The organism is Mycobacterium sp. ML4 (assembly GCF_054515735.1).
The window spans coordinates 229,409-432,461 of record NZ_JBTNSY010000001.1; the positions used below are offsets into that span (position 1 = coordinate 229,409).

182 protein-coding genes, 1 tRNA gene and 8 pseudogenes (1 of these 191 only partly in view) are annotated in these 203,053 nt (G+C 66.5%); 92 read left to right on the plus strand and 99 right to left on the minus strand.

What is annotated here, in order from left to right:
* Both ACX9NE_RS01030 and ACX9NE_RS01035 read right to left on the minus strand, forming a co-directional pair.
* Nucleotides 1–191, minus strand: the beginning of a protein-coding gene (locus ACX9NE_RS01030; RefSeq protein ID WP_459360161.1) for a PIN domain-containing protein. Its footprint begins 211 nt before the window's first position; only the first 191 of its 402 coding nucleotides appear in the window; its start codon is at nucleotides 189–191; its stop codon lies beyond the left edge, outside the window.
* Nucleotides 184–438 (minus strand): type II toxin-antitoxin system Phd/YefM family antitoxin, encoded by a 255-nt coding sequence (locus ACX9NE_RS01035; protein WP_459360160.1) that lies wholly within the window; start codon nucleotides 436–438, stop codon nucleotides 184–186. Before ACX9NE_RS01035 ends, ACX9NE_RS01030 begins: the two co-directional genes overlap by 8 nt.
* Before the next feature lie 391 nt (nucleotides 439–829).
* Between ACX9NE_RS01035 and ACX9NE_RS01040 the strand changes: the two are divergent.
* From ACX9NE_RS01040 to ACX9NE_RS01060, 5 genes and pseudogenes are all read left to right on the plus strand, one after another.
* A pseudogene (locus tag ACX9NE_RS01040) lies at nucleotides 830–1,102 on the plus strand (nitronate monooxygenase); the annotation flags it as partial.
* The gene (locus ACX9NE_RS01045) at nucleotides 1,099–1,518 is read left to right on the plus strand and encodes a nuclear transport factor 2 family protein (protein WP_459360159.1); all 420 of its coding nucleotides are present in this window, start codon (nucleotides 1,099–1,101) and stop codon (nucleotides 1,516–1,518) included. The pseudogene ACX9NE_RS01040 and the gene ACX9NE_RS01045, both read left to right, overlap by 4 nt.
* A 109-nt stretch (nucleotides 1,519–1,627) precedes the next feature.
* Nucleotides 1,628–2,842: a cytochrome P450 gene (locus tag ACX9NE_RS01050; protein WP_459360158.1), complete on the plus strand. Its 1,215-nt coding sequence runs from the start codon at nucleotides 1,628–1,630 to the stop codon at nucleotides 2,840–2,842.
* Between the two features lie 550 nt (nucleotides 2,843–3,392).
* Nucleotides 3,393–4,469: a PE family protein gene (locus ACX9NE_RS01055; RefSeq protein WP_459360157.1), complete on the plus strand. Its 1,077-nt coding sequence runs from the start codon at nucleotides 3,393–3,395 to the stop codon at nucleotides 4,467–4,469.
* Between the two features lie 310 nt (nucleotides 4,470–4,779).
* Nucleotides 4,780–5,556 carry an SDR family NAD(P)-dependent oxidoreductase gene (locus tag ACX9NE_RS01060; RefSeq protein ID WP_459360156.1) on the plus strand — a complete coding sequence of 259 codons (777 nt, stop codon included), beginning with the start codon at nucleotides 4,780–4,782 and terminating at the stop codon, nucleotides 5,554–5,556.
* A gap of 3 nt (nucleotides 5,557–5,559) precedes the next feature.
* Here the strand turns inward: ACX9NE_RS01060 and ACX9NE_RS01065 are convergent, their stop codons facing one another.
* The gene (locus ACX9NE_RS01065) at nucleotides 5,560–6,747 is read right to left on the minus strand and encodes a cytochrome P450 (RefSeq protein ID WP_459360155.1); all 1,188 of its coding nucleotides are present in this window, start codon (nucleotides 6,745–6,747) and stop codon (nucleotides 5,560–5,562) included.
* A 133-nt stretch (nucleotides 6,748–6,880) separates the two neighbouring features.
* Between ACX9NE_RS01065 and ACX9NE_RS01070 the strand changes: the two genes are divergently transcribed.
* Nucleotides 6,881–10,168 (plus strand): helix-turn-helix transcriptional regulator, encoded by a 3,288-nt coding sequence (locus tag ACX9NE_RS01070; protein WP_459360154.1) that lies wholly within the window; start codon nucleotides 6,881–6,883, stop codon nucleotides 10,166–10,168.
* Here ACX9NE_RS01070 and ACX9NE_RS01075 read toward each other — a convergent pair.
* Nucleotides 10,165–11,256, minus strand: a complete 1,092-nt coding sequence (locus ACX9NE_RS01075; RefSeq protein WP_459360153.1) for an SDR family oxidoreductase — start codon at nucleotides 11,254–11,256, stop codon at nucleotides 10,165–10,167. The genes ACX9NE_RS01070 and ACX9NE_RS01075 overlap by 4 nt on opposite strands.
* A gap of 231 nt (nucleotides 11,257–11,487) precedes the next feature.
* On the opposite strand from ACX9NE_RS01075, the gene ACX9NE_RS01080 reads away from it, so the two are divergent.
* Nucleotides 11,488–11,961 carry a DUF4262 domain-containing protein gene (locus tag ACX9NE_RS01080; protein WP_459360152.1) on the plus strand — a complete coding sequence of 158 codons (474 nt, stop codon included), beginning with the start codon at nucleotides 11,488–11,490 and terminating at the stop codon, nucleotides 11,959–11,961.
* Nucleotides 11,962–11,971: 10 nt separating this feature from the next.
* Here ACX9NE_RS01080 and ACX9NE_RS01085 read toward each other — a convergent pair whose 3' ends face one another.
* Both ACX9NE_RS01085 and ACX9NE_RS01090 read right to left on the minus strand, forming a co-directional pair.
* The gene (locus tag ACX9NE_RS01085; protein ID WP_459360151.1) at nucleotides 11,972–13,000 is read right to left on the minus strand and encodes a fused (3R)-hydroxyacyl-ACP dehydratase subunits HadA/HadB; all 1,029 of its coding nucleotides are present in this window, start codon (nucleotides 12,998–13,000) and stop codon (nucleotides 11,972–11,974) included.
* Between the two features lie 82 nt (nucleotides 13,001–13,082).
* Nucleotides 13,083–13,751, minus strand: coding sequence for a DUF998 domain-containing protein (locus ACX9NE_RS01090; RefSeq protein ID WP_459360150.1), 669 nt, complete (start codon nucleotides 13,749–13,751; stop codon nucleotides 13,083–13,085).
* Between the two features lie 77 nt (nucleotides 13,752–13,828).
* On the opposite strand from ACX9NE_RS01090, the gene ACX9NE_RS01095 reads away from it, so the two are divergent.
* Nucleotides 13,829–14,461, plus strand: coding sequence for a TetR/AcrR family transcriptional regulator (locus ACX9NE_RS01095; protein WP_459360149.1), 633 nt, complete (start codon nucleotides 13,829–13,831; stop codon nucleotides 14,459–14,461).
* Here ACX9NE_RS01095 and ACX9NE_RS01100 read toward each other — a convergent pair.
* Complete coding sequence (locus ACX9NE_RS01100) at nucleotides 14,440–15,084, minus strand: dihydrofolate reductase family protein (RefSeq protein ID WP_459360356.1); 645 nt, start codon at nucleotides 15,082–15,084, stop codon at nucleotides 14,440–14,442. The genes ACX9NE_RS01095 and ACX9NE_RS01100 overlap by 22 nt on opposite strands.
* 119 nt (nucleotides 15,085–15,203) lie before the next feature.
* On the opposite strand from ACX9NE_RS01100, the gene ACX9NE_RS01105 reads away from it, so the two are divergent.
* Together ACX9NE_RS01105 and ACX9NE_RS01110 are read left to right on the plus strand one after the other, a co-directional pair.
* Nucleotides 15,204–16,019 carry an SDR family NAD(P)-dependent oxidoreductase gene (locus tag ACX9NE_RS01105; protein WP_459360148.1) on the plus strand — a complete coding sequence of 272 codons (816 nt, stop codon included), beginning with the start codon at nucleotides 15,204–15,206 and terminating at the stop codon, nucleotides 16,017–16,019.
* A 59-nt stretch (nucleotides 16,020–16,078) separates the two neighbouring features.
* Nucleotides 16,079–17,080, plus strand: coding sequence for a glycoside hydrolase family 6 protein (locus ACX9NE_RS01110; RefSeq protein WP_459360147.1), 1,002 nt, complete (start codon nucleotides 16,079–16,081; stop codon nucleotides 17,078–17,080).
* A 23-nt stretch (nucleotides 17,081–17,103) separates the two neighbouring features.
* Here ACX9NE_RS01110 and ACX9NE_RS01115 read toward each other — a convergent pair whose 3' ends face one another.
* From ACX9NE_RS01115 to ACX9NE_RS01140, 6 genes are all read right to left on the minus strand, one after another.
* Complete coding sequence (locus ACX9NE_RS01115) at nucleotides 17,104–17,556, minus strand: ester cyclase (RefSeq protein WP_459360146.1); 453 nt, start codon at nucleotides 17,554–17,556, stop codon at nucleotides 17,104–17,106.
* A gap of 79 nt (nucleotides 17,557–17,635) precedes the next feature.
* The gene (locus ACX9NE_RS01120) at nucleotides 17,636–18,997 is read right to left on the minus strand and encodes a PE family protein (RefSeq protein ID WP_459360145.1); all 1,362 of its coding nucleotides are present in this window, start codon (nucleotides 18,995–18,997) and stop codon (nucleotides 17,636–17,638) included.
* Nucleotides 18,998–19,090: 93 nt separating this feature from the next.
* Nucleotides 19,091–19,867: an SDR family NAD(P)-dependent oxidoreductase gene (locus ACX9NE_RS01125; RefSeq protein ID WP_459360144.1), complete on the minus strand. Its 777-nt coding sequence runs from the start codon at nucleotides 19,865–19,867 to the stop codon at nucleotides 19,091–19,093.
* Entirely contained in the window at nucleotides 19,864–21,420 is a 1,557-nt protein-coding gene (locus ACX9NE_RS01130) for an MFS transporter (protein WP_459360143.1), read from the minus strand. Before ACX9NE_RS01130 ends, ACX9NE_RS01125 begins: the two co-directional genes overlap by 4 nt.
* 82 nt (nucleotides 21,421–21,502) lie before the next feature.
* On the minus strand, nucleotides 21,503–22,114 hold the full coding sequence (locus tag ACX9NE_RS01135; protein ID WP_459360142.1) for a TetR/AcrR family transcriptional regulator: 612 nt from the start codon (nucleotides 22,112–22,114) through the stop codon (nucleotides 21,503–21,505).
* A 179-nt stretch (nucleotides 22,115–22,293) separates the two neighbouring features.
* Nucleotides 22,294–24,138, minus strand: coding sequence for a PE family protein (locus tag ACX9NE_RS01140; RefSeq protein WP_459360141.1), 1,845 nt, complete (start codon nucleotides 24,136–24,138; stop codon nucleotides 22,294–22,296).
* A gap of 291 nt (nucleotides 24,139–24,429) precedes the next feature.
* On the opposite strand from ACX9NE_RS01140, the gene ACX9NE_RS01145 reads away from it, so the two are divergent.
* On the plus strand, nucleotides 24,430–24,882 hold the full coding sequence (locus ACX9NE_RS01145) for a PaaI family thioesterase (RefSeq protein ID WP_459360140.1): 453 nt from the start codon (nucleotides 24,430–24,432) through the stop codon (nucleotides 24,880–24,882).
* On the opposite strand, the gene ACX9NE_RS01150 is transcribed toward ACX9NE_RS01145, so the two are convergent.
* The gene (locus ACX9NE_RS01150; RefSeq protein WP_459360139.1) at nucleotides 24,862–25,416 is read right to left on the minus strand and encodes a DUF2231 domain-containing protein; all 555 of its coding nucleotides are present in this window, start codon (nucleotides 25,414–25,416) and stop codon (nucleotides 24,862–24,864) included. The genes ACX9NE_RS01145 and ACX9NE_RS01150 overlap by 21 nt on opposite strands.
* Before the next feature lie 44 nt (nucleotides 25,417–25,460).
* Nucleotides 25,461–26,342: an amidohydrolase family protein gene (locus ACX9NE_RS01155; protein WP_459360138.1), complete on the minus strand. Its 882-nt coding sequence runs from the start codon at nucleotides 26,340–26,342 to the stop codon at nucleotides 25,461–25,463.
* A 175-nt stretch (nucleotides 26,343–26,517) separates the two neighbouring features.
* Between ACX9NE_RS01155 and ACX9NE_RS01160 the strand changes: the two genes are divergently transcribed.
* Nucleotides 26,518–27,657 (plus strand): adenylate/guanylate cyclase domain-containing protein, encoded by a 1,140-nt coding sequence (locus ACX9NE_RS01160; RefSeq protein WP_459360137.1) that lies wholly within the window; start codon nucleotides 26,518–26,520, stop codon nucleotides 27,655–27,657.
* A 366-nt stretch (nucleotides 27,658–28,023) separates the two neighbouring features.
* Here the strand turns inward: ACX9NE_RS01160 and ACX9NE_RS01165 are convergent, their stop codons facing one another.
* The 4 genes from ACX9NE_RS01165 to ACX9NE_RS01180 all read right to left on the minus strand — a co-directional run bounded on the left by ACX9NE_RS01165 (nucleotide 28,024) and on the right by ACX9NE_RS01180 (nucleotide 30,885).
* The gene (locus ACX9NE_RS01165) at nucleotides 28,024–28,341 is read right to left on the minus strand and encodes a hypothetical protein (protein ID WP_459360136.1); all 318 of its coding nucleotides are present in this window, start codon (nucleotides 28,339–28,341) and stop codon (nucleotides 28,024–28,026) included.
* 266 nt (nucleotides 28,342–28,607) lie between these two features.
* On the minus strand, nucleotides 28,608–29,741 hold the full coding sequence (locus tag ACX9NE_RS01170; RefSeq protein ID WP_459360135.1) for a glycosyltransferase: 1,134 nt from the start codon (nucleotides 29,739–29,741) through the stop codon (nucleotides 28,608–28,610).
* 29 nt (nucleotides 29,742–29,770) lie between these two features.
* Entirely contained in the window at nucleotides 29,771–30,259 is a 489-nt protein-coding gene (locus ACX9NE_RS01175) for a UGSC family (seleno)protein (protein ID WP_459360134.1), read from the minus strand.
* Complete coding sequence (locus tag ACX9NE_RS01180; RefSeq protein ID WP_459360133.1) at nucleotides 30,256–30,885, minus strand: TetR/AcrR family transcriptional regulator; 630 nt, start codon at nucleotides 30,883–30,885, stop codon at nucleotides 30,256–30,258. The genes ACX9NE_RS01175 and ACX9NE_RS01180 overlap by 4 nt, the downstream gene beginning before the upstream one ends.
* Before the next feature lie 129 nt (nucleotides 30,886–31,014).
* Here ACX9NE_RS01180 and ACX9NE_RS01185 point away from each other — a divergent pair, with 129 nt between their 5' ends.
* Both ACX9NE_RS01185 and ACX9NE_RS01190 read left to right on the plus strand, forming a co-directional pair.
* Nucleotides 31,015–32,460 carry an FAD-binding oxidoreductase gene (locus tag ACX9NE_RS01185; protein ID WP_459360132.1) on the plus strand — a complete coding sequence of 482 codons (1,446 nt, stop codon included), beginning with the start codon at nucleotides 31,015–31,017 and terminating at the stop codon, nucleotides 32,458–32,460.
* An 84-nt stretch (nucleotides 32,461–32,544) separates the two neighbouring features.
* The gene (locus ACX9NE_RS01190) at nucleotides 32,545–33,294 is read left to right on the plus strand and encodes an enoyl-CoA hydratase (RefSeq protein WP_459360131.1); all 750 of its coding nucleotides are present in this window, start codon (nucleotides 32,545–32,547) and stop codon (nucleotides 33,292–33,294) included.
* Here the strand turns inward: ACX9NE_RS01190 and ACX9NE_RS01195 are convergent.
* Together ACX9NE_RS01195 and ACX9NE_RS01200 are read right to left on the minus strand one after the other, a co-directional pair.
* Nucleotides 33,261–33,536: pseudogene (locus tag ACX9NE_RS01195) on the minus strand (response regulator transcription factor); the annotation flags it as partial. The gene ACX9NE_RS01190 and the pseudogene ACX9NE_RS01195 overlap by 34 nt on opposite strands.
* A gap of 533 nt (nucleotides 33,537–34,069) precedes the next feature.
* Nucleotides 34,070–34,471, minus strand: a complete 402-nt coding sequence (locus ACX9NE_RS01200; RefSeq protein WP_459360130.1) for a YchJ family protein — start codon at nucleotides 34,469–34,471, stop codon at nucleotides 34,070–34,072.
* A gap of 51 nt (nucleotides 34,472–34,522) precedes the next feature.
* Here ACX9NE_RS01200 and ACX9NE_RS01205 point away from each other — a divergent pair, with 51 nt between their 5' ends.
* Both ACX9NE_RS01205 and ACX9NE_RS01210 read left to right on the plus strand, forming a co-directional pair.
* A complete protein-coding gene (locus tag ACX9NE_RS01205; RefSeq protein WP_459360129.1) occupies nucleotides 34,523–35,281 on the plus strand; it encodes an SCO6745 family protein in 759 nt (252 codons plus the stop codon).
* A 161-nt stretch (nucleotides 35,282–35,442) separates the two neighbouring features.
* Complete coding sequence (locus ACX9NE_RS01210) at nucleotides 35,443–36,330, plus strand: fructose bisphosphate aldolase (RefSeq protein ID WP_459360128.1); 888 nt, start codon at nucleotides 35,443–35,445, stop codon at nucleotides 36,328–36,330.
* Between the two features lie 13 nt (nucleotides 36,331–36,343).
* Here the strand turns inward: ACX9NE_RS01210 and ACX9NE_RS01215 are convergent, their stop codons facing one another.
* Together ACX9NE_RS01215 and ACX9NE_RS01220 are read right to left on the minus strand one after the other, a co-directional pair.
* Nucleotides 36,344–37,555, minus strand: coding sequence for a thiolase family protein (locus ACX9NE_RS01215; RefSeq protein WP_459360127.1), 1,212 nt, complete (start codon nucleotides 37,553–37,555; stop codon nucleotides 36,344–36,346).
* A gap of 19 nt (nucleotides 37,556–37,574) precedes the next feature.
* Nucleotides 37,575–37,973: a Zn-ribbon domain-containing OB-fold protein gene (locus ACX9NE_RS01220; protein WP_459360355.1), complete on the minus strand. Its 399-nt coding sequence runs from the start codon at nucleotides 37,971–37,973 to the stop codon at nucleotides 37,575–37,577.
* 127 nt (nucleotides 37,974–38,100) lie between these two features.
* Here ACX9NE_RS01220 and ACX9NE_RS01225 point away from each other — a divergent pair, with 127 nt between their 5' ends.
* The gene (locus tag ACX9NE_RS01225) at nucleotides 38,101–38,250 is read left to right on the plus strand and encodes a hypothetical protein (protein WP_459360126.1); all 150 of its coding nucleotides are present in this window, start codon (nucleotides 38,101–38,103) and stop codon (nucleotides 38,248–38,250) included.
* A gap of 4 nt (nucleotides 38,251–38,254) precedes the next feature.
* Here the strand turns inward: ACX9NE_RS01225 and ACX9NE_RS01230 are convergent, their stop codons facing one another.
* The gene (locus tag ACX9NE_RS01230) at nucleotides 38,255–38,428 is read right to left on the minus strand and encodes a hypothetical protein (RefSeq protein ID WP_459360125.1); all 174 of its coding nucleotides are present in this window, start codon (nucleotides 38,426–38,428) and stop codon (nucleotides 38,255–38,257) included.
* 77 nt (nucleotides 38,429–38,505) lie between these two features.
* Between ACX9NE_RS01230 and ACX9NE_RS01235 the strand changes: the two genes are divergently transcribed.
* The 3 genes from ACX9NE_RS01235 to ACX9NE_RS01245 all read left to right on the plus strand — a co-directional run bounded on the left by ACX9NE_RS01235 (nucleotide 38,506) and on the right by ACX9NE_RS01245 (nucleotide 41,533).
* Complete coding sequence (locus ACX9NE_RS01235; RefSeq protein WP_459360124.1) at nucleotides 38,506–39,975, plus strand: amidase; 1,470 nt, start codon at nucleotides 38,506–38,508, stop codon at nucleotides 39,973–39,975.
* Nucleotides 39,976–40,030: 55 nt separating this feature from the next.
* Nucleotides 40,031–40,285, plus strand: coding sequence for a hypothetical protein (locus ACX9NE_RS01240; RefSeq protein ID WP_459360123.1), 255 nt, complete (start codon nucleotides 40,031–40,033; stop codon nucleotides 40,283–40,285).
* A 141-nt stretch (nucleotides 40,286–40,426) separates the two neighbouring features.
* Nucleotides 40,427–41,533, plus strand: coding sequence for a GGDEF domain-containing protein (locus tag ACX9NE_RS01245; protein WP_459360122.1), 1,107 nt, complete (start codon nucleotides 40,427–40,429; stop codon nucleotides 41,531–41,533).
* Here the strand turns inward: ACX9NE_RS01245 and ACX9NE_RS01250 are convergent, their stop codons facing one another.
* Nucleotides 41,534–42,448 carry a ribonuclease Z gene (locus ACX9NE_RS01250; protein WP_459360121.1) on the minus strand — a complete coding sequence of 305 codons (915 nt, stop codon included), beginning with the start codon at nucleotides 42,446–42,448 and terminating at the stop codon, nucleotides 41,534–41,536.
* Nucleotides 42,449–42,596: 148 nt separating this feature from the next.
* Nucleotides 42,597–43,130 (minus strand): TetR/AcrR family transcriptional regulator, encoded by a 534-nt coding sequence (locus tag ACX9NE_RS01255; protein WP_459360120.1) that lies wholly within the window; start codon nucleotides 43,128–43,130, stop codon nucleotides 42,597–42,599.
* A gap of 87 nt (nucleotides 43,131–43,217) precedes the next feature.
* Between ACX9NE_RS01255 and ACX9NE_RS01260 the strand changes: the two genes are divergently transcribed.
* Nucleotides 43,218–43,598, plus strand: coding sequence for a hypothetical protein (locus ACX9NE_RS01260; RefSeq protein WP_459360119.1), 381 nt, complete (start codon nucleotides 43,218–43,220; stop codon nucleotides 43,596–43,598).
* 119 nt (nucleotides 43,599–43,717) lie between these two features.
* On the opposite strand, the gene ACX9NE_RS01265 is transcribed toward ACX9NE_RS01260, so the two are convergent.
* The 3 genes from ACX9NE_RS01265 to ACX9NE_RS01275 all read right to left on the minus strand — a co-directional run bounded on the left by ACX9NE_RS01265 (nucleotide 43,718) and on the right by ACX9NE_RS01275 (nucleotide 45,062).
* A complete protein-coding gene (locus ACX9NE_RS01265; protein WP_459360118.1) occupies nucleotides 43,718–43,972 on the minus strand; it encodes an anti-sigma factor family protein in 255 nt (84 codons plus the stop codon).
* Nucleotides 43,969–44,589: an RNA polymerase sigma factor gene (locus tag ACX9NE_RS01270; protein ID WP_459360117.1), complete on the minus strand. Its 621-nt coding sequence runs from the start codon at nucleotides 44,587–44,589 to the stop codon at nucleotides 43,969–43,971. Before ACX9NE_RS01270 ends, ACX9NE_RS01265 begins: the two co-directional genes overlap by 4 nt.
* Nucleotides 44,590–44,891: 302 nt before the next feature.
* On the minus strand, nucleotides 44,892–45,062 hold the full coding sequence (locus ACX9NE_RS01275) for a hypothetical protein (RefSeq protein ID WP_459360116.1): 171 nt from the start codon (nucleotides 45,060–45,062) through the stop codon (nucleotides 44,892–44,894).
* A 53-nt stretch (nucleotides 45,063–45,115) separates the two neighbouring features.
* Here ACX9NE_RS01275 and ACX9NE_RS01280 point away from each other — a divergent pair, with 53 nt between their 5' ends.
* From ACX9NE_RS01280 to ACX9NE_RS01290, 3 genes are all read left to right on the plus strand, one after another.
* The gene (locus ACX9NE_RS01280) at nucleotides 45,116–45,646 is read left to right on the plus strand and encodes a hypothetical protein (RefSeq protein WP_459360115.1); all 531 of its coding nucleotides are present in this window, start codon (nucleotides 45,116–45,118) and stop codon (nucleotides 45,644–45,646) included.
* Nucleotides 45,647–45,774: 128 nt separating this feature from the next.
* Entirely contained in the window at nucleotides 45,775–47,172 is a 1,398-nt protein-coding gene (locus ACX9NE_RS01285; protein WP_459360354.1) for a molybdopterin-dependent oxidoreductase, read from the plus strand.
* Nucleotides 47,172–47,738, plus strand: a complete 567-nt coding sequence (locus ACX9NE_RS01290) for a hypothetical protein (protein WP_459360114.1) — start codon at nucleotides 47,172–47,174, stop codon at nucleotides 47,736–47,738. Before ACX9NE_RS01285 ends, ACX9NE_RS01290 begins: the two co-directional genes overlap by 1 nt.
* A 151-nt stretch (nucleotides 47,739–47,889) precedes the next feature.
* Here ACX9NE_RS01290 and ACX9NE_RS01295 read toward each other — a convergent pair.
* Both ACX9NE_RS01295 and ACX9NE_RS01300 read right to left on the minus strand, forming a co-directional pair.
* Nucleotides 47,890–48,096, minus strand: a pseudogene (locus tag ACX9NE_RS01295) (hypothetical protein); the annotation flags it as partial.
* A 293-nt stretch (nucleotides 48,097–48,389) separates the two neighbouring features.
* The gene (locus tag ACX9NE_RS01300; RefSeq protein WP_459360113.1) at nucleotides 48,390–48,929 is read right to left on the minus strand and encodes a carboxymuconolactone decarboxylase family protein; all 540 of its coding nucleotides are present in this window, start codon (nucleotides 48,927–48,929) and stop codon (nucleotides 48,390–48,392) included.
* Between the two features lie 271 nt (nucleotides 48,930–49,200).
* On the opposite strand from ACX9NE_RS01300, the gene ACX9NE_RS01305 reads away from it, so the two are divergent.
* Complete coding sequence (locus tag ACX9NE_RS01305) at nucleotides 49,201–49,812, plus strand: TetR/AcrR family transcriptional regulator (RefSeq protein ID WP_459360353.1); 612 nt, start codon at nucleotides 49,201–49,203, stop codon at nucleotides 49,810–49,812.
* 477 nt (nucleotides 49,813–50,289) lie between these two features.
* Here the strand turns inward: ACX9NE_RS01305 and ACX9NE_RS01310 are convergent, their stop codons facing one another.
* Nucleotides 50,290–51,021 carry an SHOCT domain-containing protein gene (locus tag ACX9NE_RS01310; protein ID WP_459360112.1) on the minus strand — a complete coding sequence of 244 codons (732 nt, stop codon included), beginning with the start codon at nucleotides 51,019–51,021 and terminating at the stop codon, nucleotides 50,290–50,292.
* Between the two features lie 81 nt (nucleotides 51,022–51,102).
* On the opposite strand from ACX9NE_RS01310, the gene ACX9NE_RS01315 reads away from it, so the two are divergent.
* From ACX9NE_RS01315 to ACX9NE_RS01340, 6 genes are all read left to right on the plus strand, one after another.
* On the plus strand, nucleotides 51,103–52,335 hold the full coding sequence (locus tag ACX9NE_RS01315; protein WP_459360111.1) for a DNA polymerase: 1,233 nt from the start codon (nucleotides 51,103–51,105) through the stop codon (nucleotides 52,333–52,335).
* 107 nt (nucleotides 52,336–52,442) lie between these two features.
* Complete coding sequence (locus tag ACX9NE_RS01320) at nucleotides 52,443–53,966, plus strand: FAD-dependent monooxygenase (protein WP_459360110.1); 1,524 nt, start codon at nucleotides 52,443–52,445, stop codon at nucleotides 53,964–53,966.
* A 249-nt stretch (nucleotides 53,967–54,215) separates the two neighbouring features.
* Entirely contained in the window at nucleotides 54,216–54,638 is a 423-nt protein-coding gene (locus ACX9NE_RS01325; protein WP_459360109.1) for a nitroreductase family deazaflavin-dependent oxidoreductase, read from the plus strand.
* Nucleotides 54,639–54,753: 115 nt separating this feature from the next.
* On the plus strand, nucleotides 54,754–55,245 hold the full coding sequence (locus tag ACX9NE_RS01330; RefSeq protein WP_459360108.1) for a hypothetical protein: 492 nt from the start codon (nucleotides 54,754–54,756) through the stop codon (nucleotides 55,243–55,245).
* A gap of 17 nt (nucleotides 55,246–55,262) precedes the next feature.
* A complete protein-coding gene (locus ACX9NE_RS01335; RefSeq protein WP_459360352.1) occupies nucleotides 55,263–56,243 on the plus strand; it encodes a methylenetetrahydrofolate reductase in 981 nt (326 codons plus the stop codon).
* On the plus strand, nucleotides 56,240–56,995 hold the full coding sequence (locus tag ACX9NE_RS01340; protein WP_459360107.1) for a class I SAM-dependent methyltransferase: 756 nt from the start codon (nucleotides 56,240–56,242) through the stop codon (nucleotides 56,993–56,995). The genes ACX9NE_RS01335 and ACX9NE_RS01340 overlap by 4 nt, the downstream gene beginning before the upstream one ends.
* Here ACX9NE_RS01340 and malQ read toward each other — a convergent pair.
* The 4 genes from malQ to ACX9NE_RS01360 form a co-directional block, all read right to left on the minus strand.
* The gene (malQ, locus tag ACX9NE_RS01345) at nucleotides 56,986–58,980 is read right to left on the minus strand and encodes a 4-alpha-glucanotransferase (RefSeq protein WP_459360106.1); all 1,995 of its coding nucleotides are present in this window, start codon (nucleotides 58,978–58,980) and stop codon (nucleotides 56,986–56,988) included. The genes ACX9NE_RS01340 and malQ overlap by 10 nt on opposite strands.
* Before the next feature lie 65 nt (nucleotides 58,981–59,045).
* A complete protein-coding gene (locus tag ACX9NE_RS01350; protein WP_459360105.1) occupies nucleotides 59,046–59,534 on the minus strand; it encodes a MarR family winged helix-turn-helix transcriptional regulator in 489 nt (162 codons plus the stop codon).
* Between the two features lie 56 nt (nucleotides 59,535–59,590).
* Nucleotides 59,591–60,007: a DUF5313 domain-containing protein gene (locus ACX9NE_RS01355; protein WP_459360104.1), complete on the minus strand. Its 417-nt coding sequence runs from the start codon at nucleotides 60,005–60,007 to the stop codon at nucleotides 59,591–59,593.
* Between the two features lie 103 nt (nucleotides 60,008–60,110).
* Nucleotides 60,111–61,301 (minus strand): cytochrome P450, encoded by a 1,191-nt coding sequence (locus tag ACX9NE_RS01360; RefSeq protein ID WP_459360103.1) that lies wholly within the window; start codon nucleotides 61,299–61,301, stop codon nucleotides 60,111–60,113.
* Between the two features lie 116 nt (nucleotides 61,302–61,417).
* Between ACX9NE_RS01360 and ACX9NE_RS01365 the strand changes: the two genes are divergently transcribed.
* Nucleotides 61,418–62,134 (plus strand): NUDIX hydrolase, encoded by a 717-nt coding sequence (locus ACX9NE_RS01365; RefSeq protein ID WP_459360102.1) that lies wholly within the window; start codon nucleotides 61,418–61,420, stop codon nucleotides 62,132–62,134.
* Between the two features lie 343 nt (nucleotides 62,135–62,477).
* The gene (locus ACX9NE_RS01370) at nucleotides 62,478–63,266 is read left to right on the plus strand and encodes an acyl-CoA thioesterase domain-containing protein (protein WP_459360351.1); all 789 of its coding nucleotides are present in this window, start codon (nucleotides 62,478–62,480) and stop codon (nucleotides 63,264–63,266) included.
* A 76-nt stretch (nucleotides 63,267–63,342) separates the two neighbouring features.
* On the opposite strand, the gene ACX9NE_RS01375 is transcribed toward ACX9NE_RS01370, so the two are convergent.
* The 3 genes from ACX9NE_RS01375 to ACX9NE_RS01385 are packed head-to-tail and all read right to left on the minus strand — an operon-like array spanning nucleotide 63,343 to nucleotide 66,297.
* On the minus strand, nucleotides 63,343–63,930 hold the full coding sequence (locus ACX9NE_RS01375; RefSeq protein WP_459360101.1) for a DUF998 domain-containing protein: 588 nt from the start codon (nucleotides 63,928–63,930) through the stop codon (nucleotides 63,343–63,345).
* Nucleotides 63,927–64,358: a hypothetical protein gene (locus tag ACX9NE_RS01380; RefSeq protein WP_459360100.1), complete on the minus strand. Its 432-nt coding sequence runs from the start codon at nucleotides 64,356–64,358 to the stop codon at nucleotides 63,927–63,929. The genes ACX9NE_RS01375 and ACX9NE_RS01380 overlap by 4 nt, the downstream gene beginning before the upstream one ends.
* 55 nt (nucleotides 64,359–64,413) lie before the next feature.
* Nucleotides 64,414–66,297: a PE family protein gene (locus ACX9NE_RS01385; protein ID WP_459360099.1), complete on the minus strand. Its 1,884-nt coding sequence runs from the start codon at nucleotides 66,295–66,297 to the stop codon at nucleotides 64,414–64,416.
* Nucleotides 66,298–66,911: 614 nt separating this feature from the next.
* Between ACX9NE_RS01385 and ACX9NE_RS01390 the strand changes: the two genes are divergently transcribed.
* The 3 genes from ACX9NE_RS01390 to ACX9NE_RS01400 all read left to right on the plus strand — a co-directional run bounded on the left by ACX9NE_RS01390 (nucleotide 66,912) and on the right by ACX9NE_RS01400 (nucleotide 72,415).
* Nucleotides 66,912–68,465 (plus strand): PE family protein, encoded by a 1,554-nt coding sequence (locus ACX9NE_RS01390; RefSeq protein WP_459360098.1) that lies wholly within the window; start codon nucleotides 66,912–66,914, stop codon nucleotides 68,463–68,465.
* A gap of 423 nt (nucleotides 68,466–68,888) precedes the next feature.
* Nucleotides 68,889–71,012, plus strand: coding sequence for a PPE domain-containing protein (locus ACX9NE_RS01395; RefSeq protein ID WP_459360097.1), 2,124 nt, complete (start codon nucleotides 68,889–68,891; stop codon nucleotides 71,010–71,012).
* A gap of 14 nt (nucleotides 71,013–71,026) precedes the next feature.
* Entirely contained in the window at nucleotides 71,027–72,415 is a 1,389-nt protein-coding gene (locus tag ACX9NE_RS01400; RefSeq protein ID WP_459360096.1) for an SRPBCC family protein, read from the plus strand.
* A 131-nt stretch (nucleotides 72,416–72,546) separates the two neighbouring features.
* Here the strand turns inward: ACX9NE_RS01400 and ACX9NE_RS01405 are convergent, their stop codons facing one another.
* The 3 genes from ACX9NE_RS01405 to ACX9NE_RS01415 all read right to left on the minus strand — a co-directional run bounded on the left by ACX9NE_RS01405 (nucleotide 72,547) and on the right by ACX9NE_RS01415 (nucleotide 77,528).
* On the minus strand, nucleotides 72,547–73,788 hold the full coding sequence (locus tag ACX9NE_RS01405) for an aminotransferase class I/II-fold pyridoxal phosphate-dependent enzyme (RefSeq protein ID WP_459360095.1): 1,242 nt from the start codon (nucleotides 73,786–73,788) through the stop codon (nucleotides 72,547–72,549).
* 479 nt (nucleotides 73,789–74,267) lie between these two features.
* Nucleotides 74,268–75,719: a CoA transferase gene (locus ACX9NE_RS01410; protein ID WP_459377712.1), complete on the minus strand. Its 1,452-nt coding sequence runs from the start codon at nucleotides 75,717–75,719 to the stop codon at nucleotides 74,268–74,270.
* Between the two features lie 258 nt (nucleotides 75,720–75,977).
* Nucleotides 75,978–77,528, minus strand: a complete 1,551-nt coding sequence (locus ACX9NE_RS01415) for a PE family protein (RefSeq protein WP_459360093.1) — start codon at nucleotides 77,526–77,528, stop codon at nucleotides 75,978–75,980.
* Nucleotides 77,529–77,804: 276 nt separating this feature from the next.
* Between ACX9NE_RS01415 and ACX9NE_RS01420 the strand changes: the two genes are divergently transcribed.
* Complete coding sequence (locus ACX9NE_RS01420) at nucleotides 77,805–78,461, plus strand: hypothetical protein (RefSeq protein WP_459360092.1); 657 nt, start codon at nucleotides 77,805–77,807, stop codon at nucleotides 78,459–78,461.
* 76 nt (nucleotides 78,462–78,537) lie between these two features.
* On the plus strand, nucleotides 78,538–79,146 hold the full coding sequence (locus ACX9NE_RS01425; RefSeq protein ID WP_459360091.1) for a mycothiol-dependent nitroreductase Rv2466c family protein: 609 nt from the start codon (nucleotides 78,538–78,540) through the stop codon (nucleotides 79,144–79,146).
* A 189-nt stretch (nucleotides 79,147–79,335) separates the two neighbouring features.
* Here ACX9NE_RS01425 and ACX9NE_RS01430 read toward each other — a convergent pair whose 3' ends face one another.
* From ACX9NE_RS01430 to ACX9NE_RS01445, 4 genes are read right to left on the minus strand one after another with little or no spacing between them, the layout of a single operon-like run.
* Nucleotides 79,336–80,547, minus strand: a complete 1,212-nt coding sequence (locus tag ACX9NE_RS01430) for an acyl-CoA dehydrogenase family protein (RefSeq protein WP_459360090.1) — start codon at nucleotides 80,545–80,547, stop codon at nucleotides 79,336–79,338.
* Nucleotides 80,544–81,182: a TetR/AcrR family transcriptional regulator gene (locus ACX9NE_RS01435; protein ID WP_459360089.1), complete on the minus strand. Its 639-nt coding sequence runs from the start codon at nucleotides 81,180–81,182 to the stop codon at nucleotides 80,544–80,546. The genes ACX9NE_RS01430 and ACX9NE_RS01435 overlap by 4 nt, the downstream gene beginning before the upstream one ends.
* A gap of 49 nt (nucleotides 81,183–81,231) precedes the next feature.
* Nucleotides 81,232–82,176, minus strand: coding sequence for an NAD(P)/FAD-dependent oxidoreductase (locus ACX9NE_RS01440; protein ID WP_459360088.1), 945 nt, complete (start codon nucleotides 82,174–82,176; stop codon nucleotides 81,232–81,234).
* Nucleotides 82,177–82,178: 2 nt separating this feature from the next.
* The gene (locus ACX9NE_RS01445; RefSeq protein ID WP_459360087.1) at nucleotides 82,179–83,393 is read right to left on the minus strand and encodes a GNAT family N-acetyltransferase; all 1,215 of its coding nucleotides are present in this window, start codon (nucleotides 83,391–83,393) and stop codon (nucleotides 82,179–82,181) included.
* 202 nt (nucleotides 83,394–83,595) lie between these two features.
* Here ACX9NE_RS01445 and ACX9NE_RS01450 point away from each other — a divergent pair, with 202 nt between their 5' ends.
* Both ACX9NE_RS01450 and ACX9NE_RS01455 read left to right on the plus strand, forming a co-directional pair.
* The gene (locus ACX9NE_RS01450) at nucleotides 83,596–83,841 is read left to right on the plus strand and encodes a TetR/AcrR family transcriptional regulator (RefSeq protein WP_459360086.1); all 246 of its coding nucleotides are present in this window, start codon (nucleotides 83,596–83,598) and stop codon (nucleotides 83,839–83,841) included.
* Between the two features lie 156 nt (nucleotides 83,842–83,997).
* Nucleotides 83,998–85,806, plus strand: a complete 1,809-nt coding sequence (locus ACX9NE_RS01455) for a PE family protein (protein ID WP_459360085.1) — start codon at nucleotides 83,998–84,000, stop codon at nucleotides 85,804–85,806.
* A 130-nt stretch (nucleotides 85,807–85,936) separates the two neighbouring features.
* Here the strand turns inward: ACX9NE_RS01455 and ACX9NE_RS01460 are convergent, their stop codons facing one another.
* Together ACX9NE_RS01460 and ACX9NE_RS01465 are read right to left on the minus strand one after the other, a co-directional pair.
* Nucleotides 85,937–87,415, minus strand: a complete 1,479-nt coding sequence (locus tag ACX9NE_RS01460; protein ID WP_459360084.1) for a flavin-containing monooxygenase — start codon at nucleotides 87,413–87,415, stop codon at nucleotides 85,937–85,939.
* Between the two features lie 27 nt (nucleotides 87,416–87,442).
* On the minus strand, nucleotides 87,443–88,006 hold the full coding sequence (locus ACX9NE_RS01465) for a PadR family transcriptional regulator (RefSeq protein ID WP_459360083.1): 564 nt from the start codon (nucleotides 88,004–88,006) through the stop codon (nucleotides 87,443–87,445).
* Between the two features lie 121 nt (nucleotides 88,007–88,127).
* Here ACX9NE_RS01465 and ACX9NE_RS01470 point away from each other — a divergent pair, with 121 nt between their 5' ends.
* Both ACX9NE_RS01470 and ACX9NE_RS01475 read left to right on the plus strand, forming a co-directional pair.
* A complete protein-coding gene (locus ACX9NE_RS01470) occupies nucleotides 88,128–88,550 on the plus strand; it encodes a nuclear transport factor 2 family protein (RefSeq protein WP_459360082.1) in 423 nt (140 codons plus the stop codon).
* Nucleotides 88,551–88,552: 2 nt separating this feature from the next.
* On the plus strand, nucleotides 88,553–89,593 hold the full coding sequence (locus tag ACX9NE_RS01475; RefSeq protein WP_459360081.1) for an LLM class F420-dependent oxidoreductase: 1,041 nt from the start codon (nucleotides 88,553–88,555) through the stop codon (nucleotides 89,591–89,593).
* A 9-nt stretch (nucleotides 89,594–89,602) separates the two neighbouring features.
* On the opposite strand, the gene ACX9NE_RS01480 is transcribed toward ACX9NE_RS01475, so the two are convergent.
* Nucleotides 89,603–90,277 (minus strand): TetR/AcrR family transcriptional regulator, encoded by a 675-nt coding sequence (locus ACX9NE_RS01480; protein ID WP_459360080.1) that lies wholly within the window; start codon nucleotides 90,275–90,277, stop codon nucleotides 89,603–89,605.
* 115 nt (nucleotides 90,278–90,392) lie between these two features.
* On the opposite strand from ACX9NE_RS01480, the gene fdh reads away from it, so the two are divergent.
* Genes fdh through nrfD form a run of 3 tightly spaced genes read left to right on the plus strand, consistent with a single transcriptional unit; the run spans nucleotide 90,393 to nucleotide 95,733 of the window.
* Entirely contained in the window at nucleotides 90,393–93,704 is a 3,312-nt protein-coding gene (gene fdh, locus ACX9NE_RS01485; protein WP_459360079.1) for a formate dehydrogenase, read from the plus strand.
* On the plus strand, nucleotides 93,704–94,675 hold the full coding sequence (locus ACX9NE_RS01490; RefSeq protein WP_459360078.1) for a 4Fe-4S dicluster domain-containing protein: 972 nt from the start codon (nucleotides 93,704–93,706) through the stop codon (nucleotides 94,673–94,675). The genes fdh and ACX9NE_RS01490 overlap by 1 nt, the downstream gene beginning before the upstream one ends.
* Entirely contained in the window at nucleotides 94,672–95,733 is a 1,062-nt protein-coding gene (gene nrfD / locus ACX9NE_RS01495; protein ID WP_459360077.1) for an NrfD/PsrC family molybdoenzyme membrane anchor subunit, read from the plus strand. The genes ACX9NE_RS01490 and nrfD overlap by 4 nt, the downstream gene beginning before the upstream one ends.
* Here nrfD and selD read toward each other — a convergent pair.
* Nucleotides 95,730–96,701, minus strand: coding sequence for a selenide, water dikinase SelD (gene selD / locus ACX9NE_RS01500; RefSeq protein WP_459360076.1), 972 nt, complete (start codon nucleotides 96,699–96,701; stop codon nucleotides 95,730–95,732). The genes nrfD and selD overlap by 4 nt on opposite strands.
* 228 nt (nucleotides 96,702–96,929) lie before the next feature.
* Here selD and ACX9NE_RS01505 point away from each other — a divergent pair, with 228 nt between their 5' ends.
* From ACX9NE_RS01505 to selB, 4 genes are all read left to right on the plus strand, one after another.
* The gene (locus ACX9NE_RS01505) at nucleotides 96,930–101,150 is read left to right on the plus strand and encodes a PE family protein (protein ID WP_459370678.1); all 4,221 of its coding nucleotides are present in this window, start codon (nucleotides 96,930–96,932) and stop codon (nucleotides 101,148–101,150) included.
* A gap of 55 nt (nucleotides 101,151–101,205) precedes the next feature.
* Nucleotides 101,206–101,299, plus strand: a tRNA-Sec gene (locus ACX9NE_RS01510).
* Between the two features lie 38 nt (nucleotides 101,300–101,337).
* Nucleotides 101,338–102,645 (plus strand): L-seryl-tRNA(Sec) selenium transferase, encoded by a 1,308-nt coding sequence (gene selA, locus ACX9NE_RS01515; protein WP_459362995.1) that lies wholly within the window; start codon nucleotides 101,338–101,340, stop codon nucleotides 102,643–102,645.
* Nucleotides 102,642–104,435, plus strand: coding sequence for a selenocysteine-specific translation elongation factor (gene selB / locus ACX9NE_RS01520; RefSeq protein WP_459363075.1), 1,794 nt, complete (start codon nucleotides 102,642–102,644; stop codon nucleotides 104,433–104,435). The genes selA and selB overlap by 4 nt, the downstream gene beginning before the upstream one ends.
* Here selB and ACX9NE_RS01525 read toward each other — a convergent pair.
* Both ACX9NE_RS01525 and ACX9NE_RS01530 read right to left on the minus strand, forming a co-directional pair.
* Nucleotides 104,432–105,457 (minus strand): phosphotransferase family protein, encoded by a 1,026-nt coding sequence (locus ACX9NE_RS01525; RefSeq protein WP_459362996.1) that lies wholly within the window; start codon nucleotides 105,455–105,457, stop codon nucleotides 104,432–104,434. The genes selB and ACX9NE_RS01525 overlap by 4 nt on opposite strands.
* Entirely contained in the window at nucleotides 105,454–106,668 is a 1,215-nt protein-coding gene (locus ACX9NE_RS01530) for an acyl-CoA dehydrogenase family protein (protein ID WP_459362997.1), read from the minus strand. Before ACX9NE_RS01530 ends, ACX9NE_RS01525 begins: the two co-directional genes overlap by 4 nt.
* Nucleotides 106,669–106,747: 79 nt before the next feature.
* Between ACX9NE_RS01530 and ACX9NE_RS01535 the strand changes: the two genes are divergently transcribed.
* Nucleotides 106,748–107,854, plus strand: a complete 1,107-nt coding sequence (locus ACX9NE_RS01535; protein WP_459362998.1) for an NDMA-dependent alcohol dehydrogenase — start codon at nucleotides 106,748–106,750, stop codon at nucleotides 107,852–107,854.
* A gap of 116 nt (nucleotides 107,855–107,970) precedes the next feature.
* Here ACX9NE_RS01535 and ACX9NE_RS01540 read toward each other — a convergent pair whose 3' ends face one another.
* The 4 genes from ACX9NE_RS01540 to ACX9NE_RS01555 all read right to left on the minus strand — a co-directional run bounded on the left by ACX9NE_RS01540 (nucleotide 107,971) and on the right by ACX9NE_RS01555 (nucleotide 113,184).
* Nucleotides 107,971–108,969 carry a bile acid:sodium symporter gene (locus ACX9NE_RS01540; RefSeq protein ID WP_459362999.1) on the minus strand — a complete coding sequence of 333 codons (999 nt, stop codon included), beginning with the start codon at nucleotides 108,967–108,969 and terminating at the stop codon, nucleotides 107,971–107,973.
* 14 nt (nucleotides 108,970–108,983) lie between these two features.
* A complete protein-coding gene (locus tag ACX9NE_RS01545; RefSeq protein WP_459363000.1) occupies nucleotides 108,984–109,832 on the minus strand; it encodes an SDR family NAD(P)-dependent oxidoreductase in 849 nt (282 codons plus the stop codon).
* Nucleotides 109,833–110,069: 237 nt separating this feature from the next.
* Nucleotides 110,070–112,307 (minus strand): NADP-dependent isocitrate dehydrogenase, encoded by a 2,238-nt coding sequence (locus tag ACX9NE_RS01550; RefSeq protein ID WP_459363001.1) that lies wholly within the window; start codon nucleotides 112,305–112,307, stop codon nucleotides 110,070–110,072.
* A 313-nt stretch (nucleotides 112,308–112,620) separates the two neighbouring features.
* Nucleotides 112,621–113,184, minus strand: a complete 564-nt coding sequence (locus ACX9NE_RS01555; RefSeq protein ID WP_459363002.1) for a TetR/AcrR family transcriptional regulator — start codon at nucleotides 113,182–113,184, stop codon at nucleotides 112,621–112,623.
* Between the two features lie 180 nt (nucleotides 113,185–113,364).
* Here ACX9NE_RS01555 and ACX9NE_RS01560 point away from each other — a divergent pair, with 180 nt between their 5' ends.
* Nucleotides 113,365–114,264, plus strand: a complete 900-nt coding sequence (locus tag ACX9NE_RS01560; protein WP_459363003.1) for an SDR family NAD(P)-dependent oxidoreductase — start codon at nucleotides 113,365–113,367, stop codon at nucleotides 114,262–114,264.
* Nucleotides 114,265–114,282: 18 nt separating this feature from the next.
* Nucleotides 114,283–115,215 (plus strand): alpha/beta fold hydrolase, encoded by a 933-nt coding sequence (locus tag ACX9NE_RS01565; RefSeq protein ID WP_459363004.1) that lies wholly within the window; start codon nucleotides 114,283–114,285, stop codon nucleotides 115,213–115,215.
* On the opposite strand, the gene ACX9NE_RS01570 is transcribed toward ACX9NE_RS01565, so the two are convergent.
* The 6 genes from ACX9NE_RS01570 to ACX9NE_RS01595 all read right to left on the minus strand — a co-directional run bounded on the left by ACX9NE_RS01570 (nucleotide 115,203) and on the right by ACX9NE_RS01595 (nucleotide 121,683).
* Nucleotides 115,203–116,804, minus strand: coding sequence for an FAD-binding protein (locus ACX9NE_RS01570; protein ID WP_459363005.1), 1,602 nt, complete (start codon nucleotides 116,802–116,804; stop codon nucleotides 115,203–115,205). The two genes, ACX9NE_RS01565 and ACX9NE_RS01570, sit on opposite strands and share 13 nt — an antisense overlap.
* Nucleotides 116,797–117,570: a PP2C family protein-serine/threonine phosphatase gene (locus tag ACX9NE_RS01575; protein ID WP_459363006.1), complete on the minus strand. Its 774-nt coding sequence runs from the start codon at nucleotides 117,568–117,570 to the stop codon at nucleotides 116,797–116,799. The genes ACX9NE_RS01570 and ACX9NE_RS01575 overlap by 8 nt, the downstream gene beginning before the upstream one ends.
* Nucleotides 117,567–118,922, minus strand: a complete 1,356-nt coding sequence (locus ACX9NE_RS01580; RefSeq protein ID WP_459363007.1) for an aromatic ring-hydroxylating oxygenase subunit alpha — start codon at nucleotides 118,920–118,922, stop codon at nucleotides 117,567–117,569. The genes ACX9NE_RS01575 and ACX9NE_RS01580 overlap by 4 nt, the downstream gene beginning before the upstream one ends.
* A 9-nt stretch (nucleotides 118,923–118,931) precedes the next feature.
* On the minus strand, nucleotides 118,932–120,692 hold the full coding sequence (locus ACX9NE_RS01585; RefSeq protein WP_459363008.1) for an N-acyl-D-amino-acid deacylase family protein: 1,761 nt from the start codon (nucleotides 120,690–120,692) through the stop codon (nucleotides 118,932–118,934).
* 121 nt (nucleotides 120,693–120,813) lie between these two features.
* Nucleotides 120,814–121,257, minus strand: coding sequence for an ATP-binding protein (locus ACX9NE_RS01590; protein WP_459363009.1), 444 nt, complete (start codon nucleotides 121,255–121,257; stop codon nucleotides 120,814–120,816).
* Nucleotides 121,258–121,305: 48 nt separating this feature from the next.
* Nucleotides 121,306–121,683, minus strand: coding sequence for an STAS domain-containing protein (locus ACX9NE_RS01595; protein ID WP_459363076.1), 378 nt, complete (start codon nucleotides 121,681–121,683; stop codon nucleotides 121,306–121,308).
* A gap of 288 nt (nucleotides 121,684–121,971) precedes the next feature.
* Here ACX9NE_RS01595 and ACX9NE_RS01600 point away from each other — a divergent pair, with 288 nt between their 5' ends.
* The 4 genes from ACX9NE_RS01600 (at nucleotide 121,972) to ACX9NE_RS01615 (ending at nucleotide 125,751) form a co-directional block, all read left to right on the plus strand.
* Nucleotides 121,972–123,021: an ABC transporter permease gene (locus ACX9NE_RS01600; RefSeq protein WP_459363010.1), complete on the plus strand. Its 1,050-nt coding sequence runs from the start codon at nucleotides 121,972–121,974 to the stop codon at nucleotides 123,019–123,021.
* 3 nt (nucleotides 123,022–123,024) lie between these two features.
* Nucleotides 123,025–124,017 carry an ABC transporter ATP-binding protein gene (locus ACX9NE_RS01605; protein WP_459363011.1) on the plus strand — a complete coding sequence of 331 codons (993 nt, stop codon included), beginning with the start codon at nucleotides 123,025–123,027 and terminating at the stop codon, nucleotides 124,015–124,017.
* Between the two features lie 94 nt (nucleotides 124,018–124,111).
* Nucleotides 124,112–125,197: a catalase family peroxidase gene (locus tag ACX9NE_RS01610; RefSeq protein ID WP_459363012.1), complete on the plus strand. Its 1,086-nt coding sequence runs from the start codon at nucleotides 124,112–124,114 to the stop codon at nucleotides 125,195–125,197.
* Nucleotides 125,197–125,751 carry a cytochrome b gene (locus tag ACX9NE_RS01615; RefSeq protein ID WP_459363013.1) on the plus strand — a complete coding sequence of 185 codons (555 nt, stop codon included), beginning with the start codon at nucleotides 125,197–125,199 and terminating at the stop codon, nucleotides 125,749–125,751. The genes ACX9NE_RS01610 and ACX9NE_RS01615 overlap by 1 nt, the downstream gene beginning before the upstream one ends.
* A gap of 6 nt (nucleotides 125,752–125,757) precedes the next feature.
* Here the strand turns inward: ACX9NE_RS01615 and ACX9NE_RS01620 are convergent, their stop codons facing one another.
* Nucleotides 125,758–126,699 carry an extracellular catalytic domain type 1 short-chain-length polyhydroxyalkanoate depolymerase gene (locus tag ACX9NE_RS01620; protein WP_459363014.1) on the minus strand — a complete coding sequence of 314 codons (942 nt, stop codon included), beginning with the start codon at nucleotides 126,697–126,699 and terminating at the stop codon, nucleotides 125,758–125,760.
* 76 nt (nucleotides 126,700–126,775) lie between these two features.
* On the opposite strand from ACX9NE_RS01620, the gene ACX9NE_RS01625 reads away from it, so the two are divergent.
* Nucleotides 126,776–127,231, plus strand: coding sequence for a MarR family winged helix-turn-helix transcriptional regulator (locus tag ACX9NE_RS01625; RefSeq protein WP_459363015.1), 456 nt, complete (start codon nucleotides 126,776–126,778; stop codon nucleotides 127,229–127,231).
* On the opposite strand, the pseudogene ACX9NE_RS01630 reads toward ACX9NE_RS01625, so the two are convergent.
* The 5 genes and pseudogenes from ACX9NE_RS01630 to ACX9NE_RS01650 form a co-directional block, all read right to left on the minus strand.
* Nucleotides 127,191–128,522: pseudogene (locus ACX9NE_RS01630) on the minus strand (acyltransferase family protein); the annotation flags it as partial. The gene ACX9NE_RS01625 and the pseudogene ACX9NE_RS01630 overlap by 41 nt on opposite strands.
* Nucleotides 128,523–128,608: 86 nt before the next feature.
* Nucleotides 128,609–129,685: pseudogene (locus ACX9NE_RS01635) on the minus strand (PE family protein); the annotation flags it as partial.
* A 30-nt stretch (nucleotides 129,686–129,715) separates the two neighbouring features.
* Complete coding sequence (locus tag ACX9NE_RS01640) at nucleotides 129,716–130,096, minus strand: hypothetical protein (protein ID WP_459363016.1); 381 nt, start codon at nucleotides 130,094–130,096, stop codon at nucleotides 129,716–129,718.
* Nucleotides 130,097–130,175: 79 nt separating this feature from the next.
* A pseudogene (locus ACX9NE_RS01645) lies at nucleotides 130,176–130,298 on the minus strand (sulfotransferase family protein); the annotation flags it as partial.
* A gap of 81 nt (nucleotides 130,299–130,379) precedes the next feature.
* The gene (locus ACX9NE_RS01650) at nucleotides 130,380–130,952 is read right to left on the minus strand and encodes a TetR/AcrR family transcriptional regulator (RefSeq protein ID WP_459363017.1); all 573 of its coding nucleotides are present in this window, start codon (nucleotides 130,950–130,952) and stop codon (nucleotides 130,380–130,382) included.
* A gap of 158 nt (nucleotides 130,953–131,110) precedes the next feature.
* Here ACX9NE_RS01650 and ACX9NE_RS01655 point away from each other — a divergent pair, with 158 nt between their 5' ends.
* From ACX9NE_RS01655 to ACX9NE_RS01665, 3 genes are read left to right on the plus strand one after another with little or no spacing between them, the layout of a single operon-like run.
* Nucleotides 131,111–133,330, plus strand: a complete 2,220-nt coding sequence (locus tag ACX9NE_RS01655; protein WP_459363018.1) for an acyl-CoA dehydrogenase — start codon at nucleotides 131,111–131,113, stop codon at nucleotides 133,328–133,330.
* A gap of 9 nt (nucleotides 133,331–133,339) precedes the next feature.
* A complete protein-coding gene (locus ACX9NE_RS01660) occupies nucleotides 133,340–134,548 on the plus strand; it encodes a thiolase family protein (RefSeq protein WP_459363019.1) in 1,209 nt (402 codons plus the stop codon).
* A 2-nt stretch (nucleotides 134,549–134,550) separates the two neighbouring features.
* A complete protein-coding gene (locus tag ACX9NE_RS01665; RefSeq protein WP_459363020.1) occupies nucleotides 134,551–134,961 on the plus strand; it encodes a Zn-ribbon domain-containing OB-fold protein in 411 nt (136 codons plus the stop codon).
* Nucleotides 134,962–134,964: 3 nt separating this feature from the next.
* Here ACX9NE_RS01665 and ACX9NE_RS01670 read toward each other — a convergent pair whose 3' ends face one another.
* From ACX9NE_RS01670 to ACX9NE_RS01680, 3 genes are all read right to left on the minus strand, one after another.
* Nucleotides 134,965–136,968: a PE domain-containing protein gene (locus tag ACX9NE_RS01670; protein ID WP_459363021.1), complete on the minus strand. Its 2,004-nt coding sequence runs from the start codon at nucleotides 136,966–136,968 to the stop codon at nucleotides 134,965–134,967.
* A 158-nt stretch (nucleotides 136,969–137,126) separates the two neighbouring features.
* Nucleotides 137,127–138,581, minus strand: coding sequence for an aldehyde dehydrogenase family protein (locus ACX9NE_RS01675; protein ID WP_459363022.1), 1,455 nt, complete (start codon nucleotides 138,579–138,581; stop codon nucleotides 137,127–137,129).
* 104 nt (nucleotides 138,582–138,685) lie between these two features.
* Entirely contained in the window at nucleotides 138,686–139,663 is a 978-nt protein-coding gene (locus ACX9NE_RS01680; RefSeq protein ID WP_459363023.1) for a LacI family DNA-binding transcriptional regulator, read from the minus strand.
* Nucleotides 139,664–139,833: 170 nt separating this feature from the next.
* Here ACX9NE_RS01680 and ACX9NE_RS01685 point away from each other — a divergent pair, with 170 nt between their 5' ends.
* Nucleotides 139,834–140,991: a thiolase family protein gene (locus ACX9NE_RS01685; protein WP_459363024.1), complete on the plus strand. Its 1,158-nt coding sequence runs from the start codon at nucleotides 139,834–139,836 to the stop codon at nucleotides 140,989–140,991.
* Nucleotides 140,988–141,413 carry a Zn-ribbon domain-containing OB-fold protein gene (locus ACX9NE_RS01690; protein WP_459363025.1) on the plus strand — a complete coding sequence of 142 codons (426 nt, stop codon included), beginning with the start codon at nucleotides 140,988–140,990 and terminating at the stop codon, nucleotides 141,411–141,413. Before ACX9NE_RS01685 ends, ACX9NE_RS01690 begins: the two co-directional genes overlap by 4 nt.
* Before the next feature lie 47 nt (nucleotides 141,414–141,460).
* On the opposite strand, the gene ACX9NE_RS01695 is transcribed toward ACX9NE_RS01690, so the two are convergent.
* A complete protein-coding gene (locus tag ACX9NE_RS01695) occupies nucleotides 141,461–142,291 on the minus strand; it encodes an alpha/beta fold hydrolase (RefSeq protein WP_459363026.1) in 831 nt (276 codons plus the stop codon).
* 65 nt (nucleotides 142,292–142,356) lie between these two features.
* Between ACX9NE_RS01695 and ACX9NE_RS01700 the strand changes: the two genes are divergently transcribed.
* Nucleotides 142,357–142,962 (plus strand): TetR/AcrR family transcriptional regulator, encoded by a 606-nt coding sequence (locus tag ACX9NE_RS01700; protein ID WP_459363027.1) that lies wholly within the window; start codon nucleotides 142,357–142,359, stop codon nucleotides 142,960–142,962.
* On the opposite strand, the gene ACX9NE_RS01705 is transcribed toward ACX9NE_RS01700, so the two are convergent.
* Nucleotides 142,937–143,905 carry a LysR substrate-binding domain-containing protein gene (locus tag ACX9NE_RS01705; protein ID WP_459363028.1) on the minus strand — a complete coding sequence of 323 codons (969 nt, stop codon included), beginning with the start codon at nucleotides 143,903–143,905 and terminating at the stop codon, nucleotides 142,937–142,939. The genes ACX9NE_RS01700 and ACX9NE_RS01705 overlap by 26 nt on opposite strands.
* Nucleotides 143,906–143,998: 93 nt before the next feature.
* On the opposite strand from ACX9NE_RS01705, the gene ACX9NE_RS01710 reads away from it, so the two are divergent.
* The 3 genes from ACX9NE_RS01710 to ACX9NE_RS01720 are packed head-to-tail and all read left to right on the plus strand — an operon-like array spanning nucleotide 143,999 to nucleotide 146,855.
* Nucleotides 143,999–145,111 (plus strand): hypothetical protein, encoded by a 1,113-nt coding sequence (locus ACX9NE_RS01710; protein ID WP_459363029.1) that lies wholly within the window; start codon nucleotides 143,999–144,001, stop codon nucleotides 145,109–145,111.
* Nucleotides 145,112–145,131: 20 nt separating this feature from the next.
* Entirely contained in the window at nucleotides 145,132–145,692 is a 561-nt protein-coding gene (locus ACX9NE_RS01715; RefSeq protein ID WP_459363030.1) for a UGSC family (seleno)protein, read from the plus strand.
* The gene (locus tag ACX9NE_RS01720; protein ID WP_459363031.1) at nucleotides 145,689–146,855 is read left to right on the plus strand and encodes a CaiB/BaiF CoA transferase family protein; all 1,167 of its coding nucleotides are present in this window, start codon (nucleotides 145,689–145,691) and stop codon (nucleotides 146,853–146,855) included. Before ACX9NE_RS01715 ends, ACX9NE_RS01720 begins: the two co-directional genes overlap by 4 nt.
* A gap of 40 nt (nucleotides 146,856–146,895) precedes the next feature.
* Here the strand turns inward: ACX9NE_RS01720 and ACX9NE_RS01725 are convergent, their stop codons facing one another.
* Both ACX9NE_RS01725 and ACX9NE_RS01730 read right to left on the minus strand, forming a co-directional pair.
* Nucleotides 146,896–147,447, minus strand: a complete 552-nt coding sequence (locus ACX9NE_RS01725) for a DUF3558 domain-containing protein (protein ID WP_459363032.1) — start codon at nucleotides 147,445–147,447, stop codon at nucleotides 146,896–146,898.
* Nucleotides 147,444–148,247 carry a PaaX family transcriptional regulator C-terminal domain-containing protein gene (locus ACX9NE_RS01730; protein WP_459363033.1) on the minus strand — a complete coding sequence of 268 codons (804 nt, stop codon included), beginning with the start codon at nucleotides 148,245–148,247 and terminating at the stop codon, nucleotides 147,444–147,446. Before ACX9NE_RS01730 ends, ACX9NE_RS01725 begins: the two co-directional genes overlap by 4 nt.
* Before the next feature lie 61 nt (nucleotides 148,248–148,308).
* Between ACX9NE_RS01730 and ACX9NE_RS01735 the strand changes: the two genes are divergently transcribed.
* Nucleotides 148,309–149,496 carry an aromatic ring-hydroxylating oxygenase subunit alpha gene (locus ACX9NE_RS01735; RefSeq protein WP_459363034.1) on the plus strand — a complete coding sequence of 396 codons (1,188 nt, stop codon included), beginning with the start codon at nucleotides 148,309–148,311 and terminating at the stop codon, nucleotides 149,494–149,496.
* Here the strand turns inward: ACX9NE_RS01735 and ACX9NE_RS01740 are convergent.
* Nucleotides 149,483–150,295, minus strand: a complete 813-nt coding sequence (locus ACX9NE_RS01740) for a polysaccharide deacetylase family protein (RefSeq protein ID WP_459363077.1) — start codon at nucleotides 150,293–150,295, stop codon at nucleotides 149,483–149,485. The two genes, ACX9NE_RS01735 and ACX9NE_RS01740, sit on opposite strands and share 14 nt — an antisense overlap.
* A 243-nt stretch (nucleotides 150,296–150,538) precedes the next feature.
* On the opposite strand from ACX9NE_RS01740, the gene ACX9NE_RS01745 reads away from it, so the two are divergent.
* A complete protein-coding gene (locus tag ACX9NE_RS01745) occupies nucleotides 150,539–151,012 on the plus strand; it encodes an SRPBCC family protein (protein ID WP_459363035.1) in 474 nt (157 codons plus the stop codon).
* A gap of 1 nt (nucleotide 151,013) precedes the next feature.
* On the opposite strand, the gene ACX9NE_RS01750 is transcribed toward ACX9NE_RS01745, so the two are convergent.
* The 4 genes from ACX9NE_RS01750 to ACX9NE_RS01765 all read right to left on the minus strand — a co-directional run bounded on the left by ACX9NE_RS01750 (nucleotide 151,014) and on the right by ACX9NE_RS01765 (nucleotide 154,121).
* A complete protein-coding gene (locus ACX9NE_RS01750; protein ID WP_459363036.1) occupies nucleotides 151,014–151,571 on the minus strand; it encodes a pyridoxamine 5'-phosphate oxidase family protein in 558 nt (185 codons plus the stop codon).
* A 96-nt stretch (nucleotides 151,572–151,667) separates the two neighbouring features.
* Nucleotides 151,668–152,384, minus strand: coding sequence for a cutinase family protein (locus ACX9NE_RS01755; protein WP_459363037.1), 717 nt, complete (start codon nucleotides 152,382–152,384; stop codon nucleotides 151,668–151,670).
* A 106-nt stretch (nucleotides 152,385–152,490) separates the two neighbouring features.
* Complete coding sequence (locus tag ACX9NE_RS01760) at nucleotides 152,491–153,468, minus strand: LLM class flavin-dependent oxidoreductase (RefSeq protein WP_459363038.1); 978 nt, start codon at nucleotides 153,466–153,468, stop codon at nucleotides 152,491–152,493.
* A gap of 2 nt (nucleotides 153,469–153,470) precedes the next feature.
* Complete coding sequence (locus ACX9NE_RS01765; protein ID WP_459363039.1) at nucleotides 153,471–154,121, minus strand: TetR/AcrR family transcriptional regulator; 651 nt, start codon at nucleotides 154,119–154,121, stop codon at nucleotides 153,471–153,473.
* A 145-nt stretch (nucleotides 154,122–154,266) separates the two neighbouring features.
* Here ACX9NE_RS01765 and ACX9NE_RS01770 point away from each other — a divergent pair, with 145 nt between their 5' ends.
* From ACX9NE_RS01770 to ACX9NE_RS01790, 5 genes are all read left to right on the plus strand, one after another.
* Complete coding sequence (locus ACX9NE_RS01770) at nucleotides 154,267–154,893, plus strand: TetR/AcrR family transcriptional regulator (RefSeq protein ID WP_459363040.1); 627 nt, start codon at nucleotides 154,267–154,269, stop codon at nucleotides 154,891–154,893.
* 65 nt (nucleotides 154,894–154,958) lie between these two features.
* A complete protein-coding gene (locus ACX9NE_RS01775; protein WP_459363041.1) occupies nucleotides 154,959–156,758 on the plus strand; it encodes a flavin-containing monooxygenase in 1,800 nt (599 codons plus the stop codon).
* Nucleotides 156,755–158,326, plus strand: a complete 1,572-nt coding sequence (locus ACX9NE_RS01780) for a flavin-containing monooxygenase (protein ID WP_459363042.1) — start codon at nucleotides 156,755–156,757, stop codon at nucleotides 158,324–158,326. The genes ACX9NE_RS01775 and ACX9NE_RS01780 overlap by 4 nt, the downstream gene beginning before the upstream one ends.
* Before the next feature lie 125 nt (nucleotides 158,327–158,451).
* Nucleotides 158,452–160,164 (plus strand): PE domain-containing protein, encoded by a 1,713-nt coding sequence (locus ACX9NE_RS01785; protein WP_459363043.1) that lies wholly within the window; start codon nucleotides 158,452–158,454, stop codon nucleotides 160,162–160,164.
* Nucleotides 160,165–160,184: 20 nt separating this feature from the next.
* The gene (locus ACX9NE_RS01790) at nucleotides 160,185–161,201 is read left to right on the plus strand and encodes an FUSC family protein (RefSeq protein ID WP_459363044.1); all 1,017 of its coding nucleotides are present in this window, start codon (nucleotides 160,185–160,187) and stop codon (nucleotides 161,199–161,201) included.
* Here the strand turns inward: ACX9NE_RS01790 and ACX9NE_RS01795 are convergent.
* From ACX9NE_RS01795 to ACX9NE_RS01805, 3 genes are read right to left on the minus strand one after another with little or no spacing between them, the layout of a single operon-like run.
* Nucleotides 161,172–161,327 (minus strand): hypothetical protein, encoded by a 156-nt coding sequence (locus ACX9NE_RS01795; protein ID WP_459363045.1) that lies wholly within the window; start codon nucleotides 161,325–161,327, stop codon nucleotides 161,172–161,174. The genes ACX9NE_RS01790 and ACX9NE_RS01795 overlap by 30 nt on opposite strands.
* A 40-nt stretch (nucleotides 161,328–161,367) precedes the next feature.
* Nucleotides 161,368–162,189, minus strand: coding sequence for an SDR family oxidoreductase (locus tag ACX9NE_RS01800; protein WP_459363046.1), 822 nt, complete (start codon nucleotides 162,187–162,189; stop codon nucleotides 161,368–161,370).
* Nucleotides 162,186–162,491 carry a hypothetical protein gene (locus ACX9NE_RS01805; protein WP_459363047.1) on the minus strand — a complete coding sequence of 102 codons (306 nt, stop codon included), beginning with the start codon at nucleotides 162,489–162,491 and terminating at the stop codon, nucleotides 162,186–162,188. The genes ACX9NE_RS01800 and ACX9NE_RS01805 overlap by 4 nt, the downstream gene beginning before the upstream one ends.
* 68 nt (nucleotides 162,492–162,559) lie before the next feature.
* On the opposite strand from ACX9NE_RS01805, the gene ACX9NE_RS01810 reads away from it, so the two are divergent.
* Nucleotides 162,560–163,165, plus strand: a complete 606-nt coding sequence (locus ACX9NE_RS01810) for a class I SAM-dependent methyltransferase (RefSeq protein ID WP_459363048.1) — start codon at nucleotides 162,560–162,562, stop codon at nucleotides 163,163–163,165.
* A 133-nt stretch (nucleotides 163,166–163,298) separates the two neighbouring features.
* On the opposite strand, the gene ACX9NE_RS01815 is transcribed toward ACX9NE_RS01810, so the two are convergent.
* Both ACX9NE_RS01815 and ACX9NE_RS01820 read right to left on the minus strand, forming a co-directional pair.
* Nucleotides 163,299–163,703, minus strand: a complete 405-nt coding sequence (locus ACX9NE_RS01815) for a DUF302 domain-containing protein (RefSeq protein ID WP_459363049.1) — start codon at nucleotides 163,701–163,703, stop codon at nucleotides 163,299–163,301.
* Nucleotides 163,704–163,722: 19 nt separating this feature from the next.
* Nucleotides 163,723–163,992, minus strand: a complete 270-nt coding sequence (locus ACX9NE_RS01820) for a metal-sensitive transcriptional regulator (protein ID WP_459363050.1) — start codon at nucleotides 163,990–163,992, stop codon at nucleotides 163,723–163,725.
* Nucleotides 163,993–164,065: 73 nt separating this feature from the next.
* Between ACX9NE_RS01820 and ACX9NE_RS01825 the strand changes: the two genes are divergently transcribed.
* The 4 genes from ACX9NE_RS01825 to ACX9NE_RS01840 all read left to right on the plus strand — a co-directional run bounded on the left by ACX9NE_RS01825 (nucleotide 164,066) and on the right by ACX9NE_RS01840 (nucleotide 167,272).
* Nucleotides 164,066–164,428, plus strand: coding sequence for a carboxymuconolactone decarboxylase family protein (locus ACX9NE_RS01825; RefSeq protein ID WP_459363051.1), 363 nt, complete (start codon nucleotides 164,066–164,068; stop codon nucleotides 164,426–164,428).
* A 191-nt stretch (nucleotides 164,429–164,619) separates the two neighbouring features.
* The gene (locus ACX9NE_RS01830) at nucleotides 164,620–165,393 is read left to right on the plus strand and encodes a DUF2127 domain-containing protein (RefSeq protein WP_459363078.1); all 774 of its coding nucleotides are present in this window, start codon (nucleotides 164,620–164,622) and stop codon (nucleotides 165,391–165,393) included.
* A 7-nt stretch (nucleotides 165,394–165,400) separates the two neighbouring features.
* Nucleotides 165,401–165,865, plus strand: coding sequence for a PaaI family thioesterase (locus tag ACX9NE_RS01835; protein ID WP_459363052.1), 465 nt, complete (start codon nucleotides 165,401–165,403; stop codon nucleotides 165,863–165,865).
* Nucleotides 165,866–166,465: 600 nt separating this feature from the next.
* A complete protein-coding gene (locus ACX9NE_RS01840) occupies nucleotides 166,466–167,272 on the plus strand; it encodes an SDR family NAD(P)-dependent oxidoreductase (protein ID WP_459363053.1) in 807 nt (268 codons plus the stop codon).
* A 10-nt stretch (nucleotides 167,273–167,282) separates the two neighbouring features.
* Here the strand turns inward: ACX9NE_RS01840 and sigC are convergent, their stop codons facing one another.
* Nucleotides 167,283–167,837 carry an RNA polymerase sigma factor SigC gene (gene sigC, locus ACX9NE_RS01845; protein ID WP_459363054.1) on the minus strand — a complete coding sequence of 185 codons (555 nt, stop codon included), beginning with the start codon at nucleotides 167,835–167,837 and terminating at the stop codon, nucleotides 167,283–167,285.
* A gap of 165 nt (nucleotides 167,838–168,002) precedes the next feature.
* Here sigC and ACX9NE_RS01850 point away from each other — a divergent pair.
* A pseudogene (locus tag ACX9NE_RS01850) lies at nucleotides 168,003–170,226 on the plus strand (heavy metal translocating P-type ATPase); the annotation flags it as partial.
* On the opposite strand, the gene ACX9NE_RS01855 reads toward ACX9NE_RS01850, so the two are convergent.
* Nucleotides 170,176–170,877, minus strand: a complete 702-nt coding sequence (locus ACX9NE_RS01855) for a zf-HC2 domain-containing protein (RefSeq protein ID WP_459363079.1) — start codon at nucleotides 170,875–170,877, stop codon at nucleotides 170,176–170,178. The pseudogene ACX9NE_RS01850 and the gene ACX9NE_RS01855 sit on opposite strands and share 51 nt — an antisense overlap.
* 57 nt (nucleotides 170,878–170,934) lie before the next feature.
* The gene (locus ACX9NE_RS01860; protein ID WP_459363080.1) at nucleotides 170,935–171,744 is read right to left on the minus strand and encodes a class I SAM-dependent methyltransferase; all 810 of its coding nucleotides are present in this window, start codon (nucleotides 171,742–171,744) and stop codon (nucleotides 170,935–170,937) included.
* Nucleotides 171,745–171,927: 183 nt separating this feature from the next.
* Between ACX9NE_RS01860 and ACX9NE_RS01865 the strand changes: the two genes are divergently transcribed.
* The 6 genes from ACX9NE_RS01865 (at nucleotide 171,928) to ACX9NE_RS01890 (ending at nucleotide 181,017) form a co-directional block, all read left to right on the plus strand.
* Nucleotides 171,928–173,337: a PPE domain-containing protein gene (locus ACX9NE_RS01865; protein WP_459363055.1), complete on the plus strand. Its 1,410-nt coding sequence runs from the start codon at nucleotides 171,928–171,930 to the stop codon at nucleotides 173,335–173,337.
* A gap of 229 nt (nucleotides 173,338–173,566) precedes the next feature.
* Entirely contained in the window at nucleotides 173,567–174,436 is an 870-nt protein-coding gene (scoE, locus tag ACX9NE_RS01870; protein WP_459363056.1) for a (3R)-3-[(carboxymethyl)amino]fatty acid oxygenase/decarboxylase, read from the plus strand.
* Complete coding sequence (locus ACX9NE_RS01875; RefSeq protein ID WP_459363057.1) at nucleotides 174,433–174,996, plus strand: FcoT family thioesterase; 564 nt, start codon at nucleotides 174,433–174,435, stop codon at nucleotides 174,994–174,996. The genes scoE and ACX9NE_RS01875 overlap by 4 nt, the downstream gene beginning before the upstream one ends.
* 28 nt (nucleotides 174,997–175,024) lie before the next feature.
* Nucleotides 175,025–176,611 carry a fatty acid--CoA ligase FadD10 gene (gene fadD10 / locus ACX9NE_RS01880; protein WP_459363058.1) on the plus strand — a complete coding sequence of 529 codons (1,587 nt, stop codon included), beginning with the start codon at nucleotides 175,025–175,027 and terminating at the stop codon, nucleotides 176,609–176,611.
* A 4-nt stretch (nucleotides 176,612–176,615) separates the two neighbouring features.
* Nucleotides 176,616–176,849 carry a phosphopantetheine-binding protein gene (locus tag ACX9NE_RS01885; protein ID WP_459363081.1) on the plus strand — a complete coding sequence of 78 codons (234 nt, stop codon included), beginning with the start codon at nucleotides 176,616–176,618 and terminating at the stop codon, nucleotides 176,847–176,849.
* A complete protein-coding gene (locus ACX9NE_RS01890; protein WP_459363059.1) occupies nucleotides 176,836–181,017 on the plus strand; it encodes an AMP-binding protein in 4,182 nt (1,393 codons plus the stop codon). Before ACX9NE_RS01885 ends, ACX9NE_RS01890 begins: the two co-directional genes overlap by 14 nt.
* A gap of 2 nt (nucleotides 181,018–181,019) precedes the next feature.
* Here ACX9NE_RS01890 and ACX9NE_RS01895 read toward each other — a convergent pair whose 3' ends face one another.
* Nucleotides 181,020–181,565 (minus strand): DUF5134 domain-containing protein, encoded by a 546-nt coding sequence (locus ACX9NE_RS01895; protein WP_459363060.1) that lies wholly within the window; start codon nucleotides 181,563–181,565, stop codon nucleotides 181,020–181,022.
* Nucleotides 181,566–181,786: 221 nt separating this feature from the next.
* Between ACX9NE_RS01895 and ACX9NE_RS01900 the strand changes: the two genes are divergently transcribed.
* Entirely contained in the window at nucleotides 181,787–183,706 is a 1,920-nt protein-coding gene (locus ACX9NE_RS01900) for a cytochrome c oxidase assembly protein (protein ID WP_459363082.1), read from the plus strand.
* On the opposite strand, the gene ACX9NE_RS01905 is transcribed toward ACX9NE_RS01900, so the two are convergent.
* The 5 genes and pseudogenes from ACX9NE_RS01905 to ACX9NE_RS01925 all read right to left on the minus strand — a co-directional run bounded on the left by ACX9NE_RS01905 (nucleotide 183,703) and on the right by ACX9NE_RS01925 (nucleotide 188,997).
* Nucleotides 183,703–183,921, minus strand: coding sequence for a heavy-metal-associated domain-containing protein (locus tag ACX9NE_RS01905; protein WP_459363061.1), 219 nt, complete (start codon nucleotides 183,919–183,921; stop codon nucleotides 183,703–183,705). The genes ACX9NE_RS01900 and ACX9NE_RS01905 overlap by 4 nt on opposite strands.
* Nucleotides 183,922–183,974: 53 nt before the next feature.
* Complete coding sequence (locus ACX9NE_RS01910) at nucleotides 183,975–186,251, minus strand: heavy metal translocating P-type ATPase (RefSeq protein ID WP_459363062.1); 2,277 nt, start codon at nucleotides 186,249–186,251, stop codon at nucleotides 183,975–183,977.
* Between the two features lie 51 nt (nucleotides 186,252–186,302).
* Nucleotides 186,303–187,679: an adenylate/guanylate cyclase domain-containing protein gene (locus ACX9NE_RS01915; protein WP_459363063.1), complete on the minus strand. Its 1,377-nt coding sequence runs from the start codon at nucleotides 187,677–187,679 to the stop codon at nucleotides 186,303–186,305.
* Nucleotides 187,680–187,770: 91 nt separating this feature from the next.
* Nucleotides 187,771–188,076: pseudogene (locus ACX9NE_RS01920) on the minus strand (thiamine pyrophosphate-requiring protein); the annotation flags it as partial.
* 339 nt (nucleotides 188,077–188,415) lie between these two features.
* Nucleotides 188,416–188,997: a TetR/AcrR family transcriptional regulator gene (locus ACX9NE_RS01925; protein ID WP_459363064.1), complete on the minus strand. Its 582-nt coding sequence runs from the start codon at nucleotides 188,995–188,997 to the stop codon at nucleotides 188,416–188,418.
* A gap of 111 nt (nucleotides 188,998–189,108) precedes the next feature.
* Between ACX9NE_RS01925 and ACX9NE_RS01930 the strand changes: the two genes are divergently transcribed.
* Nucleotides 189,109–190,029 carry an oxygenase MpaB family protein gene (locus tag ACX9NE_RS01930; RefSeq protein WP_459363065.1) on the plus strand — a complete coding sequence of 307 codons (921 nt, stop codon included), beginning with the start codon at nucleotides 189,109–189,111 and terminating at the stop codon, nucleotides 190,027–190,029.
* 14 nt (nucleotides 190,030–190,043) lie between these two features.
* Here ACX9NE_RS01930 and ACX9NE_RS01935 read toward each other — a convergent pair whose 3' ends face one another.
* Nucleotides 190,044–190,463: a cupin domain-containing protein gene (locus tag ACX9NE_RS01935; protein ID WP_459363066.1), complete on the minus strand. Its 420-nt coding sequence runs from the start codon at nucleotides 190,461–190,463 to the stop codon at nucleotides 190,044–190,046.
* 133 nt (nucleotides 190,464–190,596) lie between these two features.
* Here ACX9NE_RS01935 and ACX9NE_RS01940 point away from each other — a divergent pair, with 133 nt between their 5' ends.
* The 3 genes from ACX9NE_RS01940 to ACX9NE_RS01950 all read left to right on the plus strand — a co-directional run bounded on the left by ACX9NE_RS01940 (nucleotide 190,597) and on the right by ACX9NE_RS01950 (nucleotide 193,792).
* Entirely contained in the window at nucleotides 190,597–191,220 is a 624-nt protein-coding gene (locus ACX9NE_RS01940; protein WP_459363067.1) for a helix-turn-helix domain-containing protein, read from the plus strand.
* A gap of 125 nt (nucleotides 191,221–191,345) precedes the next feature.
* The gene (locus ACX9NE_RS01945; protein ID WP_459363068.1) at nucleotides 191,346–192,233 is read left to right on the plus strand and encodes an SDR family NAD(P)-dependent oxidoreductase; all 888 of its coding nucleotides are present in this window, start codon (nucleotides 191,346–191,348) and stop codon (nucleotides 192,231–192,233) included.
* A gap of 20 nt (nucleotides 192,234–192,253) precedes the next feature.
* On the plus strand, nucleotides 192,254–193,792 hold the full coding sequence (locus ACX9NE_RS01950; RefSeq protein WP_459363083.1) for an AMP-binding protein: 1,539 nt from the start codon (nucleotides 192,254–192,256) through the stop codon (nucleotides 193,790–193,792).
* A 14-nt stretch (nucleotides 193,793–193,806) separates the two neighbouring features.
* Here ACX9NE_RS01950 and ACX9NE_RS01955 read toward each other — a convergent pair whose 3' ends face one another.
* From ACX9NE_RS01955 to ACX9NE_RS01965, 3 genes are all read right to left on the minus strand, one after another.
* Nucleotides 193,807–195,180, minus strand: coding sequence for an HNH endonuclease signature motif containing protein (locus ACX9NE_RS01955; RefSeq protein WP_459363069.1), 1,374 nt, complete (start codon nucleotides 195,178–195,180; stop codon nucleotides 193,807–193,809).
* Between the two features lie 9 nt (nucleotides 195,181–195,189).
* On the minus strand, nucleotides 195,190–200,025 hold the full coding sequence (locus ACX9NE_RS01960; RefSeq protein WP_459363070.1) for a cation-translocating P-type ATPase: 4,836 nt from the start codon (nucleotides 200,023–200,025) through the stop codon (nucleotides 195,190–195,192).
* An 84-nt stretch (nucleotides 200,026–200,109) separates the two neighbouring features.
* Nucleotides 200,110–201,039 carry an RNA polymerase subunit sigma-70 gene (locus tag ACX9NE_RS01965; protein ID WP_459363071.1) on the minus strand — a complete coding sequence of 310 codons (930 nt, stop codon included), beginning with the start codon at nucleotides 201,037–201,039 and terminating at the stop codon, nucleotides 200,110–200,112.
* A 118-nt stretch (nucleotides 201,040–201,157) separates the two neighbouring features.
* Between ACX9NE_RS01965 and ACX9NE_RS01970 the strand changes: the two genes are divergently transcribed.
* Nucleotides 201,158–201,901, plus strand: coding sequence for an SDR family oxidoreductase (locus ACX9NE_RS01970; RefSeq protein ID WP_459363072.1), 744 nt, complete (start codon nucleotides 201,158–201,160; stop codon nucleotides 201,899–201,901).
* A 26-nt stretch (nucleotides 201,902–201,927) separates the two neighbouring features.
* Nucleotides 201,928–202,662, plus strand: a complete 735-nt coding sequence (locus ACX9NE_RS01975; protein ID WP_459363073.1) for a DUF899 domain-containing protein — start codon at nucleotides 201,928–201,930, stop codon at nucleotides 202,660–202,662.
* Nucleotides 202,663–202,735: 73 nt separating this feature from the next.
* Here ACX9NE_RS01975 and ACX9NE_RS01980 read toward each other — a convergent pair whose 3' ends face one another.
* A complete protein-coding gene (locus tag ACX9NE_RS01980; RefSeq protein WP_459363074.1) occupies nucleotides 202,736–202,960 on the minus strand; it encodes a hypothetical protein in 225 nt (74 codons plus the stop codon).
* Nucleotides 202,961–203,053: the final 93 nt, after the last annotated feature.

Here is a 203,053-nt window from a genome sequence, read left to right on the forward strand (position 1 = left end):
GACTCAAGCTGCTGCAGCCGGTCCTGTCGACGCGCCCGTTCGTCGGGGTCGTCGGTGGCGTGCGGACCAGCAGAGAGCTCAGCCATCGTGACCGCGCTGACAGAAGCCTCAGCGGGCAAAGCGGCCGGCTCAATGACGTCCAGGTCGACTACGACCGATGTATCGAGTAGGCCGCTCTTCGTCTCAGCCACGCGGGGAGATCTCCTGATCGACACACCGGTCGAGGTCCTCACGCAACCGCCCATAGTCGACGCGCGGAGCGCCGCGGAACGCTTCCGCCAACGCCGACCCGTTCACGACGCGCCGCCGCCGCAGCGGTACCAGTTCCCCGACTGGAACGCCGTTGCGAGTCACGATGAACGCCTCACCCTCGTCGAGTCGGCGCATGATGTCACCACTGTTGTTGCGCAACTCGCGCTGGCTGATTTCGCTGCGCACTCCACGAGCGTAGCACCTGTGCGACACTCTGGCGCCTCGCCAGGTCGGGGTGCTGTGTACACGGTTGCTCGACGACCATGCGTTGGTACAGCAGGCAAAGATCAACACGCCCACACAGATTCGTGTAATCCCCTATCTCGACGGCGTCGCCACCGGCCGCTGTCAATCACGGCGCACACGCGAAGATGAGCGACTACTTCTTCACCAACGCACCCTTCTGCTCCGACATCGCTGACGGTCAACCGCAAATCGTTGCACGTTCGAGCCGCTTCCTGGCGGCAGCGTTCTCGCTCAACACATTTGGACCCAGCCGAACCGTTTGTGCCGTGGGCTCAGCCTCGATGGCTCCTCGATGACGGCCCCAGCGGCTACCCACGCACCGACACGTCTGCGCACGGTGTCGCGGGAAGCGGTCGACATCCTCAAGCGGGGTGGAACCTTCGCTGACGTCCGCCACCTCGTCTCCGGAGCCTGCGGCCGAACGGTCTACGAGACGGGTGATCTCGAAGCCGGCATCTGGTGGATCGGCACGTCGATGTGTCTCATCGACGACATTCCTGCCGTAGGAGAACTCGTGACACGGATCGTGGACGAGGCGCAGGATCTCATCACCGGGCGACTGGCAGGCATGCTGACCGGTGCGACCGCCGCGGTGGCGTCGTGACCGCGCCTGCCGTCGAACGCTGGTTCGATTTCATGAACAGCCGCGATGCCGAGGTTCTCGACGATTTGCTGGCTAAGGACGTGAGGTTCTACTCACCAGCGGTATACACGCCCAAACAGGGGCGAGCCAGGGTGACCGGCTTTCTTCTGGCAGCAGAACACCTCTTCACCGGTACCGATTTCCGCTATGTCGCGCAATGGATCCAAAGCGATTCCGCCGTACTGGAATTCGCCGTCGAGCTCGATGGCAAGCAGATCGAGGGCGTGGACATAGTGCACTGGAACGCCGATCACCGGATCACGTCGTTCAAGGTCATGGTGCGACCTTCAGGGGTCTGCAGACGGTGTCGGCGCGTATGGCCGAAACCCTGGAAGACATGCGTCCGGCGGCACCGTCACCCGGCGCACGGCCATTAGCTCCGCCATGACAACGCTTGCGTCCCGAACTCGACACGCAGGTCCGTCGTCCGGGTCAATCTGGCTCAAGCTTCAGGCGACCGGCCCAGCAGTTGCTACCGTCCACGCCATGACCGCCAGAATCGACCCCGTCGATTTTTTCGGTGACGCGGCAATCCAGGACCCGTACCCCCTGTACGCCCGGTTGCGTAACGACGGCGGGGTGCACCGCGTCGGCGATTCGGATTTCTTTCTGATCAGCAGCTGGCCGGCGATCACCGACGTAGTCACCCGGCCCGAGGTCTTCTCCTCGAATCTGACCGCGACGATGACCTTCACGCCCGATGGCGGTGTGGTCCCCTTCCCGATGGACGGCGTGGGCGGCCGCGCCCACATCCTGGTCACCGCGGACGACCCGGTGCACGCCGCACACCGCAAGCTGATGCTCTCCCACTTCACCGCCAAACGGGTGCAGGCTTTACAGCCCCTGATCGTGCAAGTCTTCGAAAGTCTTTGGGCCGCAGCGGCCGACGAAGGCACCATTGAGTGGATGGACGGCGTCGCCAACCGGTTGCCGATGACCATCGTCGCCGAGCTGATCGGTGTCCCCGAGGCCGACGCCGACCAGTTGGCGCGATGGGGCTACGCCAGCACCCAACTGCTCGACGGACTGATGTCGGGCGACGACTTGGCCGCGTCGATGGCGGCCATCGGCGAGCTGAGCACCTATATCACCACGCGCATGCAACAGGCTGCCACCGACCCGGGTGAGGATCTGATCGGCGCGCTGGCCACGGGGCAAGCAGCCGGTGACCTCGACGCTTTTACCGCCCAGCTGATACTGGTCTCCCTGTTCAGCGCCGGCGGGGAGTCGACCGCATCGCTGCTGGGCACCGCGGTGGAAATCCTGGCCACCGACGCAGACCTGCAGCGGAGAATTCGCGAGCAGCCCGATCTGCTCGGGGCGTTCATCGAGGAGACGCTGCGTCTGGAGCCGCCGTTCCGCGCCCACTACCGCCACGTCCTGCGCGACACGGAATTGGCCGGCACTGCCTTGCCGAAGGACTCCCGGGTGCTGTTGCTGTGGGGTGCGGTGAATCGTGATCCGGATCATTTCGAGGCCCCCGAAGAATTCCGGCTGGATCGCCGAAAAAGCAAGGGGCACATGAGTTTTGGCAAAGGTATCCACTTCTGCCTGGGTGCCCCGCTGGCGCGCCTGGAGGCTGCGACCGTGCTACGGATGCTGCTGGAGCGCACCGAATGGGTGGACGCCGCTGAGGTCGGTCCGTGGCTACCCAGCGTGCTTGCGCGGCGCCGGGAGTTCCTGCGGTTGACCTCCAGATAGCTTCGGCGGCCCAGTAACCACCATCTTGGAGATGGCGGCGCTGCACGTTCATTGATGATGCCAGAATTTGGCGTTGACGGTTTGTAACCGTGGATTGATTTTGTGACGACGATCCGCGATAAGTGCTCAGGTGTGATTACGACACCGCGGTTACTGCCATTCTCACCTGTGAGGAGGAAACCGTAATGCCGTCGCAGAATGGCTTGGCGCTGGCGCTGAAAAGTGACGTCCGAGCCCCCCGGATCAAGGCTGCTGACGAAGTCTTCGAATCCGACAACGTATATCTCCGGAAAAATTTCCGGCTCAAGCCGCTAGACTGCTGAACCCGTTTTCGCCCTCAGCAGATCCGCCTCGAACCGTGTTGATCTGCGCGAATCCGCCGAAGAGCAGCTGAGGGTGTGTCGCTGTGGCCCGAAAAGACACTTCCGTCGATCTCTAGATGCACCCGCCTGCCCGGTGTAATATTTCGGCTCGCAGTCGGCAATCAGGTTTCGCTTCCTGGGTGCCGTAACTGACCGGAACTTAGGCCACCAACCCGTAGGATCAGAAGATGTCGTTCGTGCTTGCATCTGTTGACGCGTTGGTTTCAACGACAGCTGATTTAGAGTCTATCGGGGGGACTTTAAATGCGGCGAACAATGCTGCGGCATTTCCCACCAGCCAGCTGGACCCTGCGGCCGCCGACGAAATCTCCGGGACGCTGGCAAAGTTGTTCGGCCACCATGGTCAGCAGTATCAGGCTGCGGCCAAGCAGGCCGCGGGGTGCTTCGACCGATTTACTCGTACACTGCTTGCCGGGGCAAATGCATATGTGGCTGCCGAGTCCAGCAACCTGGCCAGCGTTGCTTCGGGCGCAACCACTGCGGTGAACCAGGCTGTGGTGCAGGTCAATAAAGTCAGTAGTAGCCTCTTGGATCCACTCGGGATGCTTTTTGGTGACGGGGGTGTGGGTGCTCAGCAATTCACCCAGGCCTTTGTGATTCCGGATGCGGGTATTCCGACCTATCTCACCAACCCGCAGTTGCCCACGCTGGCGCAGTTGGGTGCCGCGTTCTTGGATCCGACCTTGGGCGACGGTGGCGTCGGGGGCCAGGCGTTCATTGCGCCGTTCACCCAGGCCTTTGTGATTCCGGATGCGGGTATTCCGACCTATCTCACCAACCCGCAGTTGCCCACGCTGGCGCAGTTGGGTGCCGCGTTCTTGGATCCGACCTTGGGCGACGGTGGCGTCGGGGGCCAGGCGTTCATTGCGCCGTTCACCCAGGCCTTTGTGATTCCGGATGCGGGTATTCCGACCTATCTCACCAACCCGCAGTTGCCCACGCTGGCGCAGTTGGGTGCCGCGTTCTTGGATCCGACCTTGGGCGACGGTGGCGTCGGGGGCCAGGCGTTCATTGCGCCGTTCACCCAGGCCTTTGTGATTCCGGATGCGGGTATTCCGACCTATCTCACCAACCCGCAGTTGCCCACGCTGGCGCAGTTGGGTGCCGCGTTCTTGGATCCCTTCGGGACGCTATTTGGTGACGGCGGTGTGGGTGCTCAGCAATTCACCCAGGCCTTTGTGATTCCTGATGCGGGTATTCCCGTCTACCTGACCAACCCGCAGCTCCCCACGCTGCAGGCGTAACGGCGGCGTAGCTGCTCCTCAATAATGTTCAGCCCGAGACGATTTCGCAGCAGTCGAACAGTCGTCGATGCACGCACCACCTGACCGGTCCGGACTGCAGGCGCTCGTTTTCGACGTCGGAACCGAGGGTAAGACCATCGTCGCCGACGCTAGCGAAGACCGGCTGCGTGGCTGATGCAAGCCGTCACCATCGCAACCAATACTTCTAGCTAACCTGCTGGGCGGTACACGCAGTGACGGACCGGCGTTGGCGGCAAGCCCAGTCGACGGCCCGGCAACCGTCATCGCCGAGTGACGTAACGTGCTCACCGTGGATATCAACGGAGCTAGCGCAATCGTCACCGGTGGGGCATCGGGTATCGGGGCCGCCACCGCCCGGCAACTGGCCGCCAAGGGCGCCCGAGTCGTCGTCGCCGATCTGCAAGCAGAACGCGGGCAGGAACTGGCACACGACATCGGCGGCGTGTTCGTCAGCGTCGACGTGACGAACACCGAGCAGATCGAGGACGCCGTCAACACCGCAGCCGATCTCGGCCCGTTACGAGCCCTCGTGAATTCGGCGGGTGTCGGGTGGGCACAGCGCACCATCGGCAAGGACGGCGAGTTCGCCTCCGCGCACAATCTGGACGCCTACAAGAAGGTGCTCGCGATCAACCTGGTCGGCACCTTCGATTGCATTCGGTTGGCCGCCACGATGATGAGCCGAAACGAGCCGACCGAGGGCGGCGAACGCGGCGCCATCGTCAACATGACCAGCGTCGCGGCTTTCGACGGCCAGATCGGTCAGGCGGCCTATTCGTCGTCGAAGGGCGGCGTCGTCGGGATGACCCTGCCGGTGGCACGCGACTTGTCCGCGGTCGGCATCCGGGTCAACACCGTGGCACCCGGCCTCATCGACACCCCGATCTACGGCGAGGGTGAACACGCCGAGGCGTTCAAGGCGAAACTGGGTCAATCGGTGCTGTTTCCGCATCGCCTGGGCAAGCCCGACGAATTGGCGTCGATGGTCATCGAACTGATCACCAACTCCTACATGAACGCAGAGGTGGTCCGGGTCGACGGCGGCATCCGGATGCCGCCAAAGTAGGTCCTAGGGAATCCACTCCATCAAAAGCGTTGTGGGACCTGAGATTTCAACCATCGGCCGCCACGGCACGGGGCCGGTCCGGCGCGGGTTACTGATACGACTGGCGATGACGCGCAGCGCCTCGGTGAGTTCGACTCGCGCAAGGTGTGCCCCGAGGCAGTAGTGGACGCCGCCGCCGAAGGTCAGGATGGCCGGCGGCGCCACGCGGGTGATGTCGAGGCGGTCCGGATCGTCGTAGACCGCGGGATCCCGATTGGCCGAGGCGGTGTTGGCCATGACGCAGGTGCCCGCCGGGATGAGGATGCCGTCGAGTTCGACGTCTTCGGTGGCGACGCGGACCGTAGTGAAGGTGATCGGGGTGTGCCGGATGAGTTCCTCGACGGCGTGCGGTGCCAGCTCCGGATGCTTGGCGAGCAGTGCCCACTGGTCGGGATGGTCGGCCAAGACCTGAACCGCGGCCGCCAACTGGTTGCGGGTGGTGTCGGTTCCGGCGTTGAGCAGGATCACCACCAGGTTGACCAGTTCATCGTGACTCAGTCGGTCGCCGTCGTCTTCGGTGCGGATGAGCTCGGAAATCAGGTCATCGGTCAGGCAGTGTCGCCGTGCGGCGACGAAGCCCTCGACGTAGGACTCGAGTTGTTCCCATGCGCCCAGGATGGCCGGCGTCTCCGCGGCAACGTTAACTCCGAACGCTTTGCTGACGTCATCAGCCCAGCGGGAGAACAGATGCCAGTCGTCGCGAGGCGCACCCAGCAGTGCGCAGATGATCGGCACCGGGTACGGCCGCGCGATCTCCGCGACGACGTCGCAGCGGCCGGGTGAGCAGGCATCGACGAGCTCGGTGATGACGTCGACGCATGCGGCGCGCATCCGATCCGCGGCGCGTGGAGTGAACGCGCGCGACACCAGCCGTCGCAGTCGGCGGTGTTCGGCGCCGTCGAGGCTCACCAGCAGCTTGGTCACCCGGTCCCACACCGGGCCGTCAGTGATGCCCTGCACCATCAGGCCGACGCCACGCGGCATGGCGAAGCGGGCATCGCGCAGCACGGTGCGCACCAGGCCATAGGTGAGGACCTCGGGCCCGTAGGGGCCCAGGGCGATCGGCGAACGCTGCCGGGCCGCTCGGATGATCAGGTGAGCTGTCTCGGGATCCGGCGCGTCCTCGTAGGAGAGAACCGGTAGTTCGGTCATGGCGTCGACTATCCGAATCGGCTGGTCGCCGGTCATCGGCCTAAATGCCTAACTGCGCGACGCACGTAGACGCGTACACCAATCAGCCATTTGGCTGATGTTTCGCGCCGTGCATCGACGCACGCTGGTTACCATGAGCGAGATCGAGCGGAGCGACGTTGCCATGAGCGAGCTGCCAACCGGAACGGTGACACTATTGCTCGCTGACGTCGAGGGCTCGACCCGGCTGTGGGAGACCCAACCTGACCAGATGGCGGCGGCCATCGCCCGATTGGACCGGGCGGTATCCGACGCGATCGCCGTGCGTCATGGGGTCCGGCCGGTGGAACAGGGCGAAGGCGACAGCTTCGTCGTCGCGTTCGCGCGCGCTTCCGACGCCGTGGCCTGCGCCGTGGACCTGCAGCGCGCCCCGCTTGCGCCGATCAAGCTGCGCATCGGCGTTCACACCGGCGAGGTGCGGCTACGCGACGAGGGGAACTACGTCGGACCCACGATCAACCGCACCGCCCGGCTGCGCGACCTCGCTCACGGCGGTCAGACCGTATTATCCTCCGTGACAAGCGATTTGGTCATCGATCAGCTCCCGGCCGATGCGTCGTTGACGGACCTCGGCAGCCACCCACTGCGCGATCTGCCCCGGCCCGAGCGGGTCGCGCAGCTGTGTCATCCCGACCTGCGCAACGACTTCCCGCCGCTCCGAACACAAGGCCCGAGCCGCGCCCATAATTTGCCGCCACAACTGACGAGTTTTGTTGGGCGCCAAGCGGAAACGGCGAACCTCCGGGAAACTTTAGCTACCGCGCGGTTGGTCACGCTGACAGGAGCCGGGGGTGTGGGCAAGACACGGCTGGCTGTACACGTTGCCGCTGAGGTCGCCACCGAGTTCTCAGATGGAGTGTTCTACGTCGATCTGGCACCGATCACTCACCCTGATGTCGTCGCGGTGACGGCGGCACGCGCACTCGGATTACCGGATCAACCGGGCCGCTCCACGACGGACACCCTATTGCGCTTCATCGGTGGCCGGCAGCTGCTGATCGTGCTGGACAATTGTGAGCACCTAATCGACGCGAGTGCCCGTCTTGCAACCGAGATGCTCTCCAGGGCAACAGGACTCACCGTCCTGGCCACGAGCCGCGAGCCGCTGGGCGTGACGGGTGAGGCGACCTGGCAGGTGCCGTCTCTGGGTCTCTCCGATGATGCCATCGCGTTGTTCACGGACCGCGCGAAGCTGGCGAAGGCAGGCTTCGCCGTCCCCGACGAGCACACCGCCGTGGTGGCCGAGATCTGTGCTCGCTTGGACGGCATGCCACTGGCGATCGAACTGGCAGCGGCTCGGGTGCGGACACTCACGGTAACGGAAATCGTTGACGGGCTTCATGACCGGTTCCGGCTGCTGACCGGTGGCTCTAGAACTGCGGTGCGCCGTCAGCAAACCTTACGCGCGTCGGTGGAGTGGTCACACGCACTGTTGACCGAAACCGAAAGGATCCTATTCCGGAGGCTTGCAGTATTTCTCGGCGGATTCGATCTGGAAGCGGCCCTGACGGTCGCCAGCGGCGATGCCATTGAGCGGCACCAAGTCATGGACCAGCTCACCCTGCTCGTAGAGAAGTCGCTCGTCGTGGCCGAAAACACCGGCAGTCGGACCCGATACCGGATGTTGGAAACCGTCCGCCAGTACGCACAAGAGAAGTTGAGCGAGTCCGGCGAATCCGATCGCACCCGCGATCGTCACCGCGATTACTACGCCGCGTTTGCCGCGTTGCTCGACGCACCGGCCCGTGCCGACTACGAGTGGCGCATACAGCAGGCGGAGACCGAGATGGACAACCTGCGGAGCGCCTTTGCATGGAGTCTGGAGAATTCCGACCGAGAGCGCGCGTTGAATCTCGCCTCTTCACTGCAACCCTTGTGGCACAGCCGCGGCCGCATGTTGGAAGCTTGTACATGGTTCGATGCCGCGCTCACCGACGATGTGGAGCCGCCGGCGGTGTCGGCGGCGACACTCGCGTGTGCGCTCGCCGATAAGGCCATGCTTATCACTTTTGTCGCCTACACCGAGTCTCCCGCCCAGCGCGCGCTGACGATGGCGCGCGATATCGATGATCGAGCCTTATTGGCCCGCGTCCTGACCGCCTGCGGCGTTGGGGCGGGGGGTGCAAGTTTCGATGCCGAGGCAGCTAGTGCCTTCTTCGCCGAGGCGACCGGCCTCGCTCGTGAAATAGGTGACACGTGGAGGTTGAGCCACATCCTCGCGCAGCAGTCGAACACCGCTGTCCTCCTTGGTGACCCGATTGCCGCCAGGGCAGCCGCAGAGGAGGGGTGCAATCTCGCTGCCGCCATTGGAAACGGATTCGACGCGCGTCAATGTCGCCTGAGCCTGGGGATGTCGCACTTGATGGGAGGTGATTTGCGCTCTGCTGTCGAACAACTCGGTGCTGTGGTGGCCGAAGGTGAAGCAACGCTGGACGAGTTTCACCGGCCGTTGTCGCTCATGGGCCTAGGTGTCGCTCAGGCGTATGGCGGTGACGCAGCCGCGGCCCGGGGCACTGCTGCAGCGGCGCTCCAGGTCGCACCGGATGTCGGCGAATACTTCCTCGGAATCGGCAGCGTGACGTTGGCCGCCGCGGCCTTGGCGGCTGGGGATGTCGCGACCGCGCAGGAGGCCAGCGAGGCGGCGTGGCGATATCTCAGTCTCGCGCAGCCCGAGAGTGCGGTGGCCCAGCGCCCTTTCAACGCAGTCGAGGTGGCCAGACTGCGCGGAGAGCTGGACGTTGCGCGTGCGTGGGCGGACGAGGCCGTCGCCGTCGCGACGGGCTGGTACTCCGTGATGGCCTTTCTGGCACGCGCCAGAGTCGCTGCGGCACAAGGCCTTGCAGAGCAAGCAGAGCGCGACGCTCATGACGCCCTGTCCCGTTCGACAGCTTGCGGCATCTATCTGCATCTCCCCGACACTCTAGAGTTCCTCGCCCAGTTGATCCGGGAATCCGAGACCTCCCGGTCGGCGAGGTTACTGGGCGCGGCGGACGCGTGGCGCCGGCGAATGGGTGGAGCGCGTTTCCAGATCCATCAGGCCGCCTATGAGGCAACAGTCGCCACCTTGCGAGATGCGATGGGACAGAATGAGTTCGATGCGGCCTGGGCAGAAGGCGCGGCACTGACCACCGAAGAAGCAATAAGCTACGCCCAGCGCGGCCGAGGTGAGCGCAAACGCGGGTCCAGCGGCTGGGCGTCCTTAACCCCGGCCGAACTCGATGTGGTCCGGTTGGTCACCGAGGGACTGGGCAACAAAGACATCGCTGCCCGCCTCTTTGTCTCGCCCCGCACGGTGCAGGCCCACCTGTCGCACGTCTACACCAAACTTGGCATCACGTCGCGCTTCCAACTCATTCAAGAGGCGGCAGCGCACGCCAACTAGAGTTTGGAAATTCCCGGAATACGTTGAACCAGGCCGTCGTCGAGCATCTGCTGGAAGTGATCGGTGATGGTCTGCTCGACCGGCCGATACGTCAAACCCAGTTCCTTCTGGCTGCGGGTGTTGTCGAATGCCAGCGGGTAGCCGACGTTGCGGTCGACGAATTTTCTGGTGAGTCCGACGACCGGAGCGATGGCCTTGAAGACCACCTTGGGCGCCGTCGTCCTCGGGAACGCATAGAACGGGCCGAACCGTCGGCGCAGCACCTTGCCGATCTCCAGGAAGGTCAGGGTGTCAGCGTTGGCGATGTAGCGTCCATGCGCCTCGGGAGTGAAACCGGCGCGCAGGTGCGCATCCGCAACGTCGCGCACGTCCACCAGGCCGGTGGCCATGTCCGGCGCCCCGGCCAGCATGGTGCCGTCGAAGAATTGCTTCATCGTGCTCAGGCTGGCCGAGTCGCTGCCACTGGTCAACGACGGACCGAGCACCAGGCCGGGATGAATGGTCACCAGGTCCCAGCGATCCTGGTCCTGCTGGTAACGCCAGGCCTCCCGCTCGGCGACCGTTTTGGAATAGGGGTACGGCTGGTGGTCGGCACTGCTGGTGGTGTTCCAGTGTTCCTCGGTGAACACGCCGTTGGGGACATCTTGCGATTCACGGGCGTCGCCGTAGATCGCGACCACGCTGCTGGTCAGCACCACCCGTTTGACGGTGTCGGTGCGGTTGACGGAATCCAGCACGTTGCGGGTGCCTTCCAGCGCCGGACGGACCAGCGCCTCTTCGGCGTCCTTGAAGCCGGAGATCAGGAACGGCGACGCGGTGTGCATGACGAGCTCGCACCCCTTCATCGCCTCGTCGAAACTGCCGGGTTCGAGGAGGTCGGCTTTGAAGAGCTTCAGTCGGCCGGGGTGTTCGTCGGACAGCTTGTGTAGGTGCTCGAGGCCGGATGCCTTGTTCGGGTTTCGTACCGTGCCGTGAACGGTGTGTCCGGCTTCGAGCACCGTACGCACGATCCAGCTGCCGATGTAGCCGCTGGCACCTGTGACGAGCACCGGCGCGGCAGGGTCGATCGTGGTGGATGGTCGGCTCATGGAGGGTTGTTCCTCTCTCGCGGGACGTGCACCTCATGCGCAGCGTGTCGCGTCTGGCAAACGCTGCTGTTCGGACCCTAGCGCGATGAGAGTCGGGGACCTAGTGGTCGTCGTGTGGGCGTGGGTCAGCCGATCTGACGATGTTGCGAGTCTCGTTGATTGGCAGACATTTTGGGGCATGTCAGTGGGTGCGGGCAGGCTGGTGCCCAACTACCGGAGAAAGGTGCGGATATGTGCTGGCAGTGCGACCACCCCCACGCCACTATCGATGACTACCTGGACGTGCTGCGCGAGATCATCGCGCATCACGGATGGGCGGTGCAGTTCGTCGAGGACGGGTCACGACCATTCGCCTACACGGTCGGCTCGTCTCTTCGCGGTCTGCCCGAACTGCTGATCACCGGTCTACAGCCGCGTAAGTCGGCACACGTGCTGAACTCGGTCGCGCACTACATTGCCGACGACGGCATGGTCGTGCAGCCGGCAGAGCGCATCGACTTCCAGGGCGAGTTTCTGCTGGAAGTCGTCGCGGTCGAACACCCGGATGTCCACCTGACATTCGCGGTTCGGTTACGCGACGCGCCTATCCGCGCGTTTCAGCTGGTCTGGACCGACGACCGCCGCCACTGGCCGTGGGATCACGGGTGGAGCCACGGCCGGCGCCGGCAACCGGTGCTGGGCATCCGCACCCCGCTGACGGGGTGAGGGTGCACCCTCAGCTGAACCGCACGTTCATCGTGGCCAAGCCGAAGATCTTGCGACCGGCGGACTTGGCGCCGACGATGATGACACCGGAGCGGGTGTCCGGGTCCAAAGACTTGATCCGGCCGCTGAATTCGATGTCGGCGCCGTCGATGGCCGACACGATGGCCGGCTGGGACAGCCGCACCGCGTAGCGGGTCACCGCACCCGGATCGCCGGTCCACGCGGAGGCAAATCCGGCGCCCAGACCCATGGTGAGCATGCCGTGGGCGATCACGTCGGGCAGCCCGGCCGCCTTCGCGAGGGTCTCGTCCCAGTGAATCGGGTTGGCGTCGCCGGCCACGCCGGCATAGTTCACGAGGTCGCCTCGGGACAGTCTGGTATGACGCACCGGCAGCTCGTCGCCCACCTTCAGCGCATCGAAGGAAGGTGTGCCGGGTTTGCGTGCCGTGTCCTCGGCGAGCAGGACCTCGCCCTCGGGACGCACCGTCTTGGCATAGCCAGCGTCGGCTTCGCTGCTGTCGAGGATGTTGACGTCGTGCATCATCGCTTTCTGCACGGCGACCTTGACCACCGGATCGATGTCCTCGGCGGTGATGCCGACGACCGTCGTGTGCAGCGTGTGCACCCGCTCGCCGGCGGTGTCGGTGTAGGTGTTGGTCACGGTGATCATGTCTCGGCCGGCGATCCTGCGCACCGACGTCAGTTCGACGTCGATGCGCAGTTCGTCCCCGGCCACGATGGGACGGTGTTGCTCGAAGACTTCTTCGGTCTGCAGATAGGTGTCGTAGCCGACGACCACCGATTCGAACATGCGCCGATTGCAGGTCATCCCCGGCACCGACGTGAACGTCAACGGCGCCACCAGCCCCGAGTATCCGAGTTTCGCGGCGGCGTCGACGTCCCAGTGAGCGGGGTGGTAGTCCTGCACCGCGCGGGCGTACTCGCGCACCTTCTCCCGGCCCACCTCGTAGGCGTAATCCATCTGGTAGTAATGGCCGACCCGAGATTCGAGCGTTGACGCCTCTGCCGTTGTGGTCATGAATTCGTCCAACTGTTCTATCGGCTTGTTGGTCGAGGCCGACCACAGCACACTAGCGCGCCGACAACGGGCAAAACGCGCCCTAGGGGTGGTCGGCGCTCCGGTAAAGCCTGACCGACACGGCCGTCAGCCATGCCCACACCAGTACGACCGCAGCGGTGAACACCAGGATCGACGCCGTGCCGCCGGAGCCGGAGGACAACGCGAGAAAGCTCGCCGCGAACACCAGACCGGTGACGCGCGAGAACCACGCCCACCCGGTGCCGCCCGGCGTCCGCGCGAACCATCCGCCGAGCACAACGCACGCGGCGACCAGGCATAAGAAGCCGACCCCTGCGACGGCGAAGTGGGTGAGGCCGTGCCAGCTCAGGTGACCGACGCCGGGCGGGGTGCCGGGCGGGAACCCGTCCGACGGGTCGGCGCGGAAGCCCCCGGCGACCATCAAGGCCAGCCCGTAGCCACCGAGCAGACCGGCCGCCCACCCGGAGCGCCGTCCGGGACCGAGTGCACGCCTGACGCCGACGGCGGCGGCGACCGTCGTAGCGCCGGTGATCAGGAACGTCGCGACCTGGATCCACCCGAGGTCACCGTTGGCGAGTTGGCTTGCGGCATGCCGGGTGGGGTCGAATCCGTCCCGCGCGGCCGCCTGGATGGCAACCGACACCACATAGACAGGACCGGCGATGACGCCGTATCCGAGGAGTGACTTCGTGACGCGGTCTGCAAGAGGCGGGCAGTCAGTACGGGTCACGGCATCCTCCATGTCACTATGGAACTAGACCGTACAGTACCAAAAACTAGACTGTCCAGTACTTACGAGAGGCCGGTATGTCTGAGCCGGTGGGCCGCTCGGCCCGCAAACGCATGAGCATCCTGTCCGCCGGTCAGGAGTTGTTCCTGGCCAGCGGGTATCACGGCACCAGCGTCGACGCGATCGCAGCGTCGGCCGCGGTGTCCAAACAGACGGTGTACAAGCACTTCGGTGACAAGCACGAGTTGTTGATGGCCATCGTCGACGAGGCTCTGGAAGGCACGGTGTCGGCGTTCCTGGACCGCGTAGCAACCCTGGCGGAAACCACCGATCTGGAACGGGACCTGACTGCGTTGGCCGGCGACTATCTGCGCGCGGTCCTTCAAGAACCCGTGGTGCAACTGCGCAGGCTGGTGGTCGGCGAGGCCAACCGATTGCCCGAACTCGCGGCGCTCTACTACGACCGCGCCCCGGGCCGCATGCTGGCGGCGTTCGCCGCTTGCTTCCTCAGGCTGGACCGGCGCGGCCTCTTGGAGGTGCGCGAACCCGACACTGCCGCAGAGCATTTCGCGTTTCTGGTGGTCGGCCGGTGCATCGACCAGGCGCTGTTCTGCGGCGGCCCGGCGGTGCAGGCCGCCATCGACGTCGACGGTCGGGTGCAGGCCGCCGTGCGGGTGTTCCTGGCGGGTTACCGACCGGCAGCCAGATGATCGGGTGCGCTCATGTCACCCGTCGCGGGTGTGCCCTCGGCGAGTCCGTAGCGCAGGTACACCGTGCCGGTCGGACTGGCTGCCGGCGGTTCCAGGAGTCTGAGGTTCGTCGGCACTGGGCCACCTTCGAAGCCCCCGTCGAACACCTTCTTCCCGACGCCGAGCACGATGGGGTGAACCCAAAGGTCAAGACGGTCGAAGAGCTTCTCACGCAGCAGCGTCTGCACCAGGTTCAGGCTCCCTACCACCTTGATGTGGTCGTGCCGGTCGCGGATCTCGCGCACCGCGCCGGCCAGGTCTTGGCCCAGATGCGTGGACCCCGCCCACGACAGGCCGGGCCGGCCTCGGGAGGCCACGTACTTCGGCACGCGGTTGAACAGCGCGGCGATCTGCCCGTCCTGCTGATGCGGCCAATAGGCGGAGAAGATGTCGTACGTCCGCCGGCCGAGCAGCAGCGCGTCGGTGCCCTCGTAGGCGGCACCGATCTGCGCCCCGCTGACCTCGTTCATCAGGGGCGCCTGCCAACCGCCGAAGCAAAAGCCCACCGGGTCCTCGTCGGGACCGCCGGGCGCCTGCCCGACGAGGTCGGGGGTGGCGAACAGCTCAATGTGGATGAGACCCATAACCGGTAGACCCGTACGCGCCGCCAAACTCATCGCTTCGCTGCACGCGGTGCGACTGATGGGATAGAACGGTAGGAGCTACCCGTTGCTTCACCGAAGATGCCCAGAGGAGCTCAGTCATGCAATCCGTCGAGGGGACCAACGTTCTAGTCACCGGCGCCGCCATGGGCCTCGGCAAATTGTTCGCCACCCAGGCCGTCAAGGAGGGCGCCGCATCGGTGGTCCTGTGGGACGCCAACGAGACCGCGTTGAAGGAGACCGCGACGGAGTTGGAAGCAGCCGGGGGGACCATCCACTACGACACCGTCGACGTCACGTCGCAGGATCGGGTGGCCGAGGCCGCAGAGCAGGTCCGTGGCTCCGTCGGCACGATCCATGTCTTGTTCAACAACGCCGGCATCGTCCGCGGCAACGGCTACTTCTGGGAGAATGAGCCCCGTGACTTCATGCTGACCATGGAAGTCAATTCCATCGGCCCCATGCTGGTAGCCCGCGAGTTCCTGCCGGCGATGATCGGCTCGGGTGCGCAATGCCGTCTGGTCAATATCGCCTCGTCGGCCGGACTGAACGCCATCCCGCGGATGGCTGCGTACGCCGCGTCCAAGTGGGCGGCGATCGGCTTTTCCGATTCCGTGCGGCTCGAGCTGGAACAGGCCGGCCACGACCAGGTCAAGGTCACCACGGTGTGCCCGACGTACATCAACACGGGCATGTTCGACGGCGCCAAGGGCATCTTGTTCACCCCGATGCTCGAGCAGGAGGACGTCGTCTCTGAGACGTGGAAGGCCATGCTGCAGGGCAGCCCGTTCGTCGTCATCCCGTGGACGTCGAAGATGAACAAGGTGCTCAGCGCCGTGCTGCCGATTCGGCTGCGCGACTTCTACCTCCGGCGCGTCGGTGTCTACAACTCGATGGACGAGTTCAAGGGCCACTGAGTCCGAGCCGTCGGCGACGATTGGCGATTATCACAATTCGGCATTATTTTACTGGCGTGATGTCAACAGCCGCAGGTGTAGTTTCTCGCTGGATCGCCCCCTTCCTCACTGTTGCGGCCGTCGCCGCGATGGGTCTGTCTGCCGGCCCGACGCAGGCCGGCTCGGCGTTGCGTCTGGTCGATGCGTCGAACCCATTGGCCGGGCAGCCCTTCTATGTCGACCCGGCATCGGCGGCCATGGGCGCGCACAACGCCAATCCGGGCAATGCGCAGCTGACGGCGATCGCCAATACGCCCCAGGCCTTCTGGCTTGACCAGGCATTCCCTGCCGGCTCGGTCGGCGGGCGAGTCGCGAGCTATGCCGGCGCGGCACAGGCCGCCGGCAGCATGCCGATCTTCGCGCTTTACGGAATCCCGCATCGCGACTGCGGTAGCTACGCCTCCGGTGGCTTCGCGTCGGGCGCGGACTATCGCGCGTGGATCGACAGCATCTCATCCGGCCTGGGCGGCTCGCCCGCGGCGATCATCGTCGAACCCGATGCCCTCGACATGGCCGACTGCCTGTCCGCTGACCAACGCCAGGAACGCTTCGACCTGATCCGCTACGCGGTCGACACCCTGACAAGGGACCCGGCTGCCGCGGTGTACGTGGACGGCGGCCACTCCCGCTGGTTGAGTGCCGAAGAGATCGCCAACCGGCTGAACCAGGTGGGTGTCGGTCATGCGCGTGGATTCAGCCTCAACGTCTCGAACTTCTTCAGCACCGATGAGGAGACCGGTTACGGCGAAGCCATCTCGGGGATGACGAACGGTGCGCACTATGTGATCGACACGTCGCGCAACGGCGCCGGACCGGCGCCCGACTCCGCGCTGAGTTGGTGCAACCCCTCCGGCCGCGCCCTGGGCGCGCCGCCCACCACCGCGACAGCCGGAGCGCACGCCGACGCCTACCTGTGGGTCAAGCGTCCCGGTGAATCCGACGGTTCCTGCAACGGCGGAGCGTCGGCGGGACACTTCGTGAGCCAGTACGCCATCGATCTGGCTCAGAACGCGGGCCAGTAGGCAGAACGCGGCCCAAGACCGTCCTACGCCTTGCTGCCGAGCAGTGACAGCAGCTCAGCGCGGCCGATCTGAGTGACCAGGCTCGCCACGTCGAAGTAGATGCGCTCGTTGGTGATTCGATCCTCGTCGAAGCTGAACACCGCGATCACCGGAACCCGGAATGCCTTCCCGGTAGGCGGGAGATCGTAGAACTCACCGGTGTTGGTGCCCAGCAGGTCGAACTCGACGATCACCGCGTCATCGGCGACGTAGAACCGGGCGTTCTCATGGCGCTGGTCGGGAAACGCCGCGCGGGTGGTGCGGTAGTAGTTCATCACTTCGTCGTCGCCGTCGAAGACCTGCCCGGTCGGGATGATCTCGTAACGCGGATGACCGTTGAAGGTAGCCAGAGTCTTGTCGAACTCGTGGGTCACCTCGGTGTCCATGTGTTGCTTGATGAGATCCAGACGCTTGTGGCGGAGAGTGTCACTGATCACGTATGCCTAACTTCGATGTGCGCGAGCCTACGGACTCGAGCAGCAACCGGACACCGAATTGCAGACCTCGGTCGCCGCCTCACGCCGGCGTCAATCCAGGCGCGCCGTTCGGGCCGACCAACAGATACGCGCCGAACCCGCCCGGCGCACCGATGCCCGGAACAGCGCCGATGCCGCCGTTGCCGCCGTGTCCGCCGATGCCGAAGAGAATCCCGCCGTAGCCGCCCTGGCCCCCGTTGCCTCCAACCGCCAAATTGGCGGCTCCGAAGCCGTTGCCGCCTGCGCCACCGAGTCCGAAGACGATGCCACCGAGTCCACCCAGCCCGCCGACCCCGCCTTTGCCGCCGGCACCCGAGCCTCCGCCGGCGCCGCCCGCGCCGCCGACGCCGAAGAAGGCTCCGCCGTCGCCTCCGTAACCGCCGGGCCCGCCGCTCCCGTTGGTCAGCGAGGTCCCGCCCACTCCACCCGCCCCACCGAAGCCGAACAGCTGGCCGGCGCCGCTACCGCCCTGGCCGCCCTGCCCTCCGGTGCTGGTTCCGACAGAGTCCCCACCGGCGCCGCCGTCGGCGCCGGTGCTGATCAGGTTGAACAGGATGTTGCCGCTACCACCCGTTCCACCGAGACCGGGGACTCCGCCGTTGAACGGGCTGGTCCCCCCGGCGCCCCCGGTGCCGCCAAGTCCGTACAGCAGGCCCAGTCCATCGCCGCCGTAGCCGCCCCAACCCGCAACGAAACCCCGCCCGCCGGCCCCGCCCGTGCCGCCGTTACCGAACAGGAACCCGCCACTACCGCCGTTGCCACCGTCGCCGGCGACGCCGGTTCCTCCGGCGCCACCCGTTCCGCCGGCACCGCCGTTGCCGAACAGGCCAACTGCGTTGCCGCCGCTGCCGCCGAAGCCCGCAAAGCCGTTGGGGACCGCGCCGCCTGCTCCTCCGCGGCCGCCGTTGCCGAACAGGAAACCGCTGTCACCGCCCCGGCCGCCATTCTGGCCCGCCGCACCCGATCCGCCGGTACCACCGTTGCCCCAGAGCAACCCGCCGTTCTGCCCGTTGGCGCCAGTTCCGTCGACGCCGTTGCGGCCGTCGCCGATCAGTGGCCGTCCCAGGATGCTCTCCACCGACACATTCACCTGATCAATTAAGTTCTGCAGCGGGTTGGCGCTCGCGGCTTCGGCGCTGGTGTAGGCGCCGGCACCGGCCGTCAGCAGTTGAACAAACCGCTGGTGGAATTCTTCGGCGCCGGTACTGACGGCTTGGTAGGCGCGGGCGTGCTCGTTGAACAGCGCGGCGACGGCCGCCGACACCTCATCGCCGCCCGCGGCGACCAGCGCTGAGGTGGGGACAGCCGCGGCCCCGTTGGCCGCGCCGATCGAGCCCGCGATGTTCCCCAGGCTGGCGGCGGCCGCCGTCAGTAACTCCGGTGCCGCAGTGACAAAGGACATCTCGACCTCCGAACCGACGCGTCGACCGCCCGAGGATCAGCGCATATCAGAAGATCGTATTGCCGCTCCGCGACAAATTCCGCAGCAAGATTCTCAGCGCCGCATCGACGCCATTACGCGCGCCAGGATGATCGACCTGATCTGTCGAGGAAGCATCTTCAGCGATGACGTGAGGAACTTTCCCCGCACTCCCGGCACCACGGTGATTCGCCGTCCCAGCGCGGCCCACATGGCTGTGGCGACCACGTCGGGGTCGGCCGCGGACCTCATCGTCAAGCCCGCACGCGCGGCGAAACCGGTGTGGACCGGTCCGGGCGCAACCGACAGTACGTCGACGCCGCACGGCTTGAGTTCGCGGTGCAATCCCTCGGCGAGGCTCTGTATGTAGGCCTTCGTCGCGGCGTAGTTCGCCTGGCCCGCCACGCCTTGCCAGCCGAGGATGGAGCCGAAGAGCACGATCCCACCGCGTCGCCGAGCCGACATCCGGGCGGCGAATGCTTGGGCAAGCTGCCCGACGGCGCTGACGTTGACGGCGATCATCTCCCGTTCGGCGGTAGCGGAGGCTTCAGCGAACGATCCGGTGGTCCCGAATCCCGCGGCCAAGACGGCCAGACCGACATCCAAGCCCGCAGTTGCGTCCAGAACCGTTGTGACGCCGGAATTATGGCTGAGGTCCGCCACCACAACGTGAGCCTTGACCCCGTACGTACGCTCCAGCCGATCGGCCAGGGCGTCGAGCGTTGCCTCGCTGCGTGCGACCAGGACGACGTCCAGGCCCTGTGCGGAAATGTGTTCGGCGGTTGCGCGGCCGATCCCGCTGCTGGCGCCGGTGATCACCGCCCACGGACCGTACTGCTCCAGCTTGGTCATGACCGGCTTCCCATGGGGTGTGCCGGCAGCACCGACAGCACGAAGAACGCTCCGACCAGGCATACCGCTGCCGCGGTCAGGCAACCGGCGCTCATGCCGGACAGGAATGCGTCGTTGACCGTGGCCCGCACGGTACCCGCGACCGGAGCCGGAGACTGCGCGGCGACGGCCAGACCCTGCGCCAGACCGTCCTCTGCCAGAGATCTGACCGGCGCGGGAAGTGCCTGCAGCCCTGGGCTTTCGGTGAGTGCGCGGATGTAGAGCGTGGAGAAGACGCTGCCGATGACCGCCACGCCGAGCGTGCCGCCCACCTGCCGGGTGGCGTCATTGACCGCCGATCCGGCACCCGCCTGTTCCGGCCGCACCACGCCCATGATGGAGTCGGTCGCCGGTGCGGTGGTCAGCCCCAGGCCGCCTCCCAGCAGCAACATCTGGGCTGCCATCTCCGGGTAGCCGACGCTCAGATCGATGATGCTGATCCAGGCAAAGGACGCGGCCATCATCAAAAGGCCAAGGAACACAATGGCTTTGGTGCCGACCCGGCTCACTGCCAGCCTGGTGCCCAGGACCGATCCGATGGCTATCGACAGCGCGACCGGCAAGATCCGGACACCGGTCCCCAGTGGCCCGAAGCCCTGCAGCAGCTGCATGAACTGGGTGATCAGGAAGATGAAACCGAACAAGGCGAAGAACGCCACTGTCACCGCTCCGCTGGCCGCGCTGAAGCGCAGGTTGGTGAACAGAGTGACATCGATCAACGGGTCGCGTTGCCGGCGCTCCCACAGCGCGAACCCGATGCCTGCGGCCAGCGCCAGCGTGAAACCGCCCAGAGTCCATGCCGAACTCCAACCCCGTTCCGGTGCTTCGATAATGGTGTAGACCAGCGTGCCCAGCATCAGCACGGACAGGGTCAGTCCGCCGCGGTCGAGCCGCGAGCCCGGGTCCGGCGAGGAGGCCGGAATGACGACCGGCGCCGCGACGGCGGACGCGAGGGCGATGGGCGCCAGAGCCAGGAAAAGGCTTCCCCACCAGAAGAATTCGAGAAGTGCCCCGCCGAGGATAGGGCCGATCGCCACACCCAGGCCGGTGACCGCACCCCACAGTCCAATCGCGACCGCGCGCTGACGGGCCTCACGGAATGTGTCGGTGATGATGGCCAGCGTGGTCGGATAGATTAGAGCCGAGGACACTCCCATCACCACTCGCATCGCGATCAGGGTTCCGGTCGTGGTGCACAGCGCAGCACCCGCGCTGCTCAGCGCAAACAGGATCAGACCGGCGATCAGCGTCCCGCGGCGGCCGAACTTGTCACCGATGGTGCCACCGGCCAGCACCAGTGCCGCGAACGCCAGATTGTAGGCGTCGACGATCCACTGCAGACCACGCGTCGACGCGCTGAGGGCTGAATTCAAGGTTGGCAGTGCAACATTGACGATCGTGGTTTCCACGTTGATCGCCAGCGAGGCGATCAGGACGACGGTCAGGATGGCGGCCGGTCGGAATCGGGTCGTCGTGGCCTGCGGATCGGGTCGGTTCAGTGCATTGATGGTCATCGGGCGTCCGCCTTATGTTGACAGCAGTAACATCGGCAAGCATGACAGTAGAAGTTATCGCTGTCAACATGCCGGCTGCGGGCTAGCGGATGCCGTCTTGGAAGACGTCAAGCAGACGGTCGGTGATCAACCGCTTGCGGTGGTCATCAGCCTCGGCCAGCGGTCCGTCGAGGAAGAGTGTCGACAGGCCGTGCACCGCCGCCCAGGCCGCTTCGTCGAGTCCGTCGCGCAGGCCGGGACTGACAACTTCGGTGGCGACCAGGTCGTCGATGCAGCGGCTGAGGATGTGGAACGGATGACGTTCGGGGGAGACGGTGGTGGCAGATTCGCGCGGGCCGTCAGGTGCGAAAGCCGTTCGGAAAAGGCCCGGTTCGGCACGGGCGAAGTCCACGTAGGCCTGTCCGGTGGCTCGCAGTCGCGCCAGTGCGCGGTGCTTGCGCGGGCCGCGCGTCGAAACCGCGGCGATCGACTCGGCCATGGCGTCGCCGAGCATCGTCATCGCGTACACCTGCACCGCACCCAGTAGTGCCTGCCGATCCGCATAGTGGCGGTAAGCCGCCGAGTTGCTCACTCCGGCCGCGCGTTGCACATCCCGCAGCACCACCGCGTCCGGGCCCCCGGCCCGGGCCAACTGCACGGCGTGGTCCAGCAGTGCCTGCCGCAGGTTGCCGTGGTGGTAGGAGTGGGCCGCCATGTTGACAAGTCTTACATCGAAAGGCCACCGGAAACTGTTCCATTCTTCAAATCGACCCGACGACGTCGGATGAACGTGTGTGGCGGTCGTGATGACTGCTTCGACATCGTTAGCCATGTGCGCCGTTTCGATGCTGTGCCGATCGCGCAGATGAGACGGAGCCGGGTAGCTCCCTCGACCTAACCCTGCTGACCGGGCGAGCCTGCCTTGCCTGGGCTGCCATCCGACCCGGGCGAGCCCGGATTTGGCGCGCTGCCGCCCAGGCCGCGGGTGCCGAAGTCGCCACCGGTTCCGCCGCCGCCGCCCGCGCCACCTACACCGGCCGCGCCATTGGCCCCCGACTGTCCGAACCATCCGCCGGCTCCACCGATGCCGCCGCTTGCACTGCCGCCGCCGGTGCCGCCGGTGCCGCCGGTGCCGCCGGTGCCGCCGTTGTTGCCGTTGCCGCCGACGCCGTTTGTGACGGCGGCATCGCCGCCGTCACCGCCCATGCCACCGACACCACCTACACCACCAGCGCCGCCAGCGCCTCCGGCCCCTGCGTACCCGCCCGCGCCGCCGTTGCCGAATAGCAGGCCGCCCCGGCCGCCGTCTCCGCCTGCGCCGCCTGCGCCGCCCGTTCCGCCCGTTCCGCCCAGGCCGCCGTCCCCGGCCGCACCGCCGAGTCCGCCGCCAGGGCTCGGGGCCGAGGTGGCAGATATGACTTGCCCGCCGTCCCCGCCGTGCCCGCCCTGCCCGCCGTCGGCTCCCATGCCGCCGGCACCACCCGTGCCGCCGACACCGCCGGCCCCGCCGTTGCCGGCGATCAGGCCACCACTGCCACCGCTACCGCCGGCGCCGCCGGCATTGCCGGCACCGCCCGACGCGCCCGTGGCACCCCCACCGCCGAGGCCACCAGAGCCGGCCGCGACGAAGCCCTTGGCGGGCACACTGATCGAGCTGGCATCCCCGCCACGGCCGCCGGCGCCACCGGCACCACCGGGGGCACTGCCGACGGTTCCGTTCCCGCCGGCACCGCCGAGGGCGCTGCCCAGGTTTGTGAGCGCGGTACCGCCGCCGCCCCCGGCGCCCCCGTTTGCGCCGGCGCCGCCGGTGCCGCCGTTACCGGCGATCGCGTCGCCGGTACCGGTGTTGATAATGATCACGTCTCCACCGCGACCGCCGGTCCCGCCGGTGGCTCCGGCGCCGCCATAAGCCCCCGCGCCAGCGGAGCCTCCCGTCTCACCATTCGTGCCGCTCAAGACAAAGACGCTCGTACCGTTATTGCCAGGCGCGGCGGTGCCGACGATGGTCGGGTTCACCCCGTTGGCTCCCGCCAAGCCAGCTCCACCTTGGCCGCCTACCCCACCATCACCGAACAACAGGGCGCTGCCACCGTTGCCCCCGTGCCCGGGACTTCCACCGTTGATACCCGCCAGTGCGGCCCCGCCCCGCCCGCCGGCTCCGCCGTTTCCAAACAGCCACCCGCCGGTCCCGCCGTTGCCGCCGGCGACGCCGGCCCCGCCGATACCGCCGGCACCGCCGTTTCCGATGAGACCTGCGTTACCGCCGTTGCCGCCCACCTGGCCGGGCAACCCGTTACCACCGTTACCGCCGTTGCCATACAACAAGCCACCGGCGCCACCGTTTTGTCCCGGCCCACCATTGGTGCCGTCACCAATTAGCGGACGGCCCAACAGCGCCTGCGTGGGCGCGTTGATGACACCCAAGACCTGCTGCTCGAGTATCGCCAACGGGGAGCTGTTTGCAGCCTCAGCACCGGCATAGGACAGTGCACCGCCGCGCAATGCTGCAACGAAACTCGTATGAAACGCCGACGTCTGCGCGGCGATGATCTGATAAGCCTCACCGTACTCGTCGAACACCGACGCGATCGCGGCCGAGACTTCGTCAGCTCCCGCTGAGAGCAGTGACGTCGTAGGGCGCACCGCCGATGCGCGGGCCGCACTCAACGATGTGCCGATGCTTTCCAAATTCGTTGCTGCGGCTGACAACGTCTCCGGTGATGCAAACAAAAATGACATTGCTCTCTCCTGTCGAACACGTTGGATCGCTGGAAACTCCGGATCATTTCCGGAGATACTTGCACGGATGATGCCCCAAAATCGCGGTATTCACCCACAAAAATGTTTGAATACGCTAAGGCCGCTATACGAACCTGTGTGTTCAAAATCCACGTAATTGGAATTTCCTGCACGCCACGCTGACAACGCCCGCGCGCTGCCGCTACTGTCGTTCCGCCGGCTGGAACAATGGCTGATTGCGGTCAGTCCCAGGCGTCGGCGGGCGGGCGTCGGTATGTAACGATCGACCACGTGACCGACCAACTCGTCGAGATGATGAACACCGCCCTGTCATCCACCATTCCGATCGCCGAGCACATGGGTGTGAAGGTGGTCGAGGCGCGCCGCGGCTTTGCAGCGGCGACGGTTCCGGTCGAGGGCAACGGCAACCACTTCGGCGTCATCTACGCGGGCGTTCAGTTCACCGTCGCCGAAGTGCTGGGCGGGATCATCGCTTTGGCGACCTTCGACGCCAGCAAGTACTTCCCATTGGTCAAGAACGTCGACATCGCATTCCGGGTGATGGCCACTACACAGCTACGCGCCGAGGCAAGCATGGACGACGAGACGATCGCCCGTGTCGAAGCCGAGGCAGCGGCGCAGGGCAAGTCCGACTACATCGTCGATGCGGTGGTCACCGATGCGGCCGGCACTGTGGTAGCCACCACGCACGGGCTGTATCAGCTACGCGCCCAACGGAACTGAAACTTTGCCGCGCAGCGGCTGCCAGCGGAACATGCCCGCGCCCTGAGCGTAGGACAGATGACCGCCCAGTGCGCCGCCGACGCTGAGAATCGTCAGGCCCAGCAGGGTCAACAGGCGTGCCGCGCGTGGCCGTTCCTTGCGATAGGCCCGATAGGACAGTACGAACATGATCACGCCCGAGAAGTTGGTTGCCGCGTGGACAAGCCCGACCCGCTGCTGTCGGCGGGTCAGCGACGGGTAGTCCGCCCATCCGGCCAGCACGGTCGGCGGAGTTGCCGCCAGGCCGACGGCAAGAAGCCGGCGGGCTGCGGTGGCGTCATTGAAGACGAAGCTGAAGACCGCTGAGGTCAGCCAGCTACCGATCGGAAGGGTCACCAGCAGCGGGTGCACGGGATGCCCGAGCCAGGATCCGCGCAGGGCTCTGGCAAGGCGGCCGTGGCCGATCAACTGTTCCGCGATGTCTGAGGCGGCCGCCGCCGGCGGGTCCACCGACTCGATCTCTTCGACGCGACTCAGCAGGTGATGCATGTTCATACAGGGTGACTACCCGGTGGTGCGGCCCTCAATCCGGGAGTTGGTTACGGGGTCAGCCGGAAAAGCTGAGCGGCATTGTGGTGCAGGACCTTTCGCAGCCACCGGTCATCTACGCCCGGCAACCGGGTCAGTACGCTCAGTGCGTCGGCGTAGTCGTAGGGAATGTTGGGGAAGTCGCTACCGAACATGATGCGGTCAGCGTGAGCGCGGAGCCGCCCGTATTCGGATACCGGAAACGGCATGGTCTCCTCCATGAACGGGGTAAACGCCATGGTGGTGTCGAACCGTACCTCCGGGTAGCGGTCGGCCAAGTCGAGGAACTCGCTGTACTCCGGCATGCCCATGTGAGCAATGATCAGACGCAGCCGGGGATGGCGCTTCAACAGCACCGCGACGGGGGCGGGACCGGTGTATTCCCCAGGTGCGGGACCGGATCCGCAATGAATGACCACGGGGATGGCCGCTTCCTCGATCACACCCCACGCGTCATCGAGCATGGGGTCGGTGGGGTCGTACCGCCCGACCTGGATATGCGCCTTGAACACCCGCGCGCCCTCGTCGACGGCATGCCGGACATAGTCCGCGACACCGGGCTCCGGGTAGAGGGTTGCCGTGTGCAGGCAGTCCGGCGTGGCGGCGGCAAACGCTGTCGCCCATCCATTGAGCCAGGCCGCCATCTGCGGCTTGTGCGGATAGACCAGCGAGGTGAACGCGCGAACCCCGAAGGCGCGCAACTTCTCCAATCGCCGTTGCTCATCCGTGCGGTAAGCGATTGGCCACGGGCGTCCCACCAGCGGCCCCGCGTCGTCGAAGTATTTCCAGACCTTGTCCATAACGGACTTGGGCATGAAGTGGGTGTGCACGTCGACGATGCCGGGCAGGCCCAGCTGCCGCCAGATTTGGCGCACCGAAGCAATCTCATCCATCGGTTGCCAGGATGGCAGGCACCACCCTGCCGTCAACGGGAGGGGTTAGGACGCATTCCCATCATGGACGCTGACCGAATCGGTCGGCGCCGCCCGCGAGAGAGATACCGATGCGCTTGTGGGAGGGAAATTTCGCACAGCTTCCGCCACGGCTGAAGCGGTGTACCTTGACGCCGTGGCAGAAGACCCCGACGACGGTGGCATCGAGGCATTAGGGCTGCTCGACGACCTGCACGGGCGGGCCCGGCAAGAGCGCGCCGAACTTGTTCGATGGCTGCTCGGCCGCGGCTTCAACGTCGACCAGATCCGCGGCGAGTTCAGCCCGATGCTGCTTCCGGCCATTCGCATGATCGGCGACGATGGAGCGTTGGCCTCGCCGCAGGAGATTTCGGACTCCAGCGGGGTGAACCTGGAGCTGCTGCGCCGGCTGCACGGCGCCGCAGGGCTGGTTCAGTCGGAGGACCCCGATACGCGACTGCTTTCGCGGGCGGATGCCGAATCCGTATTAGGCGCAGCACGATTGGTCGAGGTCGGACTCGACCCGGCGCAGGTGACCTTGATCGTGCGACTGCTGATGGACGGCCTGACCGGTGTAGCGGTGATGATGCGGCAAGCGGCGCTGCAAGCGGCACTGCACCCCGGGGCAACCGAGCTCGAGCTGGCCCAGGCCTTCGAGGTGCTGGCGCACGATGCCGAACCGCTGCTGGGACCCATGGTCGGCGACTTGTTGCGGCTGGCCCTGCGGCATTCCTTTGAGACAGAAGCGATCAATGCGTTCGAGCGCGCCACCGGTACCCTGCCCGGTGCACGGCAGGTCGCGGTGGCCTTCGCCGACTTGGTGGGTTTCACACGGCTGGGGGAGCAGATACCGCCGGAAGATCTGGGACTGGTCGCCCTGCGGCTGGCGGACCTTGCCCGGGCGGTTGTCAAACCTCCCGTCCACTTCGTCAAGACCATCGGCGACGCGGTGATGCTGGTCTGCTCAGACCCGCTCAGACTGCTGGTGACGATTCTGGACCTGGTTGATGCGGCGGCTACGGATGATTTCCCGCGGCTGCGAGCGGGACTCGCGTTCGGTCCCGCAGTCAACCGTGCCGGGGACTGGTATGGCAGCCCGGTCAATCTCGCCAGCAGAGTCACGGGTGCCGCGCCGGCGGGAACTGTGCGGGTGACCGAGGCTGCGCGCCAGGCAATCGGGGATCCGGCCGGTATCGAGTGGACGGTGGCCCAGGCGCGTCGACTGAAAGGAATACGCGGCGAGGTCCAGCTGCATGGTGCCCGCCGGCTTTCCGCGGACGCCAGCTCCGCGCGGTAGTCGATCGCAGTGGGCTGAGCGCGTCGCTGCGGGTGTTGGGCGCCAGTCCCGGCCGGATCGCTGCATGGCCCGCTTCTCTGGCCAGCATCACGCCCACAATGCGTCGTGCGCGCAACGCGGCGGCGTCCGCCTGGAATTCCACTCCGCTTCGCCACCGGTCGTAACCCGAGTGTTGGCAGGCCATTTCGAGTATGGTGGTGTCGCGCTCGGCCACTCCGGACAGGAACGAGCGCTGGCGAGCCGTCACCTCATCACGAGCGTGCGTCCGGGTGGTGGTGTACCGCTCTCCGTTCGCCGTAGCGATCTCCCAGAACTGGCGGTGCATGGCAGGGGAGACGAAGCAGCCGCTTTCGCGGCGCTTGTACGTCAGGCTACGGTCGAGTCCGGTCGATTCGGCTTCCCAATCAGTGACATGGGCACTTCCAGGACCGACTGGTCCGACGTGATTTCGAATGAGACGCCGGAGCGTTGACACACCACCTCGAACTGCTCGAGCGCTGCGGCGGCTTCTTCCGCGGACAGCGTCTTGGCGGCGAAACGTTCGATATGCAGAATCCCTGCCGGCCAGTGGGCGCATTGTTGCTCCACGGCGTCAAGCAATGCCTCAGGCCCACAGCAGTACACCAGGGGTGCTGTCGTCGGGATCCGGGAGCAGCGATGCCAGATCCAGCAGACCTCGTTCATCCTGAGGCCACCGTCACACGCCCGGGGAAGCGCTCGGTCAACTCGTCGGCAAAAGCCATGGACGCCTTGGTCCGTCCGCCGTAGAGCGGCTTCCACTCGGTGCCGGCGCGCTGCCGCCTATGCCGTCCGTTTGGATACAGCATATTCCGCACGAATTATCCGGGCGTGAGAGGACCGCCGGCAGTAGCCCACCTCGCACGAATACAACTGTCGTGCAGCGGATCTCGCGTTTCCGGACAACCTGGATAGCGCCGCAGTCGGTGCTGTCACGACATCGAAGCCGCGGTGTGCTCGATGATCGCGTCGGCGGCGGTTTCAGCACCATCCCGTTGGCGAATCAGTTCTCCCAGGCGTCCAGCGGCGTGTCGGTAGCGTGGGTCCTCGAGCGTCTGACGCATCGCCGCGCGAATGCGCTGGGAGCTAACGTGTTTGTGCAGCAAGATACCGGCGCCCGCTTGCTGCAGGGCCTCGCCCACCAGCTTCTGGTCGATCATCGGGTTGGCCGGCATGATCACCACCGGCACCCCGAAAGACAGCGCTCGCATGGTTGTGCTGTGTCCGCCATGACCCACCAGCAACGATGCGGTGGCCAGCACCTCGTCATGATCGAGCCAGCAGTGAATCGACGCGTTCTGCGGGACCCGCAATCCCGACGCGTCGATCGCGGGACCGAGCGTGACCTTCGCCCGCACCGGCAGCGCTGCAACTGCATCAAGGATGCGCTGCAACATGTTCCGTTGTCCGGCGAACGCGCAGGTGCTGAGGCTGATCAGCAGGTTCGGTCCCGGCAGGAACCGAGCCTGGGCAGGAACGCCTTGCCACACCACGCCGACGTGATGCACCGGCGGTGCGCCGTGAATCGGGTCGAGTTCGCGAGTGGCAGTGACGATTTGCAGCGCGCCGCTGTTCTCGGCGCGCAGCGGTGCGACGCCGTGAAGGCGCATCAGCCAACCGATCGGACCGGCCGCCTTGTTCTGCACCTGTCGGTAGAAGCAGTGCACGAAGACCACAGTGGGAAGATGCGCGATGACTACTTCGTCGATAGCCGCGGCGAGCAGCATGTCGACGACAACGACGTCGACGCCGTGGCGGCGTGCCGCTGCCACGCTATCGCGCCCGATACGGCGGTCGACAGTGAGCTTGAGGAAATCTTTGGTCATGCTCAGCAGCGAACGTTGCCGGATGGGATCGAAATCGGATCCGGCAAGCATTGATTCAAATGAGAATCCCGCTGCCTCAACCCGGTCCTGGATGCCCGGGTGGCCAAGGAAGTGAACCTGCGCGCCCCGGGACCGCAGTGCCCGGGCGACGCCCAGTTGAGGCGGAATGTTGCCGCCTGCGTCAACCGTGACGAACAACACCCGCGGGGCCGGGGCGTCAGGGAGCGGCGGAAGCGGCATGAGTCATGATTAGCATGCGAATCCGCCTCTCAGACAGCCATATCCTCGCTGCCTGTATCGCCGAACCAGATGAGGCGCGCTTGCGGCGCGATCTCGGCGGCGCGGCCCTCGAGTTGGTCCAGAGTCAGGCCACTCATTGGATGTGTGAAAACCGCTTGATCCAAGCGGGCCATCCCTCGCATTTCACACTGCAGGCGTGCCTCCAACGCGAATTCCGTTGTCACAATCGCGACGGTCGGTATACCGGCTTTCTCGAGCCGTATCGCGTCGTCGACGCAAGTCGTGCAGGACCAGGCGCAGTCGCCGACCGCGGTGAGGGCGATATCGTTTTCGGCGGCGATCTCCGCGATCAGATCGGAGCTGGCATTCGAGGCGAAGTAGTGCTTGTCGTAATAGCGGACCACGGCGAAAGTCATTCCGTTGGCGGCTAATCGGCGCACGGTGGCCAGCAGCAATCGGGCGGAGTTGCACTTGGCGTTGCCCAACACGGCCAGACGCAGGCAGTGGTCACCGCTCATACTGAAGTGCGGACCGCGTTGAGAATGGCGTCGGTCATGAACTGCATGCGTTCTAGTACTTCGTCTGCGCTGAGCATCCGGTCGCGCCGCAGCAACTTCCAGGTGTACAGATCGGTCGCCACCACCAGTGCATCGACGATTCGGGCCCGCGCGCCCGGCTGGTCGGGCAGGCGGTCTTCGAACACCGCGGTCACCCACCTTCGATGCTCGGCCCGCCCGTTGTCGCACAACTTCCGTGCCCGGGGGTCGAAGTCCTCTTCGCGAAGTACCCCAAGGACCATCTCGCCGCGACGTTCGTAGTGCTCGAGTAGGGTGTCCAAGGCGCGGCCGGTGCCGGGGCTCGGCGGTGTCCGCTCGATGAGAATTTCCTCGTGCACCCGCGCCCACGCGGCCGCGATCAGCGATTCGCGATTGCCGAAATGGCGCATCACCGTCTTCACCGTGACGCCCGCCCGTTCGGCGACCTTATTCAGCGTGATCGCGAAAGACTGCTCAGTGACGAAGCAGTCGATTGTTGCCTGCACGATCGCCTCGTGCGTCGCTTCGGCGGCCTCTTTGCGCGCGCGCATCTCGTAGCTGCGCTTAGAAGTCTCCGAAACCAGTTTCGTGTCCATCACGGTCAACATGAAAGCATGATTTCGGGCACATGGTAAAGGACATGAAAGCAAGGTCACAAAGTAAAGGTTCGGCCACGGTTCGACCGGGCGGCGACGCGTCAGCCCGGCTCGGGTCGCCTCAGGGGTGACGATCCGGATATGACGGAACGCCGGGCACAGATCTCGCGGCAGACGTTGCTGCGGGGTGCGGCCGGCGCGTTGGCTGCCGGCGTGGTGTTCGGACCTGGCAGGGTGGCGGCCGATCCGGTCGCGTCCGGCTGGGACGGTCTTTCCACCGCTCTGGGCGGGCAGGTCATCCAACCCGGTAGCGCCCAATTCGGGCCGGCCAAGCAGGTGTTCAACACCAACTACAACGACGCGACGCCAGCGGCGATCGTCACGCCGAGGTCACCGGCGGACGTGCAGAAGGCGATGGCGTTCGCCACTGCCAACAAGCTCAAGGTCGCGCCGCGCAGCGGTGGGCATTCCTACACCGGGGCCTCCACGGCGAATGGAACCATGGTGCTCGATCTGCGCCAGTTGCCGGGCGACGTCCATTACGACGCCGCTAGCGGTCAGGTGACGGTCACTCCCGCGACGGGTCTGTATGAGGTGCATCAGGTTCTGGCCGCCGCAGGCCGGGGCATCCCGACCGGCACCTGCCCGACGGTCGGCGCCGCGGGGCATGCCCTGGGCGGCGGACTGGGCGCCCAGTCCCGGCACGCGGGCCTGCTGTGTGACCAGTTGACCTCGGCTCAGGTGGTGCTACCCGGAGGGCAAGCGGTGACGGCGTCCGCGTCCAGCAACCCGGACCTGTTCTGGGCGTTGCGTGGTGGCGGTGGCGGCAACTTCGGCGTCACCACCTCGCTGAGTTTCGCCACCTTCCCGACCCAGGATGTCGACACCGTCAACCTGAACTTCGCGCCGCAATCGTTCGCGCAGGTCCTCGTCGGTTGGCAGAACTGGCTGCGAAGCGCCGATAGGAACAGCTGGGCACTCGCGGACAGCACCACCGACGCGACGGGCACGCATTGCCGGATCCTCGCAACCTGCCCGGCGGGTTCGGGCAACAGCGTTGCGGCGGCGATTATTTCGGCTGTCGGCGTGCAGCCGACCGGCACCGAGAACAATACGTTCAATTATCTCGACCTGGTGCGCTATCTGGCCGTCAACAACCTCAACCCGGCACCCCTCGGGTATGTCGGCGGCTCAGATGTTTTCACGACGATCACTCCGGCGACCGCCCAGGGGATCGCAGCGGCGGTCGACGCCTTCCCACGCAACGCGGGCCGCATGCTGGCGATCATGCATGCGCTGGACGGTGCCATGGCCACCGTGGCGCCAGGCGCCACCGCGTTTCCGTGGCGAAAGCAGTCCGCGCTGGTGCAGTGGTACGTCGAGACATCGGGCTCACCGTCGGCCGCGACGGCCTGGCTCGGCACCGCACACCAGGCGGTGCGAGAGTATTCGGTCGGTGGGTACGTGAACTACCTCGAGGCAAACCAGCCGTCGGGTCGATACTTCGGTTCGAATCTTTCGCGGCTGAGCGCCGTGCGCCAGAAGTACGACCCCGGGCGGATCATGTTCTCGGGCCTGAATTTTTAGCGTCGTTCGGATGAGTGGACAGGTAAGGGGAGAAGCGGTGCGGGATCAATGCCGGGACAACTGCGGTAGTGACGAGGTCGCGCAGTGATCGGGCTCTCGCGAGACGCTGACGTGCTGACGGTTCGGATACAGCGGCCGGAACGGCGCAACGCCCTCAACGCCGCTGTGATCGATGAACTCCGGGTGACGTTCGAGGGCGCTGCCGCAGACGGTCTGAAGGCCATCGTCCTGACCGGTGAGGGCAGCGTCTTCTGTTCCGGAATGGACCTGTCGGGGTCGGGGGCTGCCTCTGCGGAGAACCTCATCGATGAATTGATGGACAAGGCCATAGCGCTCAACGCGGCGATCGACCACACGCCGGTGCCGGTCGTCGCAGCCATCAACGGTCCCGTCATCGGAGCCGGTGTACAGCTGGCGATCATCTGCGACCTCCGGGTGGTTGAACCGAATGCGTATTTTCAACTCCCAGTAGCTAAATACGGGCTTGCCGCCGATACCTGGACGGTCCGGCGGCTCACCTCCCTGGTGGGTCACGGGCGCGCCCGCGCCATGCTGATGGCGGCTCAGAAACTCCCTGCCGATGAGGCGCTGTTGTGCGGGATGGCGAACCGTATAGGCACTCTCGAGGACGCTCAGCAGTGGGCACACGAGATCGCCGGGCTGGCTCCGCTGTCGCTAGAGCATGCCAAGCGGGTGCTCAATGACGATGGCGCCTGGGACACCGAAAAGCCCGTTCATCAAGAGATGTTCGAGGCGGCGTGGAAGAGTCAAGACGCCGTGGAGGCGCAAGTGGCCCGCTTTCAGAAGCGGGCGCCCGTGTTCCAGGGTCGGTGACCGCATGAGCTGTGTCGGGCCGCCTCACGAATGATGCCTGCGCGGGAAGTGACGCCGAGTTTGGCGTAGGAGTGGGTGAGGTGAGTTTGTACGGTGCGCGGGGAGATGAACAGTTGGGCGGCGATTTCTTTGTTGGCCATTCCTTGTCCGAGCAACTGAACGACGTCACGTTCGGTCGGTGTGAGCGCGTCCCGGCCGATGGTCGAGCGCCTGCGTTGACCGCGGCCGCGTTGTGAGTAGGCGCGCCGGCCGGTGCACTGCTGGCCTCGGCACCCCCCACGGGCTCTACCGGTTCATGCTCCGCAATTTTCGACGGCATCCATGGCGCATGGTCAGGGCTGCGCTCACCCGGAATTCGCTCGGGTTGATCAACACCCCCGCGCGGGCGCGTGAGGCTTTTTCGCAGCAGACGTCGCTGACGCGGATGTTGCCCGCGGGGCGGGTATGTTCCAAGAGAAGAGCCCGCGGGCGGTTCTCGACACGATGCTCGTACATCGCGTTCGGCCGCAACGCGTTTCGAACCGTTGCTCGTCCTCGGTGCAGAACTTGATCGTTCGATCACGGAAAAGGAAGTGCATGCGACGGCACGCGCCTACCGCACCCGGGCGGAAATCTTCCGCGGCTCAGGCCACGACATGATGCTCGATCCCCGGTGGGCTGCCGTGGCTGAGCGCATTCACGGGTGGCTGTCTTCGCAGGGCCTGTGTACCGGGAACGGGTGACGCAGAATCCCTCGCGGTACGCCATTCCTGAGCTTTGCCGCTGATGCCCGACGTCAATCCAGCGCGTCCCCGTCGACATACAACCAGCGGCCCTTCTCCCGCGTGAACCGGCTGCGTTCGTGCAGCATCCGGCGGCTGCCGTGGCGCACGTACTGGGCGCGAAATTCCACCACCCCGGTGGTGTCGTCCTGGGCACCGGCTTCGGTGTCGACGATCTGCAACCGACGCCACACGACGTCGCTGTCCAGGTGCAGTCGCTGCGGTCGAGTGCGGGGATGCCAGCTGAGGAGAAGATAATCGGCGTCGCCCAGTGCGAAAGCGCTGAAGCGGGAGCGCATCAGGGCCAGGGCGGTGGCGGCGCCACGTTCGCCGATGTGCAATGGCCGGCAGCAGTCGGCGTAGCTGTCGGCCGAGCCGCAGGGGCACCGTTCCCCATCGTGCGCCTTGACGCCCATGAGGGGATTGTTTCAGGCTGCAGGTTGGCGCAACAGCGAAGGAGAGTCGCGATGACCGACACCGGCATAGCCGAAGCGGCCCGTGCCGCGGGAGACCCTATTCAGCAGGCTGTGGCGGTGTTCATGCTGCACCCGGAAACTTTCGCCGAGAGCATCGCGGCCGGTTACCAGAACCCGCTGGCCGGATATGTCGCCGGTCGCGGCGGGGTGCTGGGCGACGTCAGCGGTGAGACGGTCAGCTCGGCGTTCGTCGTATTCGAGCCGAAATCTCTCGGGGCCCTGTGGGACGAAGGTGTCGCGGTGCGCGGGGCGGCCGGTGCTGCCGAGTGGTATTGGCAACAGACCGCCGACTTCGGCCGCAAGTATCTGGCCGGTGCAGCGGGGCTGGACCGGCTGGCGGAATTGGGAGAGAAGATCATCGCGGCGACGCCGGGCGCGGGACTGCCGTTGTATGCGGGTTGGCGGATCATGCCGCTGGCCAAGGACGCCCCGGCGCGCGCACTGCAGGTGATGTTCATCCTGCGGGAGTTGCGGGCTGCCGTTCATTTCAACGTCCTCACCCACTCCGGTATCAGCCCCGTGGAAGCGCACATGCTCAACAAGGGCCCGGAGTACACGAAGATGTTCGCCTGGCCGGAGCCCTTTGACGACGGCTCCGAGAAGAAGGACCGCTACGTCGAGGTCGAGGACGCGACCAACCAGCGCATGGCGGAGATCTTCGCGGCCGCCTTGAATCCTGACGAGGCGGCTGAACTCGCCCGACACAGCGGCGACGCCCTCGCGTCGATGAAGGCCAGTCTTGCCGGCTGATCTGACCGTCGGTGACTGCCCCGGTCGGACGGGCTTGACCTGAGCCGCCCGCTCGCCTCGGCCGTCAATGCGGAGATTATGGTCGTTTTGATAGTGATCCTGCCGCAACGGCCCGGACGTCGCCCCGGCCAGGCGCAAGGTCGCACCGGGGAAGGAGCGCAATGAACGACGAGCAACGCACCGCGATGACATCGCGGCCCGGCTTTATCGCCGCGCTGGATCAAAGTGGCGGAAGCAGTCCGAAAGCCTTGAAGCTGTACGGCATCTCGGAAGACGTGTACGACAGCGACGAAAAGATGTTCGACCTCATCCACCAGATGCGGGAACGCATCATGTGCAGCCCCAGCTTCTCCGGCGAGCAGGTCCTGGCCACCATTCTCTTCGAGCAGACCATGGACCGAACCATCGACGGCCAGGACACCGCGGCCTATCTGTGGGACCAGAAGCGCATCGTCCCGATCGTCAAAGTCGACCAGGGTCTCGCCGATGCGGATGACGGCGTACAGCTCATGAAGCCCATGACGAAGCTGGATTCCCTGCTGGACCGGGCCGTCGAGAAGCGAATCTTCGGCACCAAGATGCGCTCGTTCATTCAAGAGCCGAACGACCAGGGGATCAAGGCCATCGTCGACCAGCAGTTCGACTACGCCTATCGGATCATCGACCGCGGACTGATGCCGATCATCGAGCCCGAGGTGAGCATCAAGAGCCCCGACAAGCCTAAGGCCGACAACTTGCTGCTGGCGGCGTTGAGCGCGAAACTCGATGAGGCGCCAGGGGATACGCAGGTGATGCTCAAGCTCACCCTGCCCAGCGAGGACAACCTCTACACACCGCTCATCGAGCATCCCCGGGTTCTTCGCGTGGTCGCCCTGTCCGGCGGCTACAGCCTGGACGAGAGCTGCGCGATCCTGGCGCGCAATCACGGCCTCATCGCCAGCTTCTCGCGTGCCCTCACCGAAGGTCTGACCGTCGATCAGACCGATGCCGAGTTCGACGAGAAGCTGGGATCGAATATCGGAAAGATCTACGCGGCGTCCGTGACGTAGCGCAGGTGTGCGGTCACACGGCCGACTTTTCCAGCACGTGCACGCCGCACGCCGAGCCCAAGCCGATGACGTGAGCCAGCCCCACTTTGGCGCCGTCGATCTGGCGGTCACCGGCCTCGCCGCGAAGGTGATGGCAGATTTCCCAGATGTTGGCGATGCCGGTGGCCGCGATGGGGTGTCCTTTGGACTGCAGGCCGCCGGACACATTGACCGGCCTCGCGCCGTCGCGCCAGGTGGCGCCCGAGTTGAAAAAGTCTGCGGCGCCTCCCTCTTCGCACAACATCAGGTTGTCGTAGTGCACCAACTCGGCGGTGGCGAAACAGTCGTGCAGCTCGACCAGGTCAAGGTCAGCCGGACCGATTCCGGCCTGCTCGTAAGCGGTCGTCGCGGCATTGCGGGTCAGGGTGTTGACGTTCGGCAGGACCTGGCAGCCCTCTTCGTAGGGATCGGTGGTCAGCACGGACGCTGACACCTTCACCGCGCGCCGCCGTTGTTCCAGCGAAAGCGATTTCAGCGTCTCGCCGTTGCAGACGATCGCCGCCGCCGCACCGTCGCAATTAGCCGAGCACATTGCCCGCGTATTCGGGTAAGCGATCATCACGTCGTTCATGATCTGCTCGAGGGTAAACCTCTTCTGGTACGCGGCAAGAGGATTGAGCGTCGAATGAACGTGATTCTTCTCGCTGATCCTGGCGAACAACTCGAAGCTGGTGCCGCCGTACTTGTGCCCGTATTCGGTGCCGATCTGGGCGAAAACGCCCGGCATGGCCTCGGTGCCGATCCGCCCGTCGACCGGTGCCACCGCCCCGTAGCGCCCCTTCGGCTCCCACACGTCGGCATCGGACTTCTTCGTCCCGCCGCCTCCGAGAAGGCCTGCGCCCGAGAGTTTCTCGACACCGACAGCCATTCCGTAGGCGACTTCACCGGCCTTCACCGCCATGATCGCGGTACGCAGTGCGGTGGCGCCGGTGGCGCAGGCGTTCGCCACGTTGTACACCGGGATGCCGGTCTGGCCGATCTGTTTCTGAAGCTGTTGTCCGATGCCGGCATTGGCGGCCATCAGGTTGCCGGCCGCCAGGACACCGATGTCCGCCATCGTCACGCCGGCATCGGCCAGCGCGCCCATCGCCGCCTCGGCAGCAAGGTCGACCGTGTCAAGGTCGGGATGCTTACCGAACTTGGTCATCCGGATGCCGAGGATCCAGATGTCGTCACTGGCGCTCATGGTGCTCCTTCGCGTTCGATCACTCGGCGGGCTCGAAGCCGAAGCCGACCGCCTCGGTGCCTTCGGAGTCGGTGCCGATGGGGTAGGTGGCCAGCCGCACTTTCATCCCGTCCCGCACGTGTCGGGGGTCGGGTTCGACGTTGACCAGGTTGGCCCGGACCTGGGTGCCGTCGCAATCGACGACCGCGGCCACGAACGGGGTGGGGATCCCGGGCGCGGCGAAGGTGACGATGGTGAATGTCCGCACGGTGCCCTCGGTCGCGACCGGGACGCCGGTGAAGTCGGTCGCGAAGCAACGGGCGCACGCATTCCGGCGATCGAAGAACCGGGCGCCGCAACGCGTGCATTGCTGCGCTACGAGGTGCGGGTCGCCGTCGTCGAGCACCAGATAGTCGACCAAGGGGATCTGCCCAGGCATCGGAACCTCCGTCGCGTCGTCGGCTACCCGGAATCCTTGCACGACTCGCCCCGAGAACCAGCTGACCACCCGCTCGGTCAGCTGCGATCGTCGACCGCTGCCGCCCACCCACAACCACGACAAGGCGATGACTCTCACCAGCGGTAGCGACATCCGCGAAGTCGTTCGCCGGGCGGTGCTGGCCGGTGATGACGGAAGAATCGGCACCGCAACACTCCTGGCCGAGATCGGCAACGGTCGTTACCGGGCCGCGGTGCCGGCCGGACGCTGTCTCTGAGCGCCTAGCGTGTGCTTTCGTCGGCGATCTCGTCGTTCGATTGCCGCGAAGCGGGCGCGTCGGGATCATCGTCCCGGTGTTCCAGTCGTTCTTCCTCCACGCGCTGCGCCGGGGTCGTCTCGCGCGCGTCCTCGGGCACCGACGCCGGGGCGTCTTCGTCTCGCTGCTGGGGATCCATGCACTCGGGATCGCCGGTATCGAATATTCCGAAACAAGGCTTAGCCGAAAGGCGACTGCGGGACCTACGGTCAGATCATGAACTTCGACGAGTACCGGACCTACGATGCCACCGGATTGGCGAAGCTGGTCGCTAACAAGGAGGTATCCGCGGCCGAGCTGCTCACGCTCGCCCGGGATCGGGCCGCGGCGGTCAACCCCCGGATCAACTCGATCGTGCGCGAGGTGCCGGCCTCCCCCCAGGACCAGCTGGAAGGCCCGTTCGCCGGCGTCCCTTTCCTGATCAAGGACCTCGCCCAGGACTACGCGGGCCTGCCCAGCTCGCAAGGGTCCCGCGCCCTGATGTCGGAGCCCGTCGCCGAGCACTCGACCATCGTGCAGCGGTGGATCGACGCCGGGCTGGTCATCTTCGGCAAGACCAACCTTCCGGAGTTCGGCGCGAAGGGGATCACCGAATCGGAGGCGTGGGGCCCGGCGCGCAACCCGTGGGACCTGCAGCGAACACCGGGCGGATCCTCCGGAGGGTCAGCCGCAGCCGTTGCCGCCGGCATCGTGCCGTGCGCGGGCGCCAACGATGGCGGTGGGTCGATCCGCATCCCGGCGGCCTGCTGTGGCCTGGTCGGTCTCAAACCGGGGCGCGGGCTCACCCCGATGGGCCCGACGACCAGCGAATCGATGCACGGGGCGGCGGTGCAGGGCGTCGTGTCACGAACCGTCCGCGACACCGCCGCGATGCTGGACGTCATCTGCGGAGGCGAGCCGTCCGGGCCCTACCTGCCTGCCCTGCCCGCCGCGCCCTTCACGTCGGCGGTGGCGCAGGACCCGGGCAAGCTTCGGATCGGTGTGCGGGTGCCATCGGCGATCACCCCCGATCCGCACCCGGAAGCCGTCGCTGCCGTCGAAGCGACGGTGCGGATCTTGACCGGGCTAGGACACCACGTCGAGGAACTGGCGCAGGCCCCGTACGACGACGCCGCACTCGCCCGGGATTTCCTGCTCACCTGGTTTGTCCACCTCGCCTGGGACGTCGACCAAGCCAAGCGCCTGACCGGTGCGGGCAACGAGTCATTCGAGCGCGACACGCTGATCATGTCGGCAGTGGGTCGGGCCACCAGCAGCATCGCTTATGTGGACGCCGTTGAACGCCGCCACCAGCACACCCTTCGGTTGAGCAGCTTCTTCGAGTCGTACGACCTGCTGCTGACTCCGACTCTGGCGACGCCGCCGCCGAAGATCGGCGAGTTCGACCTACCGGCCGTGCTGCAGCGGGCATCCGACGCGTTGATCAAGACGCGCACCGCCGGCCTGCTGCGCCACACCAAGATCGTCGACGACCTCGTGGAGAAGAACCTGGGCTGGGTGCCCTACACCCAATTGGCCAACCTGACCGGTCGCCCGGCAATCTCGCTACCGCTGCACTGGACCGCCGACTCCCTGCCGCTCGGCGTCCAGTTCGTAGCACCGCTGGGAGGCGAATCCCTGTTGATCCGCTTAGCGGCGCAACTGGAACAGGCGGCGCCGTGGTCCGACCGGGTCGCCCCCCTCTAGGGAGCGGCTACCTGTCGTCCTCGGAAAAGCGGGACGCCCGCGAATACCCCGGCTCATGTTGCTCGTCGAATCCGCGAACTTCGGCGAGAAGGTATTCGGCGATCCCGAGCATTTCCGCATCGACCGTTATCCCGACAATCACCCGGCGGATTCGGGACTTATTAGTGCCTGGCAACCAATTGACGCGCCAGGAGCTGTCCCCGACATGCGGCTGTCGTCGGACGACCCATCGCCGATGCGGCCGGCCCATTTTGTCGGCGGCTCGGAACGGGTGCGGTGCAATTCACCCGACGGCGCGGTGGGTACCTAAAGTACGGTCGAATGGCAATCACCGGACCATCAGTATTTGAAGCTCCGAATGGTCGCCAACGCAACGGGTATCAGCAATAATCTGCGTGTTCGGCCCCGGGGTAAGGGCATGTGGCGGGCCGGCACTTCGACTTTGATATCGGTGGTAGCAATTAAGCGTCGACCTGGGATCTTCAGCCGCTGGCAGCGGACGGATCAGTTTGACTGGCTCTCCGGCTACCTGGCTGCGCGAGGCATCAGCGGCACCACCCGGGTTCTGATGGCCTTTATTTCGACATCGTTGGTGTTGTGTCTGCTGGTGCTATTGGCCGGCTCGGATGGCCCGCGTGGTGCGTTGCCTGTCGCCATGACCTGGGCTGCCGTAGCGGGTGGAACAGCCGGAGCCCTGCTGTGGGTTTGGCGGTGGCCGACCCGGGCGCAGTCGGTAGCCTTCGCCCTGACGTGCAACATCGCGGTCGCGTTGGCCTGTCTTGCGCATCCGAAGCCCCTGGCGGCGCTGATCGGGTGCATCGCATTCGCCACATTCGGTGCGTACATGGCGTTCTTCCACACGACCGGCTTCGTGCTGTACAACTTCGCCGTGGCCGCCGGCGTCGGCCTCTTCGAGGCCGGGCGGTTGGCGAACGCGGGCCATCCCTCCCTCGCGGTGGTTGACCTGTGGCTGGTGGTCGAGGTCAACATCGCGTTGCCGCTGGCCATCGCAGTCCTGGTCCGCGCTTTGGCAGGCGACCTTTCGCGCGCCGATCGCGACCCGCTGACCGGCCTGCTGAACCGGCGCGCGTTTGCGCACAAGGCGCTGGGGATGATGCTGGCCCGCCGCGGAGTCGACGCTCACCTGGTGGTATTGGTGGTCGACCTGGACAACTTCAAGGGTCTCAATGACAGACGCGGTCACGCGGCCGGCGACTACGCCCTGGTTCAGGTTGCGCAGTCGCTGCTGGCCGTCGCCGAGGAACAGGCGGCGGTAGTGGCCCGAAGCGGAGGCGAGGAATTTCTGCTGGCGGGCACCTCTGAGGCCTGCAACGCCGAGCAGTTGGCCAAGCAGATCTGCCTTGAGATCGCCGGCTCGACGGTGGGGGTGACGGCCAGTATCGGCACCGCCTGCGCCCGTCTGGACGAGACGACACCCGGCGAGCACCAAGCTCTTCTGATCGACCTGATCTCCGCTTCCGATGCCGCGATGTACCAGGCCAAAAGGCTGGGCGGCAACGGCTTTTACCACCACGAGCTGTGTGCTGAGCGGCGGTGATCAGAGCCGCTCGGGGACACGTATCCGCGCCAGGTCCTCGGCGATGACAAGGTCTCCGTCGAAGACCTCTGCCGCCTCGTCATGGTGTTCCCGGGTGCCGGTGTAGCGCTGCGAGAAATGGGTGAGCACCAGCCGCCGCACCCCGCACTCGGCCGCAACCCGCGCCGCCTGTCGCGCCGTGAGGTGTCCGTAGCGTGCGGCCAGCTCCGAGTCCCGACTCAGAAACGTCGCCTCGATCACCAGCAGGTCCACATTGTCGGCCAGGGCATAAACCGCATCGCACAGCCGGGTGTCCATGACGAAGGCGAACCGTTGGCCCGGGCGCGCCTCACTGACCTCGGACAAATCGACCGTCCGCCCGCCCCAATCGATGGAGCCTGCCGCATGCAGTTCGCCCACCGCGGGCCCGTCGATCCCGAAGCGCTTCAGTAACTCGGGTACAAATCTTCGACCGTCGGGCTCGATCAGCCGATAGCCGATCGCATCGGCGGAGTGCTCGAGTCGTCGTGCTTCGAGCACTCCGAACTCTCCCGCCGCGATCGGTCCGTCAACGGCGACGGGCTGTGCGTCTATGTCGGCACGGTCATGAAAGATGCAGGCGTGATGCAGTCGGGTGAAATACTCCTGACCCGAAGCCGGGAAGTAAGCGTGCACCCGGTGCTGCGCCTCGTCCAGGGACAGGCGCTGAATGATCCCCGGCACGCCGAGGCAATGATCACCGTGAAAATGGCTGAGGCACAGTCGCGTCACGCTGCTCATCGCGACACCGGCCAGCAGCATCTGCCGCTGGGTGCCTTCCCCGGGATCGAACATCAATCCCTCGCCGTCCCAACGCAACAGGTATCCGTTCTGGTTGCGGCGTCGGGTGGGCGCCTGACTGGCGGTGCCCAGGACGATTAGCTCGCGGACCGACATGACGCTACGCCGTGCAACGTATAGCGTCGCCGCCGCGCCGAGGGCGGTGCGAACGCGGGCATAATCTAGGACGATAGCGCTTCACACTTGCGCGAGTGCTGCCGCGGCGGGCTTGAGCATCTGCCGATTCGGTAGTCACTGAGGTGACTCACCGCACGCCCAGGGCTTTGGCGGCGCGGTCCGCCGCCGGCCCGGCGAGTTGCCGCAACAACAGCAACCCGTCGATGAGGGCGAGACTGGCCTCGGCTTCGGCTCGCCGTCGCTTTGCGGTCCCGGTGAAAAACTCTGACAGCCAGACGATCCAGCCTTCAGTCAGTGGAGCCGCCAGGTCGTGGTACGGCGCTACACCGGCAGCGGCAAGACCGCAGACCTCGAAGTAGACCGCGAAGAGCGGATCGAATTCGTCCCGGGCCAAAACCTTGAACGCGGTCCTGACCAGCTGCCGGTGGTCGTCAGCCGGTTCGGTGAGTGCGCGCGCGAGGGTGTGCTGAAGCTTCTTGCCGACCTCCAGTAGGACGTCGGTGACCAGCGTGGTCTTGCTCGGAAAGTAATAGACGATCACGCGATCGCTGGTGCCGAGGTGTTTGGCCAGTGCACCGAAGGTCAGGGAGCTCAGTCCCTCGGTCAACGCCATCTCGACTGCATCGTCGAGGATCTGTTCCCGCGTGTACTTGTGTCCCATTAGGCCTTGATTGTAGTCGCGACTACAGGTTAGATAGTTTTGTAGCGACTACTACAACAAACGATCGGGCCTTCGATGACCGCAGCCATGACCAGCAATCAGCACCCCGCCGCCACCACGATGTCCGTCATGCGGATGTTCGCCGGCGGAATCTCTTGGGCTGCACCATCACTCAGCTCGCGGCTGTTCGGTCTCGGCAAGTTGCCCGGCGGCGCCAGCGTCGGACTTGTCACACGACTGTTTGGCGTGCGAGATCTCGTTCTCGGTGCTGCCTTGCACCATCCGGAACCGGGTGTACACAAGGCGGTGCTGCAGGCCGGGCTCGTCTGCGACGCGGCCGACGTCGCCGCATCCCTGATTGCCGTGCGTGCCGGAGCACCGAAGACAACGCTGATCGGCGCGACCGCCGGTGCCGGGCTGTTCCTCGTGCTGGGCGCGATAGCACTGAAACCGGGGGAAGGCCGCTAAAGGGGAGTTGCTCTGTGTGTGACCCGGGTCACCTTTAACGAGAAGCAGCCCCGGTCACGCGCTGTTTCGCGCGCTGTGACGCCGCGAGTGTCCCAGGTCGGGATGTTCGACGGGTGAGGCTACGACCAGTCGTGGAAAGCGCTGAGAAGACGGTCGCGGAAAGCGGGGTCAAGTTGCTCGTCGCGCACGCGCCCAAGGCTGCGCAGGGTGACGCGGAACTGTTCCAGGTAGTTGCGACAACCAACGCACTCTTCCAGGTGAGCTTCGAAGCGGGTTAGTGTCGCCCGGTCCAGGTCTTGGTCCAGATAGGCGGTGATCAATTCAACGAGCTCGTTGCAATCCATGGCGTTGTTGGCAGCCGGATCGTCATTCATCGACAGCCTCCCAGATAATCCTCGAGCGCCTGGCGGGCCGCTGCCCGGCCACGATGAAGGAGTACCCGCTGATTGCCCGCGCTGATCTGTAACAGCTCGCAGACCTCAGCCGAGTCGAATCCGAGAATATCGCGCATGGTCACCACGGCTCGTTGCATCCCGGGCAATCCATCCACCGCCCGCCGGGCGACCGTCATCATCTCGTCGGCCAACACCGACCCTTCGGGTGTTTGTGGGAACGCCGCGGGCGGATCCTTCCAGTGGCCGGGCAAGTCGTCAGTTGCCGGGCGGAATCGGGACGGATCAACGCTCGGGTTGCCGAATGCGGCGATGAGATTCTCGGCATGTCGGCGTTCTCGCATCCCGCGTGCCTTCGCCACGTTGATGAGCACAGCAAACAGCCAGTTGCGCAGTGACGATCGGCCCTCGAAGCCGCCAAGGCCCTTCAAGAACGCAATCCAGGTGTCCTGGACGACTTCTTCGGCGGTCTCAGGATCTCGCACGTAGCCACGCGCCACCCGCAGCATGGCCGCGGTGTGGGTGTCAACCAGTTGCTCAAATGCGCCGCGATCACCTTTGCGCAAGGAGGCTACCAGCGCTGTCTCATCGGGCGTCACCGCGACCGTCCGCGATTATCGGTGCCGATACGCGATGCTCGCCGGCGGGCGTTGTGCCGCGTGCCTGCGCTCGACACTGTTGGTCGCAGCCGTGCTTGACGCTCGCTCCTGTGGGCGAGCGCAGAGCGGAATCGACAAATCATGTTCCACAACATGATCCAGACCGTGAACCTCTCTGACGAGCAAGGCCCGATGACGTCTGTCCGCTGGCGGATATCAGCGTGAGTCAACCAAACTGTACTCAAGGGTACAAGTGTCCGTCGGCGCTTCCCACGCGGTGCACGGCGAATCGTGTCGGCAGGTCACATCAGAAAACCACGATTCTGCGGCACGCCGTAGTCGCGAGCGGCACCGATGCAGGTGCCCGTTGTGGCTCGGTCATCTTTTGCGATCGCTACAGAAGCTGCCACGTGGGTGTAACGCATCGCCGGGCGCGAAACACTCAACAGAGGTTCGGCAATCATGGGGCTCATACCGATCGGTTGCCGGTCCTGCCCGGATTACTTGTTCAACGAAAGGCACGTCCATGGCCAGCCAAACGACTCCTGCTAGCGCGCCGACCGATCACGGCCAGGGTGACCCCGACCCGGCAACCGCGACCGTGCCGGGGTGGTGGCTGACCTTCGCCGCGGGGCTGGTCCCACTCATGGCGGGATTGATGACCCTGCTGACGCTGTGGGTCGGGGTGGTTCGCGCGGGCTCGCCCCTGTGGACAGGTTTGGGACATCTCGGCTTCTCCTTCTCCGATGTCTCCGCTCTGGGCACGGGCGCGACGGCGTGGGTGGAGTTGTCCGGGTCGGTCGGGGGCGTCAACGTCGCCGCGGCAGCGGTCGCCGTGCTGGTGGTATCGCGCTTCGCACTGCGCGAAGGGCGGCAGTGGGCGTGGTGGTTCCTGGTTTTCTGCCTGGTGTGGATCGGGCTTCACGATGCCGTCATGGCGACACGGTTTTTCGCCGAGACCGGCCAGCCCGTCATGGTGATGCCCTACACGTACGTGACACTCATGCTGGCGGGCCTGCTACGCACCCGCAAAGCCGTGTTCGCCCACGCGGCATAGCGAGATGGTTTCGGTGGCGCCGGCTGGCGTCGTGCCGCAGACTGTACCCGAAGGTACACTTTGGCTCGACGTGGTCGCGGTAGTCGCCAATCAACGCCTGAACCGAGATGAGGCTGGAGCCCCACATGATGACATCGCCATCGTCAAGCGATGATTCGCCGACACCAGCCACGCTTGGTGCGGCTGAGGCGAGCAATCAACCCGTCGTGCCGAGCGCGCCCGAGCGGGCGACCTACGGTTATCCGGCACCGCTGTGGCGGGCCCTGGAAGGTCATCGGCCACCGGGTCTGTCGCGACTTCGGTGGCGCAGTCCGTTGCGGGGTCCGTGGCTGACGTCGGTATTCGGGCTGGTGCTGCTGGTCATACTTCCCGTCGTCATTCTGACCGGTTTGCTGTCCTACATCGCCTACGGACCCCAATTCGGTCAGGCCATCCCGTTCGACGTGGGCCTGCTCAAATTGCCCACGTTCGACTGGCCCACCCGGCCGAGCTGGCTATATCGGCTGACGCAGGGCTTGCACGTCGGACTGGGGTTGATCATCATTCCCGTCGTCCTGGCCAAGCTGTGGTCGGTCATCCCGCGCCTCTTCGCTTGGCCTCCGGCGCGATCGGTGGCCGATCTCCTAGAGCGCATCTCACTGCTCATGCTGGTGGGCGGAATCCTCTTCGAGATCGTCACCGGTGTGCTGAACATTCAGTACGACTACATCTTCGGTTTCAGTTTCTACACCGCGCACTATTTCGGGGCCTGGATCTTCATCGCCGGTTTCACCGCCCACGTATGCATCAAGTTCGCAAAGATGGTGACCGGTCTGCGCTCGCGGTCGATCCGCGAGGTTCTGACAACGTCGACGGCCGACACCGTCGCCGAACCTCTCGACAAAAACGGTTTGGTGGCCCGCGATCCAGACCCGCCCACCCTGAGCCGCCGCGGGATGCTCGCCGTTGTGGGCGGTGCCAGCGCACTGGTCGCGGTGCTCACCGCCGGCCAAACCCTTGGTGGGCTCACGCGTCGGGCGGCCGTTCTGCTGCCGCGGGGACGCAGCTACGGCACGGGTCCCAACGATTTTCAAATCAACCGCACTGCCGTGGCGGCGCGGATCGACTCCACGCTCACCGGCTCAGCCTGGTCTTTACGACTGCTCGGCGGCACCCGGCCGCTGGCGCTGGACCGTGAGCAACTGGCGTCGATGCCCCACCACAGCGTGGACCTGCCGATCGCCTGCGTCGAAGGGTGGTCGACAACGCAGACCTGGACGGGGATCCGGCTGGCCGATCTGGCCGCCGCGGCCGGCCGTCCACAGCCCGGTTACGCGGTGGTGTCCTCGCTGGAACGCTTCGGAAGCTTCAATCATGCTGTGCTGCAGAGCAATCAGATTTTGAACCCCGACTCCCTGCTGGCGTTTCAAGTCAACGGCGCCGACCTGTCGCTTGACCATGGGTATCCGGCTCGGATCATCGTTCCGGCGCTGCCCGGTGTGCACTGCACAAAATGGGTGTCGTCCATCGAGTTTCGGGAGCGGTGATGCAGCGCCTCATTGCGTGGGGACAGCGACTCTACGGTGAGCGACTGCTGCACCTGATCGTGCTGCTCGTGGCTCTGGCGCTTGGCGGTTATGTAGTGGTCACCGTTGGTGTCGATGAACTGTTCAACCCGAGGGTGTGGTGGCAGTCGATCGCGGTCTGGTTTGTTGTCGCCATCATCGCCCATGACCTGGTTCTGTTTCCGTTGTACGCGTTCGCCGAACGCCTCATCCCCACCGGATCGCAGCCCAACGGTGGCGTTCGCCACCTGTCGGTGCGTGCTGTCCCGATCGTCAACTATCTGCGCATTCCCGCGATGGCCACCGGTTTGGTGTTGATCCTGTTCCTGCCCGGCATCATCGAGCAGGGCGCAGCGACCTATCAGATGGCGACCGGGCTGACTCAGGCTCCCTACCTGTCGCGCTGGCTGCTGCTGACCGCCGGTTTTTACCTAGTGAGCGCCGTGTGTTTCGCGGTGCGGGTCGTGTTGAGCGACCCGCCGCCTGTCCCCACCACGCTGGGCAACACCCTCGCCGCGGATGGCGAGCAAGACGGCAGTCGTCCCTGAGCGCCGTCCGCCCCGCATGCGCTGGCAACTTTCGTATCACGCGGCTTTGACGGGACTCGCTCGGCCGTGTCGGCGCAAGCACCAACCGACAGGTGACTTCGGCCGTCTGACTTCCCTCATGCGCACGCTGTGGGTTTCGTTGCACTGGGCGGTCATCGGGCCAGCGGTGGCTGCCTGGCTGCACCGCGGTGGCGCCGTTGATCGCGGTGAATCCGTCGATCGCCCATATCGTGGCCGCCGAGAAGCCTGCCCGGGGACACGGTATCGGGCAGAAGCCGTCGTCGGGGTAAGCAGATCGCCGGGGGCACCGCGGCAATCTCGACGTCGCCGACCTCGGCCATGTCTTGGCGCGCCGCACTCAACAACCAGTCATAGGCCGCGGCAGCTCGGACCGACAACGGGCGTCCGCCGCCAACCGGTGTGTTGACCCCCATCTCCCACAGCCTGAAGCAGGGTTGAGCTCAACTCAATTCCATGCCCGTTGCCGCGGTTTCACATCCCGCTTGAGGGTGTCCGATGCGGGCCGTGGTTTCGCCACGCCACTCCGGTTCGGAGCAACGGCATCTCCTGAGCGCGACACCAGCCATCCGCTGGCAAGATCGCGGGCTTGGGGAAGCTCGGTCAACGGCTTCCCCCAAGCCCGAGCGACGATCACACCGAGATCTTGGGGAAGTCAATCTCCGTGTGTGCGACGTTATTGAAGTAGTTGGTGAGCACATTGAGCCCGACGTGGCCGATCACTTCGGCGATCTCGCTGTCGCTGGCACCGGCGCGGCGCACCGCCGCGAGCGCGGAGTCCTCGATCTGTCCGCGCCGCTCGTTGACGGTGACAGCGAAAGTCAACAGAGCCGCTGTCTTGGCATCGTCGGCGTCGCCTTTGCGTGCCGCGGCGACCTGATCTGCGCTCAGCCCGGCGACCTTGAGCCCCAGATAGGTGTGCGCCGACAGGCAGTAGGCGCACGTGTTGGACTGGGCGATCGCGATGGCCAACCGTTCGCGAGTGGACCGCGGCAAGGTGCCGCCGTGATCCAGGCTGCCGGCTAATCCCAAATAGCCGCGCAGCAAGGCCGGGCTGTGCGCCATCACCCGCGTCAAATTGGGCACCGCGCCCAAGGCCAGCTTGACCGCGGACAACGCCGATGCTTGGTCGGGGGTGGCCGTTGCGTCGGTCACCAGGGGCAGGTTGCTCATGATTCGTTTCCTCTGTTAAGTCGATCCATTCAGAACACCACGGCGCATGTTGCGTGACGGGTACGGTGTAGTCACCGCCAACAGCTCTCGCGTTACACCACGTAGCTGGACTTGTTCGAGCACGCGGCCTGTCATTCCCCGGACAGTCGGCTTCGCGCCGCACTGCGCCGGCGGTGCGTCACTCGGTGGCAAGGCTTCGTTTACTTCGCGGTACTCCTAAGCTGAAGTGGTGTCTACCGCTGAGCCAGCGCTTTCTCGCCTGCGAGAGCCGGTGACCGCGCGGGGCAAACGCAGCCGGGCCGTGATCGTCGATGCGGCAGCCACATTGATGTATCAGCAGGGGGTGAGCAGCACCAGTCTCGATGACGTCCTCGCCGCTGCCGGGTCAGGCAAGAGCCAGCTGTACCACTATTTCGAAAGCAAGAGCGACTTGGTTGCGGCCGTCATCGAGCGTCAACTGGAGATTGTGCTGCAAAACCAGCATCCCCTGCTCGATCACACCGACTCGTGGGAGGGCATCGAGCGATGGGCCGCCCACATCTTGAAAATGCACGAAGCCCCCGGTGGACCATTCGCCTGTCCGCTGGGCACCATCGCTGCGGAGCTGAAGAATGACGCTGCGTTTCGCCCGTGTTTGGACGCCGCCTTCCGGCGTTGGGAAGATCCGCTGGCAAGCGGCCTTCAGGCCATGAAAGATCGCGGAGAGCTGGTGAAAAACGCCCAGCCACGCCGCTTGGCGGCGATGGTGATCGCGTCACTGCAAGGCGGAATGCTCCTGGCGCGTGTCCGTGATGATCGAACCGTACTCCGTGACACGATGGGCATCGCAATCGCCGAGCTTCGTCGCTGGGCTGCGCCGACGGCCGAGCGCCCCAAGAGATAATCGTCCAGACCGCGGACCAAGTGCGGACTTCAACGAGCACTGACTTCGGCGTGCAAGATCGCTTCAAATGTGCGAAGCGAATCGCGTATTCGCGGCTATGCCCAACGGCTGCTTACCCGTCGTACGCCCGAGCTTCGCGCGCTACGCGCAATAGTCGCCGGCCCTGACGGGCAAGAGGGCACATTGATGTACCAGACAGTACACGTGAATCCGTTGGGAGCTCTTCGGCGATTCGGGCTACGCCGTCTTCGGCCAGTTCTCCTCGGGCTTCTCGAATTTGGGCTCCGGTCTGTCGGGCTTCGGCAATCAGGGCACACTGCCCTTGGCCACCAACAGCTTTGTGTCAGGGCTGGAAAATGCCGGCTTCAACCTGGCGGGTCTTTTCTTGGCAAGGAACCACGCTGTTCTCCTGAGGCCCTCATCGCCGAGCCGGTGGAACAACCGGCAACCGGTGCGCGCTACCGGTGCGTGCCGATGTCAGAGCCGACCGAGCAGCTCAGCCTTCTTGGCGGCGAACTCCTCGTCCGAAAGAATGCCCCGCTCATGTAGTCCGGCGAGCGATTCGATCGTGGCGACGACGGCCCCGGCGTCGCCAGACCCTGATTGCCCTGGCGCCGGAGCGGCCGCAGGAGTTTCGGCAACCTGCTGCGCCCCGAGTTCGCGCAGGCTCGACAGGTCGAAGGTGCCGAACTGGCTGGTGAATGTCACGGTGCCGGCACCACCGGACTGCTGCTGTTGGACGCCCCCGATCATGTGTTCTCCGGTGTCGAAAACCCGCACGGCTCCGTTGACCTGGATGGCCAGCCGCCGGGTGCCGGGAAATATTGCGTAGCGCGTCTCATTCTGACCGCCGGACGAGCTGGGGACGCCCAGGTCCGCCGGCCACCAATTGGTGGCCGTGTACCCACTCCGGGGACCGGAGGCCGATGGTGCGAATACCGTGGTGGCGGCAAGCAACCGGGATAGCTCATCGCACAACGCGTCGACGCGCGCCTTGAGCGCGTTGTCGAACATGTCGCCAACCATCGTCATGCCGCCCCGCATCCACTGCCCGGTACCGCCGAGTTCGGGGATCGAGAACTGTGCCATGGAGCCGCCGCCGGTTTGTAGGGCGAACAACATCGCCAGGACCGCCTCGCGGGACAGTCCGTGACGTTGGGCGATCTCGGTGATCGCCTTTTCGGCTTCGGGAGTAACCGTTGCCTTCATCGTGGTGCATCTTTCGTCGTCGGTATGGACCGTCGGGGCTACTGGTACCCCGTCGCCCTCGCTCGCCAATCATGGCCAAGGATGAACAGTGTGTCGAACGGATTCGACGTGCGTGGACGGACGTTGCGTGCCGGTGAGCTGGCGGTCTGGCTGTCCGAGCACAGTCTAGGCAATCGATTCGGCCTGAGCGTCGTCGTCAGCACGCCGGACTACACCGGCAAGGCCGTCGCGTTGGCGATTGTCGCCGCAGACGGTGAGGGCCGGTACGTCGAGGTAGCGGAGCTGACACCCGACGACGAAGCGGCTCTGGTGTCCTGGCTGGCCGATCCCGGGCCGCCCAAGGCGGTGCACGACGCAAAGTCGGCGATGCACGCGCTAGGTGGGTGCGGCTGGACGCTGCGCGGCGTCACCTCGGACACGGTGCTGGCGGCACATCTGCTGGTTCCCGACCGGGAGACCGGGGGGCTCAACGATCTGCTGATCCGTCACATGCGCTGCGCCCTGCCCGCGAAGGTGGTTGCACCGATGCGCGATGACGACGCAGCTGCGGCGCTGATCCTGAAAACGTGCGCGCTACTTGATCTCGCCGATGTCCTCGATGAGGAACTGGCGCGTATCGACTCCTCGGCGCTGTTACACCGGCTGGAGCTGCCCGCCCAACGGGTACTGACCCGGCTGGAGGCCACGGGTGTCGCGGTGAACCAGGCGCTGCTCTCGCATACCGACGTGCCGAAGTCGATCTCATCCGATGGGCGAATCCACCCCGCCTACCACCAGTTCGGCACCGCCACCGGAATGCCGGCATGGGCAGATCCCGACCTGCCTGCCGCGCCGGAGTTACGTGATGCTTTGGTCCCGGGACACGGCTACGCAGAGTTGATGTTCGCCGGGTACCGCCGGCTTGAGGAGCAGATCGCCGAACATCTGGGCGCGGGCGCAACGGACTTGCGCGGTCTGGTCGACGAGGCGCAAGCGCATGGATTCGCGAGCACCCTGTTAGGCCGCCGGCAGTACCTGCCCGATCTGGCCGGCAACAGCGGCGCGGTTCGCGCGGCGGCAGAACGCGCCGCGGTGGCGATGGCCGTTCAGGGAAGTGCCGCCGACATCATGAAGCTCGCGATGATCGCCGTCGACCAGGCGATCGCAGCGGGCGGACTGCGGTCCCGGATGGTGGCACAGGCCGGCGAAGAGTTGGTGTTCGAGGTGGCTGCCGGGGAGGGCGAGCAGCTGGCCGAGTACGTCAAGGAATCCATGGTTGACGCATATCCGCTCCACACCGTGCTCGAGGTTTCGCTTCGGTTCGGATCGCGGTAATCCCCTCCCGTCTTCAACCTATACCGCACCGGGGGGCTTGCGGCAAGACCCCGGTCATGCCGCAAAATCGCTGAGCTAAGCCAAAACTCAGCGGAACGAGGGGAAGTGTGGAATTCCAGCATGCCGTAGTCATCGTCGGCGCCGGCCCCACTGGTCTGATGCTGTCAGCCGAATTGGCGCTGGCCGGAATCGATGTCGCCGTCATCGAGCGTCGCAGTGACCAGGCCCTGGTCGGCGCACGTGCGGGCGGCCTGCACTCGCGCACCATCGAAATTCTCGACCAGCGCGGCGTCGCCGACCGGTTCATCCAGCAGGGCCAGGTGTGCCAGTTGGCCGGTTTCGCCCAGATCCGGCTCGACATCGGAGACTTTCCCACCCGGCACCCTTACGGACTTGCGTTGTGGCAGAGTCATATCGAGCAAACCTTGGCCGAATGGGCAGAAGAGCTCGGGGTGCGCATCTATCGCGGCCGGGAGGTCAGCGGTATCGCCCAAGACGACACCGGTGTGGTCGTCGACGTCGTCGGCGGTCAGTCCCTTTTCACCGAATACCTGGTGGGTTGCGACGGCGGCCGCAGCGTGGTCCGCAGAGCGGCCGGCATTGCCTTCGAGGGCTGGCAGCCGACGACCAGCTATCTCCTGGCGGAAGTGGAAATCGGTTGTGATGCAGGCGAAGAGCCGGAATGGGGCATCCGCCACGACGCCCTCGGTGTGCATGCGCTCAGCGTGACGGGTGACGATCGAAAGGTGCGGGTGATGGTGACCGAGCGCCACCTCGGACCGGCCGGCGAACCTACCCTGGATGATCTGAGCCGGGCGCTGTTCGAGGTATATCGGACGGATTACGGAATCCACAGTCCCACTTGGATTTCCCGTTTCACCGATGCCGCCCGACAGGCCGCCGCGTATCGTGAGCGGCGGGTGCTGCTGGCCGGCGACGCGGCGCATGTGCATCATCCGATCGGCGGCCAGGGGCTCAATACCGGAATCCAGGATGCGGTGAACCTGGGATGGAAGCTCGCCGCGGTGGTAAACCGGACGTCGCCCGCTTGCCTGCTGGACACCTACCACACCGAACGGCACCCGGTCGCCGCACGGGTGTTGCGCAACGCGATGGCCCAGATGGCGCTGCTGCGCGCTGATGACCGGACCAGGGCGCTCCATACCATCACCGCCCGATTGCTCGGCATGGACGAACCCCGGAAACGATTTGCCGCCATGATGTCTGGCTTGGACATCCGCTACGACCTCGGAGGCGGGCATCCGCTGCTGGGGCGACGCATGCCTGATCTTGACCTGATCGGCGCCGCAGGGCCGGTGCGGGTCTACCAACTGCTGCACCGGGCCCAACCGGTACTGCTCAACCTCGGCGATCCCGGCGGCGTCGACGTCGGAGGGTGGATCGATCGGGTGCGGCTGGCGGACGCGCAAGCCGGCGGTGCCTGGAATCTTCCAGTGGTCGGCGCGGTTGCCGCTGCGGGTGCCGTGTTGATCCGGCCCGACGGACATGTCGCTTGGGCGGGCGATTACCCGTTTCACGGCCTCGCCGACGCACTCACCACTTGGTTCGGCGCACCCGGCGCCGTCGGGGCCGACGGACCAGCCGGCTTCCCGTTCGAACCAATCCCGTGATGTCGGGAAGCGGTAGGGCGCCGCCGTGTCTGCGTGCGCGCTGTTCGCGATTGTGGTCGCTGGCCCAGAAATTGTGGGCACTTCCCTGAGAAAGGGTATTCCCGATGCGGCCGATCATCCAGCGCGACGGCCATCCCGCATGCGAAAACGGTTTCACAAGCCGTCGGATAATTTTATTCGCGGGAAAGCGCACACTACGCGGACGGAGGCGGGGAATGGACGGACCACTGAGAAGCGTTGGGCATCGGTATGGCTGATTCGATTGAACTGAGCCCCACGGACTGGGTGCGCGAGCAGACCGAACGGATTCTGCGGCAGGGTACGACCGACGGGGTAGAGATTTTCGATAAACCCGTCGTTCTGTTGACCATGACCGGCGCGAAGTCGGGCAAGAAGCGCTACGTACCGCTGATGCGTGTCGAGCATGACGGGCGCTATGCCATCGTCGCATCCAAGGGAGGCGCACCCGACCACCCGTCGTGGTACTTCAACGTCAAGGCGAATCCGGCGGTGACCGTTCAGGACGGTTCGGAAGTCGTTTCCCGCACCGCGCGCGAGCTCGAGGGCTCCGAGCGGGAGGAGTGGTGGCAGCGTGCGGTCGACGCCTACCCGCCGTACGCCGAGTACCAGACGAAGACGACCCGGCAGATACCGGTCTTCGTTCTCGAGTGAACTGGCTGCGCAGCGGTTTACCGGCGCAACGCTTCGGGTAAATCCGACAGCGACGGCGTAGGACGAGACGCGCCAGCGCGCGGCGGTCGAGGACTGCCGGAAAAGGAAGCCGAAGATGACCGCCAAACACTGCCTGAGCGAGTCGGCAAAGCGACGTCAGTCGCTCGCCGGCAAATCCGCACAGGGCGGGCGTGGGCTGATGGCAGGCATAGTCGTCGCGGCGTGCACCATCGTTTTCGGCTCCATGATTGTGGCCGCGGGAATTGCCGCGTTAGCGGTGAATGCGGCCGGTTCGGGACACCAGCCACCGGCGGCCGAACAAACGGTGAGCCAAGAGGGGACGCTGATCGCAGTCTCGGCCGACTCGATCACCGCGCGCAGTCGCGACGGGATTACCCGCACCTACCTGGTCACGCCGGAAACCGCCGTCATCACCCGGGCCGGAAGCCCCTTCACGGTCAACGACGAGGTGGACATTCTCGCAACGATCCGTAATGGAACTGCGCTGGCAACCGCAGTCGCCCACCGCGATATGGGCCATGGAGCCGCGCCGCCGATGGATCACGTTACCGCTCAACCGGTTAGCGGCACGCTGGACAGCGACTGAGTGCGGCCTTGGGCGAGATCGCGATGGCGACCGGTTGTCCAAAGCGGATGGAGTTCGGGCCCTGCGGTGGCGTGCGGCCCGACGGTCAGTGCGAAATGCGTTCCGGGCCGTGTGTATTCGACGACGCGGTGCCGTGGTCCGGTCCGTCGCCGGCGCGCCGGCCGGTCGCTGCGGTTCCGTTGGTCCTGACCGATTTCAGCTGCACGCCCTTTGACCGCGGCGACGTTGCCGCGACCGCTGCCGTGCTGGCGTCGTCGTGTGACGCCGTGTTGGTCGGCGAGCATCAGAACAAACCCGACTTTCCGCCCACCCTGATGGGAACGTTGCTGCTTGACGCAGGGGTGACGCCGTGGATCACGTTGTCCTGCCGAGATCGCAATCGCGTGGTACTCGAGCAGGAACTGCGCGGGCTGCGCAGCGTCGGGGTCCGCACGGTGCTGTGCGTCACCGGTGACGGACGCGGCTACGACGTCCGCCCGGATGTCACCCAGACTTTCGACCTGGACGGGCCGCGTCTGGTGGCACTGGCCTCGTCGTTCGGTGTGGTGCCGGCGGTGCCCGAAACTCCCACGGCTCCGCCCGTCCATGCCCGGCCCGTGCGGCTGGTCGAAAAGCAGCGAGCCGGCGCTGGAGTAGCGGTGCTTAATCATGTGCCGTTTCCCGACATGATCGGTGAGTTCATGAAAGCGGCTCGGGCGCAGGGGTTGTCGATCCCGGTGATCGCTGCTGCCGCGGTATTCACCGACAGCGTGTCGGCGGCGGTACTGCAGGGCTTACCCGGCCTGGAACTGGATCCGGCAGTTATCGAGGAGGTCTTGAGCGCCGCGGATCCGATTGCGGCCGGGATCTCGGCCGCCGTCAGTGAGGCGCGGGCGTTGTTGTCGATCGACGGCGTCGAGGGAGTCAACGTCTCCGGCCTGGCTTCGGCATCCGGTGCGCGGGTCGGGGCCGAAATCAAAGCGGAAGTGGGCCGGCGTCTCCGGGAGGAGGTTTCGTGACCGAAGCGATGCAGGCGGAGTTCGACACGGTCGCAGAGTGGACCGCGCAAGTGGCGGCCGATCTGGGTCCCGAATACCGGGTGCCCGCGGGGTGCCGGGGCAGCGGTAGTCCGGCCGCGCTGGACTGGCTGATGGCGCAGATGAAGATCGAGCCCGGCGCGCTGTTTCTGGACTGCGGAGCCGGTGTCGGGGGCCCGGCCGCGTACGCGGCGCAATCCCGTCACGTGCGCCCCGTGCTCGTCGAGCCCGAGGCCGGCGCCTGCCGTGCCGCAAGACGTTTGTTCGGGTATCCGGTGGTACGCGCGTTGGGCTCGAAACTCCCGCTGGCGGATGCAGCGTGCGATGCCGCGTGGTCGCTGGGGGTTTTGTGCACCACCCCGGATCAGCTTGCGCTGCTCGAGGAACTGCACCGCACCGTGCGACGCGGCGGGCGAATTGGATTGCTGGCGTTCGTGGCACAACGCGAATTGCCGGAAGAACAGCTTGACGCCAATCATTTTCCGTCGCCGGACCGATTACGGGCTTTGGTGGACCAGGCGTCGCTGCGTGTCGATCACTGGCTGAGAACCGCGGAGCTGCCGGCCATTCCGGACCAATGGAATGCGCGGATGGATGCCGTGACGAAGGAGCTCAGCGCACGCCATGGCCACACCGAGGCTTGGCAGCTCGCCGAGCGGCAGAGCTCACAAATCGGAGAGCTACTGGAGGACGGGACGCTGACCGGCGAGCTATTGGTGCTTCGTCACGCGTGACTTCGGCGAAACAGGGCGGTGATCTCGGCAACCCGCGGGTCGGCGCGCAGTTGCTCCAACGTCTCCGGAAGCGGCAGCCGCCAGTTCGGATACTCGTCAATGGTGCCCGGCAAGTTGGGCTGTCGGACCTCAGCCAGCACGTCGTAGGGTGAGATGAGCTTGAGTCGGCTCGGCGTCGCCGCCAGCAGGCGGTGCATGGCGGCGATGATCACCGCTTCGTCAGGCTCGGCTTCATCCGGTGGTAGCAGCCGCTCGGATCGCAACAGCGCCAGCCATTCTCCGCGTTCCCGCGCGGCCGCGGCTTGTTCGGCCGGCACGTCGTTGAGCAGCCCCAGGGCAGCGCGGGCCCGGACATGCTCGCCGCGCAGGAACCCTGCGGCCGTCGGCAGGTCGTGGGTCGACAGGCTGGCGGCCGCCCGTGCGGGCCATTTCGCCGGCACCAGCAACGGCTCCCCGGGGACCGACTGATCACGGGTGAACCATGACACCGCACAACCCAGCATCCCGTTGTCGGCCAGCGCCTCGGTGACTTCGGGTTCGACGGTGCCCAGGTCTTCACCGACGACCGTGGCCTGCGCCCGGTGTGCCTCCAGCGCCAGCACTGCCAGCATCACGTCGGCGTCGTAGTGCACGTACGTGCCGCGATCCGGACCGTCTCCCGGCGGGATCCACCACAGCCGCCACAATCCGGCCACATGGTCGATCCGAAGGCCGTCGGCGTGAATGAGCACGGCTCGCAACATGTCTCGCAGTGCCGCATAGCCGGTGGCGGCCAGCCGGTCCGGCCGCCAGGGCGGCAATCCCCAGTCCTGCCCTCGCGGGGTGAAGTTGTCCGGCGGCGCACCGATGCTCACACCAGGGGCCAGCACGTCGGCCAGCGCCCACGCGTCGGCGCCGTCGGCGTCCACGCCCACCGCGAGATCGTGCAATACGCCCAACGCCATGCCGGCGTCGCGTGCGGCGGCCCGCACGGCGATCAGCTGCTCGGCGCAGCGTTGCTGCACCCAGGCGTGAAAAGCCAAGCGGGGGGCCAGCTCCCGGCGTGCTGCCGCAACGGCCGGACCGCTGACGTCGCGCAGTGGCGCAGGCCATCGGCTCCACCGGCCGCCATGTCGTTCGGCCAGCGCGCAGTAGGTGGCCCAGTCGCGCAGCCCGGCCAGCCCGGGTGACCGGTCCAGGGGATTCGGCCGGTTCTCGGCCCGCCACAGCAGTTCGAGCGCAGCACGTTTCGCCGCCCAGACCAGGTCGTGGTCGATTCGCTCGGTGTCCGGCGAGACGCGCAGCGCATCCACCTCCGCGCGGGTGTCCGGGTCGGCGCGACGATAGGCTTCGAGGTCCTCGATGCGCAGCGCCAGTGGGTTGGCGAAGCGCCGGCTGGACGGCGTGTACGGCGAGGGCTGTACGGGGTGGGTCGGGCCGGGCGCGTGCAGCGGGTTCAGCAGTACCGCGCCCGCGTGGTGTTCAGTGGCCGTCCAGCCGATGAACTCGCGTAGATCACCCAGATCGCCGATGCCCCAGGACCGGGCGGATCGCAGTGCGTAGAGCTGCAGCATCCAACCCCACGTGGACGGCGTCGACGGTACCTGCGGGGGCGCTGCGATGACGGTGACGTGCTGACCATTACGGGTTTCGGCGCGGTACCAGCCTGCCGCCAGATCGCCCGGGAGCTCGTCACGCACGTCGAAGCGGGTGCCGTCCTCCGCTTCCAGCGCGACGGCACCGGGCAGCGGCCTGGAACGCCCGTCCACGCGTACCGCGACGGTCGGCGGCAGCACGCCGGCGCGGTTGGCCTCGGTGAGCCGCGCCAACTCACGGCGCCGGTCGGCTTCGGTGGCGGCCTCGACATCTAGCAGGCCCAACACCCGGATCACCACGTCGGGATCAACCTCGACCGGCTCCCGCCGCTCATTGCGATAGGCGGTCGCTACGCCGTGCGCTGCGGCTAACGTGCGCAAGCTGTCGGAGGCGGGTGAGGGATCGGCCACAGCGCGGGTATACCCGGGTGCTGGTTTCTCACACCCGAAAGTCAGTGTGCGGCCATCACTTCTGGTTATCCGTCCAGCGCGCCAGCCGCTATCGCGGCGGCGTTGATCTTGGTCAGCACCTCACGTAAATGCTCCAGTTCGGCGAGCTCGACACCGAGTCGTTCGACCACCGCGGGTGGCACCCTGAGCGCCTGACGGCGAAGGCTGCGGCCCTGCGGCGTCAGGGTGATGTGGGTGGTTCGCTCGTCGGCGGCGCTGCGTGTTCGGGTGATCAGTTGCTGCGACTCCAGACGTTTGAGCATGGGCGACAGGGTGGCCGAATCCATCTGCAGGAGCGTGGCGATGTCTTTCACCGACAGCGGATTGCCGCCGGACTTACCTTTGGCGTTGTCCCACAGGGCCAGCATCACCAGATACTGCGGATGGGTCAGGCCCAGCGGTTCGAGCAGAGGCCGGTATACCGCCAGCACCGCGCGGTTGGTGACGGCGAGCGCGAAGCAGACCTGCCGTTCCAACGACAGCGGGTCGAGTTCGTCGCTGACTCCCGTACGCATGGCGTCATCGTTCCTTCAAGGTGAGCGGACTGCGGTAACCGTTTCAGTCCTAAGTCCTAGAACGGGCTGCTGTTGTCCTGCCACTTCGCCGATTCCGGACGTGGCCCGTAGCGACGGGCGTAGTCCTCGTGGATGTGAGCCTGCTTCTGTCGCTTGATGACGTCGACCAGGCCCGGGTCCAGCCCGTGCTGAGCCAGGCGGTGGCGGCGCCACACCTTGTTCAGGGCCAGCGCCATCAGCAGGACCCAGATGAAGATGGGCGCCGTCATCTCCGAGTGCACGTACAGCGATGCCGGCAGCAACCACAGCGGTGCCAGCACCACTGCCGCGGGGATCGCCATCCGGATCAGGTGCCGGCGGATGGCTCCGGGACCGGCGAGATCGCGCGACACCCAGTCGCGCATCGTGTCGGGCAGACACCGGCCGTAGGAGTAGCCGATGTACTGCCAGAAATTCGGGCGAGCGTTGGACATGATCGCTCCTAGACGATTCGAATCGAAGCCTAGTCCGGCGCCGACAAGTCTGATCGTACCCTATTAGTTAGTGGGCTAACTATGTGGTTCCAGTCACTCCTGCTCAGGCGGCGACGAGTTCGATCGGCAGGCGCTGGTGTCGGCGGATGATGTTGTTGACGGCCCAGGACGGCTGCGCCGTCACCCGCATCCGGCCGACGCGTTCCACCAGAGCGCGCAGGATGGCCGCCGTTTCCATGCGGGCCAGTCCCTGACCGGCGCACGCGTGGGTGCCGTTGCCGAAGCCGATCTGACGACCGGCGTCGCGCAGAATGTCGAAGGTCTGCGGGCGGTCCCATTCGTCCTCGTCCCGGTTGGCCGACGCGTACAGAATCAGCACCCGCGCGCCGCGGGGAATCGGCGTGCCGGCGATTTCGGTGTCGTCGTGCACCTGGCGGGCGAAGGCCCGCAGTGGGGATTCATAGCGAATGACCTCGTTGACGGCATTCGGGATCAACGAGGGATCGTCCCGGAGCAACCGCCACTGCTCGGGATGGGTCGCGAGCAGGTACACGGCATTGGAGATAGCGCTGATCGTGGTGTCCAGCGAAGGCGCGATGTAGTCAACCATCAGCTTCGGGCATTCCGCGTGGGTGAGCTTTCCCTCGTCGGCCGCGCACAGCAGTTCGTGCGCCATGCTCCCGTCCAGCACGGAGCGGTTACGGACCACCCGGTGTGCGAACATCAGCATCTGCAGACTGCGTGGAAAAGCTTTGACGGCTCGCCAATTCAACGGGCCCAGGATGTCGAAGGTGGCGCCGCCCCAGGTGATCAGATGCCGACGCTCGTCGCGCGGCCAGCCGACGAGATCGGGAACGAGCGCCAGCGGCAGCGCGGTGGCGAGATCGGCGACCGCGTCGACGGTGCCGCGACGTAGAGCGCCCTCGACCACGACGGCGGCCTGTTCGTCGATCGTCTGCCCCACCGAGCGCAGCGCCCTGGGGAGCAGGCGATGAGCAAGCAATTTGCGGCGCTCGTCATGTTCGGCACCGTCGCTGTTGAGCGTGGTGCCGCGGGAGAGTCGGTTGCTCAGCGGATTGAGCGCAACTCCGTTGCCGGAGATGAACAGTCCATCGTTGCGCAGGGTGGCTTTGCACTCGGCATAGCGCGGCAGCGCGTAGACGCGGTGGCGGCGCAGCCACACCACGGGGCCCAGCCGGCGCAGCCGCCGGTAATGCGGATAGGGGTTGAGCAGGGCCTCGGTGGCATAGATGTTGTCGCGATAGACCGCCACACCGATCGGGCCCTGACCCATGCCACGGCCTCCTCCGATAGTTCTGACGAAATCGTCACACGCTAGACCTGTTTCGGTCAATACTTTCTGACGAAACCGTCATCAATGCGGCGCGTCGGCGGGCATATGGTCGAGCGGTGACCATTGCCTATGACGACGCCCTGCGCGAACAGATCAGGGTGCGGTTGGCCGGCCACGACCGCCGTACCGTGACCGACCCGACGAAACGGCAGGCGGCCGTGGCGCTGGTGCTCGTTGACTCGGTGGTGGGGGAGGACCGGGTGGATCCCGCTCCCGTGCACGAGTGGATCGGCGGCCGTCCGATACCCGAAGAGCTCGACGGCCATATGATCGATGTCGCCGGCGGTGCGGCATTCCTCTTGTGCCGCAGAACATCTCGCCTCAGAAGCCACGCCGCGCAGTGGGCACTGCCGGGGGGCCGTCTCGATCCGGGTGAAACGCCGATCGAGGCTGCGCTGCGGGAGTTGCACGAAGAGGTGGGAGTGCGGCTGTCAGATTCGGCGGTGTTGGGTTTGCTCGACGACTACCCGACGCGGTCGGGATACGTCATCACACCGGTGGTCCTGTGGGGCGGGGGCCGACTCGATCTGCGTCCGGCGCCCGACGAAGTGCTGGCGGTTTACCGGGTGGGGTTGCACCACTTGCAGCGTGACGACTCTCCGCGCTACATCAGCATCGCCGAGAGCCCGCGACCCGTGGTGCAGATCCCGTTGGGCAACGACCTGATCCACGCACCGACGGGCGCGGTGCTGTTGCAGCTGCGCTGGCTGGGCTTGGAGGGCCGCCACGACCCGGTCGATGAGTTGGAGCAACCGACCTTCGCCTGGAACTAGCCAGCTGCTGAACCGCCCTCGCGGTTGCCCGCCCAGCGCACATCTACCGCCTCGAACGTGCATCCAGGGCGGCGACACGCGGCGTGGCCGTCGCCCTGAGTGCACGTTGGATGACCCGCGACGTCCCCTGGCCGCAGCCGAGCCCCGATGAAGGATCAGCGACCACACGCTCCTAGTTGGTGCCGCCGCAGCCGCTCGACCGTCGTCGGGCGTCAGTGCCGATCGCGTCGCCGAAATCCGATCCGCGGTGGCCCGTGCCAGAGCCGGCGCCAAGGTGTTGTAGAAACGCGATGTGAAAGGCAATTCCGACGACGATGCCCGGGCACCGCACCCGCCCTACTTCTTGCGTGACGGAAACCGTTTGGTACCAACCGAAATCGCGCGAGGAGGCTGGGGAGCATCGCTGAGTGGCCACGTCGTCGGCGGCCTGCTGGGTTGGGTGGCCGAACGGCTGGTGGATGACCCGCAGTTCCACCCTGCGCGTCTCACTATCGATTTGCCGCGTCCGACCACCCTGGAGCCGGTCGAGGTGCACACCCGCGTGCGGCAGGACCGCCGGCGACTGCGCCTGGTCGACGCCGCTGTTGTCCAGAACGGCAATTCAGTCGCCAGGGCCAGTGCTCTTTTCCTGCGCCGTGGACCGCAACCCGACTTGCAGGTGTGGTCGCAACCCGTACCCATGCCCACGCTCCCGGGCGACCAGCGCGACGTCGCGTCCTTGTTCATCCGTACGTACGGTTGGGGCGCCGATATTCAGAACCCAGACCCCGACTGGCCGCAGACGCCCGGGCCGAAATACACCTGGGTGCAGGAGACGCGCCCACTGGTCGATACCGAACCGATGACGGCTTTCACCCGCGCGGCCATGGCCGGCGACATCACGGCATCCATCGCCAACTGGGGGACCAAGGGACTGCAATTCATCAACGTCGACTACACCCTCACCCTGAGCAGGCTTCCCGACGGACCGCATCTGGGCCTGGCCTCCCTGACCCACTACAGCTACGAGGGGATTGCGACTGGTTCGGCTGTGCTGGTCGACCCCGCCGGACCGATCGGCAACTGTGTATCGGTTGCCATCGCCCAGACCGGCTTTCTGGCTCCGCCGAAGATCGTGCCGCACGGGCGTTGATCAGGCCGGCAAGCCGCTCTGGCGGTGTGAACGAACCCGACCACCCGTGCGCTTCTGGAGAAGTGACCCCCGAATTTCACCGGTACCTGATGGCGGTGCGGGGTCGGCGCGCGACCAGCAGGGCGGCAGTCAGTAACTGCCACAGAAAGATTGAATAGGCGCTACCGCGTTCCCGCATACCGACCGGCAGTGGTACGGGATCGGCCACCAGTAGCGCAAGACACAGAAACCCCAGTGCAGCAATAACTGTCGAGCCGCAGCGGTACCACCGCAGCTGCGGCACGAGCAGTTTTGCTCCCGCCAGGATGGCGGCGTTGCCGCCGGCGAGCGCCAGCGCCGCGCCGATGACGTGCACCGTCCCGCTGTGCACCGTGCCGACCAGGACGTTGCCAACGGCGTTAGCCGCGACCAGGCCGAGGAACAGGCGGCTGCGATGGTCGTGAGCGCGCACCATGAACAGCGCGCCGAGCAGGAACATGCTGCCTTGCAGGTAGAACGCCGCATGCATCAGTGACGCGCGTGGCCCCCCTCTGCCGAGATCACTGATGTAGTCGTGCGCATAGCTGTAGGCCGGCACATAGGCGGCAGCGGCGACGGCTTCCAGGATCAGGTAGGCGCCGACTCCCGCGGCCCAGAGCGCCGACCCTACGGAGCGACGGCTCACTCGCCGGATTGCACGTGAAGATTCCTGGCGCCCTTCACATTCCGCAGTCCGGAACAGTTCACGCAGCCGATGCATCCGATGCAGTCGGTGCACCGCACGCAGGCGAGGCAGGCGACACAGCGGGTGCAGGCGATACATGCCAGGCAGGCCACGCATTCCCGGACCGCCACGCACACCACGGTCAGGAGGCTGGCGACCACTCCGATGCTTCCTGCGGTGGCCGCCGATCCGGCGACGGCGACGCTGCCGGCGGTGGAGACCGATCCCGCCACTGCCACGCTGCCCGCGGTCGCCACCGAGCCGGCGACCGCCACGCTGCCGGCGACAGCCGCCGAGCCCGCGACCGCGACGCTGTCGATGACTGCGACGGAACCCACGACGGAGTCGTCGTCAGAATCGATGGCCAACGGCGGGTTCAAGGTAAGCATGAGGTTCATCATGTCAGTCCTGCGGCCGAAGCCGAAGGGTTGACGCCGGATGCGGTTACGCGCTGCCGCCCTTACCGCCGGTGCCGCCTGCCCCACCCGCACCGCCGATCCCGGGGGTATACAACCACCGGGGGCTTTCCGGGACGCCGTATTGCCCGAAGTCTCCGTTTTCGCCGTCGCGGCCGACCGCACCGGGCCCGCCGTTGCCGGTGCCGCCGGTGCCGCCGGTCCCGCCACCGCCGCCGGCGGCGCCCGGTGCGATGCCGTAGAGCGAGGTGCCGCCCCTGCCGCCGATGCCCCCGGCGGCTCCGTCGCCACCGGTTGCACCCGGGCCTCCGTTCCCGCCAACCCCGCCATTGCCACCAGGGCCGCCGAAGGGGATGCCGAAGTCGTTCCAGGTTCCCAGGCCGCCGCTGCCGCCGGTGCCGCCGGTCCCGCCTGTGCCGCCTATGTCGCCGCCAGCGCCGCCGGTGCCTCCGGTGCCCCCGGTGCCACCGAAGCCGCCGAAGCTTGCGGTGCCGATGTTCAAACCGCGGAATGAACCGTCGGTGTTCCAGGTGCCGGCCCCGCCGGAGCCCCCGGTCCCTCCGGTGCCGCCTGCGCCGCCGGTTTGGCTGCCGGCCCCGCCGGTGCCGCCGGTGCCGCCGGTGCCGCCGGTGCCGCCAAACGTAGGACGGTTCGCATCGTCGCTGCTGCCGCCGGTGCCGCCGGCTCCGCCGGCGCCGCCATTACCACCGGCCGCCCCGGACACTCCGCCGCCACCGGCGCCACCGTTTCCGCCGGAACCGCCGTTGCCTCCATAATTGTCGCCGGCGAGGTCACCGTCGCCGCCCCTGCCACCCGCGCCGCCGTCACCGCCCACGCCGGCGCTACCTGGGTGCCCGGCCAAGCCGTGCCTGGCCTGGCCGGCTGATCCGCCGTTTCCACCAATCCCGCCGTCCCCCCCGGCGCCGCCGTCGTTATGGCCATTACCACCGTTGGCGCCGGCGCCGCCCGCGCCCCCGTTGCCGCCCGTACCGCCGGCGCCGCCGCTGCCGCCATTGCCTGCCTGGCGTCCTCCGTCCCCGCCCGCGCCGCCGTGGCCGCCGTTGCCGCCGGTGGAGCCGGCACCGCCCGCGGCGTCTGGCTGAGTGGCGTTGTCGCCGGAGGTTCCCGAACCGCCGGCACCTCCGGACCCGCCGTTGCCGCCGTTGCCTAGCAAACCGGCATTGCCGCCGGCCCCGCCGTCACCACCGTCTCCGTTGGCCAGGCCTGAGGCGCCGTTACCGCCGCTGCCACCGGTGCCCCAAAGCCAGCCGCCGTTGCCGCCGATACCGCCGGCGCCGGAGCCGAATCCGCCGGCACCGCCGGCACCGCCGTTGCCGAACAGGGTCGCGTTGCCGCCGGCGCCGCCCGCTCCGCCGCCGGTCCCGCCCACACCGCCGCTCCCGCCGTTGCCGAACAGGCCTGCGGGCCCTCCGTTGCCGCCCGCGTGACCGGCCTTCCCCGCGCCGCCGTTACCGCCGTTGCCGAACAGCAGGCCGCCGGCGCCCCCGTTGGCGCCGCTGCCGGGTGCACCGTCTGCGCCGTTCCCGATCAACGGTCGTCCGAGCACCGCTTGGGTAGGTGCGTTGACGGCGGTCAGTGCGAGGTTTGCGGTCTGCTGCAGGGGGTCGGCGTTGACGGCCTCAGCTGACCAGTAAGACGCGGCCGCCGCGGTCAGCGTCTGCGTGAAGCGATCGTGAAAGGCCGCGGCGTAGGTGCTCAGCGCCTGATATTGCTGGCCATGAGCGTTGAACAACGCTGCGATCGCAACGGAAACCTCGTCAGCGGCCGCGGACGACACTTCGGTCGTCAGTCCGGACGCCGCGGCGCTTGCGGTACTGACCGCCGATCCGATTCCCTGCAGATGTGATGTCGCCATGCTCATCGCGTCGGGCGCCACGTGCACAAAAGCCATCGCCTTACCTTCCGGGGGAACTTGATTCAGGCTCGCAATAGCAGGTTCGGCCCAGGCGCGGCATCGCGTCCAGTACAAGGTGTGGCACGTAGTCTTGCGAAATTTGAGTTCGTCTGACGCTGCCACGGGTGTTACCACACAGGCGTCGTCGCAGACGCACAGCACCGGATTGGACGCGAAAAGCCCACTGAATCAACACGATTCGGCAAACCGTCACCGACAAAAGTAGCTGAGGTCGAGACTGTGCGGCACGCGGGCGCACCATGAGCTGGCCAGCGCGGCGCGCAAGACATCATTCGGTACCGTCTGCCGGCGAGTTACTTTGAGACGCTGCAACCGTTCGCAGCCGGCGATTAACTTACACAATTTCGAAGACGCTGTTGACGGCGACGCCGCTCGTGCGAGCTCCTGCGCGTTGTGAGAGTTGATGCCGGAGTTAGCCTTCGCCGCAGCTCAACCGGGTGGCTCGACGGCCGCAAGCAGATGGGCTAAAGGCGGAGCAAAACGCAATGTTGCCTTGCAATTTGGCGAGATACGGCGGTCGCGTCTGTGGTGGAAATGTGATTGCTTGGTCGCACCGAAGATCCCCGAACGATCTGCCACGGAGGCGACCGATGTCGTTTGTTCATGCGGTGCCCGAGTTGCTCATTGCCGCGGCATCGGATCTGGCGGACATCGGCTCGGCAGTCAGCCAGGCAAATGTGGCGGCGATGGCTCCCACCACCGCTGTGGTTGCGGCAGGCGCTGACGAAGTGTCGACGACAATCGCCGAATTGTTCGGCGCACATGCTCAGGCATATCAAGAAGTCAGCACCCGGGCAGCGGCTTTCCACAGCCAGTTCATCCGGTCGATGAACGCGGGCGCCGGCGCCTATGCCACTGCCGAGGCCGTCAACACCTCACTGCAGACCCTGCAACAGGAGCTACTCGCCGCCGTCAACGCACCGACCTTGCTGCTGCTGAACCGACCGCTGATCGGCGACGGCGCCGATGCCGCCCCGCAATCCGGTGCCAACGGCGGCAACGGGGGACTGTTGTGGGGCAACGGCGGCAACGGTGGATCCGGTGGCGAGGGACAATCAGGCGGAAACGGTGGTGCAGCAGGACTTTTCGGAAACGGTGGCGCGGGGGGTGCCGGCGGGTTCGGTACCAATGGCGGCGACGGCGCAGCCGCCGGATCCGGGGGTGCCGGAGGCTTGTTATGGGGCAGCGGGGGGGCCGGAGGTGCGGGCGGGTCCGGTCATGCCGGCGGGAGCGGCGGCGCGACGGGACTGTTCGGCCGCGGCGGAGCCGGTGGCGCCGGCGGAGATTCGGTCAATACCGCAGGCGCCGGCGGCAACGGCGGCACTGGCGGGATGATCTTCGGCGCCGGCGGGGACGGCGGGGCTGGCGGACAAGCCCTCAACGGCGCGGCCCCCGGAGCCGGTGGTACGGGCGGCTCCGCAGGGTTGTTCGGCGCAGGAGGCGTCGGTGGGGTCGGCGGATCCTCGGGACCAAATCAGGGGCCCTACGTTGGCGGACACGGCGGTGACGGCGGTGCGGGCGGCAGAATCCTCGGTTTGGGAGGCACCGGCGGAGCCGGCGGCTCCGTCAACCCGGATACGACCGCCGGTACCGGCGGCGCCGGTGGAAACGGCGGAGCCGCCGGCCTTATCGGCTTCGGCGGCACCGGCGGCGCCGGCGGGTACGGGGGAATTGCGGACGTGCCTACCGCCAATTGGGTCGGCGGTGCCGGCGGCAGCGGTGGCGCGGGCGGGTCGCTGGTGGGAATAGGCGGGACCGGCGGCGCCGGAGGGTTCGGCACTTACGGTGGGACCGGCGGGTTCGGCGGTGCCGGCGGCATCGTGTTCGGTGACGGCGGATCCGGAGGCACGGGCGGCTGGGGCAGCTTCGGCGGCGGGACGGGCGGCACCGGGGGAGACGCCGGCAATCTCACCGGTTCAGGTGGTAGCGGCGGGAGCGGCGGCAATGTCTATGTAGGCGGGTTCGGCAATGCCGGTGCCGGCGGCGCCGGCGGTAACGCCAAACTGCTCGGCAACGGCGGCAACGGAGGAAGCGGCGGGGCTGCCTTCAACGCTCCGGTCGCCGGCGGACCCAGCGGTCGCGGCGGGGCGGGCGGCCTGTGGTTCGGCAGCCCAGGAGTGGTCGGGTCGTCGACACTGAGCTGAAAGTGGCGCCCGCAGAGCGCTGTTCAGGGTCCGTCAAGACGCTCGGATAATGGCGGCGGCCGATGCATAACGCCGAGCCGTCGTTGTCGCGCTGCCCTATCTGCGATTCTGATCGGCTGTCACGACCTGTGGCACAACCAGATTCGTGAGCAGCAGGTGTTGCGGACTTCCGGGCATTGTGGCCTGCCGGTGCCGCGCTCACCTTCCATGAAGTCGGTCGCATCGCCGTGGACGCACGAAAAAGCGATCCGTCGCGAAGGTTGTCTGAGACGCAAGTTTAAGTTCGCAACCTTCTACTGGACCGTCCCGAGCGATGTTGCATAGCGTGGCTCATGGCGGGTTACGGACTGGCGTCGGTGGTGCCCCGCACCTTTGATTGCGCTGTGACACCAAAAGACTCGGCTTCTGGGCACAGCTTGTCTGATGAATGAGGTCGTCGTGAACTTTTTCGTGCTTCCGCCGGAGATCAACTCGGCCCTGATGTTCGCCGGGGCGGGGTCGGGACCGATGATGGCGGCGGCGGGCGCCTGGAGCGGACTGGCCGATGATCTGCAGTCGGCCGCGAGCAGCTTCTCCTCGGTGACACTTGGGCTCGCGGGTCAGTCCTGGCAGGGACCCGCGGCACAGGCGATGACGGGTGTAGCGCAAAGGTACGTGGATTGGCTCACTGCTGCGGCCGCGCAAGCTGAGCAGGCAGCGGGGGGAGCCGGCAGCGTAGCGGCGTTGTTCGATGAGGCGCGTGCCGCCATCGTGCATCCCGTTGTCGTAGCGTCCAGCCGCTCCCAGCTGATCTCTTTGGTGGCATCGAATCTGTTCGGGCAGAACGCGCCTGCGATCGCGGCCGCTGAGGCAACGTACGAGCAGATCTGGGCGCAAGATGTCGCCGCCATGGCCGAGTATCACGCCGCGGCCGCGGCCGCGATCGCACCGCTGACGCCGTGGTATGTCACACCGGAGGGTCTGTACTTCGACGTCGGCCCGATCGGGGGAACCATCAACCTCACCCCGGGCAACGTCGGCGCACTCAATGTGGGCCTCGGCAACGTCGGCGCACTGAACGCGGGCTTCGGCAACAGCGGCAACTACAACCTGGGCAGCGGAAACTTCGGCACATTCAACCTTGGCAGCGGAAACGGTGCCTCAGGCAAGGGGAGTTTGGGGACTCAACTTTCTGCCGCCATGAATGTGGGCAGCGGCAATGTGGGCAGCTACAACTCGGGCAGCGGCAACGCTGGCGGGTTGAATGTGGGTAGCGGAAATGCCGGCAACGCCAACGTCGGACTCGGGAATCTGGGTAACTCGAACTTGGGCAGCGGGAACCTCGGCAGCTCGAACCTGGGCAGCGGCAATTGGGGTGGCCATAACCTGGGCAGCGGCAACACCGGTGATGGCAATTTCGGCCTGGGGAACACCGGCAACTCCAACCTGGGTAGTGGCAATACGGGTTCTGCGAACGTCGGCAGCGGAAATCTGGGCAATGCCAACTGGGGCTCCGGCAATCTCGGCAGCAACAACGTCGGATTGGGCAACAAGGGCAACAACAACATCGGCTTCGGACTGTCCGGCGACCATCAGATCGGCGTCAACTTCGTCGGATTGAACGGCGGTTCGGGAAACATCGGCCTGTTCAACTCGGGGACCAACAACATCGGGTTCTTCAACTCCGGCGACGACAATTGGGGTATCGCGAACTCGGGCCAGGGCGTCGGGCCGCTCAGCGTTGAATTCGGCACGTCCGGCGTTTGGAATACCGGTATCGGCAACTCGGGATATCTCAATACCGGCCTGGGCAACTCAGGCAGCTACAGCACCGGATTGTTCAACTCGGGGTCCACCAACACCGGGTTCTTCAACTCGGGCAGCACCAACACGGGCTTGTTCAATTCGGGTGCCACCAACACCGGCCTGTTCAATTCGGGCGACACCAACACCGGGTTCTTCGACTCGGGCACCGCGAACTTCGGCAGCTTCAACGGCGGCAGCACGAACACCGGCGGCTTCAATTCGGGTGATATCAACACGGGTTACGGCAACTCCGGGGGAGTGAACACGGGAATCCTCAACGGCGGAAACCTCAACACCGGACCCGTCAGTCCCTTCAATCAGAACTTCGCCAACTCGGGCTTCTCCAACGCGATCGACGGCGAATTCGGGCGTGGCGGTTACAACCAGTCGGGCGTTGCCAACCAGGGCCTGAACAACTCGGGTGTCGATTCCGCCGACAACATCACCAGCATCATCGGTGGGAAGGTCATCCAGGGCACGGTCGGTTCCTCCGGCTTCGAGAATCACGGAAACTTCGGCTCCGGCTTCCTGAACTCGGGCGCTTACAGCTCCGGCTTCAGAAACACCGGGCCTACCTACACCGGTCCGGCGAACATGTCCGGATTCGTCAACAGCACAGGGCAATTCATCTCCGGTTTCTTCAACGCCGGCACCATCGCCGACGGCGCCCTGGTCCAATTCAATTCGGGGATAGCGAACTTGGGCAACGAGGTGTCGGGCATCTTCAATGCGCAGAATCAAGAGTCGGGACTGTTCCACTGACCATCCCGCTCAACATGACCAGCGAATCACAGACGCAGGGCGATAAATCGGTCGCTGTCGCGTGGACCGAACAGCCGTCCACGCGACACCGGCTTCGAGCCGCGGTGGCGACGGTGCGCGATGGCGGGCGATTCCGCATCACCCGGGTCGGCCAGGGTCGCGGGATCCCGGTGGTGCTGCTGCCCGGGATGTTCGACAATCGGAGGCTGTACTTGTGGCAGGGCGGTCTCGCCGACACCCTGGCCGACCGCGGCTTCGACCCATGGATCGTCGAGCGACGCAGAACCGGCGGGGTAGCGCTGGCGATCGGCACGCGAGCCGGCTGGGAGGAAACGGTTCGAGTTGACCTGCCGGCGGTCCAGCGGCTGGTTGCAGCCGAGTCCTGCCGCCCGGCGTTCTGGATCGGGCATTCTTTCGGCGGTGTGGCCTTGGCACGTGCGGCCGCCGAGACGCTGGACCGATCGGATCTGGCAGGCTTGGTCTTGGTCAACTCCGCGGTCGATATCCCGTTGTTGGCCAATCGATTTGTCGCTGCTGCGTTGCGCTCCCGGATGTGGGACGGGGTATTCCCGGCCCGGCGACTGCGTCTCGGTCCCGAAGACGAGCCGGTCGCCGCCCTCGGCGACGCTGTCGACTGGGGCGTTGCCGAGCGGGGTCACCGCTGCCTGTCGAACGTCCTCGCGACGGTGGACGTACCGATACTTGCTATCACCGCGCCCCGGGACCTCATCGCCCCGGCCCCGCGCAGCCGCCGGCTGGTACGGCCGACACCCGGCCGGGATAGACGAGTGCAGTCTGCCGCGCGAGCAACGGGATTCGCCCGCGATTACGCGCATGCGAACACTCTCTTGCATCCCGTCGCACGAACCGATGTGTTTCCCTTCCTGGTTGACTGGCTGATCGCTCGCAGCGGGGAGCCCGCGCCGTCGGACGCGGTCGCGGCGCGTCCGGTGGGACGTCACCAGCTGCAGTTCAGGGCAACGCTCGAGGTGCCTGCGGAGCAGCTTTTTCGGGTTCTCAGCCGGCAGTGGTCGGCGCTGTGGCCGGCCCGTCAGCGCCGGGTGCGTGACGGAGTGAGTGCCGCGGAACCCGACGGTCTGCGCTCGGTGCGATCGCAACGCGTGCTGGGGATGTGGCGAATTCAGGAGGAAATCGTCACCTACCGACCGCCGTGCATCATCGAATACCGCACCATCAAGGGGCCGGTGCGAAATCATCTGGGACGCATTGAACTTCATCGTGCTCCCGGTGGCGGCACACTTTTGGACTATCGCATCGACTTCGATGTACCCCGCTGGGTTCCCGGCCGAACGCTGGCCGCCGCCCTCGAAACCACCTGGTGTCGGTGGAGCCTGCCCCGACTGCGGCGGCTCGTTGCCGTCGCCGGTGCGGCAAAGGAATGAGTCCGCGGTCCGCAGTGATGCTTCCGTCTGTCCCCGTCCCCGCCACCGCGATGACTCGGCCAGGTCGGCTGGAGCGCGGTACTCACCAGTCGGGGCAGGAATCGGGTCGTGATGCGGGCGAACCGCGCCACTCAGTCCGCAGCCGGATTTTCCAGCGCCCGGTGCTCGGCACACGCATATCGATAACTTTCGCTGATTCTCTGCACCGCGTCGATGATGTCGTCGCCGCTGTGGTGAGCCATCACCTGCATACGGAACCGCGCCTGATCACGCGCGACCGCCGGGTACTCAACGAGATTGGCCACCAGGCCGTTGGCATGCAACTGACGACTGACGAGGCGGGCCACGCTCTCTGATCCCATCCTGACGCAGACGATCGGTGACGGGTCTCCGTATATCTCAAAGCCCTCGCGTCCCAGCCTGGTACGCAATTGCAGGATGTTGGCCATCAGGCGCTGTCTTAGCGTTTCGCCTTCGTCGCTGTCCATGATGTCGAACGCTTTCAGGACGATCGCTGCTTGCACGGGAGAGAGCGCGTTGGAGAAGGTATTCGGTGACGAATAGAAACGCAGGTACTCCTTGACTTTGCGGTGCTGGGTCGCGACGAATCCGCCATTGGAGGCGAACGTCTTCGAGAACGATCCCATCACCAGATCGACCTTCCCGATCATGGATTGAACGCCGAGGTGCCCGCGACCGCCTTTGCCGATCGCGCCGAGGTCGTGCGCCACGTCAACGACCAGAGTCGCCCCGAATTCGCTGGACAGCCCTTGCATGACGGCGATATCAGGGGTGTCGGAGTCCATCGAGAACAACGCTTCCGTCACCACCATGACGCCGCATTTCGTGTCCAGGGATCGGATAGCCCGCAGCTTGCTGCACACATCTTCGAGATCGTTGTGCTCGAACAGGTGAATGTTGCGCGTCGCGGCCTGCGCGCCCTCCTGTAAGCACGCATGAGCGAGTCGATCCATCACAATGTGATCCTGGGGGCGCACCAAACCTCTGATGACTCCGAAGCCCGCCGCCCATCCGGTGGGGAATAGGCTGACATGCTCGACCGCGAGGAATTCGGCGATGCGTTGTTCCAGAGCAAGAGACACCGAGGTATTGCCGACCAGTGCCGGTGAACCGGCACTGTGCACGCCGTACTCGTCGATGGCGGCGCGCGCCGTGGCCTTGATCTCGGGATGGCCGGAGAGTGACAGGTAATCCTGCGACGCGAAATTCACTCCGGCCATCTTGCGGCCGTGATCGTCGTACACCGTCGCGTATGGTCGTGGGCCCGCTTCTGTGGACCTACCGTAGGACCACAGCCCATGGGTGCGGCGCAGATCCTGCCACTGGTAGAACGCGTCGAGCCGGTCGATCAAGTCGCCGCCGGACGGTTGCCGGAAGTCGCGCAGGCTCCCGCGAAGGCTGTGATACGGAGTGGTGAGGTCGCCGGGAGAATCCACACACAATTCCGCGAGGGGTTCTGACAAGGTCACTGCTTTACCTCCTGAGTCGTGAACGCGTGTGGATCGGCCGCGAAATGCGACGCGTCGGCGTCGTTCGCTTTGCTTGCAGCGCAAGGCCGTCAGCGTGTGCGCCAAAGGTCAACGGACCGTGCTGAGTTGCTGTGATGCTGCTCACACTGCGATGCTAAGTTCACGAATCGATAAAGGTCCACCACGTAATTTGCAAGAGTCGCTTGCTTTTTCCGCAACTGACAGGTCAGCTCTGAATTCTGCAGCGGTCCCCATTGCCGAGGGGGCCGGCACTCGTGCGACGACCCCCGATGGGCGCAAAGTCCTGCCTCAGAAGATGCGCAGCGATCTTCACGTGGCTCTTCGGGGGTCTGCCCTCGTGGTTACCGGGGCGTCACGATGCGACGTGCCGGCCAGGACGGGGGGTCAGAGCCGTAGGGCACCAGCCGATCGGTAGCGGGGAGTGTCAGGTCGGAGAATGTCACGGACGGGGCGAGGTTTCTGACCGGCCCGTAGGCGGTCTCGACCGAGAATGTCTGCGCCGGATAGATATCAGTGCGAGGCAGCCCGGCTTGGATGCCGGAGTCCAGCAACCCGAACTCCTGAACCCACATGGTGCTGCGCGCGAGCGATACCTTCACGTGATAGGAACCACCCTCGCTGGCGCGTCGATACAAAGCCGCCATGATGCCTGCTGCGGCCAGGTATCCGGTGATCAGATCGGCGAGGTAGAAGACCGGAGAGAACCGGGGCGGGCCGCCCTGGCCTTCGGTCATTGCGAAACCCGTTGCCACTTGCGCGTTCTGGTCGAACCCCGGACGTCCTTGCCAGGGGCCGCGGTGACCGTACGCGGTGGCCGACATGTATACCAGCCCGCGGTTGCTCCGCGCTGCGAGGGAGTGGGGAAGCAGGTCGAAGCGTGCATTCACCGCGGGCCGGTAGGTCGTCGCGAATACGTCTGCGTCAGAAGCCAATTCCCGCATCGCGGCGATATCCTCGCTGCAGCGCAGGTCGAGATAGGCGTTGTACTTGCCGGCGTCGGTACCAAGGTGCTGGGGGAGGGTGTCGGCGTGAAACGGCGAGGTGATGCGCAGGACGTCAGCACCGTACTCCGCCAGCGTGCGGGTACTTCTGGGGCCGGCCAGCACGTGGGTGAAATCGAGCACTCGGATGCCGTCAAGCGGCGACGCGCCTTTGGCTGCAAAGGGAATCGGCTCACCGTCGGCGATCTTCACGATCTCGATCGGCGCCGAGGCGGCCAGCGTCCGGCCCTGGGGGTGCAGCAGCCATTCATCGCGGGTGAACGCGCGGCACGCCGGCAACCCGGCGTCGCTCAGCGCATCCTCAAGCTGCTCGGCATCCCATTTTGCGATTTCCCGGGCGAGCGCCGCTCTATTGTTGCCACAATCGAAGAAGTCGAGGTAGCCAGACAAGAGCTTCGGGTAGGGCGGACCGGCTTCGATCATGATGTAGCGCTTGTCTCGCGTCTGGAAAATCCCATTCGTCGGCACGTGTTCGGCGCCGACATTCTGCCGGAAGCGGCCCTGCCTGACGTAATGCGTGGGGTGCAGATAATGCAGTGCATGGATGATGTCGGTCGAGATATCCGTTTTCGTGCCACTGCGGTTCTGCCATATCGCGGCGCCCGCGGCGGCGATCAGGAGCAACGCTGCTGCCGAAGCCTCGCCGAGACGATGAGGTGAGCGGATCACCGGGTCGCTTCCGTGCAGCACGGCATCACCGGTGAACTGCTCTGCCAGGCCGATCCCTTTGAGCAGGTCACTCAGCTGACCCAGGTCCCCGGCGCGCAGCCGGGACTCCCATCGTGTTCGCATCTGTTGGCTTCCGTTTCTCGACACCTCAACCGGCCCTGAGCTGGCAGTACGGTCCGATGAATGCCACGCTAGCGCCGGCCATCGTACGCGTCCAGTAGATGCTTCTTGAATGAAGCTTGCATATTTCGCAAGGGTTATTGTGAGGCCAGCGAGTTCGACGAGGCGCACCCTACGAGGGAACAGCGAGATCCACACCCTCATAGTCGGTTATGCCATCACCGGCATACCGGCATTCCGTGAGGCCGCGAGCACTGCTTGTTAGAGAGATCCGTCGGCTCCCGGGCTGCCGAGCAGCTGACGCGAAAACCATTGAAGGCGCCCGCCGCGGCGGCGCGGCGCGCCGGCACCACCGTCGCTCGTCCAGAGAATCTCGCCGTTGGCGCAGCCTGGGATGCCGTCAGCGCCGACGCTGCCATCGGCGCCACCACTGCCGAACAGTCGAGCGTCTCCACCGAACCCCCCGAGCGCGCCGGGGCCCGCATCTCCGCCCCGGTTACCACCATGACCGCCGTTGCCGCCGCTTCCGCCCGGACCGGCTGTTCCGCCGTTACCGATCAGGCCGCTGCGCCCGCCCGACCCGCCGAATCCGCCGCAACCGCCGTTGCCGTCGCGCGTCGTGCCCACCGGGTTGACCGTGTTTCCGCCTCCCGCGCCATTGCCACCGAAGCCGCCGCTCCCGCCGTTTCCGTAGAGGAATCCGCCATTGCCCCCGTCGCCCCCGTCGCCACCATCGCCACCGTCGCCGCCACGGATGGCCGCCACCGCGGTCACCGGTTGGCCCACGCCTCCATGGCCTCCGTCCCCTCCGGCGCCTCCGTTGCCGATCAAGCCCGAGTCTCCACCCCGACCGGCGGATGCGCCGAAGTAGCTGCCACTGGCGCCGCTCGCGACGCTGTCGTCCGCAGCAAAAGAGCCGCCGTGTCCGCTGTTGCCACCGGCACCGCCATCACCGTAGAACCGGCCGCTGCGCCCGCCATTGCCGCCGTTGCCGGCCATCCCGCCGGTTCCGCCCACCTGGGCGCGTGTCGTGGAGCCGGCGGCATCCCCGCCGTCGCCACCGAGGCCGCCGGCGCCACCATTGCCGGACACGAGACCGCCGCGCCCGCCGGCGCCACCATCGCCCCCGTCGCCGCCGTTGTGGATAGAGCTGACGCTCCCGGTTCCGGCATTGCCGCCTGCGCCTCCGGCTCCGCCGTTGCCGCCCTGACCATGTACCCAGCCGCCCGCGCCGCCGTCACCTCCGCTACCACCGGGCAATCCGGGTTGGCCCGCAATGCCATTGATCCCGGCGCCGCCCCGGCCGCCGGATCCGCCGTTGCCGAACAACCCGGCTGACCCGCCGCGGCCGCCGTTCTGTCCGGGCGCTCCTGAGCCGCCGCGGCCGCCGTTGCCACAAAGCCACCCGCCGTCGCCGCCGTTCTGCCCGGTGCCTGAGGCCCCGTCGGCACCGTTGCCCATCAGCGGCCGTCCGGTGATTGACTGCACGGGGTTGGCGAGCAGACTCTGTAGCGGCGGTAGCTGTGCATCACTGGCGGTCTCGGCGCTGGCATAGTGCTCCGCACCTGCGGCGATGAGCTGCACAAAGTGATGCTGGAACGTGGCCGCCGCGGCGCTGAATTCCTGGTACTGGCGTGCGTGCGAACCAAGTAGCGCTGCCACCGCAGCCGACATCGCGTCGGCGCCCGCAGCGATCGTTGCGTTGGTGGGCCTGGTGACAGCGCCATTGAGCTCTTTGATTGTGGAACCGATCGCGCTGAGCGCCGACGCTGCGGCGTTGAAAATCGTCGGTGACGCACGAACTTTCGACATCGGTGTTCCTACGGTCAAGCTGCCGCACACGACAATGCGTCCATGCCACTTCACGCTAAAGTGCGCGATATCTAGCGTCCAGTAGATGATTCTGAAACGAACATTGCATCTAGCGCAACTGGCTGTCGCTGTGTCGTGGCGTCCCGAGTAGGCATCGGTCATAGAATGTGCTGCACCCGGCAACCGGTGAGGAGTCACGTGGATCTGGAGCGCATCACTCACCCTTTGCGACTGGCCCAGGGATCGCACCGACCGGGTTCAGCCAAGGGCTGTGCCATGAACGTCATTTCCTACGTCAACGGCGACCAACAGATCACCGACTTCCCGGCCACCTCGGCGCGTCCGTTGGCCGCGTTCGTCCAGCTGTGCAACGACCAGTTGGCGGGACCCGACGGCTATCTGTCACCAAAGGACGCCTTCCTCGCCCTCGACCTCGGTTGGCTGACCGTCGGTACGGCGGACGTCGACGAGACCGTCATCCGGCCGTGGGTGTCCAAACTGCTGATCAGTCCTCCGTGGGGCGTGGTGCGTTACGCCGATGGTGCTGCGAGCGAGGCGATTTCGGCGATTGCGGAGCTGCATCGCACGCTGGCCCCCGGCGAGATGCCCGACATCGCCAGCTGGGACCGGGCCGCCCGGGTCGCCCGCGAGATCAGCGCCGAGATGGCTCCGTGCGCCGAAAAATACGCCGTCCGGGCCGCCTACCAATCGACCGCTCTCTCCGATGCCGAAGCCTGGGACACGCTGGATGCCTTGACGGGCAACGCCTTACGCGCCCACCGATTGGCCCACCTCGACAATGGCGCCGCGCCGATCGTCGAGATGACCCGTCATGCCATCCGGTCGTGGCGGCGGCTGGCCGGGCTGTCGGTTGTCGGCGGCGTCCCCGCGTCCGTTACCCAGGCGCTGCGGCGGAAAGGCGCGGCCGCCTGACGTTCCACCCAGTAGCCCCGGCGTGGTAGATACCATAGGGGGTATGGTATAAATGCTGCGGTGAGAGGAGTCAGCGATGCCTGAAGACGTCGACGGCACCAGTCCGGCGGTGACGATCTGGTTCGACCCGGTATGCCCGTTTTCCTGGAACACGGCGCGGTGGCTGGTCGCAGTTGCCGAGAAGAGGGGCATCACTGTCGATTGGCGGTTGATGAGTCTGGCGCTGCTGAACGAGGGACGAGAGATGCCGCCCAAACAGCAGTCCCGAATGGCCGACTCCCAGCGGGTCGGACGACTGATGGCAGCCATCCGCGACCAGCATGGCAACACCGGTTTGGCGACGGCGTATTTCGCGTTCGCTGAGCGCTACCTGGACCAGTCCGAGCCGCTGGGCGACGAGCTGGCCACACAGGTGCTGGGGGCCGTGAAATCCTGGGATGTCACGGCCGATGTGCTGGCAGACACGTCGTGGGACGGGCCAGTCCGGCGCAGCCATCAGGCCGGGCAGGACGCTCTGGGAGAAACAGGTGGCAGCCCGATCGTCCGCATCAACGATCACACGTTCTTCGGTCCGGTGCTGACCGCTCCGCCCGATCCAGAGGCGGTTGAGACACTGTTCGATGCGGTGGCAGCATTGGGTGCAGTCCCGCAGTTCTCTCAACTGCAACGACCGCGCGCCGGCTGAGTCTCGGGGGGTTTCAGATGTGTCATGCGGTGCGATGCCGCGTTTGCGGCAAGACCACCTGGGCGGGTTGCGGTGCGCACGTGCAAGAGGTTCGGCGCACCGTGTCCGCCGACCAATGGTGCGACGGACACGAGCCAGCCGAATCCGCCCGCCCGCGCCCGGGCCTGTTCGGAAAGAGGTGGTGACACCCTAGCGGATGGCCAGCCCGGTCAGTGCCCGCGAAATCACCAGGCGCTGAATCTCGCTGGTTCCCTCGAAGATCGTGAAGATCTTCGCATCGCGGTGCATCCGCTCGACGGGGTAGTCGCGGGTGTAGCCGTTGCCGCCCAGGATTTGGATGGCCTCGTCGGTGACGTAGACCGCGGTCTCGCTTGCCACCAGTTTGGCCATCGAGCCTTCCGCCGCTTCGAAATTCTGGTTGTTGCGGCCCATCCAGCCGGCCCGCCACACCAGCAGGCGAGCCGCATCGATACGGCTTTTCATATCGGCCAGCTTGAACGCGACTGCCTGGAACTCACCGATCTTGCGGCCGAATTGCTCGCGCTGGCAGGCGTATTCGAGTGCGTACTCATAGGCTGCACGGGCTACGCCAACCGCCATCGCGCCGACGGTGGGCCGGGTGCGCTCGAACGTCTTCATCGCAGCCTGGCCACCCGCGGAGGCGCCGGACTTCACCCGGGCGATCCGCGCTTCGAACTTCTCCCGGCCGCCGAGGATCGCGTCCTGCGGTAGCCGGACATTGTCGAGCACCACCTCGGCGGTGTGCGATGCGCGAATCCCGTGTTTCTTGAACTTCTGGCCCTGGGCAAGCCCTTTGGTGTTCGGGCCGATGACGAAGCTGGCCTGACCGCGGGTTCCGAGTTCGGGATAGACCGACGCCACCACGATGTGGACGTTGGCGATGCCGCCGTTGGTGGCCCAGGTTTTGGTGCCGTTGAGCACCCACTCGCCGGCGGACTCGTCGTAGCGGGCGCGAGTGCGAATGCCGCCGACGTCGGAGCCGGCGTCGGGCTCGGATGAACAGAATGCGGCCAGCTTGGGTTCGTCCGCCGTGCCGAACATCTCCGGCAGCCATTGGCCCAGCTGTTCGGGAGTTCCGTTGCCCGCCAACGCCGCCGCCGCCAACCCGGTGCCCATGATCGACAGCGCTATACCGGCGTCACCCCAAAACATCTCCTCGAACGTGGTGAGCATGCCCAGGCCGGTTTCCTCGGCGGCCTGCTGCGCCATGAAGTCGGGAGAGTAGAGCCCAACCTTGGCGGCCTCCTGTATCACCGGCCAAGGTGTCTCCTCCCGCTCGTCCCACTCGGCCGCGGCCGGGCGAATGACGTCGGCAGCGAACTTGTGCACCCAATCGCGCACCTCGATCACGTCGTCGCTGAGTTGCATCGAAAAAGTCATGGCATTGCTCCTGCATCTTGGTTTCGGGGTGTGCGGTAGTGCGTGAGGACGCTGACGGTCTGGTTGACCCACGCCTCGAAGTAACGTTCCTCGTCGATGTTGCCGGGCAGGCGCCCGGTGAGGGCCTGCAGCGTCGCGGCGTAGGACAACGAGCCGATCGCCGTGGCCGCCATCGCATCCGGGTCGGGAATCCGGGTGCGACCGGAACGGTTGGAAGCGGCCAGCTCGTCGGCGAACCGCTGGTAGGCGTTGTCGGTGATGACCTGCCAGGTCTTCTCGTCGAGATCGCCGAGCTCGTCGGGCTCGCGCAGCATGACCTTGAGCAGATCCTCGCTTTGTTTGAGATTGCTCCAGATCAGCTGACCCGCGGTGCGCACCGCGTCCTCGACGCCAGTCGGCTCTTCCGCGTCGTACTGCTCCCGTGCGGCGACGATGCGGTCGATCCGGTGCGTCACCGCCGCCTCAAGGAGTTCGCGCTTCGAGCCGAAGTGTTTGTACAGCGCCCCCGAGCCGGGCGCCAGGCCCGCGGCGCGCTGGATGTCGGCCACCGACGTCGCCGCGTATCCCTTGGCGGCGAACAGTTTCAGCGCCTCGGCCAGCAGCCGATCGCGTCCGCGACTGGGTTCGGTGACCATGGTGAGAGAGTACTCACTCACCGAACGGACCGGCAAATCCGCAGCTGGCTCAGGTGACGACGAGATCGCCTGGCATTTCATCGCCCAGCACGGCCTCGGCGAGCAGTTCGCCGAGCAGCGGACCGAACTTCATCAGATTGCTGCCCACGAACGCCAGGATGCGACCGCGACGGGCGAGCGTCCAGCCATCCCCGCCGTCATCGAGCCATTCCGCGCGGGCGGTGACGCAGTCCACCTGGCTCACGGCAGATAACGACGGGAACAGGGCACTCACGACGGCAGGATCCGGCACATTCTGGCCGAAGGCCCAGCGGCCTGTGCTGCCGACCGGCAGCCCGTAGCCTTCGGGCGCGGACAGGCACGGAGAACCGGCAGCGGATGCCCCCTCGTAGGTGAAACGGGTATGTGGGGAGAACTCGATACCGAGCGGCCCGAACAGGTGCTGCGTCTGGACCCCGGCGCAGATGAGCACGCGGTCGGCTTCCAGCACGGTTCCGTCCGTCATCGTGGTGGTGCCGTTGTCGGCGACGGCCACGACCTCGCCGAACCGGAGTTGCGCTCGGGCGGACAAGGCATTCAGCGCGCGGTGGATACGCAGGCTGCCGCCGTGCGGATCAAACAGGCCTCTCTCCCAAGGTGGTTGCAGGAAGGGGATGCGCGCCGCGATCTGGGATCTGTCGAGCGTAGAGAACGGGGCGCCGGCGTCTGCCATGGCGTCGGCGACTGCGTCAACAGCACCGGCGACGATGAACCCTTCCGAGCCCAGCAGGGTGAGGTCGAACTCGGATTCCCAACGTTGCCAACCGATCCGGGCGCGCTGCGCAAGTTGGCACAGCTGCGGGCGCCGATGCGCGATGCGAAAGATTCGCGCCAGTCCCGCGGACTGTTCGGCGAACGGCTCACCGCGCTCGATGACGAGTGAGGGTTCACCGCGGCGCGCCAGCTCGTAGGATGCCGCAAGTCCGCAGACGCCGGCGCCGACGATGACGATCATGGTCAGAAGTAGAACCCGGCGTACGGAGCGTCCGGCACCGCGAAGAGTCGGTCGGCGGCCGCGAGCACGGCGGCATCCTCGGCCCGGGCAAGACCCGCGACTGCGAGTGCCCGCCATGATGCGCTACCGAGCAGCGTAGCGCCAAGACCCTCGATGCCGACGTGCAGCTGGGGCCGCTGGTCCGTCGGATCTGCTCCATCGCCGGTGATGCAGAAGGCGGCCGAATTGGTCTGCAGCAGAGGGTCGGTGATGGACACGATGATGCTGTCGTCGCCGGAGTAGCTGCGCGCGGCCAGCGCCCGGTGCACGTCGATGACGCGCAGCCAGGTCTCGTCGTGCACCGCCGTGACTTTCGCTGCTCGCCGGTCGAGGAGAAGCTGGGGCAATGGATCATCGACCGGCAACATCCAGAACACCACGCGGTCAACGAGATCCAGCCCGAACAGGAAACGGAGCAGTCCGACGTACGCCCCGGCAGTGGGTGCGAAGAAGTCTTCGACGACGATGGTGCGCTGGTCGCTGATGAACCATTTCTCGATATCGGTCGGACGATATCGGGCGAACCCGGACTCTGAGCCGGGCGGCCCGTGCACGGCGACATAGTCTGGGCCCGGGGAGGATTCGCTGCGTAGTCGGCGTGCTTGCCACCATACCGGGGGTCGGTCGATGGTTCCCGGTCGGGCTGGTCGATGGTCGGAGTAAATGCGGGGCAGGACGTCCCATGCGTCGGTCGCGTCGAGCAGCCGCACGGGCCCGCCGGTCGCAACATCCGGGCGCAGGGCCGCACGCGCGGTCTGGACCTCGACGGTCTGCGCCGAACTCGCCACGCCGTAGCCGTAGCGCCCGTAGATCGTCGCCTCTGATGCGCGCAGCGTCGCGACCACCTCACCGCGGGCGGCGAAGTCACGCAGTTGATGGTGGACGAGGCCGGTGGCCAGGCCCCGCCGGGTGAAAGAGGGCAGCACTCCGATATGGGTCACCGCGGCGTGGTCGACGATTGCGCCCCCCGGGAGCGTGAGCCGGCTGGTCACGGCGTCGGCGGTGCCGACCAGCTGATCCTCCACGAAGGCCCCGATCAGGCGGCCGGTTTCGAGCAGTGTGCTGATCTGACCCGGTGGCAGGCTCAGCTGGGGGAACCCGACCATGGCGGTGCGAAACACGTCGAGCGCGGCGAGCAGGTCCTCTTCGCGCTCGAGAACCCGGATGTCGGCGTCCATCCAGCCATCATGCCGCGCTCACTTCGTGCGCCGGCCAGCTGGCTTTGCGCCGAGGGCGTCGCCCACTCGAACTTCTCCTCCCGACGCGCAGAGTGAACGCATCCGAGCGCCCAGTGCCGCCAGCCGCGCGGCCTGGTTACGCGAAGAGCCGGCCCAGGCTACCTAACCGTCGGATCGGACCAGAACCGCTGGGCCGTTGGAGGTGTTCGTTGACCGCGTGCCACCGGCCCTGGCCACGGCCGTACCGGACCGCCCAGCAGAGCGGGCCGCGTTGGTGGGCTCGCAAGTGTTGGGTCTGACGAGGGCACGCTACATCCTGTGTATCCCGGCGCCGGCCGACATGGACGACGCGCAGCTCATCGAATGGCGGCCGGTGCTCGCGCACTACCTCACGGGGTCCATCACGCTAAGGACAGCCGCCCGTGATTTCCGAACGCAACTACCCTGACCTCCCTATCGGAGTCAGGCCGCGAATCGCATTGCACTCATTCGAGGCAAAGGCCCCGCCAGGAACAAGGTTCGACACCGCAAGATTATTAGCTATGAGATCCCCCGACGTTCTAATAGCGTTGAATCGCTAGGGACGTGCGAGCGGAGGATACCGATGTCGTTGGTCGTTGCGACGCCGGAGGTTTTGCTTGCGACTGCCGCCGATTTGGCCGGAATCGGCTCGACAATCCGCGCCGTCAACGCGGTCGCAGCGACCCAAACGACCAAACTGCTGGCTTCCGCCGCCGACGAGGTGTCGACGCAGATTGCTGCGCTACTCGCATCGCACGCCAGGGACTACCAGGCCGTCAGCGCCCAAGCTGCGGCATATCACAACGGATTCTTGCAGGCCTTGTTTACCAGCAGCGGCTCGTATGCAAGTGCCGAGGCGACCAACGTTCAGCAGATTCTGCTCGGCTTGGTGAATGCCCCGACGCAAACCTTGCTGGGACGCTCGCTGATCGGCAACGGCGCCGACGGGGCAGCCGGAACCGGGCAAGGCGGCGGGCCCGGCGGGTTGTTGTATGGCAACGGCGGTAGGGGCGGTTCGGGCGGGCCTGGGCAGCCAGGCGGGTCCGGTGGGGCTGCGGGCTTGATCGGTGACGGCGGGGCTGGCGGACTCGGCGGGGCTGGGCGGGCGGGTGGCAACGGAGGGGCCGGAGGTCTGCTATTCGGCAACGGCGGCAATGGTGGTGCCGGCGGGTCGGCTGTCATCGCCGGCGGCGACGGCGGCAACGGCGGTAGTGGCGGTGCCGGCGGATGGCTCGTCGGCAACGGCGGGGCCGGTGGTGCGGGCGGCACCGCAGCCAACGGCACAGATGGTGTCAATCCCACTCCACTCAATCCGACCGACCATGCGACCGACGGCACTCCCGGGCCCGAAGGTAGTCCTAAGGGATCGGACGGCACCGCGGGCGCCGGTGGTGGTGACGTCGGAACGCGGGCCGGTGGTACCGGCGGTACCGGCGGCGCCGGGTTCGCCAATACCACGGGCGGCGATGGTTTCGGCGGCGCCGGCGGTCGCGGTGGTGACGGCGGCACCACCGCTGCGGCTGGCACGACCGGTGGTACCGGTGGAAAAGGCGGCTCGGGTTTCGGTGCCGACAGCTCAGGTCCTGGCAACACTGGCGGAACGGGCACCGGCGGCGACGGTGGTGTCGGCGGTACCGGCGGCTTCGGCGCGACGGGCGGCGCTGGCGGTCTTGGGGGTAGGGGTCTTGGGGGTGAGGCGCCCTTCCCGGGCGCTTTCGGAGGCTTGGGACATGGTGGCGACGGTGGTGCCGGCGGTGCGGGCGGCACCGGCGGGGGTGCCGGTGGGGTTGGTGGCGGAGGTGGCATCGGTGAAGGCGGAACCAGCCGCGGCAGCACCAGCGGAGGCCTCGGTGGCGTTGGCGGTCGCGGTGGCACTGGAGGTGCTGGTGCGGCGGGTGGTAGCGGTGGCCACGGCGGGGCCGGGGGCGCCGGCGGTCGAGGTGGGCTGCTTTTTGGTCTCGGTGGTGACGGTGGCCTAGGCGGTGCCGGCGCACACGGCGGTGATGGTGTGATAGGTGGTCAAGGCGGTGACGGCGGCGGCGGGGGGAACGGCTTGGTTGGCCGCGGCGTCGGCCCGGGCGTTGGTGGTGCGGGCGGTCAAGGCGGTGACGGTGGCGCCGGCGGCGCGGGCGGTGACGGCGGTGATGGTGGGAGCGGTGGCAACGCCGGCGCGGGTGGGTTATTCGGCCACGGCGGTAACCCTGGTGCCGGCGGGGCTGGGGCTGGCGCGGGCAAGGGCGGGAGCGGAGGCAACTTCGGCGCGGGTGGCCAGGGCGGCATTGGAGTCAGTGCCAATGGCGCGCAAGGCGCAAATGGGAATGTCGGCGGATCCGGTGCCGACGGCACCAACGGGATAGCTGGCACACCTGGTCAACTCACCAGTTGGATTTAGGCAAACAGATCGACTAAGAAAGTCGAGTAGCGGTACCGCGGCGTCGGCGCCCTTTCGACCAGTCTTCCTGTGGCGCAACGAGTCGACCAGCACGCCGCACAGGGCTGGTATCCCGGCCGCAGAACGACGATCATTGTGCCCCCACCCTTCCAGTGGCCGGCCTGATGTCGAAGTGCGCCGGTTCCGGTGCCGCCAACATGGACGTCAGGGTCGCGCGGTCCCACGGCCACAGGTCGATCGCGTTGCCGTCGGTGCGGTACCACGAGTTGCAGCCGGTGTTCCACACGGTCGGCGTCATCGCTTCTGCGACAGCGGCATTGAACTCGTCAGTTGCTTCCTCGGTCACCTCGACGGACGACGCCGCACCGTCGCGCAGCATTTCCAGGAATCGCGCGATGTAGTGAGAGGTCTGTTCGGCCGAGTATTGCAACGAGATGGATCCGGTCGGGGAGTTCGGGCCGAGCACGGTGAACAGGTTGGGGAATCCGGGAATCGCGGTCATCCGATAGGCTCTCGGCCCTGCGGCCCAGGCCTTGTCGAGGGTCAGGCCGTCCCGTCCGGTGATCTCCATGGGCCGCATGTAATTGTGTGCCTGGAAGCCGGTGGCCAGCACGATGACATCGGCTGGCCGGTGTCGGCCGTCGGCCGTCCGGATCCCGGTCGGGGCCACTTCGGTGATCCGGTCGGTCACCAGCTCCGCATTGCCGGATTGTATTGCGCGGTAGTAGGTTCCGGAGACCACCTGGCGCTTGCACAGTGGCTGGTAGTCCGGCGTCAGCTTTTGCCGCAGATCCTCGTCGCGCACTTGCAGGCGAAGGCACAACCGGGCATACCCCTGCACCGTGCGGCGCCGCCACGACGGACGGGTGGTGACGTCGGCGAGAATTCCCGATGCCCACAACAGCGTTCGATACAGCCGGTCATGGCCGCCGGGAAACCGTTTCAGTGCGGCACCAACAAACGCGCTCTGGCGCAACGACATCGGTGCCCAGAGAATCCACTGGGGCGAGCGGACGTAATGAGTCATCGAGGCGGCGCCCGGTTGCAGCGCGGCCACGATCTGCACACCGGTAGAACCCGTGCCGATCACCGCGATGTGCCGGGCGCGCGTGACGACGGACTCGTCCCAGCGTGCGGTGTGCAGCACCGGGCCGGCGAATTCGTCGAGGCCCGGGATGTCCGGGACCGCGGGATGATGCAGCACCCCGGTGGCACAGACGACCACGTCGGCCTCGATCCCCCCACCGGCGGCTGTCGCCAGTGTCCAGCTGGCACTGTCTTCGTTCCATTGTGCGGCAATGACTTCGGTGTTCAACCGGATCCGGTCACCGAGCCCGAGCGAGTCGACCACGCCGCGGTGATAGCGCCGAATGTCGGCTCCCTCGGCCCAGAGGTGCGACCAGTCGGGTTTCGGCGCCCAGCCGAACTGGTAGAGCTGCGAGGGCACGTCGCAGCGCAGACCGGGGTAACGGTTCCAGTGCCACACGCCGCCGACATCGGAGCCCTTCTCCAGGATCGTCACGTCGGCGAAGCCGCGTGCGGTAAACACGCGTAAGGCGGTAATTCCGGACAGGCCCGCGCCGATGATCACCACCCTCGGTTCCGCCACGGCCTTCTTCCTTATCTGCGGGCCGACCTACGCTCGCGCCGGCAACCTGCGTTCGATGATCGTCAGCGCGCGCTCGGCCCAACGGATATTCTCCTGCTCGAAAGATATGCCACGCAGCAAAGTCAGGTAGGGGCCGACCCGGTCGGCCGTCGCTACGAACTCGTCCTCGGTGCGGCCGGCCAGCAGCCGGGTGCGCAGCCGCTCGTAACGTTCGAGCTTTGCCCGGGCCCACTGCAGGCGCTCGGCGACCGAGTCGTGAACGGCTTGCGTGTCACCCTCGTCGGCGGCGGCGACCTTGATCATCAGATCGTCGCGCATCATCGACGGCTTGGGTGCTTTGGCGGTGAGCTGCCGGATTGCGTCGCGGCCTGCGTCGGTCAGCGAGAACATGCGCTTGTTGGGCCGGCGCTCCTGGTGAACGAGGCGGGCCCGAATCAGGCCCTGCTCGGCCAGCCGGTCGAGTTCGCGGTACAGCTGCTGCGGCGTGGCCATCCAGAAGTTGGCCACGGAGGCATCGAACTCCTTGGCCAGGTCGTACCCCGAGTACTCGCGCTCGAGAAGTGCGGTCAGCACGGCATCACGCAGCGACATTCGCCGATAGTACAACATGCACCTATTCAATAAAGTGATTATTTGCCTATGGACATACGGCCGGCCAGGATCTAGCGTCGATGAGGTCTACTCAACAAATTGACTATTCTGCGAGGTTTTGATGCACCCCTTCCGTAAAGCCGTCGAGGCGCACGACATGGAAGCCGTCGAGGCGATGCTGGCCGACGACGTGGTGTTCACCAGTCCGGTGGTGTTCAAGCCGTACGTCGGTAGGCCGATGACGAAGGCGCTGCTGCGCGGTGTGTTGCGGGTGTTCGAGGACTTCCGGTACGTCCGGGAGATCCACGACGAGAACGGCCGCGACCACGCGTTCGTGTTCGAGACGGTGGTGGGTGGCAAGCGGGTCACCGGCTGTGACTTCCTGCACTTCGACGAGGACGGTCTGATCGACGACTTCATGGTGATGGTGCGGCCGTTGTCCGGCGCCATGGCCCTGCAGGAGGCGATGGGCGCGCAGTTCGACCGGATCCGCGAAGAGGCGCTCGAGTTCGCTTCCGAACTGAGCCAAGTGCAGGGCGGCTGACCATGCGGATCGGACTGTCGATCAACTATGCCGGGGGGTTCAAGGAAGTGGCCGCCGAGGTGGCCGACCTGGAACGCGCCGGGTTGGACATTGTCTTTGTGCCCGAGGCATATTCGTACGATGCGGTGAGCGCGTTGGGATATCTGGCGGCCAGCACCGAGCGCGTCGAACTGGCGTCGGGCATCCTGCAGCTCTACACCCGAACCCCCACCCTGACCGCGATGACCGCGGCCGGGCTCGACTATGTGTCCGACGGCCGCTTCACGCTCGGGCTGGGCGCTTCGGGCCCGCAAGTGATCGAGGGATTCCACGGTGTGCCCTACGACGCGCCGATCGGGCGCACCCGCGAGGTCATCGAGATCTGTCGCCGGGTGTGGCGTCGTGAGACGCTGAAATATGACGGCAAGTACTACACGATCCCGTTGCCCGCCGAGCGCGGCACCGGACTGGGCAAGCCGCTCAAGCTGATCAATCACCCTGTGCGGGAGCGGATTCCGATCCTGATCGCCGCGCTGGGCCCCAAGAACGTCGAGCTGGCCGCGGAGCTGGCCGAGGGCTGGCAGCCGATCTTCTATCTGCCGGAGAAGGCGCAGGATGTATGGGGCAATGCGCTGGCGACCGGAAAGGCCCGGCGCGACCCCGCGCTGGGCGAACTCGAGGTGTATGCCGGCCCGACCCTGGCGATCGGCGAAAACGTCGAGCCGCTGCGCGAATTCGTCAAGCCGCACCTGGCGCTCTACATCGGCGGCATGGGAGCCAAAGGCAAGAACTTCTATCACACACTGGCCACCAAGTACGGCTACGGGCCGCAGGCCGACCGCATCCAGGAGTTGTACCTGTCGGGCGATAAGGAAGGTGCCGCCAAGGTGGTTCCGGACGATCTGGTGCGCGACGTCAACCTGATCGGCACCAGGGATTTCGTCAAGGAGCGGGTCGCGGCGTTCCGTGAGGCGGGCGTGACCACCTTGACCGTGGCGCCGATCGCGGGAACGCCCGCAGAGCGGGTCAAGCTCATCGAGGAGCTGCGCGGGCTGGTCGACTGAGTCTGGTCCTCATGACGCGGGACGGCGGCGGGAGGAACCCGAAGCGACCGCGACACCGGTCATCGACGTCATCGCCTCCGCGAAACGGGGATAGACGATGGCGGGCCCGATCCATCGCGCCAGAAAGCCCCGCAGGTCGGCCCCTCGGCGCGGCGGCTGCCCGCGGTCGACGAGAAACGAATGCAATATCCGCAGGCAGAATTCGGAGAGCTCGTCCAGCGCGGCATCGTCGAAACCGTTTGCGTCCCAGTCGACGTCGTAGCGGTGCAGCATCGAGCGGCTGAACGCAACCGCCGTCTCGGACGAGATCGACACAACCGCGCCACCCTGTTGGCGTTTGGTGAGGATCAACCGGATGCGATCGTCGGCGGCCAGGTGCTCTATCGCGAAAGCCAGGCCCTCCACTATCGCCCTGACCGGATCGGTCTGCCCGCGCACGTGTTCGGCCAGCTGCTCGAGGAACCCGTCACCCGATTGCATGGCGGTGGCCAGCAACAGCGCCTCGGTGCCCGGGAAATAGCGGTAAACGGTCTGGCGCGTCACGCCCAGCGCACGCGCGACATCGGCGATGCGCATGGCTGACCCGCGCTCGGCGACAATCGCGTCAGCGGCGTCCAGAATGCGGGCGATCGCCTCCTCGTCGGAAGCGGGCGTGTTGCCGGCCCAACCATGACTCCGCGCCACTATCGGCTCATCCGTGCCGCTGACATGGCGTGATCATAACGGGGGCAAAGCGTCAGCGGGCCCGGCTCGTCCCGGCGGTCTCGCAGGGCCCGGGATGACGCACTAGTCTTCAAATATGGGACTCGCCCGACTTTTTCTGGAATGGCCCGTCGTCCGACAGTTGCGATCCGGGGATGCCCTGGGTCGCGGTCCTGCGGTGACCTCCAAGCGCACTCGCGCCATCGCCCCGCGCACCACGACGGCCGACCGGGTGGTACAGAGCATCTGCCCCTACTGCGCGGTCGGCTGCGGCCAGAAGGTCTACGTCAAGGACGAGAAGGTCGTGCAGATCGAGGGCGACCCGGACTCGCCGATATCACGCGGACGGCTCTGCCCGAAAGGTTCAGCCAGCGAGCAGCTGGTCAATTCCCCGGGCCGCCAGGTCAAAGTGCTCTACCGCGCGCCCCGCGCGACCGATTGGGAGCCGCTGGAGCTGGACAGGGCCATCGACATGGTCGCCGACCGGTTCGTCGAGGCCCGCCTGCACGCCTGGCAGGACATCGACAAGAAGGGCCACTCGCTGCGGCGCACTATGAAGATCGCCGCGCTGGGTGGGGCGACACTGGACAACGAAGAGAACTACATCATCAAGAAACTCTTCACCGCCGCGGGCGCCATCCAGATCGAGAACCAGGCCCGTATTTGACACTCCGCCACGGTTCCCGGTCTGGGAACCTCCTTCGGGCGCGGCGGCGCCACCCAATCACTGCAAGACATGGCCAACGCGGACTGCATCGTCATCCAGGGCTCCAACATGGCCGAGTGCCACCCGGTGGGATTCCAATGGGTGGAAGAGGCTAAAGCCCGCGGCGCCAAGTTGATTCACGTCGACCCTCGCTTCACCCGCACCTCGGCGGTGTCCGACAGGCACATCCCGATCCGGGCCGGCTCGGATGTGGTGCTGCTGGGCGCGTTGATCAATTACGTGATCGCCCATGACCTGTGGTTCACGGAGTACGTGCTGGCCTATACCAACGCGGCGACACTGATCAACGAGAACTATCGCGACAGCGAGGATCTGGGTGGCCTGTTCTCCGGCTTCGACCCCGAAACCGGCCAATACGACCTCTCCACCTGGGCGTACGCCGGCCAAGAAGAGGACGAGGCCGACCTTGAGCATGGGGCCAGCGCATCGGCCCGCGCCGCGGGCGATGTACACGGCAGCGGTGGCCCGCCGCTGCCGCATGCCCGCGTTCAGCGCGACGAGACGCTGCAGCACCCTCGCTCGGTGTTCCAGATCGTCAAGCGGCACTACGCGCGCTACACCCCCGAGATGGTGCGCGACATGTGCGGTATCAGCATCGAGGACTTCGACTACCTGGCACGCGCCATCACCGAGAACTCCGGCCGCGAGCGCACTACCTGCTTCGCCTACGCGGTGGGCTGGACCCAGCACACCCTCGGTGCCCAATTCATCCGCACCGCAACGATTTTGCAGCTGCTGCTGGGTAACGTCGGGCGACCCGGCGGCGGCATCATGGCGCTGCGCGGGCACGCCACCATCCAGGGCTCCACCGACATCCCGACGTTGTTCAACCTGTTGCCCGGCTACCTGTCGATGCCGAAGGCCGGTGTGCACGACACGTTCCGGGAGTACATCGAGGCGGTCGGCCCGAAGAACCAGAAGGGCTTCTGGGCCGATGCCGACGCCTACCTGATCAGCTTGCTCAAGGCGTGGTGGGGCGACGCGGCCCGAGAGGACAATGACTGGGCCTATGACTACCTGCCGCGGCTGTCCGGTCCGCACGGCACGTATCAGACGGTGATGTCGATGCTCGACGACGAGGTCGACGGCTACTTCCTGCTCGGTCAGAACCCGGCCGTCGGATCGGCCCACGGCCGGATGCAGCGGATGGGCATGTCGCACCTGAAGTGGCTGGTCGTGCGCGATCTCAACATGATCGAATCCGCTACCTTCTGGAAGGACGGCCCCGAGATCGCCTCCGGCGAGCTCAAGACCGAAGAGGTCGACACCGAGGTGTTCTTCTTCCCGGCGGCCACCCATGTGGAAAAGGCCGGCTCGTTCACCCAGACCCAACGTCTGGTGCAGTGGCGGCATCAGGCCGTCCAGCCCCCCGGAGACTGTCAGAGCGAATTGCAGTTCTTCGTCGAGTTGGGCAAGCGCATCAGGCAACGCCTGGCCGGCTCCACCGATGAGCGCGATCGTCCGCTGTTGGATCTGACGTGGGACTATCCCACCGACGAGCATGGCGAACCGGACCCCACCGCGGTGTTGGCCGAGATCAGTGGCCGCTATCTGACCGGGCCCAAGGCGGGTCAGCCGGTACCGGGTTACACCGAACTGAGGGCGGACGGATCGACATCCTGTGGCTGCTGGATCTACTCGGGCGTGTATGGCGACGGTGTCAATCAGGCCGCGCGCCGAGTGCCCCTCGGCGGCCCCAGCCCGAGTCAGTCGGAATGGGGCTGGGCCTGGCCCGCCGACCGCCGCATCCTGTACAACCGCGCCTCGGCCGACCCGGACGGCAAGCCGTGGAGCGAGCGCAAGCGCTACATCTGGTGGGACGCGCAGCAGCAGCGCTGGACCGGGGATGACGTGCCCGACTTCCCCGTCGACCTCGCCCCGCACGTCCGGCCGGATCCCGATGTGGGCGGACCGGACGGGTTGGCGGGCGACGACCCGTTCATCATGCAGGCCGACGGCAAGGCTTGGTTGTTCGCGCCCAAGGGTCTCGTCGACGGTCCGCTGCCCACGCACTACGAGCCGCAGGAATCGCCGGTGGCCAACGCGCTGTACCCGCAGCAGCAGAACCCGTCGCGAATCATGTTCCCGCGCAAGGACAACCTGTGGGCACCCAGCGCCGGTGACCCCGGCGGGGACGTCTATCCGTACGTGTTCACCACTTACCGGCTCACCGAACATCACACCGCCGGCGGGATGAGCCGCTGGCTGCCGTACCTGGCCGAGCTGCAGCCGGAGATGTTCTGCGAGGTGTCGCCGGAGCTGGCCGCCGAACGCGGCCTCGAACCCTACGGGTGGGCGACGATCGTCTCCCCGCGGGCGGCGATCGAGGCCAGGGTCCTGGTCACCGAGCGAATGCGGCCGCTGGTGATCGGCGGGCACACGATCCACCAGATCGGGCTGCCCTACCACTGGGGTGTGGGCAGCGACGCCGTGGTGAGCGGCGATGCGGCCAACGACCTGCTCGGGGTGGTGTTGGACCCGAACGTGCAGATTCAGGAGTCCAAGGCCGGGTCGTGTGACATCCGCCCGGGCCGTCGGCCGCAGGGTGAAGCGCTGCTGCGCCTCATCGAGGAGTACCAGTCGCGTGCGGGGGTAACCGTCGAGACGGACAACGTCCGATTGACGACAGACGTCCGATTAACGACGACGTCCGAACCACCGATTCCGCCACGGGAGGGCTGATGTCGCAGCTGGTCGAATCGAGCGATCCGGCCGAGGACGCGGGGTGGCCGGATCCCAAGCCGCGCAAGGGGTTTTTCACCGACACGTCCATCTGCATCGGTTGCAAGGCGTGCGAGGTGGCCTGCAAGGAGTGGAACCGCAACCCGCGCGACGGCGACCTGGAAATTCTCGGCTCGTCCTACGACAACACCGGGCAACTGGGCGCCAGTACCTGGCGCCATGTCGCCTTCATCGAGCAGGACCGCGACCGCATCGAACAGGCCCGGGAATCCGGGCGTGCTCTGGTGAATCTGGGCATGCCGTCGGCGCCCGGTGCCCCCAGAACCATAGACACCAGTCCGCCCGATACGCCGGAATTCCGCTGGCTGATGGCCTCGGATGTCTGCAAGCACTGCACCCACGCGGGCTGTCTCGACGTGTGCCCGACGGGTGCGCTGTTCCGCACCGAGTTCGGCACCGTCGTCGTGCAGGATGACGTCTGCAACGGTTGCGGCACCTGCGTGGCCGGGTGCCCGTTCGGCGTCGTCGAACGCCGCAGCGACGGCACCTACGCGACCCCGGCAAAACGCTCCGAGCGGCCGGAGCACGAGTTCGTCACCGGCGTGGCACAGAAATGCACCCTCTGCTACGACCGGCTTCTCGAGGACCAGACACCGGCCTGCGCCCAGACCTGCCCGACCACGTCGATCAAGTTCGGCGACCACGCCGATCTGGTCGCGCGGGCCCGCGAACGAGTCGCCGAGCTGCACGCCCGCGGCCTGACCGAAGCCCGCCTGTACGGCGTCAACGACAACGACGGTGTCGGCGGCACCGGTTCGGTCTTCCTGCTCCTCGACGAGCCGGAGGTGTACGGGCTGCCGCCCGACCCGAGGGTGCCGACCGCCGACCTGATGCAGATGTTCAGACGGGCCGGGGTGGCAGCCGCCGGGATGTTCGCCGCAGGGGCGCTGGCCTTTCGGCGATCCCGATGAGCACGTCGGAGTACGACAGCCTGCGGCCGCCTGCCGGCGGCAAGCGCCGGCGGGGCGACGGCAAGCGCCGCCGTGACGAGTCGCTGATGGTGCCGGACGCGCAGTTCTCCTCCTACTACGGACGTCCCGTCGTCAAGCCGGCGCCCTGGGGACACGAGGTCGGTGCTTACCTGTTCCTGGGTGGCGTGGCGGGTGGCTCCGGCCTGCTGGCCGCCGGAGCCCAGCTGACCGGGCGTAACCTGTTGCGCCGCAACACAAGAATTGCCGCCCTGCTTGCCGTCATGCTGGGAGCGGTCGCCTTGGTCAAGGACCTGGGCCGGCCGGAGCGATTCGTCAATATGTTGCGTACCGTCAAGCTGACCTCGCCGATGAGCATCGGCTCGTGGATCCTCAGCTTTTTCAGTGCGGGTATCGGCGTTGCCGCGGCATCCGAGGTCGACCGGATGACCGGCGAGCGAATCCCGCTCGGTCCGTTGCGGCCCATACTGCGCGCCCTGGAGGGACCGGCCGGTTTGGAGGCTGCGCTGTTCGCGCCGCCGCTGGCGGTGTATACCGCGGTGTTGTTGTGCGACACCGCGACTCCGACCTGGAACGCCGCGTATAAAGACCTGCCGTTCGTGTTCGTCAGCTCGGCTAGCCTGGCCGCGTCGGGGCTGGCGATGATCACCACGCCGGTGTCGGAGGCCGGGCCCGCGCGCAAGCTGGCGGTCATGGGTGCGGTCAGTGACCTGATCTCGGCCAGGATCACCGAATTTCGAATGGACCCGGTGACCAGAGAACCGCTGCACCGTGGCAGGCCCGGCAAGTTACTGCAATGGAGCGAGATACTGGCCGCCGCAGGCGGTCTGGGCGCATTGCTCGGCGGGGGTCGCCGCGATGTCGCTGTCCTGTCCGGCCTGACACTGCTGACGGCGTCGGCAATGCTGAGGTTCGGTTTCTTCGAGGCGGGCAAGGAATCCGCGCGAGATCCGCGCTACACGATCGAGCCGCAGAAGCGACGATTGGCCGCACGGCGTGCCGCGGGGCTGACCGACGACTCGATCACCACTGCGGGTTAACGTATTTCGATCGCGTGACCGGCCACCGTGTGGCCGATGACGGGATAACCGGGTAGCTCCCCGACCACGAGCAGGCCGCCGGAGGTCTGGGCGTCGGCCAGCAGCAGCAGGTCCTCTTCAGTTACCCCGCTTGTGATTTCGAGGTGAGGTCGCACCCAGTCGAGATTGCGCCGGGTGCCGCCTGAGACGAACCCGTCCGCCAGTGACTGTCGTGCCGCCTCGATCACCGGCACCGCGGCACGGTCGATCACTGCCCCCACGCCCGAGGCCCGGCACATCTTGTGTAGGTGGCCGAGCAGGCCGAAGCCGGTGACGTCGGTCGCTGCTTTGGCACCCGCTGCGAGCGCCTTTGCCCCAGCGCCGCGGTTCAGCCGGGTCATGACGTCGATGGCTTCCGGGAACACCTCACCCGTCTGTTTGTGGCGGTTGTTGAGCAGGCCGAGGCCGAGCGGTTTGGTGAGGGTCAGCGGCAGGTCCGGTTTGGCGGCGTCGTTGCGCAGTAACCGTGCCGGGTCAGCCACTCCGGTCACGGCCATGCCGTACTTCGGTTCGGGGTCGTCGATGGAGTGCCCGCCGATCACCGGACAGTCGGCTTCCGATGCCACCGCTAATCCACCCCGCAGCACCTCCGTCATCAGCTCCAGTGGCAGCACGCCCCGGGGCCAACCGACCAGGTTGATCGCGACCACCGGACGCCCGCCCATCGCGTAGATGTCAGACAGCGCATTGGCGGCGGCGATGCGTCCCCAGTCATAGGCGTCGTCGACGACCGGGGTGAAGAAGTCCGCAGTGGACAGGACGGCGAATTCGCCGACCAGGACAGCGGCGGCGTCGTCGCCGTCGTCAAGGCCCACCAGCACGTTCTCCCCCGACTGGCCCGTCAGCCCTCGCACTGCGTCCTCGAGTTCGCCCGGTGGGATTTTGCAGGCACAGCCGCCCCCGTGCGCGTAGCCGGTGAGCCGCATCATGGGTCATGAGCCTACGAGGCTGACGCGACGGACGCCGAGGTCAACCCCAGCCTTGTATTCAATTGCGATAAAACTTTGCGTCAACCGGACATTGCGAACAAAAGTCGTCCGCTCAACGACCGAACTATCCCGGTCAATAGGATGTGCATCTTTACTCGGCACGCGTAAAGTTTCCGAACTGACTGCGCAAATCACACAGTCGGTCGCCCGCGTTGATCGGAGTCCCGGATGTCGTCGTTGATCGTAATTCCGGAGGCTCTGGCCAGTGCGGCAGCGGATCTGAGCAACATTGGCTGGGCCGTCGCGAACGCGAGCGCCGCGGCGGCGGGTTCCACAACCCAAGTGGCCGCGGCGGCTCAGGACGAAGTGTCGGCCGCGATCTCGAAGTTGTTTGGCAATTACGCCCGGGAGTATCAGTCGCTGAATGCGCAAGCCGTGGCTTTCCATGAGCAATTCGCGCGGGCGTTGACGTTAGGTGCCCAAGCGTATGGGCGGACCGAAGCCGCCAGTGTGTCGCCGCTGCAGGCAATCGAGCGAGACATTTTGGGTGTGATCAACGGTCCCACCAATTTTCTGTTCGGTCGCCCGTTGATCGGCGACGGGGCTGATGGGCTGCCGGGAACCGGACAGGCCGGGGGCGCGGGCGGAATCTTGTGGGGCAGTGGCGGCGACGGTGCGACTGGTGTGGCCGGAACCGCCGCCAACCCTGCCGGTGGCGTTGGTGGCCCCGGTGGTGCCGCCGGCTTGGTCGGTCACGGTGGCGCGGGCGGCGCCGGCGGGACGGCCTTTGCCGGGAGCGGCGCAACCGGCGGTACCGGTGGTCGCGGCGGGGCTGGCGGGCTGTTGGGTGGCAATGGTGGCGTCGGTGGTGCCGGAGGCCTCGGCGCAACGGGTGTGGGATACGGCGTCGCCGGCGGCAATGGCGGCGCCGGCGGTGTCGGTGGTGCTGACCGTGCTCTGCTCGGTTGGGCGGCCGGTGCCGGCGGTGCCGGCGGTAGTGGGGGCGCCGGTGATGCGGGCGCGGCAGGGGCAGCAGGTGGTGGAGCGTTGGGCGGGGCCGGTACCCAGGGATTCGCCGGCGGATCGGGTGGAACTGGCGGGGCAGGGGGCAGCAGCTTCGGGCCGTTCAGCTCCGCTGGCGCGGGCGGGGCCGGCGGCAAAGGCGGTCTGGGCGGTGACGGCGGTATGGGTGGAAGCGGTGTGGGCTTCGGCACTGACGGCGGGAACGGTGGTAACGCCGGAGCGGGCGGTGATGCGGGACTGGGCGGCGCCGGTGGATCCGGCGGGTTCTTTGGAATGAGCGGATCCGCAGGCCATGCGGGCGCGGGCGGTAACGGTGGTGCCGGCGGCAATGGCGGCGCCGGTGACGTCGGCGCTGGGCCCGGAGGGCAGGGGTTCAACGGCGGTGCCGGAGGCACCGGCGGTAAGGGCGGTGGCGCGACCGGCGGCGGCAGCAACGGCAGTGGCGGTATTGGCGGTGTTGGCGGTGTTGGCGGCGCGGGCGGTGCGGGGTATGACGCGGCCAATGATCCGGGGGCCGCTTCGGGTGCGGCTGGGGGTAGTGGTGGCGGTGGTGGTCGTGGTGGTGATGGTGGGGCTGCGGGTTCCGGTGGGGTGGCCGGCAGCGGTGTGGTGGGTGCTGGTGGTGACGGTGGTGCTGGGGGGAAGGCCGGTGGTGGGGCTGCGGGTGCGGCCGGCAGTGGTGATACGGGTGGGGCCGGTGGTGCCGGTGGCAGCGGTGGTGGCGGCGGTAGCGCCGGGGGTGCCGGTGGGGTCAGCGGCAGTGGTGGGGCCGGGGCCGCGGGCGGTCACGGGGGGCAGGGTGGTTCGAGTGCGACCAAGGCCGGTGGCGGGGGTGGCGGTGGCGCCGGCGGTGACGGCGGGGCCGCCGGTGCGGTGGGCACCGGGGGCACGCTCGGCGCCGCGGGCGCCGGTGGCCACGGTGGCAGCGGTGGCGCAGGTATCTCCGGCGGCACCACAGGCGGCGGCGGCAACGGCGGAACTGGCGGCCGAGGTGCGTTCGGCAACGCTAGCGCCGGCGGGGTTGGCGGCCTTGGCGGTGACGGAGGCAGTGGACTCGGAGCCGGTAATGGCGGCGCCGGCGGTCAGGGCGGCGGCGCTGCCAGCGGCTTTGCGGGCGGCGGCGGTGGCAACGGCGGTCAGGGCGGCGCCGGTATCGGGAGTGCCGGCGGCAAAGGTGGCGCCGGTGGTCAGGGGGGTCAAGCGGGTCCCGGCGGCACCGCGGGCACTGGCGGTACGGGCGGTCAGGGAGGAACCGGTGACGCCGGCTTCAACGGTGGCACCGGCGGTACCGGCGGAGCGGGTGCCACGGGCAACGGCGCGGCCGGCGGGACCGGGGGTACCGGCGGTCAGGGCGGTACCAGCGGCGGCGGCGGCGCCACCGCCGGAACCGGCGGAACCGGCGGCGGCGGCGGTCAGGGCAGCTCCGGATTCGCGGGCGGCAGCGGCGGTAACGGTGGCGACGGCGGCACCGCCGGGTCGGGCGACAACGGCGGTCAGGGTGGCACTGGTGGCCAGGGCGGCAGCGCCGGTAAGGGCGGCAGTGCAGGAACTGGTGGCTGGGGCGGTCACGGCAGTTCGGGCAACGGTGCCGGCACCGCCGGCGGCAACGGCGGCACGGGGGGCCGCGGTGGTAGCGGCAATAGCAGCGCCGGCGGCCAGGGTGGGAGCGGCGGCGATGGCGGTGGCGCCGGCGCTGGCGGCACTGCCGGCAACGGAGGCGCTGGCGGACAGGGCGGGACCGGCGGTACCGGATTCAACGGTGGTACCGGCGGTAACGGCGGACAAGGCGCCGCGGCAAACCAGAGCGCGGCCGGCACCGGTGGTACGGGCGGCCAGGGCGGGACCGCCGGCAAGGGTGGCACCGCCGGCACCGGCGGCACCGGCGGTCAAGGCGGGACCGGTGACAGCAGCAATGCCGGCGGCACCGGCGGCAACGGCGGCAACGGCGGCACTGCCAACTTCGGTAACGGTGGAAACGGTGGCAACGGCGGGCAGGGAGGCACCGCCGCGGCGGTCGGCAACGGCGGTAATGGCGGAAACGGCGGCAACGGCTCGGCCGGCTCGAACGGCGTCGCTGGTACCAGCGGCAGCGTGAACGGTACGAACGCCGGCGCGGGTGGATCCGGAGGTAACGGCGGCGACGGCGGTTCGGGCGGAACAACGTCGGGCAACGGCGGCAACGGCGGCGTCGGCGGCGCCGGAGCCAACGGGGGGGTCGGCGGCAACGGCTTCAGCTTCAGCAACACCGGCACCGGCGCCAACGGCGGCAATGCCGGCAACGGCGGCGACGGCGGGGCCGGTGGCATTGGCGGTAAGGGCGGAGCAGGCACGGGCTCGGGCAACGGCGGCACCGGCGGCAAAGGCGGCGCCGGAGGCGCAAATGGCAACGGAGGAAACGCCGGCGCCGGTGACAGCAGCAGTACCGGCAAGGGCGGCAACGCCGGCACGGCCGGTAACGGGGGTTCCGGCGTCAACCCCACTGCCGGCAGCGGGGGCGCCGGCGGTCAGGGCGGCGCGGCGCTGGGATCCGGTAACGGAGGCGTGGGCGGTGCCGGCGGAAACGGCGGCAGCTCTGATGGAATCATCAGCCGCGGTGGTTCCGGCGCTCAGGGCGGCACCGGACTGACTGCCGGCACCAGCAGCGCCGGCGGCAACGCGGCTTCGGGCGGTACCGGGGGAGCCGGCGGCACCGGCGGCGACGCGGTCAGTGGTGCTGCGGGTAACGGCGGGGTCGGCGGCCTCGGCGGTAACGGCGGTTTCGGTGGCGCCGGCGGTAGGGGTGCCGTCGGCACCGGAGCGCTCAGCGGCGACGGCGCAAACGGTGGCAACGGCGGCAATGCCGGGACCGGCGGAGCCGGCGGAACCGGTGGAAACTCCGTCTCGGGCAAGGGCGGCAATGGCGGCCTTGGTGGAAATGGCGGGTCCAACTCTCCGGTCGGCACCGCGACAGCTGGTGCCGGCGGGGCCGGTGGTAACAACGCCACCGCGGGCGGCACTGCCGGCAACGGCGGCAACGGAGGGCTCAACGGAACCGGCGGCACCGGCGGTGTGGGCGGAAACGGCGGCACGGGAGCCGTCGCCGGCAACGGCGGTCAGGGCGGCAACGGCGGCAGGTTCGGCGGCGGCAACGGCGGCGGCACGAGCACCGTCGGTAATGGCGGTGCCGGCGGTAACGCCACTGGGCTTGGCGGTACGGGCGGTTTCGGGGGCAACGGCTCTGCAGGCGGCAGTGCCGGTAACGGCGGTGCCGGCGGCACGACCGGCGACGGCAAAGCCGGGCAACCGGGCGGTGTCGGCAAAGCCGGCGTTGCCGGTACCGCCGGCGGCGCGCCTACCGGCGGTACCGGCGGCTCGGGCGGCAAGGGCGGGATCTTCGGAAACAACGGAACCCTCTTCGGGCTTGGCGGTGCCGGCGGCATAGCCTAAGCGGTTCGCGGTCAGGAGGCCGCAGCCTGCCATCACGTCGTTTAGGTTTGTCCGTGGAGGCGTTTGGGTTCCTGGTGGTCCCCCCGGTCTTCAAAACCGGTGAGATCGAGCATCTCGGTCTGGCGGGTTCGATTCCCGTCCGCCTCCGCTTTTGCTTCAAGAGTGAAGGCCCACCAAGAGAGGTCACGTGACGCAGGTCGACCCGCGCCGAATGATTCCGCGCACGGATCAGTTGCTGGCCCTGCCGGCTGTGCAACAACAGCGAAACCGCTTGGGCGACAAGGTCATTCGCGCGTTGATCAGCGACGTTCAGCAGCGGGCGCGCCGGGGCGAGCTGGCGCCCGACCGGGTACCCGAGGCCCTCGAGACGGCATTGGCCACCCAGGCGACCACCTCACTGACCCCCGTACTCAACGCTACCGGCGTCGTCGTGCACACCAACCTAGGCCGTGCTCCGCTGGCCGCGGGCGCGGTCGAGGCTTTACTGACCGCCAGCGGATACGTCGACGTCGAGATGGACCTCGCCACCGGCACCCGCTCCAAACGTGGCGTCAAAGTCCGCGAGGCGCTGCTGGATGCCTGCCCGGCAGCGCAGGACGCTGTGGTCGTGAACAACGGAGCCGCCGCGTTGGTGCTCGCGACTACCGCGTTGGCGGCCGGTGCCGAGGTTGTGGTGAGCCGCGGTGAGCTGATCGAGATCGGCGCCGGATTCCGGTTGCCCGACCTGATTGCTTCGACCGGCGCGCGACTGCGCGAAGTCGGCACCACCAACCGCACCCATCTGAGGGACTACCAGACGGCGATCGGTCCGGAAACCGGCTGTGTACTCAAAGTGCACCAGAGCAACTTCCGGGTGACGGGTTTCACCGCCGCCGCGTCCCTCGCCGACCTGCACCTACTGACCAGGGACCAACACATCCCGCTGATCGCCGACCTGGGCAGCGGTTTGCTCAATCCGGATCCGCTGCTGCCCGAAGAGCCCGACGCCGCCACCGCCCTCACCGAGGGCGCCGACATCGTCATCGCCAGCGGCGACAAGTTGCTCGGCGGACCCCAGGCCGGCATCGTCCTGGGCCGCTCCGAAGTCGTCACGCGCTTGGCGACCCATCCGCTGGCCCGGGCCGTTCGAGCCGACAAACTCACGCTGGCCGCGCTCGAGGCCACGGTGCGTGCGGGTGCTTCGCCGGTCTCCGAAGCCCTGCACGCCAATCCCGGCCGGCTTCGTGTCCGCGCAGAGCGTCTCGCCGAGGCAGTAGGCGCCACCGTGGTCCCACACGACGGTCGCGTCGGCGGCGGGGGCGCCCCGGGGGTATCGCTTGCGGGCTGGGCGGTCCGCCTGCCCGAGTCTGTTGCCGCACCGCTGCGGTCCGGCAAGCCCGCAGTGCTACCGCGGGTGCACGACGGGGCCTGCCTGCTGGACCTGCGCTGTGTCGCCGAGGCCGACGACGACCGGCTGCTGGCGGCGGTACGCGCGGTGCTGGGAGCTCAACCCTGAGCACACACGTAGTTGCGACCGCCGGGCACGTCGACCACGGCAAGAGCACGCTGATCAACGCCCTCACCGGAATGGAGCCCGACCGCTGGGAGGAAGAGCGCCGCCGCGGTCTGACCATCGACCTGGGCTTCGCCTGGACGACCCTGCCATCGGGCCGCAAGCTCGCCTTCGTCGACGTGCCCGGCCACCACCGCTTCCTGGGCAACACACTGGCCGGCCTGGGCCCGGCGCCGGTGGTGTGCTTCGTCGTCGCCGCCGACGAGGGTTGGCAGGCGCAGTCCGACGATCATCGCAATGCCGTTGCGGCACTTGGCATTCGGCATGGCCTCATCGTGATCACCCGCGCCGACCGGGCGCCCGCACGGGGTGCAGAGGTACTCGCGCAAGCCCGGGCTGAGTTGGCGGAGACCGGCTTGCGCGGTGCGCCGGGGGTGATCGTGTCGGCGGTCGAGGGCACCGGCCTGGCCGAGTTGCGCACCGCCCTCGACGCCGTGCTGGCAACGGTGCCGGCACCGGACGCGAGCGACCGGTTGCGGCTGTGGATAGACCGCTCCTTCACGATCACCGGTGCGGGCACCGTGGTGACCGGAACGTTGTCCGCCGGCACGCTGGCAGTCGGTGACCGGCTGGACCTCGTTGGCGCCTCGCGGGCCCGCTCGGTGGCGATCCGCGGCTTACAGAGCTGCGGCGCGTCTTACCCGGTGTTGGGGCCGGTGGCACGGGTGGCGCTGAACCTCCGCGGCACCCCTCGGGAAGCCGTCCGCCGCGGCGACGCGCTGCTCAGTCCCGGCGCGTGGCCGAGCACCCGAACGGCGGATGTGCGACGGACGTCGGGTGGCCTGTGGAGCGAAGCGCCTGGACACCTCGTCGCGCACGTCGGCACCGCAGCCGTGCCGACCCGGCTGAGACCCTTCGACGACGACCACGGCCGGCTCACCCTCGACCGCCGCCTGCCCCTGGTGCTCGGCGACCGGTTGGTGTTGCGCGATCCGGGCAGTGCGCGAGTCCTGGGCGGGGCCCAGGTGCTCGATGCCGATCCCCCCGCACTTAGGCGGCGAGGCGACAGTGCGCGACGGGCTGCCGAACTGTCCGGGTTGGCGGCCGGTGGTGATATCGGAGCCGAGGTCGCTCGGCGGGGCGCGGTACAAGAAGTCCATCTGCGTCGGCTGGGGCTGGTGACCCACCCGGTGCCGGCACAAGTCCGGGTTCTCGACGGTTGGTGGGTGTATGGCCCGACTTACCAGACGTGGCAGCAGCGGCTGCGCACCGCCGTGGAGGAGTTGGCGACGCGAGATCAGCTGTCAGAAGGCATATCTCGTGGCGCCGCCCGTGACCTGCTGGCGCTGCCCAACGAAGCCCTGCTCGATGCCGTCGCGCGTGATGCCGGTCTCGAACAACGGGCGGGCCACCTGAGGCTACCCGGCACCGAGACCCGCCTCGGCGACGCCGAGGCAGCGGTGAGCGAATTGGAGGGCAGCCTACGGTCGGCGCCCTTCCGGGCGCCTGAAGCATACGAACTGCAGGCGCTCAAACTCGGCAACCGCGAATTGGCCGCCGCCGAGCGCGCCGGGCGGTTGCTGCGTTTGCGTGACGGCGTGGTGCTGCTACCGAATGCGCCCGCGCTCGCGATGCGCACGTTGGCCACGCTCGATCAGCCCTTCACCACGAGCCAGGCGCGTCAAGCGCTCAACACCACAAGGCGAGTGGCGATACCACTGCTGGAACATCTCGATGCCCGTGGGTGGACCCGGCGGCTCGATGCCGGCCACCGCGAAGTGGTAACGCGTTAAATCCCCGCCGCGTCTGCGATTTCGCGGGCCTTCTGCACTCGGGCGTCGATCCAGGTGACGACGGGAGTTCCGGCCGGCGCCTTGTTCTGCGGCTCGTCCATCGCCCGGCGCATCACCCCTTCGGCGATGATCGCCAGCTTCCACAGACCGAGCACATGCCAGTACTGCAACGCGGCAGCATCGCGGCCCGTCTCGTCCAGATAGAGGCGGGTCATCTCCGCCCGGTCGGGGAACCCTTGCAGCGTCGACGGCGCATAGTCGCCGCTGACTGCCTCGCCCGGCTCGGCCCAGTAGGTGAGCAGGCTGCCCATGTCGGCCAGCGGATCGCCCAGGGTGGACAACTCCCAGTCCAGCGTCGCCACAATCGCACCGGTTTCCGGTGAGGTGATCAGATTGCGCAGATGAAAGTCGCCGTGCACCAGACTGACTTCGCGCTGCTCCGGCGCAGCGGCGGCGAGCCGGCGGGTGAGGTCGTCAAGTTGGGGGAGCTCCCGGGTTTTCGACAGTTCCCATTGGCCTGCCCACCGTTTGAGCTGACGCTGCGCATACGGCTTGTGGCTGGCCAGGTCTGCCAGCCCCACCTCGTCGAGGTCGACAGCGTGGATCTTGGCCAGAGTGCGCGGCAGGTCGACGGCGATCTGACGACGTTGCCGCGGCGACAGGGCCTCCGCGACCGCCATGGTGTCGACCACCAACCCGTCGACGAACTCCATCAGCACCAGCGGCACATCACAGAACTCTGAATCCGTTGTAGTGGCCAGAATTCGAGGCACCGGCACCGGAGTGTCCGCCAATGCCGCGATGATCCGCGCTTCCCGCAGCACGTCGTGCGCCGAGGCCAGCAGATGTCCCAGGGGTGGGCGGCGCAACACCCAGGCGCGGCCCGCCGCGTCGCTGACCCGGTACGTCAGATTCGACTGCCCGAGCCCGATCCGCTGAAACTGCAACGGTGACTCGAACTCGATGCCGAGCTCGGTGAGCCAACGTGCCACCTTGTCGGGGTCGAGGCCGACCACCGTCACTTCGGTGCCCGGTACTTACGTAGCTCCTGACTGGCGATGGACCGCTTGTGCACCTCGTCGGGACCGTCGGCGAGCCGCAAGGTGCGCAGGTGCGCCCACGCCATCGCCAGGGGGAAGTCGTCGGTGACACCGCCGCCGCCGTGCACCTGGATGGCGCGGTCGACGATCTTCAGCGCGATGTTCGGAGCGGCGACCTTGATGGCCGCGATTTCGGTTCTGGCTTCCTTGTTGCCGACCGTGTCCATCAGGTAGGCGGCTTTCATGGTGAGGAGCCGGATCATCTCGATGTCGATGCGGGACTCGGCGATCCAGTCGCGGATGTTGGCGTTCGCGCTGATCGGCTTGCCGAAGGCGATGCGGGATTCGGCGCGCCTGCAGAGCAGTTCCAGGGCCCGTTCGGCCATGCCGATGGCGCGCATGCAGTGGTGAATACGGCCCGGGCCCAGCCGGGCCTGACTGATCGCGAAGCCCTCGCCCTCGCCCTTGAGCACGTCCTTCGACGGAACCCGTACGTCCTCGAAGTCGATTTCCGCGTGGCCCTCGCGGTCCTGGTAGCCGAAGACCGGCAGATTGCGCCGTACCGTGATGCCCGCCGCGTCGATCGGCACGACCATCATCGACTGCTGGCGGTGCGGTGCCGCGTTCGGGTCGGTCTTGCCCATCACGATCAGCACCTTGCAGTTGCGGTGCATTCCGTTGGAGGCGAACCACTTTCGCCCGTTCAGAAGGTAGTCGTCACCGTCGCGGACCATGGACATCTCGACATTGGTGGCATCCGAGCTGGCGACCGCCGGCTCGGTCATCGCGAACGCCGAGCGGATCTTGCCGTCCAGGAGCGGCCTGAGGTAGCGCTCCTTGTGCTCGTCGGTGCCGAACAACGTCAGCACCTCCATGTTGCCGGTGTCCGGGGCACTGCAGTTGCACGCCTCGGAGGCGAGGTGGCTGCGGCCCATGATCTCGGCCAGTGGCGCGTACTCGAGATTGGTCAGCCCCGGGCCCCACTCGGGGTGCGGGTGAAACAGGTTCCACAGACCGCGCTTTCGTGCCTCGGCCTTGAGGTCCTCCAGGATCGGCGGGTGGAAGTGCGGGTCGCCCGCTGCCCGCATCTGCTCGTCGTAGACGGCTTCGGACGGGTAGACGTGCGAATCCATGAAGTCGAGCAGGTCCGACTGGTACTGCTGGGCACGCTCGGAGATATCAAACAGGGCCATACCAGTGTCCTACACCACCGACTCGCTAAGCCCGCCCGCGGCATCGCCAACCAGGCATTCCGCGCGTTACCGTCGACCGATGAAGACAACAGCGGCGGTCCTCGTGGAAGCGGGCCGGCCATTCGAACTGACGGAACTCGACCTGGATGGCCCCAGGGAGGGTGAAGTCCTGATCAATTACACCGCGGCCGGGTTGTGTCACTCCGACCTGCACCTCACCGACGGTGACCTGCCACCGCGCTTTCCGATCGTCGGCGGCCACGAGGGGGCCGGAGTCATCGAGGACGTCGGGCCGGGCGTGACGAAGGTGAAGCCCGGCGACCATGTGGTCTGCAGCTTCATTCCCAGCTGCGGCCACTGCCGCTACTGCTCGACCGGCCGGCAGAGTCTGTGCGACATGGGTGCGACCATCCTCGAAGGCTGCATGCCGGACGGATCCTTCCGGTTTCACAGGGGCGGGACCGATTTCGGTGCGATGTGTCTGCTCGGCACCTTCGCGAAGAAGGCCACCATCTCGCAACATTCGGTGGTCAAGATCGACGACTGGTTGCCGCTGGAAACCGCGGTGCTGGTCGGGTGCGGCGTGCCGACGGGGTGGGGTAGCGCCACCTACGCGGGCAATGTCCGCCCTGGCGACATCACCGCGATCTACGGCGTCGGTGGCATCGGCATCAATGCCGTCCAGGGCGCGGTGCACGCCGGAGCCAAGTACGTCGTGGTGATCGACCCGGTCGCGTTCAAACGCGATGCCGCGCTGAAGTTCGGTGCAACTCACGCCTTCGAAACGGCGGCTGAGGCTGCCGAGAAGATCATCGAGCTGTCCTGGGGCCAGGGCGCGGACCAGGCCATCGTCACGGTCGGCACCGTCGACGAAGACGTGATCTCGGCGGCGTTCGACGCCGTCGGAAAGGGCGGCACCGTCGTCGTGGTGGGTCTCGCCGATCCCGCGAAGGCGACCATCCACGTCTCCGGAGGGACGCTCGTCCTCGCGGAGAAGACCATCCGGGGCTCCCTGTTCGGTTCCGCCAACCCGCAGTACGACATCGTCCGCTTGCTGCGCCTCTACGACGCCGGACACCTCAAGCTCGACGAACTCGTGACGGCCAAGTACCGCCTTGAAGACGTGAACCAGGGTTATCAGGACCTACGGGACGGCAAGAACATTCGAGGCGTCATCGTGCACTGACGACTCGGCCGTCAGGTCCAAGGCGATTTCGCATCACGCCCACGGCATCGACCTCGTGGACGCAAATGGCCCCGCAGCTCTCCGGTAGCCTCGCCTGTTCGGGACGTACCAGGGGATCAGTATCTGGGGCCACACCCCTGAACGGCTGCGCAGTCGTTGTTGCGCCGCGAGGAGTAGCGAGCGGCGTGCCGGCTGCCGGCGATGAGCTGGACTTGGTAGTAGACGAACAGCGGAAGCAGAAGCAGTCCGATGTGCTGCCCGTGAAACATCACCAGCGCTATCGGCAATCCAGTCGCGATGCTCTTCTGAGTTCCGCAGAACAGCAGCGTGATTCGCTCTTCACGGGTCAACCGGGCGAGTGCGCCGAGAACCACCGTCGTGCCGAGCATCACCGTGAACAAGCCCATGCAGCACAGGATCATCACACCGATGTGCCACACCGACACGGTCGCTTTATGCTCGCCGACACCTGTGATGAACCCCGTGTACACCACAAGACCCAGCGCCGCACGCTCGAGTGGCTTCATCTGCCTGGAGTGCCGACTGAGCCAGGACCCGATCAGGGGCTGAAGCAGCACGCCCAAGAGGAAGGGCAATAACAGCTGAAGCGAGATGTCTTTGGCAACGGCAAGGTCCATCGGGACGTGTCCGGTGCCGTGCAGCAGCAGCAGGACCAAAGTCGGAGTCAGGATGATTCCCAACAAATTTGACGCCGAAGCACCGATCACGGCGTCAGTGACGCTACCTCGCGAGATCGAGGTGAACGCGATCGACGACAACGTTGTGGAAGGGACCACGCATAAGAACAGCAAGCCGGTGTACAGCGTGGGCGGGACCAGCGACAGCATCAGCGGCCGCGCCAGCACCCCGATCATCGGGAATATGACAAAGGTGCACGACAGAATCAGGGTGTGCAGCCGCCACCGCGTGAGGGCCCGGCGTGCTTCGCCTCCGGAAACCCGCGTTCCGTAGAGGAGGAACAGTGCGCCGATCGCTGCGCGCGTCAACTCGTTGACGACGATCTCGGCGACACCTCGTGCGGGCAGCAGCACCGCGACAGCAATCGCGGCGCCCACGACGAACAGCAGACCGTCTGCAAACACGCGCTTTGCCACGGTGACTCAGCCGGTCAGCTTGCCATGCTGGGCGTGGTTGCGGCAATGAGTCGCATCAGCTCGACAGACCGCGTCGGATCGCGCAATGCCTGCGCCACGTAGGCGCGGGAAGCCGCACCGGAGGCGGCTGCCAGTGGCGGGTTGTCGGTGATGAGGTCGGCCAACGCAGTCGCCGCTTCCTCGGGTTGCTGCGGCGCTGGCGCGTCCGTAGTCACGTACTGGTAGAACTCGTCGGAAAGCCGCGGCCGCGGATCACCGCCGGGTGGTACGCGCGATCCCCAGACTCGTCGCAGATCCGTCATGATGGGGCCGGGCTGATAGCACGTCACCTTGATTCCGAAGGGTGCCGCCTCGACGGCCAAACTGTAGAACAGCGTCTCGAGCGCCGCCTTCGCAGCCAGATAGTAGCCCATCGCCATGGCCGGAAGACCTGCAGTGAAGCACGACGACACCAGCAGCAGGTGGCCGTAGCCTTGGCGTCGAAGCAACGGCATCGCCTCCTGGACGAGGCTCATGGTTCCCCACATGTTTGTTTCGAAACTTGTTCTCGCAATGTCCAAGTCGACCTGTTCTACACCGCCGATCACGCCGTAGCCGGCGTTGTTGATGATGGCGTCGATCCGGCCTTCGGCTGAAATGATGTCGGTGAGCAGTGGGGCCATGGCAGGCCGGTCAAGCAGGTCAAGTGTTTTCACGACGACTCTGCCTTCCCCGGCATCGGGGACGGCCGCCACGGCCGTAGTGTTGGTGCGAACCGTGGCGTAAACCACGTGTCCGCGGGACGCCAGTTGGCGAGCTGTGGCAAGGCCGAGGCCGCGCTCCGAAGACGTGCCGGTGATCAGAACGACTTTCGGGTCGACCATGATCGGACTCCGTTCTCTCGAGGTGCCAGCGGACACAATTGACTATGATTTGAATAAATCCTCACATATGTAGATATCCTCAGTCAAGCTCGGAGAATATGCACCCGGCGGGCGGCATCGACACGGCCGGTCAGCACTGAAAAGGTGTCCCGGGTTCAATGACCTTGCCGTGAACGAGCGGTGAACCCGTTGCGGCTCAACGCGAGAGGACGGTCCGGCGGGATTGCGGACCGTGAGTCAGTCCCGGATGTCTGCCAGCGCGTCGTTGAACGTCTTGCTGGGCCGCATCACCGCCGCGGTCTTTTCGGGGTCCGGGTAGAAGTAGCCGCCGATGTCGGCCTCCTTGCCCTGTACCGCGTTCATCTCGCTGACGATGGTGTCCTCGCTGTTCGCCAGCGCGTCGGCGAGCGCGGCGAAATGCTTCTTCAGCCCCTCGTCATCATCCTGCGCCGCGAGTTCCTGCGCCCAGTACAGAGCGAGGTAGAACTGGCTGCCCCGGTTGTCCAGCTCGCCTGTCTTGCGGGACGGACTCCTGTCGTTTTCCAGCAGCTTTCCAATCGCGGCATCCAGGGTCTTGCCCAGAATCTTGGCTCGCTCGTTACCGGTCTTGATGCCGATATCCTCGAAACACGCACCGAGAGCAAGGAATTCACCGAGAGAGTCCCAGCGCAGGTGGTTCTCCTCCACCAGCTGGTGGACGTGCTTGGGCGCCGAACCCCCGGCTCCGGTTTCGTACATTCCGCCGCCGGCCATCAGCGGCACGATCGAGAGCATCTTGGCGCTGGTACCGAGCTCCAGGATCGGGAACAGGTCGGTCAGGTAGTCGCGAAGGATGTTGCCGGTGGCGGCAATGGTGTCCAGCCCGCGGACCAGGCGCTCCAGCGTGTACCGCATGGAACGCACCTGGGACATGATCTGGATGTCGAGTCCCTCGGTGTCGTGATCTTTCAGATACGTCTTGACCTTCTTGATCAGTTCGTTCTCGTGCGGCCGGTACGGGTCGAGCCAGAACAGCACCGGCATCCCGGAGTTGCGCGCCCGGTTGACGGCCAGCTTGACCCAGTCGCGAATCGGTTCGTCCCGGACGATCGGCATGCGCCAGATATCGCCTTCTTCGACGTTCTGGCTGAGCAGCACCTCGCCGGTGTCGATGTCCACGATGTTGGCGACGCCGGCCTCGGGGATCTCGAACGTCTTGTCGTGCGAGCCGTATTCCTCGGCCTGCTGTGCCATCAGCCCGACATTGGGGACGGTGCCCATCGTCGTCGGGTCGAACTGGCCGTTGGTCTTACAGAAGTTGATGATCTCCTGGTAGATGCGGGAGAAAGTGGACTCCGGGTTGACGGCCTTGGTGTCTTTGGGTCGCCCGTCAGCGCCGTACATCTTGCCGCCGGCCCGGATCATCGCGGGCATGGACGCGTCCACGATGACGTCGCTGGGCGAGTGGAAGTTGGAGATGCCCTTGGCCGAGTCGACCATCGCGAGCTCGGGCCGGTGCTCGTGGCAGGCGTGCAGGTCACGGATGATCTCGTCGTGCTGTGAGGCGGGCAGCGACTCGATCTTGTTGTAGAGGTCGACCAGTCCGTTGTTGACATTGACGCCCAGCTCGTCGAACAGCTTCTGGTGCTTTTCGAAGGCGTCCTTGTAGAACACGCGCACCGCGTGCCCGAACACGATCGGGTGGCTGACCTTCATCATCGTCGCCTTGACGTGCAGCGAGAACATCACGCCGGTCTTGCGCGCGTCCTCCATCTGCTCTTCGTAGAAGTCCAGCAGAGCCTTCTTGCTCATGAACATGCTGTCGATGACGTCGCCTTCGAGCAGCTCGACCTTCGGCTTGAGCTCGAGGGTTTCCCCGCGCTTGGTCTCCAGCACCATCTTGACGTTGCGCGCACGGTCCAGCGTCATCGACTTCTCGCCGTGATAGAAGTCGCCGTGCTTCATGGTTGCGACGTGGGTGCGCGACGCCATCGACCACTCGCCCATGCTGTGCGGGTGCTTGCGCGCATATTCTTTGACGGCTTTCGGGGCACGACGGTCGGAGTTCCCTTCCCGTAGCACCGGGTTCACCGCGCTGCCAAGGCAATTGGCGTAGCGCAGGCGGATCTCCTTTTCCTCGTCGGTCTTCGGATTCTCCGGGAAGTCGGGGATCCTGTAGCCCTTGCTCTGTAGCTCCTTGATGGCCGATACGAGTTGTGGCACCGAGGCGCTGATGTTGGGCAGCTTGATGATGTTGGTGTCCGGGTCCTGGGTCAGCTTGCCCAGTTCACCCAGGTTGTCGGGAACGCGCTGATCCTCGTCGAGATAGTCGGGGAACTGGGCCAGGATGCGGGCCGCCACCGAGATGTCGCTGGTCTTGATCCGAATGCCCGCCGGCTCCGCGAAGGCTCGCACGATCGGCAGAAATGCGTAGGTCGCCAGCAGGGGCGCCTCGTCGGTCAGCGTGTAGATGATGGTCGGCTGCTCGTCGCTCATGCGTTCTCTCCCGGCGTCAGTGTCGCTCAGCTAATGAGGGGCTCCGCGTAGTAACGGCTACCAGTATCGCCGCTCCTCTATCTCAACAGATACCCCGTCAGCGCGGCGTCGGGGTTGCTGCTGCCGGGACAAGCTGAGAGCCGGCGGCCGAGAACAAGACAATTGCCAGCGGCGGCCGGCAGAAGCGCTGCTCAGGCCGGTCACAGGCTACCCGCGCGGCCTGCGGCGATCACCATCGCCGGGGAGGTGGGGCCGTCGGCCATCGGCGCGGCCGGCACCGGCAGGGTGATTCCCAATTGCGACAACATGATGATCAGCTCTGTCGAAGGCCGTCCAGCGCGACATCGGTCACCCGCTCGGCGAGGCTGGCGTTATATCCCTGCATCGCCTGACACCCGACGAGCAGCGTCTTCACTTCGGCCACGCCAACATCCCGTCGGACGGTGCCGGCCTGCTGGGCTGCGCGCAGCAGTTCGGCCAGTATGCCCAAAAAGTCCTGCTCGGCCTGGGGGACTGCGGTATCGATGTCGATCCCGATGCCGGCCAGAGCCTCGACCAGCCCCCGGTCGGCGGCGCCCCACTGCAGCACCATCGAGCGCAGGAACGTGAACAACGCCTGGCCGGGATCTTCGGATTCCAGCAGCGCGCGTCCCTCGTCCATGAGATGGTGCATGCGGTCGGCGATTACCGCCTGAAACAGTGCGTCCTTGGTCGGAAAATGCCGGTACACCGTGCCCGCGCCCACGCCCGCGCGCCGGGCAATCTCATCGATCGGAACCGACAGGCCCTCGGCGGCGAAGGTCTCATAGGCGACGTCCAGCACCCGCGCCCGGTTGCGGGCCGCGTCGGCCCGTACCGGCCGTTCGGTGGTCGCCATGTCAGACCTCCCTGACCCTAACGGTTGACAAAACGGGGCGTCCGTTCCGTATATTAGTTGCAAGCGGAGCGCTCGCCCCGCTTAACGAAGACCTTACGCGATGATCCTGCGCAGAAGGTGGCGGCAACTCACACTTCGTCGCCCGGACCGCAGAGCCAACTGCTCAAAGAGGAGTTCCTGATGACGAAATGGACCACCACCGACATTCCCGACCAGAGCGGCCGAACGGCCGTGGTCACCGGCGCCAACACCGGCCTCGGCTTCGAGACGGCAGCAGCACTCGCTGCCCACGGTGCCCGCGTCGTACTGGCGGTACGCAACCTGGAGAAGGGTAAAGAGGCCGTGTCCCGCATCACGGCCGCAGCGCCCACGGCTGACGTGCAGCTACAAGAGCTCGACCTCGGCTCACTGGCGTCCGTGCGGGCTGCCGCGGCGCAACTGCGGTCCGATCACCACCGCATCGATCTACTGATCAACAACGCGGGCGTCATGTACCCGCCGAAGTCGACCACCGCGGACGGTTTCGAGATGCAGTTCGGCACCAACCATCTGGGTCACTTCGCATTGACCGGGCTGCTGCTGGACCGACTGTTGCCCGTGCCGGGGTCGCGTGTCGTCGTGGTCAGCAGCATCGGACACCGCATCCGTGCCGCGATCCATTTCGACGACCTGCAGTGGGAGCGCAGCTACAGCCGGGTCGGCGCGTACGGGCAATCCAAGCTCGCCAACCTGCTGTTCACGTACGAGTTGCAGCGCCGGCTGGCCCCGCACGGCACCACGATCGCAGTGGCAGCGCACCCGGGTGGTTCAGACACCGAACTGACCCGGCACTTGCCGACGCTGATCGCGCGACTGGGCAAGCCGATGTTCCAGCCGGCGCAGCTGGGCGCCCTGCCGACGCTGCGGGCCGCCACCGACCCCGCCGTGCAGGGCGGCCAGTACTACGGACCCGACGGTTTCCAGGAAGTCCGGGGCTACCCGAAACTTGTTGCCTCCAGCGCACAATCGCACGACGTCGACCTGCAGCGCCGGTTGTGGACGGTGTCTGAAGAGCTCACCGGGGTCACCTACGACGTCTAGACCGGACACAATGGGCCGATGCGGGCGTTGCGGAAGCTCATCCTGTTGACGTCCATTGCAGCCTCGGCGCTGGCGGGCTGCGGCGCAATACCCCCTGGCAGTCGGCCGGCTCCGGTCGCCGGCTCCAGCGGCGAGTTCACCGGGCCGGTGGACATCGGCAACGGGCGACACCTTTATTTGCACTGTCGCGGCCGGGGTACCCCGACCGTCATTCTGGAATCCGGCTACCACAATTCTTCCGACCCGTGGAGCCAGTCCGATGCCGCCGCCCCCGCGAAGGGACCCGCCGTCTTGCCCGCAATCGCGGGCGAACGCAGGGTGTGCGCCTACGACCGGCCAGGCACGTTGCGCAGTTCCGACCCGCCCACTGTCTCCGAGCGCAGCTCTGCGGTCACGATGCCGCGCACCGCGGGCGACGTCGTCGTTGACCTGCACGCGTTGCTCGAGGCCGCGCGTCTGCCGGGGCCGTACGTGCTGGTCGGGCATTCGCTGGGCGGGTTGTTCATCCGGTTGTACGCGCAGACCTACCCGGCGCAGGTGCGCGGTCTGGTTTTCGTGGACGCGTTTGCCGCCGAGATTCCGGAGTTGTTGGGATCCGACTGGCCGGCCTATCGACGGGCTCTGGACGGGCCGCCGCCGCAGTTTGCGGATTCCCCGTCCTTCGAGATCGTCGACATCGACCGCAGTGTGGCGCAGGTCGCCGCAGCGCCGGCATTGCCGCCGGTTCCGGCGGTCGTGCTGACGCGGACCGAACCATTCCTCATTCCGCCTGACCTCCCCGCCGACAAGGGCGAGACCCTGGAACAGGCCTGGCGCGACGCCACCACTGATCTGGTCGCCCTGCGCCCGCAAACGCCCCGGATCTCCGCGACCGGCAGTGACCACTTCATCCAGGTCCACCAACCCGACTTGGTCACTGCCAGCATCGATTTGGTGATTCAGCGGTCGTGATCGGCGGCCGCGTGGATGCCGGCGCGGCGACCGGCGTACACGCAGTCGGCCAGCGAGAGTCCGCTGACGTAGGAGTTGGAGCAGATTCCCGTCGCCGTTCGTCCCGCGCTGTACAGCCCTGGTATCGCCGCGCCGGTGCCGTCGAGCACCGCTCCGGTGTTTTCGTCCACCCGGATGCCGCCCAAAGTCAGCATCGGCGTGGGGTTGAACAGGTTCTGCCGAATCGAGATGTTCAGCAAGGTGAACGGCGGCTCGCTGATCCGGCGCACAAAGTCCGGCGGTTTGCCGGCCGGGTCCGCGGCACCGGTGTCGATCGCATTGTTGTGCGCTTCGACGGTGGCGACCAATCCGTCCGGGTCGATACCCGCGCGTTGTGCCACCTCCCGCAGTGACCCACCCTTGACCGAGTCGAGCAACATCAGCGCCGCGGACTGCGCGCGCTGAAACCACAACGGCTGCCTGATCATCTGCCTGCGCGCCTCTTTCAGCAACGCGGCATCGACGAGGATCCAGCCCGTGCCATGGTGGTGCCGCACCATCTCATACCCGACGGCCGCGCCGTAACGACTCTCGTCGATGATGCGATGTCCCTGTTGGCCGATGATGATCGCGCCGATGAATGCGCTTGGCGGCGTGATGAATCGCCACGCCGAGACGTTGTCCATGCGCTCGGTCACCGCGCCCACGCTCAGCGCCATCGCGATGCCGCTGCCGTCGTCGCCGCTGGTGCCCAGCTGGAGCCCGCCGGTGTACTGCGGCGCGAAGCGCCGGACCCATTCGGTGTTAGCCATGAAGCCGCCGGCACAGACGATCACCCCGCGCCGCGCCTCGATCCGCACCGGTCGGGCATAGCGGCGCTCGAGTTTCCGGAGGTTTCCCTCCAGCAGGGTGCGCAGGGGCGGATAGTAGATGCCCGGCTTGGCCGACATGGCGGCCAGCCGCGCATACCACCGCTGCACTCGAGGCGGCGCGTCGCGCATCGTCGTCGCCTCCACCCCGATCACCCGTCCGGCGGAGTCCTGGACCAAGGCGCTGACCTGAGTATGCGGTTGGAACCTGACCCCAAGTGCGGCAGCCGATTCCGCCAGCGGCCGATACATCTTCTTGCCCGAGGTACCTTTACCCTTGACGTGGTGTCCGCGTTGCACGGGCGGCGTGTGTGCGCGGAACGCGCCGGCGTTCTCACTGCCGGAGTGATACAGGTAGTAGTGGTTGTTCGGGTAGGACGTCTTGTACGGGCACAGTGTCGAATCGAACGGAACGCCGTATCTGGTGAGCCACTCGATCATTTCGGGACTGCCTGCCACGAACGATTCCAGCGTCCGGGCGCTGACGGCGTCGCCGACTTCGAGGCGAAGGTACGTCAGCATCTGCTCGTAGCTGTCGCTCACCCCTGCCTGCCGCTGAACCCAGGTACCGCCGCCGGCGTAGATGATGCCGCCCGAGACTGCGGTGGATCCGCCGCCGTTGGCGCGGTCCAGCGCAAGCACGTCGGCTCCGTTCTCGCGGGCGGCGATGGCAGCGCAGGTTCCCGCGGCGCCGAAACCGACCACCACCACATCGGCCGACTCGGTGAACCGCTCAGGCATGGCCCGACTCTTCGGGTGTCTCGCTGATATCGATGACGATGCCGGTGACATTGTCGGGGCCGCCCGCGTGCAGGGCGGCATCGATCAAAGCTTCGCACGCATCCGCCGGTTCCGGATGGGAATCCAGTATGTGGGCCAGGGACGCGTCATCCACCACGCCGTGCAACCCATCGCTGGACAGCAGAATCCGGTCGCCGGGCGACAGTTCCACTACCGACGCATCGGGTACGGCGCGCGGGAACATCGCCACATGCCGGGTCAGTATCGCCCGTGCCGGATGGCGCTCGGCCTCCTCCACGGAGACCTCACCCGCGTCGATCAGATCCTGAATCACACTGTGGTCGCGCGTCAGTTGCCGCAGTCGGTGTTCGTGGAACAGGTAGGCACGGCTGTCACCGAGATGGGCGACTAGCGCCCGGGCGCCTGCCACCACGACCGCCACCACCGTGGTGTTGGCGCCGGCGGCACGGTCATCGGTGGCCGCGAATGCGCGGAAATCGTCGCAGTATTCGACGAGGGCGCGCCCCACCAGATCAGCCGCGCCCTCATCGTCGAGGCGGTCGGGTGTGAGATGCCGGCTTACATACGTCGGCAGCAATTCGACCACCAGAGCGGCGGCCAGCGCCCCGTCGGTGCTGCACGCGACACCATCGGCAACGACGAACAGCGACTGCTCCGGATCGGCGCCCCACCGGTCCTGGTTGGTCGCGCGTATCCGGCCGATGTCACTGCGGCCGGCGAACTTCAGCACTCCGGCGGCCGTCATCGGTGGCGACCGGTGTCGCCGCCGGTCATCCGCTGGGATTCGGGCAGGTCGAGATAGCGTTCGAGATTCCGGTGCATGTTGATCACCCGCCGCTCTTCGCTGGATAGCACCAAGTGGGTGAAACCGGGTTGATGCAGGCCGCGTTGCAAGCCCGGAAGTACCCGGATGTCCTGGGTGAGCACGATTCCGGGTTCGGCTTCCCCGGCCGACACCCCGACATCGGTCGGCTTGTTGTGTCCCGCGCCCGGTGGCATCCGTGTCATCAGAAACATGGTCAGCTCACCGTGATCGGGATCGGGTCCGGGGCGCGACGTCATGATGGTCAGGTGGTCGGCGTTGACCAGAAATGTCATGTTGGGGAACACGTTGTATTGGTGTAGCCGGGTGACGCGGTCGGTATCGGCCCAGTCCAGATCGACCCCCCGCCCGGCGGCGAAGGACCGGGTCCGCGCCGCGATCAGGTCGGCGACCGACTGCCCCGGCTGCCGCTCGTCGGCGGGGAAAGGTGTGCCCTCAGGAGCCCCCATCAGCGCTCCCTGCGTGTAAACGTAAGCATTCCATACTTCTTCGTCACTCAGCGCGCCGTCAAAGCGAGGACTCTGTACACCGTAGGGTTGATCCGACTTGCCCGCGTGCCGCCAGATCTGCTGCGGGGCATGGACATCGTCGACACACCGCAACAGCTCTGGATGGAGCGTTTGAACATGGTAGGTCTCGCTGTACCCGTCGGCGATGGTCTTCCAATTGGCCTCGACCTCGACGGTGAGCGTCGCATAGCAACGGAAATCGCCGATACGGCACCAGGCGATGTCCGACGGGATCTCATCCAAGTATTCTGCGAGCGGCATCGAATCGAGGTCGAGGTTGACGAACACCATGCCCTCGAAGGTCTCGACGCGAACCGGCACCAACGGGAAATCGGACATCCGCAGCGAGCCGAACCCCTTGCGGTCGGGCACCCGTTTGAGCGTGCCGGCCATATCCCAGGTCCAGCCGTGGTAGCCGCACTTCAGTTCCCGCAGACCCGAACCCGAGCCCGCGCACAGCGAATTGCCGCGGTGACGGCAGGCGTTCTGGAACGCACGCAGCGTCCCGTCGTCCCCACGGACGATCAGGATTCCGTATGGGCTACAACGGTATTCGAAGTAGTCGCCCGTCTCGGACACGTGGTCGACCATGCAGGCGACCTGCCACACCTTGGGCCACATACGCTCCACCTCGAGCGCGGCGAATGCCGGAGAGTAGTAGCGCTCGGCCGGCACCAGCGTCGGGGAGGCGGGCGGGGTGCCGATCGCGTCCTCATCGCGGGGGCGGGCCTTCGAGTCAACGGTGTTGACCGGGCGTGTCTTCACCGGGGCAGCTTAACGCGCCCCGCGCACCAGGCGGCCGGGACGGGCGCCGGTGTCCACGTCCTTGCGTCGGGTCACGGTGCCACTGACGATCGTGGCCGCATACCCGCTGGCGCCCTGCAGAATTCGGCGTCCACCGGCGGGCAGGTCGTAGGCCATCGCCGCCGGGTGCAGGGTCAGCGCGGTCAGGTCGATGACGTTGAGGTCGGCCTTCTTGCCCGGCTCGATGGTGCCGCGATCGGTCAGGCCGAACAGGTACGCAGTGTCGCGGGACTGCTTGCGGATCACGTACTCCAGCGACAGCTTCGCACCACGACGGCGATCCCGGGCCCAGTGCGTCAACAGGAAAGTGGGATAGGAAGCGTCGCAGATCATTCCGCAGTGTGCGCCACCGTCGGAGAGACCCAGCACACCGGCGGGGTGCAGCATCATCTCGCGTATCGCGTCGTGATTGCCGTCGGCGTAGTTGAACAACGGCAACATCAGCATCGAGGTGGCGTCGCCCTCGAGCATCAGGTCGTACAGGGTGGACAACGGGTCCTCACCGCGCGCCTTGGCGATCGCGGCAACGCTGTGATCGGGGGTGGGCTCATAGTCCGGTGGGTTGCCCAGCGCATACAACCGCCCCAGCGAGTGCTGCACCATCGCGAACATGCCGTCGAACAACACGCCCGGCTCGATGGGCAGATCGTCCTCGGACAGGATCGCGGCCTTCACCGCGGGATCGGCTAGGAGCTGGGCCAGCTCTTCGCGACTGCACTCGGCCTTGAGCCGCCGGTAGGTGGGCCGGTGGGTGAAGCCGTGATGGCCCTGGAATCCGATCATCATGCCGAACGGACGCGCCGCGATCTGCGGGTGCAACCGGCTGCCTTCGGCGTGCGCGGCAGCCGAGACGTCCAACTGCTCGCGCCACAGATTCGGGTCGGCGTCGACCTGGATCAGGGCGAAGGACACCGGCCGGTCGATCTCACGACTCAACCGACGCATCCATTCCAATTCCTTCTTGGGACCGACGATGTCCTCACCCGCCGCCCCCTGGGGCGCCAGCTCGAACACCGCGTGACCCCCGGCTGCCATGGCCCGGCCCAACCCGAACAGCTCCTCCTCGGCGGCGAAGGTGCCGGGCACCGGTTCGCCGTCCATCGCCACATGCGCCAGGGTGCGAGACGTCGAGAACCCGAGCGCGCCGGCTTCCACCGCCTCGGTGACCAGCCTGCCCATGGCCGTGATGTCGTCGGTTGAGGCCGGCTCGTTGCGGGCGCCCCGCTCGCCCATCGCATAGGCACGGATGGCGCCGTGGGCGACCTGGCTTCCCACGTCGATGGCGAACCGCTTCGTGCCGATCGCGTCGAGGTATTCGGGATAGGTTTCCCAGCCCCAGGTGATGCCCTCGGTGAGCGCCGTGCCGGGGATGTCTTCGACGCCTTCCATCAGCTTGATCAGCCAGTCCTCGGTGCCGGGCCGGACGGGCGCGAAGCCGACCCCGCAGTTGCCGGTGACCACCGTCGTGACGCCATGCCCGCTCGACGGTTCCAGCAGGCTGTCCCAGCTGACCTGCCCGTCGTAGTGGGTGTGGATGTCGACGAAGCCCGGCGCCACCACGTGCCCCGTCGCGTCGATGGTTTCAGCGGCGTCACCCGCGAGCTCCGGGGTGGCGGCGTCGCGGCGGACCACGTCGACGATTTTGCAGTCCTTGATCCCGATGTCGGCGAGATAGCGATCCGCACCCGTGCCGTCCACCACGCTGCCACCGATGATTTTCAGGTCGAACATGAGTGCCTCCACGGCGGGAAACCGAAGACCGGTCATTATTACGCTACGACGCGTAGCGTATGTAGAGACCGTATGTCGGTCCACCCGGCTCAGTCAATGAGTGCGGGGCAACTCTGGAAGGTCATTGAGCCGAGGCGGTCAACCGCGTCCACTTCAGCGTGACCTGGGTACCGTGCGAGGTCCCGCGAATATCGGCTTCGTCGGCGAGCACGCGCATCAGCGGGATGCCGCGGCCGCGGGTGTTGTCCCTGGTACCCGTGCGTTGACGCCACCTGCCCCGATCCTTGACGGTGACCGCCAGGGTGTCCGAATTGGCGTCGTATGCCGCGTTGACGTCCATCGTCCGCTGGCCGCCGGCATTGTCGCCGGTGTCGCTGTAGGCGAATTCGGCGGCGTTTGCCAGGGCTTCGCTGACCGCCAGCACCAGGTCGCTGAACCGCTCGGCGCCCAGCGTGAAGTGCCGATCCAGCCAATTACGAAACTCGACGCGGATCCGATTCGCACTGAGCGCATCGGCGGCCACCCGCATCCGGACAAACCGGGACCGATCGTCGAGAGGCGTCATGAGAGGGCCGGCAGTCAGCGTGTCCGGCCCTCCACGGGACAGCCAGACTCAGGCACCGGCGATCCAGCTCAGCGCGTTATCCAGGGTGCGGTGCAGCGACAGCAGGCTGTCGATGCCCATCAGCTTGATCGGGCGGCTGGTGGCCGGGCCGTCCGCCACCACCGCGAAGCGGGTCGGCGGAGCCACTTCCGCCTGGCCGTTCACCAGCACACTGAGTCCTGCGGAGGCCAAGAACTCGACCTTGGTGAGGTCGACGACCAGTGCCGCGGGCTTGGCGCCCAGCGCCGTGTGTATCGCCTCGGCCAGCTGCGGGGCGCTGAGCATGTCCACTTCGCCGGAGACAGCGAGCACCGCGGTGCCGTCTGTCTCGTACTGCTCGACCTCGAATGGGGCTCGATTCACTGAATCGCCGGGTTGATCGACCATGCTGTTTCTCAAATCCATCCTTGCGGGAAAACGCTAGTTTTCAGACAACCACGCAAAACCGGGGCTGTTGCTTCAACCCGCCGAACACCGCCGGATCACACGCCGGCAAATGCAGCGCAACGGCAGTTCACAGATAACAATTCTAGGTCACGTGGGAACAACCCGGACACCAGCCGCGAAGAGGCCGTCCAAATCCGGCGTCGGACGTACTGACACCGTCCGAGCGGCGCCCGCATCTTTCCCGCGAACACCGGTCCCGGGGCTTGTGTGCGTTGGTAGCGTCTGGGGATGCTCTTTGCTGCCCTGCGCGATATGCAATGGCGAAAACGGCGCCTCGTCATCGCCATCGTCAGCACCGGACTCATCTTCGGGATGACACTGGTGATGAGCGGGCTCGCTAATGGCTTCACCGTCGAGGCGCGCAACACCGTCGATTCGCTGGGCGTCGACGCTTTCGTGGTCAAGGACGGCTCGGCCGGACCATTCCTGGGCTCGACACCGTTTCCCGACGTCGACCTGGCCCGGGTGCGCAGCGAAGCCGGCGTTTCGGCGGCGGCACCACTGGGCTGCGTCGGCACGATCATGAAAGAGGGCGCGTCGACGCGCAACGTCACCGCCTTCGGTGCGCCAGAACACGGCCCGGGGATGCCGCAGGTGTCGGAGGGCCGGGCACCATCGCGGCCGGACGAGGTCGCCGCGTCGAGCACCCTCGGCCGCCACCTGGGCGACACCATCCAGGTTGGTGCGCACACTTTGAAGATCGTGGGCATCGTGCCGAACTCGACGGCACTGGCGAAGATCCCCAACATCTTCCTGACCACCCAGGGTCTGCAGCAGGTCGCCTACAACGGACAACCGATGGTCACGTCGATCGGCATCGACGGCACCCCGCGTGCCCTCCCGGTGGGCTACCGCACCTTCGACCGCGACGGCGCCGTCAAGGACCTGATCCGGCCGCTGAAGGTGGCGGTCAACTCGATCACGATCGTGGCCATCCTGCTGTGGATCGTCGCGGTGTTGATCGTCGGCTCGGTGGTGTACCTGTCCGCGCTGGAGCGGGTGCGGGACTTCGCGGTGTTCAAGGCGATCGGCACGCCGACGCACTCGATCCTGGCGGGGCTGGCGCTGCAGGCGCTGATCGTGTCGCTGCTGGCCGCGGTGGTAGGCGTTATCCTGTCCAAGCTGTTGGCGCCGTTGTTCCCGATGGTCGTCGCGGTGCCGACCCTCGCCTACGTGCTACTACCGGTGGTCGCCATCGTCATCGGCCTGCTGGCCAGCCTTGCCGGGTTGAGGCGTGTGGTGGCCATCGATCCCGCTCTCGCGTTCGGAGGTCCCTGACCGGTGGGCGACCTCAGCATTCAGAACCTGGTTGTCGAGTACTACAGCGGCGGCTACGCCCTGCGGCCGATCAACGGCTTGAACCTCGACGTGACGTCCGGGTCGCTCGTGATCCTGCTCGGGCCGAGCGGGTGCGGGAAGACGACTCTGCTGTCCTGCCTGGGCGGCATTCTGCGGCCCAAGTCCGGGGCGATCAAGTTCGACGACCTCGACATCACCACGCTGGACGGCGCGGCGCTGGCGAAGTACCGGCGCGACAAGGTCGGCATCGTCTTTCAGGCGTTCAACCTGGTCCCCAGCCTCACCGCGCTGGAGAACGTGATGGTGCCGATGCGTGCGGCCGGCATGTCGCGGGCCGCCTCGCGCAAGCGCGCCGTTGAGTTGCTCGAGCGCGTCAACCTCGGTGAACGGATGAAGCACCGCCCCGGCGACCTCAGCGGCGGCCAACAACAACGCGTCGCGGTAGCGCGAGCGATCGCGCTGGATCCGCCGTTGATCCTGGCCGACGAACCGACCGCCCACCTGGACTTCATCCAGGTCGAGGAGGTGCTGCGGCTGATCCGCGAGCTGGCCGACGGCGACCGCGTCGTGGTGGTGGCGACCCACGACAGCCGGATGCTGCCGCTGGCCGACCGTGTGGTCGAGCTGACACCCGACTTCGCCGAAACCGATCGTGAACCCGAAACGGTGCAGCTCAAGGCCGGCGAGGTGCTGTTCGAGCAGAGCACGATGGGCGAGCTGATCTACGTGGTGAGCGAAGGCGAGATCGAGATCGTGCACGAAATGGCCGACGGCGGTGAGGAATTATTCAAGGTGGTCGGCCCCGGGGACTACTTCGGTGAGATCGGTGTGCTGTTTCATCTGCCACGGTCTGCCACGGCGCGCGCCCGCACCGACGCCGCGGTCATCGGTTACACGGCGCCCGCGTTTCGGACCCGGCTCGGCGCGGGTGGACTGCGTGACATGATCGAACACCGCGCGCTGAACAGCGATTGATTTCCCGGATGAACGCATTCCGATGCCTGCTCGTGGTGCGGTGTGAGCACAGGTCGCTGACACTGTGTCGGGACGGCATGGAAGGGATGGCGGCATGGAATCCGGCGAGGACCACGACTCTGGGGGGCGCCCGGCGCTGACGCGGCGGGGAGCACTGTTGGGGATGGGGGCGGTGGCCGGGTTCGCCGCCGTGGACATCGGCGGGTTCGCCTACGCCGGCGGCTGGCTAAGCCCCGGCTCGCTCACCCCGGGCCGGTTCACCGACCGCTTCGAGAACGTTTACGGCCGCCACGACGGTTTTCGTCGCAACCACGCCAAAGGTCTCAGTGCCACAGGAACTTTCGAGAGCAACGGCGCGGGTTCGGCGATCTGCCGGGCGTCGGTGTTCCGCTCAGGCACCGTTCCAGTGCTGGGCCGGTTCTCGCTGGGCGGCGGCCTGCCTGACCAGCCCGACAAAGTCGACACGGTCCGCGGCCTGGGCCTGCTGCTGCAGACGTCCGACGGTCAGCAGTGGCGCACCGCCATGATCAACCTTCCCGTGTTCACCGACAGCACCCCGCAGGGTTTCTACGAGCGGCTGTTGGCCGGCAAGCCGCAGCCCGATACCGGCAAGCCGGATCCGCGGCGGATGGCCGAGTTCCTCGAGCGTCATCCGGAGACCGCGACGGCGATGAAGATCATCAAACAGTCACCGCCCAGCGCAGGCTTCGCCGACAGTACCTTCAACGGGCTCAACGCTTTTCGCTTCACCAGCGATTCAGGCGCGACGGTCGCGGTGCGGTGGTCGGTCATTCCGATCGGCGACGCCGGGGCCGGTGTCGCGACGCCGCCGGCACCGGGAAAGGACTATTTGTTCGACGAACTGATCCGTACGGTGGCGCAGCGGCCGGTGCGCTGGCGCCTGCTGCTCACCGTGGGTGAGCCCGGTGATCCCACCCACGACGCCACCAGACCCTGGCCCGCGACGCGCCGCACCATCGACGCGGGCACCGTCACCATCACGGCGGTGCAGACCGAGGCGCCCGGCAACGCGCGCGATATCAACTTCGACCCGACAGTGCTGCCGGACGGAATTGCCTTATCGGACGACCCGATTCCCAAAGCCCGGGCGGGCGTGTACGCGCGGTCCTTCACTCGCCGCGCCGAAGAGCCCAAGTCGCCCAGCGAGGTTCGTGTCTAATGGCCGGGAAGACAAGCGGCTCGAAGCGTTTCGCGCTGCCTTCGCGGATTCTGCACTGGTTGATGGCGCCGATGGTGATTGCTCAACTCCTCATAGGGGTGACGATGGTCGCGTCGCTGAGCTACTACCCGCTGCTCCTGGCCATCCACCGCCCGTTGGGCGTGCTCATCCTGATCTTCGCCGTGATTCGCCTGGTGAACCGGTGGACCCACACCCTGCCGCCGTTCCCTGCCACCATGGGCGCCGCTGAACGTCGTATCGCCTCGTACTCGGAATATCTGCTGTACGGGTTGCTGCTCGTCCAGCCGCTGACCGGGTGGGCGATGCTGTCGGCCGCGCGCAACCCGATCGCCTCGCTGGGACCGTTTCACCTGCCCGGCATCACACCGCGCGACATCGATATCTATGCGGTGCTGCGTCAGGCTCACGGCATCTTCGAGCTGCTGCTGTTCCTGGCGTTCACCGCTCACGTCAGTGCGGTGCTTTTTCACAGTTTCGTCTTGCGCGACCGGCTCATCGACCGAATGGCGTTGTGGCCCAACAAGAACCGGTGAGTCCCTTCAGTGCTGGTGCCGGCTGAAGAACTGCCAGATGGTGTCGGTGGCGTCCAGTGCCGTGGACGGCTGCGGCAGTCCCAGTCGCTCCAGGATGGGTCCGCGGACACCGCCGGGCCACTGGTGTCCGGCGTCGGCTATCGAGATCAACTCGACGGTGCGGCCATCGGGGCATGTCGCGGTCTCGGTGGTCACCCCTGCGGCCGTCGTCGAGGTCGGCGGCCCGCAATGGTCGATGGTCCGCCACGCGGCCGTCACCATAGGTACCGGTGGTCCGTCCACTCGTGGCGTGCCGTCGGCCTTCAGTGATTTTCCGGGTCCGCCGTTGTAGGGGACACTCGCGTCAGCGGTGCCGTGGATCTGCAGCACCGAGGTGGGTCGCGCCCGCGAACAATCCGTGACCAGGGTGCCGGCCACCGGTGCGATCGCGGCGAACAAGTCCGTCTCGCACGCCAGCCGCAGCGCCATCATCGCCCCGTTCGACATTCCGGTCACATACACCCGGGAAAGGTCGACAGTGGTCTGGCGTTCGATGGCGGCGACGACAGCGCTGATGAACCCGACGTCGTCGAGGTTGGTTTGCGAGGGGTTTCCACAGCACGAACCGGCGTTCCAGGCCCGGCCCTGACCGTCGGGGTAGGCGACCAGGAAGTGTCCGTTGTCGGCTTCGGTGTCCCAGTGATAGGCACTTTCTGCTTGCGCGCCGCTGCCGAAACCACCGTGCAGCATCACCACCAACGGAGCGGCACCGGTCAACCCCTGGGGCCGGTACACGTGGAACGTCCGGTCGTTGCCGGCCCACTCGATGCTCCTGGTGGACTTGCCGACCGGGATGGCGGTGGGCTCCGGTGACCCCACCGCGTGCCCGCCGCCGAAACAACCGCCCAGCAGCAGAACCAGGGTCGCGGCCAGGACAACAATGCGGGCCCGGGCGCATCGAGATGCCATCAGCCCATGGTGACAGCCGTACCCAGGAATGACAAGTTACTTGTCAAAATCCGCTGCGATGGCAGACTCTGCAGTCATGCCACGTCACGCAGACGCCCAGTGGGAGCCCACGGTCCCCGCTCTGGTGCAACGGTTGGCGGCCGCCGGCGGCCCACGGCTCAAGAGTGCGTTCGCGGCGGCCGGACTGGACGGGATCCGGCCGGCGCAAGCGGTGGCGCTGGTGCCGCTGGCCACCGGTGGCTTACATGCCTCGGATCTGGCCGACCGGCTGGGCGTGAGCCGCCAGGCGGTGGCCCAGGCCGTCACGGCGCTGGAGCGGCACGGCTACGTCACCCGTGAACACAACCCCGAGGACGCCCGCACCCGGATCATCGAACTCACCCCGCGCGGTCGGCAGACGCTGCGCGTAATGCGTTCTACCGCAAAGGATGTGGAGGGGCGCTGGCGGCAGATACTCGGACAGCGCCGGCTCGGAGAACTGCGCGCGACGCTGCAGACGCTGCTGGCCGCGACGGACTCCGAAGACGGCTGACGGCCGGCAGTGCGGCCAGCGCCCGAGCGGTAAGCAGGGCGACGAGCATCACCAGGACACAGATCAGTCCGTCGTCCTTCAGCCCCCACTTCACCGCGGCAAGCAGTGCTGCCCCGGCCACGCACAGCAGTGCGCCGACCACCCCGCTGCGCCGGGGCGACGTGATGGCGGGGCAGTCATCCCAACCGGGCAGTGGATTGTTCTCCAGCGGGCGCAATGCCACGAACAGCACCGCCACCAGCCCGATCATCATGAACAGTTGCTCGACGGTGACGGCGAGAAAGTCCGGCCGGCCCGGGAAGCGAGGGTGCCCGAGGGTGTCGAAGAGCACGTGCACGGCCAGCAGTGCGGGCATGTGCCACAAGTACAGGGTCATCGCCCCTGAGTTGCCGACCGCCGTGAACCACCACACCCGCGGCCGCCGCGCCCACCGGCTGATCGTGGGAGCCGCAGCGATTGCCAACGCGCTCAACACAATTGAATGTCCAGCGAGTAACAGCGACGGGGGGCTCATGTTGGGCAGCCGCTGGCCCTCGATGCCGACCAGGCTCAGCTCGTACGGTCCCCGGGCCAGCAGCGCCACGTTGATCGCCAGCAGGGCCATCGCCATGCTCAGCGCGCAGCGTCCGGTGAGCAGCTGCCGGCGGTAGGCGACGCCGAACATGCCTGGGATCAGCCACACCGCGAGGTTGAGGTAGCCGATCGGCGCCACGGCAGACCAGTGCAGTCGTACGGCGTCGACGGCCGCGACGAACACGTAAACGCCGGCAACCCCGGCGCCGAGTCGGGCGGCCGTGGTGATCCGGGACAGGGCCGGTATCGCGGCCAATAGCAGTACGTAAACGCCCAGGAACCACAGCAATTGGATGCTGACGCCGGCGACGGGCTCGTAAACATGTTGGGGGAGAACGGGATACAGTAGGGTCAAGGCGACCGCCCAGAATGCGAAGTAGTAGAACACTGGCCGGAACAGCCGGGTACAGCGCTTCATCAACCAGGTTCCCCAGTTGCTCCCGGGCCGCCAGGACGCCACGCACGCGGCGGCGCCGGCGAAGAAGAACAGCGGCATGATCTGGAAGATCCACGTCATCGCCTGAAACACCACCGAGGTGGTGAGCAGGTTGTCCCACATCAGGACACCGCCGCGGATGATGCTGATCGCCATCACGGTGTGGCCGATCACGACGCCGATCAGGGCGGTGATACGGATGACGTCGATAGCGCGATCACGGTCGGCGGGGGTGCGAGCGTCCAGTTCAGTGGGGCTGGGAAAGCCCGGCAGAGTGATCATTCAAGCAGCTTGGCTGTCCGGGCAGGAAGTCCCTGCGTAGTACTACTCGACCTCGCTACGTAGGTCTACCGCGACTAGGGGCCGAGACCGTCCGCGCCTTGGCGTCCGGCCCGTCCGAAGTATTCGCCACCACTGCCGCCGGCGCCACCGTGGGCGGGATCGAAACCGCCTCCGCCGGCGCCGCCGTCGCCGCCCCTGCCGACGAGTTGTGCGCTGCCCCCGCTGCCGCCGGCGCCACCCGACCCGTTGACGACAGAGGCTTCCCCGCCCAGACCGCCCCGGCCACCATTGCCGAACTGCCCGCCGTCACCGCCGTCGCCGCCGACCCCGCCGCGCAGGGCCGTGCCGGACCCGTAGCCGTCGCCACCCGCGCCGCCGCAGCCGAAGTATTGGCCGCCGTTGCCGCCGTTGCCGCCGTTGCCGCCATCACCGCCGCCCGCCGGGCCGAAGGCGCCCGGCCCGCCGGCCCCGCCGTTGCCGAACCACCCGGCATTTCCTCCGTGACCGCCCCAGCCGCCGGTCATATTCGGTCCGCCCAGCCCGCCTTGTCCCCCGGCGCCGCCGTTACCGAGCAGCCATCCGCCAGACCCGCCGTTACCGCCCGGGGGCGCGATCTTGTTGATCGCGGTGCTGGCGCCCCCCTGACCGCCATTGCCACCGTTGCCGATGAATCCGGCCGCTCCGCCGCGACCGCCGAACTGACCGGGCCCACCGGACCCGCCGTTGCCACCGTTGCCCAGCAACAGGCCGCCCGCACCGCCCGCCTCTCCGGTGCCGGGCGCCCCGTCGGCGCCATTGCCGATCAGCGGACGGCCCAACGCGGCGTGTGTCGGTGCGTTGACGGCGTCGAGCAGGGCTTGCGGTGCGCGCTGCAGCAGGGCGGTGACGTTCGTCGACTCAGCGGCGGCGTAGCCGTAGCTCGCGGTACGCAACGCCTGCACGAAACGATCGTGGAAGGCCGACAACTGCACGCTGGCCAACCGGTAGGCGTGGGCATTCTCACCGAACACCGCTGCTACCGCGGCCGACACCTCGTCCGCCCCGGCCGCCGGCAGTCGAATTGCCGGACCGGCCGCGGTGGCGGCGTTCAGTGCCACTCCGATGCCGGCCATCTTGGCGGCCGCCGTCTCCAGCAGCTCCGGCACCGCCGACACATAAGACACTGGACTGCCTCCTGGGTCGCGAGGGCCGAACTACATGGGTGTGGCTTGCTGGGTCAGGGTGAAGAACAGATAGGCGATGCAGAAAAGAAAGTTCAGCGCGACCAGGATCAGGCCCGCGCAGATCAGGGCGTGCCGGCAGCGGCGCTGCAGGTACGTCGTTCTGGCGGCCCTTTTCTCCTGCAAGTAGTGGGTGGCGATCAGTGCGAAGTTGACGTCGGTCAACTCCTTCTCCGCCACCCGGGTACCGGCGACCAACTGCTGCAGTCGCACCGGGGGGATGTCCACACCGACGAGCGCGAAACGCCGGCAGAGCCGTCGTGCCTGTCTGCGGCCGAGATGCTGACCGCGCATCTGCAGCTGGTGCGAGAGTCGCTTGCGTTCGTCGCCCCAAGGGTTCGACGGGGTCGTCACAAGCGGGAAGTCTATGTCCTGGATCACATTCAGGGGAACATAACCGAGTTCATTTCTTGAATGATTTCGGCACTTGCGCTCACCGAATCTCCTCGGCGGGGACGTCATAGCGCTGCTGGTAGGCGCTCACCCGCTCCCAAACTTCGCCGGCTACCAGCCCGGTGTCCGACCAGGTGCAGCGACCGCGCCCGCCGTTACCCGGGTCACCAGGTCCTCGGAAACCCTGCACGCGTGGACGCTGGGGGGTCACTGCCGGATCGTGTGCACCGGCGCCTGGTCGCGGTCACGATCGGCTGATCGAGTCGACGACGAGTCGGGTCGTCAGCTCCGCGCGCTGCGGCGAATACCGTTGTGCGTCAGACAAAATGGGGTAGACGACGCCACCGACGATCGCGTCGGCGGCGGACTCGGCGGTGGCCTCGTCGATGCCGTCGGCAACCAGCCGCGCCCGCACGCTGTCGTGCAGCGGCTTGCTGAATCCGGCGCGGAGTCTGACGGCGGTGTCCTCGTGCTCCATCCCGGCCACGGTCAAGATCCGCAACATCGCCGAACCACGGTCCGTGGTCAACGTGGCAGCCAGCCTGCCCACCCATTCCACGAGGTCGGCAGCCAGGTCGTCGCTGTAGCGCATCGACGCGAGGATCCGGTCGGCGTCTTCGAGCATGACGTCGGCGACAAGTGCGGGACGACTGCGCCACCACCGATAAATGGTCTGCTTGCCCACCCCGGCCCGTGCTGCGACCGCCTCGATGGTCAGCCCGTCGAATCCACGCTCCAGCAGCAGCTCGCGCGTGGCGGCCACAATCGCCGTGCGCGACTTCTCGCTACGGCGCCGTGGCGTGAGATTGGTGGGCATCCAACTGACCTGCCTCGCCTTTACAGAACTCGACCCGGCACGTAATCTTCGACAAGACGAGACGGTTCGTCTTGTAAGGGGAGAGGATAGCAGTCTGTGCGGCCCACGCCGAGCGCTTGCGCCCCGGACGTCACCCCGGGGCCTGCCGGGGGGCCCGGGTGACGCTCGGGCTGACCGCTGAACAACAGGAACTCAGCGCCGCGGTCGAACAGTTCGCGACTCGGCACGCTCCGATCGCCAGCACGCGGGACAACCTCGAGGCCCTCGCTGCCGGGAAGCTGCCGCAATGGTGGGATGCGCTGATTATCAATGGTTTTCATGCGGTCCATCTGCCCGAGCAGCTGGGTGGTCAGGGTGGCCGGCTGATGGATACCGCCTGCGTGCTGGAGGCCGCGGCGAAGGCCCTGCTGCCCGGTCCGTTGCTGCCCACGGTTACCGCGGGCGCCGTCGCCCTGCTGGCCGATGCCTCATCGGAGGCCGAAGCGCTGCTGGGTCAATTGGCGGCCGGGGCGCCCGCAGCGATCGTCCTTCCCGGCAACGGCGCGTTCCGCGCACATCCCGACGAGCAGGGCTGGCTGGTCTCCGGGGCTTCCGACGTCACCGCCGGGATGTGCTCGGCGCAGGTGATCCTGCTGGCAGCCCGCGCCCCCGGCAGTGACTTGCTCTGGCTTGTCGTCGACCCGGAGAAGGACACGGCCGCCGTCGAACCGGCGAACGGGACGGACATCGTCACCGACGTCGGACGGTTGCGGCTGACCGACCATGCAGCCGCCTCGGTGCTCACCGGCATCGACTCCGACCGGGCGGAATGCGTCACGGCGGCTCTGGTCGCCAGCACGACGGCCGGCATCACGCAGTGGTGCGTCGAGGCGGTCACCGCGCACCTTCGCATCCGGGAACAGTTCGGCAAAGTGATCGGGACCTTCCAGGCGCTGCAGCACAGTGCGGCGATGCTGTTGATCAATAGCGAACTGGCGACCGCGGCGGCCTGGGACTCGGTGCGAGCGGCCGACGAATCACTCGATCAGCACCGGATCGCCGCGGCCGGTGCCGCGGTGATCGCTGTCGCGCCCGCCCCGGATCTCGTGCTGGACGCCCTGACCATGTTCGGCGCGATCGGCTTCACCTGGGAACACGACGTGCACCTGTACTGGCGCCGGGCCATCACCCTGGCCGCGTCGATCGGACCGGCGAACCGCTGGGCCCGCCGGCTGGGCCGGATCACCTGCACTCAGCAGCGCGACATGTCGGTCAAGCTCGGCGACGCCGATGCGGAATTCCGGGCGCAGGTGGCCCGGACTTTGGACGCTGCCATGGAATTACGCAACGACAAACCCGGACGGCAAGGCGACTACGAAGACTTCAAGACCGGCCCGCAACGCACGCTGATCGCCGCGGCGGGTCTGATCGCGCCGCACTGGCCCAAGCCGTGGGGACTCGATGCCGGTCCGCTGCGTCAGCTCATCATCGACGACGAGTTCGGCAAACGACCGGAACTGGTCCGGCCCTCGCTGGGTATCGCCGAGTGGATTCTGCCGTCGGTGCTGAAGGCCGCACCGATAGCCCTGCAGGAAAAGTTGATACCGCCCACCCAGCGCGGCGAGATCGCGTGGTGTCAGCTGTTCAGTGAACCGGGCGCGGGCTCGGATCTTGCCGCACTGGCCACTCGCGCCACCAAGGTCGACGGCGGCTGGAAAATCAACGGGCACAAGATCTGGACGTCGGTGGCGCACCGTGCGGACTTCGGTGCCTTGCTTGCCCGCACCGACCCGGCGGCCGGCAAGCACCGCGGCATCGGCTATTTCATTCTGGACATGCGGTCTCCCGGGATCGAGATCCAGCCGATCAAAACCGCCACGGGCGAGGCTCACTTCAACGAGGTCTTCCTCACCGACGTCTTCATACCGGACGACATGCTGCTGGGCGACCCGGTTGGCGGCTGGAATCTGGCGATCGCCACCATGGCCGAAGAGCGTTCCGCCATCAGCGGATACGTCAAGTTCGACCGCGCCGCCGCACTCCGGCGGCTGGCGTCCGAACCGGGCCAGGATCGCGAAGACGCTTTGCGCGCACTCGGCGAACTCGACGCGTACACCAACGCGATCAAGGCGCTGGGCGTCCGCGAAACCATTCGGCTTCTCGACGGCCAACCGACGGGACCGGCGTCCAGCATTGCCAAGGTAGCGATGAACGTGTTGCTGCGGAGCACTTTTGAGGCCACCCTGCAGCTCACCGGCGGGTTGGCGATGGTCGTCGACTCCGACCCCGCCATCGTGGAGCCCTATCTGCACCTCCCCGCCGAGTTGATCGGCGGTGGAACCCGGGAGATCCAGCTGAATATCATCGCCCAGATGATCCTAGGCTTGCCGCGAAAGTAGGTACACACGATGGGATTACGCGGAGAAGCGGCAATCGTTGGGTATGTCGAGCTGCCGCCCGAACGGCTCAGCAAGGCCTCAGCCGCACCGTTCATTCTGGAGCAGTGGGCCGAACTGGCCGCGGCCGCTCTGGACGATGCGGGCCTGCCGGGCGACGTGGTTAATGGTATCGCGGCTTCCCATCTGGCCGAGTCGCAGATCTTCGTCCCGTCGACCATCGCCGAATACCTCGGAATGCCAGCGCGATTCGCCGAGCTGGTGGATCTCGGCGGCGCCAGCGCAGCCGCCATGGTGTGGCGCGCCGCCGCGGCGATCGAACTCGGCATCTGCGACGCCGTGCTCTGTGCGCTGCCGGCGCGCTATCTCACCCCGTCGTCCAAAAAGAAGCCCCGGCCGCTGGTGGACGCCATGTTCTTCGGCTCGTCGAGCAACCAATACGGTTCTCCCCAAGCTGAATTCGAAATACCCTACGGCAACCTCGGCCAGAACGGGCCCTACGGACAGGTGGCCCAGCGCTATGCCGCGGTGCACGGCTACGACGAGCGGGCGATGGCCAAGATCGTGGTCGACCAACGGGTCAACGCCAATCACACCGAGGGTGCGATCTGGAAGGACAGGCCGCTCACCGTAGACGACGTGCTGGCCAGCCCGGTGATCGCGGATCCGTTGCACATGCTGGAGATCGTCATGCCGTGCGTCGGCGGTGCGGCGGTGGTGGTCGCCAACGCCGACCTGGCCGGGCGTGCCAAGCACCGGCCGGTGTGGGTCAAGGGATTCGGTGAGAACGTGCCGTTCAAGACCCCGACCTATGCCGAGGACCTGCTGAACAGTCCCATCGCCGCCGCTGCTGACACCGCGTTCGCGATGACCGGCCTGACACGCCGGCAGATGGACATGGTGTCGATCTACGACTGCTACACCATCACCGTCATGCTTTCCCTCGAGGATGCCGGCTTCTGCGACAAGGGCACCGGTTTGACGTTCATCGCCGAGCACGACCTCACGTTCCGCGGCGACTTCCCCCTCAACACCGCCGGCGGCCAGCTCGGCTTCGGCCAGGCCGGATTGGCCGGCGGGATGCACCATGTCTGCGATGCCACCCGTCAGATCATGGGGCGTGCCGGTGCGGCGCAGGTGGCCGACTGCAATCGCGCGTTCGTGTCCGGAAACGGCGGGATCCTGTCCGAGCAGACGGCGCTCGTGCTGGAGGGGGACTGACGATGAAGTTCGACCGTCCGATGCCCGTCAAGACGCCGACCACGGCGCCGTTCTGGGACGCACTTGCCCAGCACCGCATCGTCATCCAGTACTCCCCATCGACGCAGAGCTATGTGTTCTATCCGCGGGTGCGGGCGCCGCGCACATTGGCCGACGACCTTCAGTGGCGCGAAATCTCGGGCATGGGGACGCTGTATTCGTACACCGTCGCGCGACGGCCGGTCAGCCCGCACTTCGCCGACGCTGTACCCCAACTGCTGGCCATCGTCGAATGGGACGAGGGGCCAAGGTTTTCCACCGAGATGGTGAACGTCGAGCCCGAAGCGCTGCGCGTCGGGATGCGGGTGCGGCCGGTGTTCTTCGACTATCCCGAGCACGAGGTGACGATGCTCAGGTACCAACCCGCCCAGTAAGTCTCAGTTCAGGAACGGGTTGAGTACCGGCGGGATGATCTGGTTGCCGGTCACGCCGGTGAGCCGGACCCAGATCTGCGCGGGAATGTTGAGCGACTGGTAGACGCCGGCGCCGATCCATGAGACCGGTAGCTGTAAGAATTCGGGCACCGAGTCGACGATGCCTTGGATCGGGTCGTACGTCAGGTAGGGAATCGTGGCCGCGACCGTGCGCGACACCAGCGACGCGTTGGTCAGCGGATCGGGATAACCCTGTGCGGCGAAATCGGCGCTGAGCACGTTGAACAGGTTTGTGCCTGGCGGGGGAACGATGGCGGGATTGACGTACGTGCCGTCGAAGACGGGGGAGGTCAGCGACGCGCCCTGCATGTACGGCAGCGGCGGAATGCCGAATTGATCCATGATGGTCGGCGTCGTGCTGACGATCTGCCAGGAGTTGTTGATCCACCCGTCACGGATATTGTTGGCAGCCCCGGCCTGATCGAACATGAGGAATGTCGCTGTCTCACGCGGTGATTGGAAGCCGTGGCCGCGCCCGAACTCGTTGGGTCCGATTTCGCCGTGGTCGGTGACTATCAGTGTGGAGAACTCCTTGCCGGTGGGGTGGCTGACCTCCCAATCGGCTACCGCACCCAAAAGGCCTCTGGTCTCTAGGGGTTGCCCCGCAACTTGAAGACCGAGGTTGGCGTCCATATTCCGAATGGCCGCCGCGTACTGCGGCGAGTCGCCGCCGTACATGTGCGCGTTCTCATCGACGCCGACGAAGTAGGAGAAGATGAAATTGCCCTTGCCTGTCTGCGCCTGCGTAATCGCGGTTTGGGCAGTCTGGCCGACCAGGTTCTGCGTCGCCAACCAGTTCGTGTCACCCGCGATCTGCGGGATGAAGACGACTTTGTCAGCGGGGTTGGGGCCGGCGCCGGCGATATCCGCGACGACGGGCCAGTTCGCGATGACGGTGGTGTTGACGCTGTTGCCATAGGCGGCCTCGAGTTGGTTGTACACCGTGGGCCAGTTGTCGTACGTCCACGGGGTGAAGACGTTGTTGGTCACGCCGGCCGTCTCGCTCCACACACCGGTCTGAATGGTGGTCCACGAGGGATTGGAGACGGTGGTGTGCCCGACGATCGTCGACGCCGAGGTGACGCTTTGTTGCATGAACGCGTGGAAGTTCGGAGTGCCGGCGGGGTCGGCCAGGATAGCGGCCAGGTTCGTGCCGTCCGTGCCGATCAGCAGGAAGTTGACTTCCGGTGAGGTCATTGTCAGGAGGGCGGCTTCTTGGGCAGTCACCACCGGCAGTACCTGTCCGGTCTGGCCCATCGCGCCGGCGACGCCGAACAAGGACAAGGCCCTGCCGCCGAGCCCACCGGTCCCGGCGGGGATCGTCAACCCGCCGAAACCCCCGGTCCCACCGGGTCCGCCATTGCCCCACAGCCATCCGCCGGTACCGCCGGCGCCCCCGGTCCCGCCTCGGAAGGCTCCCGTTCCGCCGGGTCCGCCGTTACCGATCAACCCGGCATTGCCGCCGCGGCCACCGGTCTGGCCCATCAGCCCAGCCGAAGCACCCGCGCCGCCATTGCCCCAGAGAATGCCGCCGTCGCCACCGGCTTGTCCGGTGCCGGGTGTGGCGTTATACCCGTCGCCGATCAACGGACGGCCCAACAGCAAGTTCGTGGGCGCGTTGATGACACCCAGAAGCTCGTTGACGGCGGGCTGCAATGGACCGGCGTTGGCCGCCTCCGCGGCCGCATAGGCCCCGCTGGCCGCGCTGAGGGCCCGCACGAATTCCTGGTGAAACGCCGTCGCCTGCGCACTGAGTGCCTGGTACTCCTGGGCGTGGCCGGAAAACAGGGAGGCGATCGCCGTCGACACCTCGTCAGCCGCCGCGGCGATCAGCCGGCTGGTCGGCGTCAGGGCCTGCAGATTGGCCGCCCGCATTGACGAGCCGATACTCGCCGCTTCTGCTGCTGCAACGCTCATCAGGTCCGGTGTGGCGACGAGTAAAGACATCGGTGTCCTCCAGCCCCCGTGCTTGACCATCGAAAGGTGTGGCGAAGCTCATAATCGCACGCTTTCAACGCGTTTGCCCCGGCGACGCAAAAATTATGTGTACGACATGAATCGAAGCCAGACGACGCACCGCCCCTAAAAGTCGCCGCTCAGAACTTCTACATCTGCGCCCAAACGATTTTCGTCTGCAGGTATGTCTCCAGACCGGCCCTGCCCGACTCGTAGCCCCACCCGGACTGCTTGTATCCCCCGAAGGGCATCGAGTGGTCGAACTGCATCTGGCAGTTCAGTCCCACCGTTCCGGCCTTGAGCCGCTTCGCGATGCGATGCGCGCGCCCGAGATTCCTGGTCCACGCTGTCGCGGCCAGCCCGTAAGTGCTGTCGTTGGCCAGGGCCACGGCCTCGTCCTCGTCGTCGAAGGGGATCACCGCCACCACCGGTCCGAAGATCTCCTCCCGGAACAGCCGACTGGTGGTGGACACCTTGGTGAGCACGGTGGGGTGGACGAAGTAGCCCTTGCGGTCGAGGCGGTGCCCACCGGTGACGATCTCGACGCCGTCGGAGCGGCCTTCGTCGAGATAGCCCATCACCCTGGTGAGTTGCTTCTGGCTGATCAGGGGACCGATCAGGCTGCCCTCGTCTCTGGGCCCACCTTGCGGGAGCCCGTTGGCGACGTTGGTCAGTTGCTCGATGAACTGGTCGTAGACACCGCGCTGGACGAAGATTCGTGACCCGCACACGCAAGCCTGACCGGAATGGATGAACGTGCCGAACGCCGCCACCGGCACGGCCTTGGAAAGGTCGGCGTCATCAAAGACCACCACCGCCGATTTGCCGCCCAGTTCCAGCGTGACCTTTTTCAGGTTGCTGTCACCGGCCGCGCGCACGATCTCCCGGCCGACTTCGGTTGAGCCGGTGAAGGCGACCTTTTCCACGTCGGGATGCGCCGTGATCGCCGCGCCGGCGGTATGCCCGTAGCCCAGCAGCAGGTTCGCGACCCCGTCGGGCACACCGGCCTCGTGCAGGATGTTGTCCAGGACCAGTGCCGAGAGTGGGGTTTCCTCGGCGGGCTTGACGACGCTGCTGCAGCCCGCCGCCAACGCCGGCGCCAGCTTGCAGCAGAAATTGAAGACGGGCCCGTTCCACGGGAAGATCAGGCCCACCACGCCGTAGGGCTCTTTCAGGGTGTACGCGTGTTGGTGGGAGTCGATGCCGGTGAGGCCGCCGGTGTGTACGTCGGCCGCGATGCCCTCGATCTTGGTGCACCAGCCCGCGTAGTAACGGAAGAACTCCGATCCCACGGCCACGGTGCCCCTGGCCTGCATGGGCGTCATGCCGGCGTTGAGCGATTCGAGTTCGGCCAGCAGCTCGGCATTTTGGTCGATGAGTTCGCCGACTCGCCAGAGGATCTTGGCCCGCTCGCTGGGGGGTTTGTCGCGCCAGACGCCCGACTCGAACGACGCCTTCGCCCGGGCGACTGCCACCTCGACGGCCTCGGGCCCGCAATCTTTGAACTCGGTGACCTGCTCTTCGGTGGCAGGATCGACGATCGCAATCACCTCTCCGGAGCCCGGACGCTCCCGGATCTCGTCCAACACCGCCTGGACCGTCATCGGTACCCCTCCTCGAGCCTCGTTGCTCATCGCGAGGTTATGCGCTTAACCACATGATGTCCAGAGGTGGAGTAGTCGATTGGCTAGGCGGCTGACATGCCCGGTCAGGTCGAGGAGCGTACGACGACACGGGCGATGTCGGTGATATCCGGAGACGGCGGCGCGGGGTACCCCAACCGTTCGAAGATCGCAGCGACGGCCGCGTCGGCAACGGCACGCGGATCGAACTGGACCGACGTCAACGGCGGTGTACTGACTTCGCCCATCGGGCCGGCGTCGACGCCGATGACCGCGAGATCGCGGGGACACCGCAGTCCCGCTTCATGGATCCCGTACAACACCAGGCAGGCGATGTCGTCGCTCTGTGCGCACACCGCGGTCACGCCATTGCCGACCCAACCGGCCACGACGTCGGCGGCATTGTCGACGGTGATCGTGGCGACGCGCACCGGCCTCAGGCCGCGCGATTGCGCAGCGCGCGAAACCCCGTCGAGCCAGAAGTCGCCCAGTGCACGCCACTTGGCGGTGCCGCCGTAGGCGAAGGCGATCTCTCGATGACCCCGCGACACGAGGTGCGCGACCCGCATCTCGCCGACCGCCAGATGGGGAGCACCCAGTGCAGGCAGGCTACCGATGTCGATATGTGGAATGCCCGCGGCCTGGACCGCATCGGCCGCAGCGTCGCTGAGCGGAAAGAGACTCGCCACCGCGACCGGGTCAAGGTTCTCGATCGCATCGACGACGTGGTGGTCATCCTCGGTTTCAAAGATCTGCACCTGGAGTAACCCCAGTCGCGCCAGTTCCGTGGTCATCCGGCTGCCGGCCTGCATCGGCATATCGCCCACCGCCACGTGCGGTACGACATAGAGCACCACACCCCCTTTGCCGCGAGCAAGGTTGCGGGCGGCCAGATTGGGCCGATAGCCCAGCAATTTGGCTGCGCGGTTGACCGCGTCCCGGGTCCGCGGCGAAATCCTGCGACCCTCCGCGTTGTTCAGGACGTAGCTGACGGTCGCCGTCGACACGTCCGCCAGTCGCGCGACATCAGCCGTGGTGGGCCGTGCAGCCCTGTCCGCGCTCAACTCCTCACCTTCCGGGACCGGCCATGCCTCATGGTGGCATGGGTGTCAACGTGCCCGGCGGTCAAACCCGACGGCGGTCGAATAGCACGGCAGCCGTCATAATCGATATCGGTCATTGCCCGTGCCCGGAACCCGACCGCGCGGTACGGCGCTGGGGGAATGGAGTCGACGTGAGGCCACGGCCCACCGCGGCGATTGTGGGGGTGTACAACACCGTCCAGGGACGCCGGCTGGACGGCGAGACGTCTCGTAGCCTTGCGGTCAAAGCGGTGACGGGCGCACTCGAGGATGCCGGCCTGTCTCTGGATGACGTGGACGGGATCAGCGCCGGCCCGATGTCAACCTCGCTGATCTACGACCTGCGGATCGGCCCGGCCTGGCAGGGACAGGGCTTCGGCGTCGGCATGATCACCGAAGCGGCCGCTGCGATCGAGCACGGGATGGCCGATGTGGTGGTCCTCGTCGCCGCCCAGGCCGGTGAATACCGTGACCATGAGGCGACCGCGCCGTGGACCCGTCCCGAGAACGAATTCGTCGCTCCCTGGGGGATGTTCACCACCGCCGAGTTCGCGCTCATCGCCCGCCGGCACATGCACGCTTACGGCACGACCCGCGAACAGCTGTCCATGGTCGCGGCCACCATCCGCAACAACGGCTCCAAGAATGCCGAAGCCGTTTACTACCAACGTGGTCCGTTCACCCCGGGCGACATCACCGCGTCGCGACTCATTGCCGACCCGTTTCATCTCCTCGACTGCGCCACCACGTCCGAGGGGGGTTGCGCGCTGGTGGTAGCCGACGTTTCAAGCACGGAGGTGGCGGGGCAGCCGATCTACATCTTGGGCAGCGGCGCCGACTTTCATGGTCCGTCGTATCAGCATCCGCCCATGTGGGATCTTTGCGGACGGCGCGGCGATCACCGCAACGGGGTGGTAGGCCGTCGGGCGGCCGATCGCGCATTCGCGCATGCCGGACTGCGGCGAGACGACGTGGACGTGCTGGAACTCTACGACCCGTTTTCGTTCGAGATCATTCGCCAGTTGGAGGCGTTCAGGTTCTGCGATGAGGGTGAGGGCGGACCCTTTGTCGCCGACGGCCATATCGCCATCGACGGCAGCCATCCGGTCACCACCGACGGGGGGACCATGTCGTTCAGCCATGCCGGTGCGAACCCGCAGATGATGCAACGCGCCGTTCGCGCCGTGCAGCAGTTGCGTGGTGACGCCGGTGAGCTTCAGGTGCCCGACGCTCGAATCGCGTTGTGCAGCAACGGAGGAGCGGGTGCCCTGTTCACCACGGTACTGCTGCTGGGAGCTGAGCCCAGGTGAGTGCGGACAACGTGTTGCGGCCGCAGCGTGGCTGCGTGCCGCACTCCGAGAGTCGGGTCAGCGCACCGTACTGGCAGGGCTGCCGTGCGCAGGAGCTGCGTTACCAGCGGTGCGCGGAGTGTGGCACCGCCAATTTCCCACCGACCGAGCACTGCCGCGAGTGCCTGGCGATTTCGATGGTGTGGACCCGAAGCGGCGGAAGGGGCGAGATATACAGCTGGACGGTGGTTTACCGGCCGGTGACCGCCGACTTCGAATCGCCCTACGCCCCCGCGGTCGTGACCCTGGACGAGGGTTACCAGATGCTGACCAATATCATCGGCGTCGCACCGGTCGAGCTGTCCGTGGGTATGCGGGTTCGGGTTGAATTCCATACTGCGGGAACGGATTTGACGCTACCTTACTTCACCAAGGCGGGCTGATACCGGTCACCTCCTCTTGACATGCCGGAAACCGGTGGCTTCGGCTCCTAGGTGCGCACCGCGACCGACGACAGCATCTCGGCAAGCCGGTCTGGCCGATCCACCATCGAGAATGTACGGGCACCCTCGATCACCTCCAGCCGCGCATTCGGGATCGCCGCGGCGAGCCGGCGGCCGTCTTCGAGTTCGAAGATCACGTCGTCGGCCGACCAGGCGATGAGCGCCGGCTTGTCGAACTCGGGAAGCCGGGACGCCACGCCGGTGGTGACCTCGGTACGCAGTGACAATGAGAACTGGCGCAGATCCTCGGCGACCGACGCATTCGACAGCGCCGGGCGCACCCAGAGCTGGGTCAGGTCGTCGATGTCGTTATGTGCCAGTCCTTCATAGGCCCGTCTGCGGGCAACCGGTGTACGAACGGCCTGGATCGCGGTGCGAAACAGCGTCTTCGACTTGGCGGCGAGAATGACCGGTTTGAGAATCGGTGGCGGAAAGTGTTCGAAGGCATCACAACTGGTGAGGACCAGCGCGCCCAGGCGTTCCGGGTGGTGCACCGCGACGAGTTGGGTCACTACTCCGCCGGTGTCGTTGCCGACCAGCACCACGTCGGTCAGATCCAGTGCGGCAAGGGTTTCGGCGACCATTGCAGCCACACCGGTGATGGTCCGGTCGGCACCGGGCCGCAGCGGCTCGGGATGGGCACCGAGCGGCCAGGTCGGCGCGATGCAACGGAGTCCATGAGCGGCGAGCCGTTCACTGACCTGGCGCCACAACTGGCCCCCCATCATGTACCCGTGCACGAACACCACCGGCCTGCCGCTTTCGGGTCCGGTTACTTCGTAATGGATGGTTCCGGCGCTAATGTCGATCGTCGGCATGAAGGCTCCTACAAGTAGAATCATTTACAAACAGTCTGTCTGTTCGTAAGTTACCAACAGGTTGTATGGAAATCAAGAGACGCACCCAGGAGGAGCGCTCCGCGGCCACCCGCGAGGCGCTGATTACCGCCGCCCGCAAGCTGTGGGGCGTGCGCGGCTATGCCGAAGTCGGCACTCCGGAGATCGCGAAGGAGGCCGGCGTCACCAGGGGTGCGATGTATCACCAATTCACCGACAAGGCAGCGCTTTTCGGCGCAGTGGTGGAGGTAGTGGAGCTGGACGTGATGACTCGGATGGGCACCTTGGTGGCATCCTCGGGAGCCGCCTCTCCGGCCGAGATGATCCGGGCGGCGGTCGATGCCTGGCTGGAGGTGTCGGCGGATCCGGAAGTGCGTCAACTCATTCTGCTGGACGCGCCCGCGGTGCTCGGCTGGGCGGTCTTTCGCGCGGTCGCCCAGCGCTACAGCCTGGGCATGACCGAGCAGCTGATCACCGAGGCGATCGCGGTGGGCCAGCTACCGCGACTTCCGGTGCGGCCGCTGGCCACCGTGTTGATCGGTGCGCTCGACGAAGCGGCCATGGCGATCGCCACCGCCGAAGACCAGAAGCGGGCCCGTAAAGAATTGGGTCAGGTGCTGCACCGGCTCATCGACGGGATGCTCGAGGGTTAGCGGCGCCGTCCTGGCCGAGCTGCGGGTAGTGCTCACGCAGATCATGCAGGTATTGAGGTGCCGCCCGGGCCGCGACATCGAGGAACCCACGCACGCTTGCGGATCGGTTGGCGAAACGGTACGTCATCGCCAGCGGGCGGTGGGGGAGGCGGCCCTGCAGCGGGATGAACCGTAGACCTTTGAGATTGAGATTGATGAAAGAGGTCGGCAGTAAGGCCGTTCCAAACCCGGCGGCTACCAGCGCGAGAATCGTCTGGATCCGCGGCACTTCGTCCACGACGGGCGGCTCGATGTCATACATCCGGAACAGTTCGACGACGTCGCCGTACGTCGTGGCTGCCGCGGCGCGTGTCCACAAGATCATGGGTTCGTGAGCCAATACCGCCGGGTCGATCCGTTGGCGGTCGGCAAGGGCATGGTCCGCGCATACCACCGCGACAAGCGGATCCTCGATCAGCGGCTGGATGGCCAACGCCGGCTCGTCGACCGGGCCGCGCAACAGCCCGACGTCTATGCGGTGCTCGAGCAGTTGCTTGACCTGCTCGGCACTGGTCATCTCGCTGAGTTCGATCTTGACGTCCGGAAACTCGAGCCGGTGGGCCCGCATCACATACGGCAGTACCCCGTCGACTGCCGCCTGCAGCGCGCCGATGCGCAGCTGACCGAGCTGGCCGGTGGCGGCGCGGCGGGCTGCGGCGAACGCGCGTTCAGCGTGGATGAGCGCCAGCCGTGCCTCCTCCAACAGCGCATCGCCCGACTCCGTCAGCTCGATCGGCCGGCGGGACCGGTCGATCAGCTCGGTACCCAGCTGGCGCTCCAGCTTCTGAATCTGCTGGCTCAGCGGTGGCTGCGCGATGTGCAGACGCTCGGCGGCGCGGCCGAAGTGACGCTCCTCAGCGACGGTCACGAAATAGCGAAGCAACCGTAGCTCTGGATCAGACATATACCAAATATATAAACCATGTCCGGATATGTCTTGGACAGTAATGACAAAAACAACCTACGGTTGCCGGGAGAAGCGAAGGAGGCCATCCCCATGACCGCAGTGACCAGCCAGGAGCGCGATCTCGTCGAGCACTACTTCGAGCAGCCGTGGAGTGACGGACTTCCCGTCGTCCCGCCGACCCCGGCACGGGTCGCTGCGGTGCTCGATGTGCTGGGTGGCCCGCCGAGCGGACTCGTGGCGCGGATTCCGCCGCGGTGGGGCAGCCTGACCCGAGAACTGTTGGCAGTGAACATGGTGATGGCCGGCTGCAAGCCGCAGTACGCGCCCGTGGTGCGTGCGGCCGTCCTGGCCCTGGCGGACCCGCGCTTCAATCTCAACGGCATCCAGGCCACGACGCACGTGGTCGCACCGCTGATCGTGGTCAACGGCCCCGTCGCACGGCAGATCGGAATGAACTCCGGCGGAAACGTTTTCGGGTCGGGCAACCGCGCGAACGCCACCATCGGCCGCGCGGTAAGGCTGATTCTGCTCAGCGTCGGTGGCGGCATCCCCGGGGAGCTCGACAAGAGCACTCTGGGCCATCCCGGCAAGTACACTTTCTGCATCGCCGAGAACGAGGACGCCAGCCCGTGGGCTCCCTACCACGTCGAACACGGCTACCGCCCAGAAGACAGCACGGTGCTGGTGATCGGCGCCGAGGCGCCGCACAGCGTCACCAATCACATTTCCGACGACCCGCAAGGGATCTTGGACTCGATCGCCTCGGCGATGAGCACCATCGCCCACAACAACGCCGTACTCGGGGGCTCGTGCGTTGTCGTGATCGGTGTCGAACATGCCCGCACCATCGCATCATTCGGATGGTCACGCGATGACGTGCGCCGCTATCTATGGCTGAACGGGACCAACTCCTGGGACGAGGTCAGTTACGGCAACCGCTATGCGCCGCGGGGTGGTCGGACCTACAACCGGAATCTGCCCAAGTGGTACCCGCGCGAGGCGGGCCGGCAGGTGCCGATCGTCTTCACTCCGGAGGACATCCATTTGTTCGTCGCCGGAGGATCCGCGGGCCGGTTCTCCGCGTTTCTGCCGGGCTGGAGCACAGCGACGACCCCGGTGCTGCGCGCCATCGACGACGACATCTCCGGTGCGCGCGGCGATGTCCGCGAGCTGGACTGTTCCGACGGTGCGTGCCGACTCTGAACGTGAGAAAGGAAACTGCGATGGAGAGCGTCATCATGTACGACCCCTGCGGGGTGGTCGAGGTCGAGTGCGTGCCGACGGCGCCCCGTCCCGGCAGCACCCAGGGATTGCGCCTGGGCGTGCTGAGCAACACCAAGTGGAACGCCGCCAAGCTGTTGCGTGCCACCGTGGGCCGATTAGCCGCTGCGGGACTGGAATTCGTGAGCATCAACTACTACGACAAGCATCACTTCTCCTCCGACGCAAGCCCGGAGTTGATCGCACAGATCGCCGCCGAGAACGACATCGCCCTCACCGCGATCGGCGATTGCGGGTCGTGCTGCTCGGCCTGTGTCAATGACGCGGTACGACTGGAACAGGCGGGCCTGCCAACCGTGGCCATCGTGACGACGGAATTCGAGCTGGAGGCCCGGCTGCAGCGCGAGGCCCGGGGGATGGCCGGCTTGGAACCCGCGGTCGCCACTCACCCGATCAGTAGTCTGACGCTGGACCAACTCGATGATCGAGCCGCCGAGATCGCCCCGCAAGCGCGGCGTATCTGGTTCGGTGACCGCGCGGCGACCGCGGCCGAAGTCTCATGACCGACGCGGCGCCGCTGTCGTCGGTACTGGTCGCGGACTTCTCCCGGGTGCTCGCCGGACCGTTTTGCACCATGACGCTCGGTGACCTCGGTGCGGAGATCGTGAAAGTGGAGCGACCCGGTGGTGACGACACCCGGGCGTGGGGACCGCCTTTCGTCGGCGGCGAGAGCACCTATTACTTGGGTGTCAATCGCAATAAGCGCAGCATCGTCCTGGATTTCAATGACTCCGGGGATCTGCGGGTGGCCCAATCTCTGGTTGAGCGCGCCGACGTGGTGGTGGAGAACTTTCGTCCCGGCACCATGGCCCGGTTCGGACTCGATGAGCCCACACTGCGCCGAAACAATCCCGCGCTGGTGTACTGCAGCATCTCGGCCTTCGGAGACGGCCCGGGACACCAACTGGCCGGGTATGACCTCCTCGTCCAAGCGCTCGGCGGCCTGATGAGTGTCACCGGACCAGATGCCGAGCACCCGACCAAGGTCGGGGTGGCACTGGTCGACGTGCTGGCTGGACTTTTTGCCACCGTGGGCATCCTCGCTGCCCTGCGTGAGCGCGACCGGACCGGGCGCGGGCAGCACGTCGAGATCAACCTGATGTCGGCGCTGCTGTCCGCCCTCGCCAATCAGTCTTCCAGTTACGTTCTGGCTCAGCAGATTCCATCCGCGATGGGCAACGGGCATGCCAGCATCGCTCCCTATGACACGTATGCGACCGGCGAAGGGACGATCGTGCTGGCGGTTGGCAACGACAAGCAGTTCGTCGCACTCTGCGAGGCGCTGGGTATGGCCGAACTGGCGGGCGATGAACGGTTTCGCAGCAACGAACTGCGGGTGCACAACCGGTCGGCGCTGCGCGAGCATCTGGAAAGCGCGTTGGCATCGAACTCCGCCGCCCACTGGACCACGGTGCTGCCGGCCCTGGGCGTTCCCGCCGGTGCGGTCAACAACATCGGCGAGGCGTTCACGCTGGCCGAGCAGTTGGGCCTGCGTCCGATCCGCGCCACCGACGATGGTGATCAGGGTGGCCGTCAGGTCGCCAATCCGATCAATCTGTCCGCCACGCCGGTGACCTACCGAACCCCGGCACCTCGCCTGGGCCAGCACAGCACCGAGATCCGCAGGTGGCTGGGTGAATTCGCGCTCGGGCACAACTCGGCGTGACGCCCGGGACCACCCTGTGCCTCGGCGTGGCGTGTGGTCATCATTTCACCGCGGCGATGGTCTGGCGCGACAGCTCGGTCGCGATGTCGCAGGGATCCGGAAAGGGCTTCTCGACGAACTGGATCGACCACTCGAAGAAGTCGTCCTGATATTGGATGGAGACGTCGCAGAGTCGGGTGCCAAGCCGGTCGGTGGCGACGGCGATATAGCCACTGTGGCCGTCGATCGTGATGTCATCGACGGTGGTTCGGCTCAGATCCTCGTTCTTGCGTTCACGCCCGATGGGACTGCCGCGAAACCAGCTGAACGAAAACCATGGCCCGGAAATGCTGCCCTTCACCAGCCACTGACATCCCACCGCATTGCGCGCGGTCACCACGAGCCCGATGACGCCGGTCAGTTGCGCGAGGGTCTGGTCGCTGACGCCACCACACTCCGGAAAAAACGGTCCGTGCTTGGCCTGCTTGGAGCCGGATGTGGTCGACGATGACGGCGCTCCGGCGGATCCCTGCGACCCGCCCGAGCAGGCGACCAGCAGCGGCACCAGCATCGCCACCAGTAGCCGGCGGTCGCGGAAAGTATTCCGGCTCATCCGTCGAACACCTTGTTCATCCGCTTCTTGAAGGCATTGTCGAACAGACGGTAGGTGCTGCGCAGTGCGGGGCCCGGCCAACGGTCCGCCACGAGTGCGGCGGGCAGCAGCGGATCGAGCTGGAGGTGCCGGACCACCGCGATGGACAATGCGAACTGGTAGGTGAAGCTCTCGGCCGAATCGTCGCGACTGTCGCTGTTGAGCGCGGTGTGCATGGCGTCGATGAGTGCCCGGGCATCGTCGGCCCAACCGCCGAGGTCGAACAGCGAGCGTATCTTGTCGGCGGTGATGTCGGTGACGGCGCCGTGGAAGTGCGTGCACTGCCGGTCCAGGACCGCGCGTGATGCTGAAAGCCGTTGCGGGTCAAGGTTGTCGGGCCGAATCCAGACACCTTCGCGAAACTCGGCCAGGTGTAGCGCCAGTGCCGCCTTACGCAGTTCGAGGCGGTGCGCGGCGCTGCGGCGCTCCATCGAGACGATCGCCAGTTCCCACGTGCCGTCCCAGTCCGCGACGTCGTCGATGCGGTAAGCCTCATCGACACGCTGGCGGCGGTCCAGTAACCGGCCGGCGAGTGCATAACTACCGCCGTCGCCGGTGAGTTCTCCGTTCGAGACCATCCGCCACAGGCACGTGCGGGCCGCACCGTCGCTGATGCCGAACAAGGATGCCACCGCGACCAGTTGGGCCACGGTGAGACCGGCTTCGTCGGAACCCAACAGCGCCGAGGCCAGCACCGAGCGTGCGCTGAGTGGTCGGTCACCGATCAGGTCGCGCACACGAGAACTGGACAGGGCGGGCACCAGTCCATCTTCCCCGATTGCGGTCGGTATCACTAAGTCATTGACGCGTGATTATCAAAGTGTGATACTAGCGAGCGTGGCCGCACCGACAACGCCGTTGGTTGCCGACGACGTGGAGATCGTTCGGCGCATTCTTGCTCATATCGACGCCGGCACCACCGACGAAGGCTCCGCCTGGCGGGAGCCGGTCGAAAATTACCTGAGCCCAACGCGGTTCGCACAGGAGATGCGGATGTTGCGGGCATCGCCGAGCGTCTTCGCGCCGTCGGCGGCGATCCCCGGGCCGGGTGACCACATCGAGCGAACGGCATTCGGCGTGCCGTTGTTCGCGGTGCGCGGCCGTGATGGGCGTGCCCGGGTGTTTCGTAACGCCTGCCGGCACAGGGGATTCGCCCTGGTCGACGGCCCCGGATGCGCCCGTGCTCTGGTGTGTCGCTACCACGGCTGGACGTACCGGTTGGACGGGGCGCTGGCACATGTGCCGCACCAGGAAAGCTTTCCTGATTTGGACCCTCCGACGCGGGGGTTGGCCGAGGTCGCCAGCCGAGAGGTGGATGGCCTCATCGTGATCGATCCGCTCGACCCGGTGGCATCCGGCGACGCTGACGAGGACCTCCTGGCGGGGTTGGCCGACGGAACACCGTGGCGCGACAAACTCGTTCCGGCGCAGCGGCTGGTGTACGTCGATGCCACCCTGCGGGCGATGAACTGGAAGGTGCTCGTCGAGCAATTCCTGGAGGGATACCACATCCGCTCGACCCATAGGGATACGTTCTTCCCGCTGCAGTACGACGACCTCAACGTGGTTGAGACGTTTGGCCCGAATTCCCGACTCACGTTCCCCTACCGCAACATTGAGCGGCTGCGCGACCGCCCGGAAAGTACCTGGACGACCGACGCGCGGGTGACCTACCTGTATCAGCTTTTCCCCAACGTCATGCTGGCGACCTTTCCGGACCTGATGCTGACGATCGTGGTCGACCCGGTCGACATCGACCACAGCACCCTCACCATCTATTCGATGGTCCGGCCGGAGGTGGCCGACCGCACGAATCCCGTTGCCGCAGACACATTCATCGCCCGCGGCGCGGTGGAGGACAATGAGATGTCGGAGGGCGTCCAGCGCGGATTGCGCTCCGGTGCAAACGCTTTCGTCGAGTTTGGCCGGCACGAGAGTGCGGCTGGACACTGGCACGCCGTACTCGACGAGCGCCTGGCGCGATTCGAGGCGGGTGCTACGGCGTCTTAAGAAAGACGTCGTTGAAGGTGACGGTACGAAGATTGCGGTTGCGGATGATGTCTACCAACTGAGGGTAGACGTGCGTGACGGGCAGGTGGTTGAGGTGTCCGATCACGATGGCCTGCGGCGTGAAGTACTGATCGGCCATCTTGACGATGTATTCCTCGGTGATCAACGTCGAGTCCGACAGCGAACCTGACCACAGCACCGGGACGCTGTATCCAAGGTCGGCGGCCACGGCGTCGACGCTGGCGTTGTGCTTGGCATACGGCGGTCGCCAATAGGGTTTGGCGCCAACGCCATACGTCTTCTTCAGGAAGTCGTCGTTACGCACGAGTTGCCTGGCGATCTCGCCCTTGGACAGGGTGGTCAAGTCGGGATGCGACCAGGTGTGATTGCCGAGTTCGATCTGTCCGGATTCGACCAACGGACGAAGCAACGCCAGGTTGTCGGTCCACGAGTCGTAGGTCCCGTTGACGAAGAATGTCAATCGGATACCGGTGTCCTTGGCGAACTGTGTGTAGGCGCGCACCACCTCGCTGTTGGTGCCGTCGTCGACGGTCAGCGCCAGCAGATCGCCGTTGCCGGGAAGCTGGCTGAGCACGCCGCCGCCCGGCAGCCGGATACGTGCGCTCGGCGGAGGGGGCGGAAGCAGGCCCGCGACGGTGGGACCGGCGGGTGGGGCGTCCGCAGCGGCGGCCGGCGCCTGCGCGAAGGTCCGTGGCTGGGGGTCGACCATGCAGCGGGCCAGGCCCACGCCTGCGACGGTGGTAACGGCGAGGGACCCGAGAAAACGGCGACGGCTCAGCTCGGACATTCGACGGTCACCATCGATTTCCAGGTGCGGCGGGAACGTTGCATGCCGGCATGCGGGCTGCGATTACGGTTCACCAGCAACGACACCACAGCAGCGAACCGTACCATGACCAGCGCCGACATACCCTCCGCAGCGCCGCAGCGAGGACCAAACTGTTGTCGCTATCACACCGCGTCCGACGATAGGGTGGCGGCGAGGCACCCCAACAGGCCCGCAGGCGCAGGAGGAGTCGAGATGAGCGTGATGGTCGTCGACCGGGGCCCCCGCAGGGTCAGTCGGAGGGTCGAGGTTGCCGCCCCGGCGCACGAGTTGTTCGCGATGGCCGCGGATCCCCGGCGGCACAATGAGCTGGACGGATCGGGCACGGTACAGGCCAACGTCAGGGCTCCGGCCAATCTCAGCGAAGGTGCGAAATTCTCGACAAACATGAAGATGTTCGGCCTGCCCTACCGCATCACCAGCACGGTGACCGCTTTCAAGCCCGACGAACTGATCGAGTGGCGTCACCCGCTCGGCCACCGGTGGAGGTGGGAATTCCAGGCGCTGTCGCCCACCCTGACCCAGGTCACCGAAACCTTCGATTACCACGACGCCGGTGCGCTCAAGAACAAGCTGAAGTACTACGAGCGGATGGGCTTCGCCAAGGCCAACGCATCCGGCATCGAAGCAACGCTGGCCAAGCTGTGCGACCGATACGCGACCGGATAAGTCAGGCCGCCGGGTCGGAGGCATCCCAGGGCACTACGCCGGACACCCAGTGCGAAAGCTGATCCACCTGGTCGTTGCGGTGTAGGTGCCGGGGCGGGGTGGCGAACGTCGAGTACGGACGGCAACGGATCACCACGCGATTCTCGCGCTCACACATCGCTTCGATCGACGGCCGCGCTTCGGCGTCCAGTGGCCGGCCCGACATCCGCCCGGCGACCGCCACCATCACATCGACTGCCAGACCCCGGTCTTCGTCCAGGGTCGCATCCGTGTACACCTGCAGGTAGGTGAAGGGCCAGCGCTCGTCCAGCACGCACAGGCTGACTTTGCCGTCACGCCCGATGATCCTGGCTTTCCCGCGGCCGGCCATGGTGGAGACCAGCAGCTCGTCGTCGTCGGTCGGGATGTAGTACACGATCGACATCGCCGGCCCGTCGTTTCGACGGCGATACCCGAATACCGCGGTGCGATGGGTGCGGACGAATTCCCGGCGCTCTGAGGGCAGCATGTCGCGGTCGGTGGGAGCCGTGAACGGCTCAGCTGCAAGGGGAAGGAGCATTGCCGGCACATCCTTGATCGTGGGGGCGTTGACCCGAGTTCAGCCACGGGCTAAACGCCGTCATCGCCGGGCTGGGCCGGTCGCCGGCCTGACGCGTCAGCTACCGAATCCCGACGGGGGCGGTGCCGGAGCGGGGGCGCCCCCGCCCAGGCGAGCCGCGGCGAACGCCGCGCCCTGGTCGATCATCGCCCCGTCATCAGCGTAGGAATTGTGCGCGGCGAAGTTCATTCCCTGCGAGCACACCGGGTCCTCGGGGGCGCAGATCTTGATGGTCTTGGCCTGATACAGCGGACCGATCGCCACCTGCGGCTGGCCGAGGAACTCCATTGCCCGCGTGTTGGGCGTGCCGAACAGCACCACCGACGAGACGTGATCTGCTACAGCAGGATCCAGCGGCTTGGGGACGGTCGCCGGGTCGACGCCGTCCGGCACCCTGGCCGACGTGACGAAGCCCATCACAGCCGCGCCCTGCGAGAAACCGGAGAGCACCATTTTCGTCTTCGGGCAGGCGGCGGCCATCGAGTTGACGTGAGCGCCGGCGTCTCTGATCCCGTCAACACCCGTGGCCCATTCCTCACTGGCGGGGTAGTTGACGGAGTACACGCCCATGGACTGGGTGCCGATACGAGGGCGCAGTGCGTCAACGAACGCCTGCCCCGTTGCACCGAGTCCTTCCTCGCCCGTACCCCTGGCGTAGACCACCTCAACGTCGGGGCAGGGCTCGGCTGACGCGGCGGGCACAGCAGATGTCAGGATGCAGCCACTAAAACCCGCAGCCAAGGCTGCGGCGTAACCGAGGAAGCGTGTGATCATGCCGCTTATTTTGCCCGCCTAGGCCTATCCCAAACCACACGCACACGCATTGTCACAGGGAATTTTCAACGTTGGCGCTTCCCTCACCGGCAGGGCGCAGCGAGCTTCACACGTGTGGCAGCACTTCGTCGACGAGGCGGTGCAGGCTGGCCCATCCTTCATCGATCGGAAGCCCGCCCACCAACGGGTTCATCACGATGTCGGTCCGGCCGCCGCGGATCTGGTCAAGCAACGCCTCGGGCTGCAGGATCTCGACACAGTTCAGACGGCGCAGGTCCTGGATCGACGCCGCGGGGGCCTCGTTGGGCCGGGGTATCCCGTCGCGTTTCCAGCCGGCGTACTCGGCCGCCTCGTTCATGATGAAACCCCCGTAACGGGACCAGGCTTCGTCCGGATCCGGGTGCAGCAGGGTGACGGTGCTGCCGTTTTTGGGAAAGTAGGCAAAGCCGGTCTTGCCGAACTTGCGTAACTCGTCGTAATAGGTTGCCACCAGGTCCGGCATGGCCATCGGTGGTGAAAAGGGGAGTCCGAAGCGGGCCGCGCGCTGGGCGGCCGCGACGGTCATCCCGCCAACGAAGAACAACGGGTGAGGACGGGTGTGCGGTTTGGGCGTCACGTTGATGACGGCGCCGTCGTACTCGAAGGGTTCGTCGCCCCATGCCTTCAGGAGCACCGACAGGCAGCGGTCCATCAGGGCACCGCGCTGCGACCAATCCTTGCCGAGCGCGTGGTATTCCTCCGGGCGGTAACCCATACCCGCCACAAAACTGAACCGGCCCTGGGCGAGGTTGTCCAGGACGGCAATGTCCTCGGCCAGCCTGATCGGATCGTAGAGCGGGACGATCAGCGCATTGATGCTGATGCGCACGCCGCGGGTTCGGCCGGCCAGCGCAGCGGCCAGCATCAGCGGGGACGGCAACCAACCCGTGGCGGCCAGGTGATGCTCCTCCCCACTGATCGCCGTGAATCCGCTCTTGTCGGCGAATTCCGCCATCTCCAGGGCGGCCCGATATCTGTCGCCGTGGCGGCCGGCGGGAGCCGTGACGTTGGTCATGTTCAGCCGCAGCGCGGTGAGCACGCTCATCGTCAGTCCCGGGGCTTCGGGCGGATGAACAACGTCCCTCGAATCATTCTCTTGGCCGCGCGCAGAGTGGCGTCGTATGCCTCGGGTGAGACCCGTGCCGCCGGTTCGGTCAGGCCGCGCGTTAATGCGCAGATGGCGTTGATTACCGCCCCGGTGTCTGTGGCGGGAGCCAAAACGCCCTGGCCGTGCGCCTTCTCGACGATCACGGTGACAACGTCGCGCAGCGCCCTGGAGCCGGGGTATTGCCGGCCGTTCTGCACCGAATGAGCGGCACTTCCGGAGCGCACCGCTCTGAGGAAGGCGGCCAGATGGGGGTAGTCGCGCATCAGGGCCTTCGACTCCTCGAGCACCGCATCGAGCTGGTCGGTGACGTCAACGCACTGAACGGCCGCGGCGCGCAGCCGGGGCAGAACGATGTTCTCGATCTCTTCGCTGGCGGCCTCGAGCAGCTCAGACTTGTTCGGAAAGTAGTGGTAAAGGCTTCCGCTAGTCATGTCGGCAGCCCGGGCGATCTCGCGGATCGTCGTTTGGGAGTATCCGACCTGCGCTACGCATTGCATCGCTGCGGATACGATCCTGCGCCGGGTCTGCTCGCTGTCGGCGCCCACCGGGCGACCGAGCGGCGTGGCCGAAGGCGGCGAATTGACAGTCATGCCGCGTCGCCCCCGTCGAAGGATTGCCCCACAGTGCGCCTCCCTGACGCAACAATTAATCGATCGGTCGAATATATTCGACGGTTGAAAGTGCCCGACGGCCCGCCCATCACCGGGCAGACACACGAGCGAGGACACAGCTCACATGGCCGCAACCCAACTGGGCCGCCCCGTAGGGGCAAGCGGCGAGGAGACCCGCCGGCGGATCATCGTCGCCACCATGAGATGTGTGGCACAGGTCGGATACCGCCGGGCAACGATCCGCGAGATCGCCCGGATGGCGGATGTCACCAGTGCCAGCCTGTACAACTACTTCCCCAACAAGGCGGAACTGCTGCGGGCGACGATCGCGGCCAGGGCCGACGCGGCCATTCCGCGGTTGCGCCAGGCGGCCGCCGTCCCCGGCGATGTCGTCGACCGAATCGAAGCCGTACTAGACGAATGCGGCTCCTTGATGCGCGAGTATCCGGATCTGGCGGCTTTCGAGTGGGCCATCCGGGCAGAGCACCTCGTCCCTGCCAGCACGAGCGAGCCCGGCGACGACACCCGGTTCGAGACATTCCGTGAGATCATCCGGACCCTGGTGGAGCAGGCCGTTCGTCGCGGCGAACTTGGTCCCGACGCCGAAGCGCAGGCTGTGGAGGAAGCGATTTACGCGCTGATCTACGGCCTCACCGAGCTGGCCGCGACGCTGCCGCCGCGGGAGTACCACTCCGCGCTGGACGCCGCCAAGGTAATGGTCAGAGGGGAACTGTTCGGCAGGGGAGGCTAGCATCTCCTTGATGCGATCAAGCGATCGATTATAAAGTCGGGCTCACAGAGAGTGGGGTCGAGATCTTGACCGAGACCGTGGGACGCACCTTCGACGTCGACGCGCTACGTCAGAAATATGCGCAGGAGCGCGCCCGGCGGCTGCGCCCCGACGGGATTGCACAGTACGTGGAGATCTCGGGTGACTTCGCCCGCTTTGCCGAGGACCCTTGGGCGGATGGCAGCTTCACCCGTGAGCCGATGACCGACCAGGTGGACGTGGCGATCGTCGGGGCCGGATTCGGGGGACTGCTGACCGGTGTGCGGCTGCGGCAACTGGGGGTGGAAAGCATCCGGCTGATCGACCGGGCGGCCGATGTCGGCGGGACGTGGTATTGGAACCGATATCCCGGAATCGCCTGCGACGTAGAGTCTTACGTCTACATTCCGCTGCTCGAAGAGCTTGGTTACCTACCCGAACTGAAGTATGCGACGGGCTCGGAGATCTTCGCGCACTGCCGTCGCATCGCCCAACACTACGATCTCTACCGCAACGCCTGCCTGCAGACTGACGTGCACGAAATACGTTGGGATGCATCCATTTCTCGCTGGCTTATCAAGACGAATCACGGTGACGAGATCCGGGCCAGGTTCGTGTCGATGGCCAACGGCTATCAGGCCAAGCCCAAACTGCCCGGCATCCCGGGCATCAGAGACTTTCGCGGCCACGCGTTTCACACCAGCCGCTGGGACTACGCGTATACCGGCCGGCAACTGGAAAACCTGGCGGACAAGCGGGTTGGCATCATCGGTACCGGTGCCACCGCCATCCAGTGTGTCCCCCACCTCGGCGCCGCGGCCCGGCAGCTGTACGTTTTCCAACGCACCCCGTCCTCGGTCGACGTCCGCGCGAACGGCCCGACAGACCCGCTGTGGGCCAACACTTTGCAACCGGGATGGCAGCGCAAGCGGATCGAGAACTTTCAGATACTGACCTCCGGCGGGCAGGCCGAGCAGGACCTGGTCGCCGACGCATGGACCAGCATCACCCGCAAGCTGCCGGTGATGCGCCAGGATGTCGGCCCGGCCGTCGATCCCGAGCAACGCAGCCGGGACATCGAGATCGCAGACTTCGCCAAGATGGAGGAGATCCGCGCGCGGGTCGACGAACTTGTTCTTGATCGCGCGACGGCCGAAGCGCTCAAGCCCTGGTACGGCTATTTCTGTAAGCGGCCGTGCTTTCACGACGATTATCTGCAGACGTTCAACCGTGACAACGTCACCCTGGTCGACACCCGCGGTCGTGGGGTGCAACAGATCACCGAGACGGGGGTGGTAGTTGACGGAGTCAGCTACGGGCTCGACTGTCTGATCTTTGCAACGGGTTTCGAGGTGGGCACCGACTATTGCCGGCGTACCGGATTCGAATTGATCGGTCGCGACGGAGTGACGCTGACCGAGCGGTGGAGCGACGGCGTGCGCACCTTTCAGGGTTTGTGCGCCAACGGTTTTCCGAACTGTTTCATCGAAAGCATCGCCCAGGCGGGGTTGACCGTGAACTTCCCCTATCTGCTGGACGTGCAGGCGACCCACGCCGCATGGATCATCGCGTGGGCCCTGGAACGCGGCGCCGACGAGGTCGAGGCGTCGGTCGCCGCCGAGGCGGCGTGGGTCGAGACGGTGGTGCAGCGGTCGGCGGCCACCGCCGAACGGGCCAGGACCTGCACACCGGGATACTACAACCGGGAAGGCAAGGCAGACGCCAAGACCCGGCAAGGCAGCTTTTTCTTCGGTGGGCCAACCGAGTACGCCGATCTGCTGGCGACGTGGCGGGCCAACGGTGATCTGGCGGGTTTCGAGATTCGGCCCACGCGGGACGTTCCGTGAGATATCTCCTCGGCCGGATCAGGGCCGCCACCCGACGGCGGCCGCCACCGAAGGTGGCGATAATCGGCGCCGGGTTTGGTGGCTTGGGCGCCGCTGTCGCGTTGCGCCGCGCCGGGATCGACGACCTGACGATCATCGAAGCCGACGACGGTGTCGGCGGAACGTGGCGGCGCAACACCTACCCGGGCGCGGCCTGCGATATCCAGAGCCACCTGTATTCGTTTTCTTTCGCGCCCAACAGGTCCTGGAGCCGCACCTACGCCCGTCAGCCCGAGATACTGGCCTACCTGGAGTCGGTGGCCGACGACTTCGATTTGCGTCGTCACCTCATGCTCGAGACGAAGGTGACGTCCGCCCGCTGGGACGAAGATGCTGGGCGGTGGGAGCTGGAGCTGCACCGCGCAGGGACCGTCCAGAGCCTGTGCGCCGACGTAGTCGTCTGTGCCGCCGGACTTTTCGGTTCTCTGCGACTTCCCGAGATTGCGGGACTGGCCGACTTCGGCGGCATCCTCATGCATACCGCACAGTGGGATCACGGCGTGGACCTGGCCGGGAGACGGTTGGCGGTGATCGGCACCGGCGCCAGCGGCGTGCAGGTCATCCCCGAGCTCGCCAAGGTCGCCGGACACCTCACCGTGGTCCAGCGGACACCGCCGTGGATGGTGCCGAAAGAAGACCGGCCCTACAGTGCGGCCGAGTTGGCGCGGTTTCGGCGTAACCCGTTGGCCGCGCGCCGGAAGCGCTGGCAGATCTGGAAATTTCAGCACGACAACACCGCGACCATGGCAGATGACCCGGTCGTTGCTGCGCGGTCGCAGTTCGCGACGTCGTTCCTCGAGCGCACGGTCCCTGACGAGAGCCTGCGCCGGGCACTGACGCCGGACTACCCATTCCGATGTAAACGTGTGTTGCTGGGCGAGGACTTTTACCGCGCGCTGCAACGGGACAACGTCGCACTGGTCACCGATCCACTCGAACGGCTCACGCCGTCATCGATAGTCACCGCCTCCGGTGCGGAGATCGAGGTGGACGCGGTGATCTTGGCCACCGGTTTCGAGACGTCGCGGTATCTGTCCGGCATCGAGATCGTCGGCGCGGACCGCCAGCGGCTGCATGAGCGCTGGGGCGCAGATCCCGGGGCATACCTGGGAGTCGCCGTGTCCGGGTTCCCGAATTTCTTCATGCTCTACGGGCCCAACACCAACCAGGGCGGCAACTCGATCGTCTACATTCTCGAGGCCGGCGCTCGACTGGTGGCCAGCGCGGTGGCGCGGATAGCGCGCAGCGGGGGCTTTCTCGACGTGCGCCCGGAAGCCGAGAAGCGCTACAACGACCGGCTCTCCGCGGACCTGGAGCGCACCATCTGGACGCAGTGCGACAGCTATTTCCGCTCGCCCAGCGGCCGCATCGTGACGCAGTGGCCGTACACCGAGTTGGAGTACGCGCGGCGTACCTGGCGCGTCCGGTCCAGGGATTGGGCGCACCGCAAAGCTGGATCGGGGGCTGGTCATCCGCCCGATCGCGCTACCCGCCCGGTCACGGCGGCGCGGGCCGACCCGCTCCGGTGAAGGGCATTCTGAGCCGATCTGCCATGCCTTCGTGCGGGAGCAGTTAACCGAAAAGTCACGCCGGCACGGCCAGCGTCTCATACGATCAATCGATTGATTATATAGTCAGCCTCGGAAGGTCGGAGATGTCATACGTGCTAGCGGTGCCGGAGCTGATGTCGTCGGCTGCCAAGGAGCTGGCGGGAATCGGCTCGGCGCTTGCCGAAGTCAGCGCGTCGGCGGCAGTGCCGACGACGATGATCGTGGCCGCGGCCCAAGACGAGGTGTCGACGGCGGTCGCGGCGCTCTTCGCCGGGCATGCCCGCGAATACCAAGTACTCAGCAACCCGGTCGAAGCCTTCCACCAGCAGCTCGTGCGGCTGCTCGCGACAGGTGCCGGCTCTTACGCCGCGGCAGAAATGGCCAACGTCAATCCACTCCGGCAGGCACTGGATCTCATCAATGCACCTTCTCGCACGTTGCTGGACCGGCCGTTGATCGGAAACGGTGCCGACGGTCTTGCCGGCACGGGTCGGGACGGCGGGGCCGGTGGCCTGTTGTACGGCAATGGCGGCCGCGGCGGATCCGGCGCGGCCGGCCAGGCCGGCGGTAACGGTGGCAGCGCGGGCCTGATCGGAAACGGTGGTGCGGGCGGCCAGGGTGGCGCGGCCATCGATGCGACGACGCCGGCCCCGCCCGGCGGCCGCGGCGGCAACGGCGGTTGGTTGTCCGGCAGTGGAGGTGCCGGCGGTACAGGCGGGGCCGGTGCGATCGGTGGCTCGGGCGGCGCCGGGGGAGACGCCGGTTTGTTCGGCGACGGCGGTAATGGCGGCACCGGAGGGGACGGACAACGACCAGGTGTGGGTGGGGCCGGCGGCGCGGGCGGGCAACTCGCCGGTCACCACGGTGCGCAGGGTGCCCCGGGAACCAGGGTCAGCGGCCCCGGCGATCCGGGCAACCCGACCAATCCGGGTAACCCCTCCAACCCGTCCGGTCAGAACGCCGTCGACGCCGCCCGTGACGGCAAGCTCAGTTCCTCCAACGGAGGAGTTCTCACTGACAGCAATCTCAAGGAGGTCTCGGGCGTCGACGCCGGCATCAACAATCCGAATGTCTATTGGGTGCACAACGATTCGGGGGACACCGCGCGCATTTTCGCGGTCGATGCCAAAACTGGTCAAACGCTGGCCACCTACAAGCTCACCGGCGCCACGGCCAGTGACTGGGAAGATATCGAAGTGGCCAGGGGGGCGGACGGCGCGTCGTACATCTACATCGGGGACATCGGTGACAATGGTCTCTCGCGCAGCAGCGTCACCGTCTACCGGGTTCCCGAGCCGGTCGTCACCGGGACCGCCGCCAACCCGACAAATGGTTCGCTGAATGGCGTCCAACAACTTCGACTGCAGTATCCGGGCGGCGAGAAGATCAACTCGGAGGCACTGGCGGTCGACCCGAACACGCATAACCTGGTGGTCGTCGAGAAGACCAGCGGCAACGTCTCGCGGGTGTTTTCCGCGCCCGACAGCGGCTGGGCCGGCGCCGGTGGCGGCAGCACCCCAACGCAGTGGAATCAGGTTGCGACACTAGATCTTTCAGACTCCAGCTCCAAACTCGTCACCAGCGCCGACTTCTCACCCGACGGCTCGCAGCTGGCGGTGCGGACCTATCGCGACGTGCTGCTGTGGGACCGCGCCCCCGCTAGCAGCGCCTGGTCGCCTTTCAGTGACCAGCCGGTCGCCGGGCCGGTGGTGAGCGAGACGCAGGGTGAAGCGGTGGCCTTCCACCCGGACGGTCAGGGTTATGTCACGGTCAGTGAGGGCGCCGCTCAAACCCTGCACGAGTACACCATTCGCTGAAGCTGGTGTATGCAGGCGTGATGAACGCTTCGCTGCTTCCCAGGACCAGAGACGCCGGTCAGTCGGCGGTTCGCCGTCTAAACGACGTGTTCTGGGCGATTGTGCAGGCATCGGCTGCGGCCGGCCTGGCGTGGTACATCGCCCACGACCTGTTGGGGCACTCGGATCCGTTCTTCGCGCCGATCACCGCGGCAGTCACGCTGTCGGCCAGCAATGTGTTTCACGCGCAACGGGTGATCCAGAACATCAGCGGTGTGGCATTGGGGATCATCCTGGGCGCGGCCGTGGTAGCGCTCCTGGGCAGCGAATGGCTCGCGATGTCCGGGGCGGTGTTCATCGCGTTATGCGTGGCGGTGTTGATCGGACACGGCTTCCTCGGAGCGGGGTTGACGTTCGCCAACCAGACCGCCGGCACAGCGATCCTGGTGATGGCGATCACCGGCAGCGACCGCCTCTTTCAGCGCCTGCAGGAAGCCATGATCGGCGGCGGTCTGGCGTTGGCGCTGAGTCTGTTGCTGTTTCCGGCCAATCCGACAACCATATTGCGCGATGCGCGCGCCGGCGTGTTGGAAGCTCTGAAAGATGCTCTTGTGCAACTGGACCGGCTGTTGCCGGCAGCTGATCAGGTGCACGAACGGCTGGACAACCTCATCGAAGCCCGCTATCACGCACAGCTGTTGGTCAGATTCGCGCCCCTGCGCCGGCATCTGCGTGCTGCGGTCGACAAGGCAGATATGCAGACCGCGCAGATGACGTTGTTGGCCGGCTCGGTGCTACACCTGGCCCGCGTCGCGGCATCCGGGTGTAGTGGGCCTGACGGCCTGCCGCCGCCTGTGCGGGAGGCAATCGGCGAGCTCGCGGCGGGGCTCACCGAGGTCGGCTACGACGTCGCGGCCGCCGCCGCCCACGTGAGTGCCGCCTGCGAATGTGCGTCGTCGGTAGAGTCCGCGGCCACCGACTCAGCGCGCCTCATATTGGCCAACGTCGTCAAGACGTGCGCCGATGACCTACAGCGAGTGGTTGATCTGCAGCCGTGAGTCCGGCGCGGTGACGCGATTCTCCGGAATCGTCTCGGCCGCAACCGTTGCGGTGGCTCCGCTGTTGTTCGCGCCCGTGCTGCGCGGCGTGCCGCAGCCGGCGCTGCCGGGACTTCTGCTTGTCACCGCGGCACCGTCGGCTACGACCTGGAAGGTGAGCTGTTCCTCAGGGACTTCCCGCCTTGACCGCGGCGACGACGCCGCCGTCCACCAACAGGTCGGTGCCGGTGATGAAGGTGGCGTCGGGCCCGAGCAGAAAGGCCGTCGCCGCGGCGATGTCGCCAGGGGTGCCGATGCGACCGATGCCCGACATGGCGATCATGGCGCGCATGCCATCGCCGACGGGGGAGGCGAGTTCCTGCTGTCCCATCGGCGTGGAGATGACGCCGGGGCTGATCGAGTTGATCCTGGCCCCGCGTCGGCCCCAGTGCGCGCTGGCGGCTCGAACACGAAGATGGTTGGCCTGCTTGGCGATTGGATAGGCGAAGTTCGGTTCGGTGATCCTGCTGACGAAGTCAAGCGTGAGAAGTTCTTCAGGTGGGTTGTGCGCCAACACCTTTTCCTGTTCGCCCGACAGCGGTGGGAACAGGTGTCCGGCCATGCTGGCGATGACGACGCCCGCGCCGCCCGGCGCGATAACGTCGCCGAATTCCTGCAGTACCAGGGCAACGCCGAGCAGGTCGACTGCCAGGATCGCCTCGGCGGAGGCTTGGGCCGGGGACAGTCCGGCGGTGTGGGCCAGCTGGGTCACGTTGCCCAGCGAGCCGGCGAACTCCGCCAGCGCACGGACTGACTGCGCCGAAGACACGTCGACCGCTTGTTGCTCGACGTCGTAGCCATCCGCCGACAGCGATTCGGCCGCCGACGCCAGCACCTGTTGGTTGTTGTCGGCCAGCAGCACCGTCTTCGATGAACCCAGCCGCCGGGCGATCGCCTGACCCATGCCGCCGACGCCGATCACGGTCAGCACTTCACGGTAGACCGTCACGGCATCTCCGCAGCCCAGGTGGGCACCGGGAACCCGATAATCACCCTCGTGAAGCGCTCGTGCACAACAGCTTCACGAGCGGCTGTGATTGACGCGATGCCTTCTTCGCGTCGGGAACCGCCACATGTCAGGAGGGTGAGACCGCGCACGTAGCGGGCCGAGCCCAAGGTGACATTGCCGGCAGACCGTTCGGCTATCTCCACTAGCTCCGCCGTTTCACGCAATTCGTTGTCGTCCGGCATCCACGCCCCATCGGTGCACTTGTCACAGATCTTCGCAGCGGAGCGCAACTCGGTCGCCATGCCTGCACCACCGATCCGGGGTTGCCATGTCAATCGAAGAATAAGCGTCGGCGGCTATGTTGGATGAGATGTCGGGGGAACAACCGTGGAACGTCAACATCCACTACGACGCGCTCGTCGACGCGAACGTCCCACCCGGTGCTCACCAGGTCCTTGATGTCGGTTGCGGTGACGGCTTCCTGGCCGCCCGGCTGGCCGAGCGGATACCCCGGGTGATCGCCCTGGACGTTGACAAGCCGGTACTGGTGCGCGCGTCGGCCCGGTTCCCACGGGCACGGGTCCAATGGACGCACGGCGACGTCATGACGGCCGAGTTGCCCCACTTCGACGCGGTGGTGTCCAACGCCGCACTGCACCACATCGACGACACGCGGGCTGCGTTGGCGCGGCTGGCCGGCCTGGTACGGCCCGGCGGAACGCTGGTGGTGGTGACGTTTGTCAAACCCTCCTTGCGAGAGAGCTTCTGGCACGTATCGTCGTGGATCGCATGCGGCCTCGTGAATCGCGTTCAAGGTAAATGGGAGCACAGCGCTCCCATCAAGTGGCCACCACCGGACAACTTCTCCCAGCTGCGCGGACACGTCCGTGCGGTGCTTCCCGGAGCGCGCATCCGGCGCCTGCTGTACGGACGTGTGTTGATCAGCTGGCGCTCAGTGAGGCCGGCGCCTGAGTGATCGGCCGCGCACGATGCAGTGACTTCGTCGACGCCGCTCCAAGAACCGATTCGCCGTAGTCGAGCTGACCAACATCGGTGAACACGGTTGCGAAAGAGCGTTCAGGCGCGGCAGTGGCGGATTTCGGGTTCCGTCATTCTCGGCTGAGTGCGCCGATGGCGGCCTGCAGCTTGGCCGCGGCCTCGTCGGCAACCTCGTGCAGGCCCGGTTGGTCTACCACGCGGACCATCAGCTGCGGGTCCATGGCCTCGACGAGGACACCGCCGTCTTCGGCCATGCGCAGCACGACATTGCACGGCAGCAACTGCCCGATCTGACGGTCGACGTCCAGCGCCCGGTGCGCGAGTTGCGGATTGCAGGCGCCGAGGATCAGGTATTCCTCCATATCTTTGCCGAGCTTCTGCTTCAGCGTCGCTTTGACATCGATCTTGGTCAGTACGCCGAAGCCCTGTTCGGCCAGGGCCTTGGTGGTCTGTTCGACGGCATCGTCGAACGAGGTGTGCAACGTGGCGGTCAAGCCGGCCGTACCTAGTGTCATTGCCATTCCTTTCGTTGGGTCAGGCCAGTGCCAGGAAAAGTTTTTCCAACTCGGCTTCGCTGAGCGGTGGGGCGTCCCCGTGTTGCTTGCCGTTGATGCAGTCACGCAGTCCGCACGCAACGATCTTGAAGCCGGCTCGGTCGAGCGCTTTCGACACCGCCGCGAGCTGGGTCACCACGTCCTTGCAGTTGCGGCCCTGCTCGATCATCGCGATCACACCGTTGAGCTGCCCCTGGGCGCGTCGCAATCGGTTGAGCACAGCTCCCATTGTGTCGTCTTCAGAGCTCATTGATCGCCTTCCTGCTCCCTGCCTGGCACCCACTATACCAATACCCCTACCGGTATCAGTACCATTTTTGCTCATGGAGCAGCGACAGCATCACCACGACATTCTCAACGACCTCAATCCCCAGCACCGGGCGCTTCGTCAGATGATTCCAGGTGTCTACGCCGGATTCGGCGAGATGAGCAAGGCCGCCATGGGCCCCGGCGCGCTGGAGGTCAAGTTCAAGGAACTGATAGCGCTGGCGATCGGAGTGGTGCACGGCTGCGACGGGTGCATCGCCTCCCATGCCAAAGCCGCGGTCCGTGCCGGAGCCTCCAAGGAGGAGGCAGCCGAGGCGCTCGGCGTCAGCATCATGATGCACGGCGGTCCCGCCACCATCTACGGCGCACGCGCCTACGCCGCGTTCAGTGAGTTCGCCGACGCTCGATCGGAAACATAACCTCGACCCATGGAACTGCGGCAGCTGCGCCACGTCGTGGCGGTTGCCGAGGAACTGCATAGGTGGTCATCGATGCCGTGTTGGCGCTGCGTGACGCGAACGGGCTGCGGGGCCGCGACGTCGCGTCGGCCACCTTGCGTGGTCTGCTGCTTCCGTTGAATGATCGGCTCAAACTCGCCGAAGGAGCGGACGTGGGTAACAGCAGGAAGCGCACAGTCAACCGCTGGGAGTTGGTCACCTGCGCGCTCACGGGCCACGCCACCTACGCTCCCGACGACGAGCAGCTGGCCGAACGCTTGTCCGCCAAGACCGAACTCGGCGAGGTATGGCGCTGCCTGCGCTGCGGTGACTTCGCACTGGGCGAGCCACACGGACGCGGACATCCCGAAGACGCGCCAATGATCATGCGCGGCAGGGCTTTACGGCAGGCCATCATCATCCGTGCGCTGGCCGTCGAGCGGCTCGGCCGTGCGCTGGTGCTGGGGTTGGCGGCGTGGGCGGTGTGGACGTTCCGCGGTGCCCGGGGCGCCATCCAGGCCACCCTTGATCGCGATTTACCGGTCTTTCGTGCCGCCGGGTTCAAAGTCGACCAGATGTCGGCGATTCATGAGCTGGAGAAGGCATTGGCGGCCAAACCGTCCACGCTGACATTGATCACCTGCCTGCTGGCGGCCTACGCCGCTCTGCAGGTCGTCGAGGGGGTAGGCCTGTGGTTGATGAAGCGCTGGGGCGAGTACTTCGCAGTCGTAGCCACCTCGGTCTTCCTGCCGCTGGAGATCCACGATCTACTCAAAGGCGTCACGACGACGCGGGTGGCCACCTTGACCATCAACATCGCCGCGGTGCTCTACTTGCTCATCTCCAAGCGGTTGTTCGGGTTACGCGGCGGGCGCCAAGCCTATGAAGAGGAACGCCACGGCGACCAACTTCTCGATTTGGAACGCGCGGCGATGACGGCGGCGTGAGCCGACCATGTCCGCCGCTTTCGAACCGCGTGATCCTGCCTACCGGCAGCGAGTTCGGGAAAGTTTTGCGCTGCAGGGGCTCATGGCTACGCTCGGCGCAGAGTTGCGTGTCGTCGAGCCCGGTTCGGTCGAGATCGAGGTGCCTTACTCGTCGGGGCTGACGCAGCAAGACGGTTTCTTCCACGCCGGCGTCAGCATTGCCATCCTCGATAGCGCGTGTGGTTACTCTGCGTTGACGCTCATGGCACCGGGGCTGCGGGTTTTGACGGTGGAACTGAAGGTCAATCTGCTCGCCCCGGCGCTCGGCGAGCAGCTGCGGGCGCGTGGCGAGGTTCTGCGTCCCGGTCGAAACCTCACCGTCTGTCGGGGTGACGCCCTCGCCGTGTCCGGAGGAACCACCAAGCACGTGGCAACGATCCTCACCACCATGACTGCCGTCACGGAGGCCGGCCAGCCAGCGAGAAGGATGTGACGAGGCGCCACCGGCCCAGCACCGATGTACGGCCGGAGCGCCGTGTCGCTTCCGTCGCCATCGTCCGCGAACCGCTGACCGCGAATCCTGTGACGCAGACGGCGTGCCCGCGCGCAGTGTGCCGGATCGCACAGTCCACACACGGATCGCTTTCCGCGTTGTTCACCGCGCCGCGATGCAGGCTTAAAGGCAATCGGCTGAGATGAAGCCGAGCGACATACCTGCGTCGACCGATGAAGGACCGACACCGTGACAGCACTGCAGAATTGGATCAACCAGAGCCCCAATGGTTCTGCGATTGCCGCGCCCGTGAAGGCGGGTGCGTGCCGCGCGCTGTCCGCCATGCGCCGCGGCCGCTCCGCACAGACGGTCAGCGGCCCACGCCTCATGCCGCGCGGTGCGGAGCGCTGCTGACAACACACCGCCGCATGATCTGATCGCTGCCCGGCGGAGTCAGCGCCGACAGTCAGCACCACCCGGACATCGAGGACCCTGGCCCTGGGCACCGCCCGGCACGACCACGTCGTCGAGTTCGGCGAAGGGCGCCGAATCGCTTGGTGCCCTCCGGCGCGGTGACGGACGGCCCGGTACGGTCACCGCATGGCTCTCCCCCCAGTAGGAAGCAACAGCGCGGCCATCGTGACCGGGGCGTCGTCGGGTATCGGCGAAGAGATCGCCACGATCCTGGCCAAGCGCGGCTACCACATCGTCCTGGTTGCCCGTAGCGCCGATCGGCTCGAGGCGCTCGCCAGGAAGCTGGGGTCCAAGGCGCATCCGCTGCCGGCCGACCTCTCACAGCGCAGCGACCGTGCCGATCTGCCGGACCGGGTGGGTGAACTCGGACTTACTGCCGACATCCTGATCAACAACGCCGGCTTGTCCACGCTGGGGGTGGTCGCGAAGTCTGATCCGGAGAAGGAACTCAACCTGGTCGAGGTCGACGTGGCGGCCGTGGTCGACTTGTGCAGCAGGTTCCTGCCCGCAATGGTGGGCCGGCATCGTGGCGCGATCTTGAATGTGGCGTCGGTGGCCGCGTTCGGCCCGCTACCCGGCCAGGCCGCCTACGGGGCGGCCAAGGCATTCGTGTTGTCCTACACGCACAGTCTGCGGGGCGAGCTGAAGGGCACCGGCGTCTCGGTGACGGCGCTGTGCCCGGGGCCGGTGGACACCGGTTTCGGCGAGGCGGCGGGCTTCTCCAAAGAGGAGGCCGACGCCGCGTTGCCGCGGGTGATGTGGATTCCCGCCGACCGGGTCGCACAGGCCGGGATCGACGGCCTGGCTGCCGGCAAGGCCGTCGTCGTCCCCGGGCTGGCCAACCGAATCTCCGCCGGACTATTCCGGGTTGCGCCGCCCGAGTGGATGCTGCCGCTGCTGACCCGCAGTCACCCAGCCATGAGGAACAACTGAGCTTCCGCGGCTATCCCGCGCAGTCTCCGGCCAACTCCGCGCGCCACAGGTCGTCTCGGGCCCTGGCCACGCGCGAGCGGATGGTGCCGACGGGACACCCGCAGACCTCCGCCGCTTCGGCGTAGGAGAGTCCGAGAACCTGTGTGACGATCAGCGCTTCGCGGCGCTTGGGATCCAGTCCGTCCAGCAGCAGGCGGATCTCCACCAGATTCTCGATCCGGCTGGCACGACGGCCCTGCCCGAGCGCCTCGTCGAGATCGGTCACCTGGGCGGAGCGCGGTCTGCGCGTTTTGTAGCGGATGTCATCGACGACGACACGACGGGCGATCGACAACAGCCAGGTCCGAGCGGACGAACGCCCGGTGAATCCGGGCAACGAACCGATGGCCCGCAAGAATGTCTCCTGGGTCAGGTCGTCCGCACTGCCCGGGTCAGCGAGATAAGCCACCATCCGCCAGACGTCGCGCTGAGTGCGCCGGATGAATTCCGACAGCGCCGCCCGGTCACCCCGGCCCGCGGAGGTGGCGAGATCGGTAATTTGGTCATCGTCACTGCCCGGGTCCACGGGTTTTGAGCGTAGGCCATGCGTGTGCGAACAACGCAGGGAACTCGTGAACCGGCTGGGACGACTTGTCTAGAGACGAGTTCGCAGGAGGCGAGAATTCACGTGACAGCGGCAACAACTGACGCACCCTCGGAGGTGCGGCGGGTACAACTCGACATCTCGGGGATGTCCTGCATGGCCTGCGCCCACAAGGTGAAATCAACCCTCAACAAGCTGCCCGGCGTGCGCGCCTCGGTCAACTTCTCGACTCGGGTGGCGACGCTGGAGCTCAGCCGGGACATCACCACCGACGATCTCTGCGCGGCGGTGGAGCGTGCCGGCTATGAGGCTGTGCCGCACGTTGGCGGCAGCGGTGACGGAGCCGACGATCCCGACGCCGATCACGCCCGCTATCTCCTGGTCCGGCTGGCGGTCGCCGCCGTGTTCTTCGTTCCGCTGGCGCACCTCTCGGTGATGTTCGCCGTGGTGCCCAGCTCCCGGTTCACCGGCTGGAGCTGGGTGCTCACGTTGCTGGCGCTGCCGGTGGTCGTCTGGGCGGCGTGGCCTTTCCACCGTGTCGCGCTGCGCAACGCGATGCACGGTGGCGCGTCGATGGAGACCCTGATTTCGGTCGGTATCTCCGCCGCCACGGTGTGGTCTCTTCACACGGTCTTCGGCGCCCGGCAAGGCGCCGCACACCATGGTGTCTGGCAGGCACTGCTCGGAAGTGACGCCATCTACTTCGAGGTGGCGGCGGGTGTCACGGTGTTCGTGCTGGCCGGGCGGTATTTTGAGGCGCGGGCCAAGTCGCGGGCCGGTGGCGCGCTGCGGGCGCTGGCCGCCTTGAGCGCCAAAGATGTCGCGGTGCTGCAGTCCGACGGGTCCGAACTGGTGATCCCGGCGGACCAGCTCAAAGAACAGCAGCGCTTCGTCGTACGTCCCGGGCAGACCATCGCCGCCGACGGCCTGGTGGTCGACGGTCAGGCGGCGGTCGACGTGAGCGCGATGACCGGCGAGGCCAAGCCGGTGAAGGTGCACCCGGGCGCGCAGGTGATCGGCGGCACCGTGGTGCTTGACAGCAGGCTGATCGTGGAGGCCGCCGCGGTAGGCGCCGATACCCAGTTCGCCGGCATGGTCCGTCTTGTCGAGGAAGCGCAGGTACAGAAGGCCGACGCGCAGCGATTGGCCGATCGCATCGCGTCGGTCTTCGTGCCGTGCGTCTTTGCCATCGCGGGCCTGACCGCCGCCGGATGGTTGCTGGCCGGGGCCGCGCCCGAGCGGGCCTTCTCGGCCGCACTGGCGGTGCTGGTCATCGCCTGCCCGTGCGCGCTCGGTCTGGCCACCCCGACCGCGATGCTGGTGGCCTGCGGTCGTGGGGCTCAGCTGGGCATATTCCTCAAGGGCTACCAGACTCTGGAAGCCACCCGCGCCGTCGACACCGTCGTGTTCGACAAAACCGGCACGCTGACAACGGGCACGTTGACGGTCAGCGCGGTGACGGCAGCGCCCGACTGGGACAGCGAGGAGGTGCTGGCGTTGGCGGCGGCGGTGGAAGCGGGATCCGAGCACGCCGTCGGTCTCACCATCGCCGCGGCCGCTCCGCGGCGGGATTCGGTCGTCGACTTTCGCGCGGCGCCGGGGCGCGGAGTCAGCGGCACCGTGAACGGGAGGGTGGTGCGGGTCGGAAAACCCTCTTGGATCAATGGGCAGGGTCGCTCGACAGCGCTTACCGATGCCCGCCGCAAAGCTGAATCGCGTGGCGAGACAGCGGTATTCGTGGAAGTTGACGGTACGGCGTGCGCCGTCATCGCAGTGGCCGACGCCGTGAAGGACTCAGCACAGCACGCCGTTGCGGCACTGCACGATCGCGGTCTGCGAACCGTGTTGCTGACCGGTGACAACCCGACATCGGCGGCCGCGGTGGCGGCGCGGGTCGGTATCGACGAAGTGATCGCCGACGTCTTGCCCGAAGGCAAGGTCGACGTGATCGAGCAGCTGCGGGACCGCGGTCATGTGGTGGCAATGGTCGGCGACGGCATCAACGACGGTCCGGCCCTGGCGCGCGCCGATCTCGGCATGGCCATGGGCCGCGGCACCGATGTCGCGATCGGGGCCGCTGACATCATCCTGGTGAGGGACAACCTCGATGTGGTGCCCCTGGCGCTCGGCCTGGCCGACGCGGCGATGCGCACAATCAAGGTCAACATGGTGTGGGCCTTCGGCTACAACATCGCGGCGATCCCGATCGCCGCCGCGGGGTTGCTCAACCCGCTGGTGGCGGGCGCGGCGATGGCGTTCTCCTCGTTCTTCGTGGTGTCAAACAGCCTGCGGCTGCGTAACTTCGGACGCTGACCGCTGGTCAGGCCGCCGAGCCGTCGGTGGGCCACAAATGGCCACGGCGACGCCCGCGGGAGGAGTTGTCCGGCAACACGATGTCCGGTTCGGACGCTTGCGGTGCCGGCCCGGGCGCCGGGGTGGTCCGCCACACCATGGTTGTCAGGACCGCGCCGATGGCCACCGGCAGGTGGGTCAGGATCCGGTCGGTGGTGACGGCACCCGAGGCGGCGTCCAGGCCGACGAAAACAGCCAATACCGCGATGAACGCGGTCAGCACAGCCGCCAGACCCGCGGATGCAGCGGGCCGCAGTGCGGCGAGCACCATGATCGCGCCGAGGGCGGCGGACCACGACGTGGACTCGTGCAGCAGATGGTTCGTGCCGTCCATCGCGGGGCTCAGGCCCACATCAAGTCCCAGGCCCTGCGCGACGGCCAGGCCGACCTGCGCGACCCCGACGACCAGCAGCGCCCAACGCTGCCAGCTCAGCCGCAAGGGCCGTGGCGGCGGCGCGGTCTGCTGGATTCCGAACGGACCGACCGGTGCGATCACCGGCCTGGACTCGACCAGCCGACGCAGCTCGCGCGCCTGACGACCCACCTGGTCATACCAGTCGCGACAAGCAGCGCACTCGTCCAGGTGTTGATCGACCCGGGCCGAGGGCACGGGCTCGCGCTCCCCGTCGAGCCGGGCCGACAGCGCTTCGCGCGCCACCTCGCAATCCATGCCTTAATAGTCGCGCACTACCCGCGATTTGTTCCCGGATGCCACCGAGTCCCGGTATCAACCGAACTCGACGAGGGTGGTGGGTACGCGGAATCTTTCGAGGGCGCCGAATCGGTAGATCATCGCGACAAGCTTCGGCAGCACTCTGCCGCGGCCGGATGGCGCCGGCAACTCGTGCACCGCCCGGACGCCCGGGATGGCAAGCAGTTCGGCGTACCGGTTGGCGGTCAACCAGAAAGGCATCGGCGGCGCGGTGTAGAACTCGCTGAGGCGGAAGCCGCGTCGCCGCGAATACACACTGAGCAGCCACGGGATGCTGTCGAAGACCAGCTGGCCGCCGGGGAATCGCTGAGCGCAGGCCGCTATCAAGTCGTACACCGTGGCCCGCTCGAAATACTGGAACAGACCTTCGGCGGTGATCAGCACACCGTTGTCGTCGTCCACCTGATCCATCCACGAGTAGTCCAGAGCCGACTGGGCGCAGTAGCGCAACCGCTCCGATGCCGGCAGCAGCTGCCGGCGTATCTGCACGATCGGCTCGAGATCCACAGACAGCCAGCTGAGTTCACCATTGTCGACGCGCCAGAAGCTGGTTTGCAGACCTTCGGCCAGCGCGACGACGGTGGCCCGCGGATGAGTGGTCAGGAACGCACGCACCGCGTTGTCGAAGGCAAGTGCCCGCAGGGCCGTGGCCTGATGGGTGCGGCCGAAGTGGTGATAGTCGTAGTCAATGCGGTCGCGCAACGCGATCGCCATCGGATCGTCGATGATGCCGTCCGGCCGGGCGGCCTCGGCGGCTCGCTGATACAGCGTGAGCAGTGCGGTCTCAGATATCCCGCCGAGGTGACGGGCGTCGAGGACTGACATAGCTCAGACAGTACTGATGACGCATCACGCAGAGCCGCAGCCGCCGGGGCGGGGGGAACTTTCCCGGTACCTACGACGACTACCAGACGGCGAGAAAAAGCACTGTCGCGTTTATGCCGGCGTTCATCTCCCGGGTAACCGATCCCTGAGTCAGGAGGTAGGAATCTGACCAGCCCGGTGTGGATGGCCATCCCTCCGGAGGTGCATGCTGCCCTGCTGCACGCCGGACAGGGTCCGGGATCCTTGCTGGCCGCTGCGGCCCAGTGGCGCGAAGTCGGCGATCAATACCGTGCCGTCGCCGCCGAGCTGCGTGGCTTGCTCGCCGATGTGCTGGCCGGAACCTGGCAGGGTAGCAGCGCAGCGGAATATGTGGCCGCGCACGGTCCCTACCTGCTGTGGCTCGAACGCTCCGCCGTCGACAGTGCGAGGGCCGCTTCGCAGCACGAAACGGCCGCCGCCGCATACACCAGTGCCGTCGCCACCATGCCCACATTGCCGGAACTGGCCGCCAATCACGCCGCTCACGGGGTGTTGGTCGCTACCAACTTCTTCGGCGTCAACACCATCCCCATCGCTGTCAACGAGGCCGACTACGTCCGGATGTGGGTTCAGGCCGCCGACACCATGGCCGCCTACCAGGCCGTCACCGCGGTCGCCGTAGCGGCCATGCCGCCGGCCCAGCCGGCGCCGCCCATCCGCACGAGAGGTTCCGAGGCTCAAAGCATCCCGTCGGCAGAGTCGATCACCATCGCGCAGCTGATCAAGGATCTGGAGAACCTGATCACCAACCCGTACCAGTTTTTTCTCGACTTCTTCCGGCAACTCGGTTTCGGCCCCGCCGCCACGGTCGCCCTGGCGGTGATCGCATTGTTACTGTACGACGTTCTGTGGTACCCGTACTACGCCTCGTACTCTCTGCTGCTGCTGCCGTTCTTCACACCGGCCTTGAGTGCCCTGAGCGCACTGCGACTGTTGGCCCCACTCTTGAACGGTGCGACGGCGGGCGAACCGCCACCGCTGGCGTCCGCGCCCGGCGCGGTCAGTAACCCGAATCCCAGCCCGCACATGGTTGTGGCGCCGGGCATTTCGGCCGCACCGGCTTCAGGTCCGCAGGCCGGCAATCCCGCACCGGGCGCCACCACTTCAACCCCGGCCGCCAGCGCGCCCCCGGCACCGGCCGTCAGTTACGCCGTGCCCGGCCTGGCGCCACCCGCCGTCGGCTTCGGTCCCACGAGTGACGTCAGGGCCCGGCACAGCGTCGCTGACACGATCGCCGCTCCGGCTGCGACACGGGTCGCCTCGGACCGAACCCGGGACCGCCGCGTGCGCCGTGCGAAGGTCGGTGTGCGCGGCTACCGCGACGAATTTCTCGAAGCGCCCGTCACCATGGACTACTCTCCCGACGAATTCGACGAGGAGCCTTGGGGCACAACGGAAAGCAGTCACGGCTCCGGCTCTCTCGGGTTCACCGGCACCGCACCGCGGAGGCTTGCTACGCCGGCCGGACTGGCCCAGCTGCCCGCCCACGGCACGAGCAGCAACGTCCCACTGCTTCCCGCCACCTGGCCGACCGAAGTCACGCCGGAACGCTGATGACCCGAACTTCCCGGCCCGGGCTTCCAAGGATTACGCAAGAGACAGGCAAGCGGCTGCTGACACCGTCGGTTTATCTCAAGCCGGGCCGCGACGCGATACGGCGACATCGTTCGAAAATTCATTCAAGGGGGTTGGTCCATCACGGCTGAGGATGCCGATGACGTGTTTATGTGCCGCCTCCCGCGGGTCGGCATGAACCCATCTACCAAATCAGGAAAGACAACCAATGACACTCAATGTTAAAGGCGAGGGACTGGGTGCTCAGGTCACCGGACTGGATCCGGCAAACCTGGACAACTTATCCACCGACGAGATCCGCGAGATCGTTTACACCAATAAACTCGTTGTTCTCAAAGATGTCCATCCGTCGCCGAAGCAATTCATCGAGCTTGGCAGGATTGTCGGCGAGATCGTCCCGTATTACGAGCCGGTTTATCATCACAAAGACCATCCGGAGATCTTCGTTTCCTCCACCGAGGAAGGCCAGGGAGTTCCCAAGACGGGTGCGTTCTGGCACATCGACTACATGTTCATGCCCGAGCCGTTCGCGTTCTCCATGGTGTTACCGCTGACGGTGCCCGGACATGACCGCGGCACCTACTTCATCGACCTGACCAGGGTCTGGGAGTCGCTGCCGGAGGCCAAGCGTGATCCGGTTCGCGGCACGTTCAGCACCCACGATCCCCGCCGTCACATCAAGATTCGCCCGGGCGACGTTTACCGGCCCATCGGGGAAGTGTGGGACGAGATCAACCGGACCACGCCTCCGATCAAATGGCCCACGGTGATCAGGCACCCGCACACGGGACAGGAGATTCTCTACATCTGCGCGACCGGCACCACCAAGATCGAGGACGAAGACGGAAATGTGCTCGACCCGGCGGTGCTCCGGGAACTCATGGAGGCGACCGGTCAACTCGACACCGAATACCGATCGCCGTTCATTCACACTCAGCACTACGAAGTTGGCGACATCATTCTGTGGGACAACCGTGCTCTTATGCACCGCGCAAAGCACGGCACTGCCGCAGGTCATTTGACCACCCACCGGCTGACCATGTTGGACGGCCTCATCACACCAGGATATCCAGTATGAGTACGATCACGGTTTCCCGTTCCACCCAGCACCGTGCGGAATTCACCGACATCACCGACACCGCTCCCATCGAGGAGAATTTGCTCGTCAAAGTCCTCGATCCGTACTCCTACAAAGGGTGCCGCTATCTCATCGATGCAAGTTACAAAGCCGCCCCCGATTCGGTGCTCGCGTACGGAAATTTCAGCATCAGTGAGCCCGCCTATATCCGCAGCACGGGACACTTCAACGCGGCGGAATTGATCCTGTGCTTCAACCAGCTTGCCTACACCGCGTTCGCGCCGGCGATCCTCAACGAGGAGATCCCGGTGCTGCGGGGCTGGTCGATTTCCGATTATTTCGACCATCAGCTCCCCAGTATGTTGATCAAGAACACGGCGTCCCGATTCAAGCGGATGATTCACGCCCAGAAGTTCTCTGCGCGCTTGCTGTGCCGGGACTTCGAAGTGATCGAGCGACGCCTGCGCTACCTGTCGATCAAGTGCGCCATCGAATTCTGGGACGAGTATGGCGGGGCAGCCTCTGGTGAAGTCGAGCTGGCTGCCCTCAACATTCCCTGACGCTGCAATGGAAGGCACCCGAAAGCTTATGTCTCACTTACCATCTACCGTCTTGGCCCGGGTCTTCGAACAAGCGCGGCGGCGGCCCCGGGCAATTGCCCTGCGCCGCTGCGACGGCCGGAGCACGCTGCGATACTCCCGACTTGTCGCCGAAGTGAACGGACTGGCCGCTACCCTGCGTGCGCAATCGGTTTCACCGGGATCGCGGATACTCGTCCTGTCGGACAACGGACCCGAGACATACCTGGCGGTGCTGGCCTGCGCGAAACTCGGGGCAATCGCGGTGATGGCCGACGGAAATCTGCCGTCGGCCACCATCGACCGCTTCGGGCAGATCACCTCTCCCAGCGCGATTCTCATCACCCCCGGAAGCAGGATCGACTCATCGGCTCTGCCGCAAGGTCTGCGATCCCTGCCGGTCGCCATGATCGACCTGAACGCCGCGGCTGCGGGCACCGATGCAGACGATCCTTACCATTGCCCGGATCGCGGGGCGGATGACCCGCTGGCAATGATCTTCACCAGCGGTACGACCGGTGAGCCGAAGGCAGTGCTGCTGGCGAACCGCACCTTCTACGCCGTGCAGGACATCCTGCGGGACACCGGCCTGAACTGGGTCAGCTGGGTGGACGGCGAGACCACCTATTCGCCGCTGCCGGCAACCCACATCGGTGGACTGTGGTGGATCCTTACCTGCCTGATGCGCGGCGGCACATGCATCACCGGCGGGGAGAACACCACCTCGCTGCTGGAAATCCTCAACGGAAACGCGGTCGCGACAACCTGCGTCGTCCCGACGCTCCTGTCGAAACTGGTTGCCGAGCTGAGGTCTTCGCGAGTGGGGGTGCCCTCGCTGCGGCTGCTCGGGTACGGTGGCTCGCGGGCGACCGCGGTCGACGTGCGATTCATCGAAGCAATAGGGGTCCGCACCGCCCAGGTCTACGGGTTGAGTGAAACCGGTTGCACTGCTTTGTGTCTGCCCACCGATGAAGGCTCGATCGCCCGGATCGAGGCCGGCGCCGTGGGACGACCCTACCCGGGAGTGCAGGTATACCTGGCGGGTCCGGGTGATCCGGTCCCGGCGGACGCGGGTGCCGGCACTTCCGCTTCGTTCGGCACCCTCTGGATCAAGTCGCCGGCAAACATGCTGGGGTATTGGAACAATGCCGAGAAAACCCGGGAAGTTCTGGTGGACGGCTGGGTCGACACCGGCGACCTACTGGAACGCCACGAGGACGGCTTCTTCTACATCAAGGGAAGATCGTCGGAGATGTTCATCTCCGGCGGAGTGAACATCGCACCCGACGAGGTGGACCGGATCGCCGAAGGCACACCGGGCGTCCGCGAGGCCGCGTGCTACGAGATCCCGGATTCGGAGTTCGGGTCCCTGGTGGGTCTTGCCGTCGTCCCGTCGACGGACTTGGACGAGCCGTCGGCCAGGAAGCTCAAGCAGGCGATCGCCGCCCGCTTCCGGCAGCAGTCCGAGTCGATGGCGCGGCCCTCAACGATCGTGCTGGTGGCTGAGATTCCGCGTACCCAGTCCGGAAAGGTGATGCGGGCCTCGCTGGCGGCGTCGGTGAGCGCCGGCAAAACCGAAGTGGCCGTTCATGGCTGAGATGATCAGGCGGCACGTTCTCGCCGCCGTCTGCGACGTGTTGTACATCGACGAATCGGATCTTCTGGACGGTGATGACACCGATCTGCGCGATCTCGGGCTGGATTCGGTGCGGTTCGTGCTGCTGATGAAGAAGCTCGACGTGAATCGAGAATCCGACATGCCGGCCCGCCTCGCGGAAAACCTGTCGATCGCGGGATGGGTGCGGGAGCTGGAGGGTCAATGTGAGCGCGCCTGACACCTGGGTCGATCAAGTTCCGCTGAGCAGGTCGCAACAGAACCTGTACAACGGCGTGCTGCAGGACGGCGATCCGTCGTTGTACGTGATCGGTAAGGGATACCGCTTCCGTCCGCTGCGGCTGCCGCGATTCCTGGCGGCCCTGGAAGCCGCTGTCTGCGAGAACCCGGTGCAGCTTTGCGTGCTGCAGACCCCGGCAACCGAAGCCGAGTATCCGTGCCTGGTGCCGCGGCTGCAGTTCGGCGACATCGTGCGGGTGCGCTCCGGCGACCAAAATCAGACACAGCGCAGCGATTTCGAGCTGCAGGGCACCTGGTCCTGCGGCATCCTCGAAACCGCGTTGGTGCGGTACACGGTGTGGACGGACGAGAGCGGCGACGTGTCCGGCCTGGACGTGCACGCGCACCACATCGTCGTCGACGGTGGCGCCACCGGGATCGTCGAAGCCGATCTGGCACGCCATCTCACCGCGGATCACGCCAGCCACCTGCCGCGCTTGCCCGCGGGTTTGGCGAAGGTGGCCGAAGCGCACCGCCGTGAGACGGCCAAGGTTGACGAGTCGATACGGCGGGCCGGCGCTGCCATCCAGCGTGAACTCGAAGAAGCAGCGCGGATGGGCGGCCATGGCCCGAGTCCGCAGCGGGTTGCAGGATCAGCCGCCAAGGGAGTCCTGAGGGAATCCGCCGCGGTCTGCGGTGCCGCCTTCGACGCGCTGCTGCGCTTGTCGGAGGAGCAGCAGGTCCCGCTCAACGTGCTGGTGGCAGCGGCGGCGGTCGCCGTCGACGCAAGCATGCGGCGCAGCACCCAAACCCTGCTCGTGCACGCGGTGGACAATCGGTTCGGCGATCCGGATCTCAACGTCGCGACCTGTCTGGTGAATTCGGTCGCGCACCCGTTCGGGTTTCCTGCGTTCGCGTCGGTGGCCGACGTCGTCCGGGCGCTCGATCGCGGCTACGTCAAGGCGGTGCGGCGCCGCTGGTTCCGCGAAGAGCATTACCGGCGAATGTATTTGGCGATCAACCGGACTTCTCACGTCGAGGCGCTGACGCTCAACTTCATCCGCGAGGCGTGCGCGCCCGGCCTTCGCCCCTTCTTGACCGCAGCACCCGAGGCAACCGACATCGGTCCCGTCGAGGGCACGACCGTGGCGAGCGTGCTGGACGAAGAGGGGCGCACCCTCAACGTGGCGATCTGGGACCGCGCGGATCTGTCCGGGCGGACGACGGGGATGGCGGTCCGGATCGCCGCGGCCCTCGAAGCGATGGTGGGGCTTTGGGAACAGCCGATGGCCAGGGCCGTCGGCGACTGGTTCGAGGTCGGCACGGACGGGACCCTCGGGCTGGGCGGTGCGGTGATCGAGGCGCCGCTGCCCGCGGCACCGGCGTGGTTCACCGGTGCCTGCGCGGGTGTCCACCAGACTCTGCTGAACCGCCCCGCGGTCCATCCGTGGGTGGCCTGGTTGATCCGGAACGGTTGCGCACCCGGTGATGTCGTCGTGCTCACCGACGACAACACCGACAACACCATCGACTGCCTCATCGCATGCCACCTCGCCGGCTGCGGATACAGCATCTGCGATAGCGGCGAGCAACTGACGCCGCGGGCCGGCGCGATCGCCGAGCATCTCCACGGGACGGCGCATGTGGTCGACGTTGCCGCCGCCCGCCTGCCGGTCGCCCACGATGACGACCTGAGCGCGCTTGTCAACGAGCGTATTCACCAAGTCGCACAGGACATCTCTCTCAGCGCGAAGACCGCCTACGTCATGCCGACCTCGGGCTCGACCGGTCCGCCGAAGCTGGTGCCCATCTCCCACGGGTCGCTGGCGCGGTTCTGTGACGCGGTCACCAGCGCCTACGGATGGGGCCCGCACGACACTGTTATCCAGTGTGCGCCGTTGACCTCTGACATCAGCGTCGAGGAGATCTTCGGTGCGGCGGTCAGCGGAGCGCAGCTGGTTCGAACCGCGTCGATGAAGTCGGGCGACTTTTGTGGGCTGGCAAGGGACGTCGTCACCACACGCGCGACGGTCGTCGACCTGCCCACCGCCGTCTGGCACCTGCTGTGTGAGGACAGCGACGCGATCGGTGCGATCCGCCGTTCGCACCTGCGGCAAATCGTCATCGGCGGGGAGGCCATCCGCCCGGCCGCCGTCGACAGGTGGATGAAATCAACTGTTGGAGAGAGTGTTTCACTGGTATCCAGTTACGGCCCCACGGAGACTACCGTGGTGGCCAGCTATCTGCCGATCGCCAGAACCAGCCCGGCCGCGACCCGGCGCCGACTCGGACGGCCGCTACTACCCCAAACGGTGTACATCGCCTTCGGTGAAGTCGTCATCGTCGGCGACCTGGTCGCCGCCGGTTATCTCGGGATGGACCACCGCAACTTCGGCACGGTGACCGCCGATGACGGTTCGCGACGCCGGGCCTTCGCCACCGCCGACCGCGTGACAATCGATGACGACGGTCGTCCGGTGTTCGCCGGACGCAAAGACGACGTCGTCAAGGTCTCCGGCAAGCGGATCGACACCGCCGAGATAGCGCGGCGGATATCGTCGGACCCTGCGGTATCCGATGTCGCAGTCGAATTGCACAACGGACGCCTGGGGGTATGGTTCCAAACCGCGCAGACCCGTGCCGCCGGAGACGACGGCGCCGCAGCCGCACGCATCCGGCACATTCTGGTGAGCTCGGCGGTGTCCTCGTATTTCGTTGTCGGCGTGCCGAATATCCCAAGAAAGCCGAACGGCAAGATCGACGGTGACAGCCTGCGCACGGTGCCGCAATTCATGGGTACGGTGCCCGAGGAGGTTGAAACCGACGAGACAGCAGTCGGCCTCGCGAAGGTGTGGAGCCGGCACCTCGGTACGACCGTCCGGCCGGATTCCTCACTGCTGGGCGAGGGCATCGGCTCGTTGGACCTGATCAGGTTGCTACCCGACACCCGCAGATTTCTCCGACGCCAGGTGACCATCCTCGACCTGATCAGTTCCGACACCGCCGCCAACCTGGTCGCCGACCTGGCTTCGGCGCCAACGAGCCCCGATGCCTGGATGGATGCTGCCACCGCCGCCGAGATCGAACGCGATCTCGCTGGCCTGCCCACCGCGGCCGCGAGTGCGCAACTCGACTCCCCGGCCGCTGCGGGCGGGCCGGTCCTGGTGCTGGGCGCTTCGGGGATTCTGGGCACCGGGTTCGTCGGGGCGGTCCTCGACCTGAAACGATCCGGGGTTCGCTGTCCCGACGTGATCCTGGCCGCCAGGTCGCAACCGTCCGAACACCCTCTGTGGGACGCGCTTCGCGAGGTGGACGGTGTACGGGTCCAACAACTCGCCGCCGATGTCGGCCGATCGGAGCTGGACGCGCTGATCCGCGACACCGCGGCCGCAACCGTGATCAACTGCATCGGCAACACCAACGTGCTGGTTCCCTATCGCGAACTCCGCGCCGCGAACGTGGACCTGGTCTCCGCTCTCGTCGAGGTGTGCGCCCGACGCGGCGCCCGGCTGGTGCACCTGTCCTCCTTCGTCGTCAACGCCGAAGTCGACGCGCCGCAAGTCACCGATCCCCGGGCTGCGCCCTACCCGTATGCGGCAGCCAAATCACTGGCCGAACTGATCGTGGCCGGCGCACCGGATGGGCTCGACTTCACCATCGTGCGTTTGCCCCGGGTGCTCGGCGAGGACTGCCAACTGCGGGACTCCGCCGACATCCTGGTCTCGGTGGTGGATGCCTGCCTGGCGCTGGGGTCCTACCCGGCCCTCTCATTGACCGAAGAGGTCACCACCGGTCGCGCCGCCGCGGCCGCCGTCTTGCGACTGCTGCCGGAGTTGACCGGAGCAACGGAATTGGGACGAGGCATCACGGTGGCGCGGGGCGAGGCCCTGGAATACGCCTCGCTGCTGGGCGGGTTCGGGCTCGAAGAACTCGAAGTCGCACAGTGGAAGCAGCGACTCGATGACAGCGAGTGGGCCACGGGCAACCCGCGCAGGTGGTCGGTGGTGGATGCCTGGGTAAGCCTGGGCGCGAGGTTGGGAACGCGCTCCTACGGCGAGTATCTGGCCGACCACCCCACGATCGCACTCAGCGTCGAACGCGTCGAAGAACTCGCCGCGGTTTCACCATCGGTCCCTACCCTGCTGTCCGAACAATTCCAGCGGGCGTGAAGTCAGGCAGCAGACACCATCACCGCGAACATGATGGCCATGCCGGCAGCCATCATCGCCTGAACCGCGATGCCGACGCGGGTGCGCCAGACCCGGCGTCGTACCGTCAGGAAGCGATAGCCCCAGGCGAACGCCGCGAACACGAAGACGCCCGCCCAGATCCAGTTGCCGGTGGTAGTCCAGTCGTGCGAGGCGTCGTGTGGGGGCGCCGCCATGTCGGCCATGTTCACTCCGGATACAGCCGGCGCCCGGCGTTCGGTGCCGGGTGCCGGATGTCCGCCCATCGCGGCGTACATCCAGGCCATCGCCACCATCATCAGGGCGTGGTAGCCGCCGACCATACGTGCCGCGGTCGTCCGGACGGCGAGGACGGCGACGATCACGAACCACAACGCCGCGGCGAGGAAGAATTCCTTTGCCGGTGTCGGCGGGAAACCAAGTGCCTGCGGCCACGCCATCGCCGCCATCGCGATCGCCATCGTGAGATGCAGTCCATGGCTGACGATGGAGGTCCATGACTTGCGATCGATGACCAGGGCGAAGCCCAAGGCGCCGAGCAGAAAAGGCCGGTGACCAACCAGCGAAGCGGCAGATCGTCGATCATGCCGGGTGCATTTTGCCGTCGGGACCCACAGTCACCGAACATTAGGCGCTGCGGCCGGCGATGCGCTACGACGCACGGTCGTAAGCTGCAGGGGTGAACCGGGCCGACGTGGACAGAAACGGATCAAGCGCAGACGCGACTGCGCCCGGCGAAGTCGGCCGCTCGCTGCCGATAAGGACGGCGGCATTGGCCGCCGGGTTCTTGGCGATAGCCGCCGCCGTGGCTGCTTACGGACTGATTTCCGGGCCGCGTCACTACGCCGAAGCGGGCAACCCGTTTCCCGGTGACTTCGTCAGCGCCGCCCAGCCGGTGGGGTATTTCGTCGCCGTGCTGCTGGGTGCGCTGTGCCTGGGCGCGTTGCTTCTGGTGGTGATGACGGCGCGGCCGGAACCCGACGGGTTGATCGACGGGGCCGCATTCCGGATTCACCTGCTCGCCGAGTGGGTTTCGTTCGCCTGGATGTTGGCCGCCGCGGCGATGGTCGTCATCCAGGCAGCGCATGACTCCGGCGTGGGGGCGCGAGCCTTGCTGAGCAGTGGCGCGGTGTTTGACGCCGTCGGGTTCTCGGAGGTCGCTCGCGCGTGGGTGGTGGTGACCGTCTTCGCCCTGCCGATCACGGTGACACTGCGGTTGAGCAGCCGCTGGCTCAGCCATGTGGTGCTGCTCATCCCGGCCCTGATCGGCGTCGTGGCTACCGCCGTGACCGGAAACGCGGGGCAGGGGCCCAACCACGATTACGCGACCAGCGCCGCGATCGTCTTCGCCGTCGCGGTGGCCGTGTTGACCGGGCTCAAGGCGGTCTGTGCGCTGACCGGTACCACTGCCGACCGCGCCGTGCAGGTGCTGCAGGTGACCTGCGGCGGGTTGGCGCTGACGTACGGCGCGCTGTTGCTGTACCTGCTGCTTCCGGACTGGATGTTCGCGTCGGACTTCGCCCGCCTGGGACTTCTCGCTGGTGCACTGGTGACGTTGGTGTGGCTGTTCGATTGTTGGGGGTTGTCCGGCTCGGCGCCGCGGTTCACCCGCGGCAGCACTGGTGGCGCGATGGCCATGGTCGCGGCGGTGGCTGCCATGGCTGCGATGGCCGGCCAGACCGCGCCGCGATTCCTCACGCATCAGTTCACCGGCTGCGACGTGTTCCTCGGTTATGAACTGCCGCACCCACCGACCATCGCGGGTGTGCTGACGCTGTGGCGCTTCGATGGTTTCCTCGGCACGGCCGGCCTGGTTCTGGCGATCGGGTATGTGGCGGGCTATGTCCGGCTGCGTCGCAACGGCGACAAGTGGCCGGCGGGCCGACTGGTGGCCTGGCTGAGCGGTTGCCTGTCATTGATGTTCACCAGTGGCTCCGGGGTACGTGCCTACGGCTCAGCGATGTTCAGCATGCACATGGCTGAACACATGATCCTCAACATGTTCATCCCGGTGCTGCTCGTCATGGGCGGGCCGGTGACCCTGGCGCTGCGGGTGTTGCCGTCCGCCGGAAAGGGACAACCGCCCGGACCGCGCGAATGGCTCACCTGGCTGTTGCACTCCCGGGTGACGGCCTTCCTGTCCCACCCGGTCGTTGCCTTCGTGCTCTTCGTGGGCTCCCCCTACGTCGTCTATTTCACACCGCTGTTCGACACGCTGGTCCGCTATCACTGGGGCCATGAATTCATGGCGGTGCACTTCCTGCTCGTCGGATATCTCTTCTACTGGGCGATCATCGGCATCGACCCGGGGCCGCGCCGGCTGCCCTACCCGGGCCGGATCGGTCTGCTGTTCGCGGTCATGCCCTTTCACGCCTTCTTCGGTGTCGCGCTGATGACGATGGCGGCGCCGGTGGGCGAGAGGTTCTACCGGTCGGTCAGCCTGCCGTGGCTGTCGAGCATCCTCGACGACCAGCATTTGGGTGGCGGAATCGCCTGGAGCCTGACGGAGGTGCCGGTCATCATCGTGATCGTGGCGTTGGTCACCCAATGGGCCCGGCAGGACCGCAAGGTCGCGTCCCGCAGCGATCGGCACGCCGACAGCGACTATGCCGACGACGACCTTGAGGCCTACAACGCCATGCTGCGCGAGTTGGCCCGGATGCGGCGCTAACCCAGGACGGTGAAGTTACCTTCGCCGTTAAGGGCGGCCTGAACCTGCTCCCGCGTCAGCTCGACGATGGTCGAGATCGTGACCACCGAAGTTCCTTCTGTGTTCAGGTCGATGCTGACCGCGCTCACCGGCTGCAGTGCACTCAGCGCGCCGGTGATGGTTGCTACGCACCCGTCGCAGTGCAGCCCGTCCACGGAGAATGTCTGCTCGGCCATGTCGATCATCGTACCGGGGGCAACTAACCCCCCGACTGTGAATCTTGCGACGCTCAATGGGCGTGTTGCGTCGGCAAATTCACACTCGGCCGACCGGGGCGGCGGCCAAAGTTGCGTAGCCGCAGGCTGTTTGACACCACGAAGAAGGAAGAGAAAGCCATGGCGGCGCCGGCGATCAGCGGATTGAGCAGGCCCGCGGCGGCAATGGGAATCGCCGCGAGGTTGTATCCGAAGGCCCACACCATGTTCATCCGGATCGTCCGCATCGTCGCACGCGCCAGGTCCAGCGACTGCGGCACGATGCCGAGATCGTCGCGCACCAGGATGATGTCGGCCGCTCCGATCGCGACGTCGGTGCCGCGCCCGATCGCCAATCCCAGGTCAGCACAAGCCAATGCGGGACCGTCGTTGATGCCGTCACCCACCATCGCCACGGTCCGTCCTTCGGCGCGCAACCGCTCGATCGTCTCGACCTTGCCTTGCGGCAACACCTCGGCGATCACCGTCCCGATTCCGACACCGGCCGCGACGGCGTCAGCGGCGGCTTTGTTGTCGCCGGTGAGCAGGATCGTCGCCATCCCGCGCCGGTGCAGCGCGGCCACCGCCTCCGGTGCCGACTCCTTGACGGTGTCCGCGATGGCGACCGCCGCGCAGGCCGCGCCGTCGACCGCGATGAAAACTACGGTCTCGCCGCGCGACTCGCCGTCACGGCGGGCGGCGTCGAGAACGTCCTCGCCCGGCGCATCGCGGGTGACCCAGGACGGCTTGCCGACTTCGACTCGCCGGCCGTCGACGACCCCCGCTACACCTTGGCCGGCGACTGCGAAAAAGTCCTTGACCGGCAACGGGTCTGGCGCTGCGGCCACGATCGCCGTCGCGACGGCGTGTTCGGATGCGGCCTCCACGGCCGAGGCGAGGGCTAGTACCGCGTCGGCGTCCTGCCCGCCCGTCGTCGTCACCGTGGTCACACTCAGTTGCCCGGCGGTCAGGGTGCCGGTCTTGTCGAAGACGACGGTGTCGATGCCGTGCACGGTTTCCAGGGCGCGGTAGCCCTTGATGAAGATCCCCAGCTGCGCACCCCGACCGGAGGCGACCATCATCGCCGTCGGTGTCGCCAGGCCGAGCGCACACGGACACGCGATCACCAGCACGCCCAGCGTCACCGCAAAGGCATGCTCCATATCGGCTCCGGCGATCAGCCACACCACCCCTGCGATTGCGGCGATGGCGAACACCACCGGGACGAACACCGCCGAGATGCGGTCGGCCAGGCGTTGGGCGCGGGCTTTCTGGGCTTGGGCCTCCTCGACCAGCCGGACCATGGCGGCGAACTGGGTGTCGGCTCCGACGGCGGTGGCCTCGATGATCAGCCGGCCGTCGAGCACCACCGTGCCACCCACCACCGCGCCGCCCGGGACGGCGTGCACCGGCTTGGCTTCACCGGTCATGGCGCTGGTGTCGACGGCTGCGGAACCGTCGACGACCACTCCGTCCGCGGCGATGGTCTCACCCGGCCGGGTCACGAAGCGCTGACGCTTCTTGAGCTCGCCGGCCGGGATGACGAGCTCCGAGCCGTCATCGAGCAGCACCGCCACATTCCTTGCGCCGAGCGCGGCCAGGGCGCGTAGCGCTCCGCCGGCTTTGGATTTGGCGCGCGCCTCGAAGTAACGGCCGGCCAGCACGAAGACGGTGACGCCGGCCGCGACCTCGAGGTAGATCGCGTCGCTGTGCATGATCGCCTGCCAGACCCCGTGCGTCCGGCGAGGTTGCTTGGGGACGAATACCGTCGCCAGCGACCAGACGGTGGCGGCCAGGACACCGACCGAGATCAGCGTCTCCATCGACGCCGTCCGGTGCCGTGCGTTGCGCAGCGCAACCGAATGGAAAGGCCAGGCCGCCCAGGTCACGATCGGTGCGGCCAGAGCCGCCAACACCAAACCCCAACCCGGGAACCGGGCGCTGGGCACGATCGCCATCATGCTGGACAGATCGGCCAGCGGCACGAACAACACCGCGGCCACCAGCAGCCGGCGCAGCAGGCTGCGGGCGTGCCGGGCGTCGGGGTCGTCGCGCCGCGATACCGGTGACGGTGAGTCGTTGTGCGGTATCGCCTGGTAGCCGGCCTGAGCCACCGCGTCGCACAGTTCATCGACGGCGATGTCGACGCTGTCGATGGTCGCTACCCGGGTGGCGAAATTCACCGAGGCACGCACGCCGGGAATCTTGTTCAGTTTGGTTTCAACCCGGCTCGCGCAGGCGGCGCACGACATGCCGGAAACATCGAGTCGGACACGCTGCCGCTCGGAGTCCTCCACAAGCGGAGTCGCCACGGTCCTCCTCGGTTGCTCGGCCCAAACAGTGAACCCAGCGTACAAGGGGAGTCAGGAGCTGACGGCCGCGTGCTCGCGGATGAGCGCGCACACCTGCCACTGTCCGGGCACGCCTTTGAGTTCACGCCCACCGCGGCCGATGAACCGGTGCCGCGAACCGGTGACGATGTCGCGGACGGTCGAGGACACCAGCACCTCGCTGGGCCCGGCCAGCGCGCCCACGCGTGCGGCGATGTGTACGGCCATCCCGGCCACGTCACTTTTCTGGGGGCCGCGCACCTCGACCTCACCGGCGTGGATGCCCACCCGGACCTCGATGCCGAGCACGCGCACCGCGTCGATCACCGCGTCGCCGCAGGCCAGCGCGGCACTGGGGCTGGTGAACGTCGCGACGAAACCGTCACCGGCGGTGTTGACCTCCCGTCCGCCGAACCGCTGGATCTCGTGGCGGACGATGGTGTCGTGGTTGTCGAGCAGGTCGCGCCACCGGTAGTCGCCGAGCGCAGCGGCCCGCTGTGTCGAGCCGACGATGTCGGTGAACACGATCGTGGTGAGCACGCGTTCGGCATCCCCGCCACCGCGCACCCCGGTGACGAATTCCTCGATCTCGTCGAGCATCGCTGCGGCATCGCCCACCCAGTAGAGGGTGTCCTCGCCGGACAACTCGATCAGGCGCGCTCCGCCGATCCGGTCCGCCAGGTAGCGGCCGTGCTCGATCGGGCTGAACTTCCGGTTGTCACGATGCAGGACAAGTGTCGGCGCGGTGATGCGCGGCAGGGTGTCGCGCACGTCGGAATGCCGGACGGCGGTGATGATCGCGCGGGCCATGCTGGGTGACGCGGCCCGGTTGCCGGCCATGTCCCACCACGCGCGGAAGGCGTTGTCGGCTGCGACCGACGGAGCGATGATGCTCAGGATGTCGAAGCCCTGCTCGACGGCGTCCGGCTCCATGGCGACGGTCGTGAACGGGTCGGTGTCAGCGATCTCGTGGCCGATCGGATAATCGTCTGCACGCAGCGTCCGCGCCGCCCCGTTGATGAAGATCAGGCTGCTCACCCGCTCGGGGTAGTCGGCCGCGAGCACTAGGCCGGTCTTGGAGGTGAAACCCGGAGCCAGGATCGTCGCCCGCTCGCATCCGATGGCGTTCATCACGGCGATCGCGTCCTTGGCCCAGAGCTTCGGTCCGATGCTGTCCGCCGACGACACCCGCGACGACAGGCCGATGCCCCGTTGGTCGTAGCGGATCACCCGGGCAAACGACGCCAGGCGGCGGTGGAACCGGTACATCGACGGCTCGAGGTCTACGGTGTCGATGGGAATGGACGGCCCGGGTAGCACCAGCAGGTCGATCGGGCCGTCACCGAATACCTGATAGGCGATGTCCACCTCGCCGCAGGTGGCATAGCGAGTCCGCGGAACCTGCGCCACCACTACAGGCTAGTAAGCCCGGCCGACAATTTCACTTGCGGTATTCGGTGGCGCCGGCCGCAACCGGTACTGCCTGGTCCCACGTTGCGGTTCAGGTCCGATCCTTTTTCTCACCGGGCAGGTACTGCTGCAGTTTCTGCTTGACACCCTGTTTGATGAACCCGGCCGCATCTTCGTCACGGCCGAGCACCGCATGAGCCAGTGACTTGGCCTGATCGGAGGTGGCGTGCGGTGGGATGGGCGGAACGGGATCGCAACGCACATCCAGCACTGTCGGGCGGTCGGCCGATAGTGCGCGTTCCCAGGCGTGTCCCAGTTCATCTGCATTGTCCAGGTTTTCGGCATAGAGGCCGAGGCTGCGTGCGAATGCGGCGTAGTCTTTGTCCTCGGCACGCTGCCAGGCTGCAAGCAAGCCGTTAATGCCGTCCCCGGGATACCCGAAGACCTGATTGAACATCCCAGTCTCGAAGTCGGGCCAACATCACGTCGGCAACGGTGCCAGACATGGTGTACTACCCTCCTGCTGGCCGGAACACGATTCGATTCATCTGGCGAACGTTGTAAGGAAGTCTCGCTCGTGGTTGACGCGATATCCGTTCCGCCTATGTCCAAACGTGCCGGCCCCCAACCCACGTGCCGCAGGCAAAATGGCGCCCGGGATGGCTGGAACTGTTTCACGCCAAGCGGTTTCGTCATCCTGCCCCGCGCGTCGTATGGATCCGTTCAGGTCGCGGACCTACCCGCCGATGATCGGGACCAGGTAGCGCGCGGCGTACGCGCGGACCGCGGCTTCATCCGAGATGTCGAGGCGGTCGGTGGGAAAGACGATGATGCCCACGGCGACGCGCAGCAGAATCTCGGCGATGTTGGCGAGGTCGGTGTCGGCTATGTCAGCGCCGCAACGGCGAAGGGTGTGGGCGATGCCGTCGGCGAACCGGCCGATCGGGAAGACATGGGAACGCGAGAACATCCCGAACAGTTCGGGTTCACTCTGGGCGATCCGCGAATACAGCGGTGAGTCCCCGATCAGGCTCACCCCGAGGGTGAACGCCTCGATGACCGCCTCCCGCGGGCTGCGGCCGGTGGTGGCCTGATCCAGCGTGGAGAAGAACAATTCAGCCTCCCGCCGCACGACCGCCTCGAACAGCTCGTCCTTGGAAGAGAAGCGCCGATAGATGGTGCTACGGCTGACCCCGGCCCGGGTGGCGACATCTTCGATGTTGGATCGGCGCACCCCGTAGGTCTCGAAGACCGAGCGAGCGGTGTCCAGGATGAGTTCTTCGACGGTCGCGGTGCTGGTCGCCCGAACCCTCGTCACCATGCACCCCTCTCGCCGGGTATCGCCGCCGCGGCGCCGCAACGCTTCGGCTGCTATCGTGACACAAAAGTATGGTTTTGTGTCTTCGATTCACGGTCGGGGAGGGTGGTGATGACGGCGAGCTTCGACACCGGCGTCCGGGAGGCGACTCCCATCGTCATTGACGGCATCGACGACACAGCCCCGGTACTGGGCCCCGATTCGCTGATCTGGAAGTTCTACGGCGACTACCGGACCCAGCTGTTCGGATTCCAGCGCGTCGCCGGCACCGAGAACTGCATCGAACAGCTCGGTCAGGGCGTGCTCGATCATTCGGTGGTGTTCAGCGACACGCTGGGCCGGGCGAAGCGGACGGCGCCGCCCTTGATGAAAACCGTCTACGCCGACGACCCGCACACGTGGGGCCGTACCGTGCGGGACTTCCACAAGCCGATCAAAGGCACGGTCAGCGACGGCTCCCGCTATCACGCGTTGAACCCGGAGTTGTTCTACTGGGCGCACGCGACCTTCGTCGACCAGGTCCTCTACAACGCCGATACCTTCATCCGGCGGCTGACGCAGGCAGAGAAGGAGCAGATCTTCGCCGAAAGCAAAGTCTGGTACCGGCTTTACGGCGTCAGCGATAGGGGCCAGCCGCAAACCTACGATGAATTCGTCGAATATTGGGACGGCATGCTCGCCCGTTTCGTGCCGCATAAGACGGTGCTGTACGGCACCGGCTACATCCGTAAGGGCCTGCCGGCCCCACGCAGGATTCCCCGTCGGATGTGGCAGCTTTTGTCCGCGCCGCTGAACGCCTACGCCCGCCTGATCATCGTGGGGACCTGTCCGCCGCAGATGCGCGAGGTGTGCAATCTGGCCTGGGATGAGAAGAAGGAGAGGCGGTTTGCGCGGTTCGCCGCTGCGATGCGGGCCCTGAATCCGCTGATCAACCGGTTGCCGCTGCGCATGGTCTACGCCTCCTGGGCGGCCGATGGGTGGGAGCGTGCGGGCGTCGACCCGCGCCGGCTGCACAACCACCCGGCGGCGTAGACAGCGCGGCGCGATCAGTTCCCGCTGAAGGTGAACTGCCGCGGGTGGGGCTCATAGCCGATCTCATCGACCGACCCGACGCCACTGAAGATGTGCAGCACCCGGGTGTGCTCGCTTCCCACGTTGCGGAACTCATGCCACTCCTGCCGCGGCACAACGAGCACCTGGCCCGGCGTGATGTCCACCGGCCGGCCCGATTCGCCGACAAACTGCACGCCACCGCGCAGTGGTACGAAGACCATGTCGGCACAGGGATGCCGGTGCATGTGGTGGGTGAATCCAGGCGGGAACGTCAGCAGGTCGGCCACGATCTGTGGTGTCCCGGTCAGCGCATTGCTCAGCAGATGCTGGTTTACCTGGTGCCCGGTGATATCCCAGCGGGTGAAGACTTCAGTGGGTACGTCGTCGAAGGTCAATATCTGAACGGTGGCCACGGCGGCCTCCTTTCGAATCTGGCGTTACTGTACATAATCCTGCACACTCTACGAGGACATGCCGCGGTATATCCAGATCAGCTGTACATTGGGTGGATAGCTGTATGCAGTACTGTACACGCGGAGGATGACGGTGACGAACTCGACGCAGGGCCGTGCGGCCGGTCCGGCTCCCGGCGCCCTCGGCGGGCGGTTGCGTCGGGTTCGGGTCGATCGGGGGCTGTCCGTGCGTGAACTGGCCCGACGGGCGGGTTGCTCGGCGAGTCTGGTTTCGCAGGTCGAGCGAGGCGTAACCGCACCGTCTGCCGGGGTGGTCTACGCACTGGCCAACGAACTCGGCGTCTCACTCGACTATCTGTTCAGCACCGGCGAGGGCGCCACCGCCTCCCATGCTCGTTCCCATGGCGGCGACACGACTGGCATCCTGCAGAGGGCCAACGACAGGGCCACGATCGAACTGTCCACCGGCGTGCGGTGGGAGCGTCTGACGCCTACCCAGGACAACATGGCCGATTTCCTCGAGGTGGTGTATGAACCCGGGGGGCGGTCGTCGGAGACGGGGCGGGCCATTCGGCACGACGGTCGTGAGTACCTCTACGTTCTCGAGGGGGAATTGGAGGCCGTCGTCGGATTCGAAACGCTGCGGCTGCGACAGGGGGACGCACTGGCGTTCGACCCCGCGACCCCGCACCACTACCGCAACCCCACCGACCGGATCGTCCGCGTGCTGTCCGTGGTGGTGCAACGAGGCTCCTGACCGGGTCACACGTCGGATGAAGGCGAAACCCGTGCACGCCGGATCTTCAGGTGCCATTGTGACCATGGGTCATAACTATGTTTCGATGGTTGAAGATGGTCGAAAGCGATCGAGGGACACAGCCGATGAATCTTGTCTTGCAGGCGATGGATTCGGTTGCCGGCAGGTTGGCGAACCCGGCGCGGGAATCCGATCCCGACAAGTTGCGCGACGCCGTCTCCGGCAAGACGGTACTGGTCACAGGCGCGTCCTACGGCATTGGCGAGGCAACCGCACGCAAGCTGGCCGCTGCCGGAGCGACCGTCTTGATCGTGGCCCGTTCCGCCGACCGCCTGGAGGACATCGCGGCCTCGATCAACACCGGCGGGGGCCGGGCCGTCGTCTATCCGACCGACCTCAGCGACGAGGCCGCAGTCAGTGAGCTGACAAAACACATCAACGAGGACCACGGCCCGCTCGACATCATCGTGAGCAACGCCGGAAAGTCGTTACGCCGGTCACTGCACGAGCAGTACGACCGCCCGCACGACTTCCAGCGCACCATCGACATCAACTATCTGGGACCGATCTGGTTGTTGCTCGGGTTGCTTCCGGCGATGCGCGAGAACGCAAGGGGGCACCTGGTCAACGTGTCCAGCGTCGGCGTGCGGGTGGTACCGGGACCGCAGTGGGGCGCCTACCAAGCGTCCAAGGGGGCCTTCGACCGCTGGCTGCGCAGCGTGGCGCCGGAACTGCATGCAGACGGCATCGACGTCTCGACGGTGTACTTCGCGCTGGTCCGCACGCGGATGATCGAACCGACGCCGCTGCTCGGCCGGCTCCCGGGCCTGACCCCAGACGAGGCCGCCGACGCCGTGGCGAAAGTCATCATCGAGCGGCCCCGCACCAACGAACCGCCCTGGGTGTGGCCGGCCGAGATCGCCTCGGTCCTGCTGGCCGGGCCGGCCGAACGCGCCGCCCGGCTCTGGTACAGCCGGTTCATCGCCGAATCCGCCAAGGAAGTTCGGCAGTGACGGACAGCGTGGCCGGGACGATGGCGCGCGCGTTGCTGTCGTCGGGTCTGTTGGGTCCACCGGGTCCCACCACGGCTTTGCGGCTGGCTAGCGAAATATGCCGGGGTGGCACGAATCTCTGCACGCTCTTGGCGGTCTCGGCGGCGCGCTGGCCGCAGCGCACAGCGATCATTGACGAGGATGGCGCGCTCAGTTACCACGAGCTGCAGTCGATGACTGAATCAATGGCGGTGGAACTCCTCGACCTTGGTGTACGGGCGGGCCAACCGGTCGGTGTGATGTGCCGCAACGGGCGCAACTTCGTCACCGCGGTATTCGCCACGGCGTTGATCGGTGCCGACGTGGTATTGGTGAACACCGAATTCCGCTCCGACGCGCTCGCGGGCGCCCTTGGTGCACATCAGATCCGGGCGATGTTTTGTGACGACGAGTTCACCGCGCAGATTGCGGCGACCAACGAGCCCATCCAGATCATCGATCCGGCCACCGTCGAACCGCGACTGGATGTTCCGCGGCCCAAAGTGGCCCCGTCGGGTCGAATGGTGTTGCTGACCTCGGGTACCACCGGCATCCCCAAGGGAGTTCCACGAACGCCCCATCTCAGTTCGGGGGTGGGCGTCAGCATGACAATTCTGGCGCGTACCGGCCTGCGGGTCGGCTCGCGAATCTCCTTGGCTGCACCGATGTTTCACGGGCTCGGATTCGGCATTCTGATGATGGCTATCGCCCTGGGCGGCACGGTGCTCACCCGCCGCCGCTTCGACGCCGAAGCTGCGCTGGCCCAGGCGTCATTGCACCGCGCCGAGGCGATGAGCGCGGTGCCGATCATGTTGGCGCGCATGCTGGATCTGCCGCAACGGGTACGGGCGCGAAACCCACTGTCGTGCTTGCGGGTTGTCATCTCCAGCGGCGACCGGCTGGACCCCGGACTGGCGCGCCGGTTCATGGACGCCTACGGTGACGTCCTCTACAACCTGTACGGCTCCACCGAGGTCGGCATCGGATCTTTGGCGACACCGCAGGAGTTGCGTCGCTTTCCGGAGACGGTGGGCAGGCCGGTCGCGGGATGCCCGGTGCGCATCTACAACCGCAACGGCCGTCCCGTCGGGCCGCGGGTGACCGGCCGTATCTTCGTCGGTGGCGGGCTGGCATCCGACGGCTACACCGGTGGCGGCGGCAAGGCCGTCATCGACGGGATGAGCAGCACCGGCGACATGGGTTACCTCGACGAGGACGGCCGTCTGTACATCGTCGGCCGCGAAGACGACATGATCGTCTCGGGCGGGGAGAACGTATACCCACGCGCGCTGGAGAATGCGCTGTCCGGACACCCCGATGTGGCCGAGACTGCGGTCGTCGGCGTCGCCGATGAGCAGTTCGGCAAGCGACTGGCCGCCTTCGTCGTGCTGCGGGAAGACAGTGCCGCTGACGAGTCTGCGCTTCGAGAATACTTGAGGGGCAAGGTTTCCCGTTTTGAGCAGCCGCGGGACATCAACATCGTCGAAAGCATCCCGCGCAATCCGGCCGGCAAGGTGGTGCGCCGCGAGCTGTCCCATTAGGAGCCCCGCTGCCGTCAATCGGGTTCGCTGTCATCATCATCGGATTCCAAGAGTCTTCCCGGGCGGTGCATGCAGTTGGTTCGGGGCCGGCCGCAGTCCAGGTGTTTCGGTGCTATCCATTCGGTGTGGCCGTTGGCGTTTCGCCGGGTGATGTACTTGCGGAGTTCCACCATTCTGTTGTCCGGGCCGCAGGCCAAGGTCAGTTCGCCGATGTGGGTGCGTCGGGTGTTGAACCAGCCTTCGAGATGATGGACCTGGGTCCAGTAGCCGGGCACGGTGCACCCTGGCCGGGTGCAGCCACCGTCCCTGGCCAGCAGGGCAAGTCGTTGTTCGGGGGAGGCCAGGCGCTTGCCGTGGTAGAGGGCCAGGGTCTTGTCTTTGTCGAAGATCGCCAAATAGTGGTGCGCCGGGGAGGCCAGGCGGATGACGTCGGACATGGGCAATAGGGTGCCCCCGGCGGTCAGCCCGCGCCCGGCGCCGGCTTCCAGCTCGGCCAGGGTGGTAGTGACGATGATGGCGGTGGGCAACCCGTGGTGCCTACCTAATGCCTTGGATTCCAGAAGCTTTCGCAGTCCGGCCGCGATGGCGTCGTGGTTGCGTTGGGCCTGGTTGCGGGTGTCGCGGTCGACCGCGTCCAAGGGCGCTTTGCCCTCGGTGACGGGTTGCTCGTCGTCGGGGTTGCACATGCCGGGGGCGCCCAGTTTGGCCACCACGGGCTCGAGGGTGGCGCGGAACTCGGCGGTGATCAGCCCGCGGATCTCCGACATCCCGTCAGGCTGTTGAGCACCGAAGGTGATGCCGCGCGCGCGGGCGCGCTGCTCGTCAGCGAAGTCGCCGTCAGGCATGAGGTAGTTCTTGAGAAGCTTTGCGTAATGGGCCAATTCATCGGGACGGTATCCGGCGGCCGCTTTGCCGGCCAGGTCGCCTTCAGCCTTCTCCCGGGTGGTCCCATCAACGGCGCTGGGTAGCTTCTTGAAGAATTTGCTGATCAACTTGATGTGTCCCTCCCCGACGAGACCCTGGCGCTGCGCGGCAGCGGTAGCCGGCAGCAGCGGCGCCAACGGTTCGCCGGTCAGCGCGCGCCGTGGCCCGAGGTCGGCGGCGTCGGCGATGCGGCGGTCCGCATCGCCCTTGACGATCCGCAGCCGATCGGCCAGCGCCTGACCCAGAGTGCCGCCTAGCTCTGCCGGACTTGCCTGTGTCGCAAGCTGATTGATCAGCACATGGCCAGCGACCGGGATACGTCGGCACTCCACTTCCAGTTCGCCCAGCGTCGCCATCAACTCGTGGCTGGTCAACGCATCAGCGGTGAGTTCCAACAGACGTGACACCGACTCGCGAAGCGCGTCCAACGCTTCCACCCAGTCGGCACGCGTGCTGCAACTCATACCCCAATTCTAGTGAGGGGCACTGACATCCGAGTCCTCCGATTGCGGCGCAGGCTGCACCGCACTGACCGCCTTGTTCAACCACTGGGGCGCCAGGAACGAGACAGCGGTCGTTCCCGCGGTGGCACCGATCACGCCAGTCCAGGCCACCGGTCCCAGCGGCGTGCAGCCGAAGAACTGGCTGAGGACCGGTGTCTGAATGATGCCGACCAGGACACCCGCGCTGCCCAGCGCGGTGGCCACCACCAGGGGGCTGTGGCTGCGGGTAAGGAGCGTCTGCGTCAGCTGAGTCGTCACCAGCGCAGTCAAACCCATTGTGGCCGTTCGCCGTTCGCTGCCCGGTGTCCAGCGTCCGATGGCCCACGCTGCGGTGGCCCCCGCGGCGGTGATGACCCCGCGATTGACGATCTGCCGCATCAGCGGCTCGTCCAGCGACGGGGCCGGCTGGGTCAGCAGCTCGCGCTGCAACCGCCGGCGCGCTTCCTCGATCTGGTCGTCGGTGAGGCCCTCGTCGTCCTCGGGGTCGTCGTATTGAGAGGTGACCGCGACGGCCAGCGCGGGGAACATGTCGGTCAGCAGGTTGACCAGCAACAGCTGGCGCGTCCCCACCGGTGCCCGCCCCTGGCCGAACGCGGTGCCCAGGATGGTGAACAAGACCTCGCCGACGTTGCCGCCCACCAGGATCGTGACGGCGTCACGTACCCCGGCCCACATGTTGCGGCCCTCGACCAGCGCGTCGATCAGCACGCCCAGGTCGTCATCGGTCAGCACGATATCGGCCGCACCTCGGGCGGCCGAGGACCCGCGACCGCTGACCCCGATGCCGACGTCGGCCATCCGGATCGCGGCGGCGTCGTTGGCGCCGTCGCCCACCATGGCGGTCACTCGCCCGCTGCGCTGCAGCGCAGCGACGATCTGCACTTTTTGCTCCGGGCTGACGCGAGCGAAGACCTGCACGTCCGCGGCGAGCTTGGCGTGCCCTTCCTCGTCGAAGCCGGCGAACTCGGCCCCGGTCACCACCCGGACGTCGGCGGGCAGGCCCAGCTGCCGGGCGATCGCGCGTGCGGTGATGGGATGGTCACCGGTGATCAGCACCACGTTGCGCTCGGCTTCCACCAGCGCTTCGATCAGCGGCCGCGCCGACGCCCGGGCGGTGTCGGCCAATCCGACATAGCCGATCAGTTCCAGATCGTGCGCGGCGGCGTCGACAGCGTCGGAATCGGTGTCGCCGTCGGCGGTGCCCAGTTCCCACGGGCGCTGCGCGACGGCAAGCACCCGCAAACCTTGTGCGGCGAGGTTGTGCACCAGCGACTCGGCCTCGGGATCGACGGATCGGCAGCGCGGCAGGATTGTCTCCGGCGCGCCCTTCAGCATCAACACGGGCGTCGTATCGCTGAGCTCCGCACCGATGGAGGCGGCGTAGCCGCGGCTCGATTCAAAGGGCACCTCGGCAAGGACTGTCCAGGGCGAATCACCCTCGGCGTCAATCGAACTGGCGGCGGTGATGATCGCCTCGTCGGTAGCGTGCGCGTGGCCTTCGCCGTCATGCGGCTGTGTTGAGGCACGAGCGGCGGCCCGCAACACCGCGATGGACTGCGGGTCGTCGGACTCCGGAAACGGTCCTTCGGGACCGATGCCCTTGGGCACCGCACGCACAACGCGCAGCCGGTTCTCGGTGAGAGTGCCGGTCTTGTCGAAACACACGGTGTCGACCCGCCCGAGCGCCTCGATGGCCCGTGGCGATCGCACCAGCACACCGCGAGTCGTGAGGCGCTGTGCCGCCGCGAGCTGGGACAGGGTGGCCACCAGCGGCAGCCCTTCGGGGACCGCCGCGACCGCGATGGCGACACCGTCGGCGACCGCCTGCCGCAGAGACGAACGACGCAGCAACGCCAAGCCGGTCACGGTGGCGCCGCCGGCCAGGGTGAGCGGTAACACCTTGCTGGTGAGCTCGCGCAACCGCGCCTGCACGCCCGCCGACGTCTCGACGTTGGCGACCGCCGAGATGGCGCGCTGAGCGGCCGTGCCGACTCCGGTGGCGACGACGATCGCGCGTGCCCGGCCCGCGACGATCGTGCTGCCCTCGAACAGCATGCTGGCCCGCTCCGGGTCGTGGACGGCGACGGGATCCACCTGCTTGTCCACCGGCAGTGACTCGCCGGTGAGAAAGGATTCGTCGACCTCGAGATCATCGGCGACCAGGATGCGGGCGTCGGCCGGTACCACCTCGGGGGCGGCCAGATCGATGACGTCGCCGGGCCGTAGTTTCTTGGCCGACACGGTCGCGGTGCGGGTGGCGTGCTGAGCGGCCTCGAGCCGGCGTCGGGTGGTCGCTACGGCCGGCACCACGACGCGACGCACCAGCTGGTCCTGTTCGGCGAACAGTTCCGCCGCCGCCGCCTCGGCCCGCAGCCGTTGCACACCCCCGGTGATCGCGTTGACCGCCATCACACCGGCGACCAGCAGCGCGTCGACGTTGCTGCCCACGATCGCCGAGGCGGCCGCACCCACCGCCAGGATCGGGGTCAGCGGATCGCGCAGTTCCACGCGGGTGGCCGCGGTGAGCCGGCCCAGCACCTGAGCGGGGCCCCGCAGCGGAGCGACGACCGGTTCGTAGGACAGGTCGTCCAGTCGTCGGCGCCAGGTCGGTGTGCCGGGTTCGACCGCCAGCGGGCGGGAGCCGCCGGCGAGTCGGGAGTACACGATCTCGGGGTCCAGGGCGTGCCAGGCGGTCAGCGGTTGCGGTGTCGGATCCGGCATCCGCAACACCCGCGCGGCCGACAGGGACCCGGACAGTAACGCTGTCACGGCGGCGGCATTAACCGGGTTGAGCCAGCGCCGGAAGGACGCCGGATTGCTGGTTCTGCCGTCTTCCCCGGTAACCAGCAGCAGCCCGGCCAGTGTGGTGCCGCCCTGGGCCAGGTGGACCGCGGATTCGCTCGCGGCACGTGCTACCGGCAGCGCGGACAGGATCCGCACCGCGGCGGCCAAGTCGGTTCCGGTGATGATGTCGGCGGTCCAGGGCGTGGCCGCGCGCGGGTCATCCAGGGCGACCCCGATGTCGGCGATGGCCAGCGCAGCCAGCGTGTCGGTGGACGCGAAATCGCGGTGCAGGGCGGTGATCAGCAGTACCGGTCCGCGGTCCACCCGTAGATCGCGGACCAGCTTCAGCAGCGGCGTTCCGGGTGGATGCGTGGAGCCGACGCTGGCGGACAGGTCTTCGGTTCCGGCTACGTGGCGCAGCACCACCCGGGCGCCGGTGCGGTGTGCGGTCTGCAGCAGCGGGATCGCGAAGGGATCGACTTCCCACCCGACGTCCACGCTGCCCACCCGGTCGCCGTCGTTGATCAGCTCAGCGTGTTCGAGACCTTGCGCAGGCGTCGCCGAGGGGCCCTGCGAGCGAATCCATTTCAGCCGTGCACCGATGGCCGGCAATTCGTCGGGGTCGGGCTCGGGCGCCTCCTCGCCGTGCAGCAACGCGTCGGCGACCTCGTAGACACGGTCGTCGTCCCAGCCGGGCTCGTCGCCCCGGGCGCGAAGCACCGCACGGTGGTCGCCGCGCAGCGCGGCGCCGTCGATGACCACCACCTGCACCCGGTCCAGCCGACGCAGCGCACCCGGATCGAGCAGCAGCAGCCCGGCGTTGGCCAGGCCGCGACCGAGTGTCGTGGCGAACGCCTCACGACCCACGTGCGCGGCCTTGGGAACTCCGGCCAGGATCGCCTCGGCCGCCGCGGCGGCACCTCCGCCGGCGAACAGTGCGCCGGCCGCCGCGACCACCGAACCGCTCGCGGCCTGGTCCACGTAGTTCTCGATGGGGCCCTTCATGGAGCCCTTGCCGGTGTCGATCGCGGCGTCGATGGCACCGTCCACCACGACGTGCGACGCTTCGCCCGCGGCGGCGGCGGCCCAGTTGTGCCGGGGCGTGTGCTCGTCTGCGGCCGACGAGAGGATCGGCACCACCGGAGCCTGCGGCCGGGTTGGAGAGGCGAGTTCGGGTTCCCGTTCCCGCCACCGCTGCCGGTGCGCCGTGGCCTCGGAAAGTTGCAGCCCACGTTGCGCAAGATTCAGCAGGGGAGTGCCGACCGACTGGCTCAATCCGTATGCCAGCGCCGTCGAACCGCTGAGCGCGATGTCGGTGCCGACGCGGCCGAGCTTGGACTCCAGGACGGCCACCACCCGAGGTTGATAGTTCATCAGCGCGGCGGCGGCCCGCGCACTGCGGGGTGCCATGGGCAACCGGGTGAACCAGCCAGTGACGGCCGCGCCGGCCGCGACGGCATCCATCGCCGCGGCCGTCAGCGGCACCAGAATCGCCAACGGATTGCCAGGGTCCGCGAACGGTGCGGCCTGGGGTGTGGGGCCACTCTCGGTGGCGGTGAGGTCGGCCGCCACCGCCGCCGCCGTGCCGCGCACCTGATCGAGGACGTCGTCGGCGTCGGCGTCCTCGGCGATCTCGATGACCAGTCGGCCCAGCGCGCCTTCGACGTGTGCCTTCTCTACCCCGGCAATGCGGCGAACCGGCTCCTCGATCACCGGGGCGTACTCGTGCCAGCGTGGGAACGGCAGTAGCGGATCGAGGTCCAGGTGCACACGTCGCCCGCTCTGCCATCGCACCGGGGGAGTGACGGTGTCGGGTGCGCCGTTGAGCGAACCCAGCCCGATCGCCCGGCCGGTGTTGTGCGCCACCGTCTGCACCACGGGCCCGACCAGGTCCGTCACCGGGCTGGTCAGGGTCTGCACAGCTCCCACGGCACCGGCCGCGCTGTTGACCCCGGCCTGCAACGCCTGAACAGCTCCACCGGTGAGAGTGCCGACAAGGTCGGCCACACCCGGTATCTTCATCCATCACCCTTCGATTGCGTCTACCGCGCCAATCCTCCCGGGGCCTCGATGACCTGTCCACACGGCCCGCGGAATGCGGCTGGGTTACCGGGTGAGCGGCAACCCAAACGTGGCGAACAGGGTCGGATCGAGGAAGACGGTCATCGCTACGATCCCGGGTGTCCCGGCCCGGGAACGGCAGGTGAGGACCTGGATGGAATGGGCTGCCATGATGTTATCGTCGGTGCGCCGATATTCCGCGACCGCGGGTTGCGCGTTGGCGCGCGTCGGGATCATCACCACGCCGCCGGGCGCGGCGAAGGCGCGGTCGGTCAGGAAGCGCAACACGTCTGCACGCCCGGTGAACCACTCCGGCATCGGCGGCATCTCTAGCCTGATGTCGTCATGCAGCACCGAGGTCAGCTTGGCGACGTCGGCGTTCTCGAAGGCCGCGCAGTAGCGGTCGACCAGATCGCGGAGCTGTGCGTCGTCGGGCTCGGTGACATCGTCTTCGTCCGGTGCGATCTCGGCAAGCCGGCCGCGGGCACGTTGCAGGGAACTGTTGACCGCCGCGGGCGTCGTCTCCAGCAGCTCGGCCACTTCCGCGGCGCTGAACTGGACGACGTCGCGCAGGATCAGCACTGCCCGCTGTCGCGCCGGCAGCTCCTGCAAGGCGGTCATCACCGCAAGCCGGACACTCTGGCGCAGGGTGAGGGCGTCCTCCGGGGTCTGGAACAGGTAGGCGTCCGGGATGGGCTCCAACCACTCGCTGTCACCGATCGGGTCGTCGGCCGGAAGCGCCCGGCGCGCGCGGTTCTCCAGTGCCCGCAGGCATGCGGTCGTCGCAATCCGGTACAGCCAGGTACGCAGCGCCGCGCGTTCCCTGAGCGCCGGATAACCGCGCCAGCCGCGCAGGTAGGTCTCCTGGACCAGGTCCTCGGCGTCGTGCACCGAACCCAGCATCCGATAGCAGTGCGCGATCAACTCGGCCCGGAACGGCGCTGCCCGCTCGATAAACTCCGACTGCTCCGACATGTCCTAATAGATACCTGCGCGGCCGGAAAATCATCGCCGGCCTGGACCGCGATGAATCGTGGGCGCGCGGCGTATCTGCATTGGTGAAGTTCCATCACACCGAAAGGGACCCATCACCGTGAATCACTCAATTGCCGGTACGACGGCGATCGTCACCGGAGCCAGCCGCGGATTCGGCCGGGCCATCGCAGCCGCGCTCATTGAAGCCGGTGCGCATGTCGTCGGCGTGGCACGAACCCACGCCCGTCTGCGGGAGGTGCGCGACGAGCTCGGTGACGGCTTCACCGCATTGGCCGCGGACGCCGCGGACGCCGAGACGGCTGCCCGGCTGATCGACCACCACCGTCCGCGGACCATCGTGCTGGCCGCCGGGCTCGCGCCGCGGATGGGGCCGCTGATGGAGCAGACCTGGGCGACTTTCGTGGAGAACTGGAATGTCGACGTGGCGCAGACATTCCACTGGATCCGCTACGCGTTGCGACGGCCGTTGGCGCCCGGCAGCACCGTGATCAGCCTGTCGAGCGGCGCGGCGGTCAACGGGTCGCCGCTCAGCGGCGGGTACGCGGGCGCCAAGGCCACCGTCAAGTTCATCACCGGCTACGCCGCCGAGGAAGCGCAGCGAGCGCGGTTGGGCATCAGCTTCGCCTCGGTGCTGCCGCGGCTGACTCCCGCGACCGACCTGGGGGCCAAGGCCGTTGCCGCCTACGCCGCCCGGCAGGGTATGGATGTCGATGCGTTCGTGGCGGCTGCCGGGGCGGTGCTCACTCCAGAGCAGGTCGGGCTTGCGGTACGGGGCATGGTCGAACGTCGGGACAGCGGCGCCTATCTGTTGACTTCCGCCGGGCTGTCACCGGTGGCATGAAAAGGCACGCGAGAAGGGAGATCGCCGTGAAGACACCTCCGATCGTGTCCGCCGACGACTGGGCCGACGCGCATCAGCGGTTGCTGGCGAAGGAGAAGGAACTGACGCGCGCGCGGGATGCGCTGGCCGCCCAGCGGCGCCGGATGCCGTGGCTTGCCGTGGAGAAGGACTATGTGTTCGAAGGTCCGGACGGGCCGATGAGCCTGCCGGACCTTTTTACGGGCCGCCGCCAGCTGGTTCTGTACCGCGCGTTCTTCGAGCCGGGTGTGCACGGCTGGCCCGATCACGGGTGCCCGGGCTGCTCGATGGTCGCCGATCACATCGGCCACCTTGCGCACGTGAACGCGCGTGACACCGCCCTGGCTTTCGCCTCACGGGCGCCACAGGCCGACATCGAACGCCTGAAGCAGCGGATGGGGTGGCAGATGCCGTGGTACACGCTGACCGACGGGTTCGACGTGGACTTCGGGGTGCACGAATGGCACGGCACCAACGCGTTCATCCAGGACGGGTCACGCGTGTACCGCACCTACTTTGTCAACAACCGCGGCGATGAGGTGCTGGGCAACACCTGGAGCATCCTCGACATGACGGCGCTTGGGCGCCAGGAGGATTGGGAGGACTCACCGGAGGGCTACCCGCAGACCAAGCCGTACGAGTGGTGGTCCTGGCACGACTCGTACGCCGAGCACGTGCCGTCACGGTGGTTCGGAGATCCCGATCCCGATGACCCCAATGATCAACGGCCACCGCGGAGTTGAATTGATGTATAGGGGAATGCCGCGGTGGCCGGTGAACGGCCACGCGCAGCGATAGGGACTCGGGAAAACCGCCCTACAAATATCGGTGGTTTGCCCTGCCGACGTGGTACCCGGCCGGGAACGACTTCTCGATGACCTGGAGATGGTGGTCCACCCTGGACTCCAGCTCGAGGACTACGCAGCCGTCGCCGACCGCTTTGGATTCGAGAACGATGTACCGCTGGCCGCCGTCGGTGATCGGGTCACCTGAATGCAAACTCTCGACGGGCACCAATTCGGGGGTTCCGTGTGACTCCACGTTAGCCACAGTAGGTCAACTCGGCAGGCGAGGAAATAGTCTCAGGAACCTGGCGGGCCGTCCGGCTCGAGGTGCACTTCCGGTGGTAGCGGG

Excerpts from the sequence above, each read along its gene's own strand:
- ACX9NE_RS01050 (WP_459360158.1), top strand. The coding sequence starts at position 1,628 with ATGACCGCCAGAATCGACCCCGTCGATTTTTTCGGTGACGCGGCAATC.
- ACX9NE_RS01055 (WP_459360157.1), top strand. The coding sequence starts at position 3,393 with ATGTCGTTCGTGCTTGCATCTGTTGACGCGTTGGTTTCAACGACAGCT.
- ACX9NE_RS01065 (WP_459360155.1), bottom strand. The coding sequence starts at position 6,747 with ATGACCGAACTACCGGTTCTCTCCTACGAGGACGCGCCGGATCCCGAG.
- ACX9NE_RS01070 (WP_459360154.1), top strand. The coding sequence starts at position 6,881 with ATGAGCGAGATCGAGCGGAGCGACGTTGCCATGAGCGAGCTGCCAACC.
- ACX9NE_RS01075 (WP_459360153.1), bottom strand. The coding sequence starts at position 11,256 with ATGAGCCGACCATCCACCACGATCGACCCTGCCGCGCCGGTGCTCGTC.
- ACX9NE_RS01080 (WP_459360152.1), top strand. The coding sequence starts at position 11,488 with ATGTGCTGGCAGTGCGACCACCCCCACGCCACTATCGATGACTACCTG.
- ACX9NE_RS01085 (WP_459360151.1), bottom strand. The coding sequence starts at position 13,000 with ATGACCACAACGGCAGAGGCGTCAACGCTCGAATCTCGGGTCGGCCAT.
- ACX9NE_RS01095 (WP_459360149.1), top strand. The coding sequence starts at position 13,829 with ATGTCTGAGCCGGTGGGCCGCTCGGCCCGCAAACGCATGAGCATCCTG.
- ACX9NE_RS01100 (WP_459360356.1), bottom strand. The coding sequence starts at position 15,084 with ATGGGTCTCATCCACATTGAGCTGTTCGCCACCCCCGACCTCGTCGGG.
- ACX9NE_RS01105 (WP_459360148.1), top strand. The coding sequence starts at position 15,204 with ATGCAATCCGTCGAGGGGACCAACGTTCTAGTCACCGGCGCCGCCATG.
- ACX9NE_RS01110 (WP_459360147.1), top strand. The coding sequence starts at position 16,079 with ATGTCAACAGCCGCAGGTGTAGTTTCTCGCTGGATCGCCCCCTTCCTC.
- ACX9NE_RS01120 (WP_459360145.1), bottom strand. The coding sequence starts at position 18,997 with ATGTCCTTTGTCACTGCGGCACCGGAGTTACTGACGGCGGCCGCCGCC.
- ACX9NE_RS01125 (WP_459360144.1), bottom strand. The coding sequence starts at position 19,867 with ATGACCAAGCTGGAGCAGTACGGTCCGTGGGCGGTGATCACCGGCGCC.
- ACX9NE_RS01130 (WP_459360143.1), bottom strand. The coding sequence starts at position 21,420 with ATGACCATCAATGCACTGAACCGACCCGATCCGCAGGCCACGACGACC.
- ACX9NE_RS01135 (WP_459360142.1), bottom strand. The coding sequence starts at position 22,114 with ATGGCGGCCCACTCCTACCACCACGGCAACCTGCGGCAGGCACTGCTG.
- ACX9NE_RS01140 (WP_459360141.1), bottom strand. The coding sequence starts at position 24,138 with ATGTCATTTTTGTTTGCATCACCGGAGACGTTGTCAGCCGCAGCAACG.
- ACX9NE_RS01150 (WP_459360139.1), bottom strand. The coding sequence starts at position 25,416 with ATGAACATGCATCACCTGCTGAGTCGCGTCGAAGAGATCGAGTCGGTG.
- ACX9NE_RS01155 (WP_459360138.1), bottom strand. The coding sequence starts at position 26,342 with ATGGATGAGATTGCTTCGGTGCGCCAAATCTGGCGGCAGCTGGGCCTG.
- ACX9NE_RS01165 (WP_459360136.1), bottom strand. The coding sequence starts at position 28,341 with ATGAACGAGGTCTGCTGGATCTGGCATCGCTGCTCCCGGATCCCGACG.
- ACX9NE_RS01170 (WP_459360135.1), bottom strand. The coding sequence starts at position 29,741 with ATGCCGCTTCCGCCGCTCCCTGACGCCCCGGCCCCGCGGGTGTTGTTC.
- ACX9NE_RS01175 (WP_459360134.1), bottom strand. The coding sequence starts at position 30,259 with ATGAGCGGTGACCACTGCCTGCGTCTGGCCGTGTTGGGCAACGCCAAG.
- ACX9NE_RS01180 (WP_459360133.1), bottom strand. The coding sequence starts at position 30,885 with ATGTTGACCGTGATGGACACGAAACTGGTTTCGGAGACTTCTAAGCGC.
- ACX9NE_RS01185 (WP_459360132.1), top strand. The coding sequence starts at position 31,015 with ATGACGGAACGCCGGGCACAGATCTCGCGGCAGACGTTGCTGCGGGGT.
- ACX9NE_RS01200 (WP_459360130.1), bottom strand. The coding sequence starts at position 34,471 with ATGGGCGTCAAGGCGCACGATGGGGAACGGTGCCCCTGCGGCTCGGCC.
- ACX9NE_RS01205 (WP_459360129.1), top strand. The coding sequence starts at position 34,523 with ATGACCGACACCGGCATAGCCGAAGCGGCCCGTGCCGCGGGAGACCCT.
- ACX9NE_RS01210 (WP_459360128.1), top strand. The coding sequence starts at position 35,443 with ATGAACGACGAGCAACGCACCGCGATGACATCGCGGCCCGGCTTTATC.
- ACX9NE_RS01215 (WP_459360127.1), bottom strand. The coding sequence starts at position 37,555 with ATGAGCGCCAGTGACGACATCTGGATCCTCGGCATCCGGATGACCAAG.
- ACX9NE_RS01220 (WP_459360355.1), bottom strand. The coding sequence starts at position 37,973 with ATGCCTGGGCAGATCCCCTTGGTCGACTATCTGGTGCTCGACGACGGC.
- ACX9NE_RS01225 (WP_459360126.1), top strand. The coding sequence starts at position 38,101 with ATGACTCTCACCAGCGGTAGCGACATCCGCGAAGTCGTTCGCCGGGCG.
- ACX9NE_RS01230 (WP_459360125.1), bottom strand. The coding sequence starts at position 38,428 with ATGGATCCCCAGCAGCGAGACGAAGACGCCCCGGCGTCGGTGCCCGAG.
- ACX9NE_RS01235 (WP_459360124.1), top strand. The coding sequence starts at position 38,506 with ATGAACTTCGACGAGTACCGGACCTACGATGCCACCGGATTGGCGAAG.
- ACX9NE_RS01240 (WP_459360123.1), top strand. The coding sequence starts at position 40,031 with ATGTTGCTCGTCGAATCCGCGAACTTCGGCGAGAAGGTATTCGGCGAT.
- ACX9NE_RS01250 (WP_459360121.1), bottom strand. The coding sequence starts at position 42,448 with ATGTCGGTCCGCGAGCTAATCGTCCTGGGCACCGCCAGTCAGGCGCCC.
- ACX9NE_RS01255 (WP_459360120.1), bottom strand. The coding sequence starts at position 43,130 with ATGGGACACAAGTACACGCGGGAACAGATCCTCGACGATGCAGTCGAG.
- ACX9NE_RS01260 (WP_459360119.1), top strand. The coding sequence starts at position 43,218 with ATGACCAGCAATCAGCACCCCGCCGCCACCACGATGTCCGTCATGCGG.
- ACX9NE_RS01265 (WP_459360118.1), bottom strand. The coding sequence starts at position 43,972 with ATGAATGACGATCCGGCTGCCAACAACGCCATGGATTGCAACGAGCTC.
- ACX9NE_RS01275 (WP_459360116.1), bottom strand. The coding sequence starts at position 45,062 with ATGAGCCCCATGATTGCCGAACCTCTGTTGAGTGTTTCGCGCCCGGCG.
- ACX9NE_RS01280 (WP_459360115.1), top strand. The coding sequence starts at position 45,116 with ATGGCCAGCCAAACGACTCCTGCTAGCGCGCCGACCGATCACGGCCAG.
- ACX9NE_RS01285 (WP_459360354.1), top strand. The coding sequence starts at position 45,775 with ATGACATCGCCATCGTCAAGCGATGATTCGCCGACACCAGCCACGCTT.
- ACX9NE_RS01290 (WP_459360114.1), top strand. The coding sequence starts at position 47,172 with ATGCAGCGCCTCATTGCGTGGGGACAGCGACTCTACGGTGAGCGACTG.
- ACX9NE_RS01300 (WP_459360113.1), bottom strand. The coding sequence starts at position 48,929 with ATGAGCAACCTGCCCCTGGTGACCGACGCAACGGCCACCCCCGACCAA.
- ACX9NE_RS01310 (WP_459360112.1), bottom strand. The coding sequence starts at position 51,021 with ATGAAGGCAACGGTTACTCCCGAAGCCGAAAAGGCGATCACCGAGATC.
- ACX9NE_RS01315 (WP_459360111.1), top strand. The coding sequence starts at position 51,103 with ATGAACAGTGTGTCGAACGGATTCGACGTGCGTGGACGGACGTTGCGT.
- ACX9NE_RS01325 (WP_459360109.1), top strand. The coding sequence starts at position 54,216 with ATGGCTGATTCGATTGAACTGAGCCCCACGGACTGGGTGCGCGAGCAG.
- ACX9NE_RS01330 (WP_459360108.1), top strand. The coding sequence starts at position 54,754 with ATGACCGCCAAACACTGCCTGAGCGAGTCGGCAAAGCGACGTCAGTCG.
- ACX9NE_RS01350 (WP_459360105.1), bottom strand. The coding sequence starts at position 59,534 with ATGCGTACGGGAGTCAGCGACGAACTCGACCCGCTGTCGTTGGAACGG.
- ACX9NE_RS01355 (WP_459360104.1), bottom strand. The coding sequence starts at position 60,007 with ATGTCCAACGCTCGCCCGAATTTCTGGCAGTACATCGGCTACTCCTAC.
- ACX9NE_RS01360 (WP_459360103.1), bottom strand. The coding sequence starts at position 61,301 with ATGGGTCAGGGCCCGATCGGTGTGGCGGTCTATCGCGACAACATCTAT.
- ACX9NE_RS01380 (WP_459360100.1), bottom strand. The coding sequence starts at position 64,358 with ATGCTTACCTTGAACCCGCCGTTGGCCATCGATTCTGACGACGACTCC.
- ACX9NE_RS01385 (WP_459360099.1), bottom strand. The coding sequence starts at position 66,297 with ATGGCTTTTGTGCACGTGGCGCCCGACGCGATGAGCATGGCGACATCA.
- ACX9NE_RS01390 (WP_459360098.1), top strand. The coding sequence starts at position 66,912 with ATGTCGTTTGTTCATGCGGTGCCCGAGTTGCTCATTGCCGCGGCATCG.
- ACX9NE_RS01395 (WP_459360097.1), top strand. The coding sequence starts at position 68,889 with ATGAATGAGGTCGTCGTGAACTTTTTCGTGCTTCCGCCGGAGATCAAC.
- ACX9NE_RS01400 (WP_459360096.1), top strand. The coding sequence starts at position 71,027 with ATGACCAGCGAATCACAGACGCAGGGCGATAAATCGGTCGCTGTCGCG.
- ACX9NE_RS01410 (WP_459377712.1), bottom strand. The coding sequence starts at position 75,719 with ATGCGAACACGATGGGAGTCCCGGCTGCGCGCCGGGGACCTGGGTCAG.
- ACX9NE_RS01415 (WP_459360093.1), bottom strand. The coding sequence starts at position 77,528 with ATGTCGAAAGTTCGTGCGTCACCGACGATTTTCAACGCCGCAGCGTCG.
- ACX9NE_RS01420 (WP_459360092.1), top strand. The coding sequence starts at position 77,805 with ATGAACGTCATTTCCTACGTCAACGGCGACCAACAGATCACCGACTTC.
- ACX9NE_RS01425 (WP_459360091.1), top strand. The coding sequence starts at position 78,538 with ATGCCTGAAGACGTCGACGGCACCAGTCCGGCGGTGACGATCTGGTTC.
- ACX9NE_RS01430 (WP_459360090.1), bottom strand. The coding sequence starts at position 80,547 with ATGACTTTTTCGATGCAACTCAGCGACGACGTGATCGAGGTGCGCGAT.
- ACX9NE_RS01435 (WP_459360089.1), bottom strand. The coding sequence starts at position 81,182 with ATGGTCACCGAACCCAGTCGCGGACGCGATCGGCTGCTGGCCGAGGCG.
- ACX9NE_RS01440 (WP_459360088.1), bottom strand. The coding sequence starts at position 82,176 with ATGATCGTCATCGTCGGCGCCGGCGTCTGCGGACTTGCGGCATCCTAC.
- ACX9NE_RS01445 (WP_459360087.1), bottom strand. The coding sequence starts at position 83,393 with ATGGACGCCGACATCCGGGTTCTCGAGCGCGAAGAGGACCTGCTCGCC.
- ACX9NE_RS01455 (WP_459360085.1), top strand. The coding sequence starts at position 83,998 with ATGTCGTTGGTCGTTGCGACGCCGGAGGTTTTGCTTGCGACTGCCGCC.
- ACX9NE_RS01465 (WP_459360083.1), bottom strand. The coding sequence starts at position 88,006 with ATGTCGCTGCGTGATGCCGTGCTGACCGCACTTCTCGAGCGCGAGTAC.
- ACX9NE_RS01470 (WP_459360082.1), top strand. The coding sequence starts at position 88,128 with ATGCACCCCTTCCGTAAAGCCGTCGAGGCGCACGACATGGAAGCCGTC.
- ACX9NE_RS01475 (WP_459360081.1), top strand. The coding sequence starts at position 88,553 with ATGCGGATCGGACTGTCGATCAACTATGCCGGGGGGTTCAAGGAAGTG.
- ACX9NE_RS01490 (WP_459360078.1), top strand. The coding sequence starts at position 93,704 with ATGTCGCAGCTGGTCGAATCGAGCGATCCGGCCGAGGACGCGGGGTGG.
- nrfD (WP_459360077.1), top strand. The coding sequence starts at position 94,672 with ATGAGCACGTCGGAGTACGACAGCCTGCGGCCGCCTGCCGGCGGCAAG.
- selD (WP_459360076.1), bottom strand. The coding sequence starts at position 96,701 with ATGATGCGGCTCACCGGCTACGCGCACGGGGGCGGCTGTGCCTGCAAA.
- ACX9NE_RS01505 (WP_459370678.1), top strand. The coding sequence starts at position 96,930 with ATGTCGTCGTTGATCGTAATTCCGGAGGCTCTGGCCAGTGCGGCAGCG.
- ACX9NE_RS01530 (WP_459362997.1), bottom strand. The coding sequence starts at position 106,668 with ATGGCCCTGTTTGATATCTCCGAGCGTGCCCAGCAGTACCAGTCGGAC.
- ACX9NE_RS01535 (WP_459362998.1), top strand. The coding sequence starts at position 106,748 with ATGAAGACAACAGCGGCGGTCCTCGTGGAAGCGGGCCGGCCATTCGAA.
- ACX9NE_RS01545 (WP_459363000.1), bottom strand. The coding sequence starts at position 109,832 with ATGGTCGACCCGAAAGTCGTTCTGATCACCGGCACGTCTTCGGAGCGC.
- ACX9NE_RS01550 (WP_459363001.1), bottom strand. The coding sequence starts at position 112,307 with ATGAGCGACGAGCAGCCGACCATCATCTACACGCTGACCGACGAGGCG.
- ACX9NE_RS01555 (WP_459363002.1), bottom strand. The coding sequence starts at position 113,184 with ATGGCGACCACCGAACGGCCGGTACGGGCCGACGCGGCCCGCAACCGG.
- ACX9NE_RS01560 (WP_459363003.1), top strand. The coding sequence starts at position 113,365 with ATGACGAAATGGACCACCACCGACATTCCCGACCAGAGCGGCCGAACG.
- ACX9NE_RS01565 (WP_459363004.1), top strand. The coding sequence starts at position 114,283 with ATGCGGGCGTTGCGGAAGCTCATCCTGTTGACGTCCATTGCAGCCTCG.
- ACX9NE_RS01570 (WP_459363005.1), bottom strand. The coding sequence starts at position 116,804 with ATGCCTGAGCGGTTCACCGAGTCGGCCGATGTGGTGGTGGTCGGTTTC.
- ACX9NE_RS01575 (WP_459363006.1), bottom strand. The coding sequence starts at position 117,570 with ATGACGGCCGCCGGAGTGCTGAAGTTCGCCGGCCGCAGTGACATCGGC.
- ACX9NE_RS01585 (WP_459363008.1), bottom strand. The coding sequence starts at position 120,692 with ATGTTCGACCTGAAAATCATCGGTGGCAGCGTGGTGGACGGCACGGGT.
- ACX9NE_RS01590 (WP_459363009.1), bottom strand. The coding sequence starts at position 121,257 with ATGACGCCTCTCGACGATCGGTCCCGGTTTGTCCGGATGCGGGTGGCC.
- ACX9NE_RS01595 (WP_459363076.1), bottom strand. The coding sequence starts at position 121,683 with ATGGTCGATCAACCCGGCGATTCAGTGAATCGAGCCCCATTCGAGGTC.
- ACX9NE_RS01600 (WP_459363010.1), top strand. The coding sequence starts at position 121,972 with ATGCTCTTTGCTGCCCTGCGCGATATGCAATGGCGAAAACGGCGCCTC.
- ACX9NE_RS01610 (WP_459363012.1), top strand. The coding sequence starts at position 124,112 with ATGGAATCCGGCGAGGACCACGACTCTGGGGGGCGCCCGGCGCTGACG.
- ACX9NE_RS01615 (WP_459363013.1), top strand. The coding sequence starts at position 125,197 with ATGGCCGGGAAGACAAGCGGCTCGAAGCGTTTCGCGCTGCCTTCGCGG.
- ACX9NE_RS01620 (WP_459363014.1), bottom strand. The coding sequence starts at position 126,699 with ATGGCATCTCGATGCGCCCGGGCCCGCATTGTTGTCCTGGCCGCGACC.
- ACX9NE_RS01625 (WP_459363015.1), top strand. The coding sequence starts at position 126,776 with ATGCCACGTCACGCAGACGCCCAGTGGGAGCCCACGGTCCCCGCTCTG.
- ACX9NE_RS01650 (WP_459363017.1), bottom strand. The coding sequence starts at position 130,952 with ATGCCCACCAATCTCACGCCACGGCGCCGTAGCGAGAAGTCGCGCACG.
- ACX9NE_RS01660 (WP_459363019.1), top strand. The coding sequence starts at position 133,340 with ATGGGATTACGCGGAGAAGCGGCAATCGTTGGGTATGTCGAGCTGCCG.
- ACX9NE_RS01665 (WP_459363020.1), top strand. The coding sequence starts at position 134,551 with ATGAAGTTCGACCGTCCGATGCCCGTCAAGACGCCGACCACGGCGCCG.
- ACX9NE_RS01670 (WP_459363021.1), bottom strand. The coding sequence starts at position 136,968 with ATGTCTTTACTCGTCGCCACACCGGACCTGATGAGCGTTGCAGCAGCA.
- ACX9NE_RS01675 (WP_459363022.1), bottom strand. The coding sequence starts at position 138,581 with ATGACGGTCCAGGCGGTGTTGGACGAGATCCGGGAGCGTCCGGGCTCC.
- ACX9NE_RS01695 (WP_459363026.1), bottom strand. The coding sequence starts at position 142,291 with ATGCCGACGATCGACATTAGCGCCGGAACCATCCATTACGAAGTAACC.
- ACX9NE_RS01700 (WP_459363027.1), top strand. The coding sequence starts at position 142,357 with ATGGAAATCAAGAGACGCACCCAGGAGGAGCGCTCCGCGGCCACCCGC.
- ACX9NE_RS01705 (WP_459363028.1), bottom strand. The coding sequence starts at position 143,905 with ATGTCTGATCCAGAGCTACGGTTGCTTCGCTATTTCGTGACCGTCGCT.
- ACX9NE_RS01710 (WP_459363029.1), top strand. The coding sequence starts at position 143,999 with ATGACCGCAGTGACCAGCCAGGAGCGCGATCTCGTCGAGCACTACTTC.
- ACX9NE_RS01715 (WP_459363030.1), top strand. The coding sequence starts at position 145,132 with ATGGAGAGCGTCATCATGTACGACCCCTGCGGGGTGGTCGAGGTCGAG.
- ACX9NE_RS01720 (WP_459363031.1), top strand. The coding sequence starts at position 145,689 with ATGACCGACGCGGCGCCGCTGTCGTCGGTACTGGTCGCGGACTTCTCC.
- ACX9NE_RS01725 (WP_459363032.1), bottom strand. The coding sequence starts at position 147,447 with ATGAGCCGGAATACTTTCCGCGACCGCCGGCTACTGGTGGCGATGCTG.
- ACX9NE_RS01745 (WP_459363035.1), top strand. The coding sequence starts at position 150,539 with ATGAGCGTGATGGTCGTCGACCGGGGCCCCCGCAGGGTCAGTCGGAGG.
- ACX9NE_RS01750 (WP_459363036.1), bottom strand. The coding sequence starts at position 151,571 with ATGCTCCTTCCCCTTGCAGCTGAGCCGTTCACGGCTCCCACCGACCGC.
- ACX9NE_RS01755 (WP_459363037.1), bottom strand. The coding sequence starts at position 152,384 with ATGATCACACGCTTCCTCGGTTACGCCGCAGCCTTGGCTGCGGGTTTT.
- ACX9NE_RS01760 (WP_459363038.1), bottom strand. The coding sequence starts at position 153,468 with ATGAGCGTGCTCACCGCGCTGCGGCTGAACATGACCAACGTCACGGCT.
- ACX9NE_RS01765 (WP_459363039.1), bottom strand. The coding sequence starts at position 154,121 with ATGACTGTCAATTCGCCGCCTTCGGCCACGCCGCTCGGTCGCCCGGTG.
- ACX9NE_RS01770 (WP_459363040.1), top strand. The coding sequence starts at position 154,267 with ATGGCCGCAACCCAACTGGGCCGCCCCGTAGGGGCAAGCGGCGAGGAG.
- ACX9NE_RS01785 (WP_459363043.1), top strand. The coding sequence starts at position 158,452 with ATGTCATACGTGCTAGCGGTGCCGGAGCTGATGTCGTCGGCTGCCAAG.
- ACX9NE_RS01790 (WP_459363044.1), top strand. The coding sequence starts at position 160,185 with ATGAACGCTTCGCTGCTTCCCAGGACCAGAGACGCCGGTCAGTCGGCG.
- ACX9NE_RS01805 (WP_459363047.1), bottom strand. The coding sequence starts at position 162,491 with ATGGCGACCGAGTTGCGCTCCGCTGCGAAGATCTGTGACAAGTGCACC.
- ACX9NE_RS01810 (WP_459363048.1), top strand. The coding sequence starts at position 162,560 with ATGTCGGGGGAACAACCGTGGAACGTCAACATCCACTACGACGCGCTC.
- ACX9NE_RS01815 (WP_459363049.1), bottom strand. The coding sequence starts at position 163,703 with ATGACACTAGGTACGGCCGGCTTGACCGCCACGTTGCACACCTCGTTC.
- ACX9NE_RS01820 (WP_459363050.1), bottom strand. The coding sequence starts at position 163,992 with ATGAGCTCTGAAGACGACACAATGGGAGCTGTGCTCAACCGATTGCGA.
- ACX9NE_RS01825 (WP_459363051.1), top strand. The coding sequence starts at position 164,066 with ATGGAGCAGCGACAGCATCACCACGACATTCTCAACGACCTCAATCCC.
- ACX9NE_RS01835 (WP_459363052.1), top strand. The coding sequence starts at position 165,401 with ATGTCCGCCGCTTTCGAACCGCGTGATCCTGCCTACCGGCAGCGAGTT.
- ACX9NE_RS01840 (WP_459363053.1), top strand. The coding sequence starts at position 166,466 with ATGGCTCTCCCCCCAGTAGGAAGCAACAGCGCGGCCATCGTGACCGGG.
- ACX9NE_RS01855 (WP_459363079.1), bottom strand. The coding sequence starts at position 170,877 with ATGGATTGCGAGGTGGCGCGCGAAGCGCTGTCGGCCCGGCTCGACGGG.
- ACX9NE_RS01860 (WP_459363080.1), bottom strand. The coding sequence starts at position 171,744 with ATGTCAGTCCTCGACGCCCGTCACCTCGGCGGGATATCTGAGACCGCA.
- ACX9NE_RS01865 (WP_459363055.1), top strand. The coding sequence starts at position 171,928 with ATGGCCATCCCTCCGGAGGTGCATGCTGCCCTGCTGCACGCCGGACAG.
- scoE (WP_459363056.1), top strand. The coding sequence starts at position 173,567 with ATGACACTCAATGTTAAAGGCGAGGGACTGGGTGCTCAGGTCACCGGA.
- ACX9NE_RS01875 (WP_459363057.1), top strand. The coding sequence starts at position 174,433 with ATGAGTACGATCACGGTTTCCCGTTCCACCCAGCACCGTGCGGAATTC.
- fadD10 (WP_459363058.1), top strand. The coding sequence starts at position 175,025 with ATGTCTCACTTACCATCTACCGTCTTGGCCCGGGTCTTCGAACAAGCG.
- ACX9NE_RS01905 (WP_459363061.1), bottom strand. The coding sequence starts at position 183,921 with ATGGCCGAGCAGACATTCTCCGTGGACGGGCTGCACTGCGACGGGTGC.
- ACX9NE_RS01930 (WP_459363065.1), top strand. The coding sequence starts at position 189,109 with ATGACGGCGAGCTTCGACACCGGCGTCCGGGAGGCGACTCCCATCGTC.
- ACX9NE_RS01945 (WP_459363068.1), top strand. The coding sequence starts at position 191,346 with ATGAATCTTGTCTTGCAGGCGATGGATTCGGTTGCCGGCAGGTTGGCG.
- ACX9NE_RS01950 (WP_459363083.1), top strand. The coding sequence starts at position 192,254 with ATGGCGCGCGCGTTGCTGTCGTCGGGTCTGTTGGGTCCACCGGGTCCC.
- ACX9NE_RS01955 (WP_459363069.1), bottom strand. The coding sequence starts at position 195,180 with ATGAGTTGCAGCACGCGTGCCGACTGGGTGGAAGCGTTGGACGCGCTT.
- ACX9NE_RS01960 (WP_459363070.1), bottom strand. The coding sequence starts at position 200,025 with ATGAAGATACCGGGTGTGGCCGACCTTGTCGGCACTCTCACCGGTGGA.
- ACX9NE_RS01965 (WP_459363071.1), bottom strand. The coding sequence starts at position 201,039 with ATGTCGGAGCAGTCGGAGTTTATCGAGCGGGCAGCGCCGTTCCGGGCC.